Source organism: Cupriavidus sp. USMAA2-4, assembly GCF_001854305.1.
Lineage (GTDB): Bacteria > Pseudomonadota > Gammaproteobacteria > Burkholderiales > Burkholderiaceae > Cupriavidus > Cupriavidus malaysiensis.
The window spans coordinates 3,283,448-3,505,154 of record NZ_CP017749.1 but is presented as its reverse complement, the minus strand read 5'-3'; the positions used below and the strand labels follow the sequence as shown (position 1 = coordinate 3,505,154).

Sequence of the window (221,707 nt, the reverse complement as noted above, 5' to 3'; positions counted from 1 at the left end):
GTCAGGCGGGCCAGAGCCTTCATCTTCACCACCAGGGCGCTGTCGGCTGCGGTGCGGTTCAGTGCGCGCAGGCCCAGTGCCATCGCCGCCGGGCCGAGGTGGTAGCGCTTGCCGGCGGCTTCGCGCTCCACCTGGCCGGCGCTTTCGAGGAAACGCACCATGCGGTGCGCCGTGGTGCGGTCGATGCCGGCCAGTGCCGCCAGGTCGGGGAGCGCCAGGCCCGTGCCGTTGTGCGCGGCAAGCAACTCCAGCAAGGTGAAGACGCGCGCCAGGCTTTGCACGCCCGGGCGGGCAGGGAGGGCGGGGAGGGGGCTGGCGCTCATCGGGGTGCGTAATGGTGACGTAATGGTGACGCAATGGCGACGCAATGGCGACGCAATGGCGACGTGATGGTGACGTGATGCCGTGGCGAGGCGGGCGGCCGGAGCATCCGGTGCTCCGGCGGATCCGGCACGTTCGTGCGTTTGTGCACATTATGCACAAAGACCGGTTTTCCAGTTGTGAGCGGGACGGCCATGGTTTGCAATCGCTCCATCACGGAACCACCCCCTGTGCCATGACTCCCATCGAATCCCGCCTCGACCCGGCATCCGCCGCCTTCGCCACGCAGCGCAGCGGCATGGCCGCGCTGATCGAGCAGATGCAGGTGCTCGAGCGCCGCGCCAGCGATGCCTCGGAGCGCGCCCGCCCGGCCTTCGCCAAGCGCGGGGCGCTGCTGCCGCGCGAACGCCTGGCGCGCCTGCTCGATCCCGGCTCGCCTTACCTCGCGCTGGCCAAGCTGGCCGGCTACGGCATGGATGATCCCGACCACGCGACCTCCATCCCCGGCGGCTCGCTGCTGGCCGGCATCGGCTTTGTCAGCGGCGTGCGCTGCATGGTGGTGGTGACCGACTCCGGTATCGACGCGGGCGCCATGACCGAGGGCGGCAACCTGAAGATGATGCGCTGCCAGGAGATCGCGCTGGAAAACCGGCTGCCCTTCGTCCACCTGGTGGAGTCGGCCGGCGCCAACCTGCGCAAGTACCGTGTCGACAAGTTCATCCGCGGCGGCGCCATCTTCTACAACCTGGCGCGGCTGTCGGCCGCCGGCCTGCCGGTGATCACCGTGGTGCACGGCTCGTCCACCGCGGGCGGGGCGTACATGCCGGGCCTGTCCGACTACGTGGTGATGGTGCGCCAGCGCGCGCGCGCCTTCCTGGCCGGGCCGCCGCTGCTGAAGGCCGCCACCGGCGAGATCGCCACCGACGAGGAGCTGGGCGGGGCCGACATGCATGGCGGCATCAGCGGCCTCGCCGAGTACCTGGCCGAGGACGACGAACATGCGATCGCCATGGCGCGCGACGTGATGGCCAGCCTGGACTGGGCCGATGCGGGCGTGCCGGCCGCGCAGCCGGCACGGCCGCCGCGCCTCGATGCCGACGAACTGCTCGGCGTGATGACGCTGGACATCAAGCGGCCGGTCGACATGGTGGAAGTGATCGGGCGCCTGGTCGACGATTCCGCCTGGCTGCCCTTCAAGCCGGACTACGGTCCGGCCACTGTATGCGGCCATGCGCGTATCGAGGGCCATGCGGTGGGCTTCATCACCAACAACGGGCCGATCGACCCGGCCGGCGCCACCAAGGCCGCCCAGTTCATCCAGGCCTGCAACCAGTCCGGCACCCCCATCGTCTTCCTGCAGAACACCACCGGCTTCATCGTCGGCCGGGCCTCGGAGGAGGCCGGCATGATCAAGCACGGCTCGAAGATGATCCAGGCCCTGTCCAACTCCAAGGTGCCGCAGATCACGCTGTACTGCGGCGCGTCCTATGGCGCCGGCAATTTCGGCATGTGCGGACGCGGCTTCCGCCCGCGCTTCTGCTTCTCGTGGCCGAATGCACGCACCGCGGTGATGGGCGGGGAACAGGCGGCGATGACGCTGGAGATCGTCGCGCGCCAGCAGGCCGAGCGCAAGGGCGCGGCGGTCGACGAAGCGCGCCTGGCGCAGCAGACCGCGGAGATCGTCGCCAACTTCGAGCGCCAGGCCAGTGCCTTCGTCACCAGCGGGCTGCTGCTGGACGACGGCGTGATCGATCCGCGCGACACGCGTGCCGTGCTGGCCTTCGTGCTGGCCACGGCGCGCGAGGCGCAGGCGCGCGCGCTGCGGCCGGTGCAGTTCGGCGTGGCGCGCTTCTGAGGCGAGTTTCCGGGGCGCGTGATCGAAGCGAGCGCGGCGCGGGTTCGCTCCCCTCTCCCGCATGCGGGAGAGGGGCCGGGGGAGAGGGCAGGCGCCTGCATGGAGCGAGCGGGGTCATTCCAGCGCATGCCAGCCCTCTCCCCCGGCCTTGCCGCCACGACGCCCGGGAGCCGCCCCGTACGACACAACCGATCCCACCAGATCCGACCAGACCACAGCAGTTCAGGAGACAAGTGATGCTCTACACCGAAGACCACCGCAACATCATGGACAGCATCCGCCGCTTCGTCTCGGCGGAGATCGATCCGCACGTCGACGAATGGGAGGCCGCCGAGATCTTCCCCGCCCACGCCCTGTTCAAGCAGATGGGCGAGCTCGGCTTCCTCGGCATCACCAAGCCGGTCGAGTACGGCGGCCTGGGACTGGACTTCTCCTACGCGGTCGCCGCCGCCGAGGCGCTCGGCCATATCCGCGCGCAGGGCATCGGCATGGGCATCGGCGTGCAGACCGACATGGCCACGCCGGCGCTGGCAGCCTTCGGCTCGGACGCGCTCAAGCGCGAGTTCCTGGCGCCGGCCATCGCCGGCGAAATGGTGGTGTCGATCGGGGTGTCGGAGGCGGGCGCCGGCTCCGACGTGGCCTCGCTGAAGACGCGCGCGCGCCGCGATGGCGACGACTACGTGATCAGCGGCTCCAAGATGTGGATCACCAACGGCACCCAGGCCGACTGGATCTGCCTGCTGTGCAACACCTCCGACGGTCCGGTGCACAAGAACAAGTCGCTGATCATCGTGCCGCTGCGGGAGGGCGGCAAGCGCGCGCGCGGCGTCGAGGTGCAGAAGATCAAGAAGTTCGGCATGTGGAGCTCGGACACCGCGCAGATCTTCTTCGACGAGGTGCGGGTGCCTGCGCGCAACCGCATCGGCGAGGAGGGCATGGGTTTCATCTACCAGATGAAGCAGTTCCAGGAGGAGCGCCTGAACGGCGCCGCGCGGCGGCTCGCCGCCGGCTGGCTGATCGAGGAGACCGCCGCCTACCTGCGCCAGCGCAACGCCTTCGGCAAGCCGCTGCTGGACAACCAGTTCATCCAGTTCAAGCTGGCCGAGCTGAAGACCGAGCTGGAGGCCCTGCGCGCGCTGGTCTACATGGCCACGCAGACCTATATCGACGGCGGCGACGTGGTCGAGCTGGCCTCGATGGCCAAGCTCAAGGCCGGCCGCGTATCGCGCGAGATCGCCGACTGGTGCATGCAGTTCCAGGGCGGCATGGGCTACACCTGGGACAACCCGGTCTCGCGCGCCTACCGCGACTTCCGCCTGGGCTCGATCGGCGGCGGCGCCGACGAGGTCATGCTGACCGTGATCGCCAAGCAGATGGGGTTGATGGCGCGCGGCTGAGCGTGCCGCACGGCCGCCAGGGCCGGGCCATCGCCTTACCTTGGCAAGGCAGCACCCGCTGCCGATCGCCAATCACCAAACGCCAATCACCTTTCGTCAATCGCCATGCCCTACGACGCCGCACAAGCACCGGTCATCGTCCGCCGCTACCAGGACGTGCTCTTCGTCACGCTGAACCGCCCCGCCACGCGCAACGCGCTGGCGCCGGAGGTGGTGGACGAGCTGGCCGCGGCGGTCGACGCGGCGCGCCGCGATACCTCGCTGCGGGCGCTGGTGCTGCGCGGCGCCCAGGGCTTCTTCTGCGCCGGCGGCAACGTGGGCAACTTCCAGGCGCGCCTGGCGGCCGCGCCGGGGCTCGATGACCCCGTGGCCGCGCGCAACCGCCTGTTCGGCCATTTCATGCAGGCCTTGGCCGAACTGCCGCTGCCGGTGATCGCGGTGGTGGAGGGCGCGGCCATGGGCGGTGGCATGGGCCTGGCCTGCGCCGCCGACGTGGTACTGGCCACGCAGGACGCGCGCTTCGCGCTGAGCGAGACCTCGCTCGGCACCATCGCCGCCCAGATCGCCCCCTTCGTGGTGGCGCGGCTGGGTGCGCGCGTCACGCGCCGCCTGGGCCTGACGGGCGAGCGCGTCAGCGGCGAGGCGGCGCGCGCGCTCGGCGTGGTCGACGAACTGGCCGTGGACAGCGCCGCGCTCGACGCGCTGCTGGCACGCTGGCTGACGCAGCTGTGCCGCTGCGCGCCCCATGCCAACCGCGCCTTCAAGCAACTGGTGCCGCGCTGCGGCGCGGAGCCGCTGCCCGGCCTGCTGGACGACGCGGCGCGCGTGTTTGCCGAGTGCATGCGCGACGAGGGCGCCGAAGGCGTGCAGGCCTTCCGCGACAAGCGCGATGCCGCCTGGGTCGCGCACTTCGATGCCGATGCCGTGCGCGCCGCGCAAGCGCCGGCCGTGCTGCCGCACTGATGCACCGATGCACTGATGCACCGATGTACTGACGTTCTGATGCGAGAACGGGCCCCGGCCGGCCCGACCGCTTTCTTACCGGATCCAAGCCATGCCTGCTAGCACCCGTCCTTTCCATACCTTGCTGGTCGCCAACCGCGGCGAGATCGCGCTGCGCATCATGCGCACGGCACGCCGTCTCGGCCTGGGGGTGGTGGCCGTCTATTCCGAGGCCGACCGCCACGGCGCGCACGTGGCCTGCGCCGACCGCGCGGTGCGCATCGGCGGCGCCGCGCCGCGCGATTCCTACCTGAACATCGACGCCATCATCGCCGCGGCGCGCACCAGCGGTGCCGACGCCATCCACCCCGGCTACGGCTTCCTGGCCGAGAACGCCGACTTTGCCGAGGCGGTCGCCGCCGCCGGCCTGGTCTTCGTCGGTCCCCCGGCGGCGGCGATCCGCGCCATGGGCAACAAGGCCCAGGCCAAGCGCCTGATGCAGGCCGCCGACATGCCCTGCGTGCCCGGCTACCAGGGCGAAGCGCAGGACGACGCCACCCTGCTGGCGGAGGGCGCCCGCATCGGTTTCCCGCTGATGGTCAAGGCGGCCGCCGGCGGTGGCGGCCGCGGCATGCGGCTGGTGCAGGAGCGCGCCGGCCTGGCCGCCGCGCTGGCCAGCGCGCGCTCGGAGGCGGGCGCCGCCTTCGGCTCGGAGGAACTGATCCTGGAGCGCGCGGTGATCGCGCCGCGCCACGTGGAGATCCAGGTCTTCGCCGACAGCCAGGGCCACGTCATCCACCTGGGCGAGCGCGACTGCTCGGTGCAGCGCCGCCACCAGAAGGTGGTGGAAGAAGCGCCGTCGCCCGCGGTCGGGCCGGCCCTGCGCGCGCGCATGGGCGAAGCGGCGGTGCGCGCGGCGCACGCAATCGGTTACGTCGGCGCCGGCACCATGGAGTTCCTGCTCGATGCGCAGGGCGAGTTCTACTTCATGGAGATGAACACGCGCCTGCAGGTCGAGCACGCGGTGACCGAAGCCATCACCGGCTTCGACCTGGTCGAGTGGCAGTTGCGCGTGGCGGCCGGCGAGCCGCTGCCGGTGTCGCAGGACGAGGTGGCGCTGCGCGGCCATGCCATCGAGGTCCGCCTGACCGCCGAGGACGTGCCGGCCGGCTTCCTGCCGCAGGGCGGGCCGGTGCTGCGCTGGCGCCCGCCTGCCGAGGGGCGCGAGGTGCGTGTCGACCACGCGCTCGAGGAGGGCGGCACCATCCCGACCCACTATGACTCGATGGTTGCCAAGCTGGTGGCCCATGGCAGCACGCGCGAGGAGGCGCGGCGCAAGCTGCTGCGCGCGGTCGAGGACTGCGTGCTGCTCGGCGTGCCCACCAACCAGGGCTTCCTGGCTGACTGCCTGGCGCATCCGGCCTTCGCCGCGAACGATGTCCATACCGGCTTCGTCGCCACGCACCTGCAGGCCGCGCTGCAGCCCGCCGAGCCGGCACCGGCGGTGGTGGCCTGCGCCGCGCTGGCCAGCGCCGGCCTGCTCGACGGGCGGGCCACGGCAGTGCTGGCGGCGGCGCCGGTGGCCATGACGCTGCGCCTGGGCGAGCGCGCCTGGCGCGTGACGCTGTATCCGGAGGGCGCGGGCTGGCAGGCGCAGGTGCAGCCTGCCGGCGACCACGAGACACGCGATGGTGCCGCCGCGCAGCGGCTGCCGCTGCGCGTGCTGCGTGCCGACCCGGCGCGCGGCGATGCGCTGGTCGAATGCGCCGGCGCGGCCTGGCCGCTGGTGAGCGCGCGCGACGGCCAGGTGCTGCACCTGGGCGCGGGCGGGCGCGCCTGGCGCTTCGAGCGCGAGGATGCGCGGCGCCGGCGCGGCGCCGGCGCGGCCGCGGGGGACGGGGCGCTGCTGGCGCCGTTGACGGCGCGCATCGTCGCCGTCCATGTGGAAGAGGGCGCCAGCGTGGCCGCGGGGCAGGCGCTGGTGGTGCTGGAGGCGATGAAGATGGAACATACCCTGGTGGCGCCGTTCGCCGGCGTGGTGGCGGAACTGCCGGCGCGGGCCGGCGGGCAGGCGCGCGCCGGGGCGCTGCTGGCGCGCGTGCAGGCAGCGCCGGCAGCGTCGGCCGGGCAGCCGGGCAGCGCAACGGTGGAGGGCCAGGCATGAGCACCGGTGTGAATCGCAGCGGCGCGGTCCGCATCGGCGGCGCCTCCGGCTTCTGGGGCGATTCCGCCACGGCGACGCCGCAGTTGCTGGCCGTGCCCGGCCTCGACTACCTCGTCTACGACTACCTGGCCGAGACCACCATGTCGATCCTGGCGCGCGCGCGCGCCAGGAACCCGGCGCTCGGCTATGCCACCGACTTCGTGCAGGCGGCGATGGCGCCGCACCTGCGCGAGATCCTGGCACGCGGCGTGCGCGTGGTGGCCAACGCCGGCGGTCTCAATCCGCACGCCTGCCGCGATGCGCTGATGGCGGTGGCGCGCGAACAGGGGCTGTCGCCGCGCATCGCGGTGGTGAGCGGCGACGATGTGCTGCCGCACTACGCGCCTTGGCGCGCGCAGGGCCTGCATTCCTTCGACGGCGGCACCCTGCCCGAGGCGCCCTGGTCGGCTAATGTCTACACCGGCGCGCAGGGCATCGCGCGTGCGCTCGAGATGGGCGCGCAGATCGTCATCGCCGGCCGCTGCGTCGACAGCGCCGTGGTGGTGGGTGCGCTGGTGCACGAATTCGGCTGGCGCTGGGACGACTGGGACCGCCTGGCCGCCGGCACGCTGGCCGGCCACCTGATCGAGTGCGGCGCGCAGGCTACCGGCGGCCTCTTCACCGACTGGGAGCGCGTGGCGGACTGGGACCGCATCGGCTACCCGGTGATCGACTGCGCGGCCGATGGCAGCGTGCTGCTGAGCAAGCCGGAGGGCACCGGCGGGCTGGTCGAGGCGGCCGCGGCGGCCGAGCAGGTGCTGTACGAAGTGGGCGATCCGGCGGACTACCGCATGCCGGACGTGACCTGCGATTTCCGCCTGGTCAAGGCCGAGCAGGACGGCCCCGGCCGGGTCCGCCTGAGCGGCGCGCGCGGCCGTGCGCCCGGCAGTGACTACAAGGGCAACGCGACCTGGCAGGATGGCTTCCAGCTCAACCTGATGATGGCCATCCGCGGCATCGACGCCCCGGCCAAGGCGCGCCGCACCGCCGACGCGCTGCTGGCGCGCACGCGGCGCCTGCTGGCCGAGCAGGGCCTGCCCGACTACTCGGAGACGGTGGTGGAACTGCTGGGTTGCGAGTCGCAGTACGGCCCGCATGCGCGCGTGCTGCCGACACGCGAGGTGGTGCTGCGCATCGCCGCGCGCCACCCGCTGGCACGCGGCCTGGCCTTCCTGCAACGCGAGGCGGCTTCCGCCGGCACCTCGATGGCGGCGGGGACACGCTCGTCGTTCTCGGGGCGCAGCGAGATCCAGCCGGTGGTCAAGGTGTCGTCCTTCCTGGTACCCAAGGCCACGGTGCCGATGGCGGTGGAGATGGAAGGCGCGCGCGTGGTGCTGGCCTGCGCGGCCCACTGCGGCGAAGCCGTCGCGGCGGTGCCGCTCGCGCCGGCGGAGGCACCGCCGCTGCCGCAGGAGCCGCGTGTGGCGCGCCCGCTGGTGGCGCTGGCCTATGCCCGCAGCGGCGACAAGGGCGACGACGAGAACATCGGCGTGATCGCGCGCGAGCCGCGTTACCTGCCGCTGTTGCGCGAGCAGCTGACGGCGGCGGCGGTGCAGGCCTATTTCGCCCACCTGCTCAGGGACGCGGGGGAGGGCGCGGTGCAACGCTTCGAGGTGCCCGGCCTGCATGCGCTCAACTTCCTGCTGCACGGCGCGCTCGGCGGCGGCGGCGTGGCCAGCCTGCGCTCCGACCCGCTCGGCAAGAGCTTCGCCCAGATGCTGCTCGATTTTCCCTTGTCCGTCCCGCAGAGCTGGGCATAGACCCGGCTGCGGACGGCAGGCCACCGCGCGCCGGTCGAGAGACGGGCGCGCCATCACACCCGGAGGAGACATCATGGCTTACCCCCAAGGCAGGCAAGGCCTGCAACGACTGCGCCTGCGCGCGCTGCTGGGCGCCGCCGCGCTGGCACTGGCGCTGCCGCTGCTGCCGGCCGCCGCCGCGGCGCAGGCGGCTTACCCGAGCAAGCCCATCCGCGTGGTCGTGCCCTACACGCCGGGCGGCGTGTCGGACACCGTCACGCGGCTGGTGATGCAGAAGCTGGCCGAACGGCTGGGCCAGCCGGTGGTGGTGGAGAACCGTCCCGGCGCCAACGGCATGATCGGCTCGGACAATGTCGCCAAGTCCTCGCCGGACGGCTATTCGTTGCTGGTGGTGGTGGCCGCGCACGCCATCAATCCGAGCCTCTACTCGCACATGAGCTACGACCCCGTCAAGGACCTGACCGGGGTCAGCGAGATCGGGCGCATCCCGATGCTGATGGTGTCCAGCGGCCAGTTGCCGCCGAACAGCGTGAAGGAGCTGGTGGCCTGGGGCAAGGCCAACCCGCAGCGCCTCACCTTTGCCTCGAGCGGCAACGGCTCGGGCGCGCACCTGACGGGAGAGCTGTTCGCCCGCGCGGCCGGCGTCAAGATGACCCACGTGCCCTACAAAGGCATCTCGCCGGCGCTCCCCGATCTGTTCTCCGGCCAGATCGCCGTGATCTTCGACTCGGTGCAGACCATGATGCCGCAGGTGCGCGCCGGCAAGGTCAAGGCCCTGGCCATCACCGGACCGGCGCGCTGGCCCACCGCGCCGGACGTGCCGACCATCGCCGAGGCCGGCTATCCCGCCGCGTCCGCCTCGAGCTGGATCGGCCTGCTGGCGCCGGCGAAGACCCCCAGGCCGGTGCTGGACAAGCTCTCGGCGGAAATGGCGGCCGTGCTGAAGCAAGCCGATGTCCATGCCCGCCTGGTCGACTACGGCATCGAGCCGGTCGGCGGCACGCCCGAACAGTTCCAGTCCTTCATCCGCGAGGAAGCGGCGCGCTGGGCCACGGTGGTGAAGCAAGCGGACATCCATCTCGATTGAGGTGGCGCGGGACGCGGTGGCGTCCTGGCGTGTCCGATCAGGCCGACGGCGCTATCGGGTGCGCTCGGGCTTCGCACCCCGTCGGTTTGCTCCCCTCTCCCGCGTGCGGGAGAGGGGCCGGGGGAGAGGGCCGGCGCCAGCCACGGCGATGCCTTCCCCGGCGTCATCGCTACAACACCCCCCGCTCGCGCAGCCCCGCCAGCTCGGCGTCGCCGAGTCCCAGTTCCGCGCGCAGCGCCGCCTCGGTATGCTCGCCCAGCATCGGCGGCGCGCGCATTTCCACCGGGGTGGCGGAGAAGCGCAGCGGGCTGCGCAGGGAGGGGGCATCCACGCCGCGGCCATGCGGCAGCTTCAGCAGCAGATCGCGATGGCGCACCTGCGGGTCGGCGAAGACAGCGTCGAGCGAATTGATCGGGCCGCACGGCACGAAGGCACGTTCCAGCGTGGACAGCAGTTCCGCCGCATGCCAGCCGGCCACGCAGGCGCCGATGCGATCGCGCAGCGCGGCACGGTTGGCCACGCGGCCGGTGTTTTCGCGGAAGCGCTCGTCGTCGAGCAGCTCGGCGCAGCCCAGCACCTTGCACAGCGCCGCGAACTGGCCGTTGTTGCCGGCCGCCACGATCAGGTGGCCGTCGAGGCAGGCAAATACTTCGGACGGTGCCGCCACCGGGTTGGTGTTGCCCGCGCGTCCCGGGACCTTGCCGGTCATCAGGTAGCCGAGGCCGAGATGGCCGTTGGCCGCTACCGAGGCATCGAGCATGGCGGCATCGATGTACTGGCCCTCGCCGGTGGCGAGGCGGTGGTAGAGCGCGCCCATCAGGGCCACGCTGGCGTTGAGGCCGGTCAGGATGTCGGTGATGGGGATCGATGTGCGCATCGGCTCGGCGCCGGCGCTGCCGTCGGGCTGGCCGCAGGTGCTCATCAGGCCCGCCATGCCTTGCAGGATGAAGTCGTAGGCCGGGCGCGCGGCGTAGGGGCCGTCGGGACCGAAGCCGGTCACCGAGCAATAGATGATGTCGGGCCGCAGCGCGCGGATCGAGTCGTAGTCGAGGCCGTATTTGCGCAGGCTGCCCGCCTTGTAGTTCTCGACCACCACGTCGCAGCGCGCGGCCAGCCGGCGCACCAGCTCGGCGCCCTCGGGCCGCGAGATGTCGACCGTGATCGACTGCTTGCCGCGATTGCAGCACAGGTAGAAGGCCGAGTCATTGCTGGTCCTGCCTTGCGCGTCGGTGAGAAAGGGCCCCATCTTGCGCGTGTCATCGCCGTCGCCCGGCTTCTCGATCTTGTAGACGGTGGCACCCATGTCGGCCAGGTTCTGCGTGGCCCAGGGGCCAGCGACCACGCGGGTCAGGTCGAGCACCTTGATGCCCTGGAGGATTGCGCTCATCGATGTCTTTCGTGGAAGTCGGTGTACGGCATCATTGAGCGCGGCACGCGTTCACGCAATTTCTCAGTGCCGAAGCGTGCGTAAGCCGCAGGCGAAGCATGCCGTGGCGAGGCGGCGTGCGCTTCGCAGGGGGATTGACGACGGGTCGCCGGCACGCGCATCATGGCGCTCATGCATTCCGACGCGCTGCGCGCCATTTCCCCGATCACGACCACTACCACCACGACCGCGCCAGGCGGGTCGTGAGGACGGTATCGAGTCGGAACGCATACTGTTTCAAGGCCCCGCCAGCGATGGACGGGGCCTTTTCGTTTCTCCGTCCATGCCGGGACAACGCGGGGCATGCCCCCCACCCAGACGACATGAGCAGGAGAAACACATGCCAGAACCTTCCGCCCGCCGCGCGCTGCTGATCCTCGACATGCAGTGCGGCCTCTTCGATGGCCCCGAGCCGCCTTACGAAGGCGAGCGCGTGCTCGCCCGCATCAACCGGCTTGCCGCGCGTGCGCGTGCCGCCGGCGCGCCGGTCCTCGCCGCGCGCCATACCGGACCCGCAGGCTCGCCGATCGCGCCGGGCAGCCCGGCCTGGCAGCTGCTGCCGCGCCTCGACGTGGATGCGGCACACGACATCGTGTTCGACAAGACCCGGCCGAGCGGCTTCGTCGGCACCGGGCTGGAGGCGCGCCTCGCGCAGGCCGGCATCGGCGAGCTGGTGATCGTCGGCATGAAGACGCAGTACTGTGTCGACGCCAACTGCCGCGCCGCGGCCGATCTCGGCCTGCGGCCGGTGCTGGTGGCCGACGCGCATACCTGCATGGACACGCCGGACCTGCCCGCGGCGGCCATCATCGCGCACCACAACCGCACGCTCGGCAGCGCCTTCGCGCAGCTCGTCACTGCCGAGGCGTGCCGCTTCTAGTCTCTCATCGATCCATTCGAGGCTCAGGACACCGCCGAGGCCGGCAGGTCCGCGCTGCAGCTCGGGTGTTCGGCGTCGTGGTCGTGCGGATGCAGCGCGCCGGGCACCTTGCAGCTGTCGAGTCCGCCGGCGCTCAGCCAGGCGGCGGTGGCCTCGGCCGCGCGATCGATCAGTTCGCCGCAGCGGCTGTAGTCGTAGGGCGAGACATCGAGCGGGCACAGCGGCGGCACCACGCTGATGCGGGCCACGTCCGACCAGCGTTCGAGGTCGTGCACGAGCTGGCGCGCTACCAGCAGCGACAGGGCGTTGAAGGCGTGTTCGATGGCGCCGCGCGGTTCGCGCCGCTGCGCGCAGGCGAAGCCGGCCGGCAGCACCAGCACGCGGGTGGCGCCCAGCCGGACCGCGGTGGAAACCGGGGTGTTGTTGGCCACGCCGCCGTCGATCAGCGCGCGCCCGTCCACCCGCACGGGTGGGAACACGCCGGGGATGGCGGCGCTGGCCAGCACCGCATCGACCAGGCTGCCGGACGACAGCACGACTTCCTCGCCGCTGTGCATGTCGGTGGCCACCACATGCAGCGGCACCGCCGCGTTCTCGATGCGGGCGTTGCCGAAATGGAGTGCCAGCAGGCGCTGCAGCGCGGTGGACTCCACCAGGTGCCCGCGCCGTCCGCCGAACATGCCCAGCAGGTTGCGCCAGGACCATGGCATCACATCGTCGCGCCGCACGCCGCGCCAGAGCGCTTCCAGGCGCGACGTTCCCTCGGCGTGGGGATGGCAGGCGAAATAGGCGCAGTTGATGGCGCCGGCCGAGGCCCCGACGACGAAGTCGGGGATCAGGCCGGAGGCCACCAGCTCGCGCAGCATGCCGGCCTCGACGGCGCCGAGGCTGCCGCCGCCGGCGAAAACGAAGGCTGTCTTGTCCATGGCGTATTGCGATGCAGCAGATCGCAGTGGGAGAGGTCTGCGACTAGGGTATATCGTGCGCGCGCCGACGGCCAGTGTCCGGCACCCGGAGGCGCCGGCACCGCGATGGCACATAATGTGCATAGCCATGTGGAAAAATGGTACGCCCGCCAGCAGAGCGGCGCGAAGAGAGGAGACGATGAGCAGTTCTACCGACAATTTCTCGGCCACCATGCGCGATGGCCTGTCCAACCTCGCCCGCCGGCTGCGTTTCGCCATGAAGGAGGGGTCGATCTGGCTGGGCGAGCAGCGCATGATCCTGCTGCATACGGCGGCGCTGGGCGCCCTGCGCAAGGAATTGGTGGATACCCTCGGCATGGAGCGTGCGCGCGGCCTGTTCATGCGCATGGGCTTCCATTCCGGGCTGCGCGATGCCGAACTGGCCAAGACCATGCGCTCGGGCCACAGCGACTTCGGCATGCTCGAGATGGGGCCCTGCCTGCACACCATCGAGGGCGTGGTCAGGGTGACGCCGCTGACCGTGGACATCAATATCGCCGCCGGGGTCTACCACGGCGAATTCCTCTGGGAAGACTCCTTCGAGGGCGATGTGCACCGGCAGATGTTCGGCGTGGCGCAGGCGCCGGTGTGCTGGATGCAGATCGGCTACGCCACCGGCTATACCTCGGCGCTGATGGGCAAGACCATCCTCTACCGCGAACTGGAATGCGTGGGCTGCGGCCAGCCCCACTGCCGCATCCTGGGCAAGCCGCTGGAGCAGTGGGAGGACGGCGAGGCCGAGCTGGCGCTGTACCAGCCCGACCCGGTCATCGACACCATCCTGGCCTTGCAGAGCGAAGTGGAGCAATTGCGTGCCCTGCAGCGCGCCAATGACCAGCCCGCCGACCTGGTGGGCGGCTCGCCGGGCTTCCGCGCCGCCTGGAACCTGCTGCAGCGCGCCGCCGGCAGCAGCGTGACGGTGCTGCTGCTGGGGGAGACCGGGGTCGGCAAGGAGCGCTTCGCGCAAGCCCTGCACGGCGTCAGCGCGCGAGCCGACAAGCCCTTCGTGGCGGTGAACTGCGCCGCCATCCCCGACGAACTGATCGAGTCCGAGCTGTTCGGCGTGGAGAAGGGCGCCTTCACCGGCGCCCACCAGTCGCGTGCCGGCCGCTTCGAGCGTGCTCACGGCGGCACCCTGTTCCTGGACGAACTGGGCGAGCTGTCCGCCTCGGCGCAGTCCAAGCTGCTGCGCGTGCTGCAGGAGGGTGAGGTAGAGCGCGTCGGCGGCAACGAGGCGCGCAAGGTCGACGTGCGCCTGGTCGCCGCCACCAATGTGGACCTGGCCGAGGCGGTCAGGCAGGGCACCTTCCGCAAGGACCTGTACTACCGGCTCAACGTCTACCCGGTCACGATTCCGCCGCTGCGCGAGCGGCTGGACGACATCCGGCTGCTGGCGGAGCGCTTCATCGCGCGCTACGGCGCGCGCCATGGCAAGAAGATCCTCGGCATCACCGATCGCGCGCTGGCCGAGCTGCGCCGCTACGACTGGCCGGGCAATGTGCGCGAACTGGAGAACGTGATCGAGCGCGGCGTGATCCTGGCGGCCAACGGCGGCCAGATCAGCGCCGAGCAATTGTTCCTGCCCGGCACCGAAGCGCCGGCCGGGGTCGACACCACGCCCAGGCTGGGCGAGCAGGGCGCGCTGCCCGGCCTGCGCGAAGCCGCGGTGCATGGCCTGCTGGACTATATGGCCGAGAACGGCCTGGCGCTGGGCGAGGTGGAAAGCGTGCTGATGGAGGCTGCCATGCAGCGCGCCGACGGCAACCTGAGCCAGGCGGCGCGGCTGCTCGGGCTGACGCGGCCCCAGCTGGCGTACCGATGGAAGACGCGCGGCACGCGCGGGTGAGGGGAGCAGGCCGGCGCGGCGCGAACCCCGACGCGCATGCCGTAGCCGGCGAGATGCACCAACACCAATCGCCAAGCACACGGTCTTGGCTCCCTCTCCCCGCACGAAGAGGGTTGAGGAGAGGGGTGGTCTAGCGAGGCGTCGCATCGAGCGAAGCCCTCGGTGCGATCCTGCACGCGGGCACGGAAACGAAGCCGACGGTGCGATCCCGCCCGTCACGGCATAGCCAGTGCCTGCCCTCTCCCCGGCCCCGCTCCCGCAAGCGGGAGCGGGGAGACAGCCGCCACGGCGCAGCCCGTATCGCTCCGTCCGGAGCCAGCCGCCCCCCACGCATTCCTCCGATTTGATCATTTGATGCATCCCGCACGTCAGCGCTGCGCCGGGTCCGGCGCGGCGCGGCCTGGCGATGCTGCGCCGCGTTCCGCCGTGCGGCCCGGCAGCTGAGCGCCCGGGCCCTTTTGGCAGGGCTTCGTTGTTGCGATGCGCAAGTACGGCGGCGGCAGCGGCCGCTGCCCGCAAACGGCCGCCTGGCGCGGCTTTTGATCATTTGATCAAGTGCGCGGCGGAGCTTGATGAATTGATCGAGCGGTGGCGCAGCGATCTCTCCGGGTTTGTACGGAGATGGGCCGGGCGTGGCATCGCCATCTGTGCCGCAAACGCTGATCTGGCGTGCCTTTGCGCGGGCTGGCACGGTCTTCGCAATAGTCCGGGCAAGCACAACGCGATGCGGCACGGCAGCACGCGGATGCCACGCACCTGGAGACGCCATGATCAATCAATCGGTCCCGCTGTTCGAAGCCACGCCGCGCTACGTGCGCGTGGAAGGCCGCACGCCGGAGGGCTTCGTGCTGTTCGCCTTCAGCGTCGCCGATCCCGACCTGAACGTCGAACTCATCCTGCCGGAGCCGATGTTCGAAGCCTTCTGCAGCGCCAACCATGTGCGCTTCCTGCCGGCAGAGGCGGCCTCCGTCGATAGCGGCGAGGACGCCTAGCAGGCACCCACCGGGCACACACGACGGGCCGCCAGAGCCCCCACCGCCGGCGCACCCGCGCCGGCACCACGATACAAACCAGGAGACAACGCGATGCAAGTCGATATCAAGACGCAGCAGATCCAGCCGCTGCGCCAGACCTACGGCCACGTGGCGCGGCGCTTCGGCGACAAGCCGGCCTCGCGCTACCAGGAGGCGACCTACGACGTCCAGTCCGAGGTCAACTTCCACTACCGCCCGACCTGGGCGCCGCAGTTCGAGCTGTACGACAAGCGCCGCACCGCCATCGAGATGGCGGACTGGTATGCGCTGAAGGACCCGCGCCAGTACTACTACGGCGCCTACGTCGGTATGCGCGGGCGCCAGCAGGAAGCGGCCGAGAAGAACTTCGCCTTCGTCGAGAAGCGCGGGCTGCTGCAGGCGCTGCCGCTGGAATGGCGCGAGCGCCTGACCGATGGCCTGCTGCCGCTGCGCCACGTGGAATGGGCGGCGAACATGAACAACTTCTACTGCGCCGACTATGGCTGGGGCACGGCCATCACGCAGGCCTGCACCTACTGCGCGATGGACCGGCTGGGCATCGCCCAGTACCTGTCGCGCATCGGCCTGCTGCTGGACGGCAACACGGGTGCTGCGCTGGAGCGGGCGCGCGCGGCCTGGCTGGAGAGCGAGGCATGGCAGCCGCTGCGCCGCTTCGTCGAACACAGCTTCGTCATCGAGGACTGGTTCCAGACCTTCGTCACGCAGAACCTGGCGCTCGACGGGCTGCTCTATCCGCTCGTCTACCAGCATGCCGACGCGGCCATCGTGCGCGCCTGCGGCACCGGGCTGGCCGTGGTGACCGAGTTCATGAACGACTGGCGCGACGAGCACGTGCGCTGGGTCGACGCGGTGGTGCAGACGGCGGCCGCCGAGTCCGAGGCCAACCGCGCGCTGCTGTCGCGCTGGGCCGCCGAGGCACGCGCGCAGGCGGCCGAGGCGCTGCGGCCGGTGGCGGCCATCCTGCTGGGGGGCGAAGGAGAGCAGGCGATCGCCCTGTGCCTCGAACAATTCGACGCCCGGCTGGCCAAGCTCGGCGTGGCCGCCTGAGGAGAATGCCATGAGCGCCAACGTCTACATCGCCCTGCAGAACAACGACGACACCCGTCCCATCATCGAGGCCATCGCCGAGGCCAACCCGCTCGCCGTGGTGTCGCAGTTCCCCGCCATGGTCAAGATCGACGCCCCGGGGCGCCTGACCATCGTGCGCGAGCTGGTGGCCGACAAGCTCGGCCGCGACTGGGACCTGCAGGAGATCCACCTGAACCTGATCTCGCTGTCCGGCAACATCGACGAGACCGACGAAGCCTTCACGCTGCACTGGAGCGCCTGAGCACGGCTCGGCGCCCCGCACACAAGCAACGGCAACCACACGCCATAGCAGAGCATACGGAGACATCATGGACGCACGCAAGAAGCTCAACCTGCGCGAGAAGTACGCGACGATGACGCGCGACCTCGGCTGGGAGACCACCTACGAGCCGATGGACAAGGTCTTTCCCTTCGACAAGTACGAAGGCATCAAGATCCACGACTGGGACAAGTGGGAGGATCCCTTCCGCATGACCATGGACGCGTACTGGAAGTACCAGTCGGAGAAGGAGCGCAAGCTGTACGCGATCATCGACTCCTTCGTGCAGAACAACGGCCACCTCAACGTCTCGGACGCGCGCTACCTGAATGCGCTGCGGCTGTTCCTGACCGGCGTGACGCCGCTGGAGTATGCCGCGCACCGCGGCTATGCCCACCTGGGGCGCCATTTCCGCGGCGCCGGCGCGCGCGTCGCGGCGCAGATGCAATCGATCGACGAGCTGCGCCACGCGCAGACCCAGCTGCACACGCTGTCGGTCTACAACAAGTACTTCCACGGCTTCGGCGAGTGGCGCCACATGCATGACCGCGTCTGGTACCTGTCGGTGCCCAAGTCCTACTTCGAGGACGCAATGAGCGCGGGGCCGTTCGAGTTCATCACCGCGATCTCGTTCTCGTTCGAGTACGTGCTGACCAACCTGCTGTTCATGCCCTTCATGTCGGGCGCCGCCTACAACGGCGACATGGCCACAGTGACCTTCGGCTTCTCCGCGCAGTCGGACGAGTCGCGCCACATGACGCTGGGCCTGGAGGTGGTCAAGTTCCTGTGCGAGCAGGACCCGGACAACATCCCGATCCTGCAGAAGTGGCTCGACAAATGGTTCTGGCGCGGCTTCCGCCTGCTGACGCTGGTCGGCATGATGATGGACTACATGCTGCCGCGCCGCGTGATGTCCTGGGCCGAGGCCTGGGAGATGTACTTCGAGCAGGCCGGCGGGGCGCTCTTCAAGGACCTGGAGCGCTACGGCCTGCGCCTGCCCAAGTACCACGACGTCGCCACCAAGACCAAGGACCGCATCACCCACGAGGCCTGGGGCACCTTCTACAACTATGCGGCCGCCGCCGGCTTCCACACCTGGATCCCGAAGCCCGACGAGATGGCATGGCTGGACGAGAAGTATCCGCAGACCTTCGCGCGCTACTACAAGCCGCGCCTGGACTACTGGCAGGAGCGCCAGCAGGCCGGCGAGCGCTTCTACAACGGCACGCTGCCGATGCTGTGCCAGACCTGCCAGATCCCGATGGTGTTCTCCGAGCCGGACGACCCCACGCAGACCTGCTATCGCGAGAGCAGCTACCACGGCATGAAGTTCCACTTCTGCTCGGACGGCTGCAAGGACATCTTCGACGGCGAGCCCGAGAAGTATACCCAGGCCTGGCTGCCGGTGCACCAGATCTACCAGGGCAACTGCGGCGGTGCCTCGCTGGAGGACGTGCTCAAGTGGTACCGGCTCAACCTGGGCGCCGACAACCTCGACTTCGAAGGCTCGCAGGACCAGAAGAACTGGAATGCCTGGAAGGGCGTGCCGCACCCGGCTGCCTGAGCGCCGCGCCACCCCGGACCCCACGCATAAGGAGACACATCATGTCCGTCGCATCCATCGGTGAATACCGCTTCGAACCCGCCGACCGCGAGGCGGTGTTCCACGGCAACCGCCTGCTCTACGTCGGCTGGGACCAGCACCTGCTGTTCTGCGCGCCGCACTGCTTCCCCTTCCCGCCCGCGATGCGCCTGCGCGAGGTGGTCGAGCAGGTGCTGCCCGGCGTCTATGGCTACCACCCCGACTTCGGCCGCATCGACTGGAGCCGGGTCGAGTGGCTGCGCGGTGGCCGGCCCTGGCAGCCCGACCTCGACGCCACGCTGGAGGAGAACGGCCTCGGCCACAAGGAAGTGATCCGCTTCCGCACGCCCGGCCTGGACGGTATCGGCGGCAGCGCGAGCTGAGCGCCGCCGCGCAAGGAGACGCAAGATGTATTCGCTGACCATCGAGCCGATCGGGCAGACCATCCCGATCGCACCCGGGCAGACCGTGCTGGATGCCTGCCTGCGCAGCGGCGTATGGCTGCCGCACGCCTGTTGCCACGGCTTGTGCGCCACCTGCAAGGTGCAGGTGGTGGAGGGCGAGGTCGACCAGGGCGAGGCTTCGAGCTTCGCGCTGATGGACTTCGAGCGCGACAACGGCCAGTGCCTGGCCTGCTGCGCCACCGCGCAGTCGGACCTGACCATCGAGGCCGACATCGAGGAGGACGCCGATGCGCTGGGCCTACCGTTGGCCGACTACGAGGCCGAAGTGGTGGACGTGCGCGCGCTTACACCGACCATCCGTGGCATCTGGCTGCGGGTCAAGGGCGGTGCGAAGGTGGCATTCCAGGCGGGCCAGTACCTGAACCTGCAGGTGCCGGGCTGCGACCAGCCGCGCGCCTTCTCGCTGGCCAATGCGCCGGATGAGGAACTGGTGGAACTGCATGTGCGCAAGGTGGAGGGCGGCCAGGCCACCGGCTACCTGCACGAGCGGCTGGCGGTCGGCGACGCCTTGCGCTTTTCCGCGCCCTACGGCCGCTTCTTCGTGCGCCGCTCGGCACAGGCGCCGATGCTGTTCCTGGCGGGCGGCTCCGGGCTGTCGAGCCCGCGCGCGATGATCCGCGAACTGCTGGCCGCTGGCGAGACCTTGCCGATCACGCTGGTGCAGGGCGCGCGCAACCGGGCCGAGCTGTACTGCGAGGACGAGTTCCGTGCGCTGGCCGAACGCCATCCGAACTTCCGCTACGTGCCGGCGCTGTCCGACGAGCCGGCCGACAGTGCCTGGCAGGGTGCGCGCGGCTTCGCGCACGAGGCGCTGGCCGCGCTCTATGCCGATGGCGACGGGCGCGCGGACTTCCGCGGCCACAAGGCCTACCTGTGCGGGCCGCCGCCGATGATCGAAGCCTGCATCCGCACCCTGATGCAGGGCCGGCTGTTCGAGGCGGACATCCATACCGAGAAGTTCCTGTCCGCGAGCGATGCGCAGAACAGCGCGCGCAGCCCGCTGTTCAAGATCTGACGGGCAAGGCGCACAAAGCGCACCAAGCACACAAAGCGCACCAAGCGTGCAAAGGAGACAGACATGCATACGGTGGAGATTGCGGACAGCGGGCAGCGCTACCCCTGCGACCCGGGGCAGAACCTGCTGCGTGCCATGGAAGTGCTGGGGCAGCGCGGCATCCCCGCGGGCTGCCGCGGCGGCGGCTGCGGCGTCTGCAAGGTCCGCATCGAGTCGGGGCGCTACCGCACCGGCAAGATGAGCCGCGCCTGCCTGTCGGAGGCGGAGCAGGGGCAGGGGCTGGTGCTGGCCTGCAAGGCATTTCCCGACAGCGATATCCGCTTGCGGCCGGCGGCGCTGCTGGCGCGTTGCCTGGACAAGGCGCGCTAGCGGGGCCGACTGTCGAGCAAGCGAAAGCGCCGCGAGGGCGGTGACGACAAACACGGATCGCAGATCCGGACATCAAGGAGACGAACATGGCATTGACTGGCGTATTGCGCCCGGGGCACGTGGCATTGCGCGTGCTGGAACTGGAACCGGCGCTGAAACACTATATCGACGTGCTCGGGCTGCAGGAGACCGGCCGCGACGCGCAGGGCCGCGTCTACCTGAAGGCCTGGGACGAGCACGACCATCACAGCGTGGTGCTGCGCGAGGCCGACAGCCCGGGCATGGACTACATGGGCTTCCGCGTCGACAGCGACGCCACGCTGGAGCGGCTGGCGGGCGAAGTGGCCGCCAGCGGGCTGGCGCAGGACTGCGCCTGGATTCCCGCCGGCGAGCACCTGCGCACCGGCCGGCGCTTCCGCTTCACCATCCCGACCGGCCATGCCATCGAGCTGTTCGCGGACAAGGACAAGCTCGGCTGCCAGACCGGCGACCTGAATCCGGACCCCTGGCCGGACGACCTGCGCGGCATGGCGCCGAGCCGCTTCGACCACTGCCTGTTGTACGGCGACGACCTCGACGGCACGGTCAAGCTGTTCCGCGACGTGCTGGGTTTCTCGCTGGCCGAGGAGGTGGTGGCGGGGCCGGAGCGGATGGTGATCGGCGCCTTCCTGACCTGCTCGAACAAGGCGCACGACATCGCCTTTATCCGCCACCCGGAGAAGAACCGCTTCCATCACGCTTCGTTCCAGCTCGACAACTGGAGCGAGGTGCTGAAGGCGGCCGACATCATCTCCAAGCGCGATGTATCGCTCGACATCGGTCCGACCCGGCACGGCATCACGCGCGGCGCCACCATCTACTTCTTCGACCCCTCGGGCAACCGCAACGAGGTCTTCGCCGGCGGCTATATCCATTACCCGGACAAGCCGACCATCACCTGGACCGATAACGAGCTGGGGCGGGCGATCTTCTATCACGACCGCAAGCTCAATGATGCCTTCTTGAATGTGTTGACCTGAGGGGGAGTTTTCGAATGAGGCGGTGCTCGGCATCGTGCGAGCCATCGCATGACGCTGGCGCCAGCCCTCACCCCCAACCCCTCTCCCGCGAGCGGGAGAGGGGAGCCAGGTTCATCGCGGGCGGGGAAGGTCGCTCTGGCGAGGGTTTGTTCCCCTCTCCCATGCAATGGGAGAGGGGCCGGGGGTGAGGGCGGGCGATTGCCGTGGCGAAGGCCTGCGTGTTTTCCCAGCCCCCCGGAAAAGCGAAGCGCACCGGGAACCGAGCGAACGAAAGAAGCAAGCCTCCCCCGCCATCCCCAAGCCATAACGAGACAAGCACCATGAAAGACTTCCAGAACTTCATCAACGGCCAGTGGGTCGCCACCGGCCGCCAATTCGATGACCGCAACCCGGTCGACAACAGCCTGATCGGGCGCGTGCACGAAGCCGGCCGCGCGGAGGTGGAGGCGGCGGTGGCCGCCGCGCGTGCCGCGCTCGCGGGCCCCTGGGGCCGCATGACGGTGGCCCAGCGCGTGGAACTGCTGCACGCGGTGGCCGACGGCATCAACCGCCGCTTCGATGACTTCCTGCAGGCGGAGATCGCCGATACCGGCAAGCCGCTGTCGCTGGCCAGCCATGTCGACATCCCGCGCGGCGCGGCCAACTTCAAGGTCTTCGCCGACCTGATCAAGAACGTGCCGACCGAGAGCTTTGCCATGGCCACGCCGGACGGCGGCGAAGCGGTCAACTACGCGGTGCGCACACCGCGCGGGGTGATCGGCGTGGTGTGCCCGTGGAACCTGCCGCTGCTGCTGATGACGTGGAAGGTCGGCCCGGCGCTGGCCTGCGGCAACACGGTGGTGGTCAAGCCCTCGGAGGAGACGCCCGCGACCGCCACGCTGCTGGGCGAGGTGATGAACGAGGTGGGCGTGCCACCCGGCGTCTACAACGTGGTGCACGGCTTCGGCCCGGACTCGGCGGGCGCTTTCCTCACCGAGCACCCGGATGTGGACGGCATCACCTTCACCGGCGAGACGCGCACCGGCGAGGCCATCATGCGCGCGGCGGCGCGCGGTGTGCGCCCGGTGTCGTTCGAGCTGGGCGGCAAGAACGCCGGCATCGTCTTCGCCGACGCGGACTTCGACAAGGCGGTGGCCGGCATCACGCGCTCGGCCTTCGAGAACAGCGGCCAGGTGTGCCTGGGCACCGAGCGGGTCTATGTGCAGCGGCCCATCTTCGAGCGCTTCGTCGCCGCGCTCAAGGCCAAGGCCGAAGGGCTCAAGCTGGGTCCGCCCAACGAGGCCGGCGTGACCATGGGCCCGCTGGTGTCGCTGGAGCACCGCGAGAAGGTCCTGTCCTACTACCGCAAGGCGGCCGAGGCGGGCGCCACCGTGGTGACCGGCGGCGGCGTGCCGCAGATGCCGGGCGCGCTGGCCGAGGGCGCCTGGGTGCAGCCGACCATCTGGACCGGCCTGCCCGAGAGCGCGGCAGTGATCCGCGAGGAGATCTTCGGGCCCTGCTGCCATATCGCGTCGTTCGACACCGAGGAGGAGGTGATCGCGCTGGCCAACGATACGCCCTACGGGCTGGCCGCCACGGTGTGGACTTCGGACCTGGGCACCGCGCACCGCATGGGCAAGGCGCTGGAGGTGGGCATCTGCTGGATCAACGCCTGGTTCCTGCGCGACCTGCGCACCGCCTTCGGCGGCGCCAAGCAATCCGGCATCGGCCGCGAGGGCGGGGTGCATTCGCTGGAGTTCTACACCGAGCTGCGCAATATCTGCGTGAAACTGTGAGGCAAGACATGGAAGAAGCCCTGCAACAAGGCCTGCCGGCGCAGCAACTGCGCGAGATCGGCGCCAGCCTGCACCAGGCCCTGGTGCGCCGCCAGGCGGTGGCGCCGCTGACCGAGCGCTGGCCGGCGCTGTCGATCGACGACGCCTACCGCATCCAGCTGGCCATGGTGCAGCACCGGCTGGATGCCGGCGAGCGCGTGATCGGCAAGAAGATCGGTGTCACCAGCAAGGTGGTGATGGACATGCTGGACGTGCGCCAGCCGGACTTCGGCCACCTGCTGTCGGGCATGGTCTATCCGGACGGCGCGGCCATCGAGGCTGCCACGCTGATCGCGCCCAAGGCCGAGGGCGAGATCGCCTTCGTGCTCAAGGAGGACCTGGCCGGTCCCGGCGTCACCAATGCCGACGTGCTGCGCGCCACCGCCTTCGTGCTGCCGTGCTTCGAGATCGTCGATTCCCGCATCCGCGACTGGAAGATCCGCATCCAGGACACGGTGGCCGACAACGCGTCCTCGGGGGTGTTCGTGCTGGGCGACGCGGCGGTGGACCCGCGCGGGCTGGACCTGGGCACGGTCGGCATGACGCTGGAGAAGAACGGCGAGATCGTCGCCACCGGAGCGGGCGCGGCCGCGCTCGGCCATCCGGCCAATGCGGTGGCGTGGCTGGCCAATACGCTGGGCCGGCTGGGCATCGCGCTGAAGGCGGGCGAGGTGATCCTGTCGGGCTCGCTGGCGGCGATGGTGCCGGTGCAGGCGGGCGACCAGCTGCGCATCAGCCTGGGTGGCGTCGGCTCGGCCGGCGTGCGCTTCGTCTGAGGGGGCCGTCCCCGCGCAAGCCACAGGCCACCGCCCATGAGCCATGAGCCATGGAGCCATGAGCCACAAGCTACAAGGAAAGACCATGAACCTGACACAAGAGACCATCCGGCAGCTCGCCGAGCACCTGGAGAACGCCGAGCTGCAGCGCGAGGCGGTACGCAAGATCACCGACGCCCATCCGGACATGGACTGGGACGACGCCTACGCGATCCAGGACGCCATCCGCGCGCGCAAGGAAGCGCGTGGCACGCGCATCGCCGGACTGAAGATGGGGCTGACCTCCTTTGCCAAGATGCGCCAGATGGGGGTGAGCGAGCCGGTCTACGGCTTCCTGACCGACTACGGCGCCTGCATGGACGGCGCGGCGATCGACACTTCCGGCCTGATCCATCCCAAGGTCGAAGCCGAGATCGCCTTCGTGCTCAAGCGGCCGCTGAAGGGCCCGGGCTGCCATATCGGCGACGTGCTGGCGGCGACGGATTTCGTGCTGCCGGCGGTGGAGGTGATCGATTCGCGCTATGAGAACTTCCGCTTCGACCTGAAGAGCGTGATCGCCGACAACACTTCGTCGGCGCGCTTCGTCACCGGCGGTACCAGCCTGGGGGTGGAAGGGCTGGACCTGAAGAACCTCGGCGTGGTGCTGGAGAAGAACGGCGAAGTGGTGGCGACCGCCGCCGGCGCCGCCGTGCTGGGCCATCCGGCCAACAGCGTGGCGATGCTGGCGAACATGCTGGGCGCGCGCGGGCGCGAGCTGCCGGCGGGCACCTTCATCATGACCGGCGGCGTGACGGAGGCGGTGGCGGTGGCCGCCGGCGACAACGTGACGGTGCGCTACCAGCGGCTGGGGTCGGTGTCGATGCGCTTTGTGTGAGGCTTGGGGGTGGGGTGGTGCCACGCGGCGGCAAGGCGTACGCAGACCTATTTGCCTTCGTCGTACCCCCGCGCCAGCCGTCCCGCCCTCACCCCTGGCGCCACGCGCCGGCAAGCCCCATCATGCAGACCAAGGCCAGCCAGACCACCCATCCAACCCATTCCAACCTGAAGGAGCCCACACCATGCCCATCATGCAAGTCTTCCTGATCGAAGGCCGCACCGAAGAACAGAAGGCCCGCCTGATCGCCGCGCTGACCGATGCGGCGGTCGAGTCGATCGGCGCGCCGCGCGAAACGGTGCGGGTGATGCTGCAGGAAATGCCCAAGGAGCACTTCGGCATCGGCGGCAAGACAGCCAAGGAGCTGGGACGCTGAAGCGAAGCCGGGAGGGCGGCACGCCGGCGGTCCGGCGGCGGCGACGCGCCGCCACGCGGACTGCCGCCGCGCCGGTCAGCCGCCGCTGACGCGTGCCAGGAAGGCCCGCGTGGACGCCTCGCGCGGGGCGTCGATGACCTGCGCGGGCGGGCCGGCCTCGACCACCACGCCGTCGCGCATGAAGACCACCTGGTCGGCCACTTCGCGCGCGAAGGCGATCTCGTGGGTCACCAGCATCATGGTCATGCCCTCGTCGGCCAGCGCGCGCATCACGCCCAGCACTTCGCCGACCAGTTCGGGGTCGAGCGCCGAGGTGGCTTCGTCGAACAGCATCACTTCGGGCTGCATGGCCAGCGCGCGTGCGATGGCGACCCGCTGCTTCTGCCCGCCGGAGAGCTTGTCGGGATAGGTGCCGGCGCGTTCGGCGAGGCCGACGCGCGCCAGCAGTTCCAGCGCCCGCGCGCGGGCTTCGGCCTTCGGGCGTCCCAGCACGGTCACCATGCCCTCCATGACGTTCTCCGCGGCGGTCATGTGGGGAAACAGGTTGAAGTGCTGGAACACCATGCCGGTGCGCGCGCGGAAGGCGGCCAGGGCGCGGTCGCCGAGCCTGGGACCGCCCGGCTGGTCGAAGTCGAAGCGGTGCGCGCCGACCTGGATGGTGCCGCCGCAGGGCGTGGTCAGCAGGTTGACGCAGCGCAGCAGGGTGGACTTGCCGGAGCCCGAGGGGCCGATCAGCGCGACCACCTCGCCCTTGCCGACCTCCAGGCTGATGTCGCGCAGCACGGTGACGTCGCCGAAGCGTTTCTTCAGGCCGCGGATCGAGATCATGGGTTCGGTTGGCATCGGCTCAGGCTCCCGTGGTTTTCGCTTCCAGCCGCTTGGCCAGCATGGTGGCGGGCAGCAGGATGGCGAAGTAGATCACGGCCACCAGGGTGTAGATCTCGAGCGGGCGATAGGTGTCGTGCGCGATCACCTGGCCCTGGTAGAGCAGGTCGGGCACCGCCAGCACCGACAGCAGCGAGGTGTTCTTGAGCTGCATGATGGACTGGCTGACCAGCGGCGGGGTCATGCGGCGGAAGGCCTGCGGCAGCACGATGCGGCGCATCACCTGCCCGCGCGTCATGCCGAGCGCCTGGCCGGCCTCGACCTGGCCCGGATCGATGGAGATGATGCCGCCGCGCACGATCTCCGAGTAGAAGGCGCCGCCGTACAGGGTCAGCGCCAGCACCGCGGCGGTGCCGGGCGTCAGCTCGATGCCGAGCAGCACCGGCAGCGCATAGTAGAACCAGATCAGCTGCACCAGCACCGGCGTGCAGCGGAACACTTCCACGAAGGCGCGCAGCGAGCCCGCCAGCAGCCGGCTCGACGAGACCCGCCCAAGGCCCACCAGGACCCCCACCAGCAGGCCGGAGACGATGACCACCGCGGTGTAGGCCAGCGTGGTCAGCACGCCGGCCGTGATGATGCCCCGGTACGCCCACAGCGAACCGAAATCCCACTGATACATGCTCGGCCCTCAGAAGCGGACTTGCGGCGGGAAGGCGGTGGGCGGCACGTTGGCCAGCTTCTGCATATTGCCGACGATGGTCTCGCGGATGCGGCCGGCCTTGCGTGCTTCGTCCAGCCAGGCATTGAGCGCGTTGACGAAGGCGGGGTCGGACTGCTTGCGCAGGCCGATGTTGGTGACCGCGGTCTGCGGCGGCGTGGGGTAGAGGATGTGGCCGATATTGGGCAGCTTGGCCAGCAGCGCGGTGGACAGCAGCACCACCAGGATCTGGCAGTCGACGCGGCCGGACTGCAGCGCCATGGTGGCGGCTGCCGAGGTCTCGAAGCGCTGCACGTTGGCGCGCGGCAGCAGCTGGGTGGCGAGCTGGTCGTGGTTGGAGCCGACGTCCACCGCGATGCGCATCTCGGGCACGTTGAGCTGCTCCCAGCGCTCGATGTTCAGCGACTTGCGCGCCACCACCGTGTGCAGGTTCTGGAACAGCGGATTGCTGAAGTCGACCGCCTCGCGCCGCTGCGGCGTGGGCGCCATGGCGAACTGGGCGTCGATCTTGTTGGTCTGCACGTCCAGCACGGCGTTGCCCCAGGTGGTCTCCACCCATTCGACCTGCGCGCCCAGGTGCCTGGCCAGGTCGCGCCCGAAATCGATGCAGAAGCCGCGCCATTCGCCGGTGGCGAGGTCCTTGCTGAAATAGGGTGAAGCGCCGTTGATGGCGCCCAGGCGCACGCGGCCGGTGCGCTTGATGCGGGCCATGGTCGATTCGGGCTCGTCGGCGAAGGCCGGGGGGAGGGCGAGCGCCGAGCCGCTTGCGAGGGTGGCTTCGATGAACTGCCTGCGCGTGATCGCCATGTCGGGTTTCCTCTCTCTCTCTGTCGTGTGGATGCTGCCGTGGTTGTGGTGCCGATGGCCGGGTACGGCTGCCCGGGCGCCATCCTGGGGCCCGAGTGTAGCAGCAAGGTGGCGGCCGGCGGAATGGCTGCCAGCCCTGGGCGCGGCATGCCGAAGGACGGAAGCGAGTTCTGTGCCATGTGCCCGCCAGCCGCGCGCATCGGCCTGGTGCTTCCGCGCGGCGGCGAAGCTCAGTAGACTCACGCACAGGCCCGCGCCGCGTCCGCGCTGCGTCCCGGCCGCTTCGTCCCATTCTTCTTACCACCCTTGCTGCGTCCCGCGCGGACGCGGGTTCGACGATATGAAAGTCGTAGTGATCGGCGGTGGCGTGATCGGCACGGCCACGGCGTACTGGCTCAACCGGCAGGGCGCCGAGGTGACCCTGGTCGAGCGCGAGCCCGACGTGGCGCGCCAGACCAGCGCCGGCAACGCGGGCGTGATCGCGCCCGGCTATGTCACGCCGTGGGCCGCGCCGGGCATGCCGGCCAAGATCCTGAAATACCTGCTGAAGCCGGCCGCGCCGGTCATCTTCCGGCCGCAGCTGAGCCTGCGCCAGTGGCGCTGGATCGGGCGCTGGCTGGGCAACTGCGAACTGGCGCGCTATCGCGTCAACAAGCTGCGCATGCAGCGCGTGGCCTACTACAGCCGCGCCTGCCTGCACGAATTCCTGCGCGACCACCCCCTCGACTACGGCCGCAGCCAAGGCTACCTGCAGCTGTTCCGCTCGCGCTACGACGAGGAGCTGGCCAGGCCGGCGCTGGCCTTGCTGGCCGAGGCCGGCATCCCGCACCGCCTGCTCGATGCCGCCCAGTGCGTCGAGATCGAGCCGGCGCTGGCGCGCGCGCCGGTGGCCCCGCTGTCCGGGCTCTACCTGCCCGAGGACGAGGCCGGCGACTGCGCGGTCTTCACGCGCGAACTGCGCGCCTTGTGCGAGCAGGGCGGCGTGCGCTTCCGCTTCGGCGCCCGCGTGGCGCGCCTCGAGGCGGCCGGCGGGCGGGTCAGTGCGGTGCAGCTGGAGCAGCTGGAGCCGTTGGAGGCGGGGCCGCAGCGCCTGCCCTGCGATGCGCTGGTGATGGCCGCCGGGGTCGACAGCCACACCCTGCTGGACCCGCTGGGCATCGCCCTGCCGCTCTATCCGGTCAAGGGCTATTCGGCCACGCTGCAGATCACCGATGCCGAGGCCGCGCCACGCGCCGCCGTCATGGACGAGTCGCTCAAGACGGCCATCACGCGCATGGGCAACCAGGTGCGCGTGGCCGGCACCGCCGAGCTGGGCGACGACCGCCTGGCCCTGCGCGAGGCCAGCCTGAAGACGCTGCGCCAGGTCATGGCGGACTGGTTCCCGGGCGCCGGCGACATGGCCGGCGCGCGTTACTGGGTGGGCCGGCGGCCGATGACGCCGGACGGCCCGCCCATCCTCGGCCCGACCTCGCACGCCAATCTCTTCCTGAACGTGGGGCACGGCTCCACCGGCTGGGCCATGTCGATGGGATCCGGCCGCGTGGTGGCGGACCTGGTGCTCGGGCGCAAGCCGGAGATCGACCTGGACGGCCTCACGCTGGCGAGGTACTGAACCATGGCAGACCACATCGCTGACGGCCGGGCTCCGGGTCCGGGCCAGCCGGCGCTGGGCGTGGTGATGCTCGACACGGTGTTCCCGCGCCCGCCGGGCGATATCGGCAACCCAGCCACCTTTGCCTTCGCCACGCGCTACCAGCGGGTGCCGGCGGCTTCGCCGCGGCGCGTGGTGTTCGGGCAGGCCGAGGGCCTGGGCGGTGCCTTCGTCGAGGCGGCGCTGGCACTGCAGGCACAGGGCTGCCAGGCCATCGTCACCAGCTGCGGCTTCCTTGCGCTGCACCATCGCGAGATGGCGGCGGCGCTGCGGGTGCCGTTCGCCAGCTCGGCGCTGTGCTGGCTTCCCACGCTGTACCAGGTGTGCGGCGGCCCCGAGGCGGTCGGCGTGCTGACGGCTTCGGCCGGCGCGCTCAGCGATGCGCACCTGGAAGCGGTCGGCGGATCGGCGCGCTCGCCGCGCGCGGGCATGGACGAGGCCGGCGAGTTCGCCCGCGTGATCCTCGGCAACCAGCCCGAGGGCGATATGGCGCGTGTCGGGCAGGAGGTGGTGGAGACGGCGGTGCGCTTTGCCGCCGCGCATCCGCGCTTGCGGGCGCTGGTGCTGGAATGCACCAATATGCCGCCCTATGCGGCCGAGATCGCGCGGCGCTGCCGGCTGCCGGTGTTCGACCTGGTGTCACTGGCACGCCAGCTGATGGCCGGCGCGGCAGCACGCTAGACAGAATGTATTGAGTCCACGCGTTCGTGATTCAGGGCACCAGCGCGGCGCCGGGCCACGGCGGCGCCGCGCGGCGGACCGCGGTCGCCAATGATCGCCTACGGCAGCTGCGCGGGCGGCACCGCCTCGAAGGTGGGCGGGGCGAACAGGTTGCCCTGGAACTGCTCGACGCCGGCGTTGCGCAGCCAGTGGTATTCGTCCACCGTCTCGACCGCTTCGGCGATGACACCGACGCCGAGCGTCCGGCAGGTCTGCACCAGCTTCGGCACCAGCTCGCGCAGGCGCGCGTCGACGTGCGTGCCCAGCGCAGTCCGCCGGCCCAGCTTGACGTAGTCGGGGCGGATGGCGGCGACCAGGTTGGCACCGGCCAGCCCGCCGCCGATTTCGCTGAGCGCCAGCCCCATGCCCAGCTCGCGCAAGGGCTGCATGCGCCGGGCATAGGCTTCGGGGCGTTCCACGATCTCGTCGACCTTGCTTTCCAGCACCAGGCGGCCGCCATCGAAGCCCAGCGCCTGTGCCGTCGACAGGGTGCGCGCGAGCGCGGCCTGCGCGTCGGCGTCCTCGCTGACGAAGCTGTTGATATGCAGGCGCTGGCCGATGCGCAGCCGGGCCGCGGTACGCATGGCGGCGGTACGGCACTCGTCGTCGAAGCGATGGATCTCGTTGGGCGGCACCGCGCGCAGGACGGGCGCCGCGTTGCCGTCCCGGCGTCCGCGCACGAAGGCCTCGTAGGCCACGACGCAGCGGTGCCGGACGTCGACGATGGGCTGGAAGGCGAAGGAGTAGCCGGGCAAGGCCTGGCCGTCGGTGTCGCCCGGCAGCGATGCCGGCGTCGCCGGCGGGGCCTGGCTGTCGCCGTCGCCGCCATTGGCCTCGCGCAGCATGGAGGCGGCCAGGCGCCGGCCGAACGCGGTCACGTAGCCGGCCGGGGTCAGGTCCAGGTCGGTCTCGCCGTTCGGGTTGGCCACGCCGCGGCGGCGCAGCAAGCCGGCGCGCAGCAGGCGCTCGACCTGCGTGCCCGGGATCAGGCGGTGGCCGTTCGGGGCGCACTCGTCCTGCAGCAGCGCGCCCTGGACCGGCGCGCCCCATGGCGTGAGGGACAGATACAGGCGTGCGCCGTGGGCGACGCGTTTGAGGAGTTCGATGCGCTGCATGGTGCCTCGCCGTCAGGAATGACGTCCGGGCGGACGTGTACAGCGGAGGCGCGGGGAGACGGCGCGCGCGCGCGACCGCCGTGGTGACGGCTGGCTGCGCGACTGGGTCGTCCGGCTTGAAGGCATGGCAATGTCTCGGTCTTTCTTGTCCGATCTCGCAGGGGTCAGGGGGAGGCCCTGCCGGCCGCCGGCCTGGCGGGGCCGGTGGCGAGGGGCGGTTCCGGGGTGCGTGCGGCGGCGTGCCCGGGAGAGGCGGCCTGCCGGCTTGCTGAGCGTCGAGATCGCATGCTTTAACGGACGCCGCGCCTCGTACTTGACCCCACACTCGAAGGGAAGGACACGGCAGGCCCGCCCCAGGCCTGGCAAGGGGCGAGCCCGGCACCTGGCAGGCGGCAGGTGGGATGGGGCGCGTGCATTCCGCTGCGCCGCTGCCTAGTATCTAGAGTCGGCCCCGCCGGCGGGCGCGCGATGCGCGCCGCGCGGCCGGGGCATGCGGCCGGGGACGGCAAGGGGGCGGCATGGAAGCAGGGCGGCCAGGCGGGACGGGCGGGGAGCCCCCGCGGCAGGAAGGGGGCGCGGGCGGAGTATCCGGCGAGGTACCGGGCGAAGCGGCGGAGGCCCCGTTTTCGCCGCTGGAGTCGCGCCGGCACCAGATGTTCCCGCAACTTTCGGCGGCGGACATCGAGCGCATGCGCCGTTTCGGCGAGGTGCGGCGCTGGCGCGCGGGCGAAAACCTGTTCTCCATCGGCGACCGCGGCCGCGGCATGTTCGTGGTCCTGAGCGGCCGCGTCGCGGTGGTCCAGCGCGACGGGCTCGGCCGCTCCAGCACGGTGGTCGAGGAAGGGCCCGGACAGTTCCTTGCCGAGGTCGGACAGTTGAGCGGCAAGCCGGCGCTGGTCGATGGAGTCGCGGTCGCCGACACCGAGGCGCTGGCGATTCCGCCCGAACGCCTGCGCGCGCTGCTGGTGGCCGAGGCCGAACTGGGCGAGCGCATCATGCGCGCGCTGATCCTGCGTCGCGTGGGCCTGATCGAGCGCGGCAGCGGGCCGGTGCTGGTCGGGCGCGGCGCGTCGCCGCGGCTGCTGGCGCTGCAGGCCTTCCTGCGCCGCAACGGCCATCCCCATACCGTGCTCGACGTCGAAGCCGACCCGCAGGCACGTGCGCTGCTGGGCGGCTGCGCGCTGGAGCCGGCCGACCTGCCGCTGGTACTGTGCCCGGGCGGCCATGTACTGCGCGCGCCGGATGAAGGGCAACTGGCTTCCTGCCTGGGTTTGCTGCCCGACTTCGATCCCGAACACATCTACGATGTGGTGGTGGCCGGTGCCGGGCCCGCCGGCCTGGCGACCGCGGTCTATGCCGCTTCCGAAGGCCTGTCGGTGGCCGTGATGGACGAGCGCGCCCCGGGCGGCCAGGCCGGCGCCAGCGCGCGCATCGAGAACTACCTGGGCTTTCCCACCGGCATCTCCGGGCAGGCACTGGCCGGCCGCGCCTTGGCGCAGGCGCTCAAGTTCGGTGCCCACCTGGCCATCCCGCTGGCCGTGCGCGCGCTGCGCTGCGACCGCTTCCCCTTGCGCCTGGTGCTTGCCGACGGCCGCGAGGTGGCGACGCGCACCGTGGTCATCGCCAGCGGCGCGCAATACCGGCGCCCGGCCATCGACGGGCTGGAGCGCTTCGAGGGCAGCGGCGTCTACTACTGGGCTTCGCCGGTCGAGGCCAGGCTGTGCCAGGACGAGGAAGTCATCCTGGTCGGCGGCGGCAATTCGGCCGGACAGGCCGTGGTCTACCTGGCCACGCACGCCGCGCGCGTCCACCTGATGGTGCGCGGGCCCGGTCTGGAGGCCACCATGTCGCGCTACCTGATCGACCGCATCGCCGGCCTGCCCAATGTGCGCCTGTGGACCGGCACCGAGGTGACCGGGCTGGACGGCAGCGCCTGGCTCGACCACATCCGCTGGCGCTGCCGCGCCGACGGCGAGCACGACGGCGCGCTGCGCCATCTCTTCCTCTTCGTCGGCGCCGCGCCGAACACGGCCTGGCTGCGCGACTGCCCGGTGGGCGTGGATGCGCACGGCTTCGTGCGCACCGGTGCCGACGCCGGGCAGGAGGCTCCGCTGCAGACCAGCGTGCCGGGCGTGTTCGCCATCGGCGATGTGCGTGCCGGTTCCACCAAGCGGGTCGCCGCGGCGGTCGGCGAGGGCGCGGCGGTGGTGGCGCAGATCCACGCCTATCTGGCCGGGCTGGCGGGACGTCCGGCGCGGGTCTGCTAGCGGGTCAGCTAGCGAGTCTGCTGGCGCGCCTTCCAGTGCCACGGGCGGGCGTGACGCGCGCTCGGCCGGCGTGCGGGTCATCCTCGGCGGTGCTGGCGGGGCGCAAGCCCAGGATGCGCGGGATGCCTGCCAGGCGGTGATTTCACCAAGCAATGTGTCGAATGAGCCTCGATCGAGGCGGGGATAGTCCCGTCCTATCGCCCATTGATAGTCTTATGCAATCACTCCGCTAGATACAATGAATTTCACAAATATAGGCGGGATCGACACAATGAGGCCTTCGCTGCATCACGCAGCCACAACCCAACCGACCAGGAGTGATATCCATGCTGCAATCCCGCGAAGGCCAGCGCGTTCCCGCCGTCTCGTTCCGCGTGCGTGAAAACAATGAGTGGAAGACCGTGACCACGGCCCAGCTGTTCGACGGCAAGACCGTGGTGGTGTTCTCGCTGCCCGGCGCCTTCACGCCGACCTGTTCGTCGACCCACCTGCCGCGCTACAACGAGCTGGCGCCGGTGTTCGCCAGGCATGGCGTGGACGACATCCTGTGCGTCTCGGTCAACGACACCTTCGTTATGAACGAGTGGGCCAAGGACCAGGAGTCGGAAAACATCACCATGATCCCCGACGGCAACGGCGAGTTCACCGAAGGCATGGGCATGCTGGTGGACAAGGCCGACCTCGGCTTCGGCAAGCGCAGCTGGCGCTATGCGATGCTGGTCAAGGACGGTGTGGTGCAGAAGATGTTCATCGAACCGGAAGAGCCGGGCGACCCGTTCAAGGTGTCGGACGCCGACACCATGCTCAACCACATCGCGCCCAACGCCAAGCGCCCCGACCAGGTGGTGGTGTTCTCCAAGGTGGGCTGCTCGTTCTGCGCCAAGGCCAAGCAATTGCTCGACGACAACGGCTTCGACTACATCGATGTGCCGCTCGAGAACAAGATCCGCGGCAAGGTGCTGGGCGCCGTGTCGGGCACGATGACCGCGCCGCAGGTCTTCATCAACGGCAAGCTGGTCGGCGGCGCCGAGGCGCTCGAGCAGTACCTGGCACGCTGAGCGCCGCTGCCCGCCGCGTGCCCGCGGGCACGCGGCGGCGCGGCCAGGCTGCCGGACCCAGTCGCCGGACCCGATGGCAGCGTGCTGCCATCCCGCCCGCCGATTCGCTGATTCGCCGATTGGCGCGCGCGCCAGGCGCCGCCGTCCGATCGCCCCCGTCACGCACCATCCCCAGAACCCACCGGAGCCGCCGGGCCTTCCCGGCATCCGTACCTTTCGAGGAGCAGAATCCATGCAAACCATCGTCACCGACGTCGCCGTGATCGGTGCCGGCACCGCCGGCCTCGCCGCTTACCGGGCCGCCAAGGCCGCCGGCAAGCGCGCCGTGATCATCGAGGGCGGTCCCTACGGTACCACCTGCGCCCGCGTCGGCTGCATGCCCTCCAAGCTGCTGATCGCGGCCGCGGAGGCCGCGCACGAGATCCGCCACGCCGCGCCCTTCGGCGTGCATGTGGACGGCGCGGTGCGCATCGACGGGCGCGAGGTGATGGCGCGCGTCAAGCGCGAGCGCGACCGTTTCGTCGGCTTCGTCGTGCGCGGCGTGGAAGGGTTCGACGAGGCGGACCGCCTGCGCGGCTATGCGCGCTTCATCGACAACACCGTGCTGCAGGTCGGTGACAGCGTCACCGTGCGGGCCAGCCGCGTAGTGATCGCCACCGGCTCCAGCCCGGTGGTGCCCGAGCCTTTCCGCGTGTTCGGCGACCGCCTGGTGGTCAATGACGATGTGTTTTCCTGGGATGACCTGCCGCGCAGCGTGGCGGTCTTCGGCCCCGGTGTGATCGGCCTGGAGCTGGGCCAGGCACTGTCGCGCCTGGGGGTGCGGGTGCGCGTGTTCGGCGTGCGCGGCGGCGTCGGCCCGCTGACCGACCCGGCGGTCAAGGCGGCGGCCCTGCAGGCCTTCCGCGAGGACTTCTACCTCGATCCGGACGCCCGCGTCAGCGAGATGCGGCGCGAGGGCGACGAGGCGGTGATCCGCTATACGGATACGGCAGGGCGCGAGGTCACGGAGCGCTTCGACTACGTGCTGGCCGCCACCGGCCGCGCTCCCAACGTGCGCGGGCTGGGCCTGGAGAACACCGGGCTGGCGCTCGATGCGCGCGGCGTGCCGGTGTTCGATGCGGCCACCCTGCAATGCGGCAGCGCGCCGGTCTTCCTGGCCGGCGACGTCAACGACGTGCTGCCGCTGCTGCACGAGGCCGCCGACGAAGGCAAGGCGGCCGGCGAGAACGCCGCTGCCTGGCCCGCGCTCAAGCCGCTGGCACGCCGCGCGCCGCTGGCGGTGGTGTTTTCCGATCCGCAGATCGCCATGGTGGGCCGGCGCTTCGCCGACCTGGCCGAGGGCAGCTTCGTCACCGGCGAGGTCAGCTTCGAGGACCAGGGCCGCAGCCGCGTCATGCTGAAGAACCGTGGCCTGATGCACGTCTACGCCGACCGCGCCGATGGACGTTTCCTCGGCGCCGAGTGGAGCGGCCCGCGCGCGGAGAACATCGCGCACCTGCTGGCCTGGTCGTACCAGCAGGGCCTGACCATCGAGCAGATGCTGGCCATGCCCTTCTACCACCCGGTGGTGGAAGAGGGCCTGCGCACCGCGCTGCGCGACGCCGCGGCAAAGCTGCAGGCGGCGTGAGGGCCTGAGGGCGTGAGGGCCTGGCGACGAACGCCGCCGCGCTCAGCGCGCGGGCCCGGCGTGGCGGTCGCCACCGCCGCCGCCGTCGACGCGGCGCGCCAGGAAGCCGGCGATGCATGCGCTGATGCGCGCCGGGTCTTCCAGGCTGGGCAGGTGGCCCATGCCCGCCAGGGTCTGGTGTTCCGCGCCCGGCACCGTCGCCGCCAGGTGGTGGCAGCGCTGCTGGATGTGGGGAAAGTCGAGGTCGCCGCACAGCACCAGGGTCGGCACGGCGATCTCGCCGAGGCGGTGGAACATCGGCTGGATATCCTGGTCCGCGCCGAACGGCCGCGCGCGCAGTGCGATGCCGTTCATGGCGAGAAACAGATCGCGCGCGGGCCCGGCCACGCGGCCTTCCGCGGCCAGCGGCCCGTCCAGCCACAGGCGCGCCTGCGAGGCATTCCGGCGATCGATGTCGCCGGACGCTTCGGCGTCGCGGGCCTGGGCCAGCAGTTCCGCCGCCACGGGGGCATGGACCGGCTCGGGAGCGCCGGCGATGCTCGGGGCGATCAGCACCAGGGCCCGCACCCGCGCCGGGTGCCGCAGCGCGGCATCGAGCGCGATGCGGCCGCCCAGGGAGCAGCCGACCAGGACCGCCGGGGCGCCATCCGCGGTGGCATCCAGCACCGCCAGCAGGTCGTCCAGGGCCGAGAAATCCTCCGGCTCGGCGCGGCTGCCGCCGAAGCCGCGGCGGTCATAGGCGATTGCCTTATGAGTGGCGCCGATGGCGTCCTGCTCGGTACGCCACATGCGCCGGTCGCATACATTGGCATGGAGAAAGACGACGGGGGCGCCGCTGCCGGCGATTTCAGTCGCGAGCTCGGCGCGCCCGGAGGCGATGTGGCGGATCGAAGTCATGTCTTGGCCGGTGTCGGCGCAGCGTAAGGCACACGCGGGCATTCTGCCCGAGATCCGCCTTTGCCGGCGCGGGGGCGTGGCGCCGGCCGCGCGGCCGGCATGCCCGGCGCGCTGGGGCGACGCTGCGGTAAGCCCTTGAATGGCAATGGATTCCACTGGCGCGAAGACTGCTAAGATGCCGTCCAAGGAGCCACGACCATGCAACGAAAGACCTTCAAGGACATGCAATGCCCGATCGCCCGCAGCCTGGAGCGCGTGGGCGAATGGTGGAGCATCCTGATCCTGCGCGAGGCCTTGTACGGCTCGACCCGCTTCGACGATTTCCAGCGCAACCTCGACATCGCGCCCAATATGCTGACGCGCCGCCTGGCCGGGCTGGTCGAGGCGGGCCTGCTGGAGCGGCGCCAGTATTCCGCACGGCCGCCGCGCTTCGAATATGTGCTGACCGAGCGCGGCCACGACTTCCAGCCGGTGCTGCTCGCCTTGCTGGCCTGGGGCAACCGGCACTTCGCGCCCGAGGGCGCCAGCGTGCAATTGGTCGACAAGGCCAGCGGCCGCCCGGTCGAGCCGCGCCTGGTCGATGCCGCCAGCGGCGAGCCGATCGGCTTCGCCCGCCATGCGCTGGTGCCAGGGCCGGCGGCCAGCGAGGGCATGCGGCGGCGGCTGGCGGCGGCGGCCTCCCACCTGGCTGCGCAGGCTTCGGAGGGCGCGGCGCCGGCAGCGCAAGGGGAGGCCGCGCCGGTCATGGAGGCGTCGGGGAGCTAGTCCACTGCGCCCGCAGCGTCGCCAGGACATCGCCAGGACATCGCCAGGATCAGAGCCCTGACAGGCGCGGTTCCCGCTTCTCCAGGAAAGCCCGCGTGCCCTCGCGCGCATCGGCCGAGGCCGCGGCGATCATGAACTGCATCCCCTCGATCGCCAGCCCTTCATCGATCGTCACGTTGATGCCGCGCGTCACGGCGCGCAGCGCAGCCGTCACCGCGCGCGGCGCATGGCGGGCGATGCGGTCGGCCAGCGCCAGGCAGGCCGGCAGCAGTTCGGCGGCCGGCACCACCTGGTTGATCAGGCCGATACGGCGGGCGGTGTCGGCATCGATGGCGTCGCCGGTGAGGATCATCTCGATGGCGCGCTTGCGGCCGACGTGGCGCGGCAGCCGTTGCGTGCCGCCGAATGTCGGAGGGAAGCCGAGACGGATCTCGGGTTTGGAGAAGGTGGCGTGGGTGGCGGCCACGGCCAGGCTGCACGCCTCGACCACCTCGCAGCCGCCGCCGAAGGCGAGGCCGTTGACGGCGGCGATGACGGGCTTCGGATAGGTCTCCAGGCGCCGCGTCAAGGCCTGCCCGCGCAGCAGGAACTCGCGATGGGCCTGCTCCGGCGAGATGGCGATGTCCGGCGCGAAGCCGGCGATGTCGGCGCCGGCGCTGAAGGCGCGCTCGCCCTGGCCGGTCAGGATCACGGTGCGCACGGCCGGATCGGTTTCGAGCGCATCGAGATGTCCCATCAGCTCGTCGATCAGGCCATAGCTGAGCGCGTTGAGCTTGGCGGGCCGGTTCAGTGTCAGCAGCACGTGCTGGCCGTGCTGCCGGGTGTCGACGTAGGAAGTCATGCTGGTGTCTCCTGGAAGGAAAGGTCCGCAGGCTGGCCCTGGGGCCGGTACGGGCGAAAGTCAAACTTTGTCAGCGGCCCGGCAGGCGTGCGTCGGGCGTCACGTGTGCGGCCTGCATCACGCGCCGGTGTCGGGTAGAATCCCGCTTTCCGGGCGCGTCCGCCATCGCGATATCTCCGCTGTCATCTGCAGGCCGTGGTGCCATTGTTGGCGCGATCGGCCCGTTCTGCCCGGAACTGTCGTCATCTCCGCTATTCCAGCCGCTCATGTCCAAGCCGAGTCCTGTCGCGGCGGCCGCGCTGCGCGCCATGTCGCTCGAAGCCATCCGCGGCTTCGAATGCGCCGCCCGCCTGCTGTCCTTCACCGCGGCGGCCGACGAGCTGTGCCTGACCCAGTCCGCCATCAGCAAGCAGGTCAAGAGCCTGGAAGACGTGCTGGGCACGGCGCTGTTCGTGCGCGGCGGCAAGGGCTTGAGCCTGACGCCGCAGGGGCGGGAGTTCTACGCGGCGGCGCGGGCCGCCGTGGAGGGCCTCGCCGAGGCCTGTGTGCGCCTGCTGGCCGCCGAGCGCAGCACGGTCACGGTCACCACCACGCCGTCGTTCGCCGCGCTGTGGCTGGTGCCCAAGCTGGCGCGCTTCCAGGTGCTGGCGCCGGATATCGACGTGCGCGTCGATGCCTCGGAGGCCAATGCCAACCTGGAGCGCGAGGGCTTCGACCTGGGCATCCGGCTGTGCGCCGTGGACGGCTCCGAAGCGCCGCTGCTGCGTGAGCGTGTGATGCTGATGGCGGCGCCCGAGGTGGCGGCGCGCATCCGCACGGCGGCCGACCTGCTGCGCACGCCGCTGCTGGTCTACCACGATCCGGCCGGACGTTTTCCGTGGATGTCGTGGACGGACTGGTACCCGCGCCTGGGCCTGGCGCATTCGCCCGGCCAGCCCTGCCTGTACTTCTCGGAGTACGAGCACGTGCTGCGGGCCGCCGCCCAGGGGGCCGGGGTGGCCATCGGCCGCACGCCGCTGGCGCTGCCGCTGCTGGCCCAGGGACGCCTGCGCGTGGTGCTGCCGGAGCACGCGGCCGACGGCATCGGCTATCGCTTCGTGGTGGCCCCGCAGGCGCAGGCGCGTCCCGCCGTGGCGCGCTTCCGCCAGTGGGTCGAAGCCGAACTGGCGGCGCAGGTGATCGGCGAGCCCGGCTGAGACGTGCCGCCCGCCTCGGCGACAGAGGGGGATGCCGCCGGGTTCGGGTGGCGCCGGCGACGCTCCGGATGTGCTCCGCGCCAGGCTTTGAAACAGCTTGAAACCTGCCGAAACGGAATCCAACTATCGGGAACTCCCCGGTATGGCGTAGAACAAAAACTCAGAAGAAAGCAGCGGCGCACGGCCGCTACCAACCACAGGAATTGAACGCAGTGATGAGCTTGTCCCAGCGCCGTACCGAGATCGACCTGATCCGCGGCATCGCGCTGATCTTCATCGTGGTGGACCACGTCAACGGCAGCGTGCTGGGTGACTACACCATCCGCAACTTCGTCTTGTTCGACGCCGCCGAGATCTTCGTCTTCCTGGCGGGCTACTCGGCCGCCTCGGCCTACCTGGCGATGGAAGCCCGCCACGGCGCGGGCATCGCCGGCAGCCGCCTGCGCCGGCGCAGCTGGGTGATCTACCAGGCTTTCCTGCTGACGGCCGTGCTGATGCTGGTGTTCGGCCTGCTGCTGGCGGCCTGCCGCATCCCGGCGCCGGCGATCCGCTCGACCGAGGCGCTGGTGTTCCAGGCCCACCCCGTCACCACGCTGCTGGAGCTGGTCAGCTTGTCGCGCCAGCCCTTCGTCTCGGACGTGCTGCCGATGTACGCGGTCTTCATCGGGCTGGCGCCGCTGGCGGTGCGGGCCGCGCGCGCGCGGCCGCTGGCCTTCGTCGGCTGCAGCGTGGCCCTGTGGCTGATGGCGCCGGTGCTGACGCCGCTGCTGCCCAGCAGCGAGGGCACTGGCTGGTCCTTCAATCCCTTTGCCTGGCAGTTGATGTTCGGCCTGGGCCTGCTGTCGCGGCTGCGTCCCGACGTGATGCTGCCGCAGCGGGTGCTGGGCCGTTCGCTGCTGACGGCAGTCGCCATCGGCATCACCTTGTGCAGCGTGCTGCTGGCCTACCTGTGGATGCGGCCGCACGTCTACGAGCCCTGGCTGCCGGCCTGGGTGCCGGTGCTGGCGTTCCCGCTGCCCAAGCAGAGCCTGGCCGCGCTGCGGCTGGTCAGTTTCCTCGGGATCGCCTGGCTGGTCTACCTGGCGGCCCGCGCCGGCTGGGTGGCGCGGCTGGCGCAGTGGATGGGGCCGGTGGTGCAGATCGGCCGGCACAGCCTGTTCTGCTTCGTCTTCGGCGCTTCGCTGTCGGTAGTGATCGAAGGCTTCACCTACGGCGTGGCCGGTGGCAGGCCGCCGCGCCCGGTCGCGCTCACCGGCGACCTGATCGCCGTGGCGCTGCTGCTGGGGATCGGTGGCTGGTGGGGGCGCCGCAAGGAAGCGCGCCGCCTCGCCGCGCGCAGCCAGGCGGCCTGAGCGCGAACCGGGCGAACCGAGCGCCCTGAGCGGCCTGAGCGGCCTGAGCGGCCTGAGCGGCCGCTGTCCATGGTCTAGACTCCTTGGTGACTGCGGCCCTGCCGGGCCGCGCATTGCCACCGCGGCCGGCGCGCCTGGCCGCGTCCGCAGGGAGCCGATCATGATGCTCGAGTGGGATGCCTACCGCAAGCAGTTGCTGGCCGTCATCGCCGACATGGCCAAGCTCAGCCCGCAGACCGTGCAGGGCTACGGCCATCTCAGCGAGGCCGGCGCCAAGACCGGCCACCTGGATGCCAAGACGCGCGAACTGATCGCGCTCGCCGTGGCGGTCACGCGGCAGTGCGACGGCTGCATCGCCGTGCATGCGGAGGCCGCCGCCAAGCGCGGCGCCACGCGCGAAGAGGTGATGGAAGCGCTCGGCGTGGCGATCGCCGTGAACACCGGCGCCGCGCTGGTCTACTCGGCGCGCGTGATGGACGCCTTCGCCTCCCGTACTGCCTGAATTCCCTGCGGCGCCGGCGCGCCGTGCGCCGCCAGGGCTGCCTGCACGCGCTCGCGCAGCAGCGGCAGCAGGTCGCGCGCGAACCAGGGATGGTGCTGGAACCAGCCCTGGTTGCGCGGCGAGGGATGGGGCAGCGGCATGCAGCCGGGTCCGTAGTCCGCGCAGGCGGCCACGGTCTCGGTCAGGCTGGCGCGCGCGGCGCGGCCGAGGAAGCGGCGTTGCGCGTATTGCCCGAGCAGCAGCGTGAGCCGGATCCCGGGCAGCCTGGCCAGCAGCGTATCCAGCCACAGCGGCGCGCACTCGCTGCGCGGCGGCAGGTCGCCGCTCTTGCCGCGGCCCGGGTAGCAGAAGCCCATCGGCACCAGCGCGATGCGCGAGGCGTCGTAGAAGACGCTGTCGTCCACCCCCATCCATTGCCGCAGGCGCGCGCCGCTGGCGTCGTCCCAGGGGATGCCGCTGGCATGCACGCGCGCGCCCGGCGCCTGCCCGACCACCAGGATGCTTGCGCCGGCGCCCGCCTGCAGCACGGGGCGCGGGCCCAGCGGCAGGGCGTCGGCGCAGACGCGGCAGGCGCGGATCTCGGCAAGCAGGCTGTCGAGGTCGCCGCACGCGGGCGCGGCGGGCAGGTCGGGTCGGCGGGGCATGGGCGCGTGCCGCGCGCAGCGGCTCGGGGGATGCAGGGGGCTCAGCGGGCTCAGGGGACGATGGACAGGAACAGGTAGGCGGCGAAGATGGCCAGGTGCACCACGCCTTGCAGGATGGTGGTCCGGCCCAGCCCCAGTGTCAACGTCGACACGACCACGGTCAGCGCCAGCAGCACCATCTCCTTCGGACCGAGGCCCAGCGTCAGCGGCTGGCCCACCACGATGAAGACAGCGGCGACGGTGGGAATGGTCAGCCCGATGCTGGCCAGCGCCGAGCCCAGCGCCAGGTTCATGCTGGTCTGCAGGCGGTCCGCCTGCGCCGCGCGCAGCGCTGCCAGGCCTTCCGGCAGCAGCACCATGGCCGCGATGATGATACCGACCACCGCGGCGGGAGCGCCGGCCCGCGCCACCGCCGATTCGACCACCGGCGACAGCACCTTGGCCAGGCCGACCACGGCCACCAGGCACACCATCAGCAGCGCCAGGCTGGACAGCGCGACGCGCACCGGCGGTGGCGGCGCATGCACGGTTTCGTCGGAGACCCCGGCAATCAGGAAGTAGTCGCGGTGGCGCAGCGTCTGCACGAAGACGAAGACGCAGTACAGCACCAGCGCGATGATGCCCGAGAAGGCGAGCTGGGGCGGCGACAGTACCGGGCCCGGCACAGTGCTGGTGTAGTTGGGCAGCACCATGGTCAGGGTCATCAAGGCGGCCAGCACGGCCAGCGCCGCGGTCGCGCCCGGCGCCTTGAAGGCCTGCTCGCGGTGGCGCAGGCCGCCCACGAACAGGCACAGGCCGACGATGCCGTTGCACAGGATCATCACGGCGGCGAACACCGTATCGCGCGCCAGGGCCGCCTTCTCGGGGCCGGACGACAGCATCACCGAGACGATCAGCGAGACCTCGATGACGGTCACGGCGATCGCCAATACCAGCGTGCCGAAGGGTTCGCCGACGCGGTGGGCCACCACCTCGGCGTGGTGCACCGCGGAGAAGACCGCGCCGGCCAGCGCCAGCGCCGCGATCCAGAGCAGCCAGGCCTGGCCGGGCAGGGCGGTGTGGGCGCCGAGCACGGCCCAGGCGCCCAGCGGCGCCCAGATCGTCCATGCCGGCAGTTTGTTCGAAGCCAATGCCATCCCGTTGATTTCCTTTCCTGTGTCGAGTGATCTTTGTGTTGTTCTCGGATGTCTGTCCAGCGCCATGTGATGGATTCGATAGATCCGCGTGGCGTCTGTCTTGGACCAGGGGTAAGGCAGGGAAGATGTCCTATGGTTCCGCGAAATTTGAAGATTTTCGACTCATATAGTGGAAGTTTTCTTCGAATGATCGGAGGGTGGCGCCGTTTCACGGTAGGTTTTCATCGATCCGCGAAGTGGCGCAAACTTTGCCTGAGCGCATCCACGTGCCGCCGCCGCGCGGGTCTGGCGGGGCGGTTTGCTGGCTTCCCAATCCGCATTCGTCCGCCCTACAATCCGCGTCGCGCGCGAGCCGTAAGAGCCGCAACGGCGGGCAGGACGGCGCGCCCCTGGTCCGGCACAGGTCCCCCGGGGATCACAGAACAAGGAATCCGATGAAACAGTCTCTTGCCGCCGCGCTGGCGCTGACCGCCGCGCTGTCGGCTTCGTTCGCCGCCGCGCCGGCGCTGGCCGCCTATCCCGACCATCCCGTCACGCTCGTGGTGCCCTATGCCGCTGGCGGCAGCAATGACCTGGTGGCGCGCGTGCTCGGCCAGCGCCTGTCGCGCGAGCTGGGTGTCTCGGTGGTGGTGGACAATGCGCCCGGCGCCAGCGGCACCATCGGTGCGATCAAGACCGTCAATGCCGCACCGGATGGCTATACGCTGCTGCTGGGGTCGAACAGCGAGATCTCGATCGCGCGCTTGACCAACCCGCGTATCCGCTACGACGGCCAGCGCGACCTGGTGCCGCTGCGCATGGTCGGGTCCCAGCCGATGGTGCTGGTGTCGGGCGCGCAGTCGGGCATCCGCGGCATCGACGGCTTCCTGGCGCTGGCCAAGAGCCACAAGCCGGTCAACTACGGCACCTCGGGCATCGGTACGCCGCTGCACCTGTCGGGCGAACTGATCCGCAGCGCCAGCAAGGTCAATATGGCCCACGTGCCCTACAAGGGGGGAGCGCCGGCCATTGCCGACCTGATGGCCAACCAGATCGAGCTGGGCGTGCTGGTGCTGTCCACCGCGCTGCCGCAGATCAAGTCGGGCAAGCTGCAGGCCATCGGCGTGACCTCGGCGGCGCGCTCGCACGCGGCGCCCAACATCCCGGCGCTGGCCGAGAACAAGGCCCTGGCGGGCATCGACATGCGGCTCTGGTTCGGCGTGTTCGCGCCGGCTGCGACGCCCAAGGCGGTCACCGACCGGCTGTCGGAAGCGCTCGCGCACGCCATCAACGATCCCGAGGTCAAGGGCAGGCTGTCCGAGGCGGGCGTCGACATCGACGCCAAGGATGGGGCGGCCTTCCGCGCCTTCATCGCCAAGGAGACCGAGGCCTACCGCAAGATCGTCAGCGAGGCGAATATCCAGGAGTGAGGCGGGCTGCCGGACGTCGGCGGCCCCTTTGACCGGCCGGTCGGCGCCGGCCATCGTCAGTCGGTGGTGCTGGGGCTCCAGTAGGCCTGCGTGACGAAGGGTTTGAGCACCAGTCCCTCGACCACGCGGTCGAGTTCGTCCGAGTCCACCGAGGTGCTCAGCAGGGTGGCGACGATTTCCACGTCGTCCTCGCCGAAGGTCTCCACGTCGAGGTCGCCGACCGGGTAGTTGGCGTGCTCGAGGCTGTCTTCCAGCGCGGCCAGCGCCTGCTTGCCGTGCTCGCGCGGGGCGATCACGCGCATCTGGTAGGTGACTTCGGTCGAGGCGTCGTCGATCGGCGCGCGGTTGATGGTGTTGACCACCGGGCGCAGCAGCGTGTTGGCGGCCAGCACGAACAGCGAGGCGAGCAGGGCCTCGGCGGCGAAGCCGGCGCCGGCGCAAGCGCCCACCGCGGCGGAGCCCCACAGCGTGGCGGCCGTATTCAGGCCGCGCACATTGATGCCTTCCTTCATGATGGCGCCGGCGCCGAGGAAGCCGACGCCGGATACCACGTAGGCGATCACCCGCACGGCACCGTCGCCGCCGCCCAGGCGGCAGGCCAGGTCGACGAAGACGGCGGCGCCGACCGCCACCAACGCATTGGTGCGCAGCCCTGCGGTACGTTGCCGGAACTGGCGTTCCAGCCCGATCGCGGAGCCGAGCACGAATGCGAGGGCGAGGCAGGTCAGGGTGTCCAGCAGCGGCAGCCACTGGAAGTTGTTGATCATGCGCACAGAAACGTTCTCCTTTGCCGCCACCGGTCGGCGGGCGCGGTCGCGGGCATCCGCCCGCAAGGCTAGCCGGCGCCCGTGGCAGGCGCGTGACGCATCCGCCGGCGCGCGCGGGCGCGCCAGCGGTGCGGTCGATGAGTCGGGAAGTCGGAGGGGGCGGCCCCGGCACGGGCGCCGGGGCCGCCGCGGCCTTCAGCCGCGCCAGCCGCCCAGCAGGCGGCGCAGCCAGGCGGCTGCGCGCCGCGCGCCGGCCTGGCGCATGGCGCGCAGGCGGTCGGCGTCGTGGGTGGCCATTTCGGGGTGACGGAAGTCGGGCAGCAGGACAGCGTATTTCATGTGGATTCTCCTGTCGGGGCCCGGACCCGGCGTCGCTCGGCGGATCGGTCAGGCGAGCGGCGCGCTCGGTCGGGCAGGTTCGTGGCAGGCGCGCCGGCCATATGGGGCGCGCGGCGGTTCGGATGACGGACTACAAGGGTCGTCGGGCATCGTTGGCCTCCTGGTTGCGGTGGAACAAATGGGGCGCCCGCCCGTGCGCACCATGGTGCGCACGGGCGACCGGGACGGCGGGCCGTTTCGCGGGCGGCGCGCCATGGCCCGGGACGCGCCGTCACGCGCTGGCGTGGCGGACGGCCCAAGGCCGATCCCTTCGCGGGCGGCACAGCGCCTGCGAATGATTCGGGTAAAGCGTATGGAGTGCGGGTCAGCCGCTAGGGCACTAGGGCTGGATGCGCACCGTCTTGCAGGTCCTGCCAGACGGTGGCCGGGGAATGCGGCGGAAAGTCTGGCGGGGGTTAATGCTTGACCAACGGATCAGGACAACTGGAAGTGTCCAATTGGGAACCCCAAACTTTTAACGAAGCGAGGACTATAGCCCGTTGGCCTGTCAAGGTCAAGCCGCACGGCCGTGCGCGAGAGCGCCGGGGCCGTTCCTATAATGGGTTGGGGTCCGTCCGCGCGGGCGAGGCCCGCGCCGCCATGCCCCGCGTGCGCCGCGCGGCGGGAGGGCATTCCACACGGCAGTCGAGAGGAGGCAGACATCATGCAGAGTAGCGAATCAGTGCTGACGCAGGCGCGTGCCGCCCTGGCGCATGTGCCTTTCCATGGCCATCCGCAGCATCCGGTCATCCATATGCGCCTGGACCACGGCGCCTTGCTGCTGGAGGGCGAGGTGGCCGACATCGTCGACAAGACGCGCACGGCGGCGCAGATGCGCCGCGTCGATGGCGTCTCCAGCGTGATCGACCACCTGCGGGTGGCGGACGGCAGCAATCCCGTGGGCGATGGCGAATTGCGCGCCGCGGTATGCGACCGCCTGCTCGACGACATCGACTTCCGCAACTGCCGCATCAGTGCGCGGGCCAAGGGGCGCAGCAACGAGCTGCGCGCGGCCGGCGAGGACAGTGCCGGCGAGATCGAGGTGGGTGTCGCCGACGGCGTGGTCACGCTGAGCGGGCATGTGATCAGCCTGTCGCACCTGCGTCTGGCCGGCGTGCTGGCGTGGTGGGTGCCAGGTTGCCGCTGCGTCGTCAACGAACTGAAGGTCGAGCCGGCGGAGGCGGACAGCGATGCCGAGATCACGGAGGCGCTACGGCTGGTGCTGGAGACTGACGATTTCGTCGATGCCGAGCAGATCGGCGTGCATACCGAGGGCCGGGTGGTGACGCTGGATGGCTGTGCGGTCACCGACGCGGTGCGGCGCCGTGCCGAGCAGGACGCCTGGTATGTGCAAGGGGTGGAGAACGTGGTGAACCGGATCGAGCTGGCCGGCTGAGGCCGGCCGGTTGGCTGGGCAGTGCTCGCTTGGCGCGCACGGAGGCGATAGCATGGGCGTTCGTCTGCGCGCCGGCAGGAGGAGACGGGCGCGCGGCGGATCCAGCCAACCACAAAGGAGATCCCATGCCCTTCGCCTTCCGCCGCGCCCTGGTCGCGGCCTGCGCCGCGCTGTGCTGCGGCACCGCGTTTGCCGATGCCGCCAAGGTGCCCGCCGCCGATGCCGGACTGCTTGCCGCCGCCCGCGCAGCCCAGCCGGCGCTGGAGCAATCGCTGCGCGACATGGTCGCGATCGAATCCGGCAGCGCCAACGCGGCCGGGCTGGCGCAGATGGCGGACTACACCGAGCGGCGCCTCGCCGCGCTGGGCGCCAGGACCGAGCGTTTCGCCGCCACGCGCGGGCCGGGCACGCTGGTGCAGGGGACGTTCGTCGGCACCGGCAAGCGCCGCATCCTGTTGATCGCCCACATGGATACTGTCTACCCGGCCAACACGCTGGCGACCCAGCCGATCCGGCGCGAGGGCAATCGCCTGTACGGGCCCGGCATCGCCGATGACAAGGGCGGCATCGCAGTGATCCTGCACAGCCTGGAGATCTTGAAGGCGCGCGGCTGGCGCGACTATGCGCAGCTCAGTGTGCTGTTCAATCCCGACGAAGAGGTCGGATCAGGCGGCTCCGGCGAACGGATCGCGGCGCTGGCCGACCAGCACGACGTGGTGCTGTCGTTCGAGCCCTCGCCCGACCGCGCCACGGCCGGCACCGAGGGCGTGCTGCTGGCCGCCAGCGGCACCGCCACGGCGACCCTGACCATCAAGGGTCGTGCATCGCATGCCGGCGCCGCGCCCGAGCAGGGGCGCAATGCGCTGCTCGAGCTGGCCTACCAGCTGCAGCAGACGCGCGACGTGGCCAAGGACGTGCCGGGCACCCAGCTCAACTGGACCAGCGCCAGCGCCGATGGCCCGCGCAACCAGATCCCCGAGACCGCCTCGGCCGGGGCCGACGTGCGCATCAGCGTGCCGGGCGGCGCGCAGAAGCTGGAGGCCGCCCTGCAGCAGAAGGTCGGGGCCGGGCACCTGGTGCCGGACACCCAGGCCACGGTGACGATGAGCGAAGGCCGCCCGGCCTATGTCGCCGACGCACGCGGCCAGGCGCTGGCGCGACGCGCCCAGCAGATCTACGCCGAACTCGACGGCCGCAAGCTGCTGCTGATCCCCGGTACCGGTGGCGGCACCGACGCCGGCTTCGCCGCGCGTTCGGGCAAGGCCGCGGTGCTGGAAAGCCTGGGCCTCGCGGGTCACGGTTACCATGCGCGCGATGAGTATGTCGATCTCGAAGCCGTGGTGCCGCGGCTCTACCTGGTCACGCGGCTGCTGGAGGAGATCGGGCGGGAGTGAGGCGGCAAACGGCACGGCACGAACCCCGTCGCGTTGGACGAAGCCAACAGAGCCGCCAACACCGCTCGCCAAGCACAAGGTCTTGGCTCCCTCTCCCCGCATGGCCGCATGGGGAGAGGGCCGGGGTGAGGGGTGGTCTAGCAAGGCATCACACCCAAGCGAAGCCTAGGGTGTGATCCAGCACGTGAGCAAAGAAGCGAAGCCGATGGTGTGATCCCGGCCGCCACGGTCAGCCGGCGCCATGCACGCCCCGGTCGCCCTTCACGGCGCCGAGGGCGTGCCGAAGGCCCGCTGGCAGGCGTCCAGCCAGGCCCGGGCTGCGCGTGACAGGTAGCCTTCGCGCCAGACCAGTCCCAGTTCCCAGGTCAGTTCGGGCGCGGCCAGCGGGCGCACCGCCACGCGCGCCGGGTCGAGGCTGCGCGCGATCGGCTCGGGCAGCAGGGCGATGCCGACGTCGGCCGCCACCAGTTCGCCGATGAAGTCCCAGTGGCGGCTCTGGCCGGCGATCTGCGGCAGGAAGCCGGCGGCCTCGCAGGCGTCGAGGATGACGCGGTAGAGCACGAAGTCATCCTCGTACATGACGAACGACTCGCCGGCCAGCGCCGCCAGCGGTAGCGCGCGCATGCTCGCCGGCGCGCGCGCGGCGGGGTAGATCACCGTCAGCGCGTGGCGGGTCACGGGCAGCGTGCCCAGGCCCGGCACCGTGGCGGGCAGCACCGTGACGCCGAGGTCCAGTTCGCCCGAGGCCACGCCTTCTTCCAGTGCCCGGCCGCCCTGTTCGCGCAGGCGCAGTGCCACGCCGGGGTATTGCCGGCGGTAGGCGCCGATCACCGGCGCGAAATAGCGTCCCGCCATCGGCGGGATGCCCACCGCCAGCTCGCCGCGGGCCATGCCGTCGACCTCGGCCACTTCCTGGCGCAGGCGTGCCACTTCGGCCAGCACCGCCTGGCCGCGCGCCAGCACCACCTTGCCGGCATCGGTGAGTTGCACGGTGCGGCCTTCCCGCAGCAGCAGCGGTCCGCCCAGTTCGTCCTCCAGCGCCTTGACCATCTTGCTGATGGTCGGCTGGGTCACGTGCAAGGCGCCGGCGGCGCGGGTGAAGCCGCCCTGGCGGACGACTTCGACGAAATAACGCAGGCTGCGGATATCCATCGGACGATCCCGTTTTCTATTCCAGATGAGAATCAAATGAATAATTTATATTCATTTTATATATCGGAGCGGGCTTCGTACACTAGAGCATCGCCAGCGTGCGGCCAGTGCACCACCTCCGGATGTGCTGTAACCGCCCCGACCCCAGTACCGATCCCGCCATCTGCGGGCCGCTTCCCGACCATGCCAGCCCTCTCGCCTTCCCCCCACCACCCGGCCGGCCCCGCCGCCGCGCCGTCCCGCCATGCCGTCGCCTCATCCCTGCGCAAGGGAGGGCTGGCCATGGTCCAGGTGCTGGCGCTGTCCGCCCTGTGGGTGCTGGCCGACTGGCTGCGCGGGCGCCTCGGCCTGCCGCTGCCGGCCAGCCTGCTGGGCCTGCTGGTGCTGGCCGCGCTGCTGTTCGGCGGCGTGGTGCGCACCGGCTGGATCCGCGGCGGCGCCGACTGGCTGCTCGGCGAGATGCTGTTGTTCTTCATTCCCGCCGTGCTGGCGGTGGTGCAGTACCCGGACCTGGTGCGGCACGATGGCTGGCGCATCTGCGCGGTGATCGGCTGCAGCACGGTGGCGGTGATGGTGGTGACAGCGCTGGTGGTCGACCGTGTCTACCGTCTCGAACTGATGCTGGCGCGCCGCCAGCGGGAGCGCCACCATGTCTGACGGCCTGCTGGCCGGCCTGTGCTTCGCCGCCACGCTCGGCCTCTACTACCTCAACAAGTATCTCTATGCGCGCCGCGCCAGCCTGCTGCTGATGCCGCTGCTGGCGACGCCGGCGGTGCTGATCGCCCTGGTGCTGGCCGCGCACATTCCCTACCGCGACTACATCGCCGACACGCGCTGGCTGCTGTGGCTGCTGGGCCCGGCCACGGTGGCCTTCGCGCTGCCCATCTACGACTACCGCGCGATGGTGCGCAAGCACTGGCTGTCGATCTCGCTCGGCGTGCTGGCGGCGGTGCTGACCTCGGTCGCCACCTCGGTGTGGCTGGCGCGCTGGCTGGGCCTGCCGCTGGCGCTGCAGAAGGGTCTGGCGGTGCGATCCGTGACCACGCCATTCGCGGTGGAGGCGGTGCGCTCGCTGGGCGGCCCGGCCGATCTCGCGGCGGTGTTCGTGGTCATCACCGGCCTGACCGGCATGGCCATCGGCGAGCTGGTGCTGTCGTGGCTGCCGATGGTGCGCAGCCGCCTGGCCCACGGCGCCATCTTCGGGGCGGCGGCGCACGGCGCCGGCACCGCCAAGGCGCGCCAGCTGGGCGAGGTGCAGGGCGTGGTGGCCTCGCTGGTGATGATGATCGCCGGCCTGGTCAGCGTGCTGGGCGCGCCGCTGATCCGGCTCTGTTTCTTCTAGCGTCGGCGTCTGCCCGGGCGGCCGGCGCGGTACGATGGCGGCCGGGCCCGGCACGGATCCTGCTGGGCCCGCAGGCGGGCGGACGGAGCGATCCGTGCCGTGCCGCCTCGACGACTGCATTCCCGCCTGCCCGGAGCCCGCATGGACTACACCGCCATCCTCGAACGCATCCGCGACGACGTGCAGCCGCTGCTCGGCAAGGGCCGCGTGGCGGACTACATCCCGCAGCTGGGCAAGGTCCGGCCCGATCACTTCGGCATGGCCCTGGTGACGCTGGACGGGCGCTGCCATGCGGTGGGCGATGCCACCGTGCCGTTCTCCATCCAGAGCATCTCCAAGCTGTTCGCCTGCACGCTGGCTTTCCAGCTGCTGGGCGAGGACCTGTGGCAGCGCGTCGGGCGCGAGCCTTCCGGCAATGCCTTCAATTCGCTGGTACAGCTCGAATACGAGCAGGGCCTGCCGCGCAATCCCTTCATCAATGCCGGCGCGCTGGTGGTGACCGATGTGCTGTGCAGCCGCTTCGTGCAGGCCGAGTCGGCCCTGGTGCAGTTCCTGCGCCGGCTGTGCGGCAAGGACGGCATCGACTACGACGGAGAGGTGGCGCGCTCGGAGCTGGCCCATGCCGACCGCAACCTGGCCATGGCGCATTTCATGAAGAGCTTCGGCCGTATCGAGATGCCGGTGCAGGCGGTGATCGACGCCTATTGCCGTCAGTGCGCGATCACCATGAGCTGCGAGGAACTGGCGCGCGCCGCCCTGTTCCTCGCCAACGGCGGCGTGGTGCCGTGGAGCGGCGAGCGCGTGCTGGCACCGAGCCCGACCAAGCGGCTGTCGGCGCTGATGCTGACCTGCGGCACCTATGACGAGGCCGGCGACTTCGTTTACCGCGTGGGCCTGCCGGCCAAGAGCGGCGTGGGCGGCGGCATCGTCGCGGTGCTGCCGCGCCGCTGGGCCGTGTGCGTGTGGTCGCCGGGCCTGGACCACAGCGGCAATTCGCTGGCCGGCGTGCAGGCGCTGGAGTGGCTGACCACGCTGACCGGGCAGTCGATCTTCTGAGCGGCGGCACCAGGGGTGACGGCTTTGCACTACCGCTGGCGCGCGCCGGCCGTCTCTTTCTGTCAATCGCCTTGATCTTTTCTGCCATTGGCAGCGCCGCGCCGCTGCGCCATCATTGACGATCGCCCGCAGGCTCCCGACGCACGTCCGCCGGCCGGAGTGCCGGCCGGCAGGCGCCCGCGAGCGCGGGCAGGGCGGTGAAATCACGCGGCCGCGGCGGCCGCAAAGGAATCCTCACGATGAGCATCAAAGGCAAGGCCTATATCGTCGGCGCCTACGAGCACCCGACGCGCAAGGCCCCTGACAAGAGCGTGGCGCAACTGCACGCGGAATGCGCCAAGGGCGCGCTGCTGGACGCCGGCCTGACGCTGGCCGACGTCGACGGCTATTTCTGCGCGGGCGACGCCCCCGGCCTGGGCATGATCAATATGGTCGACTACCTCGGCCTGAAGGTGCGCCACGTCGATTCGACGGAAACCGGCGGCTCCTCCTACATCGCCCACGTCTCCCACGCCGCGCAGGCGATCGCCGCCGGCAAGTGCAACGTCGCCCTGATCACGCTGGCGGGCCGCCCGCGCTCGGAAGGCTCCAGCGGCACCAAGGCGCGCAACTGGGGCGCCAACCTGCCGGACCAGCCCTTCGAGGCCCCGTTCAGCCCGGTCACGGTCAACCTGTACGCGATGGTGGCCATGCGCCACATGCACCAGTACGGCACCACGCCCGAGCAGCTCGCCTGGGTCAAGGTGGCGGCCTCGCACCACGCCCAGCACAACCCCAATGCCATGCTGCGCGACGTGGTCACGGTGGAGGACGTGCTGGCCTCGCCGATGATCTCCGACCCGCTGCACAAGCTCGACTGCTGCGTGGTGTCCGACGGCGGCGGCGCGCTGATCGTGGCGCGCCCCGAGATCGCCGCCACCCTCAAGCGGCCCAAGGTGAAGGTCCTGGGCGCCGGCGAGTACGTCAAGGGCCAGCTCGGCGGCGAGGTCGACCTGACCTGGTCGGGGGCGAAGTTCTCCGGCGCGGCAGCCTTCGCCGAAGCCGGCGTGACGCCGGCCGATATCCGCTACGCGTCGATCTACGACAGCTTCACCATCACCGTGCTGATGCAGCTCGAGGACCTGGGCTTCTGCAAGAAGGGCGAGGGCGGCCGCTTCGTCATGGACGGCAACCTGATCGCCGGCGTCGGCAAGCTGCCCATCAATACCGATGGCGGCGGCCTGTGCAACAACCACCCGGCTAACCGCGGCGGCATCACCAAGGTGATCGAGGCGGTGCGCCAACTGCGTGGCGAGGCGCATCCGGCCGTGCAGGTCAAGGACTGCGGCCTGGCGCTGGCGCAAGGCACCGGCGGCTACCTGGGCTCGCGCCACGGCAGCGCCACCCTGATCCTCGAACGAGAGTAAAGACATGACGACTCCCTACGTTCCCGCCCCACTCGCCGCCCCCGACGAACAGCCCGACAACGCGCCGTTCTGGCAGGCCGCCCGCGAGGGCCGGCTGCTGGTGAAGGCCTGCAAGGACTGCGGCAAGGTGCATTGGTACCCGCGCGCGCTGTGCCCCTTCTGCCTCGGCGAGACCGAGTGGAAGCCGGCCAGCGGCAGCGGCACCATCTACTCGTACAGCGTGACCCGCCGCGCCGGTCCCACCCCGTACTGCATCGCCTACGTGACGCTGGACGAAGGCGTGACGATGATGACCAATATCGTCGACTGCGACCTCGACACGGTGCGCATCGGCCAGCGCGTCCAGGTGAAGTTCTCGCCCACCGCCGAGGGTGGCGCGCCGGTGCCGACCTTCGCGCCGGCCTGAGCCGGCCTCGCCGCCCGGGGCCCAGGGCGATCCAGCCCGGGCGGCGGAGCAGGGGAGACAGGCAGTCATGCTGCTGACACATGACTGTCACGCATGCGATCTAGCATCGCGTTTCCCCTGTGCCGCCGCCCTCCATGCCGTTCCAGAGATCCCGCCAGCGCGGCCAGCGCCTGCCGCTTGCCGCTATGCTGTTGTGCTGCGCCATGCTTGCCGCGGCCTGCTCGGAGGAGCCCGCCGGCGCCTCGGTCCCGATCGCCCGCTATGGTCTCGCCACCGTGCCCGGCAGCGTGCTGGCCGGCACGCCCGCGCGCCAGCCGCTCGAGCGGCTGACGCGCGAGCCGTGCGATATCGAGGCCGCCTCCGCGCTGTCGCGCGCGCTGGCCGAGGCCGGCTACCGGCGCGAGGCCGCGGGCCTGCGCCTTGCCTTTGCCGGCAACTGCCCGCGCGGCCGCGACCTGCTGCCGGGGGCGATCCCGCTGCTGCAGGCGATCGGCGATAACGCCGGCGCGCTGCAGGTGGCCGAGCGCCTGGTGGCGTCCGACCCGGACCATCCGCAGTGGCGCTTCCTGCGCGCCGAGGCCTTGCGCGAAAGCGGCAAGCCGGCCGAGGCGCTGGACGACTACCTGGCGGTCCTGTCCCTGGTGCCTGACCTGTCGCGCGTGTCGAGCGCGGTCTTTCTCGGTGCCGCCGAGGCGCGCGCCGGCACCGGCAAGCCCTGCGAAGCCGGTGCACTGGTGCGGATGTGGATCGGTGGCGATCCGGGCCGGCGCGACACGCCGCGTGCGCGCGCGCTGGTGGAGCGCTACCAGCGGCAAGGCGCCTGCCAGCCGGCCAAGGCCTCGGCAGCGCAGACCTTCGCGCGCCCACGCAACGGGTTGATCGTGGCCAGGGCCACGGTGAACGGGCGCGAAGGCCGTTTCATCGTCGACACCGGCGCCAGCTTCGTCGCGCTCAGCGAGGACTTCGCCCGCCGCGCGGGAATTCCGCTGGCGCAGGCGCGCAGGATCCGCGTGCAGACCGCCAACGGCCCCGCCGGCGCGCTGCTCAGCGAGGCGGCCACGGTCACGCTGGGCACGGCCCAGGCCGCCGCGGTGCCGACCGCGGTGATGAGCGGAGGCGGGGCCGCGCTGGGGCCGGACATCGACGGCCTGCTGGGCCAGTCCTTCCTGTCCCAGTTCGAGGTGAGTTTCCGTCCGGACCGCTGGACCATCGGGCCGCTGCAGGCAGCCGGGCGCTGAGCACCCGCGTGCCCGCGCGGGCGCGGTTCCGCCCTACTCGCGCTGCAACTCCAGCAGCAGGGCCTTGGCTGGCACCTGGTCGCCCGGCGCCACGTGCACGGCGGCGATCTCGCAGTCGAACTCGGCGGTCAGGTGGGTCTCCATCTTCATCGCCTCCAGCGACACCAGCACGCTGCCCGCGCTGACATGCTGCCCCGGCTTGACCGCCACCGTCACCACCGCCCCCGGCATCGGCGCGGCCACGTGCAGCGGATTGCCGGCTTCCGCCATGGGGCGGCTGCGCGAGCCCGCGGCCGGGCCGCCGGCGGCGGGCGCCGCGTGTTTCTCCACGTGCGCCATGCGCGGCTGGCCGTTGAGCTCGAACTGCACCTTGAACATCCCTTCCTCCTGCGCGGCATGCACGCCTTGCAGGGCGATCAGCAGCGTCTTGCCCGGGGCGATGTCGACCGCGATCTCCTGCTGCGGCTGCAGGCCGTAGAAGAAGGCCGGCGTGGGCAGGGTGGAGGTGTCGCCGTAGCTGCGCCGGTGCGTGAAGTAGTCGACCGTCACCTTGGGGTACATCAGGTAGGAGGCGAGCTGCTGGTCGTCGAGCGCGCGGCCGCAGGCGGCTTCGCCCTGCGCCCGGGCCGCGTCGAGATCGACCGGCGGCAGGCGGTCGCCGGGGCGGTAGGGGGCGGGCGGCTCCGCCTTGAGCACCCGGCGCGACAGCGCCGCCGGGAAGCCGTCGGGCGGGAAGCCGAGCTCGCCCTTGAACAGCGAGACCACCGACTCGGGGAAGGCGATCTCCTTGGCCGGATCGCACACGTCGGCGGCGCTCAGGTCGTTGGTCACCATCATCAGCGCCATGTCGCCCACCACCTTGGAGGTCGGCGTGACCTTGACGATGTCGCCGAACAGCTGGTTGACCTCGGCATAGGCGCGCGACACCTCGGTCCAGCGGTGCTCCACGCCGAGCGCGCGCGCCTGTTCGCGCAGGTTGGTGTACTGGCCGCCGGGCATCTCGTGGCGGTAGACGTCGGCGGTGCCGGCGCGGATGTCGGACTCGAACGGCGCGTAGTAGCGCCGCACGCCTTCCCAGTACATGGAGGCCTCGTGCAGACGCTCCAGGTCAAGGCCCGGATCGCGTTCGCTGCCCGCCAGCGCGGCGGCGATGCTCGACAGGTTGGGCTGCGAGGTGAGCCCGCTCATGGCGTCGAGGGCGCCGTCCACCGCGTCGCAGCCGGCCTCGATCGCCGCCAGCGCGGAGGCTGCCGAGATGCCGCTGGTGTCGTGCGTGTGGAAGTGCACCGGCAGGCCGGTTTCCTCCTTGATGGCCTTGACCAGCGCGGCCGCGGCGCGCGGGCGGCAGATCCCGGCCATGTCCTTGATGCCGAGGATGTGCACGCCGGCACGCTGCAGCTCGCGCGCGATGCCGACGTAGTACTTGAGGTCGTACTTGGCGCGCGCGCCGTCGAAGACGTCGCCGGTATAGCAGATCGCACCCTCGCACAGCGCGCCGCTGTCGCGCACCGCGTCGATGGCCACGCGCATGTTCTCGACCCAGTTGAGCGAGTCGAACACGCGGAACAGGTCGATGCCGGCGGTGGCCGCCTGGCGCACGAAGAAGCGCACCACGTTGTCGGCATAGTTGGTGTAGCCGACCGCGTTGGAGCCGCGCAGCAGCATCTGGAACAGGATGTTCGGCACCGCCTCGCGCAGCTTGGCCAGGCGCTGCCACGGATCCTCCTTGAGGAAGCGCAGGGCCACGTCGAAGGTGGCGCCGCCCCAGCATTCGAGCGAGAACAGCTGCGGCAGGGCGCGTGCGTAGAAGGGCGCGATCGGCAGCATGTCGGCGGTGCGCATGCGGGTGGCGAACAGCGACTGGTGGGCGTCGCGCAGCGTGGTGTCGGTCAGCAGCACGCGCTGCTGGGCCAGCATCCATCGGGCGAAGCCCTCGGGACCCAGCTCGCGCAGGCGGTCGCGCGTGCCCGGCGGCACGGCGGTATCGGTCCAGGCGGGCTGCGCGGGCAGCACCGGCCTGGCCAGCGGCAGCGGCGGCAGGGCGCGTCCCTTCATCTCGGGGTTGCCGTTGACGGCGACTTCGCCGAGATAGCGCAGCAGGCGCGTGGCGCGGTCGCGCCGCTTGGCGAAGGAGAACAGCTCCGGCGTGTTGTCGATGAAGCGGGTGGTGACCTCGCCCGGCGAGAAGGCCGGGTGGTTGATGACGTTCTCGAGGAACTGCAGGTTCGAGGCCACGCCGCGGATGCGGAACTCGCGCAGCGCGCGGTCCATGCGCCGGATCGATTCGTGGGCGCTGGGGGCCCAGGTGGTCACCTTGACCAGCAGCGAATCGTAGTAGGGGGTGATGACGGCGCCGCCGTAGGCGGTGCCGGCGTCCAGGCGCACGCCGAAGCCGGAGGCGCTGCGGTAGGCGGTGAGCTGGCCGTAGTCGGGCAGGAAGCCGTTCTCCGGATCCTCGGTGGTGATGCGGCACTGCAGGGCATGGCCGTTCAGCGCGATGCGCTCCTGCGGCGGCACGCCGGCGGCACGCGCCACCAGCGTGCCGGCGGCATCGTGCTCGTCCTCGGTCAGGCCGATGCGGCCGCCCTCGGTGATGCGGATCTGCGCCTTGACGATGTCGATCCCGGTGACCATCTCGGTCACCGTATGCTCGACCTGGATGCGCGGGTTGACCTCGATGAAGTAGAAGCGCCCGCTGTCGGCGTCCATCAGGAACTCGACGGTGCCCGCATGGGTGTAGCCGACCGCGCGCATCAGCTTGAGCGCCGAGGCGCACAGCGACTGGCGCGCGGCGTCGTCCAGGTAGGGGGCCGGGGCGCGCTCGACCACCTTCTGGTTGCGGCGCTGCACCGTGCAATCGCGCTCGTAGAGGTGGACCACGTTGCCGTGCTGGTCGCCGAGGATCTGCACCTCGACGTGGCGCGCGTTGCGTACCAGTTTCTCGACGTAGACCTCGTCGTTGCCGAAGGCGGCCAGCGCCTCGCGGCGCGCGATCGGCAGCATGGCTTCGAGGTCCTGCTCATTCTCCAGCACGCGCATGCCGCGCCCGCCGCCGCCCCAGCTGGCCTTGAGCATCAGCGGGTAGCCGACCTCGGCCGCGAGCCGGCGGCACGCGTCGAGCGCGCGCGGCAGCGGCGGCGTGGCCGGCATCACCGGCACGCCCGCCGCCACCGCCGCGTTGCGCGCGGCGACCTTGTTGCCCAGCGTGCGCATCACGTCCGGCGGCGGCCCGATCCAGCGGATGCCGGCGTCGATCACCGCCTGCGCGAACTCCGGGTTCTCCGACAGGAAGCCGTAGCCGGGGTGGACCGCGTCGACGCCGGTCTGGCGTGCCACGCGCAGGATGTCGGCGATGTCGAGGTAGGCTTCCAGCGGCTTGCGGCCCGCGCCGACGAGGTAGCTCTCGTCGGCCTTGAAGCGGTGCAGCGCGAGGCGGTCTTCCTTGGCGTAGATCGCCACCGTGTGGATGTTCATCTCGGCCGCCGCCCGCATCACGCGGATGGCGATCTCGGAGCGGTTGGCGATCAGCAGCGATTGGATGGCGGGAGTTTTCATGGCCTGTGGCTAGCGATGGAGAAACGGTGGCGGAGGCGCCGGGCGGGCGCCGGTCGTGCAGGGGTGGCGCGCCCGACGCCTGGGGGCTCGGGGCCCACTGTAGCGGCGGCTGCCGCATCGGGAAATGGCCGATCCGGCAAGCACGCTTGGCAGGAATGCTCAGGCGGGGCGCGCCGGGCCGCTGCCGGCGCTCTTCCCGCCCGCCTCAGAATGCCTGCGGCGCCGCCTCGTGGTCGCGCACCACGCCGTTCATCACGTCCAGCAGCACGGCCGGCCCGAGCGGGACGGCTGCCTCGATGCGGCGCAGATAGCCCAGCAGCTGGTGCCTGGCCGCCTCGGCGAACTCGGGCGAGATGCCTTCGTCCTCATGCAGCAGCACGTAGGAGCGCGCGAAACCGTAGAGCAGGTAGTAGGCGCTGGCGTGGGCGGGATCGCGTGCGATCAGCGCGCGGGTGCCGTCCTTGACGGCCAGGAAGGCGTCCGTGCCGGGGGCGGCGGCTTCGAACGCGTCTGCGATCTGCTTGAGGTGCATGGTGGCCTCGTCCTGTGCAGTGGGCAGGGGGTGGCGTGGCGTCGGGTCTGCGCGAAGGGTGCGGATGCCGTGAAGGGCGCAAATAGGCGGAGAAGGTTCCGAGCCGGCCGCGTCACGGCATCTTTCCACTACCGGGGCGCCGGCGCAAGGGCCGCCCGCGCCCCGCGCCATGCCGCTCCTGTGCCATGCGGTACACTGCCCGCCGCGGCGCCCCCCGGGACGCGCCGCGATCCTGCCATGACGCCAACAACACAGGAGGAGCGTCCCCCATGCAAGCCCCCGCCAAGGCCGCGGCATCGCCGTCCGCCGAACTGTCCCCGCCCCAGCACACCGCCTATGCCTGGAAGGCCCTGGCCGGCTCCACGGTGGGTTATGCGATGGATGGCTTCGACCTGCTGATCCTCGGCTTCATGCTGCCTGCCATCAGTGCCTCGCTGGGCCTGTCGACCGGGCAGTCCGGCGCGCTGGTGACCTGGACCCTGGTCGGCGCGGTGGCCGGCGGCATCCTGTTCGGCGCGCTCAGCGACCGCTACGGCCGCATCCGCGTGCTGACCTGGACCATCGTGCTGTTCGCCGTGTTCACCGGCCTGTGCGCCTTTGCCCAGGGCTTCCACGACCTGCTGGTCTACCGCACCATCGCAGGCATCGGCCTGGGCGGAGAGTTCGGCATCGGCATGGCGCTGGCCGCCGAGGCGTGGCCCGCGGCCAAGCGGGCGCGCGCCTCGTCGTATGTCGCGCTGGGCTGGCAGGCCGGGGTGCTGATGGCCTCGCTGCTGACGCCGCTGCTGCTGCCGCTGATCGGCTGGCGCGGCATGTTCCTGGTGGGCGTGCTGCCGGCGCTGGTGGCCTGGGTGCTGCGCAACCGGCTGCACGAGCCGGAGCTGTTCGTGCGCCAGGCGCAACGGCCGCGCGCCAACGCGTTCCGGCTGCTGCTCGCCGATGCCCGTACCGCGCGTATCAGCCTGGGCGTGGTGATCCTGTGCTCGGTACAGAACTTCGGCTACTACGGCATCATGATCTGGCTGCCGACCTACCTGTCCAAGACCCTGGGCTTCTCCCTGACCAAGTCCGCGCTGTGGACCTCGGTGACGGTGCTGGGGATGATGGCCGGCATCTGCCTGTTCGGCCACCTGGCGGACCGCATCGGCCGCAAGCCGACCTTCCTGCTGTTCCAGGCCGGCGCGGTCGGCATGGTGCTGTATTACGCGCGCCTGAGCGATCCGCTGGCAATGCTGTGGGCCGGTGCGCTGATGGGCCTGTTCGTCAACGGCATGATCGGCGGCTATGGCGCGCTGATCTCCGAGGCCTACCCGACCGCGGCCCGCGCCACCGCGCAGAACGTGCTGTTCAATATCGGCCGCGCGGTCGGCGGGCTCGGTCCCATCGTGGTGGGCGCGCTGGCGGCCACCTACTCCTTCCCGGTGGCGATCGCGCTGCTGGCCGGCCTGTACGTGCTCGACATGGTGGCCACGCTGTTGCTGATCCCCGAGTTGAAGGGCGTGGCGCTGGAGTAAGGGTCTCCTAAGACGCGGCGCCGGGCGCCGGTTCCGCCAGCGGGCAGGTGACGATGCGCAGCGTGGGGTCCTGCGGACAGGCTTCGTCGGCGAAGCCGAGGCGATGGGCGAGCGCGCGCATCGACGTGTTGGAGGCCAGCACATAGCCCATCATCTGCCGATAGCCGCGGGCGCGCGCCACCTCCAGCAGCACCTGCATCAGCTGGCGCCCCAGGCCGCTGCCATGCCAGTTGTCGGCCACGGTGACGGCGAACTCGCAGGCGTGTCCGGCCTGCCGCACGAAGCGGGCGCCGCCGAACAGCGCCTCGTGCCCGTCCTCGCTGCCCGCCGCCACCAGCACGAATTCCCGCGCCGGCAGGGGATGGGTGGTCGATTCGAGCAGGTCTTCCGGCAGTTCCCGCATGGCCGCCATGAAGCGCGAGTGGCGCGACTCCGCCGACAGATGGTGGAAGGCATCGAGCACGGCCGCCTTGTCGGCGCCGCAGATCTCGCGCAGCACGACTTCGCGGCCGTCGCGCAGCATGACGCGCATGGGCAGCGCCGGCATCGGGGCGGTAGCGGTTGATGTGGCGGATGAGGCGGCGGATGAGGCGATAGGCGAGTCGGTGGTCGGCACGGTCATCGTGACATCTCTCCTGGCGGAAACCGGTCGCCGCAACATGGGCGGCGCGGCAGGCGGGCCTCCGGCGCACAGGGCGGCGCGCAGCGCACAGGCGATGGCTCCCGCCGGCGGCGAGGCCGGTACCGCGCATTCTAGTCCACACACGCACTGCCATCGGCCGCGGCCTGCCTTGCGCGATACCAGATCAGCCAGTCCTGCGCATTGCAGTCGCGCCGCCGGGCCGCCGTCGCGAACGTTCCCCGCCATCCTTGCCTTTCATCAAGTTCACGCCGGCACCCGCTGCCTAGAATGATCTTCCCGACACCGTCTCCACGGAGAGCACCATGGCAAACATGCGAGCCACCGTCTTTCTCGGTCCCGGCAAGATCGCCCTGCAGGAAAAGCCGATCCCGGAAGTGGGCCCGGGCGACGCCCTGCTGCGCGTCACCACCACCACCATCTGCGGCACCGACGTGCATATCCTCAAGGGCGAATACCCGGTGGCGCACGGCCTTACCATCGGCCACGAGCCGGTCGGCGTGATCGAGAAACTGGGGCGCGAGGTCAAGGGCTACCAGGAAGGCCAGCGCGTGCTGGCCGGCGCGATCTGCCCGAGCTTCCATTCCTATGCCTGCCAGGATGGCGTGCCCTCGCAGGATGGGCAATGCCATGGTCACGGCTACAAGCCGATGGGTGGCTGGCGCTTCGGCAACACCATCGATGGCGCACAGGCGGAATACGTGCTGGTGCCCGACGCGCAGGCCAACCTGGCGCCGATTCCCGACGGGCTCAGCGATGAGCAGGTGCTGATGTGCCCCGACATCATGTCCACCGGCTTCGCCGGCGCCGAGCGCGCCGACATCAAGATCGGCGACATCGTGGCCGTGTTCGCGCAGGGGCCGATCGGGCTGTGCGCAACCGCTGGCGCGCGCCTGCGCGGGGCCGGCCTGATCATCGTGGTGGACGGCCTCGACGAGCGCCTGGCGATCGCGCGCAAGATGGGCGCCGACGTCACCCTCAATTTCCGCCAGGTCGACGTGGTCAGCGAGATCCTGCGCCTGACCGGGGGCCGCGGCGTCGATGCCTCGATCGAGGCGCTGGGCACGCAGGGCACCTTCGAAGCCGCGCTGCGCGTGCTCAAGCCCGGCGGCACGCTGTCCAGCCTCGGCGTGTATTCGAGCGACCTGCGCATCCCGCTCGATGCCTTCCACGCCGGACTGGGCGACAACCGCATCGTCACGTCACTGTGCCCGGGCGGCAAGGAGCGCATGCGCCGGCTGATCCAGGTGCTCGAGAGCGGACGGCTCGACCTGGGGCCGCTGGTCACCCACCGCTACCCGCTCGCGGACATCGTGGAAGCCTACGAACTCTTCGGCAGCCAGCGCGACGGCGTGCTGAAGGTGGCCATCACGCCCTGAGCCTCATCCCTGAGCCCGGCCGCGTCCTCAGCCTTGCGCGAAGGTCTCGCGCAGCTGGAACTTGAGGATCTTGCCGGTCGGGTTGCGCGGCAGCGCCGGCACCAGTTCGAGCCGGCGCGGGATCTTGTAGCGCGCCAGGCGTGTGCCGGCGAAGTCCTGCAGCGCTTCCAGCGTCAAGGCGTGGCCGGGCTTGAGCGCCACCACCGCCATCACGGTCTCGCCCCAGCGCGCGTCCGGCGCGCCGATCACGGCCGCTTCCGCCACGGCGGGGTGGCCGTACAGCACGCTTTCCACCTCGGCCGGATACACGTTCTCGCCGCCGCTGATGATCATGTCCTTGACGCGGTCGCACACATAGTAGAAGCCATCTTCGTCGGCATAGCCGACGTCGCCGGTGCGGAACCAGCCGTCGGCGTCGATCGCCGCGCGCGTGGCCTCCGGCTGGTTCCAGTAGCCGCGCGTCACGTTGGGGCCGCGCACGCAGATCTCGCCGCGCGCGTGCGGCGCGCTCACCGTGTTGCCCTGGGGGTCGACCAGCCGGATCTGGATCAGCAGCGCGGTGTGGCCGACCGAGCCGATCCGGGCCAGCGCATGCTCCGCGGTCAGCACGGTGACCAGCGCGGCGGTCTCGGTCAGGCCGTAGCCCTGCTGCACGGCGATGCCGCGCGCGGCATAGGTGCGCAGCAGGGGCTCGGGACAGGGCGCGCCGCCGCACACGATCTGCCGCACGTGGTCCAGCGGCGCATCGGCGAAGCCGGGGTGCTGGCTGATGAAGAGCAGCATGGCCGGCACCGCGAAGAGGGTGCGCACGTGGTAGGCGGCGATGTCCGCCAGCACGCGTGCCGGATCGAAGTGGCGGTGCAGCACGACGTGGCCGCCCTTGAGCAGGGTGGTCATCAGCAGCACGTTGAGGCCGCCGATATGGAACAGCGGCGCGAACACCAGCAGCACGTCGTCGGCCAGCACGTCCACCGTGTACAACTCGCCGACGTGGTTCCACCAGAAGTTGCCATGGGTCAGCATCGCGCCCTTGGGCCGGCCGGTGGTGCCGGAGGTGTACATGATGACGGCCACGTCGTCGCTGGCCACCGGCACCGGCGCCTGTGCCCAGGGCGCGGCGGCGTCCATCGCGGCCGCCAGCGGCGGCCAGCGCGCCGGGTCGGCGGCTTCGCCCTCCACGCACAGGTAGCGGGCGCAGCACAGCGTGTCGCGCACCGGGTCGATCGTCGCGAGGTGCTCGCCGTCGACCAGCAGGGTGTGGATGCCGGCGTCGTTGGCGATATAGGCCAGCTCGGCGCCGGTCAGGCGGAAGTTGAGCGGCACGAAGACGGCGCCCAGCCTGGCGCTGGCGAACAGCGCCAGCAGGAAGGCAGGGTGGTTGAAGCCGAGGTAGCCGACCCGCATGCCGGGGCGCACGCCGCCAGCGTCGAGCACACTGGCGAGCCGTTCGATCTCGGCCAGCAGGCGGCCGTAGCTCCAGGTCTCACCCTCGAAGCTCAGCGCGGGGCGCTCGGGGCTGCGGCAGGCGCGGCCGGTGAACCAGTGGGCCATGCCGATGGCGGGCAGGGGCGAGGGCTGGCCGCCGAAGCGGTCGGCCGGCAGGTCCAGCGGGGTGGCGCTCATCTGTACGTGTCTCCTGGCGTGGCGGGCGGGTTGGCGGCGCCGGCCGCCGGCAGTCGGGGGCCGGAAGCCGGGCTGGCTGCAAAGGCTAAGCAAGGCGGGCCAGGATGTCTTGCGCGAACTGGCTGGAGGCGTGGAAGCCGGGGGCAGGGAGCCGGCGCTGGCGCGATGCGGGGCCATTGCGGATAATCGACGGCAACTGCGTCCAACGCCGCCGAAGATGCCACCCGCAACGGAATCCCGCCCGTCCCGCCCTGCCGCCTGGCTGCCGCCACCCGGCTCGCCGCAGGCACGGGCGCTGGCTGGTGTCGCCGCGCGCAGCGCAGGGGGACCGCTCGCCCCGGACCTGCGCATCACCCTGAACTTCCATCCGGACCGGCTGCACGACGGTGAGCCCATCCTGCGCCGGCTGGCGGTGGACGGTGTCTACCGCTCGCAGTTCGAGACCGGCACCAGCAACGGCGGCCTGAGCGCCCATCCGGGCGGGGAGCGCTGGCGCTGGGAGAGCCGTATCTTCGAGGGCGCCTACGACGGCGAGCCGGCGGCGCAACGGCCCAAGTACGGCGCGCTCGACGACCGGCGCGGCGGCGCCGGCGGCTCGCCGCGCTTCGGCTCGGCCCACCTGCGCCTGCGCGCCGAGGTGCTGGCGCGCTGCACGTTCTGCTTCCCCGACAGCTTCTTCGAGCCGGCGCATTTCGGCGTGCCCGGCCGCATGGCGCTGCTGCCGCTGGTCGCCGCCGCGCGCATGCGGCCGGATGCGGACCTGCTGGACGGCTACATCGAGGCCCATGTCCACGGGCCGCTGCGCCTGGCCGACGATGTCGAGGCGCTGGTGCTCGATCCGAGCTTCCGCGGCAACGAGGTCGAGGCGCTGGCGGCGGGGCTGCCGTGCGCCATCGAATGGCACGCAGGCTTTCGCGTGCATGCCGACGTGCTGATCGCCCACCAGGACTACCGCGGCGCGGACGTCGCGCGGCTGGGCCGGGCCCTGGCGCGCGGCGGCGTGCTGACCCCGGCCATGCTGGGCGAAGCCGCGCGCAGCGGTGCCCATGACCCGCAGGCGCTGAAGCGCGTGTGGCATTGCCTGGCACGCTTCGGGCACCCCTGAGAGGCTATTGACGGGCCACAACCCAACGGACCGGCGCGAGCTCGGCCGCAGGCCTCACCTCATCGTCGACGCACAAGGCATCCCGGTCGCGGCCGTGCAGCTGGGCGACTGAGTCCCCCCGCCATTCGCCGCTGAAAATCCACGTGACGCCAGTCGTCAAGCTTCCAAGTGCTTCCTGGCCTCGCGCACCGTCAACGCGGAAAGGTGGTCGCGATGCGCGGCGAGGAATGCCGACACGGCAGCCGGATTCCAATGCGCGTAGTCGCGCAGGGCCCAGCCGATTGCCTTGCGGACGAAGACGTCGGACTCTGGCGCCAACGTCCGAGCGTAGCGGAAGAGGCGCGCCTCGTCCGTCTCCAGCCGCCAGCCCAGCTGGTGGAGCATCGCGATACGCCGCACCCACGGCGAGCGGTGCTCGATCCAGGCGTCGGCGCGCGCCTGCGCGTCGGCGCCGGTCTTGCGCTCACGCGCGATCACGGTGCCGATCGTCACGGCCAGGCTGTCGACGGTGTCCCACCATGGCTCGGCTTGGGCGAGCGCGAGGATCGGTGCGATGTGCGCGGGATCGAACCGCTTTGCGTACTTGCGCAACAGATCCGCGGCTGCATAACGGTACTCGCGCTCGGGTTCGCGCCAAAGCCGTTGCGCGACGGCCACCCATTCGCGGTCGCGCCATGGCACGGTCGGCAGCGCGCGCAGTGCCCGCCGGCGGGCCGGCGTGGGAATGCCGAGAAACGGAAACTGATCGCGCATGTAGGCGCGCATTCGGGCGGCCGCGGCCGGATCGGCCAGCGGCTGCAGCGCGTGGCGGACGTGCCCGACGTAGGCCTCGGGAGTGATGCCGGTAGGGGAAGATGGCTGCCGTGCCCTCATGGTTGTCGGCTCCGATGCTTGTGCACAGCGCGAATGATATGAAGATTCCATGACCGGAAGCCAGTTGGTACTGCTTCGGGAAGCACCTCGCACCAAGCCGGGCGCTAGTCACGATTGTCTCCCAGGACGCAAGCGTCTTATGATTTGAATTTCGCCCGTCAATGTTCCGTATGCGAGTATTGGAGCGAAATCCAATGATCCAGCGGACCAGGCCCGAGCCGACCGATCCCGATGCCATTGATGAAAGCACTCGCACTCTATGCGGCCTGTGGGCTGCTTGCTTGCCGCGTCGCCGCGGCATCCCCCGACGAAGAGCTGCTGGGCCGGAAGCAAGGCTATCCGCTGGCGCCGACACTGGCACGCATCCACGATCCCGCTTACATCGTCGGCTCCTTCAGCGGCATGGATCGGCTCGCACCGTCTTGCGAGCTGGCGCCTGCCGATCAGCCGGTGCCACTCATGAGTGCAGACAAGGAAGCGGACGTCCGCTATCGCTTTCGCGGCCACGATTACACGCTGGCGGACTATATGCAGCACCAGCGGGCAACCGCCGTCCTGATCGTGCAGGACGGTGTGATCCTGGCCGAGCACTACGGGTACGACCGCACGCAGCACATGCGGATGTTGTCCAACTCGATGGCCAAGACGCTGGTGGCACTTGCCATAGGCAAGGCGCTGGAGGAGGGCAGCCTGCGCTCGCTGCAGGATCAGGTCGACCAGTACGTGCCTGAGTTGGCGGGCACCCTGTACGGCGGAACCCGCATCATCGACCTGCTGCGCATGGCCTCGGGCGCCAAGTACGTCGAGGACTACACTGCCGGCGACGATCGAGCGCGATTCCTCGCCACGGCTGCCAGGCAGGGCGTGCTCGCGGCCGCCGCGCAGGTGAACGAACGTGCCGATCCGCCGGGTGCGCGATTCAACTATGCGGGGGCGCAAACGGAAGTGCTGGGGCTGGTGCTCCGGGCGGCCACGCATCGCAGCCTGTGCGACTTCGTCGACGAGACGTTATGGAAGCCGATGGGGGCGCAATCCAAGGCAAGCTATCTCGTGCGCGAGTCCGACGGCTCGGCGTTTGCCCAAGGCGGTTTCAACGCGACCGCGCGTGACTATGCCCGCCTGGGCGCGATGCTCGCCAACGACGGCATGGTGCAGGGCCGGCAAGTGGTGACGCGCGACTTCCTGCTGGACATGACGGACGCCTCGCGCCAGCCAGCGCCATTTCGCCCGGGGCAGATGGTCTATCACGGCAGCCGCTACTACGGTTACGGCTTCCAGACCTGGATTCTCCCCGGAGACGCGCGGCGCTTCGTTTTGCTGGGTGTCTATGGGCAGGCGATCTACGTCGACCCGAAATCACGGCTGACTATGGTCCATCTCGCGGTGGGGCAGGATGCATCGGGTGATGCGAGCGGTGCCCACCTGGGTGCCGAACGTGACGCCTTGTGGCGCGGGGTCGTCGACCGGTTTGCTCGTTAAGGCCGCGTTGATCGCTCACCGCATCTGGGAATCGAGCGGCCTTTGCAACGATGCGATGAGCCCGCCTGGCATGGCAGGCACCGACCGATTTCAGGGGTTCAGTGGACTAGCAGCCGGGCTGCCCCGGCAGCAGCCCGAGCCGGCCCGCCTCGGCGACGATGGCGCGGGCCCGCTCGACGAAGGGGCGGTCGACCATCTTGCCGTCGACCAGGTAGGCGCCGACACCCTCCGCCTCGGCGCCGGACGCGGCCGCCACCACGCGCGCGGCGTGCGCCGCTGAGCGGACGCTTGGGGCGGGCGAGCGGGCGATGGGGGAAGCGCCGGCGATGCGGGCAGCGCACTTCGCGCGCGAGCGGCCACCGTCCTGTGTCATGATGGAGCCCGGACGGCGGCGGCCCGGAGAGGCTCAGGCAAGGCCGCCACCGGGGCGCGGGCTCCCGTGCCGGCATGTCGCGTGACAAGGGGAGAACTGCATGGTGATGATCCTGCTGATAGCGCTGCCCGTGCTGTGCGCCGCGCTGCTGCCGCTGGCGTACCGCGCCGCGGGGGACCGCGCGAGCTGGCTCGCGCTGGCCGCGCCCCTGGCCGGACTGGCGCTGCTGGCCGGCGTCGGCGCCGGCGTGCTGGGCGGCCACGTGCTGGTCTGGCGCCGGCCCTGGCTGGAGTCCGCCGGACTCAACCTGAGCCTGCGCCTGGACGGGCTCGGTTTCGCCTTCGCCCTGCTGGTGCTCGGCATCGGCCTGCTGGTCTGCCTGTACGCGCGCTACTACCTGCCGCGCAGCCGCTCCACCATCCGCTTCTTCACCCTGCTGCTGCTCTTCATGGGCGCGATGCTGGGCGTGGTGCTGTCGGAGAACCTGCTGCAGCTGCTGGTGTTCTGGGAGATGACCAGCCTGGTCTCCTTCCTGCTGATCGGCTTCTGGTCCTACCGCGCCGACGCGCGCAAGGGCGCGCGCATGGCCCTGACGGTCACCGGCGGTGGCGGCCTCGCGCTGCTGGCCGGCGTGCTGCTGCTCGGCCATATCGCCGGCAGCTTCGAGCTGAGCGCGGTCCTGGCGCAGGCGGGTGCGGTGCAGAAGCATCCGCTCTATCCGGCGGTGCTGGTGCTGGTGCTGCTGGCGGCCTTCACCAAGTCGGCGCAGTTTCCCTTCCACTTCTGGCTGCCGCATGCGATGGCGGCGCCGACACCGGTCTCCTCCTACCTGCACTCGGCCACCATGGTCAAGGCCGGCGTCTTCCTGCTGGCCCGGCTCTATCCGGTGCTGGACGGCACCGGCCTGTGGTTCTACCTGGTCAGCATGACCGGCCTGGCCACGCTGGTGGTCGGCGCCGCCATGGCGCTGCTGCAGGAAGACCTGAAGGGCCTGCTGGCCTACTCGACCATCAGCCACCTGGGCCTGATCACGCTGCTGTTCGGCCTCGACACCCAGCTCAGCACGGTCGCCGCGCTGTTCCACATCTTCAACCATGCGGTCTTCAAGGCGTCGCTCTTCATGGCGGCGGGCATCATCGACCACGAGACCGGCACGCGCGACCTGAACCGGCTGCGCGGCCTGCGCCACTACATGCCGCATACCGCGCTGCTGGCCAGCGTGGCATCGCTGTCGATGGCCGGCGTGCCGCTGCTGAACGGCTTCCTCAGCAAGGAGATGTTCTTCGGCGAGACCCTTGCGCAGGAACTGCTGGGCAGCTTCAACTGGGTCATCCCGGCGCTGGCGACGCTGGCCGGCGCGCTCACGGTCTGCTATTCGCTGCGCTTCATCTACGGTGTGTTCTTCGACGGCCGGCCGCGGCCGGAGGACCTGCCGCACTACCCGCCGCACGAACCCAGCCCCTACATGAAGATCCCGGTGGAGGTGCTGGTGGTGATCTGCCTGGTGGTGGGGCTGGAGCCCTCGCTGAGCGTCGGCGCGCTGCTGGCGGCGGCGTCGGTGGCCACGCTGGGCGGGCCGCCGCCGGCCTACAGCCTGAGCCTGTGGCACGGCTTCAACCTGCCGCTGCTGATGAGCGCGGTGTCGATGGCGGCCGGCTCCGTGCTGTTCTTCCGCCGGCGCGGGGTGTTCCACCGCTACTTCGTCAGCCTGCAGCCGTGGAACGCGCGCGACCGCTTCGAGGCCGCGGTGGCCTGGGCCGAGGGCACCGCGCGCGCTATCACGCGCGCGCTGGAGAACGGCTCGGTGCAGCGCTACCTGGCCTGCCTGGCGGCGGCCATGGTGTTGCTGCCGGCCTGGGCGTGGTGGCAGGGCGCGGCCGGCTCCGCGCCGCTGGCGGGGCCGCTGGCCGCCGGTCCGCTCGACGGCGCCACCGCGGCCGGCATGGCGCTGCTGGCGCTGGGCGCGCTCGGCGTGGTGGCCAGCCACCGGCACCGCCTGACCGCGCTGATCCTGCTGAGTGCCTGCGGCTTGCTGGTGGCGCTGGCCTTCACGCGCTTCTCGGCGCCGGACCTGGCCCTGACCCAGCTCAGCGTGGAGGTGGTGACGGTGCTGCTGCTGGTGCTGGCGCTGTATTTCATGCCGCGCAGCACGCTCGCGGTCGATGCCGCGCCGGCGCCCGGGCCGGGGCGGCGCCTGCGCGACATCGCCATCGCGCTGGCGGCCGGCGGGGCGCTCGGCGGCGCGGCCTATGCGGTGCTGACGCGGCCCTACCAGAGCATCGGCGACTTCTTCCTCGCCAACGCCGTGGAGGGCGGTGGCGGTCACAACGTGGTCAATGTGATCCTGGTGGATTTCCGTGGCTTCGATACGTTGGGCGAGGTCTGCGTGCTGGTGGTCACCGCGCTGGCCGTGCAGGCCCTGCTCAAGGGTATGCGGCTGCCGGCGCCCGGCCTGGGGCCCAACGGCTTCCCGTGGTCGCGCCAGGGGCATCCGCTGCTGCTCTCGATCCTGGCGCGGCTGATGCTGCCGCTCACCCTGATGGTGGCCGTCTTCATCCTGTTGCGCGGCCACAACCTGCCCGGCGGCGGCTTTATCGCCGCGCTGGTGACGGCGGTGGCGCTGCTGCTGCAGTACGTCGCCAACGGCGTGCTGTGGACGGAGGCGCGCATCACGCTGGACTACCGTGCGCTGGCCGGCGCCGGCGTGGCGCTGGCGGGCCTGGCGGGAGCGGGCAGCTGGGCCTTTGGCGCCCCTTTCCTGACCGCTGCCTTCGGCCACTTCCACCTGCCGCTGCTCGGCGAGATCGAGCTGGCCACGGCGATGATCTTCGACCTGGGGGTCTACCTCGCGGTGATCGGCGTGACCCTGCTGATCCTGTCGCACCTGGGCGTCAAGCATCGCGAAATGCAGCCGGAACGGCAGGAACAGCAGGAACAGCAGGAACAGCCCGGACTTCAAGTGCAAGAGGAGAACGCCTGATGGAAGCCGCCTATGCCATGACGCTGGCCGTGCTGATGTCCTGCGGGGTCTACCTGCTGCTGCGCGCGCGGATCTTTTCCGTGGTGATGGGACTGACCCTGGTGTCGTACGCCGTCAACCTGTTCCTGCTGGCGATGGGGCGGCTGTCGACCGGCAAGCCGCCGGTGATCGCGCCCGGCGCGGCCTATGCCGATCCCGTGCCGCAGGCGCTGGTGCTGACCGCCATCGTGATCAGCTTCGCCATGACGGCCTTCGTCATGGTGCTGGCGCTGCGCTCGCTGGGGCTGTCGGACAGCGACCATGTCGACGGCTGCATGGCGGAGCGCATGGAGCAGGGGCGCGCGGAACCGGCGCACGAGCATGCCGGCAAGGCGGCGGAGCCTGCGGATACGATCGCGATGCCGGCCGCGCGCCCGGGGGAGGGCGCATGAACCACGGCCTGCTGCTTCCCATCCTGCTGCCGATGTTCGCCGGCAGCCTGCTGGCCATGGTACCGGTGCACTGGTTGGGGTACCGGCGCGGCATCGGCGTCGCCGCCACGCTGTTGCAGCTGCCGTTGGCGGCCTGGCTGCTGGCCCAGGCGAGCGGCGGCGCGATCCAGGTCTACGCGCTCGGCAACTGGCCGGCGCCCTATGGCATCGCCCTGCAGCTCGACCGGCTGGCCGCGCTGATGCTGGTGCTGAGCGCGCTGCTGGCCACCGCCGCCGTACTCTACGCCGCGCGTGGCGACGACCGGCTCGGGCGCAACTTCCACGCCATGTTCCAGTTCCAGCTGATGGGGCTGAACGGCGCCTTCCTGGCCGGCGACCTCTTCAACCTCTTCGTGTTCTTCGAGATCCTGCTGATCGCCTCCTACGCGCTGATGGTGCACGGTGGCGGGCGCGAGCGTGTCGGCGCCGGGCTGCACTATGTGCTGATCAACCTGGCGGGTTCGTCCTTCTTCCTGGTCGCGATCGGCATCCTGTACGGCGTCACCGGCACGCTCAACCTGGCCGACCTCGGCGTGCGGCTGGCGCGCCTGGATTCCGGCACGCTGCCGCTGGCGCGCGCGGCCGGCGTATTGCTGATGCTGGTGTTCGGGCTGAAGGCGGCGGTCTTCCCGCTCTACTTCTGGCTGCCGCGCGCCTATGCCAGCACCAGCGGCGCGGTGGCGGCGCTGTTCGCCATCATGTCCAAGGTCGGCATCTACGCCATCCTGCGCTTCACCGCGCTGGTGTTCGGCGCCGAGGCCGGGCTGCTGGCCGGCTTCCTGCGCCACGGACTGTGGTGGCTGGCGCTGGCGACCATGGTGCTGGGCGCGCTGGGAGCGCTGGCCTCGACCCGGCTGAGCCAGCTCGCCGCCTACATGGTGATGACCTCGGTGGGGTTGCTGGCGGCCGGCGTCTGCCTGGCCGGCGCGGCGGCCTGGAGCGCTACCCTCTACTACCTGCTGAGCACCACGCTGTGCACGGCGGCGTTGTTCCTGCTGGCCGACTGCCTGGAGCCGGGCCAAGGCAGCGCGGCCGCGCCTGCCGCCGCGCCGGCTCATGGCGGCCACGGCGGCCATGGCGAGCATGAGCCGCCGCCGGCCCGCCACGGCAGCCTGCCGGCGGTGCTGTTCCTGCTGGCCGCGGTGGCGGCGGTCGGCCTGCCGCCGCTGTCGGGCTTCTTCGGCAAGTTCCTGCTGATGCGCGCGGTGCCGCTGGCGCAGGCGGCGGTGCTGTGGCCGGTGCTGCTGCTGTCCAGCCTGCTGCTGATCGTGGCGGTCAGCCGCACCGGCACGCGCCTGCTGTGGCGCCTGCCGCGCGAGGGCGGCGGCCACGCCGAGCCGGATGGCGCGCGCCTGGCCTGCTGCGCCATCCTGGTGGGCGCCGGCGTGGCCCTGGTGCTGTTCGCGCGGCCGCTGACCGCCTACCTCGATGCCACCGCGGCGCAGCTGCTCGATCGCAACGGCTATGTGCAGGCCGTGCTGGGCAGGGAGGGCTGAACCATGCTGAAGCGCCTGTTTCCCCATCCCTGGCTGAGCGCCATCCTGCTGCTGCTGTGGCTGCTGCTGTCCAATGGCTTCTCCGCCGCCGACTGGGTGGCCGGGGCCGTGCTGGCCTGGGCCATCGCGCTGGTGATGGACAAGGGGCTGTGGCTGCGCCCGGTGCAGGTGCGCCACCCCTGGCTGCTGCTGCGGCTGGCGCTGGTGGTGCTGTACGACATCGTGATGGCCAACCTGGAGGTCGCGCTGCTGGTGCTGGGCCCGCCGGCGCGGCTGCGCCCGGCCTTCATCGAGGTGCCGCTCGATGTCGACCACGAGATCGCCCTGACGGCGCTGATCAGCGTGGTATCGCTGACGCCCGGCACCCTGTGCGTCGAGCTGAGCGAGGACCGCCGCCGCCTGCTGGTGCACGTGCTCGACCTGCAGGACGAGGCCGCATTGACGGCCCTGATCAAGACGCGCTATGAGGCGCCACTGAAGGAGATCTTCGTATGCTCGCCATCGTGATCCCGGTCTGCATGGCCATCGTCGGCCTGGCGGTGCTGCTCGCCTGCGCCCGCCTCGTCAAGGGGCCGGGACTGCCCGACCGCATCGTCGCCCTCGACACCCTCAATATCAACGCCATCGCGCTGATCGTGCTGTACGGCATCTGGCTGCGTTCGGCGCTGTTCTTCGAGATCGCGCTGCTGATCGCCGTGATGGGCTTCCTGGGCACCGTCGCGCTGACCAAGTACCTGCAGCGCGGCAAGATCATCGAGATGCAATAGGAGAGGAGAAGCCATGTCGTTCGCCGCGGAACTTGCCGCCTGCGCGCTGCTGCTGATCGGCAGCGTCTTCATCCTGGTCGGCTCGCTGGGCCTGTACCGGCTGCCGGACTTCTTCATGCGCCTGCACGGACCCACCAAGTCCACCACGCTCGGCGTGGGCGGCGTGGTGGCCGGCTCGGTGGTGGCCTTCAGCAGCCAGGGCGCCGGCTTGAGCCTGCACGAGCTGCTGATCACCGCCTTCCTGTTCCTGACCGCGCCGATCAGTGCCCACATGCTGGCCAAGGCCGCGCTGCAGCAGCGCCTGAAGGTGGAGGCGCGCACACGCGGCAAGGCCTGGGAGCCGGAATAGCGGGCCGGGGCGGGAGGGGGATTTTCGCTCCCGCGCGGAAACTGAATCGGCGCCGCGGGGCTGTTTCCGTCGCCGCCGCGCGGGGAAGATGGGCACCTGTCTCCGACCCGATCGACCCGATCCCGGGAAGCCCGCCATGAAAGCCGTCGCCTTCTACCAGAACCTGCCCATCGAGGCCCCCGATTCACTGCGGGATGTCGAGCTCCCCGCGCCCGAGCCCGGCCCGCGCGACCTGCTGGTCGAGGTGCGCGCCGTCTCCGTCAACCCGGTCGACACCAAGGTGCGCGCCAATATGCCGCCCGCCGCGGGGCAGCCGCGCGTGCTGGGCTGGGATGCGGCCGGCGTGGTGCGGGCGGTGGGGGCCGAGGTCACGCTGTTCCGTCCGGGCGACCGGGTCTGGTACGCCGGCGCGCTGCAGCGCCAGGGCACCAACAGCGAACTGCATGTGGTCGACGAGCGCATTGTCGGGCACATGCCATCCTCGCTGGACTTCGCCCACGCCGCCGCGCTGCCGCTGACCGCCATCACCGCCTGGGAACTGCTGTTCGACCGCCTGCAGGTGGCGCAGCAGCGCGATCCTTGCGGGCGCAGCCTGCTGGTGGTGGGCGCCGCCGGCGGGGTCGGCTCGATCCTGGTGCAACTGGCGCGCCGGCTCACCGGACTGCGTGTGATCGGCACCGCTTCGCGGCCGCAGACCGCCGACTGGGTGCGCGAGCTGGGGGCACACGAGGTGATCGACCACAGCAAGCCGCTGGCTGAGGAGCTGCGCCGCGTCGGCGTGGGCGAGGTCGACTACGTGGCCAGCCTGAACCAGAGCGACCGCCACTTCGACCAGATCGTCGAGGCGATCCGCCCGCAGGGCCGCTTTGCGCTGATCGACGATCCGGAGCTGGTCGATTTCCGCAAGCTCAAGCGCAAGAGCGTGTCGCTGCACTGGGAGTTCATGTTCACGCGCTCGATGTTCGCCACCGACGACCAGGTGCGGCAGCACGAGCTGCTGGAGCAGGTTGCCGCGATGGTCGATGCCGGTACGCTGCGCACCACGCTGGGCGAGCATTTCGGCACCATCGACGCCGCCAGCCTGAAGCGCGCCCATGCCTTGCTGGAGAGCCAGCGCGCGCGCGGCAAGATCGTGCTGGAAGGGTTCTGAGCGGGGGCGCCAGCGTGTGCGGCGAGTGAGGCGAGTGAGGCGTGTGAGCAGGGTGGCGCTAGGCCCGCCGCGGCACCCGCTTGCGCGGCGCGCCAGGCGCCGCAGAGCCAACCTCGTCCACCTGGCCCACAGTGTTCACCGTGGGCCCTCCGCCAGGTAGGCCCGGATGCGTGCCTGCAGGAAGTCGCGCAGGCTGGCCAGCGTGGGCGACAGCGCCAGGCGGTGGGTGCAGATCAGGTGCAGCGGCGCGGCTTCCGGCTGCCAGTCCTCGAGCGCGGCCTGCAGGCGGCCGGCGCGCAGGTCGGCCAGCACGTCCAGCCGCGACTTGTAGGCGATGCCGTGCCCGCCTACCGCCCAGCGCCGCACCAGTTCGCCGTCGTCGCTGGCGCGGTTGCCGGCCACCTTGACCACGCGGGTGTGCGCGCCCGAGTGGAAGGTCCAGTGGTCGTGGGTGGCGTCGCTCAGGGCGAAGCGCAGGCAGTTGTGCTCGCGCAGCGCGTCCGGGGTGGCGGGTTTGCCGTGGCGCGCGAAGTAGGCCGGCGCGGCCACCAGCACGCGCCGGTTGTCCGGCGCCAGCGGCAGCGCCACCAGCGAGGAGTCGTCGGGCACGCCGTAGCGCACCACGGCGTCCACGCGCTGGCGGAACATGTCGACCAGGCGGTCGCCGATGCGCACGTGCAGCGAGACCGCGGGGTGGGCCTGCTGGAAGGCATCCAGCCAGGGCGCCAGCACGTGGCGGCCGAGGTCCGAGGGGATCGACAGCGAGACCTCGCCGCCGATGGCCTGGCGTCCTTGGGCGAGCGCGTCGCGGCCGGCATCGAGGTCGGCCAGCGCGCGGCGCGCGTGTGCCAGGTAGCGTTCGCCTTCCTGCGTCAGGCCCAGGCTGCGCGTGGAGCGCGCCAGCAGCCGCACGCCCAGTTCGCCCTCCAGCCGCTTGACCGCCGCGCTGGCGGCGGCCGGCGCGATATTGGCCACGCGCGCGGCGGCCGACAGGCTGCCGTTGTCGGCGGCCAGCACGAAGATGGCGAGATCGTCGAGGCGGAGCATGGCGGGTGGCGCAAAGGACTGCCTGGCGCGGCCGGGCGGGGCGCCATCTTACTATGCCTGCCCTGGCGGCCGGCCCGCCGCACCGCCTCAGGCTGGCAGCGCCGGCCGCTCGACGCCGTCCGGCAGCCCGATGCAGGCGACGCGGAAGACGTTGCCTTCGGGGTCTTCCAGTACTGCCTGCCATTGCCCGTAGTAGGTGGGATAGGGCCCCTTGCGCAGGCGTCCGCCCAGCGCCGTTGCGCGCCGCGCCGCGGCATCGACCGCGTGCGGGGTGTCCAGCATCAGCGTCGGGTAGGCCACCACCGGCGGCGCGCCCGCGCCGGCCTGCGGGCGGCGGTCTTCGAGCGCCAGCAAGGCATAGGCCGGGGCGGCGTTGAAGCCGAACTGGAAGCCTGGCGCCTCCAGCGCGCGGTAGATCGGCGAACGGCTCGCCACGGCTTCGGGCAGCGCCAGCAGCGCGCCGTAGAAGCCGCACTGGGCCTCGATGTCGCGGCACAGCAGATGGAACCAGAGCTTCATGCGGGCTCTCCCGCTGCGGCGACGCCGGCGTGTCCGGCCTGGCCGGCGGCAGCCGGGCCGCGCTGCAGGCCGTAGGTCTTGTCGTACATCTCGCGCAGGTGCTCGCCGGCGGTGCAGGGCGCGAAGCGCGGGGCCTCGCCGGCCGGCACCACGCCCGGCACCGGCTCGATGCGGGCCAGGTAGTCGGGTTCGTAGAAGAAGGGGATCGAATAGCGCGGCGCGCCGCCCGAATGCACGTTGCGCACGCGGTGCGGGTTGGAGTGGTAGAGGCCGTTGGTCCAGCGCGGGATCATGTCGCCCAGGTTGACCACGAAGCAGCCGTCGATCGGCGTGGCCGCCACCCAGCTGCCGTCCGGCATGCACACTTCCAGGCCGCCGTGCGCGTCCTGGGCCAGTACCGTGACGCAGCCCCAGTCGGTGTGGGCGCCGGCGCCGAAGGTGCGCGTGTCGGCATCGGCCGGATGGGCCGGATAGCGGACCATGCGCAGCGTCACCATGGGACTGTCGCTGGTGTGGTCGAAGTAGTGCTCGGGCAGGTCGAGCGACAGCGCGATCAGCTGCATCAGGCGGCGCGACAGCGCCAGCATGGCCTGGATGTAGGCCTCGCACTGCGCCGGTGCCCCGGGCAGTTCGGCCGGCCACTGGTTGTGGCCGTAGGACTGGTAGCCGGCCAGCACATAGGGATGCTGGTCCGGATAGGCCATGCCGCAGAAGAAGCTCTCTTTCAGGTCGGGGCGGGCGTGCTCGTCCAGGGTCTGCTCGCCGAGGTTCTCGAAGCCGCGCAGGGTGGGCGAGTTGCGCATCGCCAGCGCCGCGCGGGTGGCGGCGGGCAGGTCGAGCAGTTGCTCGGCGAGGGCGAACTGCCGCGCCACCTGGGCGGCATCGACGCCGTGCTGGCGCACGTAGAAGAAGCCGCTGGACATGGCGGCCGCGCGCAGCTGGCGCGCCACCTCGGCGCTGCGCGGCGCGCCCGGCGCGAGGGCATCGGTGAGGTCGAGGATGGGAAGGGCCATGGCGTGTCCCTCCCTCAGGCCTTGAGGCGGCGCTCGGCCGCGGCGGGCAGGAACTGCTCGCTCCAGATGTCGGCCGGGGCCGGCGCCGTCTTCAGGCCGAAGGCGCCGGCAGTCTCGTCGAGGGTGGCCTGCAGGCGCGCGGTGGTGGCCGCGCCCCAGCCGTCGCGCCGCGTGTCGGGGGTCTTCATGGTGCCGTCGACGATCAGGCGCAGGCGCTCCAGTTCGAGCGTCTCGTCGGCCAGCGGCTCGCGCGCCTTGACGGCGGCGGCGCCGGCCTTGGGATCGGCGATGGCATCGAGCCAGCCGCGCGTGGACGCCTTGACGAAGGCGCGCAGGACCTCCGGCTCGGCCATGGCGCGGCGGTTGGCCACCAGGCCGTTGCCGTAGGACTTCATGCCGTAGTCGGAGAAGCGGAACACGGTCAGGTGTTCGGGGCCCATGCCGCGCGCCTTGAGATTGAGCAGGCCGGTGAAGAAGAAGTAGGCGGCGGCGTCGAAGTCGCCCTTGGCGAAGCGCGTGTCGCCGAGGTCCGGCGCGACGTTTTCCCACTGCACCCCGGCCGCGTCGAAGCCCTGCGCCTTGGCGAACACCGGGAACAGCTTGCGCGAGGCATTGAAGGGCTGGCCCAGGATGCGCTTGCCGGCCAGGTCGGCCGGGCGGGCGATGGGGCCGCCCTTGCGCACCAGGATGGCGTTGGGGTTCAGGTCGTACTGGATCGCCACCGCCTTGAGGGCGGCGGACGGGTTGTTGACGTTGAACTCGATCATGCTGGCCAGGTCGGCCGAGGCGCAGTCGTAGGCGCCCCCGGCCACCAGGCTGATGGCCGAGGACGAGCCGTTGCCGGTATCGATGGTGAGGTCCAGGCCGGCTGCCTTGTAGTAGCCGCGCTGCTGCGCGAGCAGGAAGCCGGCGCCGGAGGCTTCCACCTTCCAGCCCAGGTTGAACTTGAACTTCTGCTGCGAGCCGGTGGCACGCACGAACGGCGTGGCGGCTAGCAGGGCGGTCGCGCCGGCGGCGCGTAACAGGGAGCGTCGTTGCATGGTGGTCCTTGCCCTCGTGGCGAATGACGGTCGGTCACCGGTGCGGCCGCCGGAAGCGGCATGGCATGCGCGGGGTCGCGCGGCGGCGGGTGGCGGCGTCGCACCTCGTTGGAGCAATTTCCGGGCGGCGGGGCCGCTGAACGCTTCTACTCCTGCAGCGTTTTTGCAGGAACCGTGCCATGGGGTGAAGCGGCGAGCCGGCGGTGCGCTGATGGTGCGCTGATGGTGCGCTGACGGTGCGCTGACGGTGCGTGGATGCTGCGCCGCCGGCCGGATTGGTGCGGGCCGCCTGCTGCATGCACCGGCTGGCGGCGCCGCCGAGGTGGCGTGGCGCCGCGGCGGTGCGCGCCATGGGCGCGAACGGCGCGCCGGGCGCTGGCCCGGAACCTGCTTGATCCCGGGCAAGAGTAGAAGCGTTCACCAGCCGTGTGCATGCCGGGCATGCGACGGCAGGCCGGGAATTGCTCTTGCGGTCCGCGCGCCGCGAACACTGTGTTCGCCGCCGCCGGGGCCCGGGGGCGATGCGGCCGCGCTGGCGGGACGCTGCTCCCGGTACCCGGTCGGCCGGCGCTGCGCGGTCCGGCCATCCTCATCCCGTACCAGGAGAATCCATATGAACGAGACCACCGCCATCCCCGCCGTTTCCCTTGCCACCGCCGATGCCGACGCCATGACCGCGGCAGCGGCGGGCTCGGCCCTCGCCGAGCTGCGCAAGGAGTCGCGCATGGGTGCCATGGGCTCCGAGACCCATGCGCGCGAGATCCGCCGCATCGACCTGTCCGACTTCGCGCGCCGCAAGGCCGAGATCGCCGACCAGCTCTGGCAGGCTGCCACCGAGGTCGGCTTCTTCCAGGTCGCCAACCACGGCATCGATCTCGCACGGGTGCACGAGGCCTTCGCCATGACCGAGCGCTTCTTCGCCCTGCCCGAGGCGGTCAAGGCGCGCCACCCGCTCAAGAAGGCGCTCAATGCCGGCTGGGAGAGCAAGGCCCAGGTGCGGCCGTCGACCGGCACGCCGGACCAGAAGGAGTCCTACCAGATCACGCGCCCGCACATGGACGGCCTGTGGCCGGGCGAGGAAGCCCTGGCCGGCTTCCAGTCCACCCTGCTCGCCTTCGAGGCGCAGTGCTGGGAGGTAGGCATGAAAGTGCTGTCGTGCTTCGCCGACAAGCTGGGCTTCGACAGCGACTTCTTCACGCGCGCGCACGCGCCCGCCTCGCCCGAGTACCAGAGCACGCTGCGCCTGCTGCACTACTATGCGATCCCGCCCGAGTACCAGGACAAGCTCGGCCTGTGGCGCGCCGGCGCCCACACCGACTTCGACTGCCTGACGTTGCTGTTCCAGCGCACCGGGCAGGGCGGTCTGCAGGTCTGCCCGGGCAAGGAGATGGAGGCGCAGCAATGGACCTCGATCGAACCCGACGAGACCGTCATCACCTGCAATATCGGCGACATGCTGATGCGCTGGAGCGACGACCGGCTGCCTTCCAACTTCCACCGCGTCAGGAATCCGGCGCCGCACGAGTCCATGGGTGCGCGCTACAGCATCGCCTTCTTCTGCCAGGCCAACCGCGATGCCATCATCGCGGGACCGGCCGGCAAGTACCCGCCGATCAGCGCGGGCGACTACCTCAAGCAGCGCGTCAGCGCGAACTTCAAGGCGTACTGAAGGCGCCGGAAATCATGGCGCCGCGCCTGGCATCGCTCGCAGCATCGCTCATGGCACCTCACCGGCGGCGCTGACGCGGTAGACGCAGCGCCGCGCGCCGGCCAGCAGATGCTCCTCGCGCTCGACGCGCGCCTGCGCGCCGAGCACCTCGCGGAACACCTGCAGCTCGGCGCGGCAGAAGCCCTGGCAGGTCTGCGCGGCGGCGCAGATCGGGCAGTGGTCTTCGATCAGCAGCCAATCCTCGCCGTCGCGCTCGACCCGTGCCATATAGCCTTCCGCCTCGCGCAGCGCGGCGAGCCGGCGCACGCGCTCGGGCAGCGTGGCCTCGCCGGCGCAGGCGCGCGTGTAGTCCTCGCGTGCCTGCTGCTCGCGCTGCCCGATCAGCTTGTCCAGCCCGGCTTCGCCGAACAGTTGGCGGATCGAGCCGATCAGCTGCACCGTGAGCTGTGCGTGGGTGTCGGGAAAGCGCGCCTGCCCGGCCGCGCTCAATGCCCATTCCTGGCGCGGGCGCCCGGCGCCGGCCGCGGCCTGGCGCCGCCCTTCGACGAGGCCGGCCGCGAGCAGCTTCTGCACCTGCTGGCGCGCGGCCTCGGCGGTGATCTGCAGGCGCTCGGCAATCTGCGCGGTCGAGGCCGGTCCGCGCGTTTTCAGCAAGAAGAGGATGCGATCCGACGGCTGCGGATTCCCTGAATTATCCAAGGGATTTGTTGTGTAATTCACTGGGGAGGCCTAATATCCAACGGAATTCTTGGATATTAGGCCGGGGCCGCCTCGCTGTCGAGGGCCCTGGCGCATGGCAAAAAGGAGCCACCTCATGCAGCCAGACACCTTCTCGCATCTCACCTCCTTCGACGAGGCCGGATCGTCCGGATCGTCCGGATCGGCCGGATCGTCCGGATCGGCCGATACCCGGCCGGCACGCGCGCTGGCCTTCCTCAATCCGCCAGGCCTCTACGATCCGCGTCCCAACGGCTATTCCCACCTGGCCCTGGTGCCGGCGGGGCGGGCCCTGATCTGCGTGGCGGGGCAGGGCGGCGAGCGCGAGGACGGCACGCTGCCGGCGAGCTTCGCCGGCCAGGTACGGCAGGCCTTCGACAACCTCGCCACGGCGCTGCGCGCGGCCGGCGCGGTGCCCGCCGACGTGGCCAAGCTGACGGTGCTGATCGTCGACCACGACGAGACGCGCTTGCGCGTGCTGGCCGAGGAAGTGGCGCGCCTGTGGGGCGAGGCGCCGCCGCCGGCCTGCACGCTGATCCCGGTACCGCGCCTGGCGCTGGATGGGATGCTGTTCGAGGTCGAGGCGCTCGCGGTGGGCGCGGCGGCCGGGCGCTAGCGCTCGCGGTGGGGGGATGGGGGCGATGCCTCGCTCAGGCAGCCTGCCGCGCCGGCTCGCCGAAGTGCGGATGGCGCGCGAACAGCTCGGCGGCCCAGTTGACGAAGATGCGCACCTTGGCCGACAGGTGGCGGTTCTGCGGGTACATCGCCGAGATCGGCAGCGACTCCCCCTGCCAGTCCGTCATCAGTTCCACCAGCCGGCCGCTGCGCACATAGGGCTCGGCCAGCGCGCAGGAGAGGTAGGCGAGGCCCAGCCCCTGCAGCGCGCTGCCGAGATAGACGTCGGAGTCGTTGGTGGCCAGCACGGAGTCCAGCAGCAGTTCGTGGCGCTGCTCGCCACGCGTCAGGTCCCAGGTGACCTCGCGCCCGGTGCGGTGGGACACGTAGTTGATGCAGCGGTGCGCCTGCAGCTCGGCCATGGTGCGCGGCGTGCCGTGCTGGCGCAGGTAGATCGGCGAGGCATAGATCGCCAGCTTGAGCTGGCCGATGCGGCGCGCCACCATCGACTCGTCGACCAGGGCGCCCACGCGCAGCACCACGTCCACGCCCTCCTGCAGCAGGTCGATGGGTTTGCCGTTGGTGGTCAGCTCCAGCTTGAGGTCCGGATAGGCGGTGAAGAAGGCCGGCAGCTCGGGCAGCAGCACCATCTGGGCCAGGCTGCTGATGGTGTCCACGCGCAGCGTGCCACGCGGATTGTTGTTGTGGTGGGACAGCGATTGCTCGGCCTCGTCGACGTCGGCCAGGATGCGCACGCAGCGTTCGTAATAGGCCGCGCCCTCGGTGGTGACGCTGATGCGGCGCGTGGTGCGGTGCAGCAGCTTGACGCCGAGATGGGTCTCCAGGTTCTGGATCATGCGCGTCAAGGTGGCCTTGGGCAGGTCGAGCGACTCCGCCGCGCGGGCGAAGCTGCCGACATCGACCACACGGGTGAAGGCCTGCATTGAGATGAAGCGATCCATGGTGATTCCCTGGCAGATGAAGCGCGGCGCGAGACCTGTGGGCCCCGCTGGCGCGGCGGTTGGCTCCGGCACGCGCATGTGGCGCGCGCGCCGGAGAGCGCGAGTGGACCACAAATCGGATGACCTTGCACGCGGTGGGGTTGTCAGCTGGCGATTATTCCATCGCAGCAACAGTGCGTTGGTGTGCCTTTGCTTTATCCCACCCTCGTCAATCACCATAATCCGTTGCAACGCAACAAGACAAGGCCGCGCTTTGGCGTCGGCCGCCGGAGCCGCCGATGTCCAGCCCGCTCGATGCCCAGCCCCCCGTCGCCCCGCCCGCCGGACACCCGGAGCGCGTGCAGGTGCTCGACTATGTGCTGACCAGCGGCGCGCGCCGCATCGGCGCCCGGCTGTGCTACCCGGCCGGCTATCCGGCCGCCGGCGCGGCGCCGCTGCCGTGGCTGATCTACCTGCACGCCGGCGGCTTCGTCGATTGCAGCCAGCAGTCCAGCGAGTGCCTGGCGATGGACCTGGCGGCGCGGGTGCCGGCGGTGGTGGTGGTGCCGGCCTATTCGCTGGCGCCGGACCATCCGTTCCCGGCGGCGCCGGAGGATGCGTTCAGCACGGTCGCCTGGGTGCTGGCGCATGCGCGCCGGCTCAAGGTCGACAAGCAGCGCTTCGCCCTGGTGGGCGAGGAGGCCGGCGGCAACCTGGCGATCGCGCTGGCGCAGATGATGCGCGACCGCGGCCTGCCCCAGGCGCGCGGGCAGTGGTTGATCCGGCCGCTGACCGATCCCTGCCTTCAGCACGCGTCGTGCGCGGGTGGCGCGGACGGCCCGAGCGTGCCGCTGGAGATGCTGCGGCGTATCGCCGGGCACTACCGCGACTACCTGCCGACAGCGGCGGCCAGCGTGCACCCTTACGCGGCGCCGGCGCATGCGTCGCGCCTGGCGGGGCTGCCGGCCACGCTGATCCAGGTGGCGGAGCAGGACGCCTTGCGCGCCGAGGGCGAGGCCTTCGGCGAGCGCCTGCGCTGTGCCGGCGTGCCGGCACAGACCATGATCATGCCCGGCGCCTGTGGCGACGGGGTGGAAGAGACCCATGAAGACTGTGAAATGTGGGTAGATGAAGGCGCGCGTTTCCTGCGGCAATGCCTGGCAGGAAGCGACGATGCCTCGAAACAGACCGAACGCCGCCCGCCCGGCCGGCGCGCAGCGGGGCCCGCCGGCTGAGCGGCCCCTGGCGCAGGCGCTGAGCGGCCCGAGTCGCAGGCGTAGAGACAGCCCGATCCCTGGTTAGCCGGACCGCCTTGCGCGGCCCGGAGGGCGGCGTTCGGCCTTTTGCTTTTCCGGTTGAAGAAAGCCAGAAACGGAGTGAAGAAATGCAGAACACAACTCGACGTACCCTGATCGCGGTGGCCGTGGTCGCGCTGGTCGGCGCCGGCCTGGCGGCATCGCTGCTGCGTCCGCACGGCGGCGAGGCGCGCGCCGTCACCGCGCCTGCCGCGCCGGCGGTGGACGTGGCCGCCGCCATCGGCAAGACCATCACCGAGTGGGACGAGTTCTCCGGCCGCCTCGAAGCGGTGGACCGCGTGGAGATCCGCCCACGCGTGTCCGGCACCATCGACGCGGTGCACTTCCGCGAGGGGGCGCTGGTGAAGAAGGGCGACCTGCTCTTCACCATCGATCCGCGCCCCTATGCGGCGGAGGTGGCACGCGCCGAGGCGGCGCTGGCCGCGGCCCAGGTGCGTGCCACGCACGCGCAGACCGAGCAGGCGCGCGCCCAGCGCCTGCTGCAGGACAACGCGGTGTCGCGCCGCGAGTTCGACGAGCGCGACAACGGCGCGCGCGAGGCAGCCGCCAATGTGCGCGCGGCCCAGGCCGAGCTGGAAGCGGCGCGGCTGAACCTGGCCTACACGCGCATCACCGCGCCGGTGGCCGGACGGGTCTCGCGCGCCGAGATCACCGTCGGCAACCTGGTGGCGGCGGGCGCCGCGTCGCCGGCGCTGACCACCGTGGTGTCGGTGTCGCCGGTCTATGCCAGCTTCGAGCTCGACGAGCAGAGCTACCTGCGCTACACCGCGCCGGGCGCCGGCGGCAGCCAGCCCAACCTGCCCATCTACCTGGGCCTGGCTGACGAGAACGGCCATCCGCACCAGGGCCGCATCCAGTCGGTCGACAACCGCCTCGATACGCGCAGCGGCACCATCCGCGTGCGGGCGGTGTTCGACAACGACGACGGCCGCCTGCTGCCGGGCCTCTATGCCCGCATCAAGTTCGGCGGCGCCGCGCCCCATGCCGCGGTGCTGGTCAATGACCGCGCCGTCGGTACCGACCAGGGCAAGAAGTTCGTGCTGGTGGTGGGCCGCGACAACAAGCTGATCTACCGCGAAGTGGAACTCGGACCGGCCTACGACGGCCTGCGCGTGATCCGCAAGGGCCTGGCGGCGGGCGAGACCATCGCCGTCAACGGGCTGCAGCGGGTGCGCCCGGGCGACCTGGTGGCGCCCAAGCCGGTCGACATGGCCTTCAAGCGCGAGGTGGAGCCGCGTGCGGAGTCGGCCGACCGCAAGCAGGCCAAGGCCGGGGCCGACGATGGCAAGCCGATGAGCTGATGTGGATGCCGGTGGGCATGGTGCCGGCGCGTAACGGCTGAGGGTTGGCTCCCCTCTCCCATTCATGGGAGAGGGGCAGGGGGGGAGGGCGGGCGCTCGCGCCATGCGCAGGCAATCGTTCTGGCGCGGATGCCTGCCCTCTCCCCCAACCCCTCTCCCGCAGGCGGGAAAGGGGAGCAGGCCGGAAGCCCGGCAAACGCCTGCGCCACCGCCACCGCCAAAACCCGTACGCCGTTCCCTCGATATGGCGCCCGTCCGCGGGCCGCCAGGGGCGGCTGTTCGCCGCTCTCACGAGTTGTAGCTGAGATTTAGCCGAGACCAAGATGAATCTCTCGAAATTCTTTATCGACCGCCCGATCTTCGCGGGCGTGTTATCGGTGCTGATCTTCCTGGTCGGCGCCATCTCGATGTTCAAGCTGCCGATCTCGGAATACCCCGAGGTCGTGCCGCCTTCCGTGGTGGTGCGCGCCCAGTATCCGGGCGCCAACCCCAAGGTGATCGCCGAGACGGTGGCCTCGCCGCTGGAAGAGCAGATCAATGGCGTGGAAGACATGCTCTACATGTCTTCACAGGCCAACAGCGACGGCGTGCTGACGCTGACCGTCACCTTCAAGCTCGGCACCGACCCCGACAAGGCCCAGCAGCTGGTGCAGAACCGGGTGGCGCAGGCCGAGCCGCGCCTGCCCGAGGACGTGCGGCGCCTGGGCGTGACCACCGTCAAGAGCTCGCCGGACCTGACCATGGTGGTGCACCTGGTCTCGCCCAACGACCGCTATGACATGACCTACCTGCGCAACTACGCGGTGATCAACGTCAAGGACCGGCTGGCGCGCATCCAGGGCGTGGGCCAGGTCCAGCTGTTCGGCTCGGGCGACTACGCCATGCGCGTGTGGCTGAACCCGGAGAAGATGGCAGAGCGCCAGCTCGCCGCCTCCGACGTGGTCAAGGCCATCCGCGAGCAGAACGTGCAGGTGGCGGCCGGCGTGATCGGCTCGTCGCCGGCCTTGCCCGGCGCCGACCTGCAGCTCTCGGTCAACGCGCAGGGGCGCCTGTCCACCGTCGAGGAGTTCGGCGACATCGTGGTGCGCACTTCGGCCGATGGCGGCGTGACCTACCTGAAGGACATCGCCCGTATCGAGCTGGGCGCATCCGAGTATGCGCTGCGCTCGCTGCTGGACAACAAGCCCGCGGTGGCCATCCCCATCTTCCAGGCGCCGGGCTCCAACGCCATCCAGATCTCGGATGACGTGCGCAAGACCATGGAAGAGCTGAAGCAGAACTTCCCCGACGGGGTCGACTACAGCATCGTCTACGATCCGACGCAGTTCGTGCGCCACTCGATCGAGGCGGTCACGCATACGCTGTTCGAGGCCATCCTGCTGGTGGTGCTGGTGGTGATCCTGTTCCTGCAGACCTGGCGCGCGTCGATCATCCCGCTGCTGGCGGTGCCGGTCTCCATCGTCGGTACCTTCGGGCTGATGCATGCCTTCGGCTTCTCGATCAACGCGCTGTCGCTGTTCGGCCTGGTGCTGGCGATCGGCATCGTGGTGGACGACGCCATCGTGGTGGTGGAGAACGTCGAGCGCAACATCGAGGAGGGGCTGTCGCCCAAGGAGGCTACCTACAAGGCCATGCGCGAGGTGAGCGGTCCCATCATCGCCATCGCGCTGACGCTGATCGCGGTGTTCGTGCCGCTGGCCTTCATGACGGGCCTGACCGGCCAGTTCTACAAGCAGTTCGCGCTGACCATCTCGATCTCGACGATCATCTCCGCGTTCAACTCGCTGACCTTGTCGCCGGCGCTGTCCGCGCTGCTGCTGCGCGGCCATGACGCGCCCAAGGACTGGCTGACGCGCGGCATGGAGCGCGTGCTGGGCGGCTTCTTCGCGCGCTTCAACCGCTTCTTCGGTGCCAGCGCGCAGCGCTACGGCAGCGGCGTCAAGGGCGTGATCTCGCGCAAGGGCGCGGTGTTCGGCGTCTACGCGGTGATGCTGGCGCTGACCTGGGGCGTGTTCCAGATGGTGCCCAAGGGCTTCGTGCCGGCGCAGGACAAGCAGTACCTGGTGGGCTTCGCCAAGCTGCCCGACGGCGCCACGCTGGACCGCACCGAGGACGTGATCCGCCGCATGTCGGAGATCGCGCTCAAGCACCCGGGCGTGGAATCGGCGGTGGCCTTCCCGGGCCTGTCGATCAACGGCTTCACCAACAGCCCGAGCGCCGGCATCGTGTTCGCCACGCTCAAGCCTTTCGAGCAGCGCAAGGGCAAGGACCTGTCGGGCGATGCCATCGCGCAGCAGCTCAACGCCAAGTACGCGGCCATCCAGGACGCTTTCATCGCAGTGTTCCCGCCGCCGCCCGTGCAGGGCCTGGGCACCATCGGCGGCTTCAAGCTGATGATCGAGGACCGTGCCGCGCTCGGCTACGACGCGCTGTTCGACGCCACCAATGCCTTCATCGGCAAGGCGCGCGCCACGCCCGAGCTGACCGGTGTGTTCAGCAACTACCAGGTCAACGTGCCGCAGCTCGATGTCAAGCTCGACCGCGTCAAGGCCAAGCAGCTCGGCGTGCCCGTCACCGACGTGTTCGACACGCTGCAGACCTACCTGGGCTCGGCCTATGTGAACGACTTCAACAAGTTCGGCCGCACCTACCAGGTCAAGGTGCAGGCGGATGCGCCGTACCGCGCCCACGCCGAGGACATCCTGCAGCTGAAGACGCGCAACGCCGCCGGCGAGATGGTGCCGCTGTCGTCGCTGGTGCAGGTCAGGCAGGGCTTCGGCCCGGACAGCGTGGTGCGCTACAACGGCTTCACTGCCGCCGACGTCAACGCCGGCCCGGCCCCGGGCTTTTCCTCGGGCCAGGCGCAGGCCGCGGCCGAGCGCATCGCCGCCGAGACGCTGCCCAAGGGCATGAAGTTCGAATGGACCGAGCTGACCTACCAGGACATCCTGGCCGGCAACGCGGGCGTGTGGATCTTCCCGCTGTGCGTGCTGCTGGTGTTCCTGGTGCTGGCCGCCCAGTACGAGAGCCTGACACTGCCGCTGGCGGTGATCCTGATCGTGCCGATGAGCCTGCTCGCGGCCATGACCGGCGTATGGCTGACGCGCGGCGACAACAACATCTTCACGCAGATCGGCTTCATCGTGCTGGTGGGCTTGTCGGCCAAGAACGCCATCCTGATCGTGGAGTTCGCGCGCGAACTGGAACACCAGGGCCGCAGCATCGTGGCCGCCGCCATCGAGGCCAGCCGGCTGCGCCTGCGCCCGATCCTGATGACCTCCTTCGCCTTCATCATGGGCGTGGTGCCGCTGGTGATCTCCACCGGCGCCGGCGCCGAGATGCGGCATGCGATGGGCGTGGCGGTGTTCGCCGGCATGCTGGGCGTGACCTTCTTCGGCCTGTTCCTGACGCCGGTGTTCTACGTGGCGCTGCGGCTGTGGGCCACGCGCGGCGAGCGGCACCGGGCGGCGCAGCAGGCGCCCGCCGCGCTGGCCCCGGCGGCATCGGCCGAGTGAGGGAGATGACATGACAACACGGATAACTGCCATGCAGAACTGGATGCCCCGCCTGGCCACGCTGGCCGCCGCGCTGGTGCTGGCCGGCTGCTCGCTGGCCCCGGCCTACCGGGTGCCCGAGAGCGCTGCCGCACCGGCCTTCAAGGAGGCCGAGGGCGCACGCGCCGAGGGCGCGCAATGGAAGACCGCCACGCCGGCCGAAGGCGCCGAGCGCGGCCAATGGTGGCAGGTCTTCTCCGATGCGGAACTGGACCGGCTGATCACCGCCGCCACCAGCGCCAACCAGGACCTGGCCGCCGCGGCGGCGCGCCTGAAGCAGGCGCGCGCGCTGACCGGCGTGGCCGAGGCCGACCTCTACCCGCAGCTCAGCGTGGGCCTGGACCCGACCCGGGCGCAGACCTCGGCCGCCGCCAACGGCCTGCCCGACGGCACCAAGGTGCCGGCGCAGACCCTGCTGCGCGCGCGCGCCTTCGCCAGCTACGAGCTCGACCTGTTCGGCCGCGTGGCCAGCAATACCCAGGCCGCGCGCGCCGAGGGCGAAGCCGCCGAAGACCTGTTCCGCTCGGTGCAGCTCGCGTTGCAGGCCGACGTGGCACAGGCCTACTTCGCGCTGCGCACGCTCGACAGCGAGCGCGAATTGCTGCAGGCCACGGTGACCTTGCGCGAAGACGCGCTCAAGCTGCTCAAGCGCCGCTTCGACGCGGGCGAAACCACCGACCTGGACCCGGCGCGCGCCGAGGCCGAACTGGGCACGGCACGGGCCGACCTGGCTGCCATCGAACGGCGCCGCGCCACCCAGGAGCACGCGCTGGCGGTGCTGACCGGGCTGCCGCCGTCGGCTTTCGCGATGCCGTCGCGGCCCTTCGACGCCCAGCCGGTGGCGATCCCGGCCGGCCTGCCGTCGGACCTGCTGGAGCGCCGCCCGGACATCGCCCAGGCGGAACGCCTGATGGCCGCCGCCAATGCGCGCATCGGCGTGGCCAAGGCCGCGTTTTTCCCGCGCATCACGCTGACGGGCCTGTTCGGCTTCGAGTCGGGCGATCTGTCCAACCTGTTCCGCTGGTCGTCCGCCGTATGGGGGATCGGTCCGCTGGTCGGCTCCACCATCGCCGCGCCCATCTTCGACGGCGGCCGCAACCGCGCCAACCTGGCGGCCGCGCGCGCCCAGCACGAAGAGAGCGTGGCGCGCTACCGGCAGACCGTGCTGGTGGCCTTCCGCGAAGTCGAGGACAGCCTGGCCGACACCCGCTGGCTGAGCCAGCAGGCGCAGGCACTGGACAGCGCGCTGGCCGGCGCGCGCCGCGCGCAGCGCATCTCGCGCAGTCGCTACGACGCGGGCGCGGTCGACTACCTGACCGTGATCGACGCCGACCGCACCGTGCTGCAGGCCCAGCGCGAAGCCAACCAGGTAGCCGGCCTGCGCGCCGCCGCCACGGTATCGCTGGTGCGCGCGCTCGGCGGCGGCTGGGGTGCGCCGAACGGGCAGGCCGAGACGCCAACACCATCGGCCAGGCATGATGTCGTGGCTCCCTCTGCGCGCACGGGGAGCGGGTTGGGGGGAGGGGTGGATCAGCAAGGCGCCGTGTAAAAGCGAAGCCGCCGGTGTGATCCAGCCAGCGAGCCCCCCGCCGCAAGCCCTCGGTGCGAAACCCGCGCATCCAGCCCACCGGCACCAACACCACCGCCTACACTGAACACATCGCGCCCCACCGCGGGGCGCCAGCCCCGGAGGCGCCGACCATGCCCCTGCGCAAGGCCTGGGTGCTCGGCGTGGCCGTGCTGTGCGCGGCCGCTGCCGCCTGCCTGCTGCCGCTGCCCTGGGACCTGACCACCCAGGTCCACAACGAGGTCGTGATCGCGCGTTCGGCGCAGCACGTGTTCGACTATGTCACCACGCCCGCCCACTGGCCCGACTGGCATCCATCGTCGCTGGCCGTGTCCGGGGCCACCGGCCATCCGCTGCAGCCGGGCGAGCAGGTGAGCGAAACCTTCCGGGTGGCAGGGCGCAGCGGCGTCGTGGTGTGGACCGTGACGGCGCGTCAGCGCCCGGCCTTCTGGGCCGTCGCCGGCACCATCGAAGGCCGTCCGGCCGGCACCGTGGCCTACACGCTGCGGGAAGAGGGCGACCAGACGCGCTTCTCGCGCGACTTCCGCTACCGTTCGCCCACGCTCGGTTTCGCCATTCTCAATCAGCTGGTGCTGCGCCGCCGCGTCGAGGCCGAGTCGGCCGAGGCGGTGGTGCGGCTGAAGGCGCGGCTGGAGGGGATGGGAGGCTAGCGCGCCTTGGCCCGCGTCTTCTTGCGCACCACCGCGCCCGCGGGCGCCTCCGCCGCTGGCGCGGCGTCGACCCGCTGCATCTGTTCGAGCAGCGTCAGGGCGTCGACATAGGAGAGGAACTGGTGCAGGTATTCCGGCGACAATTCCTGCATCAGCGTCAGCGAGCGGTGGATCAGGTAGTGGGAATTGAGCGGGCCGGCATGCTCGGGCACCTGCTGCAGCGATTGCTGCACGCGCTGGTTGGCGCTGACGCGGGTCCAGGTGTCGCGGAAGTAGTCGATCAGTTCCGGCTCGGCCGGGACTGGCGGCCGGGCCGGCGTGGCGATCCGTGCGCTTGCGGTCGCGGGGGGCTCTGCCGTGCTTCTGGCCCGGGCGCGGCCGGCGAGCTGGTCGGCCAGTGCCGCCAGCGCGCCGCGTGCGGGCAGGCGCGGTGCGGCCGGCGGTGCCGCCGCAGCGGTGCCGGGCGTGGAGGATGGGATGGAATCGGTCGATGCCGCCGCCTTGGTACCCGCCGCTTCGAGCGCGAGGCGATAGGCAGAGAGCCGGGCCGCCAGCTTGTCGTCGAGCACGCGCCGCGCTGTGCCCTGGTGGGGCGCGGCACGGCGCGCCAGGGCCTGCATCAGGCGGAAGCGCACCGGGTCGAGGCGGTCAGCGCCGCATGCCTGCCAGGCTTCGAGTTGTTGCATGGCATCCGGCGGCGCATCGTTGCCCGCCGGGGTCGGTGCCTGGGCCGGTGCCTGGGCCGGCGCATCGTGCGGGGCGGTGGCTGACGGGCCGGCCGGCGCTGCGTGCGCCGCACCCTGTGCGGGCTCCGCCATGCCACGGTCCATGATGCCGTCAGCCACGAGGTTTCGCCGCGCCGGTGGAGCCGCGCGGGATCGGTGCGATCTCGACGCGGCGGTTCTTCGCGCGGCCTTCGGCGTCGGCGTTCGAGGTGACCGGCTGCTCGGCGCCGAAGGCGGCCGAGAAGACCGAGGCGGGCGGGACGCCGGCCTCGATCAGCGCGCGCGTCACCGTCAGCGCGCGCTGGGCCGACAGCTCCCAGTTGTCGGCGAAGCGGCGGTTGCTTTCCTTGACCTGCTGGTCGTCGGTGAAGCCGCTCACCATCAGGATCTCGTCACGCGCGCTGAGGTAGGCCGACAGCGGCCCCGCCAGGCTCTTCAGCAGGTCGCGGCCTTCCGGCTGGAGCTGGTCGGAGTTGAGGGCGAACAGCACGCTGCCGCTGATGCCGATGCGGCCGTTGACCAGGGTCACGCGGCCGGCTGCCAGCGGCACCGCCAGCGCCTTCTCGAGCGATTCGCGGCGCTGCATTTCCTCCTGGCGGTGCCGGACCTCGTCTTCCAGCCGTGCCGTCAGTTCGAGCTGCATGCCGATGGCGCCCAGCAGGACCAGCACGAAGGCGCCCAGCAGCACGGACATCAGGTCGCCGAAGACGGCCCAGATCGGGGCGGCCGGTTCCACGCCGGCGTCGATGTCCTCCCTCATGCCGCCTCGGCGCCGTTGGCCGCCTGCGTGGCGGCGAGCTGCTGCAGGTCGTCGAGGATCTGCTTCTGCGACATCACGCTCAGGTCGACCACTTCGCGCGCCTGCGCCACGTAGTAGGCGAGCTGCTCGTCACTGCGTGCCATCGACTTGTCCAGGGCGGCCTCGATGCGCTGGAGCTGGGCGCCCAGCTTGTCGCTGGATTCGCTGAACAGCTGCACGGCCATGCCGAAAGCTTCGCCCAGGCTGGCGACTTCCACCGCGCTGCCGGTGACCTGGGCCGCCATGGCTTCCAGCCGGCCGCCTTCGGACTCGACCTGGCCGGCGAAGCGCGCGCCGGCCTGTTCCAGCAGCGAGGACGCCCCGGCGACCAGGCTTTCCACCGCCGCGCGTTGTTCCGTGGAGGCCTGGCCGACCGCCTGCAGCAGGGTTTCCAGCGTAGACAGCATGCCGGCGCGCTCTTCGAGCATGGCCTGGTCGCGTGCCATGCTGTCGGACAGTTTCTGGCGCAGCTCGCCGAGGGTCTCGGCGGCGGCACGCGGGGCTTCGGCCGCGGCCTGCATCAGGCGCGCGACCTCGGCGACCGAGCTGTCATGGTGGGCCTGGGCCTGGGCGGCGATGCCGCGTGCCGTGTCGGCCAACGTGTCGCAGATGGCCTGCTGGCGCGCGGCGGCCTGGGTGCCGGTCTGCTCCCATTCCTGGCGCAGGGCCTGGGCGATGGCATCCAGCGAGCCGGTCCAGTTGGCCAGCCGCTGCTCGTCGCGGGCGGCCAGTTCGGCCTGCATGGCCAGCGCGGCCTTGGGGGCTTCGGCGGCGGCCAGGACCAGGCGGTCGATCTCGGCGACGGTCTTGCTGTTGTAGGCCTCCGCTTGCGAGGAGATGTCGCGGGCGCTCTGGGCGAGCGCATCGCAGATGGCCTGCTGGCGCGCGGCGGCCTGGGTGCCGGTCTGCTCCCATTCCTGGCGCAGAGCCTGGGCCATGGTCGCCAGGGACTCGGTCCAGGTCGCGAGGCGCTGCTCGTCGCGCGCGGCCAGTTCGGCCTGCATGGCCAGCGCGGCCTTGGGGGCCTCGGCGGCGGCCAGGACCAGGCGGTCGATCTCGGCCACGGTCTTGCTGTTGTAGGCCTCGGCCTGCGAGGAGATGTCGCGGGCGCTCTGGGCCAGGGCGTCGCAGATGGCCTGTTGGCGCGCGGCCGCCTGGGTGCCGGTCTGTTCCCATTCCTGGCGCAGGGCTTGGGCCATGGTGGCGAGGGAGTCCGTCCAGGTGGCGAGGCGCTGCTCGTCGCGCGCGGCCAGTTCGGCCTGCATGGCCAGCGCGGCCTTGGGGGCTTCGGCGGCGGCCAGGACCAGGCGGTCGATCTCGGCCACGGTCTTGCTGTTGTAGGCCTCCGCTTGCGAGGAGATGTCGCGGGCGCTCTGGGCGAGCGCATCGCAGATGGCCTGCTGGCGCGCGGCGGCCTGGGTGCCGGTCTGCTCCCATTCCTGGCGCAGAGCCTGGGCCATGGTCGCCAGGGACTCGGTCCAGGTCGCGAGGCGCTGCTCGTCGCGCGCGGCCAGTTCGGCCTGCATGGCCAGCGCGGCCTTGGGGGCTTCGGCGGCGGCCAGGACCAGGCGGTCGATCTCGGCCACGGTCTTGCTGTTGTAGGCCTCCGCTTGCGAGGAGATGTCGCGGGCGCTCTGGGCGAGCGCATCGCAGATGGCCTGCTGGCGCGCGGCGGCCTGGGTGCCGGTCTGTTCCCATTCCTGGCGCAGGGCCTGGGCCATGGTCGCCAGGGACTCGGTCCAGTTGGTCAGCCGCTGCTCGTCGCGCGCGGCCAGTTCGGCCTGCATGGCGAGCGCGGCCTTGGGAGCCTCGGCGGCGGCCAGGACCAGGCGATCGATCTCGGCGACGGTCTTGCTGTTGTAGGCCTCGGCTTGCGAGGAGATGTCGCGGGCGCTCTGGGCCAGGGCGTCGCAGATGGCCTGTTGGCGCGCGGCGGCCTGGGTGCCGGTCTGTTCCCATTCCTGGCGCAGGGCCTGGGCCATGGTGGCGAGGGAGTCCGTCCAGGTGGCGAGGCGCTGCTCGTCGCGCGCGGCCAGTTCGGCCTGCATGGCGAGCGCGGCCTTGGGCGCTTCGGCGGCGGCCAGGACCAGGCGGTCGATCTCGGCCACGGTCTTGCTGTTGTAGTCCTCGGCCTGCGAGGAAATGTCGCGGGCGCTCTGGGCCAGGGCGTCGCAGATGGCTTGCTGGCGGGCGGCGGCCTGGGTGCCGGTCTGCTCCCATTGCTGGCGCAGACCGTCGGCGACCGTGCCGAGGGCGCTGGTCCAGGCATCGAGCCGTTGCGCGTCCTGGCTGCCGAGCTGCGCCTGCAGTTCGGCGTGCGAGCGGTCGACCGTGCGCAGCAGCGCTTCGGCCTGCCCGGCAAAGGCCGCGGCCGTCCCGGCCAGGGCCTCGCGGTGGTCGGCGGCCAGCGCCTCGCTGTGGCCGCGCTGGCTGGTCAGGGCCTGTTCCCAGGCCTGCGCGGCCTTGTCCGCGGCCAGGTCCAGGCGCGCCGAGACCTGCTCGACCAGTCCGGCCGAGCGTTGCGCGAAGGTGGCGGCGAAGCCGTCGAGCGAGCTGCGCAGCGCTTCGGCCTGGGCCGTGCCGGCGCGCTGGTGTTCGGTGAGCGCCTGCTGCCAGAGGCCGGCCACCGCGCCGGTGGTGGTGGCGAAGCGCTCCGACAGGCCGTCCAGCTGCTGCTGCACGGCGTGCGTCACGGTGTCGCGCCAGGTCTCGGCTTCGCGCGCCAGGCCTGCCATGGTGGTTTCGACGGCCGGCTGGATCGCCGCGCCGGCGGCCTGGGCGCTGTGGGCGACGCTGTCCTTGAGCGATTGCTCGACCGAGGCGGCCAGTTGCTTGTAGGTGGACTCCGTGCGGTCGTGGAAGGCCGCCTGGCTGGCGGCCAGGCGCTCGCCCAGTTCCTGGTTCTGCTGCGCGACGGCGCGCATCATCGCTTGCAGTCCTTCCACCAGGCCCGGCATCGCCTCGGCCTGGCGCTCCAGCAACTGCAGCGATGCCTCGCGCTGGTGCTGTTGGGAGTAAGCGCGCAGGGTGGTGGTGGCGCGGGCGTCGAGCGCCTGCGCGGCTTCGATGCGTTCGCGGCGGAACAGCGCGGACAGCAGTCCCAGCATGGCGGAGGTGGCCACGCCGGCGACCGAGGTGCCGAAGGCGAAGCCCAGGCCCTTGACCGGCGCGGCCAGCGAGGCGCGGATGGCCTGCAGGTCGGTCGCGCTGTCGAGCGCCATGCCGGTGCCGCGCAGCGTGGCGACCATGCCGAGGAAGGTGCCCAGCATGCCCAGCAGCACCAGCAGGCCGACCAGGTAAGGGGTCAGCGCGGGGCCGGGCAGGGCGGCACGCTCACCCTCGACGCGCAGGCGCACGGCATGGCGCAGGCTCGGATGCAGGCGCTGCAGCCAGTCGCCGAGGCTGGCCGGGGCCGTGTCCAGCCCGGCCACGGCCTGCGCCAGCGAATCGGTGGCCTGGCGGTAGCGCCGCAGCTCGACGGCACCGGTCACGTAGCAGGCGGCGATCAGCAGGGTGACGGCCAGGGCCGGCAGGTTGCTGGCCGCGTAGCCGGCGCCGACCCAGCCCAACACGGCCAGGCCTGCCAAGAAGACGATCGAGGGAATGAGGGTTCGGGTCATGATGTCCTGGTTAGCTGGCGCGCAGCGCGGCCAGCAGTCCGTCGATGGGCTGGAAGCGGATTTCCAGTTCGGCGAGCAGCACGCTCTGCATATCGCGGCGGAACGCGCTCTGCCACGCGCCCGCCGCCACGGGAGCGGGCCGGCCTTCGGCGAGCGCGGCGGCCAGCCGGACTTCCTCGCCCTGGCGCAGCCGCGTGAAGTGTGTCTCGAGCATCCCCGGCACGGCGGCGAGCAGGCTGCGCTCGTGTGCGCTCATCACGCGCTCCATGACGGCGTCGACCATGGCCAGCTTGGCCATGCCCGGCGCGCCGGCCGCGAGGGCGGTGCGCAGGCGGCCGCGCAGGCCGGCGATGCCGGTCTCCATGGTCTGCTGCAACGTGAGATAGCGCTGGCGGTAGACCGCATAGGCCACCGTGCCGCCGGGTTCCGGCAGCGCCGTGCGGGCGGGCGCGCGGCGCCGGGCGGCGAGCGCGCCGTCCTCCCGCACGGCTTCAGCCAGCGCCGTGCGCACGCGCGCACATTCCGCCGCCTCGGCATCGCACTGCGCAGACGGCGCGCGCGCGCCGGCCGCCGTTTCGGCCGCAGGGGCTTTCAGGGCCGTGGACAAGGCAATGGCTTCGGTCCAGCCCAGCCACTGGCTGAGCTGGTCCGAGAGCGACCGCTTCGATTCGGGAGCTGCGGCGTCGGTCAGGCGGGCCAGCACGCGTATGAGCGTGGGGCCGCTGAGACCGGTGCGCCGGGGCATTTGCGACATACCGCCGGAATGAAAAATCGCACAGTTTACACGCACGGCGCCGGGCGGCCAAAGCGCGGGCGCGCAGCCGCGCGGGAAAGTGCGCGCGGCGGTGGTTGTGCCGGCGCCAAGTGGCGGGCAGGCGCCATGGCGCGCCGCGGGCGGCGGCCGGCTCCGGCACCGCCCGCGGCGCGTGCCGGGCTTGCAGGACGCTGCGCGCCGCCCTAGGGTGAATCAGTGCCGCCGCATGCCGGCGGCGCACCGCCCGGGAGCCGCCATGCCGCGCCGATCGCGCCTCGCTGTCCTGATACTGGGCCCGCTGCTGGTGGCTTCGCTTCCTGCCCAGACGAGGCTTGCCATGCCGCTTACCCTCACATCTCCCGCGTTTCATGCCGGTGCCGTCCTGCCGCAGCGCTTCAGCTGCGACGGGGCCGGCGTATCGCCACCGCTGGACTGGTCCGGTGTGCCCGCCGGCACGCGCAGCCTGGCACTGATCATCGAGGACCCGGACGCGCCCGACCCGGCCGCGCCGCGCATGACCTGGGTGCATTGGATCCTGTACGACCTGCCGCCCGACACCGCAGGGCTGCCCGAAGCAGTGTCCGCCGCCGGGCTGCCGCCCGGCACGCGCCAGGGCAGCAACGGCTGGCAGCGCACCGGCTACGGCGCGGCCTGCCCGCCGGTGGGCAGGCACCGCTACTTCCATCGCCTGTACGCCTTGGACGTGGTGCTGCCGGACCTCGGCACGCCCGACCGCAGCGCGCTGGAACGCGCCATGCAGGGCCATGTGCTGGCCGAGGCGGAGCTGGTCGGCACCTACAAGGCGCAGAAGCATTGATTGAATGGAGCGCGGAGGCGGGGCGAGCCTCCCCTGGCTGTCAGGTGCCCGCCAATTCGGGATGCAGCCGCATCGCGGGCCACCTGGCTCATGCCACGGGCGCGGGCCACGTCGCCAAGCGCACGCGCGATGAAAGCGGCATCGTTGCCCGCCTCTTTTCCACGAGCGCCACGCCGAAGCGGTCTGCCAGGCCGTCATCACGCCGGCGGAGGTGAACCATGGCCAAGTCCACCGCCAAGCCGATGAACTGCCCCCGTGAGTTCGCGCGCAGCGCCAGCGTGCACCAACTGGCCGGCGTAGCGCTCGACGTGCGCGCGAACGGCACGCCGCTTCCCTGCGCCAATGATCTGATCGATCTGCTGAACACGACGCAGGCGATCGCCTACGGCATCGAGGCCGTCACGCGCGCCCTGATCAACGACGAGGCCGCGAATGATGCGGGCGAACCGGCGATGCTGGATAAGACGACCACCGACGCGCTGCAAGGTCTCGTGGCCGCCGCCGCGCGCACGCTGGCGGAGCAGGCAGCCCGCATCTCCGATGCGATCCAGGAGGCCGCGGCGCGCCAACAATGTATCGAAGCAGGGCAGTAAGCCCAGCCGCAGTCGTCTCAGTTCCACTCGTGGTTGCCCGTCTCCGTTCCTTCTCGCTAGGTGTTTGCCGTCGTCCTATTCTCCCTCCAGACGAATCGGAGTTCAGTGGACTAGAGGCAGCGGGAGTATGCTCAACAGTCGCGTGGGCGAAATTCGGCGCCGCGCGGAAGACCCTCAACTCGCGTAGCCCGCAACTCCATCCCACATGAGTTTTGCCGCTGTGAGGACGAGCAAGCCATAGCATGCCCGATAAAGCTGCTGCTGATCGAGTCTGTCATGCAGGCGCCACCCGAGCCAGACGCCTGTCGGCACAGCGAGCAGGCTAATGCCCATCAGCATCCACACCGGGCCGGTGGGGCGCGCCAGCGCGAGCCAGGGTACCGCCTTGAGAAGGTTGCCGACGGTAAAGAACATGCTTGTTGTTCCCGCATAGACATACTTACTCAGGCCGAGCGGCAGCAGATACATCGCTAGCGGGGGACCACCCGAGTGCGCGACCATCGTGGTGATGCCCGAGGTAAAACCTGCGGCGACAGCTTTGGGCGACGATCTCGGGCGCACCGTCACCTCGCCGCCGCGCAGCAGCCACAACCCCACGAAGGCCAGTGTCACCGCCGCCATCACGATCGAGATCGCGCGGTGATCGAGGAAGCGGAACAGCAGGTAGCCAACGCCGATGCCCGCCACCAGCCCAGGTACCAGCAGGCGCAAATCCGGCTTCGACCAAGTAGACGGCTTCCAGTAGCGCAATCCGGCGATGTCCATAGCGATAAACAATGGGGCGAGCAAGCCGCCCGCCGTGACGGGATCCATCACCAGCGAGAGGATCGGGATGCCCACGATGGCGAAGCCGCCACCGAACGCCCCCTTCATGAAGCAGATGAGAAACACCCCTAGAGTGGTGACAAGGATGGTGATGGCGTTCAGTTCCATGATGTGTTTTCCCACACGTGCGGACGTTGTTGGGCGGAGCGTAGCGCTGATAATCAATACATCCAAAAAATTGTCATGCAAACATTGTCCGATGCCTAAGCTTCGCTACAAGGAGATAGTCGACCGGCTGGCAGCCGATATCCGCGAGGGACGCCTGCGGCCCGGCACTCAGTTGCCCACCCATCGCAAGCTGGCCGCGCGCGAAGGACTTGCACTGGTCACAGCTACACGCGTCTACGCCGAGCTGGAGTCGATGGGGTTGGTGAGCGGCGAGGTAGGCCGCGGGACGTTTGTGAAGGAAGCGCTCCCGCGCGGCCACGGCGTGGATCTACCCGCTTGGAGTGCTCCGACCATCGACCTTAGTTTCAATAGTCCATCGGTACCGGGTCAGACGGAACTGCTGAGGGCGGCATTGCGCCAGCTCGCGAGTGTGGGCGATGTTGAAGCGCTCCTGCGCTATCAACCGCACGGCGGCCGTGCCCATGAGCGGAGAATCATGGCGGAGCACCTAAGCAGTCGCGGCATCTCGGCTTCGATGGAAAACACTGTACTCGTCAGTGGCGCGCAGCACGGTCTGAACGTGACGAGTATGGCGTTGCTCGAGCCCGGCGATGTCGTCGCGGCAGACGCGCTGACCTATCCAGGTTTCAAGCTCGCGGCCGAGACCTGCCGAATCGAATTAGTGGCCGTTCCCGCGGCTGGCCGGGGTACCGATCTCGATGCCCTGGCGCAGTTGTGCAAACGTCGTAGAGTACGAGCGTTCTACACCATGCCCACGCTGCATAACCCGCTTGGATGGGTCATTGCCGCGCAGAGAAGACGTGAGTTGGTTGCGATCGCCAGAAAACATGGGCTGATGCTCATCGAGGATGGCGCATACGCATTCCTCGAGGATCGTTCCCCGCCGCCTCTTGCCGCGCTTGCACCTGAGCTCACTGTTTATGTGTCAGGCCTCTCCAAGAGCGTTGCCGCGGGCCTGCGGGTAGGAATGATTCACGCGCCGCTGCAGTGGATTCCCTCTCTGGAACGCACGATCCGCGCAACGACCTGGCAAACTCCCGCCATGATGACGGCAATTGCTTGCGGCTGGATCGAGGACGGCACCATAGCCCGGCTGGAAGCAGAGAAGCGCGTTGATGCTTGTCGACGGCAAGCCCTGGTCACGGAGATCCTTGGACATTTAAAACCTCTGCGTCATCCAGCCTCATACTTCGCGTGGCTACCCATGCCCGAAGAGGTGCGTGCCGACGCGCTTTGCAAAGCATTGATACGCGAGCAGGTCTTGGTTTCCCCTGCACATCCCTACTCGACTTCAAAGCATGTACCACACGCCATACGCCTCGCGCTGGCTTCGGTGTCGCGGGAAGCGCTGCGGCAGTCGCTGCAGACGGTCGCAAAGACCGTTGCGGCGTTGTCTTACTGAAAATTCGATATCTGCTCTATGACCAGCCGGCAGCCGCTGGCGGTCGGGGAGCCGCCGCTTGCTGCGGCTTGCCCAACGGCCGGGACGGGTCGACCAGAGACGGTCGCCGTTTCACGGCTGGTATCCGACCGCGACCAACCAACTGCGGCGTTCGCCGGCGAGCGTGGGCTGACAGTCAAGCGTCAGTTCGCGACAAACGGCAGACGTCGGCCGCTGTCTATCGCCCGCGTCAGTTCCCTGGTTTTAGATGCTCAGTACTGTTCCGCACGAATGAGCGAGGAGTCTAGCCTTGTGTTGCCTGGCCCACTAAAACAACGTCGGGGAACCCTTATGCTTGACGAGCCCATTGAGGGCCTCAAGCAAGCAAGGAAGATGATCATGCGCATGCTTCTCAACATACGAATTCCTCACGAGCCATTTAATGCTTTTGTGCGCGAAGGCACCATCGGAGAAGTGATGGCGAGAATACTAGAAGAAACAAAGCCGGAAGCCGCCTATTTCACCGAGCAAAACGGAGCACGCGGAGCCATCCTGGTCGTCAACCTCGATGAGCCGTCGCTGATTCCTGCACTCGTAGAGCCGTGGTTTCTAATGTTCAACGCTGACTGCGAGTTTCGCGTTGTGATGGCTCCGGAAGACCTGAAGAAAGCCGGGTTGGAAAATCTCGGATCGAAGTGGAAATAGCTGTTCAGCGCATTGAGGAAGGCGGCTGTGGCGATACCAGGCGTATTCGGGGTGGCTTGCGTGTTCATTGTGATTCTCCTTCCTTTTGCCTGAGTGGCTTGCGACATGAGGTCGTGCAACCGGTGGAAAGGAGAATACGGATCTATGCGGATCCGACCATATTCGTGAACTTATTCGTGAACTTATTCGTGAACTTATTCGCGAACTTATTCGCGAACTTATTCGCGAAATGGAATTGTTTGAGATTCATCATTGCATAAATGCAATGATGAACGCCGGCTGATCCACTGCGCCGCTGCATCATTTGGGCCATCGCCATGTTGGCTCGGAAAGGTGTTCGGCAAAGTAATCCGACAGCACCGCGACTTTCGCGGGCCGCGCGCGCGCCGAGGGCGTGACGAAGTAAAGACCGCCTTTCGTCAGCGACCAGTCGGTGAGAATCGCCTCAAGACGGCCGTCGGCCAGATATTCGCCCGCGATGAACTCGGGCAGTTCCGCGATCGCAACGCCCTCGAGCAGCGTGGGCAACAGTGCATCGGAATTTGTCACGCGCAGCGGGCCGGTCGGCATCACCGGTTCCTCGTCGCCCGCGTCGTTCGTGAAGCGCCACACATCGCTACGCGCGCGATATGCGTACGAGAGACATGGCCGGTCTATCAGTTCGCGCGGATGCGTGGGCCGTCCTTCACGCCGTAGATATTCCGGCGACGCCACCACGAATTGCGTCACCGCGCACAGCCGCCGCGCCACCAGCGACGAATCCGGCAACGCAGCAATGCGCAGCGCGGCGTCAAAGCCATCGGCAACCAGGTCGACCGACGCATCGGATAGATGGAGGTCGATCGACACCTCCGGATACCTGCGAAAGAAGCCCGGCAGCAGCGGCGCGACCCAGCGCAGCCCGAACGACATCGGCACGGCGACGCGCACCAGGCCGCGCGGCTGCACCGACATCTCGCGCGCGGCGCTTTCCGCCTCCTCTGCCTGGCGATAGATCTCGCCGGCCTTCTCGCAGATCGTCCGGCCAAACTCGGTGAGCGACAGTTGGCGCGACGTGCGGTTGAAAAGCCGCGCGCCCAGCCGGTCTTCCAGACGGGCCACAGCGCGCGAGACCGTCGCCACCGACACGCCCATCGCGCGCGCCGCAGCCGCGAACGATCCCTCTTCGGCGACCTTCGCGAACATCGCGAGTCCTTCGAAATCAGGCAGCTTCGCCATTTGTCCTCATCTTTTCATTTTTGCAACGTTGGATTGCAATCAATTCTATTTCGAAAAGATCGGGCCGTCGATATTCTCCTCACATCGCAGCACGCAACACCCCAACACCCCAACACCAACGCAAACACTGGCCTGAACGAAAGGAGCAATACCATGGCACGCAAACTCGACAACAAGATCGCACTCGTCACCGGCGCAAGCAGCGGCATCGGCCTCGCCACCGCCCAGCGCTTTGCAGCCGAAGGGGCACACGTCTATCTCACGGGCCGCCGTCAGGCCGAACTCGATGCCGCAGTGAAAAGCATCCACGAAGCCGGCGGCAAAGCCACCGGCGTGCGTGTCGATTCCACGAAGCTGGGCGAACTCGACGCGCTGTATGCGCAAATCAAGGAAGAACAGGGCCGTCTGGATGTACTGTTCGCGAACGCCGGCGGCGGCTCGATGCTGTCGTTCGGCAGCATCACCGAAGAACATTTCGATGACACCTTCAATCGCAACGTGAAGGGCGTGCTGTTCACGGTGCAAAAAGCGCTACCGTTGCTCGCCAAGGGGGCATCGGTGATTCTCACGGGATCGACGGCCGGCAGCGCGGGCACGGCGGCATTCAGCGTGTACTCGGCTTCGAAGGCTGCGGTACGCGCTTTCGCGCGTAATTGGATCCTGGATCTCAAGGACCGCCAGATCCGCGTGAACACGATCAGCCCGGGTGCGACCCGCACGCCCGGCCTGCTCGATCTTGCCGGTGACGATGCTGCCCAGCGCCAGGGGCTTGCCGATTATCTGGCGGCCCAGATCCCGATGGGGCGCCTCGGCGATCCCGGCGAGATCGCAAGCGCGGCGTTGTTCCTGGCCTCGGACGATGCGAGCTTCGTCAACGGCATCGAATTGTTTGTCGACGGCGGCCAGCAGCAGATCTGAGCGTGGCCAGGGTGCGTGGGGTGCGGTGGACGCGGTCTTTGACCATCGTAATCCGCACCCAGCGTACTCGAACCGAACTCCGTCATGACTGAACATCGGCCTTTTCTTGCTCTTGCCACCGTCCGGCGCGGCTGTGTCGACACGCGCCAGCATTTCAGCGTGGGCGGATCCGGGCGCGCCGACCAGGGACAACTCGGTCCGCTCCACGGGTGGAACGACGTTGAATTCGCGCCGCACTCGGACCTCGGCCTGCAGGCTCACCGCGACGTCGAGATCGTCACGTGGGTGCGTTCGGGCGCAATCACGCACGAAGACGACGCGGGCAATCGCACGCGTCTGGTCGCTAATTCCATCCATGTGATGAGTGTCGGAGCGGCGCTCCATCGCGCCGAGCGCAACGAGGAGAATCTACCCGCACGGCAGTTCCAGATCTGGCTGCGCCCGCGCACACCGGCCAGTACGCCGCGCTGCTCGACGCGAGCCTGTTCGCTCGGATGCCGCGAGGGCCGATTCGTTACGCTGGCGAGCGGGGACCCGGAGGACGTCCGCGCCGGCGCCTTGCCCATTCACGCCGACGCGCGCGTGCGTATCGCGACGCTGCGTGAAGGCACGGCGATGCAGCACGTTTTGCCGATGCCTGGTTCTGCTTATTTGGTCGCAGATCATGGGCGACTGGACGTAGGGCCGATCAGGCTGACGCGACGCGATGGCATTGCCATTCGGGGTGAAACGTGGCTCATGTTGAGAGCGCAAGACGACACAGATGTCGTGATTGTGGAACTCTTACGCTAGAGAAAACGCGTCAGTGAGAGTTTAGGTGGCAGTTTAGGTGGCTGTTTTGAGATGAACTGTAGACGTTGGTACGGGCTTTGCCGATGGCAGAGATGGGGCGGAAGGCACCAGTCGGCTCCCCTCAAGGTGACCTTCCACAGCACCATCCCTTGCCGGTTAGCCGGCTGGTACTGTATATTTATACAGTTATCGTCGCACCCTGCAAAAGCTGGCTCCTGAAGCCAAGCCCGCGCGGCGCGTGCGCTTTCTCTCCCTCACCTCGAAAGGCCATCATGTTCGTGGATCGCACCGAAATCATCAACGCTGCCAAGGCACTGCGCGCCAGCCAGGAAGAATCCAGGTACAGCAAGCTCGTCGCGCTCGCGAACAAGCAGCTCAAGGCAATGCAGACGGCAATCCAGAAGGGCAAGGAAGAATTCGAGACCAGGCTGGTACTCGATATCGACGAAGACAACCCCCAGGCAGCGCTGGAGCCGCGCGCGCAGCGGCTGGCCTCTGACCTACGGGCCCAGGGCTACACGGCAACGGTGACCACGTTTGCCGAGGCCAGCACCGACCGCAAGAACTGGACGCCGAATATCACGGTTGTCATCGGTCTGGGCGACATGGTTTCGGAAGTCGACCACGCGATCGCGCAAAGCACCGTGACCGACGCGACGGAAGTCGCGCTGGCTGGCGAAGCTGCCAGTGAAATGGCCTGACAGCAGGCGGGCAACCCGAGATCAGGCACGGCATCACGGAGCTTCGCGCACGCTCGCGTGCGTGATGGCAGTACCTGCAAGGGAATCCGCACGCAATCTACCGGTGGCGCCTGATGCAGGGAACCATGGCGTATCAGGACGCAATGCCTGCGTTCTGATCGAAGGGGGCTGTCACCACGCATGGCGGATCTCACTGGGAAGATCACGCTCGCGCCGTGAGTCCGTGCGCGGCTATGCTCTTTGCCTTACCGTCGGGCCATTGCAGCATCCTGTGTGCGGGGTGCGTGGCAGTGGCACCTAGAGGGTTTGCCATCGATTCGACCTGATTTATAAAACGGCTGCATAAGAATGAAAATATTAGTCATCGCTTCGCTAGGAATTTCATCGCTGATTCAGGCATCGCTATCCTTCGCGGAAAATGTCAATGGGAAAAGTCTCTATATGCAGAGATGTGCTGTGTGTCACGGCGCGGATCTCAAAGGGACAGGGCCATTGGCAAATAAGAGCAATCCCCCTACGCCTGATCTGACAACATCCGCTTTCAGGAAACGGCTGGTCGATTATCCTGGCGTGATCGTATCATCGGTAATCCTCCGTCCAAATGGAGACTTGATCCCCAGGACTTTGAAGGAGAATGGTGTAAAGCTGCCGCCCCACGCTTGGAGCGTCAAGGACCTGCGCGATTTAAATCAATACATGAGTGGTGTGATCTCAAAAAACCGATGATTCCGGGATGAGAGGCAGGGCGCGATTTCACGAGCCATTTCAGGGTTGGCGGCAGCGCCGACTGCGAGGAGCGCATCAAGGAGCCTGATTCCATGCCCGCCCAGCGGCCGCCACCAGCCCCGTCCGCCCCGTCCTGGCTCAATAGGCGGACGGCCTGTTCTCCGTCCGCCATGTTTCACCCTGCGGCGTGCCGGGTACCGGCGGGCGAATGCCCTGGATGGTCCACAGGCTGAAGGGTGTCTCGTCGACGTGCATTTCCCAGCGCAAGCCTCTTTCCGCGATGTACGGTGCCAGTTGCTTTGCAACGGCCGCGAGGAATCTCTGTTTCGTCTCGTCGTCGTTGATCTGGCGTGCGATGTGATCGACGGCAATGCGCACAAAGTCATTGGCTGGCTTGCCCCCGATATAGAACGCGGACTTCGGCACGGCCTCGAACACCACGCCGACATAGAAGGAGGGCAGGTCGCGATAGACCAGGCGCGGATGATCTGGTGAGATGGCGGTTGGAAAAAGGCATACGGGACGCCGCGCCGTGACGGTGTACCTTATGCCGATATCGGCATCCGGTGCAGAATGCCGAAACCGGGGTGATGCCGCATGACCGTCCTGACGCGCTGTCGGTCCGTCACCGACCCGGACACGATTCGGCAGTTGATGAGTTGGCGCGGGTAGGAGAGTGGGAAAGTGGGAGAGTGCGGGCGTCAGGCCCCGATACCTTGTGCATAGGCGGGGGGCGGCGCAGCCGGCACTGCCCGCTCAAAGCTCTGCATCAGTATTTCACCCAGCTTGTACATCTTGGAGAGCTCCTGGCGCGACACTGCCGGACAGGGCGTCTGTCCCCAATCACCATAAAAAAGCCCGATTGCTCGATTGCGAAGCTGCAGGGGCAGCAGAATGAATGATCGTGTTTTCGCGAATTCCCGGACATACCACTCGGGCAGTCGACTGATAATAGGACTGCTGGCAGCGTCTTCTACAAAAATGGCGGCGATTTGTGTCAACGCCAAATGAAAAACATCCGGGAAAAAGCCTTGTTCGAACGAGAGTCTGGAGAGCTTGGCCGGGATATCTGCGCCAAAACCAAGCTTTGCTTCGTAGCGCTTGGTCGCGTAATTCAGGAACATGCCGAAGCACCGCTCGAAGCCCATGGCGTGCATCCATGACTCAAGAACGAGAGGGGTCAAGGCACCTGCGGGTGTTGTCAATGCCACTGTGGCCACTTCATCGAGACTGCGTTCCAGCCGTGCCTCGGAATCCGCGGGTTTTCCTTGGGATGGGACCGGGCCACCTGCAGTCGGAGTCGATATGCCTTCCTGTTCCAGTTGAGTCAGATACGAAGCACTGTCGAGCGCGGAATCCGTCATGAGCGAATCCTCGACCCCCAGCCAAGCTGCATGTTCTGTGAGCATTTCGCCAATCGAATCCGCTTCTCGCCGCTCCAGCAATTGTTCGGCAACGTCGCTGGAGAGGGTGGCCACAGCATTAAGCCAGGCGACATGCGTGCCTAAAGGCGTAGACACATCAAGCGGCTTGGGCTGGATACTTTGAGCGATCGCCGGGGGTAAGCTCCAGCGTCGCGTCACTTCTTCGCCGAGTTCTTCAAGGCTGACTCCTAGAACCTGCTCACATGCGGCGGAGATGGCCATGCCCTCTGTCGCCGACAACTTTTGAATCTCGACCCACTCCTCGGGGAAGTAGAAGACCACAAGAAGTCGCGCAAGATTCCGCAGCAAAGTGCACACAACGGCTTCTTCCGCCTCCTTCGGGCCCTTGCTGATCGTGATTTTGCGTGCAAATTCGCTGGCCACCAGGACGCGGTGCAGTTCGCTTCCAGCCGCTTCGCGTGTTTCCGCAAGTCCGCTGAAGTTCTCCAAGAGCTGCAACCCCAGCGCCAGGTGTCCAATGGCGTCTACGCCCAGCACGGACAATGCGCGCGTCACAGTCGTCACATTGCCGCCAAAAGCTGCATACATGGCTGAGTTGGCGAGTCGAATCACCTGCTGGGTCAGGGTGAAGTCCGATAGCACCACGGATACCAATTGAGAGGTATTGGCCTCTTCATTGTGCATCGCAGAAACAATACTGCTGATGTTGCGCTGGAGAGTGGGAAAGTCACCTCGCTCATTGATGCGCGACCACAATGTCTTGAAAATTGGGTTCTTACTTGTCATCCGTTTCCCCCGATATAAGAAATGCTGGAATCAGGAGCCCAGCTTAAGTTTTCCACTATGAATGCGCTCTTCTAGTACCTGAGGAGGGAGCGCTCTTGACACCAGCCAGCCCTGGATGTAGGTGCAACCTCGCTCCACCAGGAAGCTCAGTTGCGCTTCGGTTTCTACGCCCTCGGCGACGATCGTCAGGCCGAGTTCCTTTGCCAGCAGCAGGATAAGTGACACGATGGCTTGATCATTCGACGACTCGCAAACCTCGCTGACGAAGCTTCGGTCGACCTTCAGGCTGGTCAAAGGGAACCGCTTCAGATTGCGCAGGTTCGAGTATCCCGTACCAAAATCGTCAATCGCAAACTTGACACCGAAGGCTTTCAGCTCCTCAAACACGGCTTCGGTTTTCTTGGGGTCACGAATCAGTGCCCCCTCAGTAATTTCCAGCACCAGTCGATGGGGTTCGATACCCGAGTCCTGGACTGCCTTGTACACAGTTGCCGGGAAGCCAGGGTGCAAGAATTGAACCGGTGAAACGTTCACTGTCAAGTAGTCCAGGCGCAGACCGACACTATCCCATTGCGATAATTGCATCGCCGCCGTACGCAGAGCCCATCCGCCTAACAGATGAATCAGGCCGTTTTCTTCGGCGAGCCGAATGAACTCGGCCGGAGGAACATCCTGCTCATCGTGCGTCCAGCGCATCAAAGACTCGACAGCGATCACTTCCCGAGTCATGGCCCTGCAGATGGGCTGATAGTGCAAGTCGAACTCACCGTTCCGAATGGCCTGGAACATGCTCAGCTCCATCGCCAAGGCGTGTTCCTTCTGAATACCGATCTCAGAGTTGTAAACACAGTAGGCGTTCTTGCCTTGCTCCTTCGCCCGGTACATGGCAGCGTCAGCATTCTTCATCAGGTCGGCTTCGCTGCTTCCGTGCTGGGGATACAAGGCCAGCCCGATGCTGGTGGACATCTGCAGTTGATGGCCTGCCAGAGGGATGGGTTGCTGGATAGTGGTCAATATCCGCGTTGCCACGCTTCGTGCTTCTTTCTCGGTCGAAAGATTGGGCAGCACGATGACGAACTCATCACCACCGACTCTCGAGACGATATCGTGTTCACGTACGGCAGCTTTCAACCGCTTGCTGATCTGTCGCAGCAGTTCATCCCCGATATCGTGACCGAGCGAATCATTGATCTTCTTGAACCCATCCAGGTCCAGGATGGCCACAGCAATGTGGGTGTGCTGGGATTGGGTGCGCTCAATCGCCAACTGCAATTCCTCGCGCACCATGAGGCGGTTACCCAGACCAGTCAAGGGGTCACGCAAAATCTCCCGAGACAGTTCGTCAGTGTTCTGCTTCCAGGCCGTGACATCCTGACCATAGACGACCAGCGAAGCAGCACCTTCGGTATTGAGTACGACGAGGCGCAGTTCCAGCCAGGCTGACCCGGTCAGGCCCTTGGAGAACTGCAACGGCTGGGTCGAAGCTGAACCGTGTTCCCAAGCCAGATGAAAGGCCCGGAGAAAATGATCCTGGTCTTGCCCCGTGACAAGGTCGGCCAGGCGGCATTGCAACAGGCTGTCGCGGGAATATTCCAGGACATCGGCGGACTTCAGCGACGCCGCAACGATGTGACCTTGCTCGTTCACCTGAACGGCCAGCCCGGCAGAGGCTTCTAGCAGCGCACTGACGGCAAAGGTGGACAATGCGCCTTCGAACCTGCGGGGTTCCTCGCCAACGAGCCGACTCTCTTCCGCACCAAAGATGGACGGCAACTCTGTAGCTAAATCGTAGCTGTCCTGCGATAAAGCTCCGGGTAACATGTCGGAAAGCGTAGGAAAAGGCCGAAAGGAGACTGCTCTTTGTGCCGAAGACACTAAGAGGAGAGCGACTCATAGGTATACGGATAGTTGCCCGATAGCTTTAGGCGGATGTATGGTGACTGGGTGTTGTGTGCTGCCTGGGTCGCTTTTTCCCCGTATCTGGCAATTCTGTTCCATGCGCAGGGCCATTGCGGCGGGGATGGACCGAGGAATCGGGCGCCGGGGCCGCAGACAGTCGCCTCGTCGGCGTTACAGATGTCTAGTCAGCCATTGCCACAATTGAGGCGCTGACAACTCGCAGACTTTTTCTCAGCGTCGCTTGACGTTGCGGTGATGCCATGGCCTGTCGGATTGTTGCGCGCCGGCGGGCGGGTGCGCACGCAAGGCTCTGCCGCGCCCCGCCCCGCCGGATGCTGCACAATAGCGCCATCGCAACCGTTGACCGCAGTCGACCGTCAACCGTCAACAGAGAAGAGAAGGGAATCCGATGGCAAAGCCGAGCCGGCATCTGGGCCTGAAGGGCGTGGCCCTGTTCGAGGCCGCCAAGGGCGCGCTGGTGATCCTGGCGGGCCTGGGCCTGATCGCGCTGCTCCACCATGGCGCGCAGTCGGCGGCCGAAGAGATCGTGCGCAAGCTGCACCTCAACCCCGGCATGCACTATCCGCGTGTCTTCCTGGAGTTGTTCGACCATCCCAGCGACGCGCGCCTGTGGGCCATCGGCGGTTCCGCGCTGGCCTATGCCGCGATGCGTTTCACCGAGGCCTACGGCCTGTGGCGCGAGCGCGCCTGGGCGAGCTGGCTGGGCGTGTGGTCGGGCGGCATCTATATCCCGCTGGAGCTGTACCAGGCGGTGGTGCATCCGACCTTGCTGCACATCGGCCTGGCGCTGGCCAACGCCGCCGTGGTGCTGTACCTGGCCCAGGGCCTGCGGCGCCAGAACTGAATGCGGGCCGGGCGCGGCGGCTGCCATGTGCGGCCTGCCGCACCGCCTCGGCACCCCCATCACCGCCCATCACCGCCAATCCACACCAATCACCGCCAATCACCGCCGATCACCGCCCGCAGGCGTAGATCAGGAAGTCGCGCAGCGCCTCGGCCGGCCTGGCCAGCGTGGCGTCCTGCCGCCACAGCAGGCCGACTTCCATGTCGGGGATCACGTCGGCGATGGGGCGCGCTTCGATCTCCTTGCCCTCCAGCGACCAGGGCCGGAACACCATGTCGGACAGCACCGTGATGCCGAAGCCATGCGCGACCAGGCCGCGCATGGCTTCCATCGACGCCGTGCGGAAGGCGACCGAGGGCGTCTGCCGCTTGCTGCGCCAGTAGCGCAGCGTCGATTCCTCGCCTTCGTCCACCGTCAGCAGGATATAGGGCCAGGCCGCGATCTGCTTCAGCGTGGGCGCGCCGCCCTGCAGCAGCGGATGGCCGGGCGGCGCCCATAGCTGGCGGCGCGAGCGGAGCAGGGTGCGGTGGGCGAAGCGCTCGGGCCGCGTCACGTTCGACAGCAGCACCACGCCCAGCTCGATGTCGCCGGACAGCACCGCGGCCTCGATCTGCGGGCGGTCCATGTCGCACAGGTCGAACACCACGTCGGGATAGTGCGCGCGAAAGCGCGCCAGCAGGCTGGGCAGGAAGTAACCCAGCACGGTGTAGGAGGCGGCGAAGCGCACCGTGCCGGCCAGCTCGCGCACCTGGTAGCGCGGTTCGCGCAGGGCGTCCTCGACCGAGTCGAGGATATGGGTGACGCGCTGGTACAGGTGGTTGCCCTCCGCGGTCAGCGCCACGCCGTGCGGCAGGCGGTCGAACAGGCGCACGCCGAGCTGCTGCTCCAGCGCCAGCACCGCATTGGTGATGGCCGACTGCGAGACGTGCTCGCGCGTGGCCGCCATGGAGAACTGCCCGGTTTCCGCCGCCGCCTGGAAGTAGCGGAACTGGCGCAGCGTGACCTCCTTGGAGAGCGGGGTCTCGCGCGTCTTGGCGTCCTTGGCGGGGGGAGGGGATTGCCGGCTTGCCATGCGTTTTTCGGATACCAGGGCTGAGATTTCGTGATTTTACGATAGCGAGGGGCAATCCTACACTCGCCGGACAACCCGTGCAGCCGGAGACAATGCACATGAACCGTCCCCTCTCGCCCGACGAGCAGCAAGCGCTCGCCGACACCCTGGCGGCCGCCAGCCTCGACGACAAGTACACCCTGCAGAAGGGCCGCGTCTACCTGAGCGGAACCCAGGCCCTGGTGCGGCTGCCGCTGCTGCAGAAGGCGCGCGACGCCGCCGTCGGCCTCAATACCGCCGGCTATATCTCCGGCTACCGCGGCTCGCCGCTGGGCGGCCTGGACCAGGCGCTGTGGAAGGCCAAGCCGCACCTGGCCGCCAGCGACGTGGTGTTCCAGCCGGGCATCAACGAGGACCTGGCCGCCACCGCCGTGTGGGGCACCCAGCAGGTCAACCTGTTCCCCGGCGCCACGCGCGATGGCGTGTTCTCGATGTGGTACGGCAAGGGCCCGGGCGTGGACCGTTCGATGGACGTCTTCAAGCACGGCAACTCGGCCGGCTCGTCGCCGCACGGCGGCGTGCTGGTGCTGGCCGGCGACGACCATGCCGCCAAGTCGTCCTCGGTAGCGCACCAGTCCGAGCACGTGCTGCTGGCGGCGGGCATCCCCGTGCTGTATCCGGCCAATGTGCAGGAATACCTCGACTACGGGCTGCACGGCTGGGCCATGAGCCGCTACTCGGGGCTGTGGGTGGCGATGAAGTGCGTGACCGACGTGGTGGAGTCGACCGCCTCGGTGGAGATCGATCCCGAGCGCGTGCAGGTGGTGCTGCCGGAGGACTTCGCCGTCCCCGCGGGCGGGCTCAATATCCGCTGGCCGGATCCGCCGCTGGCGCAGGAAGCGCGCCTGCTGGACCACAAGTGGTATGCGGCGCTGGCCTATATCCGCGCCAACAAGCTCAACCGTGTGGTGCTGGATTCGCCGCAGGCGCGCTTCGGCATCATGACCGCCGGCAAGGCCTATCTGGACGTGCGCCAGGCGCTGGTGGACCTGGGCCTGGACGACGACACTTGCCGCCGCATCGGCATCCGCGTGTTCAAGGTCGGTTGCGTGTGGCCGCTCGATGCGCAGGACGCGCGCGAGTTCGCCACCGGGCTGGAAGAGATCCTGGTGGTGGAGGAGAAGCGGCAGATCCTGGAGTACGCGCTCAAGGAAGAGCTGTACAACTGGCGCGAGGACGTGCGCCCCAAGGTCTACGGCAAGTTCGACGAGCGCGGCAACCAGGGCGGGGAGTGGTCGCTGCCGCGCGGCAACTGGCTGCTGCCGGCGCACTACGAACTGTCGCCGGCGCTGATCGCCAAGGCCATCGCGCGCCGCCTGGAGAAGGCCGAGCTGCCGGCCGACGTGCGCGAGCGCATCGCCGCGCGCGTGGCCCTGATCGAGGCCAAGGAGCGCGAGGCGGCGCGGCCGCGCCTGACGGTGGAGCGCAAGCCCTGGTTCTGCTCGGGCTGTCCGCACAACACCTCGACGCGCGTGCCCGAGGGCTCGCGCGCGCTGGCCGGCATCGGCTGCCACTACATGGCGATGTGGATGGACCGCAATACCGATACCTTCAGCCAGATGGGCGGCGAGGGCGTGGCCTGGACCGGCCAGATGCACTTCACCAGCGAGAAGCATGTCTTCGTCAACCTGGGCGACGGCACCTACTTCCACTCGGGCCTGCTGGCGATCCGCGCAGCCATCGCCGCCAAGGCGCGCATCACCTACAAGATCCTGTTCAACGACGCCGTGGCGATGACCGGCGGCCAGCCGGTCGACGGCGTGCTGACGGTGCCGCAGATCGCCCACCAGGTGGCGGCCGAGGGCGCGCGCGAGATCGTGGTGGTGACCGACGAGCCGCTCAAGTACGGCGACGGCGGCATGCTGCCGGCCGGCGTCACGGTGCACCACCGCGACCAGCTCGACGCCATCCAGCTGCGCCTGCGCGACACCGAGGGCGTCACGGTGCTGATCTACGACCAGACCTGCGCCACCGAGAAGCGCCGCCGCCGCAAGCGCGGCACCATGGCCGACCCGGCCCGGCGCGCCTTCATCAACGACGCGGTGTGCGAAGGCTGCGGCGATTGCTCGGTCAAGTCCAACTGCCTGTCGGTGGAGCCGCTGGAGACGGACCTGGGCACCAAGCGCCGCATCAACCAGTCCTCGTGCAACAAGGACTTCTCCTGCGTCAACGGTTTCTGCCCCAGCTTCGTCACCGCCGAGGGCGCGCAGGTGCGCAAGCCGCGCGCGGCCGCCGGCAAGGACGGCGCGGGCGTGGACGCGGCCGAGCTGCCCGAGCCCGTGCTGCCGGCGCTGGAGCGGCCCTACGGCGTGCTCGTCACCGGGGTCGGCGGCACCGGCGTGGTCACCATCGGCGGCCTGCTGGGCATGGCGGCGCACCTGGAACGCAAGGGCGTGACCGTGCTCGACATGGCCGGCCTGGCGCAGAAGGGCGGCGCCGTGCTCAGCCACGTGCAGATCGCGCCGGCGCCGGCCGGGCTGCACGCGACCCGCATTGCCACCGGCGAAGCGCGCCTGCTGATCGGCTGCGACGCCATCGTGTCGGCATCGCCGGAAGTGCTGTCGAAGATGCGGCAGGGCGTCACCGCCGCCGCCGTCAACAGCGCCAACACGCCGACCGCCGAGTTCATCGGCAACCGCAACTGGACCTTCCCCGGCGCCTCCGCCGAGCAGGAGGTGCGCGCCGCCGTGGGCGAGGCCTGCGCCTTCCTCGACGCCAATGCCTGGGCGGTCACCCTGCTGGGCGACGCGATCTACTCCAATCCGCTGCTGCTGGGCTTCGCCTGGCAGAAGGGCTGGATCCCGCTGGCGCAGGCCAGCCTGGTGCGCGCCATCGAGCTGAACGCGGTGGCGGTGGAGAAGAACCTGGCCGCCTTCACCTGGGGCCGGGCGCTGGCCCACCTGGGCGAGGCGGCGGTGCGCGCGCGCCTGCCGGCGGCGGCGCCGGCCAAGGTGCTGCCGCTGCCGGAAACGCTGGACGGCCTGCTGCGCCGGCGCGAGGCGTTGCTGACGGCCTACCAGGATGCGGCCTATGCGTCCCGCTACCGCGCCGTGGTCGAGCGCGTGCGCGCCGCCGAGGCCGCGCTGCCGGGCGGCGGCAGGCTGGCGCTGACCCGCGCGGTGGCGCGCAACCTGGCCAAGCTGATGGCCTACAAGGACGAGTACGAAGTCGCCCGCCTGTATACCGACCCGGACTTCCTCGACAAGCTGCGCGCGCAGTTCGAGGGCGAACCGGGCAAGGATTACCAGCTCGCCTTCCACCTGGCGCCGCCGCTGCTGGCGCGCAAGGATGCGCAGGGGCGCTTGCTCAAGCGGCGCTTCGGTCCCGGCGTGCTGACGGCGTTCCGCCTGCTGGCGCGCCTGAAAGGGCTGCGCGGCACCTGGTTCGATCCCTTCGGCAGGACCGAGGAGCGGCGCGCGGAGCGGCGGCTGGTCGAGGACTATATCGCCCTGTGCGATGGCTTTGCCGCCACCCTGTCGGCGGCGAACCTCGATATTGCCGTGCAACTGGCGGAACTGCCGGACCAGATCCGCGGCTACGGCCACGTGAAGGCGCTCAGCATGGAGCAGGCCGCACAGCGCCGCGCGGCGCTGCAGGCCGACTACCAGGCCCGGCCGGCGGCGGGGCGTGGCGAGGCGGTCGCTTGAGCCGGCGGCCCGGGGCTTGCCCGAGATTTTTTCGCGGCAGCCTGTAAGGGGGCGCTGGCCGGCGCGACGAATGGGCTCATTCCCCCGTTGCCGGAGACTGCCATGCAAGCCCTGTTCGCCAAGACCCTGTTCGCCACCGCCCTCGTGACCGGCGCCGTCCTGCCGCTGGGCGGGGCGGCGCATGCCGCCATGCGTGATGCTGCCACCGGCGCCGGCATGCCGGCCGCGATGGCCCCGGAAGCCTCGATGACAAGGCGCGATGTCTTTACCGATGGCGCTCGCCGTGGCCGCTTCGATGTCTATGCCGAGGGCGCGCGGCAGGTGGCCGGCCTTGACCGCAGCGGCGTGTCGTCCGATCCCGCCCGCCACCCCGATGTGTACAGCGACGGCGCCCGCGGCCGGCGCTATGACGTCTACACGGATGGTGCGCGGCAGCTGGCCGGCATGGATACGCGCGGCGTGTCCGCCCCGCCGTCCCATGCCGCCGGCTCGGTCGCCGGCGCGCTGGCTTGACGGGGCAGGGCGGTGCTGCAGGGGCGGTCAGCGTAGCGCCGCGCGCCGGAGCGGTCCGGCCAGCGCCAGCACGGCGCCGCCGGCCAGTCCGGCGAAATGGGCCGCGGCCAGCGGCGGCGCGCCCAGCCACGCGGCATCGGCCGCGCCGCCGTCGGCCAGCCATTGCCAGGCGGCCCGGGCCACCAGCGCTGCCAGCAGCAGGGCGGCGACCGCCTCGCCGCGGCAGCGCGGCAGCAGGGCCAGCGTGGCCAGGCCGTAGTTGATGCCGGAGAAGCCCGCGTAGCGTTGCAGGTCCGGCAGGGCGGCGAACAGCGCGATGCCGATGGCGCCGCCCAGCAGCAGGCAGCAGCGCCCGGCGCGCAGCGGCGCCGGCAGGATGGCGGCCAGCGCGAGCAGGCCGCCGGCATTGAGCAGGCAGTGGGCCCAGCCGAGATGGACGAAGTGGCCGGAGAGCAGCCGCCACAGTTCGCCGCCGGCGATGGCGGCGCGTTCGTAGCGCAGCGCGGCGGCGACCGCCGGACCGCCGGCCTGCAGTGCCAGCAGCAGCACGGCGATCGCCAGGAAGCCGGGATGCACCGGACTGCGCGCCAGCCAGCCGGTCCGGCGCGGGCATCCCGTTGCAGGGACACCCGCGCGGCCGGCGCGGTCGTGCGTGGCGCTCAGGCGCGCCACGAGCGGCGGCGTGCCAGCGCGGCCACGCCGGCGGCCAGGGTCAGCCACATCAGCGGGTCGAGCGAGCCGGCGCCCGAGTCGCCGCTATTGCCAGCACTGCCAGCACTGCCGGCACTACCGCTGGTGCTGCCATTGCCCTCGGTGCCGGCGCTGCCGGCTGCCGTGGTCTTCAGCGACAGGTCGACGATCACCGGGTCGTGGTCCGAGGAGCGATAGGCGTCCGGCGCATAGTAGGTCTGCTGCTGCTCGGTGCTCTTGTAGGCGAAGGAGTATTCCAGCGCGATCGGCTCGTCGGCGTTGATGTGCCATTCGTGCACGGCGCGCACGCGCTCGGCCAGGCCGGCGGTGGCCAGCGCATGGTCGATGTAGCCCGATTCGCCGCCGTACACATAGCTGTAGGCATCCTTGCCGACGAACCTGGCGACCAGGTCGGCGTAGCCCTTGTCGGCGAACAGCAGCACCGGGTCCTCCTTGGCGTAGCTGTTGAGGTCGCCGATCAGCAGCTTGCCCGCGTCGGCCACGCCGGTCGGCGAGGTGGCCAGCCAGTCGGCGATCAGGCCGGCGGCGCGCAGGCGCGTCGGGTTCCAGCAGCTCTGGCCGTCGCCCTGGTCGGCGTCCTTGCCGGTGGCGCCGGTACAGCCCTTCGACTTCAGGTGGTTGACCACCACCGTGACGTTGTGGCTGCCACCGATGCGGCGGAAGGTGCGCGCCAGCGGCTGGCGGTTCTTATCGTCGATGGCGAGGGTGGCGGGCACACCGACCGGTTCCACGTTGCGGCTGTTGTAGATCAGCGCCACCGTGATGGCGTCGCCGCCCAGCTTGGCCACGCCCGGATCGACGAAGCGCCAGTCGGCGCCGAGCTGGCTGGTCAGGCGCTTGATCGCGCTCAGCTCGCCATAGCCGTCGTTCTCGATCTCCATCAGGCCGACCACGTCCGCATCGATGGCGCGGATGGCGGCCACGATCTTGGCCTCCTGGCGCTCGAATTCGGCCTGCGTCTTGGCGCCGCGGTTGTTCGGATCGTCGAAGCCCGCGCCCTTGCCGTCGCCGTTGAAGTAGTTCAGCACGTTGAAGGAGGCCACGCGCACGTCGGCCTGCGCGTGGCGCGCCGGCGCGCCGGTACGCGGGTTGCCGGCCGCGTTGAAGGCGGGCGCGGTGGCGCCGGGAACGGGCTGCAGGCGCCAGGCGCTGTAGCGCATCTCCAGCACGCCCTGCACGCCGCTGACCGTGTAGCCGGCGCGCACCGGGTTGGCGGCCGACAGGCCGGGCGCCGGGTAGGGCACGCTGCCCGGGTTCTGCTGGTTGGAGCCGTCGTCCAGCACCAGCCGGTTGAGCGCGTTGGCGGCGGCCTGCGCGGCGGCGCCGCCCTGGGCCGGGGCCACGTTGGTGGGCAGCGGCAGGCGGCCGTTGCTGAGCAGCACACTGCCGTAGCGGCCGAGTTCATAGGTCTCGCTGACGGTCAGCGTCTGCGGCAGGCGCACCAGCATGCCTTCGTAGGCGGACAGCGCCTGGGTGCCGGCCAGCGGCAGGGTGACGTCGACCGGCGTGACGCTGTGGCCGCTGGAGCAGCTGGCGAAGCCGCCGGTGGCGAGCGTGAGCTGGGTCTGGCCGTACTTCTCCTCGACCTTGCCGACCAGGTGGACCAGGTCACCGGCGCGCGCGGTCACGCCGGGCGCATAGATGAACAGGCCCTCGGACACGCCGGGCAGCTTGCGGCGCTGGGCGTCGGCCTGCTGCACGAAGAAGCCGTTGAAACCGTTGGCGCCGCTGTAGTCGGCCGTCACCACGGCCTCCACCTCGACGCTCTTGCCCGCCATCGGCGAGGGGGCCACGCTGCCCTGGATATCGGCGATGGCGGTTGCCGTCGCGCCGCACACCGCCTGCACCGGCGGGGTGGTACCGCCCTGGCCGTTGTACTGGCCGAGATCGGAGAAGTCGTCCACCGCGTAGGAATCCCACTGCAACGCCGGGTCGAACGCCGCGGTGGTGGCGGTATCGCCCTGCTTGACGGTGGACTTGCGGCGCAGCGTATGGTCTTTGGTGCCGGCCTCGGCCGTGCCCCAGAAGCCGGCCGGGGGTTGGTAGCCGACCTGGCCGAGGTGGTCGACCACGGTGCCCGAGCGGGTCAGGGTGATGGCGTCGTCGCCGTTGAAGGTGAAACCGACGGTCTGGTTGGCGCGCGCGCCGAGCACGGCGGCCAGCGTGCTGTGGGCCATCACGTGGACCGCGCCGGGCGCGAGCTTGCCGGTCAGCGCAAAGGAGCTGGTGGGCGTGCTGGCGCCGTTGTTGTACTGCTCGATCTTGTAGAGGGACAGGTCGGCCTCGGTGGCATCGGGGTTGTAGATCTCGATGGCCTTGTTGTTGGAGGTGCCCTCCACGTACTCGCTGATGAAAAGCTCGGCGTGGGCTGGCAAGGCCAGCAGGAGCAGGGTGGGTAAGGTGTAGTGGAGGCGCATGGGGTGGCTCTTTCCTGGAGAGATTCGTGCTTTGGTGCACGATTGGCATGAACAGCAAAGCGCAGGATGCTAGGCAATGCCGATGACGGGACGATGACTGGTTGGCATACATTGGCCTGGCCTGCGCCCTCATCCGCTTCATCCGCTGCGTCCGCCTCGTTCGCTTCCCTCCGGGAGCCGCCGCCTGCCCGGCGCCCGCCGCCTTTCTAGCCGAGGCACATGACAAGCGACAGGCGACAAGCAACAGGTGCGCGGCCGCGGCGCCATGTCCGGCGGGCGGCCGTGCGGTTCCCGTGGCGCCGCTCCCGATGCACAATGCGGGTGGCGGTGCCGTCCCGGCGCGCGCGCTGGCCGTGCGCGCGGGACGCTCCCCGGACTCCCATCTCTCCTGGAAGACACCCACATGATTTCCGAAATCGCACAGTTTTCGATCAAGCCCGGCATGGAAGCGCAGTTCGAGCAGGGCGTGGCGCAGGCCAAGCCGATTTTCCTGCGCGCGCGCGGCTGCCACGGCCTGAATCTGCTCAAGTCGATCGAAGAACCGTCCCTCTACACGCTGGTCGTGTCCTGGGACACCGTGGAAGACCACATGGTCCATTTCCGCGAGTCGGCCGACTTCCTCGAGTGGCGCCGCCTGGTCGGCGACTGCTTCGCCGCGGCGCCCAAGGTCGGGCACGCGAGCACGGTGCTCTGATCAGCGTGCTCGGAGCACGGCGCGTGAGACACGGCCCAGCGTGCCGCCGGCTGGCGCCGGCGGCGCTCCTGGCCTATCGTTAGCGTGCCGGCGCAGAGCCCAAGGACTGCCATGTCATCCCCGATCGAACGCCCCAAGCACTTCACGATGCTGCGCGAGCTGCAGCTCGCCGACCTGTTCACGCTGGGCAACGCCGCCTGCGGCATGGGCTCGGTCTTCTTCGCCATGTTCTACGTGGCGGGGCGCGACCCGGCCGATTTCTTCGTCGCCGCCGCGCTGGCGCCGGCGGCCTTCCTCTTCGATGTGCTCGACGGCCGCATCGCGCGCTGGCGCCACCAGCATTCGGCGCTCGGCCGCGAGCTGGATTCGCTGGCCGACATCATCTCTTTCGGCGTCGGCCCCGCCGTGCTGGCCTTTGCCGCCGGGCTGCGCGGCGGCTGGGACCTGGCGGTGCTGATCTACTTCGTCTGCTGCGGCGTGAGCCGGCTGGCGCGCTTCAACGTGACCGCCGAGCAGCTCTCTGCCGGCAGCGACAAGGTGGCCTACTTCGAAGGCACGCCGATTCCGACCAGCGTGCTGCTGACCGCCGTGCTGGCCTGGTGCGCCGCGCAGGAGCGTATCGGCGACGCGCTGCCCGGCGGGGTATGGAGCCTCGGTCCGGCCGACCTGCATCCGCTGGTGCTGCTGTTCGCGCTGTCCGGCACCCTCATGGTCAGCAAGGCGCTGCACATCCCGAAGATCTGAGATCCGGGTGCCGGCGCCCGGCCGGCTTCAGTCCTGCGCCGGCGCCGACCGCACCCAGCCGTGCTCGCGCATCTTGGCGAGCATGGCGGCCTGCAGCGCCTCGGCCACCACGGGTTTGTGCAGCAGCGTTTCCCCTTCCGTATGCACGTCGCGCAGGCGGTCGGCGGCGGTGTCGCCGGTGACGATGATGGCCGGCACCTGCCGGCCCAGGCGCGCGCGGATCGCTTCGGTGGCCTGCAGGCCGGTGCGGTCGCCGCGCAGGCGGTAGTCCGCCAGCAGCAGGTCGGGCGTGAAGCTGTCCGACACGGCCAGCGCTTCGGCTTCGGAGTCCACCGCGCGGCACAGGCAGCCCCAGCCGGCCAGCAGCTCGCAGATGGCGATGCGGATGGCCTCGTCGTCGTCGATCACCAGCACCGACAGGCCGTCCAGGCTGCTGGGCGCCGGCATGGCGGGGGCTTCCTCCGGCTCGCTGGCCGACAGCGGCAGCAGCAGGCCGAACACCGAGCCGCGCCCGGGGCGCGAGGCCAGCGTGACGCGCGTGTCCATGGTGCGCGCCAGCCCCTCGACGATGGCCAGGCCGAGCCCCAGCCCCTTGCGCTGGTCGCGTTCGGGATTGCCGAGCTGGTGGAACTCGCGGAACACCGCGCGCTGCTGCTCGGGCGGAATGCCGATGCCGGTATCCCATACTTCCAGCCGGGCCTGCTGCGGTGGCTGGCGTGGCCGCCGCTGTGGCCGGCACGCCACCAGCACACCGCCCTGCGGCGTGTAGCGGATCGCATTGGCGATCAGGTTGCGCAGCACCAGCTCGACCAGGGTGGGGTCGCCGAACAGCACCGCGGTGGTGTCGCGCGTGCGGTAGACCAGGCCGCGCGCATTGGCCTGCGGCGCGAACTCGTTCTCCAGCTTGTGCAGCAGCGGCTGCAGGCGGAAGGCGCGTGGCCGCGCCACCACCACGCCGGCGTCGAGCTTGGAGAAGTCGAGCAGGGTATTGAGCATCTCGCGCGCGGCGCCCGAGCAGGAGCGGATGTGCTCGGTCAACTGGCGCTGGTGCGCGTCGAGCGGGGTGCGGTCCAGCGACACGACGAACAGGCCGAGCGCGTGCAGCGGCTGGCGCAGGTCGTGGCTGGCCGAGGCCAGGAACACGGACTTGGCGCGGTTGGCTTCCTCGGCGGCGCGCTGGGCGCGCTCCGAGCGCGCGGTCTGCTCGCGCAACTGGTGGATCAGGTCGACATTCTCGAAGCGCAGCGCGATCGAGTGCCGGGCCACCCGCGCATAGTTGCGCGCGAACACGATCAGCACGCCGAGATAGAGCGGCGTGCCGAGGAACATCGGCAGGTAGTCGAGGTCGCCGGTGGCGAGGAAGACGAGCCAGACCGGCACGATGGCCGGCAGGAAGAAGCCCACCGCGACTGGCAGGCAGGCAGAGAACACCGCCAGCGCGGCCGCGCTCATGCCCGCCAGCAGCGACAGCACGCAGATCACGGTGGAAGGCGAGCGCACGTCCAGGTAGAGCCAGGCGACCAGGCCCCACAGGGCGCCGATCAGGGTCAGCACGATGGTGACGGCGCGCGCGTAGCGCGGCGCCTGGGCCTCGCTGAGGCGCTCGGGGATGCGGAAGCGCCCGTAGTGCGCGGCGGCGCAGGCCAGCACCATGGCCGCGGCCCAGGGCAGCGGGCCGAGGGTGCGATGGGTCAGGCTGAGGCCGACGGCCAGGATCACGGCGGCGAGCGAACTGCCGAGCATGGCCACGCCGAAGCTCTCGTCGAGCAGCCCCATCTGCGCGGCCAGCAGGCGCGGCTCGTCGAAGCGGGGCAGCAGCGGCAGGCGTGGAAAGGAGCGGGGCATCGCGCGGGCTCGGGCTGTCGTCTGGCTGGCCGGCGGGCGGGCTCAGCGGGCGTGGATCAGCCCGCGCCGCTGCGCCTCGAGGATGGCCTCGACGCGGCTGACCACGCCCAGGTGGTCGAGGATGGCGGCCACGTGCACGCGCACGGTGTTCTCGGAGAGGCCGAGATGATGGGCGATGACCTTGTTGGAGCGGCCCAGGCTGAGCTGCTCCAGCACCTCGAGCTGGCGCGGCGTCAGCGGACTGGGCTGGTAGCGCGCCGCCGGCGCGGCGGCGCCGCTGCGCTCGGTGGCGAAGTAGCTGCCGCCGTCCAGGCAGCGGGCGAGCGCCTCCTCGATCTGGCGGGTGTCGGCCGACTTGGGCAGGAAGCCCGCCAGTTCGCGCCGCACTTCGGCCGGCACGCCCTCCAGCCCGGAAGTGCCGGAGACGATCAGGATGCGCGCCTGCGGGAAATGGCGGCGCAGTACCTTGACCCCTTCGATACCATTCAGGCCGGGCATCTGGATGTCGAGCAGCAGGACGTCGATGGCCTGCCCGCCGAAGGCCTGCACCGCGTCCATGACCGAACCGCTCTCGACGATGGTGGCGACGCGCGGCGAGTCCGCCAGCACCAGGCGCAGGCCGGTGCGGAACAGGGTGTGGTCGTCGATCAGGAGCAGGCTGGCGCGGGACATGTGGACTAGAAGCGCGGAGACGGTGCCGGGACACGGGGGTGCCCGGCGGGTGCATGGCGCACCACCGGTGCGCGGCGATGTGATTGAAGCGCATTCCGGCGGCTTTGTCCATGTGCCCGATGCGCGGCACGAAGGCGGGTGTGGGACTTCCGCAGCTTAGTCCGTATGGACTATTCCGCTTTGGCCACCGGGCTGCGATGATGCGACAGCCGCTGCCCCCGCGGGGCCGGCGGCACCACTTCGTCTACCCACTACCACCCGGCAGTGGGTTTTTTTTCGTCCGCCGGCAGGCGCCCCGCGCCGGGGCTATGATGCACAAGGCACGGCGATGTGGCGGCAGGGCCGCCGCATCGTGCCGGGCCAGTGACCAGTGAGCAGTGACCGGAACGGAGAGGGGGAGCATGCGGTTCGTCTACCAGGGTTTGCCGTCGCGCGTGGTGTTCGAGAGCGGGGCGCTGGCGCGGCTGCCGGAAGAGGTGGCGGCGCTTGGCGCGCGCCGCGCGCTGGTGCTGACCACGCCCGGCCAGCGGGCGTTGGGGGAACAGGTGGCACAGGCCCTGGGAGAGCGCGCCGCCGGCGTGCACCCCGGCGCGGTGATGCACGTGCCGCTGGAATCGGCCGAGGCGGCCCGCGCCGAAGCGGCCCGCCTGGGCGCCGACTGCTGCGTGGCGGTGGGCGGCGGCTCCACCATCGGCCTGGGCAAGGCCATCGCGCTGACCTCGGCCCTGCCCATCGTGGCGGTGCCGACCACTTACGCCGGTTCCGAGATGACGCCGATCTACGGCATCACCGACGGCGGCCTCAAGAAGACCGGGCGCGACCTGCGCGTGCTGCCGCGCACGGTGGTCTACGATCCGCTGCTGACGCTGGGCCTGCCGCCGGCGCTGTCGGCCAGTTCGGGCGTGAACGCCATGGCCCATGCGGTGGAGGCCCTCTATGCCCGCGATGCCAATCCCATCATCAGCCTCATGGCCGAGGAAGCGATCCGCGCACTCGCCCGGGCGCTGTCCGCCGTGGTGGCGGACCCGGCCGACCGCGAGGCGCGCGCCGGCGCCCTGTACGGGGCCTGGCTGGCCGGCGCCTGCCTGGGCGCGGTCGGCATGGCGCTGCACCACAAGCTGTGCCACACGCTGGGCGGTACCTTCAACCTGCCGCATGCACAGACGCACACCATCGTGCTGCCGCATGCGGCCCACTACAACCACGCCGCCGCGCCCGAGGCGCTCGGCCGCGTGGCGCGCGCGCTCGGCGGCAGCGCCGCCGAGGAGGCCGGGCCGCTGCTGTTCGCCCTCAACCAGCGCCTGGGCGTGCCGCTGGCGCTGGCCGGGATCGGCATGCCGGAGGACGGCCTGGAACGCGCCGCGCAGCTGGCGGTGGCGAACCCCTACGACAATCCGCGCCCCGTCACCTATGACGAGGTGCTCGCCATGCTCAGGCGCGCCTGGCACGGCGAGGCGCCGGCCTGAGCGCGGCGGCGGAAGCCAGCCGGAAGAGAGTCGAAAGAGAGTCGAAAGAGAGTCGAAAGAGAGCCGAACGAGAGCCGGACAACACAGACAGGCGCGCCAGGCGCCGACCCAGGAGACACGCCATGAACGAAGCCCATGCCGCCGAAGCGCGCCTGACCCGGCAGGTCATCGACACCTTCGCCAGGACCCCGGACCCGCGCCTGCGGCACCTGATGCAGGCGCTGGTGCGCCACCTGCACGCCTTCGTCAGCGAGGTGGAGCCGACCGAGGCCGAGTGGATGGCCGCGATCCGCTTCCTGACCGAGACCGGGCAGACCTGCGACGGCGTGGTGCGCCAGGAGTTCATCCTGCTGTCGGACACGCTCGGCGTGTCGATGCTGGTGGATGCGATCAACCACCGCAAGCCGGCCGGCGCCACCGAGAGCACGGTGTTCGGCCCGTTCTACATGGCCGGCATGCCCGAGCGCGCCACCGGCGAGAACATGGCTCTCACGGCCGGCAGCCCGGCGCTGGTGCACGGGCACGTGCGCGATACCGAGGGCCGCCCGCTGGCCGGCGCGACGCTCGACGTCTGGCAGACCGCGGTCAACGGCATGTACTCGGGGCAGGACACCGCGCAGCCGCACGGCAACCTGCGCGGCCGCTATCGCACCGACGCGGACGGCTACTACGCGATCCGCACCATCCTGCCGGTGTCCTACCCGATCCCGGACGATGGTCCCGTGGGACGCATGATGGCGGCCACCGGTCGGCATGTGTACCGGCCCGCCCACCTGCATTTCATGATCGAGGCGGAGGGCAAGCGGACCCTGGTCACGCATGTGTTCAACGCCGGCGATCCCTACCTGGACTCGGACGCGGTGTTCGGCGTCAAGCCGGCGCTGGTGATCGCGTACGCCGAGCGCGGCGCCGGCGACGCGCTGGCCGGTCGCTTCGGCTTCGAGACGCCGTTCCACGAAGGCCGCTACGACTTCGTGCTGTCCGCGCAGTAGTCCGGCGCAGTAGAGCGGCGCAGCGGGCCGCCTCACTGCGCGGGCACTGAGTCCGCGCGGCCTCAGTCGATCAGCCTGCCATCCGCATCGTAGAAGGGATAGGCCGGCCCGTGGTCGCCGCTGGCGGCGGCATGGGTGACCAGGCCGTGCCGGGCATGCCACCAGTGCAGCAGGTAGCCCGGCGGCTCCATGCGGAAGCGCGAGGGCGCCTGCGGATCGAGGTCGAGCGCCACCTGGTGGGCCGGTCCGGGCGCGGTCATGGCCAGGGTGCCGCCGAAGCGGCGCACGATGTGGCGGTGCAGGTGGCCGCACAGCACGCGCTCCACCTGGGGGTGGCGGCGCACCACTGCCTCCAGGTCGGCGGCGCCCTCCAGCCCCTGCGTGTCCATGTGGCCGATGCCGGTGTGGAAAGGCGGGTGGTGCAGCATCAGCAAGGTCGGCGTGGCCGGCGCCGCGGCAAGCGTGGCATCCAGCCACCGCAGGCCGGCCGCTTCGGCGCGGCCGCCGCTGCGGCCCGGCACGGTGCAGTCGAAGCCCACCAGGCGCAGCGGACCGGCGTCCACGGCGTAGTGCACCGGCTCGTCGCCGGCGCCGCCGGAGAACAGGTAGGCGTGGTCGGGGAACACCCGGCGCAGCATGGCGCGGCTGTCGTGGTTGCCGGGCAGCAGGTAGACCGGCATCGGCAGGGCGGCCAGCAGGCCGCGCAGGAAGCGGTATTCCTCTTCGCTGCCGAAGTCGACCAGGTCGCCGGTGGCGACCACGGCGTCCGGGCGCTGCGGCGCCACCAGCAGGGTGTCGAGGCAGCGCTGCAGCGCGCCGGCGGTATCGACCACGCCATAGGAAAGGCGTCCGCCGGCCTTGATGTGCAGGTCGGTGATCTGGGCGATCAGGTAGGTGTCGGTTGTCATGGCAGAAGGAGGATGATCGGTGGCGGGGGCCGGTGGCGCGGCCCCGGTGGCTGGTTCATGCGGCGGCGGCCGGCGCTGCCGGCAGGGTGATCAGGTGGGCCGCCTCGACCCGCAGGCCGATGCGTGAGCCCGCCGGCCAGTCGCCGCGCCGGGCGGTGTCGACCACCAGCGGCGCGGGGGCGCCGACATCGACCAGCAGCCGCGTGCAGGAGCCGAGGAAGAGGGCCGCCAGCACGCTGCCGTGCAGCGCGGCCGCCTCGCCGTCGGCGGCCGGGGCCACGTCCTCGGGCCGGAACATCAGTTCCGCCTGGGCATGGCCGTCCTCCGCGGCGCGTGGCAGCCAGCCGCCCGGCACCTGCCAGGCGCCGCCGGCCGCGCTGGCGGGCAGGCGGTTCATGGTGCCGATGAAGTCCGCCACGAAGGCGCTGGCGGGGGCACGGTAGATCTCCTGCGGGGTGCCGGTCTGGGCGATGCGGCCCTTGTCCATCACGATGATGCGGTCGCCCAGCGCCATCGCTTCGGCCTGGTCGTGGGTCACATAGACGGCGGTGATGCCGAGGCTGCGCAGCAGGTGGTTGATATCGGCGCGCAGGGTGTCGCGCAGCTTGGCGTCGAGCGCGGTCAAGGGTTCGTCCAGCAGCAGCACGCGCGGCTGCACGGCGATGGCGCGCGCCAGCGCGACGCGCTGGCGCTGGCCGCCGGAGAGCTGGTCGACGCGGCGGTCGGCCAGCGCCTCCAGGTGCATCATGCCCAGCATCTCGTCGACGCGGCGGCGCCGCGCGGCGCTGTCGAGGCGGCGCACGCGCAGGCCATAGCCGATGTTCTCCGCCACCGTCATGTTGGGGAACAAGGCATAGCTCTGGAACACCATGCCGACGCCGCGCTTCTCGATCGGCAGCGTGGTCACGTCCTGCTCGCCGAACCACACCTCGCCGCCGGCGTCGGGGAATTCCAGGCCGGCGATCAGGCGCAGCGTGGTGGTCTTGCCGCAGCCCGAGGGCCCGAGCAGCACCACGGTCTCGGCGGCGCCGATGTCGAGATCGAGCGGCTGCAGCGCTACGGTGCCGTCGGCGAAGGTCTTGGCGCAGCCGCGCAGGCGGATGGGAATGGTGTCATGCATGGCGGGTCTCGGCGTTGAGCTGGGCGGCGGGGGCAGCGATGGAGGTGGCCTCGCCGGCGGCATCGGGCATCGGCGCGCGGTGCTTGCGCGCGCGTGCGCCGGCGGCCGACAGGGCCTGCATCAGCACCAGCAGGGGAATGATCATCAGGAAGAAGACGATGGTGTAGGCGGAGCCGATCTCCAGCCGCATCGAGGCGTAGCTGTCGGCCAGGCCGACCGGCAGCGTCTGCGTGGTCGGGGTGTGCAGCATCCAGGTCAGGTTGAACTCGCCGACCGACAGCGTGACCACCATCAGCGCGCCCGCCAGGATGCCCTGGCGGCAGTTGGGCAGCACCACGCCGAAGAAGCGCTGCAGGCGCGAGGCCCCCAGGCTGGCGGCGGCGTCTTCGAGCGTGCGCACGTCGATGGCCGATAGCACGGCCAGCACCGCGCGCACCATGAACGGCAGCGTGAAGAGCACGTGGCCGATCAGGATGAAGACCCAGCTGGTGCGCAGCGCCGCCCAGCCGCCGTAGAGCAGGATCAGGCCGAGCGCCGTGGCCAGTCCGGGCACGGCCACCGGCAGCATCAGCAGCTCCTCGACCAGGCGCGTCAGGCGCCCGCGCCGCAGCGCCATGTAGTAGGCGGCGGGCACGCCCAGCACCAGGGTGCAGGCCAGGCAGGCCAGCGCGATGCCCAGCGAGAGGAAGATGGTGCCGCGGTAGAGCGCCCATACCTCGCCCAGCCAGCGCGTGGTCAGGCCGCTGGCCAGGCCGATGAAGATATTGTTGGTGAGGCCGGCCAGCACCGACAGCACCACCGGCGCGGTCATGAACAGGCAGACGGCGGCGGTCAGCGCGAACTGCAGCCAGTAGCCGGCGCGGCGGCTGTGGTGGGCCTGGCGGGCGTTGGGAAGGGAGGACATAGGCGGTCTCCTAGGCGGTGGCGGCCACGGCGTCGCCCGAGAACCAGCGCGCCAGCGCCAGCAGGGCCCAGGTGACCGCGCCCAACAGCACCGACAGCGCGGCGGCCATGCCGAAATTGGCGTAGTTGGTGAACTCGTTGTAGATGGTGAGCGGCAGCACGTCGAGCTGGGTGGCCAGCGTGAAGGCCGTGCCGAAGGCGCCCATGCTGGTGGCGAAGCAGATCGCGCCGCTCGACACCAGCGCCGGCATCAGCGCGGGCAGCATGACGTCGCGCACCACGCCCCAGGGGCCGGCGCCGAGCGAGCGCGCCGCCTCTTCCAGCGAGGGGTCGAGCTTCTCCACCGCCGCCATCACGGTGAGGATCACGCGCGGGATGGAGAAGTACAGATAGCCGACGAACAGGCCGGCCAGGCCGTAGGCGAAGGTCCAGCGCTCGCCGGCCAGCCGGTCGCCGAGCGCCGCCAGCAGGCCGTTGCGGCCGCCCAGCATGATCACCATGAAGCCGATCACCACGCCCGGGAAGGCCAGCGGAAAGGTCAGCATGGCGACCAGCACCGGCTTGCCCGGCACCGGGTGGCGCTGCAGGAAGGTGCCGGCCACGCCGGCGATCAGCAGCGTGGCCAGCGTCACCGTGCCGGACAGCAGCACGGTCACCAGCAGGCTGTGCAGGTAGCGCGGGCTGCTGAGCATGGTCCAGTAGACGCCGGCGCCCTGTTCTCCGCCGACGCTGACGGCGAGCAGCCTGGCCATCGGCAGGCAGAAGAAGGCCGCGAAGACGACCAGCGCGGGCAGGGCGAAGAGGAAGAGGAGGGGAGGGCGGCGTGGCATGGCTTGGGTGGGAGTCGTGGTTTCGATGGCCGCTGAGTGGGCATGGGCGCGGGCACGAACTCCGCGCTGGGTTGTCTCCCCTCTCCCGCTTGCGGGAGAGGGGCGGGGGTGAGGGCGGGCATTCGCCAGAACGATGACACTCGCTTTGCGCGGGCGCCGGCCCTCACCCCCGGCCCCTCTCCCACGCTGTGGGAGAGGGGAGCAAACCATCGCGGGGATGGTGCGATCACGCCTGCCCCGCCCTCAGCGCACCTCTTTCAAATACTGGTCGCTGAAGGCTTTCTGCACCTCGGCCATCTTGCCGTAGTCCACCGTCCTGGCGCGCGCATAGTCGGCGGCCGGCAGGAAGCGCGCCTGCACGTCCTTGGGCATGGTGCCGCGCACCGGCCGCAGGTAGGCATTGGCCCACAGCGCCTGGCCGGCGTCGGACAGCACGAAGTCGAGCACCTTGCGGCCCTCGGCTTCATGCGGAGCCTTGTTGACCAGGCTCATCACATAAGGCACCACCACCGAGCCTTCCTTCGGAATGACGAAGGCGACGTTGGCGTGGTCCTTGTAGCGCGCCCGGTAGGCGTTGAAGTCGTAGTCCAGCAGGATGGGGATCTCGCCCGACAGCACGCGCGCGTAGGCGGTCTGCTTGGGCACGATGGGCTGGTTCTTCTGCAGGTCCTTGAAGTACTTGAAGGCCGGGCCGAAGTTGTCCAGGGTGCCGCCCAGCGCCTGGTTGACGGCCACCGCGCCGACGTAGCCGACGAAGGCGCTGGCGGGGTCGAGATAGCCGACCAGGCCCTTGTACTCGGGCTTGAGCAGGTCGGCCCACGACTGCGGCACCGGCTTGCCGCGCAGCGCGTCGACATTGACCATGAAGCCCATGGTGCCCGAGTGGATGGCGAACCAGTTGCCCTGCGGGTCCTTGAGGCCGTCGGGAATGTCGGCCCAGTGGGCCGGCTTGTAGGCGGCGGTGACGCCGTCCTTGCGGGCCTGGATGCCGAAGGTCACGCCGTAGTAGACCACGTCGGCGACCGGGCTGGCCTTCTCGGCCACCAGTTGCGCCAGCGACTGGCCGGAGTTCTTGTTGTCGAACGGCACGGTGACGCCGGTCTTGTCCTTGATGGCGCGGATCTGCGCGGCCCAGTCGGCCCATTCGGGCGGGCAGTTGTAGCAGATCGCGGTCTGGGCGGCGGCGGCATGGCTGAGCGCGGCGGTGCCGAGGGCCAGTGCGATCGCGCGCAGGCCGCGGCGCCAGGAACGAATCGGATGCATCAGGAACTCCTTGGTTGGACTGCGGGGGGGACAGCGTCGGAAAGGGCTGCGGGCGCAGCGTCGGATGAAGCGTCGGGGACTATGGCATCGGCACCGGCTGCGGCAGCGTCACCCGGCGGCGCGCCGATGGTGCCGCCCGGGCGCAGCGCATGCGCCAGCAGCGTCACGCGTGCGCCGGCGGGTGCGGCGCCAGGTTCGAGCCGGGCCAGCAGGCGCGCGATGGCCTGCGCGCCGATCTCGCCGCTGGGCTGCGCCACGGTGGCCAGCGCGGGCTCGACCGCCGTGCCCAGCGCGATGCCGTCGTAGCCGAGCACCGAGACATCGGCCGGCACGCGCAGGCCCAGGCGGCGCAGGTCGGAGATCACGCCGATGGCCAGCAGGTCATTGGTACAGAACAGCGCGGTGGGCGCTCCGGGGCCCGCCATCAGCGCCGCCAGCTGGTCTGCGTTGCTGGCCGTGTGCGAGGGCAGGCACAGCGCGGGGGCGGGCGCGAGGCCCTGCGCACGCATGGCGTCCTGGTAGCCGGCGAAGCGCTGGCGCGCACGGTCGGAGGCGATGAAGGCGCCCGACACCACGGCGATGCGCCGGTGCCCGGCGGCCAGCAGGGCCTGCACACCGGCGCAGGCGCTGGCGCGGTTGTCCACCGAGACCGAGTGGCGCCGCCCGCGCGGCCCGGCCTGGTTGTAGGCCAGCACGTAGGGGATGTCTTCCGTGTCGAGCTGGTCGAGCACGGCGCTGCGGGCGGCGTCCGCCACGGTCAGCACCATGCCGTCGACGCGGTGGCGCAGCAGGTACTCGACGCGCTCGCGTTCGCGCTCCGGCCGGTAGCCGCTGGTCACCAGCATCAGCGAATACCCGGCCGCCAGCGCGGCCTCTTCGATGCCATGCCAGCACTCGGCGAAAACCGCGTTCTCCAGCGTCGGCAGCATCACGCCGATCATGCGGGTGCGCTGCGCGCGCAGCTTGCTGCCCAGCAGGTTGGGGCGGAAGCGCAGCGTGCGGGCGGCGTCGAGCACGCGCTGCGCGGTGGCGTCGCGTACCAGCGCCGGGCTGCTGAACACGCGCGAGGCCGTGGCCAGCGACACGCGTGCGGCCTCGGCGACATCGGCCAGGGTCGCGGCGCCGGGAAGCGGGGCATCGTCTTGCGTCATCGGCGGGCTGCTTGCCGGCAGCGTGCCGGCAGGTTTGAAAACGTTTTCATTTCAGTCGAAAAAAAGCGGGCGTCAAGGCCCGTCACGGTATGCGCGCATGTTGCGCTGCGGCATCCCGGCGCGTCGATGCACCGGCAACCGTGTCTGGGCGGCATTGTGCGGAGCGTCGATGACAGCGCCATGACAGCGCGGTAAGGTGACGTAGGGTGACGGCGGCGGCCATCGGCGCAAGGCTGGAGCGTGCCGGCGCCGGCGCGAGACACGGTGCTTGAAAGCAGCGGTCTTTTTAATTAACATGTTAATCAATGAGTGAGCACGAGACCGGCGCGTCGGTCACGCGGGCATGGCGCCCGCCGCCGGCACCGGTCCATCGGGAGCGAGAGGAGACCATGAGCGCAAGCATGACGCGGCTGGCACGGATCGCCGTGCGCGGCGGCCAGCCGGCCACCGCCGAGGTGGAGGCAACGAGCGGGCTGCCGCTGGACGGCGGCCGCACGCTGGACCCGGCGGCCTTCCGCTGGCTGCCGGCGGTGACCGGCACCGTCTACGGGGCGCTGCTGAACTACCGCGGCGCGCTGGCGGCCCTGGGTGACAGCGTCCACGCCGCGCCCTACCAGGCGCCGCCGGCGGCGCCGATCCTGTACCTCAAGCCGGCCAACACCCTGGCCGGCCACCTCGCCGAGGTCGAACTGGCGCCCGGCACGGAGACGCTCGAGATCGGCGCCGCGCTGGGCATTGTGATCGGCCGGCGCGCCACCCGCATCGACGCGGCGCGCGCTGCCGACTACATCGCTGGCTACACCGTGGTGTCCGACCTCAGCGTGCCCCACGCCAGCTACTACCGTCCGGCGGTGCGCCACAAGTGCCGCGACGGCTACTGCCCGATCGGCCCCTGGATCACGCCCCGCGCGGCGGTGGCCGACGCCGGCGCGCTGGCGCTTTCGGTGCGCATCAACGGCGAGGTGCGGCAGCGCAACCACACATCCAACCTGATCCGTCCGGTCGAGCAGTTGCTGGCGGAAGTCAGCGCCTTCATGTCGCTGGAAGCCGGCGACGTGCTGCTGGCCGGCGTGCCGGAGGGCGCGCCGCTGGCGCGCGCCGGCGACGTGGTGGAGATCGAGATCGAGCATGTCGGCCGCCTGCAGCACCGCGTGGTGGCGGCCGCCCGTAGCGGGGAGGCAGCATGAAGACCGCGCGCGTTGCGTATGACGGCCTGGTCCACGGTGCCCGGCCTGCCGGCGCGGGCCGGCTGAAGCTGGACGACGGCCGCGAAGTGGCCGAGGACGCGGTGGTGTGGCTGCCGCCGGTGGCGCCGCGCACCAGTTTCGCGCTGGGGCTGAACTATGCCGACCACGCGAAGGAACTGGCCTTCAAGGCACCGGAGGAACCGCTGGTCTTCCTCAAGGGGCCGGGCACCTTCATCGGCCACCGCGGCCGCACCATCCGCCCGGACGGCGTCAAGTACATGCATTACGAGTGCGAGCTGGCGGTGGTGATCGGCCGCACCGCGCGCCACGTCAAGGAAGCCGATGCCTATGACTATGTGCGCGGCTACACCGTGGCCAACGACTACGCCATCCGCGACTACCTCGAGAACTACTACCGTCCCAACCTGCGGGTGAAGAACCGCGATACCTGCACGCCGCTGGGCCCCTGGCTGGTGGACCGCGACGATATCGACGACCCGATGAACCTGACCCTGCGCACCACCGTCAACGGCAAGCTGACGCAGGAGGGCTCGACGCGCGACATGATCTTCGGCATCCCGTGGCTGATCGCCTACCTGAGCAGCTTCATGACGCTGGAAGCCGGCGACATGATCCTCACCGGCACGCCGGAAGGGCTGGCCGACACGCAGCCCGGCGACGAGGTCGTCACGGAGATCGAGGGCATCGGACGGCTGGTGAACACCATCGCCGCCGCGGGCGGATACGGCAGCACCGACTGAAGCGCCGGGCGCAGCGGACACACGTACTTGCCGGGCGCCGGCAGCAAGGAGACTGAGATGATCAAGCACTGGATCGATGGCAAGCAGGTCGACAGCAAGGACCGCTTCACCACCTGGAACCCCGCCACCGGCGAGGCCATCGCCGAGGTCGCCGCGGGCGGCGAGGCGGAGATCGACGCCGCCGTCGCCGCGGCCAAGGCGGCCTTTCCCAAGTGGGCCAACACACCGGCCAAGGAACGCGCGCGCGTCATGCGCCGGCTCGGCGAGCTGATCGCGCAGAACGTGCCGCAGCTGGCGGCGCTGGAAACGCAGGACACCGGCCTGCCCATCGCGCAGACCAGCAAGCAGCTGATCCCGCGCGCTTCCGAGAACTTCAACTTTTTCGCCGAGGTGTGCGTGCAGATGAACGGGCGCACCTATCCGGTCGACGACCAGATGCTCAACTACACGCTCTACCAGCCGGTCGGCGTGTGCGCGCTGATCTCGCCGTGGAACGTGCCCTTCATGACGGCCACCTGGAAGGTCGCGCCCTGCCTGGCGCTGGGCAATACCGCCGTGCTGAAGATGTCCGAGCTGTCGCCGCTCACCGCCGACCAGCTCGGCATGCTGGCGCTGGAAGCCGGCGTGCCGCCCGGCGTGCTCAACGTGGTGCAGGGCCTGGGCGCCACGGCCGGCGACGCGCTGGTGCGCCATCCGGACGTGCGCGCGGTTTCCTTCACCGGCGGCACCGTCACCGGCAAGCGCATCATCGAGCGCGCCGGCCTGAAGAAGTTCTCGATGGAACTGGGCGGCAAGTCGCCGGTGCTGGTGTTCGACGACGCCGACCTCGAGCGCGCGCTCGACGCGGCCCTGTTCACCATCTTCTCGATCAACGGCGAGCGCTGTACCGCCGGCTCGCGCATCTTCGTGCAGGAGACCGTCTACGACGAATTCGTGCGCCAGTTTGCCGAGCGCGCCGCACGCCTGCGCGTGGGCGACCCGACCGACCCGCAGACCCATGTCGGCGCGATGATCACGCGCCAGCATTGGGAAAAGGTGACCGGCTACATCCGTCTGGGCGAACAGGAAGGCGCACGCATCCTGGCCGGCGGCCCCGAACTGCCCGAAGGCCTGCCCGCGCACCTGAAACACGGCAACTTCGTGCGCCCGACGGTGCTGGCCGACGTCGACAACCGCATGCGCGTGGCGCAGGAAGAGATCTTCGGGCCCGTGGCCTGCCTGATCCCGTTCAAGGACGAGGAAGACGGCCTGGCGCAGGCCAACGACACCAGCTACGGCCTGGCCTCCTATATCTGGACCCGGGACGTGGGCAAGGTGCACCGCCTGGCACGCGGCATCGAGGCCGGCATGGTCTTCGTCAACAGCCAGAACGTGCGCGACCTGCGCCAGCCCTTCGGCGGCACCAAGGAATCCGGCACCGGGCGCGAGGGCGGCGAGTACAGCTTCGAAGTGTTTGCCGAGGTGAAGAACGTGTGTATTTCGATGGGCAGCCACCATATCCCCAAGTGGGGGGTATGAGGGCCGGGGGGAATGGGCAGTGGGCAGGCGCTGGCATGAGGTGAACGCCGTCGTACTGCCGAATGCCGGCCCTCACCCCCGACCGCTCTCCCGCGGGCGCGAGAGGGGAGCAGGCAGCAGGAAGGATAAGGGCCATCGCTCTGGCCGGAACCCGGCAAGCAAGGCAGACAAGGCGCAGGCCGGCAGGCACGGCGCCACAGGAAGGAGACAAGACCATGGGCAAGCTTTCGCTGGCCGCCAAGATCACGCATGTACCGTCGATGTACCTGTCGGAGCTGCCCGGCAAGCACCACGGCTGCCGCGCGGCGGCCATCGCCGGGCACCGGGAGATCGGCCGCCGCTGCCGCGAGCTGGGCGTCGACACCATCGTGGTGTCTGACGTGCACTGGCTGGTCAACGCCGGCTACCACGTCAACTGCAACGCGCGCTTCGAGGGCATCTACACCAGCAACGAGCTGCCCCACTTCATCAAGGACATGGCCTATGCCTATGCGGGCAACCCGGAGCTGGGCCGCCTGATCGCCCAGACCGCGTGCGAGCACGGCGTGATGACGCGTGCGCACGAGATCGGCAGCCTGGAGCTTGAGTACGGCACCCTGGTGCCGATGCGCTACATGAACGGCGACCAGCATTTCAAGGTGGTCTCCATCGCCGGCTGGTGCGCCTGGCACCAGCTCGACGAGAGCCGCCGCTTCGGCGTCGCGCTGCGCGAGGCCATCGAGAAGAGCGATGCCAACGTGGCCTTTCTCGCCAGCGGCTCGCTGTCGCACCGCTTCAACGACAACAACAGCCCGGAAGAGAGCATCCACCAGATCAGCCGCGAGTTCTACAAGCAGGTCGACCTGCGCGTGGTCGAGCTGTGGAAGCAGGGCGACTGGGCCACCTTCTGCCGCATGCTGCCCGAGTACAACGAGCTGTGCGTGGGCGAGGGCGGCATGCACGACACGGCGATGCTGCTGGGGCTGCTGGGCTGGGACGCCTATGACAAGCCGGTGGAGATCGTCACCGACTACTTCACCAGTTCGGGTACCGGCCAGATCAACGCGATCTTTCCGCTGCCCTGATCCTTTGCCGAGATTCCGCGAGCACTGCCATGCCTCATGTCATCGTCGAGTACACCGACAACATCCGTGCCGAAGCCGATGTGCCGGCACTGCTGAAGACCATCAACGACACCCTGATCGCACAGGGCGGGGTGTTTCCCATCGGCGGCATCCGCTCGCGCGCCATCGCGCTGGCGGACTACCGCATGGCCGACGGGGAAGAAGACTACGCCTTCGTCCACGTGACGCTGAAGATCGGCGCCGGGCGCGAGGCAGCGGTCAAGAAGAAGGCCTGCGACGAGCTGTTCGAGGCGATCAAGCAGCATTTCGCCGAACTCTACGCCAGGCGCTACCTGGCCTTGTCGATGGAACTGGCCGAGTTCAACGAGGGCGGCAGCTACAAGCACAACAACGTGCACGCCCGTTTCAAGAAGGCCGGCTGAGGCACGCCGAGCCGGCCCATCCGTTCATTGTCGCGGCGCTCGCGCCGCCGGAGTCCCCATGCTGAGTCCCGAACTGATCCGCCAGGTGGCGGAACGCCTGAACCAGGCGGAGAAGACCCGTGTCCAGATCCGCCAGATCTCGCTGGACCATCCCGACATCACCATCGAGGATGCCTATGCGATCCAGCGCGAATGGGTCGCGCTGAAACTGGCAGAAGGCCGCACCGTCAAGGGCCACAAGATCGGGCTGACCTCGCGCGCGATGCAGATGTCGTCGCAGATCGACGAGCCCGACTACGGCACCCTGCTGGACGACATGTTCTTCCACGAAGGCGGCGAGATCCCCACCGGCCGCTTCATCATGCCGCGCGTGGAGGTGGAGCTGGCCTTCATCCTCGGCAAGCCGCTGGCGGGTCCGAACTGCACGTTGTTCGACGTCTATGACGCGGTCGAGTACGTGATCCCGGCGCTGGAGATCATCGATGCGCGCAGCCAGTCCATCGATCCCGAGAGCAAGCGCCCGCGCAAGGTGTTCGACACCATCTCCGACAACGCGGCCAACGCCGGCGTGGTGATGGGCGGGCGCCCGGTGCGGCCCTTCGACGTGGACCTGCGCTGGGTCTCGGCCATCATGTCGCGCAACGGCGTGATCGAGGAGACCGGCGTGGCCGCCGGCGTGCTGAACCACCCGGCCAACGGCGTGGCCTGGCTGGCCAACAAGCTGCATCCCTTCGGCGTGCGCCTGGAGGCCGGCGAGGTGATCCTGGGCGGTTCCTTCACCCGCCCGGTGGTGGCCCAGGCGGGCGACACCTTCCACGTCGACTACGGCCCGCTGGGCACGGTCGGCTGCCATTTCGCCTGAGCGCGCCACCCGCGCTCCCCGCACCGGGGCCGCGTGCGGCCCGAGGAGTTTCCCCATGGATTTCCCTGTCAATACCTTCAAGCGCGCACTGCAGGCGGGCGAGCAGCAGATCGGCCTGTGGCTGGGCCTGGCCAGCCCCTACACCGCCGAGCTGCTGGCCGGCGCCGGCTTCGACTGGCTGCTGATCGACGGCGAGCACGCGCCCAATACCGTGCCGTCCATCCTGGCCCAGCTGCAGGCCGTGGCGCCCTATCCGGTGCGGCCGGTGGTGCGCGCGGCCTGGAACGATGCGGTGCTGATCAAGCAACTGCTCGACATCGGCGTGCAGACGCTGCTGGTGCCGATGGTGCAGACCGGCGAGGAAGCGGCCGCCGCCGTGGCCGCCACGCGCTACCCGCCGCAGGGCGTGCGCGGCGTCGGCGCGGCGCTGGCGCGCGCCTCGCGCTGGAACCGCGTGCCCGGCTACCTGGCGCGCGCCAACGAAGAGATGTGCGTGCTGGTGCAGGTGGAGACGCGCGCCGGGCTGGACAACCTGGATGGCATCCTCGCCACCGAGGGTGTCGATGGCGTCTTCATCGGCCCCTCCGACCTCAGCGCCGACTTCGGCCACCTGGGCAACCCCGGCCACCCCGAGGTGCAGCAGGCCATCGCCGATGCCATCGCGCGCATCCGCGCCGCCGGCAAGGCGGCCGGCATCCTCAGCGGCGACGCGGCGCAGTCGCGCCGCTACATGGACCTCGGCACGCGCTTCACCGCCGTCGGCGTGGACACCACCGTGCTGGCCCGCGGCGCCGAGGCGCTGGCCGCGCAGTTCAAGGCGGCGCCGCCCGCCGCCGCCGGAGCGGCACAGGACAAGACCTACTGACGCCCGCCCTGCCGCGCCGGGGGCCAAGACACAGAACAACGCCCTATCCCAAGGAGACACGACCATGCCGGCAGCACAGCGCCAGCGCCATTTCCCTTCCCGCCGCCGCGCCAGGCTCGGCACGCTCGCCCTGGTGGCCGCCCTCGGCCTCTGCCTCGGCGGCATCACGGCCGCGCGGGCCGAGCCGCCCGCGCGCTGGGTGGTGCCCTACAGCGCGGGGGGCGGCAGCGACCTCGCCACCCGCATCGTCGCGCAGAAGATCTCGCCGGTGCTGCAGCAGAACATCGTGGTGGACAACAAGCCGGGCGGCGCCACCATCCTGGCCGCGCAGGACGTGGCGCGCGCCAAGGCGGACGGCGCCACGCTGCTGACGGCGGGGCAGGGCACGCTGGTGCTCAACCCCGCGCTCTATCCCAAGCTGCCCTATGACGCCAAGGCCGACTTCACCCTGGTGACGCCGCTGGTGCGGCTGCCGGTGGTGCTGGTCACCAGCCCGCGCGTGCCGGCCCATACCCTGGCCGAATTCATCCAGTGGCTGAAAGCGGACGGCGGCAAGGCCACCTACGCCTCGGTCGGCACCGGCAGCCCGCACCACCTGAGCGCCCAGCTGATGCTCGACCGTCTCAAGGCACAGGCCGTGCACGTGCCCTACAAGGGCACGCCGCCGGCACTGCAGGACCTCGCCGGCAGCCAGGTCGACTTCATGATGGCCGACCTGTCCGCCGCCGCGCCGCTGATCCGCGCCGGCCGCATCCGCGCCATCGCGCTGCCCGCCGAGCAGCGCGCCGCGGTGCTGCCCAACGTGCCGACCTTCGCCGAGGCCGGCCTGGCGGACTTCACCGCCTTTGCCTGGCAAGGCGTGGTGGTGCCGGCCGGCACGCCGTCCGCCACGGTCGACAAGCTGAACGCCGCCATCGTCACCGCGCTCAAGGACCCGGCGGTCATCAAGCAGATGCAGGACCTCGGCCTGGAGCCGATGGGCGACAGCCGGGCCGGCTTCGCCGCCTTCGTCGGGCGCGAACAGGCCAAGTGGGGCGCGCTGATCCGGGCGCACCATATCACGCTGGAGTAGGGGGCAGGCGGGCCGGGCTGGCGCCTCCGTGGCGGGCATGCGTGATGGGGCTCACGTTGACGGACCTTGCCTGCGCCCGCGTGCACCGCTGGCGACGACCGGAGGAGGGCGCCGGATTTTCCGGCCGCCGCTGAGCCGTTCCGCCGCTGCGCCGCCTCAGGCGGCGGCCGGATGCCAGCCCGGCAGCGTGCGCGCGGCCGCCGGCGCGCCGGGCGCCGCCAGCAGGCAGGCGGGGTGCATGCCGTGCAGGTTGGCGCAGGCGTTGGCCAGCGTGGCGGCGTCGCGCAGGCCGGCTGCCTGGGCCAGGCGGCCGAGGCCGGCCGGCGTGGCGGTGTCGGGCGGCAGCCCCGGCACCGCCAGCGCATAGAGCGCGTGCGCCACGCGCTGCTCGCGCAGCAGGGCGTGCAGTGCCTCGCCCTCGGCGAACAGCCGCGCGCGCACCAGGCGCGGCGCCACGTGCCAGCGTTCGGCGGCCAGCGTGGCGTTCCAGGCCAGGCGGGGCTGCAGGAAGATCGCATGGGCCAGCGCGCGTGACCAGTATTTTTCCTGCCCGCCCGCCAGCAGCATGCGCGGGCAGGCCTGGTCGGGCACCGCGGTCAGCGTCAGCTCCACCGGCCGGCCGGGGCCGGCCTGCAGGTCGCAGTCGAAGTGGGCGAAGGCGGGGACCACGAAGGGATCGCCGGGCCGGACCTCGCGCCGCGCATTGGCATCGCGCAGCCGTGCCACGCCGCGCACGGCTTCCACGCGCACGGCGAAGGGGAAGCGCAGCCGGCTCAGGCGAAGTTCGGAGGGGATCTGGAAGGCCATGACGGGTCGGGAAGCCGGCGCGCTTCAGGCGCGCCGTGCCGGCATTGTATGCCGGCCGCGCGGTAGAGAGCTCATAGCACTCATAGCGCTCATAGCGCCGACAGCCCGAAGCGGCGCAACTGCTCGAGGTCGGTCACGCGGATGCTCTGGTAGGACAGGTCGACCATGCCGTCGGCGGCCAGGCGGCGCAGGGCCTGGTTGACGCGCTGGCGGGACAGGCCCGTGAGCAGGCCGATTTCCTCCTGCGACAGTTCCAGCACGGCGCTGGTGCGGGGATACAGCGCCGGATGGAAGAGCTGGGCGATGGCCTGGGCGACGCGCGCGTCGGCGCCCAGCAGGCGGTCGTTCTGCACCATGGCGATGAACTGCCCCATGCGTTCGTTGAGCTGGCGCACCACGAAGGAGGCGAAGGGCAGGCTTTCGCCGAGCAGCGTATGGAATACATCGTCCGGCACCAGCAGCACGCGTGAATCGCGGATGGCGATCACGTCGTAGCGGCGCGGTTCGCGCTTGAGCACGCTGCCTTCGCCGCACCAGCCGCCGGCCGGTACGCCGGAGAAGGTGCAGCCGCGGCCATCGGCGGTATAGACCGCCAGCTTGATCAGGCCGGTGTCGGCGCCGATCCAGTAGCGCGAGGTCTCGCCGCGGCGGGCGATGTAGGCGCCTGCCGCGTAGTCCTGCACCAGGGTCTGCCGTGCCGCCAGGGCCTGGTGGTGCGGCGCCAGCGCGTCGAACCACGCATGGCCGGCGAGCACGGCGGCGGCCTGCGGGGCAGGGCCGGGGTCGGCGGACGGGGGCTCGGTGGTCATGGCGGCAGGCGGCGGCAGGCGGAAAGCGGCTGGCAAGGCGGTGGCGGCGACAGGACGGCGGAAGCGCTGGAAGCGGCGGAATGCGGCGCGCGCGGCGCACTGTCATCCAGGCGACAGTGCGGCGGCGTGTGCGATGATAGCCTTGCAGCGCAAAAAGTAACAGCGCCGGGCGCGGTCCGCGCCGGCGCACGTGGAGACTCCAAGCATGCCGACCGACTTCGAGACGGGCCTGGGCAAGAACCCGGCCAATTTCGTTCCCCTCACTCCCATCGACTTCATCGCCCGCGCTGCCGAAGTGTATGGCGACCGGCTCGCCATCGTGCACGGCCCGGTGCGGCAGAACTGGCGCGACACCTACGCGCGCACCCGCCGCCTGGCCAGCGCGCTGGCCGCGGCCGGGGTGGGCAAGGGGGACACCGTGGCGGCGCTGCTGCCCAACACCCCGGCCATGATCGAGGCCCATTTCGGCGTGCCGATGGCGGGCGCGGTGCTCAATGCGCTCAATATCCGCCTGGACGCCGCCAACCTGCTGTTCATGCTGCGCCACGGCGAGGCGCGCGTGCTGCTGGCCGACACCGAGTTCGCCGACGTGGCGCGCCAGATGGCGCTGGAAGTGCCCGGCCTGAAGGTGATCGCCGTGCATGACGCGCTCGGCCCCGTGCCGGCCCAGCCCTTCGGCGAGACCGACTACGAGAGCTTCCTTGCTGGCGGCGACCCGGAATACGCCTGGCGCCTGCCGGACGACGAGTGGGATGCCATTGCCCTGAATTACACCTCGGGCACCACCGGCGACCCGAAGGGCGTGGTCTACCACCACCGCGGCGCGGCCATCAACGCGGTCTCCAACATCCTCGAATGGGACATGCCCAAGCATGCCGTCTACCTGTGGACGCTGCCGCTGTTCCATTGCAACGGCTGGTGCTTCCCGTGGACGGTGGCGGCCCGCGCCGGGGTCAACGTCTGCCTGCGCAAGTTCGAGCCCAAGCTGGTCTTCGACCTGATGCGCGATGAAGGCGTGACTCACTACTGCGCCGCGCCCATCGTCCATACCGCCCTGGTCAACGCGCCGGCGGCCTGGCGCGAAGGGCTGCGCGGGCCGGTGCGCGGCATGGTGGCGGGCGCGCCGCCGCCGGCCGCGGTGCTGGCGCAGATGGAGGCCATGGGCTTCGACCTGACCCACGTCTACGGCCTGACCGAGGTCTACGGCCCGGCCGCGGTGTGCGCCGAGCAGGACAGCTGGACGGCGCTGTCGCAGGAAGAACGTGCGGTGATGAAGGCCCGCCAGGGCGTGCGCTACCACCTGCAGTCGCAGGTGGCGGTGCTGGATCCCGACACCATGGAGCCGGTGCCGGCCGACGGCGAGACCATCGGCGAGATCATGTTCCGCGGCAATATCTGCATGAAGGGCTATCTCAAAAATGAGAAGGCCTCGCGCGAAGCCTTCGCCGGCGGCTGGTTCCACACCGGCGACCTGGGCGTGTGCATGCCTGACGGCTACGTCAAGATCAAGGACCGCAGCAAGGACATCATCATCTCCGGCGGCGAGAACATCTCCTCGGTCGAGGTCGAAGACGCGCTGTACCGCCATCCCGCGGTGCTGGCGGCGGCGGTGGTCGCCCAGCCCGACGCCAAGTGGGGCGAGACGCCATGCGCCTTCGTCGAGCTGAAGGAAGGCGCGAGCGTCACCGCCGAGGAACTGATGGCGCACTGCCGCTCGCTGCTGGCGGGCTTCAAGGTACCCAAGGCGGTCTATTTCGGGCCGCTGCCCAAGACCTCGACCGGGAAGATCCAGAAGTTCGAGCTGCGCCGCAAGGTCAAGTCGGACTCGGCCATCGACGTCTGATGCCCGCGGCCTGAGGCCCCAACCCTGGCCGCGGCGTTCCGCGGCCGTGCGTCCCGTGCGCGGGCGGCGCTGTGCGACAATGCCTCGCACCGGCCGCCCGCGCCGCTTCCCACCTGCCAGGACGCACCATGACCACCGACACGGCTGCACCGACCCGCGCGCCCGACAGCGCCGCGCTGCGCGACTTCGTCGAGCGCAAGTGGAACGACGAGATCGTCCCCGCGCTGACCGACTACATCGGCATTCCCGCCAAGAGTCCTGCCTTCGACGCCGACTGGGCACGCCACGGCCACCTGGAGCGCGTCGTCGCCGATGCCGCCGCCTGGGTCGAGCGCCAGCCGGTGCGCGGCCTCAAGCTGGAAGTGATCCGCCTGCCCGGGCGCACGCCGCTGCTCTATTTCGAGACGCCCGCCACGCGTTCGGGCAGCAGCGAGACCATCGTGCTGTACGGCCACCTCGACAAGCAGCCCGAGTTCGACGGCTGGCGCCGCGACCTCGGCCCCTGGACGCCCAAGATGGAGGACGGGCGCCTCTACGGCCGCGGCGGCGCCGACGACGGTTATGCCGTCTACGCCAGCATCGCGGCGCTGGCCGCGCTCGATGCGCAGGGCGTGGAGCGCCCGCGCTGCGTGGGCCTGATCGAGACCTGCGAGGAATCCGGCAGCTATGACCTGCTGCCGTATGTGGACGCGCTGCGCCAGCGCCTGGGGCGGGTCGGCCTGGTGGTCTGCCTGGATTCCGGCGCCGGCAACTACGACCAGTTGTGGCTGACCACCTCGCTGCGCGGCCTGGTGGTGGGCGACCTCGAAGTGGAGGTGCTGGAGGAGGGCATCCACTCGGGCTCCTATGGCGGCATCGCGCCGTCCAGCTTCCGCGTGATGCGCCAGTTGTTCGAGCGCCTGGAGGATGCCGCCACCGGCAATATCCTGCCCGACGCCTTCCATTGCCCGGTTCCGGCCGACCGCCTGCGCGAGACCGAGGCGGCCGCGCGCATCCTCGGCGAGGCGGTGTGGAAGGGCATGCCCTGGTCGTGCGGCCAGGACGGCCGGCCGGTGCTGCCGGTGGTGGCCGATCCGCAGGAAGTGCTGCTCAACGCCAACTGGCGGCCCTCGCTGTCGGTCACCGGCGCCGCCGGCCTGCCGTCGCTGGCGGATGCCGGCAATGTGCTGCGCCCGCGCACGGCCTTCAAGCTGTCGCTGCGCCTGCCGCCGCTGGTCGACGCCGCGCGGGCGGCGGCCGATCTCAAGGCCCTGCTCGAACTGGACCCGCCCTACAACGCCAAGGTCACCTTCAAGCCCGCCGCCGGCGCGGCCAACGGCTGGAACGCGCCCGGCCTGGCGCCCTGGCTGGAACAGGCCATGAACACAGCCTCGCGCACCCACTTCGGCCATGACCTGGCCTATATCGGCCAGGGCGGCACCATCCCCTTGATGAACACATTGCAGGCCGGCTTCCCGTCGGCGCAGTTCATGGTGTGCGGCGTGCTGGGGCCGAAGTCCAATGCCCACGGTCCCAACGAGTTCTTGCACGTGCCCTACGCGCGCAAGCTGACGGCGGCCGTCGCCGAGGTGATCGCGGCGGCGCCCTGAGACACCCTCCCGTCGCCCGCTTCCTGCCACAAGCCTTCGGGCGACGGATAGACAGCGTTTGCGCGGGCGCTCAGCGCGCGCTGGCGCCGGTGGCCGCCACCGCCGCCACGCGCCGCTGGGGCAGGGCGCCGCTGAAGGCGAAGTCCACCTCCGGGGCGCGGCCGCTGATGATGTCGGCGATGGCGCGCCCGGAGCCGCAGCCATGCGTCCAGCCCAGCGTGCCGTGGCCGGTGTTCAGGTAGAGCCCCGCCACGCTGCTGGCGCCGATGTACGGCACGTTGCCCGGCGTGGCCGGGCGCAGTCCGGTCCAGTAGCGCGCCAGTTCCGGGCGGCTCATGCCCGGGAAGATCTCCAGCGTGCGGCGCACGATGGCTTCGCAGCGCAGCGGATTGAGTTCCATCGCATAGCCGTTAAGCTCCGCCGTGCCGGCGATGCGCAGGCGGTCGCCGAAGCGGGAGAAGACCAGCTTGTACTCGTCGTCGGTCAGGCTGACGCTGGGCGCCCGTTCCGCATCGAGCACCGGCAGCGTCGCCGAGTAGCCCTTGGCGGGATAGATATCGAGCTTGATCCCCAGCGGCCGCGCCAGCAGCGGGCTGAAGCTGCCCAGCGCCAGCACGTAGGCATCGGCGCTTTCGAGCTGGTAGGCGCCGCTGTCGTCGGCATATTCCACCGCCCGCATGCCGCCGCCGTCGGCATGCAGCCGCTGCACGCGCACGCCGTAGCGGAAGCGCACGCCGGCCGCCTCGCAACGCGCCGCCAGCGCGGTGGTGAAGCGGTGCACGTCGCCCGACTCGTCCGCGCTGGTGTAGGTGGCGCCGGCCAGGCGCGGCGCGATGGCGGCCAGCGCCGGTTCGATGCGCACCACTTCGTCGGCACCGATGACCTGGCGTTCGCAGCCGAGCTCGCGCATGATGCGGGCCGGCTCGATGGCGGCATCGAACTCCTTGGCGCTGGTGTAGAAGTGGAGGATGCCGCGGCTGAGGTGGTCGTACTCGATGCCTGTTTCGGCGCGCAGCGCCTGCAGGCTGGCGCGGCTGTAGGTGCCCAGGTTGAGCAACTGGATCATGTTGTGGGTGGAGCGGCGCGCCGAGCATTCGCGCAGGAACTTCAGGCCCCAGGACCACTGTGCGGGATCGGCGCGCAGGCGGAACAGCAGCGGCGCATCCTCCTTGCCCAGCCAGCGCAGCAGTTTCCACGGCGCGGCGGGATTGGCCCAGGGTTCGGCATGGCTGACGGAGATCTGGCCGCCGTTGCCGAAGCTGGTTTCGCGCGCCGCGCCGGCATTGCGTTCGAGCACCACCACTTCGTGGCCAGCCTTGGCGAGATACCAGGCCGAGGCCACGCCGATCACGCCCGCGCCCATCACGATGACTTTCATTTCTCTGGCTCCAGGAAAGCAAAAAGGGGCAGGCGTGCGGTGTCGCACGCCTGCCCCCACTGTCCTTTTGCCTGAGAGATTCGCCTGGTCCACCCGGACTTCGGCTTGCCCCTTCGGCGGCCGCCGGCGCTGGTGTCTGCCAGCCTGCCGCGACGCTCTCCAGTTGGTTCGGTATCCAGTCTGTTGCACCTGAGCGTTTCGGGGGTACGCCTTCGGTAGGAGCGGCACCGGCAGCCTGCCGGGATGCTCCGTTCTCCTGGAACGCGCACCATAGCATGGGCCTGAGCCGGGCGGCAAGCCCCCGCGCCGGGTGGCGCGGGCAGCACGCCGGGCGAGGCGGGGCGGGCGCGGCGGCGGCCGGTGTGCGGACGCTGTGCCGACCCGCTTGTCTCATCCTGAGACACCGCGTGGATCGAAGCGAGACGGTGGCCGCACGCGCCGCGCCGGCGGCCTCGGGGAAAACGAGCAGGCGCGCGCCGGCGCGCTTGAAATCGCCCGGGGCCTCACCTAAAGTCATCCACCACCCGGGCGCCGCCCCGCGCGATGCGCGCCGCCGGGCACAACATAACAAGCCGCACGGAGACAGCCCCCCAATGAGGCAAGCCGCAGACAGCCTTCCCCTCGACGTGCGCACCGCGCGGCGCCAGTTCTTCGACGGCCGGCTGGTGCCGCCCGGCACCATCCCCGAGCGCATCGCCAGTTCCTGGCAGCGTGCCGCCACCTACGGGCTGCGCCCGGGCGACCGCGCGCTCGGCACCAACTTCGTCACGCACAGCCAGTTGCGCCGGCTCGAAGCGGAGCACCAGGCCCTGATCGCCTGCGCCGAAGAGGATATGGCGATCCTGGCGGGCGCGTTTCCGTCGCGCCACTGGCTGGTGTTCTGCACCAACGCCGAAGGCGTGATCGTCAGTTCCACCGTACAGGGGGGCGCCGGGCCGTCGCAGGCGCGCGCGCTGGTGGGTGGCAAGCGCGTCAGCGAGGCGGCGCTGGGCACCAATGCGCCGGCCTGCGTGCTGAGCGAAGGCGGCCTGCCGATCGAGATCCGCCGCGGCGAGCACTATCTCGAAGAACTGATCGACGTGGTCTGCGCGGCGGCGCCCATCCATGATCCGCACGACAGGCTGGTCGGCGTGCTGGATATCACGGGCTTCGGCATCGACCTGCCGGCCTACGCGCTCAGCCGCGTGCAGGCCGCCGCCATGTCGATCGAGAACCGCATGTACGCCGGCATGGCCGGCTGCCGCATCCTGCGCCTGCACCACGATCCGCGCATGCTGGGCACGCCCGCCGAAGGCATCGTCGCCATTTCGCGCGACGACGTGATCGTCGCGGCCAACCGCGCGGCGCGCCAGATGCTGGGGCGGCCGGGCGGGACCTGGGCGCCGCGCGCGCTCGACGAGGTCTTTGCCGGCGGGCTGCGCGCTGCGGCCGCCGGCGCGACGGGCGCGGCGACGCTGAACGGACGTGGGGGCGAGCGCTATTTCGTCGCGCTGGAGCCTGCGCCGGCTCCAACACGGGCGCAGGCCGCGACGCCGGGCGCGGGCGCGCCACGGCCATCCATGCCGGCGGCCGCCGGCGCGGCGCAGGGTTGCGTGCTGGCCGACGCCAGGCTGGCGCGGCTGTTCGGCAAGGCGGCCACGGTCCTGCGCGAGCAGGTGCCGGTGATCCTGCTGGGCGAAACCGGCACCGGCAAGAGCATGCTGGCACGCGCGCTGCACGAGGCCAGCCGGCCGGGCCGCGCCTTCGTCTCGCTCAATTGCTCGGCGATCCCGGAAGGGCTGGCCGAAGCCGAGCTGTTCGGCTATGAGGAGGGCGCCTTCACCGGCGGCCGCAAGGGCGGCAGCATCGGCAAGATCGAGCAGGCCAGCCACGGCACCCTGTTCCTGGACGAGATCGGCGACATGCCGCTGGCGCTGCAGGCGCGCCTGCTGAGCGTGCTGCAGGATCGCAGCGTGACGCGCGTGGGCGGCCATCGCGCGATCCCGGTGGACATCTCGGTGATCTGTGCCACCCATCGCGACCTGCCGGCGCTGGTGCGCGCCGGCGCCTTCCGCGAGGACCTGCTGTACCGCCTCAACGGCCTCTCGGTGCAGGTGCCGGCCTTGCGCGAGCGCACCGACCTGGCCGAACTGATCCAGGCGCAGGTCGACGCGCTCGCCGGCGGGCGGCGCAAGCGTCTCGATGCGGACGCGATGGCATTGCTGATGGCGCATGCCTGGCCGGGCAACGTGCGCGAACTGCACCAGGCCCTGCGCGCGGCGCTGGCGCTGTCCGGCGGCGGCGAGACGGTGGGGCGCGAGCACTTCGACGAGACCTGGCTGGCGCAGGCGGCCGCGCTGGCCGCGGCGCCGCCCGTCGCACACCTGCAGGCCGGCATGCCCGCCGCGCCAGGCGCTGCCACCGCTGCTGCCGCTGCGGTCCCGACGCGCTCCACCATGCTGGCCGACCTGGAAAGCGAGACGATCGAGCGCACCCTGTCGGAGCTGGGCGGCAACCGCGCGCAGGCGGCGCGCGTGCTCGGCATCTCGCGCGCCACGCTGTACCGCAAGCTGGCGCGGCTGCAGCGCGGCTGAGCGAACGCGCCAGGTGAGCGCGCGCCGGCGTGCCCCGGCGTGCCTTGCGCCGGCCGCGCACGCAGCGTGCATCTCGCGCATCCAGCATCCAGCATCCAGCGCATCCAGCGCGGCTGTCCTGTCCTCTTCGCCGCTCCTCAGCGGCTTTCCGTTCCCCCCGTCTCCTGCCGATGCCAGTGCCACGTGCCCACCGCAGGCAAGGCACGCGGCTGCCTGTCTCACCGGCGCGAGACAGTGCCCGCTCCTGAGACACCACGGCTGTCGCCGGTGTCTCAAGTCGCGCCGCCGCGCAGGGCATCTCCACGGCGCGGCGTGCGCGCAGCCCCTTCCAGCCGCCTGGCGCCGCGTGTGCCAGGGCAGGCGGCGCGGCAGGCACGCGCTTTGCATTGTGCTCGGGGCGTGGGTGGCCGCGTGCCGTCCCGTCGTTCAGGGCCGCACAGGTCCTCACCGAACAACAGCTCGATAGCTCGATAGCTCAATAGCTCAATCACTCGGCAGCACAAGAAAGAACCAACGAGGAGACCAGGACATGAAAGACATCGCAGGATTGCTGATCGGCGGCAAGCTGGTGCGCGGCAGCGCGGAACTCGAGGTGGTCAATCCCGCCACCGGCGAGGTGTTCACCACCGTGTCGCGCGCCACGGAGCACGAGGCCAATGCGGCCGTGGCGGCGGCCAAGGCGGCCCAGCCGGCCTGGGCCGCGCTCGGCCTGGAGGCGCGCCGCGCGCTGCTGCTGCGCTTCGCCGACGGCCTCGAGGCCAATGCGGAGGACCTTGCCGCGACGCTGGTGCTGGAGCAGGGCAAGCCGCTCGCCGAGGCGCGCCAGGAACTGGCGTTCGCGCAGGCCTTCGTGCGCCACATCGCCGGCCTGAGCCTGCCGGTATCCGTGGTGCAGGACGATGCCACCCATCGCATCGAGGTCCATCACCGGCCGCTGGGCGTGGTGGCGGCGATCGCCGCGTGGAACTTCCCGGTGCTGATCGCCGCCTACAAGATCGCGCCGGCGCTGCTGATGGGCAACACGGTGGTGCTCAAGCCCGCGCCGACCACGCCGGTGGCGTCGCTGCAGCTCGGCACCATGGCCGCCGACATCTTCCCGGCGGGCGTGCTCAACGTGATCACCGACCGCAATGACCTGGGCAGCCTGCTGACCTCCCACCCCGATGTGGCCAAGGTCTCGTTCACGGGCTCCACCGCGACCGGGAAGAAGGTCATGGAGAGCGCCGGGCCGCGCCTGAAGCGCATCACGCTGGAGCTGGGCGGCAACGACGGTGCCATCGTGCTGGACGACGCCGACGTCGCCGAGGTCGCCCCGCGCATCTTCGGCAGCGCCTTCTACAACTGCGGGCAGGTCTGCCTGGCGCTCAAGCGCCTGTACGTGCACGCCTCGCAGTACGACCGCATGTGCGAGGCGCTGGCCGAGCTGGCCAGCCAGGCGGTGGTGGGCAACGGCGCCGATGCCGGTGTCACCATCGGCCCGCTGCAGAACGCCATGCAGTTCGACAAGGCGGGCCGCTTTCTCGCCGCCGCGCGGCGCGATGGCCGCATCCTCGCCGGCGGGGCGCCGCTCAAGGGCGGCGGCTATTTCGTCGCGCCTACCATCGTGCGCGACCTGCCTGACCACAATGCGCTGGTCGCCGAGGAGCAGTTCGCCCCCATCCTGCCGGTGCTGAAGTACGAGCAGATCGACGAGGCGGTGGCCCGCGTCAATGCCTCGCCCTACGGCCTGGGCGGCTCGGTGTGGTCGGCCAGCGAGGACCGCGCGAGCGAGGTGGCGCGCCGCCTCGACGTCGGCACCGCGTGGGTCAACCACCACCTGCATTTCGGCCCGCACATCCCGCTGGTGGGCGCCAAGGAATCCGGTATCGGCGTCGAGTTCGGAACCGAAGGGCTGGCCGAGTTCGCCCAGCTCAGCGTGCTCAACATCGCCCACCGCCAGGTCGGCTGAGCCTGCCGCACGTACGCACGTATGCACGCGCGCGGCGCCGCGCGCGTGCCCGCAGCCGCAGCCGCCGCAGCGCGGCGACCAAGACAACGAAAAAGAAAAGAGAAACGGAGGAAACATGAAGCCTGGACAGACGACCCCCGGTCGCCTGCGGCGACGGCTGCGCGCCGTCGCCACCTCGGCCGCCGTGGCGCTGGCCTGCGCGGCCATGCCGGCGCACGCCATCGACGTGGATGCCGGCGACTACACCGCGCTGCCGGTCGGCACCAACCTCGGCCTGCTGTACTACCAGCACGCCGAGCGCGACAAGGTCTATGCCGGCGGCACGCAGGTCGCGGGCGGCAGGTTGAACTCGGACATCGGCATCCTGCGCTATGTGCATTTCATGGACATCGGCGGCTTCACCGTCGATCCGCAGATCCTGCTGCCCTTCGGCAGCCTGCGCGGCAGCAAGGACCTGAGCGCGCTCGGCAGCGGCGCCGGTGTCGCCGATCCCATCCTGGCCGCCACCGTCTGGCTGCTGAACCAGCCCGAGCAGAAGCGCTATTTCGGCATCACCCCCTTCCTCTATGTGCCGGTCGGCAGCTACGACAAGAGCCGGGCGCTGAACCTGGGCGAGAACCGCTGGAAATTCGCCCTGCAGGCCGGCTATATCACGCCGCTGGTGGGCCGCTTCACGCTCGACTTGGTCGCCGACGTGACCTTCTACGGCGCCAACGGCCAGTTCGGCGCGAACTCGGCCCGGCTGACCCAGGATCCGCTGTTCCAGGGCCAGGCGTGGCTGCGCTACGCCGTCACCGACAGCCTGGACCTGCGCGGCGGCCTGTCCTATGCGGCCGGCGGCGAGAGCAAGGTGGATGGGGTGTCGCGCAACGACCGCACCAATACCTCGAAATTCTCGATCGGCGCGGCGTGGTTCCCCAGCCCGACGCTGCAGCTGCTGGCGACCTACGGCCAGGACATCGCGGTGCGCAACGGGCCAATGGAAGGCAGCCGCGTCAACCTGCGGCTGCTCAAGGTGTTCTGAGCCGCGGCCAGCGACAGGAAGCACGGCGACAGGAAGCAACCCGACAAGGACAATATATGGAGACGACCATGAAGGATTCGACAGGCAAGGCCGATGGCGCACGGATGGCGCGCCGCGGGATGACGGCGGCACTGGCGGCGGCACTGGCGGCAGGCGCTTTGCTGCCGGCGCCGGCGGGCGCGGCGGGCGGCGCGCAGGACAGCGCCGGCCCGGGCGTGGCGCGCCTGCGCGCCATCACGGCACGCGTGGACGGCGCGAGCATCCAGGCCAACGCGGCGCGCACGGCGGACTGGCCGTCCTATGGGCTGGATTACGGCGAGACCCGCTTCAGCAAGCTGGACCAGATCAACACGGGCAATGCCAAGGAGCTGGGCCTGGCCTGGAGCTACGACCTGGAGTCGACGCGCGGGGTCGAGGCCACGCCGATCGTGGTCGACGGCGTCATGTACGTGTCGGCGCCCTGGAGCGTCGTGCATGCGGTGGACGCGCGCAGCGGCCGGCGCTTGTGGACCTATGATCCGCAGGTGCCGCGCCGGCTCGGCTACAAGGGCTGCTGCGACGTGGTCAACCGCGGCGTGGCGCTGTACCAGGGCAAGGTCTACGTCGGCACCTTCGACGGCCGCCTGGTCGCCATCGATGCCGCCACCGGCAAGAAAGTGTGGGAGCGCGACACCATCGCCGACCACCGCCATTCCTACACCATCACCGGCGCGCCGCGCGTGGTCAAGGGCAAGGTCATCATCGGCAACGGTGGCGCGGAGTACGGCGCGCGCGGCTATGTCACCGCCTACGACGCCGCCACCGGCGCGCAGAAGTGGCGCTGGTTCACGGTGCCCGGCGACCCGGCCAGGCCCTACGAGAACGAGGCGATGGCGAAGGCCGCCAAGACCTGGGACCCGAGCGGCAAGTACTGGGTCAACGGCGGCGGCGGCACGGTCTGGAACAGCATGGCCTTCGATCCCGGCCTGAACCTGCTCTATATCGGCACCGGCAACGGCGGCCCGTGGAGCCGCAAGCAGCGCAGCCCCAAGGGTGGCGACAACCTCTACCTGGCGTCGATCGTCGCGCTCGATCCCGACACCGGCAAGTACGTGTGGCACTACCAGGAGACGCCGGGGGACAACGCCGACTACACCTCGACCCAGGACATCATCCTGGCCGACCTGAAGATCGACGGGCAGCCGCGCAAGGTCATCCTGCACGCGCCCAAGAACGGTTTCTTCTTCGTCATCGACCGCACCAACGGCAAGTTCATCTCGGCCAGGAACTTCGTCGACGTCAACTGGGCCAGCGGCTACGACCAGGACGGGCGGCCCATCGAGACGCCGCTGTTCGACACCTCGGGCAAGCCGGTGGACGCGGTGCCCGGGCCGTTCGGCGCGCACAACTGGCACGCCATGTCGTTCAACCCGCAGCTGGGCCTGGCCTATATTCCGGCCCAGCACGTGCCGCTCACGCTGGCCGACGACAAGCGCTGGGAGCACAACCAGAAGGACTCGGCCGAGGCGCACAGCGGCGTGGGCTGGAATCTCGGCATGCTGGTCAACGAGGCGCCGCCGGCCAGCAAGCCATTCGGCCGCCTGATCGCCTGGGACCCGGTGCGGCAGAAGGCCGCCTGGCAGCAGGACTATGCCAGCCCGTGGAACGGCGGCACGCTGACCACGGCCGGCAAGCTGGTGTTCCAGGGCACCGCCGATGGCCGCTTCATCGCCTACGACGCGGCCACGGGCGAGAAGCTGTGGCAGGCGCCCACCGGCACCGGCGTGGTGGCGCCGCCCGTCACCTATCTCGTCGACGGCAAGCAGTACGTGTCGGTGGCGGTGGGCTGGGGCGGCGTGTTCGGGCTGAGCGCGCGTGCCACCGACCGCCAGGCGCCGGGCACGGTGTACACCTTCGCCCTCGGCGGCAAGGCCAAGGCACCGGAGTGGAGCGCGTATCCGATGGCGGAGCTGCTGAGCGGCGTCAAGTACGACCCCGCTCACGTCGAGGCCGGCAAGAAGCTCTACGTCAACAACTGCGTGTTCTGCCACGGGGTGCCGGGCGTCGACAAGGGCGGCAACATCCCCAACCTGGCCTATGTCGGCGCGGGCCCGATCGAGCATCTCGACAAGATGCTGTTCAACGGCCCCTTCGTCTCGCGCGGCATGCCGGACTTCACCGGCAAGCTGAGCGCCGACGATGTCGTGAAGATCCAGGCCTTCATCCAGGGCACCGCCGACGCGGTGCGGCCGAAGCCCTGAGCGGTTCCCGAGGTGCCCCGAGGCGCGGCGGCGGTTACTGGAGCGTGATGTCCCAGTGCCGCGAGGCGGTGGCCAGCGCGTCGAGGAAGTCGCGGCGCGCCGGCGGGGCAGGGTCCCGCCCCGCCGCGGCGATGATGTCGAGCGGCTCGATCTCCGCCAGCCCGTCGAAGGCGCCGAGCAGGCGCACCGGGCCGACCGCGGCCTGCGCCGGCACCGCACCCACCGCGGTGCCGGCATGCACGCCGGCCAGCACGCCCGTCACCGAATTGCTTTCATGCACGCAGAGATGGCGCACGCCGGTCCGCTGCAGCGCGTCCAGCATATGGGTGCGGGCCGTGCTGCCCGGCTCGTAGAGCGCCACCGGCAGCGGCGAGCGCAGCCAGATCTCGGCGGCCGAGCTGTGCGAGACCCAGCGCATCGGCTGGCGGCACAGCAGTTCGCCGTCCAGATAGCGGCCGCGTACGCCGATGGCGGCGTCGAGGCGGCCGTCCTTGAGGCGCTGGGCAAGCTGAAGGGTGGAGGCGGACACCAGTTCGATGCAGAGTTCCGGCCGGCTCTCGGCGAAGGTCCGCAGCACCTCGGCCAGCAGCGGCAGGTAGATCTCGGGCGCCCCCACGCGCAGGCGGGCCCGGGCGCTGTCGCGCAGCGCGCCCCAGGCCTCGTCCTCCAGCGAGATCATTTCCTTGGCATAGGCATAGAGCGCCTCGCCGGCCCCGGTCAGCATCGATTGCCGCGCACCGCGCTCGAACAGCCTGGCATCGGCGATCTCTTCGAGCTGCCGCATCTGCATGCTGACGGCCGCCTGCGTCTTGTGCATCGCGCGCGCGGCCAGCGTGAAGCTGTGGTGTTCCGCGGCGGCGACGAACATGCGCAGCTGCTCGATGGTGGGTCTGCGAGCCATAAGTAGAGCTACTGCCTCCGTATCAATTTATATTGCTTTACACGGGGCGCGACTATACACATACTGGCCCGGATCCGGCTTGAGTTAAATCAATACAATTATTCGGCCGGCTTGTATCGGAGGGCGGCGACCCGGGCGCAGAACCAGGTGCCGCATAAATGACGTTTGCGCGCGCTGAAATGTCGCGCGAGGCACTTGTCATGGGGTTTCGGGCGCGCGTGGGGTCGGATTATTGAATAAAATATCGAGCCCATTTTTTTCTGGTGCGGGCTCACCCGGGGGGCGGGCGCGGCGCTGCGTATTTTCCCCGGGTTTTCAAGACGGGGTCAGGTGGCGATGCAGCTCAGGTGTGCCGGTGAAACGGGGCGGTGCGGTCCGGCCTGCGCGACTGATAATCTTTCGCTCTACGCCTTCGCCATGGAGCAGGCGGGCGATTCGATTGTCATTACCGAGCCGAACGGGCGTGTTATCTATGTGAACCACGCCTTCGAGAAGCTGACAGGTTATTCCCGCGCTGAGGCCGTAGGGCGAAGCCTGGCGATATTGAAATCGGGCGAGATGGGCGACGATTTCTACCGGGAATTATGGTCCGTGATTGCCTCCGGTAAATCGTTCGAAGCAATTTTCCTCAACCGCAAGAAGAACGGTTCTCTCTTTTCGGAAGAGAAAGTGATCACGCCGCTGCGTGATGCTGCGGGCCGGATAACCCATTATGTGTCGGCCGGGCGCGACGTCACCTTCCGGCTGGAGGCCGAGCGCCGCCTGCGCGAACTGGCCTGTTACGACGACCTGACCAAGCTGCACAACCGCGCCAGCTTCTTCGACAGTCTCGACGCCCTGCTGTCGGCCAGCAGCGAGCGCTGCCAGGGCGTGACCCTGGTGCTGATCGACCTCGACCGCTTCAAGGGCATCAACGATGCGCTGGGCCACGACATCGGCGACCAGGTGCTGGTCAAGGTGGCCGCGCGCCTGGCCGGCGCGGTGCGGGGCAGCGACATCGTAGCGCGGCTCGGCGGGGACGAATTCACCATCGCGCTGGCCGGGCCGCTTACCGAAGGCGACCGCGAGGCTCTGCTGCAGCGCATCTCCGACCAGGTCGAGGCGCCCATCGTGCTGCCCGGCATGACGCTCTATGTCGGCGCCAGCATGGGCGTCAGCCGTTTTCCCGACGATGGCGGCGACAGCAAGGCCCTGTTCAAGCAGGCCGACATCTCGCTCTACGAAGCCAAGCGGGAAGGGCGCGGCCGCACCAAGCACTACTCGCCCACGCTCAAGCGCAATGCCGAGCGTTACCACCAGATCTACCAGGCGATCCGGCGCGCCTTCAGCGCCGGCGAACTGTGGGTGGCCTACCAGCCGATGTTCGACCTGCGCAACGGGCAGGCGGTCGGAGCGGAAGCGCTGGTGCGCTGGAATTCCCGCACGCTCGGTCCGGTGCCGCCGACCGAGTTCCTGCCGGTGGTGCACGATCTCGGGCTCGGCGGCAAGCTGACCGATTTCGTGCTCGAACGCGCTTGCCAGGACCTTGCACGCACCCGTGCCGAGCTGGCCCGGCCGTTCAGCGTGTCGGTCAATATGCCGGCCGACGAACTGCATGCGCATGGTCTCAGCGGCAAGCTGGAAGCCCTGCTGGCACGCGCCGGCCTGCCCGCGGGCGCGCTCAAGATCGAGATCACCGAAGGCGCGCTGGTGGCGCAGGATGACGGCTCCACCGCGGCGCTCGAAAGCCTGACGCGCGCCGGCGTGGACATCTATATCGACGATTTCGGCACCGGCTACTCGAACCTGGGCTACCTCGGGCATATCCCGCTCGCCTCGCTGAAGATCGCGCGCCAGTTGATCGCCGGCATCCGCCAGGGCGCGTCCGCGGGCAAGATCGTACGCGCCATCCTGCACCTGGCCTCGGCGCTGGGCGTGGGCGTGATCGCCGAGGGCGTGGAGACGCGCGAGGAACTGCGTTTTCTCGAGGCCGAGGGCTGCCAGTACGCGCAGGGCTTCGCGCTGGCGCGGCCGATGCCGATCGGCGAGCTGCTGCATTTCCTGAAGACGAGCGGCGCGGGCGAAGGCGGGGCCGGCTAGGGCCCGCCGCCAGTCCGCACCGCGCGCGCGCCGGAGGCGGCTGGTCCCGGATCACGCTTGCCGACGGCGGCAAGAAGCGCGCGGATATCTACCCACAGGCAAGACCATGCGCGAGAACCTACCGATCAACGACAACGAGTACGTGCTGCCGGACGGTGAAGTGATCGTCACCCGCACCGATACCGAGAGCCGCATCACCTATGCCAACGAGGCCTTCCTGCGCAGCAGCGGCTTCCCCCGCGAGGCGGTGCTGGGCGCGCCGCAGAACATCGTGCGCCATCCCGACATGCCGGCCAAGGTATTCGCCGACATGTGGCGCACGCTGCAGGCCGACCGCCCGTGGACCGGCGTGGTCAAGAACCGCCGTGCCGACGGCGGCTTCTACTGGGTGCTGGCCAACGTCACGCCGATGTTCGCCGCCGGACGCAAGGTCGGCTACATGTCGGTGCGGACCCGCCCGACGCCGGCGCAGGTGCGGGCGGCGGATGCGCTCTACCGCAAGATCCGCGCCGGCCGGGACCGCACCTTCGAGCTGCGCGGCGGCGAGGTCAGGCGCACGGGTCTGGCCGGGCTGGCCGGCCGCGTGCTGGGCAGCCCGGTCCATGTGCGCCTGTGGGGCGTGATGCTGGCGCTGGTGCTGGCCATGCTGGCGCAGGCGCTGTGGGCCGCCTTCCCCGGGGCGGGCGGCGCGGCGCACGGCGCCGTGGGCTGGGCGCTGTTCGCCGCGGGCGCCGCGCTGGGCGTGGGGGCCGCCGCCTACCTGTCGCACCAGGTACTGCTGCCGCTCAAGCAGCTCAACGCGACCGCCTTCGCGGTCTCCAGCGGCAGCGTGCAGCAGCGCTTTCCCGAGCGCGGCGATGCCGAGACGCGCCTGCTCGGGCGCGTGTTGAACCAGATGAACGCGCGCCTGGTCGGCGTGCTGCTGGACGCGCGCGGCGCCGCCGACGTCATCCGTGCCGCGGCACGCAGCCAGGCGGACAGCAACGCGGACTTGTCGCAGCGCAACGAGGAGCAGGCGGCGACGGTCGAGCAGACCACCGCCAGCCTGTCGCAGATCACGGCCAGCGCGCGCCGCAATGCCAGCGGCGCCGACGGCATGCGCGACGCCGCCCGGCAGGCCGCGGCCGCCGCCGCGGCGGCGAACGGCGAGGTGCGCAAGGTGGTCGGGCTGGCCGAGGCGCTGGGCCGGCAGTCGCTCAAGGTCGGCGAGATTGCCTCGATGATCGACGGCATCGCCTTCCAGACCAATATCCTGGCGCTCAACGCGGCGGTCGAGGCCGCGCGCGCCGGGCAGGGCGGGCGCAGCTTCGCGGTGGTGGCCGGCGAGGTGCGCAGCCTGTCGCAGCGGACCGCCGCCGCGGCGCGCGAGATCAAGCAGCTGCTGGACGATTCGAGCCGCTCGATCGGGCTTGCCGGCGCCGCGGCGGACGCGGCGGGGGCGTCGATGGGCGGGGTGGAGGACACCGTCGGCAAGCTGATGGAGAGCGTGATGGCCATCGCCGGCGCCAGCCGCGAACAGAGCCAGGAGATCGGCCACATCGACCGCGCGGTGGGGCAGGTGGCACAGTTGACGCAGCGCAACGCGGCGCTGGTCGAGCAGGCCGCCGAAGGCGCGGCGCGGCTGGAGCGGCAGGCCCAGCAGCTCGAGGACTGCGTCAACGTGTTCATGGTGGCGCACTGAGGCGCGGCGCGGAGGGGGCGGCAGCGGCCGCCGCGCCGGGCGCTCTCCCGCTTTCTCCTTGTTTCCGCCCCATCGTCCCGGCGCTTGGGGGGGCGGTGGCTTCCTTTCGACCCGGAATCGACGTAGGCTAGTCGCCTGCCACGGTGTGGCGCGCGGCGCGCGCGGCTCCCGTGGCGCTTGCCGCGGAATTCCTCACATGCCCTGGTCGATCCGAAGCCGCATCATCGTGTTTTCCGGCGCCACGAGCGCGCTGCTGCTGACCGCGACGGCGGTCTGGCAGCCGCCGGCCGTGGCCGGCGTGCTGGGCGGCACGGCGCTGTCGATGCTGCTGGCCTGGCTGGCGTGCGGCTGGATCACGGCATCGCTGGACCGGCTCCGGCGCGGCATCCGCCATATCATGGCCACGCGCGATTCCACCGACCCGGTGCCGCGTCCGGGCGCGCAGGACGTCCCGCCCCGCGGCGAGGTCGTGCACGCGCTGACGGTGGAGTTCGACGCGCTGCTCGACGAGCTGGAGACGCGCCGCAGCGTGACCACGGCCATCATCGACGCCTCGCCGCTGGGCTACTTCCGTACCGATGCCCAGGGGCGCACCGTCAGCGTCAACGAAGCCTATCGCCGCATCACGGGCCTGGAGGCCGGCAGTACGCTGCACTGGGACGACCTGCTGGTGCCCCAGGAGCGGGCCGGCGTGCGCGACGCCTGGCAGCACGCGGTCAGCCGGCGCGTCCCCTACCGGGCGCTCCAGCATATCGAGCACGGCCGCGGGCGCGAGGTGCGCGCGATCGCGGTCAGCAGCTGGCCGGTGATGCTGGGCAGGACCTTCCGCGGCTTCGTCGGCGCCATCGAGGACGTGACGGCGCGCGAGAGCGCGGAGAGCGAACGGCGCCACCTGCTGGAGATCTTCGACGCCTCGTCCGACTTCTTCGCCCAGCTCGATGCGCGCGGCAACCTGATCTACCTGAATCCGGCCGGCCGGCGGCGCGCGGGCCTCGGCGCGGCCGCGCCGCTGGCAGGGCACAGCTATGCCGATTTCCATCCGCCCGAGACCATGCGGCGGCTGGCCGAAGAGATCCTGCCGCATGCCGGCCGGCATGGCATGTGGCTGGGCGAGACCACCATGCTGGGCGGCGGCGCGCCCTTTGCCGCCAGCGAGATGATCATCGCCCACCATGACGACAGCGGCCGCATCGAGCGCTTCTCGGCGGTGATCCGCGACATCAGCGCGGACAAGGCCAATGCCGACGCGGTCGCGCGCAGCGAGGCCACGCTGCGCGCGCTGGCCGATGCCATCCCGGGGCTGGTCGCCTATATCGACCGCGACGAGGTCTACCGCTTCGTCAACCTGTCGTATGAGCGCGGCTTCGGCGTCGGCCGCGGCGAGGTCATCGGCAAGACGCTGCACGCCTTCCTCGGCGACGCCGAGTACCGTGATATCGCCATGCACGTGCGGCTGGCGCTGCAGGGCGAGCGCGTGGTGTTCGAGCGTGCGCGCATGCGCAACGGTGTCAAGCATTACGTCGAGAGCACCTATCTGCCGCAGCGCGACGGCAGTGGCAGTGTCGTCGGCTTCCATGCGGTGCTGTCCGATATCACCGAACGCAAGCGCGAGGAAGAGCGGCTGCTGCGCGCCAGCCTGACCGACCACCTGACCGGCCTGCTGAACCGCGCGGGCTTCGAAAGCGCCGCCGAAGCGGCGATCCGCGCGGCGCGCGCCACGGGCAATACGCTGGCCTTGCTGTTCGTCGACCTCGACCACTTCAAGGCGGTCAACGACACCCATGGCCACGCCGCCGGCGACCTCGTGCTGAAGGTGTTCGGCGAACGGCTGTGCGCTGCGCTGCGCGCCGGCGACGAGGCCGCGCGCTTCGGCGGCGACGAGTTCGCGGCCATCCTCGAAGGCATGCGGGCGGAACAGGATGCGCTGCTGTTCGCCGCCAAGGTAGTGGAGGCGGCGCGGCAGCCGTTCCCGCTGCCGGAGGGCGAGGCCAGGCTGGGTGCCAGCGTGGGCGTGGCGGTGCTGCGGGGCGACGACGACCTGGCCAGCCTGCTGCGCCGCGCCGACGACAATCTCTACCGCGCCAAGGCCGCCGGCAGGGGGCGTGCGTCGGCCGGCGATACGCTGCAGGCCGCCGCGCGCTGAGGCGCTGAGGCGCTGTGACACGGCGCTGTGACACGGCGCTGGCGTGAACGCGCGTGAATCCGCGTCGACGGCTTGATGGCGGCTCGATGGCGGCTCGATGGCGGCTCGATGGCGGCTGAGTGACGGAGCGGTGACGACTCTGTGATGCCGGCGTGACGCGGCGGACGGGGCGGGGTGGCGCAGGTGCCTCGTTTTCCCGGCGCCCATGCGTCGAACGCCTTCGCCGCGCGGCTTCATCGTTCTGTCATCCGCACCGGCCAGAATCTGCGCACCGTTCAAGCAAGGAGAAGCGGCATGACGCATGCAATCGAAGTGCGCGGCCTGTCTAAATCATTTCGCGCAGACCGCAAGGCGCTCGACAACGTCACGCTGACCGTGGCGCCGGGTGAGATGGTCGCGCTGCTCGGCGCCTCGGGCTCGGGCAAATCCACACTGCTGCGCCACGTGGCCGGCTTTGCCCAGGGCGATGCCGGTGACGGCGAGGTGCTCGTCAACGGCCGCTGCGTGCAGCGCGGCGGGCGCCTGGCTAGCGATGTGCGGCAGGTGCGCAGCGAGATCGGCTTCGTCTTCCAGCAGTTCAACCTGGTCGGGCGCCTGCCGGTGATCACCAACGTCCTGACCGGCATGCTGCCGCGCATTCCGCTGTGGCGCAGCCTGATCCGTTTCTTCCGCAACGAGGAGATCGACGCCGGCCTGGAAGCGCTTGCCCAGGTTGGTATAGACGACTATGCATTTCAGCGTGCCTCGACCTTGTCGGGCGGCCAGCAGCAGCGCGCCGCGATCGCCCGCACGCTGGTGCAGAACGCGCGCGTGATCCTCGCCGACGAGCCGATCGCGTCGCTGGATCCGGAATCCGCGCGGCGCGTGATGGAGCTGCTGGCGCAGATCAACCGCAGCCGCCGCACGGCCGTGGTGGTGTCGCTGCACCAGGTCGACGTGGCCATGCGCTACTGCCCGCGCGTGGTCGCGCTGCGCCACGGCAAGGTGGTCTACGACGGCCCGTCGGCAGCCCTCAGCGCGGCCATGCTGCGCGATCTGTACGGCACCGAGGCCGCCGAGCTGCTCGAGCCCTCGGCGCCGGCCGGCGCCGGCGCGATGCCAGCCGTGCCCGGCCTGGTCGCCGCCTGAACCTGGCGGGACGCCCGCGGGCGTCCCGCGCGGCCGGCGGCCGTGTGCCGCCGGCCACCCGATTGTCCTTCGGCCTTTGCCATCCCCCCACTGGAGTCCACCATGTTCCGCAGAACCTTTCTCGCGGTGCTCGCCCTGAGCGCCATCGCCGTGCCGGCCGCCGCCCAGGAGGGCAAGACGATCAACATCGGGCTGATCTCGACCGAGACCTCGTCCAACCTGAAGGCGGCGTGGCAGCCCGTCATCGACGACCTGAGCAAGGCGCTCGGCATGCAGGTCAAGCCCTTCTTCGCCTCCGACTACGCCGGCATCATCGAGGGCATGCGCTTCAACAAGGTGCAGGTGGCCTGGTTCGGCAACAAGTCGGCGATCGAGGCGGTCGACCGCGCCAGCGGCGAAGTGTTCGCTTCGGTGATCGACAAGGACGGCAACCCGGGCTACTGGTCGCTGCTGATCGTCAACAAGGACAGCGACCTGAAGACCCTGGACGACGTGCTCAAGCGCGGCAAGGAGCTCAGCTACGGTGCGGGCGATCCGAACTCGACCTCGGGCACCGCCGTGCCGGGCTACTACCTGTGGGGCGCCAACAAGATCGAGCCGAAGACCTTCTTCAAGGCCATGCGCATCAGCAACCATGAGTCGAACCTGCTGTCGGTGCTGAACAAGCAGGTGGACGTGGCGGTGAACAACACCGAGAACATGGAGCGCTACCGCATCAACACCGGCAAGAACGCCTACGACCAGGTGCGCGTGCTGTGGAAGTCGCCGCTGATCCCGGCCGATCCGCTGGTCTACCGCAAGGACCTGCCGGCCGACCTGAAGACCAGGATCAAGACCTTCTTCGTCAACTACGGCAAGGGCGCCGACGCCGAGCGCGAGAAGCAGGTGCTGGCCAAGCTGACCTACCAGGGCTTCCGTCCGTCGAGCGACGCCCAGCTGGTGCCGATCCGCCAGATCGAACTGGCCAAGGAAAAGCAGAAGATCGAAACCGACACCACCCTGGCCGCCGCCGACAAGGAAAAGCGCCTGGCCGACGTCGCCCGCCGCCTGGCTGAACTCGACAAGGCAGCCGCCGCTTCCACCGCCACGCAGTAAGGCGTCAACGCCGCTTCCCGCGCGGGCCGGCAAGGGCCGGCCCGCGCGGCCACGTTTTCCGAGTCCACCGATGTCCTTCTCCCCCCGGCCCGCCATGTCTTCCTCCGCCACCAACAAGCTGCCGGCCCGGCCGCCGCGCACCTCGCTGCCGCTGCTGCTGGTCTGGGCGATCGTGCTCGCCATGCTGGCGCTGTCCTGGCAGGGTGCCGACATGCGTCCGCTCGACCTGCTGCGCGATTCCGGCAACATGGTCAAGTTCGCCGCCGACTTCTTCCCGCCCGATTTCCGCGACTGGCGCAACTACCTCGACGAAATGGTGGTGACCGTGCAGATCGCGATCTGGGGCACCTTCCTCGCCGTCGTGATGGCGGTGCCGCTGGGCCTGCTGTGCTCGTCGAACATCGTGCCGCCCGCCGTCTACCAGCCGGTGCGCCGCCTGATGGACGCCTGCCGCGCCATCAACGAGATGGTGTTCGCCATGCTGTTCATCGTCGCCGTCGGGCTGGGCCCGTTCGCCGGCGTGCTGGCGATCTGGGTGCACACCATGGGGGTGCTGGCCAAGCTCTTCTCCGAAGCGGTCGAAGCGATCGACCCGCGCCCGGTCGAAGGCGTGCGCGCCACCGGCGCCTGCGCGCTGGAGGAGATCGTGTTCGGTGTGATCCCGCAGGTGCTGCCGCTGTGGATCTCGTTCTGCCTTTACCGCTTCGAGTCGAACGTGCGCTCGGCCTCGGTGGTCGGCATCGTCGGCGCCGGCGGCATCGGCACCGTGCTGTGGGAGATCATCCGCAGCTTCCAGTACGCGCAGACCTGCGCGGTGATGATCATCGTGATCGCCTTCGTCACGGCGATCGACGTGCTGTCCGCGCAGATCCGCAAGGTGCTGGTCTGAGGCGCGGCCAGTACCGCGTTTGTTGTCACCCCTCTCCCGCTTGCGGGAGAGGGGCCGGGGGAGAGGGCAGGCGCTGACTGAGCACGTTGGCCTGGACACACCCTCGGCTTCGTCTTTGCGCTCACGTGCTGGATCACACCGACGGCTTCGTCATGCGTGGCGCCTTGCCAAACCACCCCTCTCCCCAACCCTCTCCCCATGCGGGGAAAGGGAGCCAAGACACCAGGCTTGGCGCGCACCGTTGGCGCATCCCTTCGATTTTCCCCATGACCATCCCATCCGATATGCTGACCCTCGACCGCATCCAAGCCCTCTTCGCCGGACACGGCAACGACTACTACGGCGGCGAGGCCATCAGCCAGACCGAACACGCGCTGCAGTGCGCCTGGCAGGCCGAGCAGGCGGGCGAGCCCGAGCCGCTGGTGGTGGCGGCGCTGCTGCACGACATCGGGCACCTGATGCTGGCCGAAAGCAGTACCACGGACATGCGCCACCAGGAAGCCGGCGCGGACGCGCTGGCGACGTTGTTCGGCGCGGAAGTGACCGAGCCGGTGCGCCTGCACGTGGCCGCCAAGCGCTATCTGTGCGCCCGCGACGCGGATTACCATGCCGGTCTGTCGCCGGCCTCGCAGCACAGCCTGGCGCTGCAGGGCGGTCCGTTCGACGCGCAGCAGGCCGAAGCCTTCGCCGCCGGCCCGCATGCGCTGGCTGCCGTGCGGCTGCGCCGCTACGACGATCTGGCGAAGGTGGTGGGGCTGGCCACGCCCGCGCTGCCGCACTATCTCGCCATGGCGGCGCGCTGCGTGCGTGCGGCGGGCTGAGGCCCACGGGAGGGAGTCAGGCGCCGCCGGGAGGGAGTCAGGCGTCGCCCTCAGGCGGTGCCCTCAGGCGGCGATCGGCGCGCGCACCAGGCGCAGCAGGGCATCGGCGGCCTGTTCGAGCGGGCCGCTGTTGTCGAGTCGGGTCAGGCGGCAGCCGGGCGGCAGGTCGAAGGGCTGCGTGGCGCGCGCCAGGCGCGCCGCCACTGCTTCGCCGGACTCGCGCCCGCGCGCGGCCAGGCGCGTGGCCAGCACCTCGTGCCGGACCTGGACCTGCACAGCGTGCAGGCCAGGGTAGCGCGCGTGGGCGGCGCCGAGATGCTCGCGCGAGCCGTTGACCACCACGGTGAGTCCGCGCGCCATCCAGGCGTCGATCTCGATGCCGACCCCGTAGTGCAGGCCGTGGCTGCGCCATTGCAGGGCGAAGCAGCCCAGTTCCGAGCGGCGCGAGAACTCGGCCGGCGTCAGGGCCACCGAGGCTTCGCTGGCGTCGCTCGGACGGGTGATGTAGCGGTGCGCCACCAGCACGGGATCGCCGTCGGCAAGGCCTTCGCGCAGCGCGCGCAGCAGCGAGTCCTTGCCGCTGCCGGAGGGGCCCATGACGTAGACCAGTGCGCCGCTCATGGCGCCCTTCATGCCGCCCATCATGCCGCCGTCCCCAGCCAGGCCGCGCCCGCACCGTCCTCGACCGCGCCCGAGAAGCCATAGTGGCGTGCCACGACGAAATCGGCGCCCGGCTCGGGCTGCACGTAGAGGCTGATGCCCGCGACCGGCATCGCCGTGGCGGCGTGCCCGCCCGCCAGCCGTTGCAGGCGCGCGGTGGCATCCTGCTGCGCGGCCGGGTCGAGCTGGCCGGTCAGCGTGATGTGGAAGGTAAAGGTGTCGAACACGTAGGGGTAGCCCCAGCGCGCCAGCATCTCGCGTTCGGCGGCGCCGAGCTGCTCGGGGCGGCGGCGCGCGGTGTCCTCGGGCGTGGGCGGCGCGCGGAAGGCGTCGAAGCCGCGCACGGCATCGTCGGCCAGCGCATGCATGTGGCGCCGGCCCTCGTCGCCCGCGGGGCTGTCGTCCAGGCACCAGGCCAGGAAGCCGCGCAGGTTGCGCAGCGCCAGCCGGGCGGCAAAGGGCTGGCGGCCGCGGGCGAAGGCGCGGGCCGCCGCGTCGAGCATGGGCGGGGTGCGGTCCTGCGCGAGGCGGAAGGGCGCCTTCAGCGTGGCGTGCAGGCCGTAGTGGGCCGGGGCGCGGGTCCAGGCTGCCGGCGGGGCTTCGCCGTCCGGCGCGGCGGGCAGCGCGGCGCCGGTGTCGGCGCAGCGCCCCAGCCAGCGGCTGCCGATGCCGCGGAAGGGTTCGGCCGGCGCCAGGTAGACGGCGTAGCGGTGAGCTTGCTGGATGGCGGCCTTCATGTGGCTCTCACGCGGGATTCATGCGGCGGCGCGCGCCGGCTGCGGCGCGGCCAGGCCGAAGCCCTGGGTGGCGTGGCGCAGCACGCCGCCGACGATGGTGGCGCACACGCGCGGGAAGCCTGGCACGCTGTCGTCGACCAGGATGGCGTCGGCGCGCAGTCCCGGCGCGAGCGTGCCGCGGTCGCGCAGGCCGGCCGCGCGCGCGGGATTGCGTGAGACCAGGTCCCAGGCCGCCGGCAGGCTCGCCACGCCGAGGCGGGCGAGATGGAAGGCCGCCTGCAGCGGGGCCGGGTAGTAGTAGTCGGAAGCCAGCACGGTGCAGAGTCCGGCGCTGACCATCTCGGTGGCATCGGGCGCGCCGGTGTGGCTGCCGCCACGCATCACGTTGGGGGCGCCGAACACGGTGTCGTTGCCGAGCTGGCGCGCCATCTGGGCGGTTTCCACGGTCAGCGGGAACTCGGCGATGGCGCAGCCCTGGCGGTGGTAGTGCTGGCGCGTGGCGCGGTCCGGATCGTCGTGCGAGGCCACCGGCAGGCCGGCCGCGCGCGCGCCGGCGATCAGGCGCGCCATCGCCGCCGGCACCTCGGCCGCGTGCTGGCTGGCCTGGCGCAGGCGGCTGCGGAAGGTGTCGCTGTCGCATTCGGCGCGGTCGGCATACTGCACCACCTTGAGCTCGTCGCCCAGGCGCCTGGCCATGCCCGGCAGGTGGTCGTTGATGGCGAGCAGCTTGACCTTGCCGCTGGCCATCCAGTCCAACGCGGTGTCGATGCCGGTCAGGTGGTAGCTCTCGAAGCGCAGGTGCACGAAATGGCTGGCGCCGAAGAAGGGACGCTGGCGCTCCAGCGCGTCGAACATGCGCAGCGCGTAGGCTTCGCCGCGCAGGCCGCCTTCCCACGACAGGGTGACGCCGTGCAGTTCGGTGGTGATGCCGTGTGCCAGCAACTGGCGGTCGACGTCGAACAGCGCGGCCTGGTAAGGGAAGCTGACACCGGGGCGCGGCATCACCGCGCGCTCGAAGGCGTCGCCATGGATGTCCACGATGCCGGGCAGCACCAGCAGGTCGCCGGCGTCGAGGCAGGCGCCGGCGCTGCGGCCGGTGGCGATGCGCCCGCCATCGAAGGGCAGGGTGGCGGCGCCGATACCGTCGGCGCCCAGCACGCGGCGGCCGGTCAGGCCCGCGAGCGGTGTCGGTTGGGAAGTGTAGGTGTCCATGCCGGCGAAGTTATCGCTGAGAGATGACAGACAGATGTCTAGACCAGTGAGGGCGGCCCGCGGTGCCGTTGCCGGCACCGCGCCGGGCGGCTCAGTCGGGATCGGCGACCGTGAGCTGCACCCAGTCGCCGGCGAAACGCACCAGGCTGTAGTGCAGCGGCTGGCCGTCGAGGTCCACGTTGAGGGATTCCACCTGCAGCACCGGCCGGGTCTTGGGCTGGTTCAGCAGGCGTGCCACCGACGCGCTCGGCAGGGTGGCGGTGATGCGCGTCCACTTGCGCGTGTAGTCGGCGATGCCATAGTGGCCGAGCGCGCGCGAGATGGACTTGGTGGTACGCATCTGCTCGTCGAGGCCGTCGAAGCGTCCGGCATCGAAGTAGTGCTCGGCCACGTCGATGGTGCGTTCCTCCGCCTTGCCCACCGTCTGCACGCGCAGGATGGACGCGCTGCGGGCCAGCCCCAGGTGCCTGGCGATGTCCGGCGCGCGCAGCGTCTGCGCCTCCATGACCTCGTTGTGGCCGCGCATGCCCTGGCTGGCCAGGTTCTGCGAAAAGCGCGTGCGGCGGCCGATGGCGTAGTCGATCGCGTGTTCCTGCACGAAGGTGCCGCGCCCCTGCTCGATGCGCACCAGTCCGTTCTGCTCCAGTTCGCCCATGGCGCGCCGGATGGTGTGGCGGTTGACGGCGAAGCGCGCCGCCAGCTCCGGTTCGGGCGGGAGCTGCTCGCCCGGCCCGTACAGCTTGGTGCGGATATCGTGCGCCAGCGCCTCGCCGATCTGGCGCCACACCGCTACGCCGGAACCCCGTTCGACTTCTTGTTCGGCCATTGCCTTGCCTTCTGTCATCAAGCATTCATCGTCATTGTGCGATTTTGCCTCATTGCGGTGCCGCGTGGCGGCGCCGTGCGAGGAGTCCGACTCCGCCGCGGGTGCGTCATCAAAGCTTCATGCGCCTATGGTGTAGTGCTGCCGTTGGTGGTAATTTTACATCTAAACGTATAGACGTATAGGGGTGGTGATGAGCGAAAGCGGGATTCCCCGCCAGCACGGCGGAGCGGCGTCTGCGGCGTCTGCGGCACCTGGCCAGGCAGGGCGCGCGGCTTGGATGCGCGTGCTGGCGCTGGCCGGCGACGAGGCGCTGGATACGGCTTTCGGCCGCCTGCGCGAGGCCGGCGGCCTGCCGTCCTGGCGCTTCCTGCGCCGGCCGGAGTGCGGCATGGCGATGGTGCGCGCGCGTGCCGGGGGCACCGGAGCGCAGTTCAACCTGGGCGAGACCACGGTCAGCCGCTGCGCCGTCACGCTGGATGGCGAGGGCAGCGAGGGCGCCGCAGTCGGCGTGGCCTATGTGCAGGGGCGCAGCCTGCGCCATGCCGAACAAGCAGCCGTGCTGGATGCCCTGCTGCAGCTGCCGTCGTGGCAGGCGCGCATCGAGGCCGAGGTGCTGGCGCCGCTGGCGCAGGCGCACGCGGCCCGGCGCGCGGCCGAGGCCGCCGTGGCGGCGCAGACGCGCGTGGATTTCTTCACCATGGTCAGGGGCGAGGACTGAGATGGACAAGACGATGGAGTTGCGGGCGCCCGGTGGCGCCGGTCCCGGCCTGGTGGCCGGCTTCGACGACCCGGTCGGCGACGCGCAGCAGGTGTTCCGTGCCGCCCTGGATGCCATGGCCCACCCCGGGCGGGTGCAGGCACCCGCGCTCGCCTGCGGCGCGCCGCAGGGTCTCGGCGCCGCCATGGCGGCGCTGCTGCTGACGCTGGCCGACGGCGACACGCCGGTGTGGCTGCCGGCGCAGGTGCCGGCAGCCGCGCGCGATTTCCTGCGTTTCCACTGCGGGTGCCCGCTGGTGGACACGCCCGCGGCGGCGGCGTTCGTGGCGGTGCCGGCGGGCTTCGACGCCCCGGCCCTGTCGGCCTGCGCGCAGGGCGATCCGGCCTATCCGGACCGCTCCGCCACGTTGCTGCTGGAAGTCGCCTCGCTGCAGCAGGGCGAGGCGCTGAGCCTGAGCGGTCCCGGCATCGCCCAGCGCCAGGCGCTGCAGGTGGAGGGACTGCCGCCGGGGCTGCGCGCGCAATGGCGCGCCAACCATGCGCGCTTCCCGCTCGGCGTGGACCTGATGCTGACCAGCGGGGCGCGCTTCTGCGCGCTGCCGCGCACCACCCGCATGGAGGACTGAGATGTATGTGGCCGTCAAGGGAGGCGAGCGCGCCATCCTGAATTCCTATCGCTTGCTGGACGAGTACCGGCGCGGCGATCCCGCCGTGCCGGAACTGAGCCTGGCGCAGATCCGCGAGCAGATGCCACTGGCGGTGTCGCGCGTGATGGCCGAGGGCTCGCTGCACGATCCTCACCTGGCCGCGCTGGCCATCAAGCAGGCGGCCGGCGACCTGATCGAGGCCATCTTCCTGCTGCGCGCCTACCGCACCACGTTGCCGCGTTTCGGCTACACGGTGCCGCTCGATACCGGCACCATGCAGTTGCGCCGCCGCATCTCGTCCACCTACAAGGACGTGCCGGGCGGCCAGGTGCTGGGCCCGACCTATGACTACACGCAGCGCCTGCTTGACTTCAGCCTGGAAGCCGAGCGCGTCGCCGATCCGCTGCCGCCCGCCGAGGTGCCGCTGGCGGCCGCCATGCCGCGCGTGACCGAGCTGCTGGAGCGCGAAGCGCTGATCGAGCCGGACCTGCCGGCCGCCGGCGATCCCGCGCCGCGCGACCTGACGCGCGAGCCGCTGACGTTGCCGGCCGAGCGCGCCACGCGCCTGCAGAACCTGGCGCGCGCCGACGAGGGCTTCCTGCTGTCGATGGGTTACTCGACCCAGCGCGGCTACGGCAATTCGCACCCGTTCGCGGCCGAGATCCGCTACGGCAGCGCCGAAGTGGAGCTGTTCGTGGAAGAGCTGGGCTTTGCCGTCACCGTCGGCGAGATCGAGCTGACCGAGTGCCAGATGGTCAGCCAGTTCAGCGGCAATGCCGAGGCCGGCCCGCGTTTCACGCGCGGCTACGGCCTGGTGTTCGGCTATGGGGAGCGCAAGGCGATGTCGATGGCCCTGGCCGACCGCGCGATGCGCGCCGAAGAGCTGGGCGAAGCCGCCGACGCGCCCGCCAACGATGTCGAGTTCATGCTGTACCACAGCGACAATGTCGAAGCCTCGGGCTTCACGCAGCATTTGAAGCTGCCGCACTACGTGGACTTCCAGGCCAACCTGGAGCTGCTGCGCCGCCTGCGCGCCGAGCGCGAGGCCGCCGCGCCGGCGCCGGCCGCCGCCGCGCCGCAGCCTGCCGCAACGCAAGAGGAGACGCTGGCATGAACGCTGCCATCCCGACCCAGGCCGCCGCCGCGCCGGCGCCGACCGACAACAGCGCCGCGCGCGACGCCCACTACAACTTCGGCTATCTCGACGAATCGACCAAGCGCATGCTGCGCCGGGCGCTGCTCAAGGCCGTGGCCATTCCCGGCTACCAGGTGCCGTTCGGCGGGCGCGAGATGCCGCTGCCCTACGGCTGGGGCACCGGCGGCATCCAGGTCACGGCCGCCATCATCGGCAGCCAGGACGTGCTCAAGGTGATCGACCAGGGCTCGGACGACACCACCAACGCCATCAACATCCGCCGCTTCTTCGCGCGCGTGACCGGGGTGCGCACCACCGAGCGCACCGCCCAGGCCAGCATCGTGCAGACGCGCCACCGCATCCCCGAGACGCCGCTGGCCGAAGGCCAGATCATGGTGTTCCAGGTGCCGATCCCGGAGCCGCTGCGCTGGCTGGAGCCGAGCGAGCGCGAGACGCGCACCATGCACGCGCTGTCCGAGTACGGCGCCATGCACGTCAAGCTCTACGAGGACATCGCGCATCACGGCCATATCGCCACCACCTACGACTATCCGGTGACGGTCAACGGGCGCTACATGATGCGGCCCTCGCCGATCCCGAAGTTCGACAATCCCAAGCTCGACCGCAGCCCCGCGCTGATGCTGTTCGGCGCCGGGCGCGAGAAACGCGTCTACGCCGTGCCGCCCTATACCAGCGTCAAGAGCCTGGATTTCGACGACCATCCCTTCACCGTCGAGAAGTGGTCGACCTGCTGCGCGCAGTGCGGCGCCTCCGACAGCTACCTGGACGAGATCATCATGGATGACAGCGGCACCCGCCTGTTCGTCTGCTCCGATACGGAATACTGCGCCGGACGCCAGCAGGCGCAGGCCGGCATGCAGGGCATGCATGGCGGGGAGGGCGCGGCATGAGCGCGGACCGTCCTCTGCTGTCGGTGCGGGACGTGACCCGCACCTGGGATGGCGTGCATGGCTGCCACCACGTGAGCTTCGACCTCTATCCCGGCGAAGTGCTGTGCGTGGTCGGCGAGTCCGGCTCGGGCAAGAGCACGCTGCTGCAGGCGGTGTCGATGCAGGCGCCGCCGCAGTCGGGCAGCCTGCACTACGATGTGCGCGAACAGGGCATGACCGACCTGGCCACGCTGTCGAGCGCGCGGCTGCGCCTGCTGGCGCGCACCGACTGGGGCTTCGTGCGCCAGCACGCGCGCGACGGCCTGCGCATGCAGGTCAGCGCCGGCGCCAACATCGCCGAGCGGCTGATGGCGGTGGGCGAGCGCCACTACGGCGACCTGCGCGCCGCGGCGGGTGCCTGGCTGGAGAAGATGGAGATCGACCTCGGCCGCCTCGACGACGCGCCGGCTTCCTTCTCCGGCGGCATGCAGCAGCGGCTGCAGATCGCCCGCAACCTGGTCACGCATCCGCGCCTGGTCTTCATGGACGAGCCGACCGCCTCGCTCGACGTGTCGGTGCAGGCACGCCTGCTGGACCTGCTGCGCCGCCTGGTCGGCGACCTCGGCCTGGCCGCCATCATCGTCACCCACGACCTCGCCGTGGCGCGCCTGCTGGCGCACCGCACGCTGGTGATGCAGGGTGGCCGCGTGGTCGAGAGCGGCCTGACCGACCAGGTCCTCGACGATCCGCAGCATCCCTACACCCAATTGCTGGTCTCCTCCATCCTGCAGGTCTGAACATGAACGACGAAGTACGGAGTCCCCTGGCCGGGGCCGGGCGCATGACCGAACGCATGATCGAGGTGCGCGGGCTCGGCAAGCTGTTCACGCTGCACAACCAGGGCGGCGTGCGGCTGCCGGTGCTGCACGCGGTCGATTTTGACGCCGCGCGTGGCGAGTGCGTGGTGCTTGCCGGTCCCTCGGGCACCGGCAAGAGCACGCTGCTGCGCTGCCTCTATGGCAACTACCTGGCCACCGAGGGCAGCATCCGCCTGCGCGACCCGGCCGGCGCCGGCGAGGCCTGGGTGGAGCTGAGCAGCGCGCCCGAGCAGCGCATCCTGCAGTTGCGCCGCGACGTAGTGGGCTATGTCAGCCAGTTCCTGCGCGCCATTCCGCGCGTCTCGGCGCTGGATGTGGTGGCCGAGCCGGCGCTCGCGCGCGGCGTGCCGCAGGAGGCCGCGCGCGAGCGCGCGGCGGCACTGCTGGCGCGGCTGAACCTGCCGGGCCGCCTGTGGAGCCTGCCGCCGGCCACTTTCTCCGGCGGCGAGCAGCAGCGCGTCAATATCGCGCGCGGCTTCATCGGCGGCCACCCGATCCTGCTGCTGGACGAGCCCACCGCCTCGCTCGACGCCGACAACCGCGCGGTGGTGGTGGAACTGATGCGCGAGACGCTGGCCGAGGGGCGCTGCCTGGTCGGCATCTTCCACGACGAGGCGGTGCGCGACGCCGTCGCCACACGGTTGCTGCCGCTGCGCCCGGCGACGGGCGAAACGATGGTGCCCGCCGCCGCCGCCGCCGCCGCCCGGCCCGCCTGAGCGGCCGCCCGGCCCTTTGCCCATGGAACCGAACATGCCACCGATCTACCTGACGCATGCCCATCTGATGCTGCCGGACCAGGAACTGGCCGACAGCGCCCTGTTGATCGAAGACGGCCGTATCGCCGCCATCGAGCCCGCACCATCCGCCGTGCCGCGCGGCGCGCAGGTGGTCGACCTGCACGGCCAGTACCTGCTGCCCGGCCTGGTCGACCTGCACTGCGACGCCATCGAGAAGGAGGCCGAGCCGCGCGCCAACGTGCTGTTCCCGCTCGATTTCGCCGTGGCGCAGGTGGATCGGCGCAATGCCGCCGCGGGCATCACCACACCCTTCCATGCGTTGTCCTTCTCCAGCCACGAGGCCGGCGTGCGCAACAACCAGACGGCCTCCGACATCGTGCGCAGGGTGGCCGCCTTCCGCGCGCACAGCCTGGTCGACAACCGCGTGCACTGCCGCTACGAGGTGACCGACGCGGCCGCGGTGCCGGCGCTGGAGCAGTTGATGGACGAGGGCGTGGTCGACCTGATCTCGGTGATGGACCACTCGCCCGGCCAGGGCCAGTTCAAGACGGTGGAAGCCTACCTGGCCTACCTGATGGGCAACCACGGCATGAGCCGCGAAGCGGCCGGCGAGGTCGCCGAGCGCAAGCTGAAGGAGCGCGAGGGTGTGGCCGGGCGCGTCGAGCGCCTGCTGGCGCGCGCGGGCCGGCTGGGCATCCCGGCCGCCAGCCACGACGACGATTCGCCGCAGCGCATCGAGGCCATGCTGGCGCTGGGCGTGCGCATGAGCGAGTTCCCCATCAACCTGGAGACGGCGCGTACCGCGTGCGAGCGGGCGCTGCCGACCATCCTGGGGGCGCCCAATGTACTGCGCGGCAAGAGCCAGAGCGGCTCGATGCGCGCCATCGACGCCATCCGCGCCGGCGTGGCCAGCATCCTGTGTTCGGACTACCAGCCGTCGACGCTGGTGCCTTCGGCCTTTGCCGCCGCGCAACAGGCCGGGCAGCCACTGTGGCGCGCGCTCGCCATGGTGACCGCCAATCCGGCGTGCGCCTGCGGCCTTGGAGACCGCGGTGGCCTGATTCCAGGCCTGCGCGCCGACCTGGTCGCGGTGGCGACGGTGGCGGGCCAGCCGCTGGTGACGCATACGTGGTCGGCCGGCCGGCTGGTGTTCGCGGCCGGCTATGCGGCGGCGGCGCCGGTGCGGCCGCAGGTGGCGCTGGAGGCTGCGTGAGGGCGGCCGGCGCCGGGCCGGATGCCCGGGTGGCCGCGGTGGCGCGCAGCGCCGTGCACGGCTTCAGCAAGGAGGTGGTGCAGGAAATCCGCCTGCTGGCCGGTCTCGGCGTGGAGGGGGACGCGCACGCCGGCGTCACCGTGCAGCATCGTTCGCGCGTGGCGGTCGATCCCAGCCAGCCCAACCTGCGCCAGGTCCACCTGATCGCGGACGAACTGCTGGCGCAGTGGTCGGCCCAGGGCTTCGGCCTCGGGCACGGGGCGCTGGGGGAGAACGTCGCCACGGCGGGGCTCGACCTGCTGGCGCTGCCGGTCGGCACGCGCCTGCGGCTTGGCGCCGAGGCCGTGCTGGAGCTGACCGGCCTGCGCAATCCCTGTGCGCAGATCGAAGCGTTCCGGCCCGGCCTGCTCAAGGAGGTACTCGGCCGCGACGCGGACGGCAGGCTGGTGCGCCGGGCAGGGGTGATGGCGGTGGTGCTGGCGGGCGGCGCGGTGCGCGCGGGCGATGCCATCGAAGTCATGCTGCCGGAGCTGCCGCACCGGCCGCTGGAGCGGGTTTGAGACGGCGCCGAGACAGGCGGGAAGGGTGACGGGAAAGCTGGCTGGAGGTGGGCTCGGTGCCGTGGGCTCAGTGCGGCAGGCTGCCGGGGCGGGGGCCGTTGAGCTCCCACTCCTGGGCGATGTCCGGAAAGACGTCGCATTCGCCGCGCACGATGACCTCGATGGTGGCGCACACGCCGGCGGTGCCGCGCGGGCCGACGCAGACCAGGCTGCGCGGGCGCGGGCTGTGCTGGGGAATGGCGTAGACGTGCATGCCCTCCCGGTACAGGGGGTGCCTGCTCAGGCGCTCGTTGAGCATCTCGACGAAGCGCTGGGGACTGACAACGGGCTTGGCCATGGCGCGCTCCCACGTTTGCCAGCCGTCCGGGGCGACGCGGCCTGCGCCGGCACGGGGCCGGCGGTGGGTCGGAACGGCGGAATTCCCACACGGGACCATGCGGGAAGGTGGGGCAGCGCACAGACATGCGTCCGCCCCTGAGGCTTACAGCCTAGCGCATCCATGGCGCGGTGCAAGAACAATACGCACGGGCTGCCGAACCGGCCACTTGGGGCGGTTGCCGGGCGCAGCGTGCGCCAAGCGGCGACTGAGCGGCGACTGAGCGGCGGCTAAGCGGGTCGCTGCGCAGCCCCCCGGGCGCGCGTTTCAGTGGGCACGTGATTCGCCGGCCAGGCGGATGCCGTCCAGCAGCCGGTTGCCGGCCGCCCAGCAGGCCGCCTCGGCTTCCGCATGCGAGGGATAGGCGGCGGGCGATTCGATGGTGGAGTCGCAGTCGGCGGCGCAGCCTCGCTCTTCCACGACGATGCGCCAGCAGTAGGAGCCGGGGTGGTCTTCGACGACGTGGAGCACCAGCGTGCGGTGCCGGTCGGTCAGGGTCAGGGGGTGGTGGGTCATGGCAGCCTCCCGCGCGGGAACGCCTGGTGGAACAGACGGTGTGAGTGTCTTCCATCCTTCAATGTAGACGGCGGCGGCGCGGGGCGAAAGGCGACGGCGGGCCGCGGCCTGCGTCCGGTGCCTCCGGGGGGCTCAGGGCGCGCGGGGCTCCAGCGGACTTCCGCCGGCGCGCCATTTCCAGTATCTTGCCGGCTTGCGCCCTCCCGCACCCTGTCCATCACACGCCGCATGCCTGCCTCATCCACCGTCCCGCCCCGACTCGCTGCCCGCGTCGACGCCCTGGTCCGCCACTACAAGGGCACCATCCTGCCGCTGTGGCGCGGCGCCGGCTGGAACCCCACCCTGCGCCTGCCTTACGAGGCGCTCGACGGCGGCAGCGGCGCGCCGCTGCCGCCGGTGCGCTACCGTGCCATGGCCTGCGCGCGCCAACTCTATGTGTTCGCCCACGCGGGCCTGCCCGGAAGCGCCGACGCGGAACACGCGGCGGCCTTGTTCGCCTCGCTGGAGGCCTGCTTCGGCGACGGCGAGGGCAGCTGGATCTACAGCGTCGACGCGGCCGCCGAGCCGCTGGACCGGGCGCGCGACCTCTATACCTACGCCTTTGCCGTGTTCGCCTGCGCCGAGTACCACAAGCGCAGCGGCAGCGAGGCGGCACTGCGGCTGATGGCGCGCACCACGGCGCTGATCGAGGCACGCTTCGCCGACGGCGCCGGCTTGTACCGTTCCGCGCTCGATGCCGGCTATGGGGACAGCGGCGCGCCGGTGCTGCAGAACCCCATCATGCACCTGACCGAGGCCTACCTGGCCGCCTATGGCATTGCCGGCGACGCCTGGTACGGCCAGCGCCTGCGCGAGATCGGCGAGGCCGTGCTGGCGCGCTTCGTCGATCCGGGCAACGGCTGCGTGGCCGAGCTGCCGCAGGGCGAGCCCGGCAACCGCATCGAGCCGGGGCACCAGTTCGAGTGGTTTGCGCTGGTGGCGATGGCGCCGGCCGTGTTCGGCGGATCGGCGCTGGAGGCCTCGCTGCGACGCGCCTTCGCCTTCGCGCAACGCTTCGGCGTGGATGCCGCCACCCAGGGCGTCGGCGCGGCGCTGGCGGCGGATGGCAGCGTGACGGACGCCACCCAGCGCATCTGGGCGCAGACGGAGTTCGCCCGCGCGCTGGCGCTGGAGGGCAGCACGGCCTCGCTGGCCACGCTGGCGGAGTGGGCCGGGTGCTTCGAGGCGCGGTTCCTGCACGCCGGCGGCTGGCATGAAGTGCTCGGGCCGGCCGGCGAGGTGCTGCGCACCGACATGCCGTCGACCACGCCCTATCACCTGTTCGGCGCCTACCGAGCCTTGCCCTCGGCAGGACTGTGAGGCGGCCTGCCTCAGGCCGTCGTGCTCAGCAGCCGGTCGAACTCGTGCTTGACGATGCGGTACGACTCGCCTGAATAGCCCTCCAGGCCGGCGCGGTCGATCACCGTGATATGGCCGCGGCTGTGCTCGATCAGGTGCAGCTGCACCAGCCGCCCGACCGCCTCGGTGACGCCTTCGCGGCGCACGCCCAGCATGTCGGCGATGGTCTGCTGGGTCACGTCGAGCTCGTTGCCGGCGGCGCGGTCCAGTGCCAGCAGCAGCCAGCGGCACAGCTGCTCGGTGAGGGAGTGGTGGCGCACGCTGACCACGGTCTGCGCCACCTGCGTCAGCAGGGCCTGCATGTAAAGCAGGGTCATGCGCTGCAGGGTGGGCAGCATGGGCCACTGGGCACGCAGGTCGCCGGCGGCGATGCGCAGCGCCACGCCGCTCTTGCGTACCTCGGTACGGTTGGGCATGGTCTCGCCGCCGGTCAGCGCGGGCAGGCCGGCCAGGCCTTCGTGCCCGATCGAGGCCAGCTCCACGGTGCTGCCGGATTCCTGCAGCGAGAGCATGGAGATCATGGCGCTGATCGGGAAATAGACGTGGCGGATGCGTTGCCCCGAATCGCTGAGCAGCTGGCCGGCGCGCAGGTTGACCGGCTCCAGGTAGGGCCGCAGGGCGGTACGTTCGCGCTCCGGCAGGCGCTTCAGCAGTTGATTGCCGGACAGGTCGACGATGGTTTCCAACATGCGCTTCTCCCCGTTTCCCCTGAAGACCAAGGCGGACGCCATCGGCAGCGGACGCCACCAAGCGGACGCCACCGACAGCGGCTGCCCGTCTGTGCGGGTCGCCACGTAGCGGGCGGCCTTGTATAGGTCCATTAAGCGATATGTGTGGGCACGGGGACAGTGGCCGGAGGTTGGAGGCGGCGCGGTAAATCGGGTGACATGCTTTTGGATGACCTCAACCGTTTGGACGGGGGAGGGACCGGCAGGCCGGCGCGGCCGGTGCCGTTGCCGGCACGGGCGGAGGGCGGCCGGCCTCAGTCGTCCAGCCGCGAACCGCGCAGGTCGCTCTTCTGCAGCAGGCGCAGCAGCGTCTCGGCGGGGCGGCTGAGGCGCCGCGCCGCCAGCGAGATGAACTCGACCTGGGGCAGCGCCGGCAGGCTGTCGGCATTGACCGGCGGCACCAGGCCGCGCCCGGCCAGGTCGCGCGCGCGCACCGTCAGGCCCAGGCCGCCGCGTGCGGCGGCCACGCAGCCGGAATGGCTGCTGCTGCTGCACACGATGCGCCACTGTACGCCCGCCTTGGCGAGGGTGTCGAGCACGACGGCGCGGGTGACGCTCGGTTCATTCACCAGGATCAGCGGCAGCGGGCGGCTCAGGTCGGCCACCGTGCCCGGCACCGCCAGCCATTCCAGCGCGCCGTGGAACAGCGGCACGCCGCGGCGCTCGCCGTCGCGGCGCTTGCCGATCATCAGGTCGAGCGTGCCGGCATCCATCAGTTCGTACAGCTTGCCCGTCATGCCGATGGTGATCTCCAGCTCCACGTCCGGGTGCGAGTTGCGGAAGGCCGCCAGCACCTTGGGCAGGGGGCCCTGGGCGAGATCGTCGGAGGTGCCCAGGCGCACGCGCCCCTGCAGGCGCGGCGCGCTGAACTGCGATTCGGCGCGCGCCAGCGCCTGCAGGATCAGCCGTGCGTGGACCAGCAGGGCCTCGCCGTCGGGCGTCATGGCCAGCGAATGGGTGTCGCGCACGAACAGCCGGCGACCGACGTTTTCCTCCAGGCGGCGGATGTGTTCGCTGACGGAGGACTGCGACAGGCCGAGCTGGCGGCCGGCGTCGGTAAAGCTGCGGGCCGCGGCCACGGTGGCGAAGGTTTGGATCCAGACCGGATTGAGCATGCGCCATTGTCATCGGTAAATCCGATGGCAGTCAATGACGCCAGCGGGGTTCACGATCGGTGCGCGGCTGATTAACATGCCAGCAGTCCCGGCGTGCCACGGCGTGCGGCATGCGGCACTACCGAGAAGGACAATGACCCAGGATTCCCCCCGCATGCCGATGTTGTGGATCGTCGCCGCCGGCTTCTTCATGCAGACGCTCGACACCACCATCGTCAACACCGCGCTGCCCTCGATGGCGCGCAGCCTCGACGAGACCCCGCTGGCGCTGCAACCGGTGGTGGTTGCCTACACACTGACCATGGCCATGCTGACGCCTGCCTCGGGCTGGCTGGCCGACCGCTTCGGCACCCGCCGCGTCTACTTCGCCGCGATTCTCATCTTCGTGCTGGGCTCGCTCTTCTGCGCCGGCGCCCACACGCTGCCGCAACTGGTGGCGGCCCGCGTCGTGCAGGGCCTGGGCGGCTCGATGCTGCTGCCGATCGGGCGCCTGGCCATCCTGCGCAATGTCTCCAGCGAGCAGTACATCGCCGCGCTGGCCTTCGTCTCGGTGGCGGGCCAGGTGGGCCCGATCTTCGGGCCGATGCTGGGCGGGTGGCTGGTGCAGAGCGTGTCGTGGCACTGGATCTTCCTCATCAACGTGCCGATCGGCGTGCTGGGGCTGGCGGCCGTGCTGCGCTACCTGCCGGCCGACCGCGGCCTGCAGGCGCCGCCCTTCGACTGGCTGGGCTGCGGGCTGCTGTCGCTGTGCATGGTGGCCTTCTCGCTCGCGCTGGACGCACCGGGCGGCGGTGGCGGCGCGGCCCACGCGTTGTGGAGCGGCGCGCTGTTCGCCACCAGCCTGCTGTCGGCGTTGCTCTATATCCCCCATGCGCGCCGCAGCCGCGCGCCGCTGTTCCGCCTGGCGCTGTTCCGCGAGCCGAACTTCAGCGTTGGCCTGGCCGGCAACCTGGTGTGCCGCATCGGCTCGGGCGCGGTGCCGTTCCTGCTGCCGCTGCTGCTGCAGCTTCAGCTCGGTTACTCGCCGCTGCACTCCGGCATGATGCTGCTGCCGGCGGCGCTGGCCGGCGCCCTCGCCAAGCGCTGGATCGTGCCGCTGGTCAACCGCTACGGCTATGGCACCTTCCTGCTGGTGAACACCGTGCTGGTGGGCGCGTCGATCGCCTCCTTCGCGGCGATCGCGCCGGGCTGGCCGATGGCGCTCGCGGCGGCGCAGCTGGCGCTGTTCGGCGCCACCAACTCGATGCAGTTCGCGGCCATGAACAGCGTTACGCTGAAGGGCCTGAGCCGGGAAGACGCCGGCAGCGGCAATTCCCTCTTCTCGATGGTGCAGATGCTGGCGATCGGACTGGGTGTGACCATCGGCGGCGGGCTGGTGAGCTTGTTCACCACTCACGCCGGCATGGGCGGCGGTGCCTACCGGCTGGCCTTCCTCACCGTGGGGCTGATCACACTGGCCTCGGCCGCGGTGTTCCGGCGCCTCGACATGGCCGAGCTGGAGAAGGGCCGCGGGGGCCGCGGGGGCCGCGGCGCCGTGCGCACCACAGGCCGCTGAGCCTGCACTGCGGCGCGCGCAGGCGCCGCTGCGCCGCTGCGCCGCTTGCCGTGCGCCGCCGTTGCCTTACCGTTGCCTTACTCTTCCACGCCGCGCTCGCGCAGCAGGCGCGCGCACTCGTCGAGCAGGTCGTGGGCAAAGGCCGACTGGTAGTTGGGGTCGAGCGCTTCCATCATCTCGTGCGAGGCATAGAGCCCAGCCTCGCGCGACAGCGTGCCGGCGAGCTGGCGCGCGAACTCGTCGCTCAGCTCGGACAGCAGGCGGCGCTCAGCCAGCGCGAGCTGCAGCTTGGAGCGCGACAGCCATTGCGCGGCCAGCGTCGCGCCCTGGGCCTCGGTCAGCCAGGTGCGGTGCTCGTAGTAGGCGGACAGCCGCTCGGCGGTCAGCGCGAACAGCAGGGCCTTGCGGGTATTGAAATCGAGTCGGACGATCGGGGCGGGCTTCATGCCGTGCACGGGGTGGCGGAATTCAGGAAGGACGCGAGACTACCATATGGCCGGCTCGATCGGGCTCGATCGGGCTCGCTCAGGTCCCGCTCAGGGCTCGCCGGCCGGCGCCGCGGCCAGCCGTGCACGCAGCCAGGCGCCGATGTCCCGCAGCTCTTCCAGGCACACCGAATGCGGCATCGGGTAGGTATGCCAGGCCACCTGGCAGCCGCGCTCGCGCAGCGCGTCGCGTGCCTGCTCGCCCAGCGCCGGCGCCACGATGTCGTCCTCGCTGCCATGCGCGGCGAAGATCGGCGTGGCCAGGTTGTCCGCCCGCATGCCGGCGTCCACCAGGGCCGGTGCCGGCAGGTAGGTGGACAGCGCGATGATGCCGGCGAGCGGCTCCGGATGCGTCAGGCCGGCCGTATAGGCGATCGCGCCGCCTTGCGAGAAGCCTGCCAGCACGATGCGCGCACAGGGCACGCCGCGCGCGTTCTCCCTGGCGATCAGCGCACGCACCGCCTCGCAGGAGGCGGCAATGCCGTCTTCATCGGCATGGCGGCGCGCGTTGTCCAGGGTGTAGATGTCATACCAGGCAGGCATCACGTAACCGCCGTTGCACGTGACCGGCATGGCGGGCGCATGCGGAAAGACGAAGCGCACGCCTGGCGCCGCGGGCAGGCCGAGCTCCGGCACCACCGGCACGAAGTCGCTGCCGTCGGCGCCGAGGCCGTGCAGCCAGATGACGGTGAACGCCGGCGCGGGCGCGGTCTCGAGTTCGATGGCGGGCAGCAGTTCGTTCATGGCCTGTTCCTGGGGAGTGCCCGCGCCAGGCCACAACGCGCGGCCGGCCGGCCGCGCGAGTATCGCACAGCCGGCGATGGCCGGTATGGCGGGCGCCGGCCCGCTACGCCGCCGGGGCGCGTCCGCCCCGTCAGGCGGCCGAGGGCACGATGGGCACCGTGGTCAGGCCGGGGGCCAGGCGCGCGCCCGGCGCGGTTTCGGCGGCGGGGCGAGCGGCGGCGCGGCGCTTGTCGACCACGCCCTCGACACCGGTGGCCGCCACGTCCTCGAGGAAGGCGATGACATCGCGGTAATAGTCGACCTGCATCTGTGCTTCCAGCAGTCGTCGTTCAGCCTGGAACAGCGTCAGCCTCATGTTCTCCAGTTCCCGCGCGGCGATCTTTTCCGGGGTGGGCTGACTGAACAGGTTCGCGAACAAACGCATGGCAGTACCTCCAGGGCTGTCAACAGCGGCGATTCGATGTTCTGGCCATGGGAGCACTATAGACAAGAATGCCGGGCGCCACTGTGACACGCGGCAGCGTCGCAACTCATCCACATGGCCGGTTGCCGGATGCGCGCGGCAGGAGTAGATTGACCGGTCACCGCTGGTGTGGGCGCACCGCAGCGCGCCGGCGCCGCCCGGGCGCGGGGCCGGGCTCGGCTCCGGGAACGTGCGCCTGCCTTCCCCTCTTTTTTCTTCTTGCTTTTCCTCTTGCCTCGGCCGCGACGGCCGCGACGGCCGTCTTTGCGCCGTTCAGCGGCTTTCCCGCGCGCTATCCCGCTATCCGTGCCGCGCTGGCGTGCCGGCCGGCGGACGAGCGTCGTGCGCCGGAGGCGCGACGGCCAGGGCGCCGCTGCGCAGCGAGGCCGCGATCGGCGACCAGAAGATGGCGGCCTCGTCGGCCTCGATGGCGGCGTTGTGTACCAGTCCGTCCAGGGCCAGCAGCCGGTGCGGGCCGGTGGCGGCGCGCGCCAGCCGTTCCGCCTGCGCGAAGGGAATCACTTCGTCGCTGCGGCTGTGGACCAGCAACAGCGGCAGGCCCAGCTCGTGCACGCGCGCTTCGTTGTCCCAGGGATTCGGCAGCAGCGGTGCCAGCCAGGGTGGCACGATGCCGGTCGCCACGGCCGCGGCGCGCGCCGAACTGAAGCCGGCGGCGATCACCACGCCGGCCGGCGCCGGCCGCAGCGTGTCGATCAGGCCGAGCAGCACTCCCGTGCCGAGCGAGTAGCCCAGCACGTAGCGGCGCGGCGCCTCGGCGGTTGCCGCCAGGAAGCGCTGGTAGGCCTGGCGCCCGTCCTCTTCCAGATGGCGTACGGTGGGGTGACCGCTGCTGGCGCCATAGCCGCTGTAGTCGAACACGAAGCTGCTGATGCCCGCGCGGTAGAGCAGGGCCTGGGCGCGGGCCCAGTCGGACAGGCTCTCGTCGTCACCGTGGTACACCAGCAGCGCCGGCGCATCGCGCTCGGCGGCGCGCACGAAAGATGCATGCAAGGTGCGGTCGCCGCTGTCGAAGGTGGACTGTTGCGACGGTACGCCGAAGTCTTCCGGGGTCAGCGGGCCGAGGCGGGACGGCTGGAAGGCGCCGTGCTCGACCGCGAGATAGAGGGCCTCGCGGCCCAGCGCCACCAGCAGCGCGGCGCAGGCGGCGCCGGCGAGCCAGCGTGCCAGCGGGAAGGGTTTGCGTGAGCTCGGGCGGGTCATCGGCCGCTCCGGTCGGGACGGGCAGGGGATCGGGTCAGGACTTGCATGGCAGGAGTGTAGCCGCATCGGCGGGGCGCGGCATCCCCGGGGCGGGCTCCGCGGGGCTCAGCGTGCAACAGCTTCGCGCAGGGTACGGTCCAGCCAGTCGGGATCGTCGTGCGGCAGGTCGTGGCCGGCCCAGGGATGGCAGCGCAGCTCCGCCCGCCAGGCGCCGGCCAGTCGCTCGGAGCAGCGCGGGCTGACCAATCCATCGCCGGCCGATGACAGCAGCAGCACCGGGCAGGCGGGCGCGCCCGGGCGGGCGCGGAATCGGGCCGCGGCGAACAGCTGGCGCAGTGCCGCGGCGCGGCTGACCGGCGCGCTGGCACCGATCTCGCTCCAGGCGCTCAGGTCGGCGTCGAGCGTATCCGTGCGCCGGCAGGTCAGCGCGTGGATCAGGCGTTCGCGTTCGGCGTGGCGCGGCCAGCGCGCGGCGAGCGCCAGCAGCGCGGGCCAGGCGCGCGGGCGCAGCCGCTGGTCGACGCGGCAATAGGGCCGCATGCTGGTGTTGATCAGGACCAGCGCGGCCACCTCGCCGGGATGCTGCTGCGCCCAGTCGAGCGCCACCATGCCGCCCAGCGACATGGCGAGCAGGCGGTAGGGCGGCCGCAGCCCCGCTGCGCACGCCTGCGCGCGCACGAAGTCGCGCATGGCGCCGACCGTGAGCGGTGCCGGCACCCGCGCATGGCGGCCGCAGCCGGGCAGGTCGACCAGCACGGCCGGCCCAAGGCCCTGCGCGGCCATGCGTGCCGGCAGTTCGGCCCAGTGCCGCCCTTCGCGCGAGAGGCCGCGCAGCAGCAGCCAGGGAGCGCCGCTCACCGGCGCTCCCCGCCGAGCCAGTGGGCGGCCGCGGCCTGGCGCAGGCGCTCGCGTTGCTCGTCGTGCGGCAGCCAGCGCTGCGGCGCCACCGCCAGGCGGCCGAGGAAATCGAACAGGCTGACGTGGCGCCGCAGCACGCGCGCGGTGCGGTGGGCCATGATGGGGTTGAAGATACCCTGGCGCGAGAAGAGCTGGCGCGGGTTCTTCTTGATCCAGAGCCAGGAGCCGAGTTCGAGCGTCATCGGCAGGAACAGGTTGGGCGCCCGCGCACGGTCGTAGGCGTAGTCCCACAGGTCGCCGTGCAGCAGGTACTGCTGGCTCTGCGGCTCGAAGGCGTAGCCGTGGTGCGGGTGGGCCTGCTCGAACAAGGTCTTGAGCAGGAACATCTCGGCCAGGTGAGGCATGGGCCGGGTGGTGCGCGCATAGGGAAACCAGATGCTGTCGCGCCAGCCGTAGCCGGAGTGGCAGTCCACGGCGAAGCTGAGCGGGCGCGGCAGCAGTTCCTCCTCGACCACGCGCAGCATGGCGGCGCTTTCGCTCTCCATCGGCGCGCCGGCGCGGCCGCGGTACCACGGCAGCCAGGCGCCGTAGCGCTGGCCGCCGGCAAGGAAGGGCACCGCGCCCTCGGCGTCCTGCGGCGCATTGCGCATCAGGTCCACGCCGGCGGGGTTGGCGCGTGTGCCGGCCCACATGCCACCCGGATTGACGATCGGCATGAAGACCAGCCGCACGGATTCGAGCTGGCGCCGCAGCAGCTCATCCCATTCGAGCCGGCCCAGCAGCGCGCGCATATAGTCGAGCACCAGCAGCGTGCCGATCCGCTCCAGGCCGTGGATGCCGCCGAAGATGCCGATCGCCGGCGCCTGCGGCGCCTCGCTGCCGAGGCAGGCCACGTAGACGGCAAAGCGGTGGCCCTGCGTGCTGACCTCGCAGGCCACGCGCGCCCGCAGCACGCCGACGCCTGCCGCCAGGATGTCCTGGAGCTGTTCATACTCGGCAAAGCTGGCGCTGCGCGGGTCGGGCGATGCCATGCGCGTTCGGTCTCCGGGGTCGCTTCTTCCGCCTCGTTCCACCGTATCCCGAGGCGGCGGCGGCAGTGATGATGGCGACGCTTTGTGAATCCGGCATGACATGGCCGCGACGGCGGGGGAAGTCCGGCCTGCCGGTGCCCGCGTGCCGCCGCCTCGGGCCGCCTCAGGCCGCCGATAGCGCGGCGCCGGCCGGGGCATCGGTGGATAGCGCCAGCACCGGCCAGCCGCGCGCGCGCGCCAGCGCCAGCAGCGAGGCGTCGGGGTTGACCGCGACCGGGTCGCTCACCTGCTCCAGCAGCGGGATGTCGTTGCGCGAATCACTGTAGAAGAATATGCGATCGAAGGCCTCGCGGCGCAGGTTCTGCGCCTGCAGCCACTGTGCCACGCGCACGACCTTGCCGGCGCCGAAGCTGGGCTCGCCTTCCAGTTCGCCGGTGAACTCACCGCTCCCATCGACCACGGCCTCCACCGCGATCAGATGCCGCACGCCCAACCGCACCGCGATCGGTTCGGCGACGAAACGGCAGGTAGCCGTGACGATGCAGCACAGCGCTCCGTCGTGCCGGTGATGCGCCAGCAGCGCCGCGGCATCCGGCAGCAAAGCCGGTTCGATGACCTCGCGCATGAAGTCGGCGCGCCATTGCTCCAGCCGGAGGCGGGGGTGGCGCGCCAGCAGGCCGAGGGCAAAGCGCGCGTGGGCACGCGCGTCGAGCGTGCCGGCCTGGTAGGCCTCCAGCCAGCGCGCGTTGTAGTCATCCGCCTCGGCCGCGTCGAGGGCGCCGACGCGCACCAGGTAGCGTGTCCACTCGTACTCGCTGTCCAGCGGCAGCAAGGTGTGGTCGAGGTCGAACAGGGCGAGGCTGGTCATGCTTGGGGGCTCCTGGGGGGAAAGCCGCAAGCATGTGGCAGCGGGGTGACTGGTGCGTGATGTTTTTCGTAAGTTTTTTGATGCTGGTATTGGATGGGACTTGGTGCTTGTCTTCGGGCGATGCTGGTCTGCGAGACAACGGCCTGTTTCGACTCCAGTGACTTGAGGCTTTGGCGCTTTGACTTGGGCGATGTCGCGCTGCGAGGCAACGACCTGTTTCGACTCCCCCTGCGGGGGAGCCGACCTACTTTCTTGGTCTTGCCCAAGAAAGTAGGCAAAGAAGGCGCGCCGGGTGCGGCTCAACCCCCCCTCGCGTGCTGAGGCAAAGAGCGGCCGGGCCCCAACTCGGATCGCCTTAAGGCGATCCTCAGACAGGGGGCCCTCTAATCCGCTCTTTGCCCCAGCCCGCGAGGCGCCGCACACGGCAGGGAACAGACGCCACGCCTCGCTGCGCTTCGGGCGGGCTGTGTTCGGCCAGCAGCTGGCCGAACACAAAGGCTCAGCAAACCTGGCCGTTATGCAAAAGCGAGCCCGCTCGCAGACCAACGGTTTGGCCTTTCCCTCCCGTGGGCGGCGCCTCGCGAATGGGCGCCGGCCGGTGAAAGCGTTCGTCCTTGCCATTGGTTTGAGGATGGGCCGGACGGCTATGGGTCAGGCGCACGCCCAGCCGGATGAGCCAGCCCCCCAGGCCGGTGAGCTGCCCCGGTTGTGAAGGACTGCCCCACGGCGCCCCATTGTCGGCGTTGATGCGCCAAGGCAGTCCGAAGTGGCGAAAGGCCTGGGCCAGGTGCTCCTGGACCACAGCGGTGTGGGTCTGCGTACAGGCGGCCAGCGTGACGGCGAAGCGGGAATGATCGTCCAGTACTGTCAATGGTGAGCACATCTGGCCATCGTGCGTGCGAAAGCCGCCCTTGAAATCCATTTGCCACAGCTGATTGGGCGCCGCATGTTCAAAGCGTTGCCAGGGCTGGGCCTTGACCGAGGCTTCGGGTGAGATCAGGCCATGCCGATGCAGGATGGACGTCACGGTGCTCGGAGCCGGCACCGGTGTGTGGCCCAGATCCTGAAGCCGCCGGCTGATCTTGCGTCCGCCCCAAGCCGGGTGCTGCAGGCGCAGGGCGACGACCAGTCGCTCCAGTTCCTCCGCCGTTCGGGTCGGACCGGTCGCGGGCCGGCGCGACCGCTCGACCAAGCCAGCCATCTCCTGTTCGGTGTACCGAGCAATCCACTTATAGCCGGTCTGCGGGGAGATGCCGTAGCGTTGGCAAAGCTGGCGGCGATTGCAGCCCTCTTGCTGGGCGAGCAGGACGAATTCGTGGCGCAGGCTCATGGTGTCGCGTGGGCCCCAGGGCATGACGGACTCCGGCAGAAACTCTGCCGTGAAGTGTCAACCATGTCCTCGTACACCTGTCCACCATGTCCCCGGTCTATACATCTCGCCAAAGAAAGTAAGCAAAGAAAGGCGACCCGGGTGCGGCGCCCCCCCCTCGCGAATTAGCCCCGTCCGCCGCGCCCGTCCGAACTCGCGGCCTGCGGCCGCTCAGACAGCGGACGGGCTTCATCGGCGGCCGGGGCCCATTCGCGAGGCGCCGCACACGGGAGGGAAAGGCCAAACCGTTGGTATGCGGCTCGGCTCGTTCTTGCGCAATGGCTTGGTTCGCTGACTCTTTGTGTTCGGCCAGCGAGCTGGCCGAACACCCCCCACCCGAAGCGAAGCGAGGCGTGGCGTCTGTTCCCTGCCGTGTGCGGCGCCTCGCGGGCTGGGGCAAGGAGCGGAAAAGAGGGCCCCCTGTCTGAGGATCGCCTTAAGGCGATCCGAGTTGGGGCCCGGCCGCTCTTTGCCCCAGCACGCGAGGGGGTTTTAAGCCGCACCCGGCGCGCCTTCTTTGCCTACTTTCTTGGCAAGACAAGAAAGTAGGTCGGCTCCCCGCAGGGGAGTCGAAACAGGCTTTTGCCTCGCACACCGACATCGCCCCAACCAAAGCACCAAGTCACGAGAGCCGAAACAGGCCGTTGCCCCGCATACCAACACCGCCCGAAGACAAGCACAGAGTCACGAGAGCCGAAACAGGCCGTTGCCCCGCACACCAACACCGCCCGACATGCACCACGCCCACCCAGCAAGAACCCCTCATCACCAGGTGGTTGCAAAACAAAACCATGCCTTGTAAATTCCATCTGGTTTTATTTTGCAACCAAAAAAGATGGAGGAACGAACGATGACCGATCACGCGACAACATTGGCTGGCACCTTCCCCTATACCCCCCATTTCACCGACAGCCCCGGCTTCCGCATGCACTACGTCGATGAAGGCCCCGCCGACGGCGAAGTCCTGCTCTGCCTGCACGGCGAGCCAACCTGGGGCTACCTGTTCCGCGATCTCATCAAGACGCTGCGCGGGACCTGGCGCGTAGTCGTTCCCGACCATATGGGATTCGGCAAGAGCGAAACGCCCCAAGGCCGCAGTTACTGGCTGCAGGACCACATCGACAATCTCGAACGATTGGTCCTGTCGCTCGACCTCACCGGCATCACGCTCGTGATGCACGACTTCGGCGGTCCTGTCGGAATGGGGCTGGCAGCCCGCCATCCGGACCGGATCCGCCGCGTCATCAGCGCCAACGGTCCGACTCCCTTCGGGCAGGCGACCCTGCCGCAGCGAGTCATGGCGAATGCCGCCGAGTCACCGTGGTTCCGGTGGATCGCCAAGGCCGAAGCGGACGGCAGCCTGGAAACCGTGCTGGGCCAGCTCGGCTTCAATATCCTGAGCACGCTGAAACTGAACGGCTTCGAACACAACGCCATCATCAGCGATGCCTGGCTGGCGGCCTATGCCGCGCCATTCGCCACGCCGGCCGACTGCCTGGGCGCCATCGGCTGGGCCAAGGGATTCGCCACCGGTGCTCACCGCTTCGAAACGCCCGATGCGGCGGCGGAGCGGGCGATCCGCGGCAAACCGGCGCTCGCGATCTGGGGGGAGGCGGACCGCACGCTCGGCGCTGAGCATTTCCTGCCCCTGTTCACCGAGATCTTTCCCGCGGCGCCGGTCAAGCGCCTGGCGGGAGTCGGCCACTATTGCCTGGAAGATGCCCCGGCTGCCGTGGCCGGCCTGGTCTCGGCGTTCATGCGCCAGACCTGAGCGGGTCGCGCGCACCGCCATGGGAAGCTCAGCCAGGAAGGGGAGCAGCGCCAAGGGCAAAGAATGGGAGAGCAAGCCAATGCCGGCGCAAATGGCATGTTTCCCGGCAGCATGCGCTGCCACGGCGGCGCCCACGCGGATCAGTTGGTCGCGCAGGGGCGGAAGATCGCGTTGATCGCCGCGCCGCTCGCGGCAGTCCGCATGTAGCCGAAGCTGCCTTGCTCCTGCATCTCACGCGCGGCCTGCATGAAGGCGCCCAAGGCGCTGCGCGCCATCGCGCCTCCCACGCTGACGCGCCGGGCCCCGAGGGCAAACAGTTCCGGTGCGTTCAGCGTCGAGCCGCCGAAGCCGGCCAGGACGTTGACCGGCCTGTCCACCGCGCGTATCACCGTGGCGATATCCTCGCTGCGGCTCAGGCCCGGTGCATAGAGCACGTCGGCGCCGGCTTCCTGGAATGCCTGCAGCCGGGCGATCGTGTCTGCCAGGTCCTGCTTGCCGAGGAAGAAGTTCTCGGCCCGTGCCGTGAGGGTAAAGGGGATGGGCAGGGCGCGCGCGGCCTCCACCGCCGCGCGGATCCGTTCCGCGGCGAAGCCGATGTCGTAGAAGGGCGCGTCGGCGCGGCCGGTGACATCCTCGATGGAGGCGCCGACGACACCGGCCTGCGCGGCCTGCCGGATGGTGCGGGCCACATCTTCCGGCGCGTCGGCGTAGCCGTTCTCAAGGTCGGCGCTGACAGGCAGCCCGGTCGCCGCGGCAATCTCCTCCAGGTGGGCCAGCACCCGTTCGCGCGGCACCGCGCCGTCCGGCAGGCCGAGCGAGAAGGCAAGTCCCGCGCTGGTGGTGGCCAGCGCTTCGAAGCCGGCATGGGCGAGCAGGCGGGCCGTGCCGGCATCCCAGGGATTGGGAATGATGAAACCCTCGCCCTGGAAATGGCGATCGCGGAAGGCCTGGGCCTTCTTCCGATGCTCGGCAGAGAATGCTTGCATGATGAGGTCGCGGGCGCATGGCCCGACTGTGTGATGGGACGTAGATTTCACTGTGCATCGCCCCCGGAATCAAGGGAAATGTGCGCATGCCGGGGATGCCGGCCGGGCATGCCGGCGGGGGCTCCGGCATGCGCGGACCGCAGCGGGCCGCACCCGCTGCACCGGGGCGTGCTCCGGCCGACCGCCCGGGGCAAGCATCCAGGGCAAGCACCCGGGCCGGTATCGAACGATGCGGCCCGTTATGCCTCAGGTCCGCGCCGGTGCCGGCGCCGGCCTGCGGGTCCCGACCCGTTCCCCGCCGCGCTCCTGCGGTAACACCAGGCAATCGAGGAAGGCCCCCAGCAGCCGTGTCCCCTTGCGGTTCTCCAGGCAATACAGGTACTCATGCAACACCGGTGGCTGGCACGAGAACGGCACCACCCGCAGCGCCGGGTCGTCCGGCACTTCGCCCAGGGGCACCACGCTCGCGCCCAGGCCCTGGCGGATCGCTTCGTAGATCGCCTCGCGGCTGCCGATCACGGTGTGCTGCGGCAGCTCGAAGCCGGCGTCGGCCAGCGCGGTCTCGGTCGCCTTGCGGGTCATCGAGCCGTGTTCGCGCATCAACAGGTGGCAGGTGGTGAGCTGGGCCAGGCTGACGCTGGTCTGGCGCGCCAGCGCATGGGTGGGCGGCGCCACCAGCACGAGCGGGTCGGAGGCCAGCATCACGCGCGCCAGGCGGGGGTCGTCGACGGTGTGGGAGGAGATGGCGACGTCGATGCGGTACTCGAACAGCGCGTCCAGCATCTGCTGCGAGTTGCCGATGTCGATGCTGACGTCGATGGCGGGGTAGCGCTGGCGGAAGGCGGCCACGCTGCGCAGGATGTAGTACGGGCCGGTGGCACCGATGCGCAGGTTGCCGAAGCGCAGGTCGCCGGCGTTGCGCAGCAGGAAGTCGGCGCTGCCTTCCTGCTGCACCAGTTGCTCGACGATGGGCATCAGGGCCACGCCGACGTCGCTGAGGTCGACACGGCTGGCGCGGCGGTAGAACAGTTCCACGCCGTAGAGGTCTTCGAGCTGGCGGATGCGGCCGGTGACGGTGGGCTGGCTGACGCGTAGCTGCTTGGCGGCGGTCGTGATGCTGCCCTGGCGGGCCACCTCGAAGAAGGTCATCAACAGGTCGCCGAGCATGATAGGGGTGGGAGAGTATGCGGGGCGCCAGTCTACGGGCGGTTTGTGACAGTCGCGTGGATGGCGTGCAGACAGGCGGCCTCCCTGGCCGGGAGGCCGCCTTGGCGAAGGCTGGTTCACTGAACCGGGGCGCAGGTGGGTGGCGGGCCGGCGGGCCGGCCCGCGCGGCGCATCAGCCCTGGCCCATGGCGGGATCGGAGACGCTGTCGGCGCCGGTCTCCAGGCGTCCGGCGAAGCGGCGCAGGAAGCCGCCCTGGGCGGTGGTCACGGTGAAATCGTACCAGTTGCCCTGGCGGCCCACCGGCCAGTGCTGCTCGATCTGCTTGCCGGCCGGGATCTCGTAGGTCCAGGGGCCGTCGCCGCGATAGGCGTTGGCGGTCACGGTGAAGGTGCAGGCAGCCGTGCCGGTGTTGATCAGGTCGAGGTAGACGTGGGCATTGGCCACGTCGTAGCAGACGCGGATCTCCGGCGCGCTGGCGCCGGGCACGCCGAGCGCGCTGACATCGCCCTGGAAGGCGCGGTGGAAGCCGTTCGGGCCAAGCACCCACAGGTCGTACTTGCCGCCGTCGCTGGCGAAGGTGTCCCAGCTGCCGCTGAGTTCCTTGCCCGGCTCGATCGCGTAGCGGCGCGGCACGCGGTCCAGGTGCAGGCGGTCATAGACGTGGAACACCGCGGCGGCCTTGCCGGTGTTGCGCAGGGCCAGCCAGACGCGGCGGCCGGCGTAGTCTTCGCGGGCGCTGACGTGCAGCTCGTAGGGCAGGGCCCGCGAAGGGCGCGAGCCGGTGGCCTGGGCCGGCAGTTTCTGCGCCGCCACGGTGGGCAGCGGTACCTGGGCCAGCAGGCCTTGCGCGGTACGGATGGCGTCGGCGCTGGTCTTGTCGCGGTTGGGCAGCGTGGGCAGCACCTCGCGGTTGGGGGTGACGAAGTTGAAGGCGGAGGTCAGGTCGCCGCAGACGGCGCGGCGGAAGGCGCTGATATTGGTCTCCGCCACGCCGAAGCGGGCTTCCAGGAAGCGCAGCACCGAGGTGTGGTCGAACACCTGCGAGTTGACCCAGCCGCCGCGGCTCCAGGGCGAGACCACGTACATCGGCACGCGCGGGCCCGGACCGTAGGGGTGCTGGTCGGTGTGATATTCGCCGTCGGCCGACATGGTCGCGCCGCCCGCCAGCACGCCCCCGTCGTAGGCCGGCGCGCACGGCGGCGGCACATGGTCGAAGAAGCCGTCGTTCTCGTCGAAGTTGATCAGCAGGACGGTGCGGCTCCAGATATCGGGATTGGCGGTGAGGGCATTGAGCACTTCCTGGGTGTACCACGCACCCTGCACCGGGCTGGACGGCCCGGGGTGCTCGGAGTAGGTGGCGGGTGCCACGATCCACGAGACCTGGGGCAGCTTGCCGGCGGCGATGTCGTCCTTGAAGGCCTGCAGGAAGCCCGCGTCCGGCATGGTGTTGCCGATGCCTTTGATGAGCGGGCTGATGGTCTCGTCATTGACGGTGTAGGCCGGATAGGGGCTGCCGTTGGCCGCGTTGCCGCGCGCGGCGTTGGCCTTGCGGTACTGGTCGAAGCCGGCGAGCGGGTTGTCGGTGTAGTTGTCCGGCATGTTCTGGTAGACCTTCCAGTTCACGCCGGCGGCCTGCAGGCGCTCCGGGTAGGTGGTCCAGCGGTAGTTGATGCCGGTGGCATCGAGCGAGTCGCCGCTGTTGTCGATCACCGGCCCGCCGAAGGCGCCGGTGGGATCGTTGGTGCCGGTCCAGTGGAACAGGCGGTTGGTATTGGTGCCGCCGTGGAACGAGCAGTGGTAGGCATCGCAGAGGGTGAAGGCATTGGCCAGGGCGAACTGGAAATCGAGTTCGGCCGAGGTGTAGTAGCCCATCGACTGCGTCTGCTTGTAGGTCGGCCACTTGTTCATGCGGCCGAGGTCCCAGGCGTTCTGCGCGTCGGGGTAGCTGTGCGGCGTGCCGCTGACGCGCTGGGCGTTGCCGGCCTGGCTGTCGAGGTGGTACGGCAGCACCGTGCGCGAGCCCGAGGTGTAGGTCTGCTGCCAGACGTTGAGGCCGCCGGCGAGCGGGATCGGGAAGCGGTCGCCGAAGCCGCGCACGCCCATCAGCGTGCCGAAATAGTGGTCGAAGGAGCGGTTCTCCTGCATCAGGATCACCACGTACTCGACGTCGCGGATGGTGCCCGTGGCGTTGTTGGCCGGGATGGCCAGGGCGCGGCGGATGGAAGGCGGGAAGGCGGCCAGGGCCGCGGCGGCGGCGGTGCCGCTGCCGGCCATGCGAAGGAAGTTGCGTCGGCTGGACGAAGTCATGTCAGTGCGTGCAGCGTGGAATGGTGGGCGGTTTCCGGCAGGCGCGGCGCTCAAGGCGCGCAGCGCTTCTGCGGCGTCTTGTCGGGCGTCTGGTTGGGCGCATCGGCGTCGGCCGCGGGCGTCGCCGGCGAGCCGGTGCCGCCGGTGGTGCCGGCATTGCCGCCGTCGCCGCCGCAGGCGGCCAGCGCGGCGCACAGCAGCGCGGCGCCGAGCCAGCGCATGCGCGCAAGAGTGGGGAGGAGTGGCGTCATGTCAGTGAGGTCCGATGATGAGGTTGGGCTGTCACGGCTGCAGCGAAGAGATCGGCTGGCGCGAGCCCGGGATCGACTTGAGCTCGTCCAGCGTCAGGGTGCGTGTCCATATCGCCAGGTCGTTGAACTCCATCACGCCCTTGAGCGAGCCCGGATTGTTGGCGACGTAGTTATGCGTGGCGTCGTCGTTGACACCCCAGGTCTTGGTGCCGAGGCCGCCGAGCTTGCTGACGTCAGTGTTGGCGATGGCCTTGTTCTCGGTCTTCTGCAGGCCCAGCACGGGGTCGATGATGTAGGCGCTGAAGGTCTTGGCGGTGGCGTTGATCGACAGGGCGACATAGGCCCACTGGTTGGCGCTGACCTTCATGCCGGTGATGTCGTCGCGCTTGCCGCCGCTGCCGATGTTGAAGCGGAGCTCGCAGCTGCCCCACAGGGCGATGGCAATGCCGGGGTTGCTGCCGGTGTAGTAGTCCTTGTTCGACAGGATGGGCTCGCCGGTGCCGTTGCCCTGGGTGCAGTCCGTCTTGAACCAGAAGCCCATGGTGAACTGCGGGCTCAGCGCCAGGTCGGTGCCGCTGAAGGCCAGTTTGTAGGCATCGATGCGCGAGTCCACCTTGAGCGCGCCGCTGCCGAAGTTGTCGGTGCTGGCCGAGCCGCCGTCGGTGCCGGCGATCCACGGGCCGAGCGTGGAGGCGCCCTTGACGTCGACCGGAGGCAGCTTGTCGAAGCTGTAGTAGAGCGCCAGGTTATTGGTCAGCGTGGTCGCCAGCGGGGTCGGCCGGATGTAGTTCATCTGGGCCAGGTAGGACGTCGGCACGCCGTTGCGCACCAGCGTGTAGTTGAAGCGGTACAGGCCGCTGGCCAGGTCGAAGCCGCTGTCGTTGTACTGGGTGGTGCCGGCCGGCAGCGTCGCCACCGTCTTGCCGTCGCGCAGCAGGGTCATGCTGCCGCTGGCGGCGGACGGGTTCTGCCAGTTCAGCAGCAGCGCGTCGCCGTAGCGGCCGACGGTGGTGGCGATGCCGCGCACGCCGGTGGCGCTGGCGATCAGCGAGGCGCCGTCGGTGGCATTGCTGGCCGCGTCGGCGCGCACGCCGACATGGTCCAGCAGGGTCGGGGCGATGTCGGCGCCGCTGGGCAGCGCCGCCAGCTGGGCATTGTTGGTCGGGGCCGGACCGCCGGGGCTGGTCAGGTCTGCGTTGAGCGCCTTGTTGAGCGCGATGAAGGCGGTGCGGTTCTCCAGCATCGGCACCGAGGTGGTGGCGCCGGTGGCGTCCAGGCCGTGGCTGGCCGTGACCAGTACCAGCCAGTCCTCGCCGGGGTTGGCCTTGCGGCGCTCGGCGACGGCAGCCAGCAGCTTGCCGAGCGCGGCGTCGACACTGACCAGGGCGCTCGTGTAGGCGCTGCTTTCGAGGCCTGCCGCGGCCGCGGCGGCGGCAGGCGCGGTGTAGTGCGCGAACACCGTGTCGTAGCCCGCGCGCACCAGGCGCAGGCTGTTCTGGGTGACGCAGTCGTCGGCGCCGGCGCAGTCAACCAGGGTGTTCAGCGCGCCGCTGGCCTGGTCGGACTTGAGCAGGCCGGGCATCACCATCGAGCTGGTGGCGGCGCCAGCCTGGCGCGCGCTGCCGGCGGCGCTGCGCAGCCGGGCGAACAGCGTCGGCGCCTGCAGCTGGCTGGCGCTGTCGTCGGCGATGCCATGGCGGTTGCGCCAGGTGCCGCTCAGCACCGTGGCCCAGCTCGGCGCGTCCAGCGGTGCCTGCTCGGTCACCGTGCCGAGGGTGCCGCCGGTGGCGCTGGGCATCAGCGTGAGCTGGCCGAGATTCGGCAGCGCGTGCGCCAGCAGCGCCGACTGCAGCGCGGAATAGGTGGCGCCGTCCACGCCGACCAGCAGCACCTTCTTGCTGGCCGTCGCCGGTGTCTGGGTGCTGGGCGAGGGCGGGTTCTGCCCGCCCGATGCCGCAGCGCCGTCATCGCTGCCGCCGCAGGCGGCCAGCGTGCCGGCCAATGCCAGTCCGCACGCCAGGCGTGCGTGTCGAGTCCATGCCATCTGAGATTCCCCTTCTTCTGTTGTGCCGCGGCGCCTGTGTGCCACGGCGCTGGATGCGTGTCGGATTGCGCTCCCCGCAATGCGTACGCAGCGTAAGGAGGGGGCTTGTCATCGCAGTGACAGATGGGGAAAGAATCCTGATGCGGTCATTCGGATTCTTGGCCGCGCACCGGCTGAGCGGGCCGCGCACGGGGTTTGCCGCCGCGTGCGCGGGCAGGGCCGGGCCGCTCACCGGAGGGGGCGGGCCGGCGCCATGCGGGACGCTAGGAGGGGACCGGAGACTGGCGTATGCAGGCGGGCCGGCCCCCTCAGGGAGGGCGGCCGGCCCGGCGCGGAAAAGAGGGAACGGTGCGGCGCGAGTGCGCGGCGCTCAGTTGCCGCCTTCGCTGTAGGGGTCGCGCGGGGCGGAAGACGAACGGCTGCCGTCAGTGAACGGATCGCGCAGGTCGCTGACGGTGCGCATGCCGTCGGTGTAGGGGTCGTGCGTGCCGGTGGCGCTCCGCGCTGCGGCGGCGTAATGGGCGTCGATCGACGGACGGGCCGCCCCGATCGCGCCCGGGGCTGCCTGCGCGGCGCAGACGCCGGTGCCCAGTGCGGCCGCGAGGGCCGCCATCCAGGCCATTCGATGATGAGGTGTCATGGGTTTCTCCTGCGGGTGACGGGGCATGCCCCAGGGGGAGCGGCGCGGGCGGCGGCGCATGGACAAGGGAGCGCCGCGCGCACCGTGCCTGGCGGGAGTCGGGTGCTTCCGCCGGGGCGCTTCCGCCGGGGGGGGCTGGCACGGGCCTTCCGGCCGCGCAGGGTGAGCATAGGAATCGGCGCCGGGCCTGCCAATGATGCAAATGCATCAATCCCCGCAGCCAGCGTGTGTCCAGTGCGCATCCAGTGCGCATCCAGTGCGCGTTCGTGTGGCGCATTCAGAAGGCGGCGGCCTTGAGGTGCAGTACGAGTTCCGCGTTGGAGCGGATGCCCAGACGCTCGTGCGCGCCGGCGATGTGGTTGCGCACCGTGGCCGGCGCGATCGACAGCTTGCGCGCGATCGTCTTGTAGCTGTCGCCGGCCGCCAGGCATTGCGCGATGGCGAGTTCGCGCGCGGTCAGGCGGTCGACCGGGAGCCGTGTCCTGGCCCGCAGGAAGAGCGGCTCGCCGCCGAGCACGCGGCGCACGGCGATGGCTTCGCCGAGGAAGGCCGGCCGGCCCTGCGCGACCAGCGCGGCGCGCAGGGCTTCGGGCAGGTGCAGTGCCTCGGCCTGCGGCCATTCCGCGCGCAGCAGGTCGAGGAAGGCCGCTTCGGCGTGCAGGATGTAGCCGCTGAGGGCGACGATGGCGCCGGGATAGCGCTGCTCGCCGAAGGAGGGCGGCAGCGCTGCCAGCGCCAGCGACCGGTTGATGGCGAGGGCTTCCATCAAGTGGGGAACCAGGTGGTGGCACAGGCGTGTGTCGGCCGCGCTGAAGTGCTGGTTGGGGGCATGGCGGTACAGCGACAGGCTCTGTACCGTGCCGTCCTGGCCGGGCAGCACCGTGATGAGGCCGTTCGCATGGCGGAAGCGTCGTTTGTAGTCGAGCAGCGCCTTCTGCGAGGCGGCGCCGAACTCGCTCTCGGCATGAAAGCGTGCCGGCATGCCCGGGCTTGCCAGCGCACGCAAGGCCGCGGTGTCCTGCAGCGAGATGCTTTCGTACAGCAGCGGGGCTTCGGGGTCGTCGTGGAACAGATGCGCGCAAAGGAAATGGATGCCATCCGGTGCGATCCGGCCGATGCCCCACTTGCCGGCGTCGAAATGCAGCGCGCCCTGCAGTGTCCGCAGCACCGTGTCCTGGAACGAAGCCGCGTCGCATTCGTGCGCGCACCGGTAGAACTCGAGGATGAGGCGCGGAATATCCATGACGGCCTCCCGTTCATGCCCCCCGGCGTGCCCGGCAACTCTTTGCCCATGGTAGGCAAGATCCGCGCGCGCGGCCAAGCGGAATCGCAAGCGCGCCGCATTCGCGCGGCGCGCGCGGCGCCCGCGCTCAGGGATGGGTTCTGGAAATGCCACCCGAGGCGCGCGGCGGTGCGGCCGATGGTGGCGATGCCATCGTGGCGCGCATGGCATATCGATAGCCGAACTCCTTCATTCCCGTCGCCGCGGCGTGTCGCTAGGATGGGCAGCACATGCCCGCCGGCAGGTGCCGCGGGCCGCGGCCGGAGCCTGCCCGCGCGGGCGGCGTGGCCGCGACACCTTCGCACAGGACAGAGGAGCCTTCATGCAACGCCGTCACGTTTTCCACGCCGCCACGCTCGCGCTGGCACTATCGCTGTCGGTCGGGGCCTTGCCGCTGGCCCGCGCCGCCGACCAGGTGGTGCGCCTGGGCACCATGAGCGGTCCCGACGCCCAGATCTGGGAAGTGGTGCGCGAGGTGGCCAAGCGCAAGGGTGTCGACGTGAAGATCGTCGAGTTCAATGACTACGCGCAGCCCAATGCGGCGCTGGATGCCGGCGATCTCGACGCCAACGGTTTCCAGCACCGTCCCTTCCTCGACAGCCAGGTGCAGGCGCGCCACTACAAGATCGTCAGCGTCGGCCTGACCTATGTGGCGCCGATGGGCTTCTATTCGCGCAAGGTGAAATCGCTGGGCGAGCTGCCGCGCGGTGCGCGCGTCGGCATCCAGAACGACCCCTCCAACGGCAACCGCGCACTGCTGCTGTTGCAGAAGGAAGGGCTGATCAAGCTGCGCGCCGGCGCGGGCACGGGCGGCCGCAACGCGACGCCGCTGGACGTGGTCGACAATCCGAAGCGGCTCAAGCTGGTGGAACTGGACTCGGCCATCCTGCCGCGCGCGCTCGCCGACCTCGACGCGGCGTCCATCAACACGGACTATGCCGTCAAGGCCGGCCTGTCGCCCACGCGCGATGCCATCGCCACCGAGGACCTGCGCGGTCCTTATGCCAACCTGATCGCAGTGCGCGAGCAGGACCAGGACAAGCCCTGGGTCAAGCCGCTGGTGGAGGCCTACCAGTCGCAGGAGGTGCGCGACTTCCTGGCCCGGCAGTTCCACGGCGCGATCCTGCCGGCCTTCTGAGGGGGGGGCAGGGCCTGCCCCTGTTGCATCCTGCGGCGCGACGCGGGCCGCCGCCGGGCGGCGCCGACGATCCTCCGCGGCGCTCACTCCGTCAGCGCTTCCTCGACGAAGTGCAGCCGGTCGTTGCCCCAGAACAGCTCCTCGCCCACGATGAAGCTCGGCACGCCGAACACGCCGCGCGCCACCGCGGCTTCGGTGGCCTGCTTGAGGGCGTCCTTGACGGCAGGATCGTCGATCATGGCCAGCGCCGCGCGCGGGTCGAGGCCGGCCTGCGCGAGCACTGCGCCGATCTCGGCCGGATCGTTCAGGTTGCGCCCGTCCACCCACATGGCCTGGAAGATGGCCTGCACATAGCGCTGGAAGAGCGCCTCGTCCTGGCGCTGATAGCCCATCGCGGCCCGCATCAGCATCAAGGTGTTGATGGGGAAGTGCGGATTGTGGCGGAACGGCGCGCCATACTTCCTGGCCCAGCGCGCCAGGTCGGTCTTCGACCAGCGGCCCTTGGCGGGGATCTCCGCCGGACTGTGGTTGCCGGTGGCCTTGAACACCCCGCCGAGCAGGATGGGCCGCCAGGCGATGTCGGCGCCGGCGCGCTGCGCCACGCGCGGCGCCTCCAGGTAGGCGAGGTAGGAATAGGGGCTGCCGAAGTCGAAGAAGAACTCCAAGGTGCGGCGCGCGGACTGTTGCATGGTCTTGTCTCCTGTGTCGATGCCATGTCCATGTCGTGGGCGGGTCCGGAAGGGACCTGGCCGGAACGGTCGCGGTATATTTGTATGACGACCGTTTAGTCACGAACGTTAGGGCCGGGCATGCTTCATGTCAAGAGGACAAGGCGCGTCGGCAGGGGGGGCGGCAGGATGCCGCAAGGCGGGCGGGGAAGGGGAGAATGCCGCCGCGCCGGGACAAAGCCGTCCTTGACAAGTCACGCCACGCTTTATATCGTAAGATATGTTTTACGATATATCGGAGTGAATCCATGCATTCCCATTCCTTTGGCAGAGGTCTCGGCCGGCACTTGCTCGGTCATCTCTCCGAGCAGTTCGGCGAGCGTTTTGCGCGCCACGCCATCGGCCGCCACTCGCGCGGCGGCGGCCGCGGCTTCTGGAGCGGCTTCGGCGATGCCGATGGCGGCGACGGTACCGATGGCTTCGATGAGGGCGGCTGGCGGCGCGGGCGCAAGTTCAGCGCCGACGACCTGCAATTGCTGCTGCTGTCGCTGCTGGAAGAGCAGCCCAGCCACGGCTATGAACTGATCAAGGCGCTCGAGACACGCACCAGCGGCTTCTACAAGCCCAGCCCGGGCGTGATCTATCCCGCGCTGACCTATCTGGAAGAGGTCGGCTACGCCACCGTGGATAGCGAGGGCAACAAGAAGCGCTACCACCTCGCCCAGCCGGGGCGCGACCATCTCGAAGCCAACCGCGAGCGCCTGGCGCTGATGCTCGGCAAACTGCGGCACGTGGCGCGCAAGATGGAGTGGATGCGCCGCGCCATGGCCGGCGAAGCGCAGGTCGAGCCGGAGGCCGGCGGCTGGCTGCCAGAGTACGTGGCCGCGCGCCAGGGCCTGAAGCGCGCGCTGGTGCTGCGCGGCGAGGCCTCACCCGACGAACAGCGGCGCATCGCCGCCATCCTGCAGCGCGCCACCGCAGAGATCGAGGCGCCGGGCAAGGCCTGAGGCCGATGCCGGCGCACCCCGCTTTCCCACGCCTTGCCCGGCAAGGCGGATCGACAAGGAACTTCATGACGACACGCGACCTGACCGTGCAGCGCGTGCGCCATCCGCTCAAGATGCGGCTGGTGCAGGTGCTGCGTACCCGCCTGGTTTCCCCTCAACTGCTGCGCGTCACCTTCGGCGGCGACGACCTGGCCGACTTCCATTCGGGCTCCTTCGACGACCACGTCAAGGTGTTCTTTCCCGCCCCGGGGCAGGACCAGCCGGCGCTGCCCGAAGTCGGGCCGAACGGCCCGGTGTTCCCGGAAGGGGCGGCGCGGCCCGCCGCGCGCGACTACACCCCGCGCCGCTTCGACAACGCCGCGTGCGAGCTCGACATCGAGTTCGTGCTGCACGGCGACGGCCCCGCTTCGACCTGGGCGGCGCAGGCGCGTGCGGGCCAGTTCCTGGGCATCGGCGGGCCGCGCGGCTCCTTCGTGATCCCGCGCGAGTTCGACTGGCACCTGCTGGTGGGCGACGAGACCGCGTTGCCGGCGATCGGCCGCCGGCTGGAAGAACTGCCCGCGGGCAGCCAGGCGCTGGTGGTGGTGGAAGTGGCCAGCCCGATCGCGCAGATCCCGCTGCAGAGCGCCGCGCAGCTTACCGTGCGCTGGCTGCATCGCAACGGCGAGGCCGCCGAAGGCAGCCTGCTGGCGCCGGCGCTGCACGACCTGCAACTGCCGCCGGGCGAAGGCTATGCCTGGGCCGCCGGCGAAGCGCAGGCGATGCGTGCGGTGCGCCAGCACCTGGTGGGCGAACGCGGCATCGACAAGAGCCGCATCCGCGCCTCGGCCTACTGGAAGCGCGGTGCCTCGGCGGTGCACGAGACGCTGGAGGATTGAGCTTCGCGGCGGCGGGGCTGGCTGGGAGGGTTGGGATGGTTGGGTTTACACCATCGGCTTCGTCTTTTGGCTCGCGGGCTGGACCACACCGACGGCTTCGTCATGCGTGGCGCCTTGCTGAACCACCCCTCTCCCCAACCCTCTCCCCGTGCGGGGAGAGGGAGCCAAGACAGTGTGCTTGGCGATTGGTGTTGGTGCATCTCGTCGGCTCCGCCCAGTGCGATGGGCTTCGCGCCGCGCTGGTTTGCTCCCCTCTCCCGCCTGCGGGAGAGGGGCCGGGGGAGAGGGCAGGCGCTGGCAGCCCCGCCGCGCCATCCATCGCCCAGGCACGCCTCCCCTGGCAGATCGCCCGCGCTACAAGCCGCGCGGCAGCTGCGTGGCAAACGCCTTGCGCATCGCGCGCACGATCAGGTCTTGCCGTGCGCGCGGCATGCGGGCCATGGTCGAGGCCACGCTGATGGCCGCTACCGGTTCGTCTTCCGCGTCGCGCACCACCATGCCCACTGCCAGCACATCGCGCGTGGCATGGTTGCCGATCACCGACCAGCCGCGCTCGCGCGTGGCGCGCACCAGGATGCGCATGCGTTCCGGCGTCATGCCGCCGTAGCGTTCGAGCGTGGCCGCGTTGGCCGCGATGACGCTTTCCACTTCGCGGTCCGGCAGCGCCGACAGCAGCGCCAGCCCGGCCGCGCCGACGCCAAGCGGCTGGCGCGTGCCGACCTGGATCACCAGCACCTGCACCGGATAGCTGCCCACGTGCCGCGCGATGCAGTGCGACAGCGCGCCTTCGCGTACCACCGCGAAGGCGGCGTCGCCGCAGGCTTCGCTGACCTGGGCCAGTACCGGCTGCAGGCGCGAAACCACGGCGGGCGTGCCGCGCGCCTGCGCCACCGCCGCCAGGCGGGGTCCGCCTACATAGCGGAAGCGCCCCTTCTGCGTCACGTAGCCGCATTCGACCAAGGTGGCGAGCAGGCGGTAGACGGTGGCCCGCTCCAGGCCGGCGGCACGGCACAGGTCGACCACGCGCAGGCCTTCGCGGCCGCCCGCGAGGATGGCATCGAGCAGTTGCAGGCCGCGCCGCAGCGTGCGGCTGCCGCTGTCCTCACCGGCTTCGGCGGCTTCGGCGTTGTCCGCGGCGGGTGTGGCGATGGCGTGGGCGCTGGCCGGACCGGCGGCGAAAACGTCCGGCTGGCGGACATTCCGATTGGCGGGGCGGGAAGGCATGGGGAAGAATCTGCTGGTCGTAGGAGCCGTCCGCCAGTATGCCGCAGCGCGGCGCGAACGGCTCCCGGCAGAACAGAAAGAGGAGACAAGATGACCATGCAGACCCAGGGTCGCCGGCATTGGCTGGCGCTCATGGCGGCGCTCGCCCTCGGTGCGGCGCTGTCCCCCGCGGCGGCGCGTGCCGACGCCGCCAACTGGCCCACGCGGCCGATCCGCCTCGTCGTCGGCTATGCCGCCGGCGGCGCTACCGATGTGCTGGCGCGCATCATCGCGCTCAAGATGGGCGAACAGCTCGGCCAGGCGGTGATCGTCGACAACCGCGCCGGCGCCAACAGCAACGTCGGTGCCGAGATGGTGGCCAAGGCGGCGCCTGACGGCTACACGCTGTACGACTACACCATCGCCAACACCATCAATGCCACGCTCTACAGCAAGCTCGGCTACGACCCGCAGAAGGACTTCGAGATGATCGGCCTGATCGCCAAGATCCCGAACATCCTGGTGGTCAATCCCAAGCTGCCGGTGCACTCCGTGGCCGACTACGTGCGCTTCGCCAAGGCCTCGCCCGACGGCGTCACCTTCGCCTCGTCCGGCAGCGGTTCGTCGATCCACCTGTCGGGCGAGATGTTCAAGATGCAGGCCCACCTCAATATGCTGCACGTGCCCTACCGCGGCAGCGCGCCGGCGGTGTCGGACCTGCTGGGCGGCCAGGTGCAGTCGATGTTCGACAACACGCCGTCCTCGCTGCCGCATGTCAAGGCCGGCCGCCTGCGCGCCATCGCCATCACCAGCGCGCAGCGCTCGCCGCTGCTGCCGGAGGTCCCAACCGTGGCCGAGTCGGGCTACCCGGGTTTCGACGTGCAGTCCTGGTTCAGCCTGGCCGCGCCCGCCGGCACGCCGCGTGCGGTGATCGACAAGCTCAATGCCGTGCTGAACAAGACCCTGGGTGCGCCGGACGTGCGCCAGCGGCTGCAGGACCTGGCCGCCACGCCGGAGCCGGGCACGCCGGAACAGGCGCGCGCCTTCGCCGCCGCCGAGATCAAGCGCTGGCGCGAGGTGGTCAAGCAGTCCGGCGCCAAGGCGGACTAGTCCACTGAATCATTGAAATGGGAGGGGAAAGACATGGCATGCGGGAATCAGCGCTAGGCGCAAAGCGCAGCCATAGCACGGCTATGGCGAGCATTTGCAACGACGCGATGAGCCCGCATGCCATGGCAGGCACCGACCGATTTCAGCGATTCAGTGGACTAGGACCGGCCCGCATTCGCCAGCCAATCCACAGGAGAGACAGCCCAATCATGTACCCCATCGACTTCTTCTGGCGCGCAGCCCAGCGCTGGCCCGAGCGCCCGGCCATCGACGCGCCCGAGGGCACCATCGCCTATCGCGAGCTGGCCGCGCGCGTGGCGGCGCTGGCCGCCGCGCTGCAGTCCCTGGACAGCGCACCGCAGAGCCGGGTGGGCATCTGCGCCGGCAACAGCGCCGAGCATATCGTTGCCTTGCTGGCCGTGCTGGCCTGCGGCAAGGTGTGGGTGCCGCTCAACCCCAAGAGCACGCATCCTGAGATCCGCCGCATCCTCGAGGTGACCGAACCCTCGATTCTGGTGCTCGACCCGGCCTGTGCCCCCTTGCTGGAGGGGGCGCCCGGCGCGCGCGTCCATTGCGGCACCGCGCCCGCGGACGGCCTGAGTGTCGCCGGGCTGTGCGCGGCGCACGCGGGGGCGCCGCGCCCGCTGTTCGACCTGCCGCCCGAGGCCACGCAGGCCATCAAGTTCACCGGCGGCACCACCGGGTTGCCGAAGGGCGTGATGCAGCCCTACCGGGCCTGGATGGCCAATATCGCCAACCAGATCCAGGCCTGGGGTTTCGACGCCGACGATCGTTATGTGGTGGCCGCGCCGGTCACCCACGGCACCTCCACCTACCTGCTGCCCATCCTGGCCCAGGGCGGCTGCCACGTGGTACTGGCCGGCGCCGGCGCCGAGGCCGTGCGCGAGGCCTTCCGCACGCGCGGCGGCACGGTCTGCTTCATGCCGCCCACGCTGATCTACATGCTGATGGCGCTGCCGGGCGCCTCGCGCGCCGATTTCCCCGCGCTGCGGCGCCTGATCTACGGCGGCGCGCCGATGCCGCCGGAGAAGATCCGCCAGGCGCGCGACTTCTTCGGCCCGGTGCTGGGCACTACCTACGGCCAGACCGAGGCGCCGCAGATCCTGACCGTGATGCGTCCCGAGGACTTCGAGCAAGAGCAGAACTGGGCGGCGGTGGGCCGCGCCACCTGGTTCAGCGACGTCGCCATCATGGCGCCGGACGGACGCCTGCTGCCGCCCGGCGAGGTGGGCGAGGTGGTGGCGCGCGGCGACCTGCTGATGGGCGGCTACTGGAAGCTGCCCGAGAAGACCGCGCAGACCCTGGTCGACGGCTGGCTGCACACCGGCGACCGCGGCCTGATCGACGAACGCGGCTACCTCTACCTGAAGGACCGTCTCAAGGACATGGTGATCACCGGCGGCTTCAACGTCTATCCGGTCGACGTGGAGAACGCGCTGGGCCAGCACCCGGCCGTGCACGAATGCGCGGTGTTCGGCGTGCCCGACGATAAATGGGGCGAGGCGGTGCAGGCGGCCGTGCAGCTCCGTCCCGGCATGCAGGCGCAGGAAGCCGAGCTGATCGCCTTCGTGCGCGAGCGCCTGGGCCCGGTGCAGACACCCAAGCGTGTCCATTTCCATGCCAGCCTGCCGCTGTCGCCGGTGGGCAAGGTGCTGAAGACCGCCGTGCGCGAACAGGCCATCGCCGCCGATGCGGCGGGCCGCGGTCACCAGAACCCCATCCGGAATCAGAACCAGAACCAGACCCAGAACCAGACCCAGAACTGAGGAGACCGCCATGACAACCAAGCCGGACCAGGGCCCCGTCACCCGCCTGTGCACGCACACGCTGACCAGCCTGCACTATCGCGATGCCAACCTGGTTGAAGACCTGATGGGCAAGAAGACCTTCACCGAGGTGATGCTGATGCAGATCCTGGGCCGCACGCCGCGCCCGGTCGACCTGCGCATCACCGACGTGGTGCTGATCGTGCTGATGGAACACGGCCTGACCCCCAGCGCCATCGCCACGCGGCTGATCTATATGAGCGCGCCCGAGAACCTGCAGGGCGCGGTATCGGCGGGGCTGCTCGCGGTGGGCAGCTCCTTCGTCGGCACCATGGAGAACTGCTCGCGCCTGCTCGACCGGATCGGCGCTGCCGCCGATCCGGATGCCGAGGCCCTGGCCATCGCCCGGCACTACAAGGAGATCAAGGGCGCCGTGCCCGGCTTCGGCCACCACCTGCACAAGCCGGTGGACCCGCGCGCCTACAAGCTGCTGGAGATGGGCCGCGCGGAGCCGGACCTGGCGGGCGACAAGATCCGCGCCCTCGAACGGCTGTCGCAGGCCGTGGACGCGGTGGCCGGCCGCCCGATCACCATCAACGCCACCGGCGCCGTGGCGGCGCTGCTGGGCGAGATCGGCGTGCCGACCGGCGTGATGCGCGGCTTCGCCGTGATCTCGCGCGCGGCCGGGCTGGTCGCGCATATCGTCGAGGAGCAGCAGAGCCCGTCCGGCCGCTTCATCTGGGATACGGTGGAGGAAGCCATTCCCTACGTGGGGGAAGGAGGCAACGGAGGCGGCAAGGCCGGCGGAGCCGGGCAATGAACGCGCCGGCGCTGCCGCTCGACCTGTCCGGCCGCACCGTGCTGGTGGCCGGCGGCGGCTCGGCGGGGCCAGGCTGGAGCATCGGCCGCGCTTCCTGCGTGACCTACGCCCGGCTCGGCGCGCAAGTCTGCGTGGTGGACCGCGATGCCGCCTCGGCCGACGAGACCACGGCGCTGATCCGCGCCGAGGGCGGCAGCGCGCTGACGCTGCAGGGCGACCTGGCGGAGGAGGGCGACATCGTGCGCGTCTTTGCTGCCGCGCGCGAGCACTTCGGCCGCATCGACGTGCTGCACCACAATGCCGGCATCGGCAAGACCGGGGGGCCGATGGAGACCAGCGCGGCCGACCTCGAGCGGGTCCACGCCGTCAATGTGCGCAGCCTGCTGCTGTGCACGCAGCAGGTGCTGCCCGGCATGGTGGAGCAGGGGCGAGGCGCCATCGTCGCCATCGCCTCGGTGGCGGGCATGCGCTACGTGGGCTATCCGCACCTGGCCTACAGCGTGACCAAGGCCGCGGTGATGCAGTTCACGCGCATGGTGGCGCAGCAGTACGCGCCGCACGGCGTGCGCGCCAACACCGTGGTGCCGGGCCTGATCGACACGCCGCGCATCGCCGGCACGGTGGCGCACATGTTCTCGCAGGACAGCCTGGACGAGGCCCGCCAGGCGCGCGCGCGCCAGGTGCCGATGGGGCGCATGGGCAGTGCCTGGGAGGTGGCCCACGCCTGTGCCTTCCTGGCCTCGGACGCGGCGGCCTACATCACCGGCACCGAGCTGGTGGTGGATGGCGGCCTGACCGGCAAGTACGCCTGAGGCGGCAGCCTTGGCGCGGCCGTCTTGTGCGCGCCCGGCGCGCGCACTAGACTGGTCGGGCCGGGACGCGCGCGGGCGCTCAGTCCGCCGCTCCGGCCTGCCATCTTGCCGCCCGGGGGAGCCGACATGGACGACCGCTATCTTCCGCATCTGCGCGACACGCTCGCCGCCATCCGCGCCGAAGGCTTCTACAAGGCCGAACGCGTCATCGGCAGCCCGCAGGCCGCCGCCATCCGGCTGGCGGCCGGCGGCGAGGTGCTGAACTTCTGCGCCAACAACTACCTGGGCCTGGCCGACGACCCGCGCCTGATCGAGGCGGCCCGTCGCGGCCTCTCGGAAGACGGCTTCGGCATGGCGTCGGTGCGCTTCATCTGCGGCACGCAGTCGGTCCACAAGACGCTGGAAGCCTCGCTGGCCGCCTTCCTGCGCTACGAGGACACCATCCTCTACTCCAGCTGCTTCGATGCCAATGGCGGCCTGTTCGAGACGCTGTTCGACGATCGCGACGCCATCATCAGCGACGAGCTCAACCACGCCAGCATCATCGACGGCATCCGCCTGAGCAAGGCGCGCCGCTACCGTTACAGCAACAACGACATGGCCGACCTGGAGGCCCGCCTGCAGGAGGCCGAGGCCGGCGCCGCGCGCTTCAAGGTGATCGCCACCGACGGGGTGTTCTCCATGGACGGCATCGTCGCCAACCTGAAGGGCATCTGCGACCTCGCCGACCGCTACCGCGCGCTGGTGATGGTGGACGATTCGCACGCGGTGGGCTTCGTCGGCGAGCACGGGCGCGGCACGCCCGAGCTGTGCGGCGTCGAGGGGCGCATCGACATCCTCACCGGCACCCTCGGCAAGGCGCTGGGCGGCGCTTCCGGCGGCTATGTGGCGGCCCGGCGCGAGGTGGTCGAACTGCTGCGCCAGCGCTCCCGGCCCTACTTGTTCTCCAACGCGCTGGCGCCCAGCATCGCCACCGCCACGCTGAAGGTGCTGGAGCTGCTCGGCAGCGAGGAGGGCGCCGCGCTGCGCGCGCGTGTGCGCGCCAACGGCGAGCTTTTCCGCCGCGAGATGAGCGCGCTGGGTTTCACGCTGGTGCCGGGCCGGCATCCCATCATCCCGGTCATGCTGGGCGACGCCGACCGGGCCACCGCCATGGCCGACGCCCTGCTGGCGGAGCACGTCTACGTGATCGGCTTCTCCTATCCGGTGGTGCCGCGCGGGCGTGCCCGCATCCGCACGCAGATGAGCGCGGCCCACACCCCGGCGCAGGTCGAGCAGGCGGTGGCAGCCTTTGCCAAGGTCGGGCGCAAGCTGGGCGCGATTCCCTGAGGGGTTCCCCGCCGTGCCCGGCCTGGTCTTGCACCTCATGTTGCGCCTTATGTTGCGCCTCATGTTGCGCATCGTGCTCCGCTTTCCGCCCGCCATCGCCTAAGCTGGAAGCAGGAGGTCCAGCATGAAAGCCCTTGCCAAGCTAGAACGCGCGCCAGGCCTGGCGCTGACCGACCTGCCCGAGCCCGAGGTCGGCCACAACGACGTGATGATCCGCATCCGCCAGACGGCCATCTGCGGTACCGATGTCCATATCTGGAAGTGGGACGAGTGGGCGCAGCACACCATCCCCGTGCCGATGCAGGTCGGGCACGAGTACGTGGGCGAGGTGGTGGCGATCGGCCAGGAGGTGCGCGGGCTGGCCATCGGCGACCGCGTCTCCGGCGAGGGCCATATCACCTGCGGCTTCTGCCGTAACTGCCGCGCCGGGCGGCGCCACCTGTGCCGCAACACGGTCGGCGTCGGGGTGAACCGCGCCGGTGCCTTCGCCGAATACCTGGTGATCCCCGCCTTCAACGCCTTCCGCATCCCGGACGATATCCCCGACGAGATCGCCGCCATCTTCGATCCCTTCGGCAATGCCACCCATACCGCGCTGTCCTTCAACCTGGTCGGCGAGGACGTGCTGATCACCGGCGCCGGGCCGATCGGCATCATGGCCGCGGCGATCGCGCGCCACGTGGGCGCCCGCAACGTGGTCATCACCGACGTCAACGACTACCGCCTCGCGCTGGCGGCGCGCATGGGCGCCACGCGCACGGTCAACGTCGCGCGCGAGGACCTGGGCGAGGTGGCGGCCGGCCTGCACATGGTCGAAGGCTTCGACGTGGGCCTGGAGATGTCGGGCGTGCCGTCGGCGTTCGCGGCCATGCTTGAGGCCATGAACCACGGCGGCAAGATCGCCCTGCTGGGCATACCGCCGTCGAGCGTGCCGATCGACTGGAACCAGGTCATCTTCAAGGGCCTGGAGATCAAGGGCATCTACGGCCGTGAGATGTTCGAGACCTGGTACAAGATGGTGGCGATGCTGCAGAGCGGGCTGGACCTGGCGCCCATGATCACGCACCGCTTCCCGGTGGCGGAGTACGAGGCGGGGTTTGCCGCCATGATGTCGGGCAACAGCGGCAAGGTGCTGCTCGACTGGGAGGCCTGACGGCGGGGCGGTGCAGGCGTCCGGCGGCAGGCCTGGCGAGGGATCTAGCGGTAGACCAGCACGGGGATGCTGCCATGCGTCAGCACCTTGCGCGTCTCGCTGCCCAGCAGCATGCCGACCATGCCGCGCCGGCCGTGCGAGGCCATCGCGATCAGGTCGCAGCCCTTGTCGCGTGCGGTGTCGAGGATGGCCTCGTAGGGATGGTCGTGGATCAGCGCCACCGTATCGCAGGGCACGCCGGCTTCGACCGCCTCGCTGGCGAAGCCACCCAGGTAGTCCTCCGCGGCGCGGCTGGCCTCGCGCGCGTACCGTGTGCGGGTGTCGCCCAGCAGTTCCACCTGGTAGGTGTGGAGCTGGAAATCCGGGATCACATGCAGCAGCGTGAGGCGGGCGCCGATGGCGGCGGCGAATTCCAGCGCCTTGCGGAAGGCGGCCTCGGAGCCCGGGGTACCGTCGACCGGCATCAGCAGGTGTTGGAACATGGCGGGCTCCTTGCGCGGGAAGCGTTGCCGGACAGCGTGCCGGGAGGCCGGTGGGCGGTCCGGGATCGTGCCTTGAGTATAGGCTCGCGCACCCGTGCCGCAATGCGGCCCCGGCCACGTAGCCCGGCCGCACGGTACGGCCCTCCGCTGCGGCGGGCCAGGCCTGGCCCGCCGGATGCCGCCGCCGTCAACTCCCCTGAAACCCTGATGCCGCCGCCGCGCGGATTCCGCTACGATGCGCCCTCGGTGCCGCTTCGCATGGCGGCAACCGCGAGTTTCCCGGGCCAGGCGCCAACACAATTGGCACCCGGTCCGCCCATGATGGCCGCCGCCGCTTGCCGGCAGCCGTCGAACCTGCACCGCTTCGCGACCCGACGCGGTGTGCCGGGAAGGCAGAGCTACCCCTTTGCGCTTCCATTCCTGCTGGAGAAGACGTCTTGACTGCACGCATCCCCGCCGACGCCGCCCGCGGCCTGTTCGGCACGGGCGAAGGCCCGTCCCATGAGCACATCACGCTTGCCACCGACCCCGCGTCGGGCCTGCGAGCCATCATTGCCATCCACGATACGTCCCGCGGCCCGGCCTTCGGCGGCTGCCGCTACTGGACCTATGCGGCCGAGCAGGACGCGCTGACCGACGCCTTGCGTCTGTCGCAGGGCATGTCCTACAAGAACGCGCTGGCCGGGCTGCCGTTCGGCGGCGGCAAGGCCGTGATCCTGCGCGCGCCCGGCCAGACCGACCGCGCGGCGCTGTTCCAAGCCTTCGGCCGCCTGGTGGAGTCGCTGGACGGACGCTATATCACCGCCGAGGATGTCGGCACCACGGTGGAAGACATGCGCGCCGCCCAGGCGGAAACGCGCTATATCAGCGGCCTGCCGCGCGCCGGCGGCTTCGGCGGCAATCCCTCGCCCAAGACCGCCTATGGCGTGTTCGTCGGCATCGAAGCCGCGGTGCAGGTCGCGCTGGGCCGCACCGGCCTGGACGGCGTCTCCGTGGCCGTGCAGGGCCTGGGCTCGGTCGGCTGGGAGCTGTGCCGCCTGTTGCACGAAGCCGGCGCCCGCCTGGTCGTGGCCGACGTCGACGCCGCCAAGGTGGCGCAGGCCGCCGAACGTTTCGGCGCCCGCACCGTGGCGCCGGACAACATCGTCCAGGTGCAGGCCGACGTGTTCGCGCCGTGCGCACTGGGCGCCGTCATCACGCCGGCGGTGGCCGCCGGCTGCGCCTTCCAGGTGGTGGCGGGCGGGGCCAACAACCAGCTCGCCTCGCTGGCCGAAGGCGATGTACTGCAGCGCCGTGGCATCTTCTACGCACCCGACTTCCTCATCAATGCCGGTGGCATCATCAGCTGCGCCCGCGAATTCCTGGGCGGCGCCGACGAGGCCACGGTGATGGCCGAAGTGGCCGGCATCCGCGAGCGCGTGCTGGAGCTGGCCGAGCGCGTGCGCGCCAGCGCCCAGGCGCCGGCCCGCGTGGCCGTGCTGTGGGCCCAGGAGCGTCTGCGCGAAGGCGCGGCCTGAGGCCAGGGCACGGCGCCGCGCTCCGCCGTCGCGCTGGCACATCGGTAGCGGCGGCGTTGGATGCACATCGAGAGGGAATGCCGGGAGAAGCCGGCAGATCGGCCGATATTCCCGTTGGTGGCGGGCTGACCTAGGGTTTATACTGATCGCCACGCTTCCGCCACGCGGCGGAAGCGAGTGAGAGCGGCCCGCCTGGACGGGCCGCTGACGATTTCAACCCCTGTCCCGCTGTCTCCCGCGCCCCCGTCGCCCGGCCCTCGGCCGTGTGCCCGGCTGTCCCGGCTGCCAACATGCGGGTCGGGCGGCCGTGAACCTGCACGGCATTGCACCCGGTACTACCCCATGAAGCGGATGGCTGCATTCTTCGTCGTGAGCTGGACAGCCGCGGCGATCCTCCTGTTCTCCCACGACTCCGTGTCGATGCTGGCCCTGAGCGGCGTGGTCGCCTTCGGCGGGCTGGACCTGCTGCGTCCGTAGGCGGACCCCGGCGCGGCGTCGGCGCCATCCGGTGTAGAGTACGACAGCCCGCGCGCCAAGCCGGCCGCGGGGCTCCCTTCCTCCACCCACCGCCCACAGGACCCTGCCATGAGCCTGGTGATCGACCGCTTCGACCATATCGTCCTCAATGTGAAAGACGTGGAGGCCAGCGCCGCCTGGTACGAACACGTGCTCGGCATGCAGCGCGAGGACTTTGCCTCCCGTACCGGCACGCGCGTCAGCGTCAGGTTCGGCCAGCAGAAGATCAACCTGCGGCCGGTCGGCGAAGACACGGTGGCATGGTTCACCGGCGTCCGTCCCACCGCCGGCAGCGACGATCTGTGCTTCATCACCCGCATGCCGCCGAAGGAAGTGGTGGCGCATTTCCTCGCTCGCGAGGTGCCGATCGAGGCCGGGCCGGCCGAGCGCACCGGCGCGCTCGGGCCGATGACTTCAGTCTATTGCCGCGATCCGGATGGCAACCTGATCGAGGTGGCGAGCTACCCGGCGGCTTGAGCGGCGGGACGCTGCCGCCATGCCGCGGTGCCTCAGGGCAACCGCTGCACCGAAATCACGCCACGGTCGTACAGCACTGCGCCGTCGACCTTGCCGCCTGCGTCGCGGGTGAACTGGAGCTGCGCGCGGCCGTCTTCGAAGACGAAACGGTCGGGTCGGCCCGGCAGCGGAAAGACCGGCTGCCGCCAGAAATTGCCCAGCCGGACGCCGAGCTGGCCGCCGCTCTGCCGGACATCCAGCTTCAGTTCCGTGCGCAGCAGGCGCTTGCCTGCGTAGCGGCCGTCGTAGTCGGCGGCGCGTGCCGGCTCGATCACCACCGCCGCAGGCGCCGCCGCTTCGGTGCGGCTTGCCGAATAGCTCCCACCGCCTTGATACAGGTCTACGCCGGCTACGCGGCCGTCCTGCCGCCGGAAGACGAATTCGGCGCCGACGGGCGCATCGATGAAGGTATCGGTCCCGGCCGGCTCGAGCGGCCGGAAGCCGCCGCCGGAGAACCGGCGGTACAGCCGGCCGTCCTGCGCGGCGAAGATCTCCAAGGTGTCCCGGTCGACGCGGTAGCTGCCGCTGACGGCCGCCAGCTCGGCGTCCGACGGTGTACCGCGGGCCGTGGCGGCGGGCGGGTAGCGGCGCGCCAGCACGCCGGTCAGCAGCCGGGATGGCTCGGCATGCGTATTGGCGGCCAGCAGCGCTGCCGCCTCGCCGGTGTCCGGCGCGAACACGAGCAGGGCGCGGTAGCCGGCGGTCAGGCCGTCGTGGAAGTAGGTCCGGTGCGCACCGGTGCCTCGCATCATGACTGCGTAGCCGATCTCTCCGGCGCGGTAGCGGCCGAGCGGCGTCAGCATGCGCGTGGCGGCCGGGCCCAGCGGGCCGGCGCTGCCTGCCGACAGGGCGCGCGCGAAGGCCAGCAGGTCGGTGGTGCTGGAACGCAGCGCGCCCGCGCCGGCCAGGGCATCGAAGTCCCAGGGCGGCGCGGGTTCCAGGTGGAAGCGGCCGGGCACCAGCCGTTCCTGCCGGGCGCCGAGTACCTGCATGGTGTCGTGCATGCCCAGCGGGCCGGTGATGCGCTCGCGCACCAGGGTGGCCCAGGGTTTGCCGTAGTGGTCGGCCAGCAACTGGCCGAGCAGGCCCATGCCGAAGTTGCTGTAGGCGCCGGCGCAGGGTGGCGCGTGTGCCAGCCGCAGGCCGGCCACGGCGGCGTAGAGGCGCTGGCGGTCGATGGCGGCGAAGGGGTTGGGCTCGGTATAGCCCGGAAAGCCGGGCGCCTCGCGCGGCAGGCAGGCGCCATGGGTGACGAGCTGCCGCAGCGTGACGGCGGCGGTCTCCGGCGCCAGCCGGTAGGCGCCGCCGAGCAAGGTGCCGAGCGAATCGTCCAGCCCAAGCTCGCCGTGCTCCACGGCCTGGGCCAGCAGCAGTCCGGTGAAGAGCTTGCTGATCGAGCCGATCTCGAACAGCGGCTCGGCGCCGGCGGCTGCGCTTTGCACCATGGCAGGACCATCCTCCGACGCGCGGCGCAGCAGCGCCGACTGTTCGTGGTCCTGGCGCCATATGCCGACCGCGACGGTGCCGGGCTCATCGGCCAGGACGGCGCGCGCGATCTGCTCCGGTGGGGTGGTGAAATCGGGAAAGGTTGCCGCGGATGCAGCGTGCGCCGGCAGCGCGGGGGCGGCCAAGGCGCAGATCGTGCCCAGCGCCACGACGACGCGGCAAACCAGGCGAAAACGCAATCCCCTCATGGCATGCTCCCTGGGTTCCAATGACGGGATCCCCGACGATGGTGGCACCGGTACGGATGCCGTGGACGGCATTGTCGGCAAGGGTGTGAGGTCCGGTCAATATGGACGGAACCCGGGCCGGCGGCAGCGCGGGATCGCCGGTGCTGGCCGGGCTCGGTCCGGGACCCGGCGCGCGGCGATCGGCGGGGCTGGGGATGCGCGGAGGCGATCGGGAATGCTGCCGCGATGTGCGGCCTGATGTCGGCGGGCGCCCCGGCCGGTGCCAGGGGCCGCCCGCCCGCGTCAGGCCGCCTGGCGCGCGTCGGCCGCCACGCCCGCCAGCATCAGGTCGAGGTTCTGCACCGCCGCGCCCGAAGCGCCCTTGCCCAGGTTGTCGAACACCGCCGCCAGCAATACCTGCCCATGCTCGCGGTTGGCGAACACGGCCAGGCGCAGGTCGTTGGTGCCGTTCAGCGCCTGCGGGTCGAGGCGGGTGGCGGCGGCCGCCTCGGCCGGCGCCATCACCTCGACATGGCGCGCGCCGGCGTAGTGGTCGGCCAGGCAGGCATGCAGCTTGTCGCCGTCCGTGCCGGAGGCCAGCAGGTCCAGTTCCAGCGCCACCGTCAGCACGATGCCCTGGCGGAAGGCGCCGTAGGCCGGGACGAACGCGGGGCGCCGCGCCAGGCCCGCGTACTGCTGGATCTCGGGCGCGTGCTTGTGCGCCAGGCCAAGGCCGTAGACCTGGAACGGCAGGGCCTGGTCGGCGTCCGGTCCCTCGTAGGTATCGACCGCGGCGCGGCCGCCGCCGGAGTAGCCCGACACGGCATGGATGGCGAGCGGGTAAGCGGGCGGCAGCAGGCCGCCCTCCACCAGGGGGCGCAGCAGGCCGATCGCCCCGGTGGGGTAGCAGCCCGGATTGCTGACGCGCAACGCGCCGGCGATACGCTGCGCCTGGCCCGCCGCCATTTCCGGGAAGCCGTAGGTCCAGCCGGCTTGCGTGCGGTGCGCCGAGCTGGCGTCGATCACGCGCACCGCCGGGTTGGCGATGGATGCCACCGCCTCGCGCGCGGCCGCGTCCGGCAGGCACAGGATGGCGATGTCGCAAGCGTTGATGGCCTCGGCGCGGGCGCGTGCATCCTTGCGCTGGCCGGCGGGCAGCGTCAGCAGGCGCAGGTCGTCGCGGTCGCGCAGGCGTTCGTGGATCTGCAGGCCGGTGGTGCCCTGGTCGCCGTCGATGAAAACGAGGGGGTAGCGCATGATGTGGGTCCTCGAAAGTGGCTTGGGAATCGGTGGGAAAGCGTCAGCCCGGGGCCGGCGTGGCCGGTACGGGAAGCGCCATCTTGCGCCACCGGATAGAATCGGAAAAGTTGAATTTCATGACGCTGAAGTTCATCTTTCCTGAATGAAGTCCGCTGCCACGGACCCACCCTCAACCGGAGTGCCGCCGATGCGCGAAATCAGCCTGGACCGCCTGCGTACCCTCGTCGCCATCGCCGACCTGGGCTCCTTCGCCGAGGCCGCGCGCGCGCTGCACCTGGCGCCGCCCACCGTCAGCCTGCATATCGCCGAGCTGGAGGCCCGCGTCGGCGCGCCGCTGCTGACGCGCAAGCGTGGCGAGGTGCGGCCCTCCGCCATCGGCGAGACGCTGGTGGAGCGCGCCCGCCGCCTGCTGGCCGATGCCGACCAGGCGCTGGACGACGTGCAGCGCCAGGTGCAGGGCCTGGCCGGGCGGGTGCGCCTCGGCGCCTCGACCGGCGCCATCGCCCACCTGCTGCCGCAGGCGCTGGCCATGCTGGCGGAGCGGCATCCCGACATCGACGTGCAGGTGGCCGTGCTGACCTCCCAGGAGACGCTGGCGCGGCTGGCCGCCGGCACGCTGGAGGTCGGCCTGGTGGCGCTGCCGCAGGCGCGCGTGGCGGGACTGGCCATCCGCCCCTGGCGGCGCGACCCGGTGCTGGCCTTCCTGCCGGCGAGCTGGCCTTGTCCGGCGCGCATCACGCCGGCCTGGCTGGTGTCGCGCCCGCTGATCCTGAACGACGGCACCACGCGCCTGTCGCGCCTGACCGCCGAGTGGTTCGCCAGCGGCGGCCACCGGCCGGTGCCGCGCATCCAGCTCAACTACAACGACGCCATCAAGAGCCTGGTGGCGGCCGGCTATGGCGCGGCGCTGCTGCCGCACGAGGCCACCACGCCGGTGCCGGACGCGCGTGTGGTGATGCGGCCGCTGCGCCCGGCACTGTGGCGGCAGCTGGGCCTGGCGCATCGCGCGGGGCAGGTCGAGCGTGCCACCGAGCATGTGCTCGACGTCCTGTGGGCGCTGCGCGCGGCATAGCGGGGACGAAGCGCCCGCGAGGGGCGGGGCCGATGCGCGCTGAGCGCCAGCGTGGCCGCGGCGGCGCGTGAGGCGTGGCGTAGAATGGTCCGCCTTCCGCGTCCTGCCTTGTTGCCGTGCCTGCCATGCGTTCCGTGCGCCCCATCCCGCCGCTGCTGTCCCTGCGCGTCTTCGAGGCGGTGGCGCGCCACCTGAGCTTCAGCAGCGCGGCGCAGGAACTGAACGTGACCCAGAGCGCGGTCAGCCACCATATCAAGAAACTGGAGGAAGACCTGGGCCTGCCGCTGTTCGCGCGGCGCCCGCGCGCGGTCGCGCTGACCGAGGCAGGGCAGGCCTACCAGGTCCACGTGGCGGCGGCCTTCGAGCGCCTGCGGCTGGGTACCGAAGCGATCCGCGCCGCGTCCGCGCCGAGCGTGCTGACGGTCGGGCTGCTGGCCTCCTTCGGCACGCGCTGGCTGGCCTCGCGCCTGCGCGGCTTCCACGCGGCGCACCCGGGTATCGAACTGCGCCTGCGGCCCGACATCGCGCTGGCCGACCTCGCGCGCGGCGAGGTGGACGTGGCGATCCGCTACGGCCGCGGCAAGTGGCCCGGCCTGCGCGCGCGCAAGCTGATGCCGGAACGGCTGGCGGTGGTGTGCGCGCCGGCGCTGCTCGCCGGCCCGGGGCGGCCGCCGCGGCCGCCGCGGCGGCTGCGCCCGCAGGACCTGCTGCGCTTCCCCATCCTCAGCTCGCACGCCAGCGAGCCCTTCGAGTGGGCCGCCTGGGCGGCCCGCTTCGGCCTGGACCTGGGCCAGGCGCAGACCGTGCACCTGCATGACTACAACATCGTGGTCGAGGCCGCGTTGGCCGGCCAGGGCATCGCCATGGGCCGTCACCGCCTGATCGGGCCGCATCTCGCCAGCGGCGCGCTGGTGCACGCTTTGCCCGGCATGGTGCTGGACGACCCGGACATCGGCTGGTGGCTGGTGACGGCGAACGGGCCGCGCGGCGCGGCGCTGGAGACCTTCTGCGACTGGCTGATGGCCGTGGCCGCGCAAGCCGTGGAGGAGGTCGGCAACGCAGGCGCGGCGCCGCTCGGCAAGGACGACGGCGGCATGGATCAATCTGGCTCATCCGTGCGCGCAAAGGATTGATTGGTCAGGCGCCGCGGCCGGCGCTAGCATGGGACTTCCCGATCGCAACCTGCAAGCCGCAACCCGCGATCCCCGACCCGAGCGATCCCCATGACCCAGTCCCTCAGCGCACGCGCGGCCGAACTCGGCCTGCACCTGGAGGCCGCCGCCGCGCCGGCCGCCAACTATGTTCCCTTCGTGCAGGAGGGCAACCTGCTGTATATCTCCGGCCAGATCGCGCGCCGCCAGGGCGAGACGGCCTGCGTCGGCCACCTCGGCGCCGAGGTCACGGAAGCCGAGGGCATCGAGGCGGCGCGATTGTGCGCGCTGGCTGTGCTGGCGCAGATCGCGGCCGCCACCGGCGACCGCCTCGACCGCGTGGCGCGCATCGTGCGCCTCGGCGTCTTCGTCGCCAGCGCGCCGGGCTTCCGCCGGCAGAGCGCGGTGGCCGACGGCGCCTCCAACCTGATGGTGCAGGTCTTCGGCGAGGCCGGCCGGCACGCGCGCAGCGCCGTCGGCGTGGCGGAGCTGCCCACCGGCAGCGCCGTCGAGATCGAGGCCGTGGTCGCCCTGCGGCCGCTGGACGCGCCGTCCGGCCAGCCTGGCCAGCCCGCAGCCTGATCCGCCATGACCGCACTGCTCACCGACGCCGCGGTCGACGCCTTGCGCGCCGCCACGCCCGGCACGCGCACGACCATCCACTTCAACCACGCGGGCGCTTCCTTGCCCTCCGCCGCCACCCTCGGCGCGATCCACGCCCACCTGGAGCGCGAGGCCACGCGCGGGCCGATGGAGGCCGGCGTGGCCGCCGCGGAGCAGAGCGAGCAGGCGCGCGTGCTCGCCGCCACGCTGCTCAACGCCGGGCCCGACGAGATCGCCCTGACCGGCGGCACCTCGCAAGGCTGGGGCAGCGCCTTCGCCGCGCTGGGCCGCTGGCGTGCGGGCGAGCGCATGCTGGTCAGCCGCCACGAATGGGGCGGCAATCTTGCGGTCATGCAGTTGGCGGCACGCGAGGCCGGGGCTTCGGTCGAAACCATCCCCTGCGCGCCGGACGGCACGGTCGATCCCGCCGCGCTCGAGGCCATGCTGGACGAACGCGTGCGCCTGATCGCGCTGACCTGGCTGCCGGCCAACGGCGGCCTGATCAATCCGGCCGAGGCCGTGGGCCAGGTGGCGCGCCGCCATGGCATCCCGTACTTCGTCGATGCCGCGCAGGCGGTCGGCCAGTTGCCGGTCGACGTGGCCCGCCTCGGCTGCGACGTGCTGAGCGCGGCTGGCCGCAAGGCGCTGCGCGCGCCGCGCGGTACCGGCCTGCTCTATGTACGGCGCGGGTTCCTGCCGCGCATGGCCACGCCGGCCTGGGTCGACCGCCATGCCGCGCCGCTCGACGCCCATGGCGAGCCGCGGCTGCGCCAGGACGCCGGCCGCTTCGAAGCGGCGGAGGCCTCGCTGGCGTTGCGCTGCGGTCTCGCCAACGCGCTGCGCGAAGCGCTGGCCATCGGCCTGCCGGCCATCCGCGCGCGGATCTTGGCCACGGCCGCCCACCTGCGCGCGGAGCTGGCCGCGGTTGCCGGCGTGACGGTGCTCGACGCGGGCACCGAACGCTCCGGCCTGGTGGCCTTCCAGGTGGCCGGGCACGAGCCGGCCGCGCTGCAGCGCGCGCTGGCGGCGCAGGGTATCTCGATCGGCACCAGCGGCATTCCCTATACGCCGCTCGACATGCGCGCGCGCGGCCTGGACCAGGTGGCGCGGGCATCGGTCAGCTACCTGACCACGGTGGAGGAGGTAGGGCGGCTCGTTGCGGCCTTGCGAGGGTTGCCGCGCTGAGGGCGATGGCCTCAGCCGTGCCACGCGGCGACGTTGTGGCAGGACCAGGGGCTACCGGGCAGGACGACGAGCGCCGGGCCGGCTTCGGCTCACTGCGCGACGGGCCGGAAGCGAAGGCAGGCGCTGGCGCGTGGTGGCTGCGGCGGCCGGGGACGCACGCGATGCGCCTGCCCGGGGCCACGCTTCTCAGGCGCCCCCCTGTTGGCGGCGCACTTGGCGCGATGCAGGTTCGGCAGCCTGCCCGAGAACGCGATTGGCCCGGCGGATGAAGGCCCAATGCCAGGCCCAGAAGGCGAGAGCGGCCAGGCCGGCGGCCGATCCCAGCGCGTTCGGCAGCAATGAGACGAGCTGCGCCGCACACCAGCCGATGCCGCTTGCCAGGCCGAAGGAGCGGAACCGCGCCAGGCCTGCGTGGGAACGCGCTTGCGCCTCCAGGGAGCGCGCGACGTTCGCCACGATGCAGAAGTCTTCGATGAAGTTGTAGGGCAGCAGGAACATCAGCCATACGCTGGCAGGGGAAGCGCGGCGGGCCTGTGGCGAGACCAGCGACAGCGACGTCTTCAGGTCACGGGCGTACAGGTAGACCAGGGCGAGGAAGACCAGGGCCACGGCCGCGCCGGTGCCCTGACCGAAGCGCTGCATTTCAGCGAGGATGCCGCCGCCGGCCTCGGGGTGGAAGAAGGGATAGGCCAGGCCGTAGCCGACCGGGACGCTGAGCAATGCCTTGAGGAAGATCCGTGGTGCTGGTTTCATGTGGGTGGCAGGATGGGGTATCCAATGGGCAGGGCGGGAACTGCGCGATTGCCTTGCCAATCCGCCATGATGCCAGTCAGCGCAGGCTCAGCCCAGCCGCATCGACAACTCCACATCCTCCGCGAATGGCACCGACAGATAGCCTGCCGCCGGCGCGCGCACGCGCGCCAGGTATTCCGGGCTGTCATCGGCGTTGTCGGCCACGATCAGCGCACCGGGCCGCAGCCGGCTCTCCACCAGGGCGAGGATGTCGGGGTAGAGCGCCTTGGCGCCGTCGAGCAGCAGCAGGTCGATGCGCGCGGGCAGGTCGGAGGCCAGTGTCTGCAGGGCGTCGCCCACACGGATTTCCACCAGGTCGTGGAGGCCGGCGGCGGCCAGGTTGGCGCGGGCGCGCGTTACCTTGGACGGCTCGAACTCGCTGGTGATCAGGTGGCCGCCGCCGTTGTCACGCAGCGCCGCCGCCAGGTGCAGGGTCGAGATGCCGAAAGAGGTGCCGAACTCCACGATGCTGCGCGCGCCGCAGCCGCGCGCCAGCAGGTAGAGCAGGCGGCCGGTTGCGCGCGAGACCGGCAGCGGCACGTCCTTCAGGCGGCCATAGAGCTCGAGATAATCGGTCTTGCTCTGCAGCAGCCGTGCGCGCTCGGCCGGCGCGAGGTCGGCGAAGCCGGCAAGCAGCGCCGGCGAGG

The 221,707-nt window shown here is 70.3% G+C and carries 198 protein-coding genes, 3 pseudogenes and 1 riboswitch (2 of these 202 cut by a window edge); of the genes and pseudogenes, 120 read left to right on the top strand and 81 right to left on the bottom strand.

Annotated elements, in window-relative coordinates; translation table 11 throughout:
* On the bottom strand, window positions 1-323 hold the 5' end (the start) of the coding sequence (locus tag BKK79_RS35275; protein ID WP_071019218.1) for an IclR family transcriptional regulator. It extends 427 nt beyond the left edge of the window; 323 of the gene's 750 nt are visible here — the first part of the coding sequence; it begins with the start codon at window positions 321-323; its stop codon lies off the left edge, out of view.
* Window positions 324-556: 233 nt separating this feature from the next.
* Between BKK79_RS35275 and BKK79_RS35270 the strand changes: the two genes are divergently transcribed.
* The 6 genes from BKK79_RS35270 to BKK79_RS35245 all read left to right on the top strand — a co-directional run bounded on the left by BKK79_RS35270 (window position 557) and on the right by BKK79_RS35245 (window position 9,565).
* Window positions 557-2,176, top strand: a complete 1,620-nt coding sequence (locus tag BKK79_RS35270; RefSeq protein ID WP_071019221.1) for an acyl-CoA carboxylase subunit beta — start codon at window positions 557-559, stop codon at window positions 2,174-2,176.
* 236 nt (window positions 2,177-2,412) lie between these two features.
* Window positions 2,413-3,573 (top strand): acyl-CoA dehydrogenase family protein, encoded by a 1,161-nt coding sequence (locus BKK79_RS35265; protein WP_071019223.1) that lies wholly within the window; start codon window positions 2,413-2,415, stop codon window positions 3,571-3,573.
* 105 nt (window positions 3,574-3,678) lie between these two features.
* Window positions 3,679-4,536, top strand: coding sequence for an enoyl-CoA hydratase/isomerase family protein (locus tag BKK79_RS35260; protein ID WP_071040161.1), 858 nt, complete (start codon window positions 3,679-3,681; stop codon window positions 4,534-4,536).
* A gap of 91 nt (window positions 4,537-4,627) precedes the next feature.
* Window positions 4,628-6,679, top strand: a complete 2,052-nt coding sequence (locus tag BKK79_RS35255) for an acetyl/propionyl/methylcrotonyl-CoA carboxylase subunit alpha (RefSeq protein WP_071040160.1) — start codon at window positions 4,628-4,630, stop codon at window positions 6,677-6,679.
* Complete coding sequence (locus BKK79_RS35250) at window positions 6,676-8,478, top strand: acyclic terpene utilization AtuA family protein (RefSeq protein ID WP_071040159.1); 1,803 nt, start codon at window positions 6,676-6,678, stop codon at window positions 8,476-8,478. The genes BKK79_RS35255 and BKK79_RS35250 overlap by 4 nt, the downstream gene beginning before the upstream one ends.
* Before the next feature lie 73 nt (window positions 8,479-8,551).
* Window positions 8,552-9,565, top strand: coding sequence for a tripartite tricarboxylate transporter substrate binding protein (locus tag BKK79_RS35245; RefSeq protein WP_071040158.1), 1,014 nt, complete (start codon window positions 8,552-8,554; stop codon window positions 9,563-9,565).
* Between the two features lie 169 nt (window positions 9,566-9,734).
* Here BKK79_RS35245 and BKK79_RS35240 read toward each other — a convergent pair whose 3' ends face one another.
* Window positions 9,735-10,952, bottom strand: a complete 1,218-nt coding sequence (locus BKK79_RS35240) for a CaiB/BaiF CoA transferase family protein (RefSeq protein ID WP_071040157.1) — start codon at window positions 10,950-10,952, stop codon at window positions 9,735-9,737.
* A gap of 379 nt (window positions 10,953-11,331) precedes the next feature.
* Between BKK79_RS35240 and BKK79_RS35235 the strand changes: the two genes are divergently transcribed.
* A complete protein-coding gene (locus tag BKK79_RS35235; protein WP_071019239.1) occupies window positions 11,332-11,871 on the top strand; it encodes an isochorismatase family protein in 540 nt (179 codons plus the stop codon).
* Window positions 11,872-11,894: 23 nt separating this feature from the next.
* On the opposite strand, the gene BKK79_RS35230 is transcribed toward BKK79_RS35235, so the two are convergent.
* Window positions 11,895-12,797, bottom strand: a complete 903-nt coding sequence (locus BKK79_RS35230) for a patatin-like phospholipase family protein (RefSeq protein WP_071019242.1) — start codon at window positions 12,795-12,797, stop codon at window positions 11,895-11,897.
* 178 nt (window positions 12,798-12,975) lie between these two features.
* Between BKK79_RS35230 and poxR the strand changes: the two genes are divergently transcribed.
* The 13 genes from poxR (at window position 12,976) to BKK79_RS35165 (ending at window position 25,353) form a co-directional block, all read left to right on the top strand.
* Window positions 12,976-14,682, top strand: coding sequence for a phenol degradation transcriptional regulator PoxR (poxR, locus tag BKK79_RS35225; RefSeq protein ID WP_071019244.1), 1,707 nt, complete (start codon window positions 12,976-12,978; stop codon window positions 14,680-14,682).
* A gap of 767 nt (window positions 14,683-15,449) precedes the next feature.
* Window positions 15,450-15,674 (top strand): phenol hydroxylase subunit, encoded by a 225-nt coding sequence (locus tag BKK79_RS35220; protein WP_071019247.1) that lies wholly within the window; start codon window positions 15,450-15,452, stop codon window positions 15,672-15,674.
* Window positions 15,675-15,767: 93 nt separating this feature from the next.
* Window positions 15,768-16,763: an aromatic/alkene monooxygenase hydroxylase subunit beta gene (locus tag BKK79_RS35215; RefSeq protein WP_071019249.1), complete on the top strand. Its 996-nt coding sequence runs from the start codon at window positions 15,768-15,770 to the stop codon at window positions 16,761-16,763.
* A gap of 10 nt (window positions 16,764-16,773) precedes the next feature.
* Window positions 16,774-17,046: an MmoB/DmpM family protein gene (locus tag BKK79_RS35210; RefSeq protein WP_071019255.1), complete on the top strand. Its 273-nt coding sequence runs from the start codon at window positions 16,774-16,776 to the stop codon at window positions 17,044-17,046.
* A 67-nt stretch (window positions 17,047-17,113) separates the two neighbouring features.
* Window positions 17,114-18,628 (top strand): aromatic/alkene/methane monooxygenase hydroxylase/oxygenase subunit alpha, encoded by a 1,515-nt coding sequence (locus BKK79_RS35205; protein ID WP_071040156.1) that lies wholly within the window; start codon window positions 17,114-17,116, stop codon window positions 18,626-18,628.
* Between the two features lie 41 nt (window positions 18,629-18,669).
* On the top strand, window positions 18,670-19,029 hold the full coding sequence (locus BKK79_RS35200) for a phenol hydroxylase subunit P4 (RefSeq protein WP_071019260.1): 360 nt from the start codon (window positions 18,670-18,672) through the stop codon (window positions 19,027-19,029).
* Window positions 19,030-19,054: 25 nt separating this feature from the next.
* Window positions 19,055-20,125, top strand: coding sequence for an NADH:ubiquinone reductase (Na(+)-transporting) subunit F (locus BKK79_RS35195; protein ID WP_071019263.1), 1,071 nt, complete (start codon window positions 19,055-19,057; stop codon window positions 20,123-20,125).
* 63 nt (window positions 20,126-20,188) lie between these two features.
* Complete coding sequence (locus BKK79_RS35190; RefSeq protein ID WP_071019266.1) at window positions 20,189-20,494, top strand: 2Fe-2S iron-sulfur cluster binding domain-containing protein; 306 nt, start codon at window positions 20,189-20,191, stop codon at window positions 20,492-20,494.
* Window positions 20,495-20,580: 86 nt separating this feature from the next.
* On the top strand, window positions 20,581-21,513 hold the full coding sequence (locus tag BKK79_RS35185) for a catechol 2,3-dioxygenase (RefSeq protein WP_071019269.1): 933 nt from the start codon (window positions 20,581-20,583) through the stop codon (window positions 21,511-21,513).
* Between the two features lie 320 nt (window positions 21,514-21,833).
* Window positions 21,834-23,288: a 2-hydroxymuconic semialdehyde dehydrogenase gene (locus BKK79_RS35180; RefSeq protein ID WP_071040155.1), complete on the top strand. Its 1,455-nt coding sequence runs from the start codon at window positions 21,834-21,836 to the stop codon at window positions 23,286-23,288.
* A gap of 8 nt (window positions 23,289-23,296) precedes the next feature.
* Window positions 23,297-24,103 (top strand): 2-oxopent-4-enoate hydratase, encoded by an 807-nt coding sequence (dmpE, locus tag BKK79_RS35175; RefSeq protein ID WP_071019274.1) that lies wholly within the window; start codon window positions 23,297-23,299, stop codon window positions 24,101-24,103.
* 85 nt (window positions 24,104-24,188) lie between these two features.
* Window positions 24,189-24,977, top strand: a complete 789-nt coding sequence (gene dmpH / locus BKK79_RS35170) for a 2-oxo-3-hexenedioate decarboxylase (RefSeq protein ID WP_071019277.1) — start codon at window positions 24,189-24,191, stop codon at window positions 24,975-24,977.
* 184 nt (window positions 24,978-25,161) lie between these two features.
* Window positions 25,162-25,353 carry a 2-hydroxymuconate tautomerase gene (locus BKK79_RS35165; RefSeq protein WP_071040154.1) on the top strand — a complete coding sequence of 64 codons (192 nt, stop codon included), beginning with the start codon at window positions 25,162-25,164 and terminating at the stop codon, window positions 25,351-25,353.
* A 75-nt stretch (window positions 25,354-25,428) separates the two neighbouring features.
* Here the strand turns inward: BKK79_RS35165 and BKK79_RS35160 are convergent, their stop codons facing one another.
* Genes BKK79_RS35160 through BKK79_RS35150 form a run of 3 tightly spaced genes read right to left on the bottom strand, consistent with a single transcriptional unit; the run spans window position 25,429 to window position 27,706 of the window.
* Window positions 25,429-26,196, bottom strand: a complete 768-nt coding sequence (locus BKK79_RS35160) for an amino acid ABC transporter ATP-binding protein (RefSeq protein WP_071019282.1) — start codon at window positions 26,194-26,196, stop codon at window positions 25,429-25,431.
* A 4-nt stretch (window positions 26,197-26,200) separates the two neighbouring features.
* Window positions 26,201-26,860, bottom strand: a complete 660-nt coding sequence (locus BKK79_RS35155; protein WP_071019285.1) for an amino acid ABC transporter permease — start codon at window positions 26,858-26,860, stop codon at window positions 26,201-26,203.
* A 9-nt stretch (window positions 26,861-26,869) separates the two neighbouring features.
* Window positions 26,870-27,706: a transporter substrate-binding domain-containing protein gene (locus BKK79_RS35150; RefSeq protein ID WP_071040153.1), complete on the bottom strand. Its 837-nt coding sequence runs from the start codon at window positions 27,704-27,706 to the stop codon at window positions 26,870-26,872.
* A 340-nt stretch (window positions 27,707-28,046) separates the two neighbouring features.
* Here BKK79_RS35150 and BKK79_RS35145 point away from each other — a divergent pair, with 340 nt between their 5' ends.
* Both BKK79_RS35145 and BKK79_RS35140 read left to right on the top strand, forming a co-directional pair.
* A complete protein-coding gene (locus BKK79_RS35145; protein ID WP_071040152.1) occupies window positions 28,047-29,318 on the top strand; it encodes a D-amino acid dehydrogenase in 1,272 nt (423 codons plus the stop codon).
* Between the two features lie 3 nt (window positions 29,319-29,321).
* Window positions 29,322-30,038: an aspartate/glutamate racemase family protein gene (locus tag BKK79_RS35140; protein ID WP_071019296.1), complete on the top strand. Its 717-nt coding sequence runs from the start codon at window positions 29,322-29,324 to the stop codon at window positions 30,036-30,038.
* 98 nt (window positions 30,039-30,136) lie between these two features.
* Here BKK79_RS35140 and BKK79_RS35135 read toward each other — a convergent pair whose 3' ends face one another.
* A complete protein-coding gene (locus tag BKK79_RS35135) occupies window positions 30,137-31,192 on the bottom strand; it encodes an EAL domain-containing protein (RefSeq protein ID WP_083384471.1) in 1,056 nt (351 codons plus the stop codon).
* 518 nt (window positions 31,193-31,710) lie between these two features.
* Between BKK79_RS35135 and BKK79_RS35130 the strand changes: the two genes are divergently transcribed.
* The 3 genes from BKK79_RS35130 to BKK79_RS35120 all read left to right on the top strand — a co-directional run bounded on the left by BKK79_RS35130 (window position 31,711) and on the right by BKK79_RS35120 (window position 36,144).
* Window positions 31,711-33,459: an FAD-dependent oxidoreductase gene (locus BKK79_RS35130; RefSeq protein ID WP_071040151.1), complete on the top strand. Its 1,749-nt coding sequence runs from the start codon at window positions 31,711-31,713 to the stop codon at window positions 33,457-33,459.
* A gap of 326 nt (window positions 33,460-33,785) precedes the next feature.
* Window positions 33,786-34,517, top strand: coding sequence for a glutathione peroxidase (locus BKK79_RS35125; RefSeq protein WP_071019301.1), 732 nt, complete (start codon window positions 33,786-33,788; stop codon window positions 34,515-34,517).
* Between the two features lie 232 nt (window positions 34,518-34,749).
* Window positions 34,750-36,144 (top strand): dihydrolipoyl dehydrogenase, encoded by a 1,395-nt coding sequence (locus BKK79_RS35120; RefSeq protein ID WP_071040150.1) that lies wholly within the window; start codon window positions 34,750-34,752, stop codon window positions 36,142-36,144.
* Window positions 36,145-36,186: 42 nt separating this feature from the next.
* Here BKK79_RS35120 and BKK79_RS35115 read toward each other — a convergent pair whose 3' ends face one another.
* Window positions 36,187-37,041 carry an alpha/beta fold hydrolase gene (locus BKK79_RS35115; RefSeq protein WP_071040149.1) on the bottom strand — a complete coding sequence of 285 codons (855 nt, stop codon included), beginning with the start codon at window positions 37,039-37,041 and terminating at the stop codon, window positions 36,187-36,189.
* A 198-nt stretch (window positions 37,042-37,239) separates the two neighbouring features.
* Here BKK79_RS35115 and BKK79_RS35110 point away from each other — a divergent pair, with 198 nt between their 5' ends.
* Window positions 37,240-37,806, top strand: a complete 567-nt coding sequence (locus BKK79_RS35110) for a winged helix-turn-helix transcriptional regulator (RefSeq protein ID WP_071019312.1) — start codon at window positions 37,240-37,242, stop codon at window positions 37,804-37,806.
* Between the two features lie 49 nt (window positions 37,807-37,855).
* Here BKK79_RS35110 and BKK79_RS35105 read toward each other — a convergent pair whose 3' ends face one another.
* A complete protein-coding gene (locus tag BKK79_RS35105; RefSeq protein WP_071019314.1) occupies window positions 37,856-38,647 on the bottom strand; it encodes a crotonase/enoyl-CoA hydratase family protein in 792 nt (263 codons plus the stop codon).
* A 266-nt stretch (window positions 38,648-38,913) separates the two neighbouring features.
* Here BKK79_RS35105 and BKK79_RS35100 point away from each other — a divergent pair, with 266 nt between their 5' ends.
* The 3 genes from BKK79_RS35100 to BKK79_RS35090 all read left to right on the top strand — a co-directional run bounded on the left by BKK79_RS35100 (window position 38,914) and on the right by BKK79_RS35090 (window position 41,697).
* Window positions 38,914-39,843: a LysR substrate-binding domain-containing protein gene (locus BKK79_RS35100; protein WP_071019318.1), complete on the top strand. Its 930-nt coding sequence runs from the start codon at window positions 38,914-38,916 to the stop codon at window positions 39,841-39,843.
* A 215-nt stretch (window positions 39,844-40,058) separates the two neighbouring features.
* On the top strand, window positions 40,059-41,195 hold the full coding sequence (locus BKK79_RS35095) for an OpgC domain-containing protein (RefSeq protein ID WP_231908102.1): 1,137 nt from the start codon (window positions 40,059-40,061) through the stop codon (window positions 41,193-41,195).
* A 163-nt stretch (window positions 41,196-41,358) separates the two neighbouring features.
* On the top strand, window positions 41,359-41,697 hold the full coding sequence (locus tag BKK79_RS35090) for a carboxymuconolactone decarboxylase family protein (protein WP_071040148.1): 339 nt from the start codon (window positions 41,359-41,361) through the stop codon (window positions 41,695-41,697).
* Here the strand turns inward: BKK79_RS35090 and BKK79_RS35085 are convergent.
* Together BKK79_RS35085 and BKK79_RS35080 are read right to left on the bottom strand one after the other, a co-directional pair.
* Complete coding sequence (locus tag BKK79_RS35085; RefSeq protein ID WP_071040147.1) at window positions 41,652-42,341, bottom strand: uracil-DNA glycosylase family protein; 690 nt, start codon at window positions 42,339-42,341, stop codon at window positions 41,652-41,654. The two genes, BKK79_RS35090 and BKK79_RS35085, sit on opposite strands and share 46 nt — an antisense overlap.
* 50 nt (window positions 42,342-42,391) lie before the next feature.
* A complete protein-coding gene (locus tag BKK79_RS35080; protein WP_071040146.1) occupies window positions 42,392-43,477 on the bottom strand; it encodes a calcium:proton antiporter in 1,086 nt (361 codons plus the stop codon).
* Window positions 43,478-43,911: 434 nt separating this feature from the next.
* Between BKK79_RS35080 and BKK79_RS35075 the strand changes: the two genes are divergently transcribed.
* Window positions 43,912-44,886, top strand: coding sequence for a Bug family tripartite tricarboxylate transporter substrate binding protein (locus tag BKK79_RS35075; RefSeq protein WP_071040145.1), 975 nt, complete (start codon window positions 43,912-43,914; stop codon window positions 44,884-44,886).
* Window positions 44,887-44,942: 56 nt separating this feature from the next.
* On the opposite strand, the gene BKK79_RS35070 is transcribed toward BKK79_RS35075, so the two are convergent.
* Together BKK79_RS35070 and BKK79_RS40815 are read right to left on the bottom strand one after the other, a co-directional pair.
* Window positions 44,943-45,659, bottom strand: coding sequence for an MgtC/SapB family protein (locus BKK79_RS35070; protein ID WP_442873264.1), 717 nt, complete (start codon window positions 45,657-45,659; stop codon window positions 44,943-44,945).
* A 189-nt stretch (window positions 45,660-45,848) separates the two neighbouring features.
* Window positions 45,849-45,992, bottom strand: coding sequence for a hypothetical protein (locus BKK79_RS40815; protein ID WP_156811461.1), 144 nt, complete (start codon window positions 45,990-45,992; stop codon window positions 45,849-45,851).
* A gap of 703 nt (window positions 45,993-46,695) precedes the next feature.
* Between BKK79_RS40815 and BKK79_RS35065 the strand changes: the two genes are divergently transcribed.
* Together BKK79_RS35065 and BKK79_RS35060 are read left to right on the top strand one after the other, a co-directional pair.
* Window positions 46,696-47,427, top strand: a complete 732-nt coding sequence (locus tag BKK79_RS35065) for a BON domain-containing protein (protein ID WP_071019338.1) — start codon at window positions 46,696-46,698, stop codon at window positions 47,425-47,427.
* 125 nt (window positions 47,428-47,552) lie between these two features.
* Entirely contained in the window at window positions 47,553-48,821 is a 1,269-nt protein-coding gene (locus BKK79_RS35060; RefSeq protein WP_071040143.1) for a glutamate carboxypeptidase, read from the top strand.
* A gap of 261 nt (window positions 48,822-49,082) precedes the next feature.
* On the opposite strand, the gene BKK79_RS35055 is transcribed toward BKK79_RS35060, so the two are convergent.
* Window positions 49,083-49,973: a LysR family transcriptional regulator gene (locus BKK79_RS35055; RefSeq protein WP_071019341.1), complete on the bottom strand. Its 891-nt coding sequence runs from the start codon at window positions 49,971-49,973 to the stop codon at window positions 49,083-49,085.
* 183 nt (window positions 49,974-50,156) lie between these two features.
* Between BKK79_RS35055 and BKK79_RS35050 the strand changes: the two genes are divergently transcribed.
* The 6 genes from BKK79_RS35050 (at window position 50,157) to BKK79_RS35025 (ending at window position 55,421) form a co-directional block, all read left to right on the top strand.
* Window positions 50,157-50,630: a CidA/LrgA family protein gene (locus BKK79_RS35050; protein WP_157128602.1), complete on the top strand. Its 474-nt coding sequence runs from the start codon at window positions 50,157-50,159 to the stop codon at window positions 50,628-50,630.
* Window positions 50,623-51,315 carry an LrgB family protein gene (locus tag BKK79_RS35045; protein WP_071019345.1) on the top strand — a complete coding sequence of 231 codons (693 nt, stop codon included), beginning with the start codon at window positions 50,623-50,625 and terminating at the stop codon, window positions 51,313-51,315. The genes BKK79_RS35050 and BKK79_RS35045 overlap by 8 nt, the downstream gene beginning before the upstream one ends.
* Window positions 51,316-51,456: 141 nt before the next feature.
* A complete protein-coding gene (locus BKK79_RS35040) occupies window positions 51,457-52,371 on the top strand; it encodes a glutaminase (protein WP_071019348.1) in 915 nt (304 codons plus the stop codon).
* 239 nt (window positions 52,372-52,610) lie between these two features.
* Window positions 52,611-53,777: a thiolase domain-containing protein gene (locus tag BKK79_RS35035; RefSeq protein WP_071019350.1), complete on the top strand. Its 1,167-nt coding sequence runs from the start codon at window positions 52,611-52,613 to the stop codon at window positions 53,775-53,777.
* A gap of 4 nt (window positions 53,778-53,781) precedes the next feature.
* Window positions 53,782-54,183: a Zn-ribbon domain-containing OB-fold protein gene (locus BKK79_RS35030; RefSeq protein WP_071019353.1), complete on the top strand. Its 402-nt coding sequence runs from the start codon at window positions 53,782-53,784 to the stop codon at window positions 54,181-54,183.
* A gap of 134 nt (window positions 54,184-54,317) precedes the next feature.
* A complete protein-coding gene (locus BKK79_RS35025; RefSeq protein ID WP_071040141.1) occupies window positions 54,318-55,421 on the top strand; it encodes a TIGR02281 family clan AA aspartic protease in 1,104 nt (367 codons plus the stop codon).
* 33 nt (window positions 55,422-55,454) lie between these two features.
* On the opposite strand, the gene BKK79_RS35020 is transcribed toward BKK79_RS35025, so the two are convergent.
* Entirely contained in the window at window positions 55,455-58,976 is a 3,522-nt protein-coding gene (locus BKK79_RS35020) for a pyruvate carboxylase (protein WP_071040140.1), read from the bottom strand.
* A 205-nt stretch (window positions 58,977-59,181) separates the two neighbouring features.
* Window positions 59,182-59,508: a hypothetical protein gene (locus BKK79_RS35015; RefSeq protein ID WP_071040139.1), complete on the bottom strand. Its 327-nt coding sequence runs from the start codon at window positions 59,506-59,508 to the stop codon at window positions 59,182-59,184.
* 269 nt (window positions 59,509-59,777) lie between these two features.
* On the opposite strand from BKK79_RS35015, the gene BKK79_RS35010 reads away from it, so the two are divergent.
* Window positions 59,778-61,022: an MFS transporter gene (locus BKK79_RS35010; RefSeq protein WP_071040138.1), complete on the top strand. Its 1,245-nt coding sequence runs from the start codon at window positions 59,778-59,780 to the stop codon at window positions 61,020-61,022.
* 7 nt (window positions 61,023-61,029) lie between these two features.
* Here the strand turns inward: BKK79_RS35010 and BKK79_RS35005 are convergent, their stop codons facing one another.
* Window positions 61,030-61,644: a GNAT family N-acetyltransferase gene (locus tag BKK79_RS35005; RefSeq protein WP_335582927.1), complete on the bottom strand. Its 615-nt coding sequence runs from the start codon at window positions 61,642-61,644 to the stop codon at window positions 61,030-61,032.
* A 323-nt stretch (window positions 61,645-61,967) separates the two neighbouring features.
* Between BKK79_RS35005 and BKK79_RS35000 the strand changes: the two genes are divergently transcribed.
* Complete coding sequence (locus BKK79_RS35000) at window positions 61,968-63,041, top strand: NAD(P)-dependent alcohol dehydrogenase (protein ID WP_071019364.1); 1,074 nt, start codon at window positions 61,968-61,970, stop codon at window positions 63,039-63,041.
* A 27-nt stretch (window positions 63,042-63,068) separates the two neighbouring features.
* On the opposite strand, the gene BKK79_RS34995 is transcribed toward BKK79_RS35000, so the two are convergent.
* Complete coding sequence (locus BKK79_RS34995; RefSeq protein ID WP_198173375.1) at window positions 63,069-64,664, bottom strand: acyl-CoA synthetase; 1,596 nt, start codon at window positions 64,662-64,664, stop codon at window positions 63,069-63,071.
* Window positions 64,665-64,881: 217 nt separating this feature from the next.
* Here BKK79_RS34995 and BKK79_RS34990 point away from each other — a divergent pair, with 217 nt between their 5' ends.
* Window positions 64,882-65,769, top strand: a complete 888-nt coding sequence (locus BKK79_RS34990; protein WP_084085564.1) for a DUF3626 domain-containing protein — start codon at window positions 64,882-64,884, stop codon at window positions 65,767-65,769.
* A gap of 13 nt (window positions 65,770-65,782) precedes the next feature.
* Window positions 65,783-65,866: pseudogene (locus tag BKK79_RS42415) on the top strand (IS5/IS1182 family transposase); the annotation flags it as partial.
* A 59-nt stretch (window positions 65,867-65,925) separates the two neighbouring features.
* On the opposite strand, the gene BKK79_RS34985 reads toward BKK79_RS42415, so the two are convergent.
* On the bottom strand, window positions 65,926-66,642 hold the full coding sequence (locus tag BKK79_RS34985) for a DNA alkylation repair protein (RefSeq protein WP_232346398.1): 717 nt from the start codon (window positions 66,640-66,642) through the stop codon (window positions 65,926-65,928).
* Window positions 66,643-66,882: 240 nt separating this feature from the next.
* Here BKK79_RS34985 and BKK79_RS34980 point away from each other — a divergent pair, with 240 nt between their 5' ends.
* The gene (locus BKK79_RS34980; RefSeq protein WP_071040136.1) at window positions 66,883-68,121 is read left to right on the top strand and encodes a serine hydrolase domain-containing protein; all 1,239 of its coding nucleotides are present in this window, start codon (window positions 66,883-66,885) and stop codon (window positions 68,119-68,121) included.
* A 106-nt stretch (window positions 68,122-68,227) separates the two neighbouring features.
* Here the strand turns inward: BKK79_RS34980 and BKK79_RS41330 are convergent, their stop codons facing one another.
* The gene (locus BKK79_RS41330; protein ID WP_071040135.1) at window positions 68,228-68,494 is read right to left on the bottom strand and encodes a hypothetical protein; all 267 of its coding nucleotides are present in this window, start codon (window positions 68,492-68,494) and stop codon (window positions 68,228-68,230) included.
* Window positions 68,495-68,594: 100 nt separating this feature from the next.
* Here BKK79_RS41330 and BKK79_RS34970 point away from each other — a divergent pair, with 100 nt between their 5' ends.
* From BKK79_RS34970 to BKK79_RS34940, 7 genes are all read left to right on the top strand, one after another.
* Entirely contained in the window at window positions 68,595-71,474 is a 2,880-nt protein-coding gene (locus tag BKK79_RS34970) for a monovalent cation/H+ antiporter subunit A (RefSeq protein ID WP_071040134.1), read from the top strand.
* Window positions 71,474-71,905, top strand: coding sequence for a Na+/H+ antiporter subunit C (locus BKK79_RS34965; protein WP_084085562.1), 432 nt, complete (start codon window positions 71,474-71,476; stop codon window positions 71,903-71,905). Before BKK79_RS34970 ends, BKK79_RS34965 begins: the two co-directional genes overlap by 1 nt.
* On the top strand, window positions 71,902-73,440 hold the full coding sequence (locus BKK79_RS34960; RefSeq protein WP_071040133.1) for a monovalent cation/H+ antiporter subunit D: 1,539 nt from the start codon (window positions 71,902-71,904) through the stop codon (window positions 73,438-73,440). The genes BKK79_RS34965 and BKK79_RS34960 overlap by 4 nt, the downstream gene beginning before the upstream one ends.
* A gap of 3 nt (window positions 73,441-73,443) precedes the next feature.
* Entirely contained in the window at window positions 73,444-73,947 is a 504-nt protein-coding gene (locus tag BKK79_RS34955) for a Na+/H+ antiporter subunit E (protein ID WP_071019378.1), read from the top strand.
* Window positions 73,932-74,207, top strand: a complete 276-nt coding sequence (locus BKK79_RS34950) for a K+/H+ antiporter subunit F (protein WP_071019379.1) — start codon at window positions 73,932-73,934, stop codon at window positions 74,205-74,207. Before BKK79_RS34955 ends, BKK79_RS34950 begins: the two co-directional genes overlap by 16 nt.
* A gap of 13 nt (window positions 74,208-74,220) precedes the next feature.
* Window positions 74,221-74,556, top strand: a complete 336-nt coding sequence (locus BKK79_RS34945; RefSeq protein ID WP_071019382.1) for a Na+/H+ antiporter subunit G — start codon at window positions 74,221-74,223, stop codon at window positions 74,554-74,556.
* 136 nt (window positions 74,557-74,692) lie between these two features.
* Window positions 74,693-75,706 (top strand): zinc-binding alcohol dehydrogenase family protein, encoded by a 1,014-nt coding sequence (locus tag BKK79_RS34940; protein ID WP_071019385.1) that lies wholly within the window; start codon window positions 74,693-74,695, stop codon window positions 75,704-75,706.
* A gap of 135 nt (window positions 75,707-75,841) precedes the next feature.
* Here the strand turns inward: BKK79_RS34940 and BKK79_RS34935 are convergent, their stop codons facing one another.
* The 4 genes from BKK79_RS34935 to BKK79_RS34920 form a co-directional block, all read right to left on the bottom strand.
* Complete coding sequence (locus tag BKK79_RS34935) at window positions 75,842-76,753, bottom strand: LysR family transcriptional regulator (protein WP_071040132.1); 912 nt, start codon at window positions 76,751-76,753, stop codon at window positions 75,842-75,844.
* Between the two features lie 87 nt (window positions 76,754-76,840).
* On the bottom strand, window positions 76,841-77,272 hold the full coding sequence (locus BKK79_RS34930) for a glyoxalase/bleomycin resistance/extradiol dioxygenase family protein (RefSeq protein WP_071019391.1): 432 nt from the start codon (window positions 77,270-77,272) through the stop codon (window positions 76,841-76,843).
* Entirely contained in the window at window positions 77,269-78,285 is a 1,017-nt protein-coding gene (locus tag BKK79_RS34925; RefSeq protein ID WP_084085560.1) for an isopenicillin N synthase family dioxygenase, read from the bottom strand. Before BKK79_RS34925 ends, BKK79_RS34930 begins: the two co-directional genes overlap by 4 nt.
* A 14-nt stretch (window positions 78,286-78,299) precedes the next feature.
* Window positions 78,300-79,325 carry an ABC transporter substrate-binding protein gene (locus tag BKK79_RS34920; protein WP_071040131.1) on the bottom strand — a complete coding sequence of 342 codons (1,026 nt, stop codon included), beginning with the start codon at window positions 79,323-79,325 and terminating at the stop codon, window positions 78,300-78,302.
* Between the two features lie 670 nt (window positions 79,326-79,995).
* Between BKK79_RS34920 and BKK79_RS34915 the strand changes: the two genes are divergently transcribed.
* Complete coding sequence (locus BKK79_RS34915; protein WP_071022431.1) at window positions 79,996-80,994, top strand: isopenicillin N synthase family dioxygenase; 999 nt, start codon at window positions 79,996-79,998, stop codon at window positions 80,992-80,994.
* A gap of 48 nt (window positions 80,995-81,042) precedes the next feature.
* Here the strand turns inward: BKK79_RS34915 and BKK79_RS34910 are convergent, their stop codons facing one another.
* Window positions 81,043-81,714, bottom strand: coding sequence for a helix-turn-helix transcriptional regulator (locus tag BKK79_RS34910; protein ID WP_071040130.1), 672 nt, complete (start codon window positions 81,712-81,714; stop codon window positions 81,043-81,045).
* A gap of 94 nt (window positions 81,715-81,808) precedes the next feature.
* Here BKK79_RS34910 and BKK79_RS34905 point away from each other — a divergent pair, with 94 nt between their 5' ends.
* Window positions 81,809-82,327 carry a RidA family protein gene (locus tag BKK79_RS34905; protein ID WP_084085558.1) on the top strand — a complete coding sequence of 173 codons (519 nt, stop codon included), beginning with the start codon at window positions 81,809-81,811 and terminating at the stop codon, window positions 82,325-82,327.
* A gap of 34 nt (window positions 82,328-82,361) precedes the next feature.
* Here BKK79_RS34905 and BKK79_RS34900 read toward each other — a convergent pair whose 3' ends face one another.
* Window positions 82,362-83,288: a LysR family transcriptional regulator gene (locus BKK79_RS34900; protein ID WP_071019399.1), complete on the bottom strand. Its 927-nt coding sequence runs from the start codon at window positions 83,286-83,288 to the stop codon at window positions 82,362-82,364.
* Window positions 83,289-83,566: 278 nt separating this feature from the next.
* Here BKK79_RS34900 and BKK79_RS34895 point away from each other — a divergent pair, with 278 nt between their 5' ends.
* From BKK79_RS34895 to BKK79_RS34875, 5 genes are all read left to right on the top strand, one after another.
* Entirely contained in the window at window positions 83,567-84,502 is a 936-nt protein-coding gene (locus BKK79_RS34895; protein WP_071040129.1) for an alpha/beta hydrolase, read from the top strand.
* A 149-nt stretch (window positions 84,503-84,651) separates the two neighbouring features.
* Window positions 84,652-85,884: an efflux RND transporter periplasmic adaptor subunit gene (locus BKK79_RS34890; protein WP_071040128.1), complete on the top strand. Its 1,233-nt coding sequence runs from the start codon at window positions 84,652-84,654 to the stop codon at window positions 85,882-85,884.
* A 323-nt stretch (window positions 85,885-86,207) separates the two neighbouring features.
* Window positions 86,208-89,399 (top strand): efflux RND transporter permease subunit, encoded by a 3,192-nt coding sequence (locus BKK79_RS34885; RefSeq protein WP_071040127.1) that lies wholly within the window; start codon window positions 86,208-86,210, stop codon window positions 89,397-89,399.
* Between the two features lie 31 nt (window positions 89,400-89,430).
* Window positions 89,431-90,987, top strand: a complete 1,557-nt coding sequence (locus BKK79_RS34880) for an efflux transporter outer membrane subunit (protein ID WP_232346396.1) — start codon at window positions 89,431-89,433, stop codon at window positions 90,985-90,987.
* A 152-nt stretch (window positions 90,988-91,139) separates the two neighbouring features.
* Window positions 91,140-91,676 (top strand): SRPBCC family protein, encoded by a 537-nt coding sequence (locus BKK79_RS34875; RefSeq protein WP_071040126.1) that lies wholly within the window; start codon window positions 91,140-91,142, stop codon window positions 91,674-91,676.
* Here the strand turns inward: BKK79_RS34875 and BKK79_RS34870 are convergent.
* From BKK79_RS34870 to BKK79_RS34855, 4 genes are all read right to left on the bottom strand, one after another.
* Complete coding sequence (locus BKK79_RS34870) at window positions 91,673-92,362, bottom strand: DUF2894 domain-containing protein (protein ID WP_071040569.1); 690 nt, start codon at window positions 92,360-92,362, stop codon at window positions 91,673-91,675. The genes BKK79_RS34875 and BKK79_RS34870 overlap by 4 nt on opposite strands.
* Before the next feature lie 151 nt (window positions 92,363-92,513).
* Window positions 92,514-93,161 carry an OmpA family protein gene (locus BKK79_RS34865; protein ID WP_071019411.1) on the bottom strand — a complete coding sequence of 216 codons (648 nt, stop codon included), beginning with the start codon at window positions 93,159-93,161 and terminating at the stop codon, window positions 92,514-92,516.
* On the bottom strand, window positions 93,158-96,820 hold the full coding sequence (locus BKK79_RS34860; RefSeq protein WP_071040125.1) for a DUF802 domain-containing protein: 3,663 nt from the start codon (window positions 96,818-96,820) through the stop codon (window positions 93,158-93,160). The genes BKK79_RS34865 and BKK79_RS34860 overlap by 4 nt, the downstream gene beginning before the upstream one ends.
* Before the next feature lie 10 nt (window positions 96,821-96,830).
* Complete coding sequence (locus tag BKK79_RS34855) at window positions 96,831-97,574, bottom strand: DUF3348 domain-containing protein (RefSeq protein ID WP_071040124.1); 744 nt, start codon at window positions 97,572-97,574, stop codon at window positions 96,831-96,833.
* 337 nt (window positions 97,575-97,911) lie between these two features.
* Here BKK79_RS34855 and BKK79_RS34850 point away from each other — a divergent pair, with 337 nt between their 5' ends.
* Window positions 97,912-98,391, top strand: coding sequence for a YbhB/YbcL family Raf kinase inhibitor-like protein (locus BKK79_RS34850; protein ID WP_071040568.1), 480 nt, complete (start codon window positions 97,912-97,914; stop codon window positions 98,389-98,391).
* A gap of 50 nt (window positions 98,392-98,441) precedes the next feature.
* Here BKK79_RS34850 and BKK79_RS42410 read toward each other — a convergent pair.
* A pseudogene (locus BKK79_RS42410) lies at window positions 98,442-98,549 on the bottom strand (addiction module antidote protein); the annotation flags it as partial.
* A gap of 60 nt (window positions 98,550-98,609) precedes the next feature.
* On the opposite strand from BKK79_RS42410, the gene BKK79_RS34845 reads away from it, so the two are divergent.
* Complete coding sequence (locus tag BKK79_RS34845; RefSeq protein WP_071040123.1) at window positions 98,610-98,984, top strand: hypothetical protein; 375 nt, start codon at window positions 98,610-98,612, stop codon at window positions 98,982-98,984.
* Window positions 98,985-99,158: 174 nt separating this feature from the next.
* On the opposite strand, the gene BKK79_RS34840 is transcribed toward BKK79_RS34845, so the two are convergent.
* A complete protein-coding gene (locus BKK79_RS34840) occupies window positions 99,159-99,917 on the bottom strand; it encodes a sulfite exporter TauE/SafE family protein (protein WP_071019422.1) in 759 nt (252 codons plus the stop codon).
* 91 nt (window positions 99,918-100,008) lie between these two features.
* On the opposite strand from BKK79_RS34840, the gene BKK79_RS34835 reads away from it, so the two are divergent.
* Together BKK79_RS34835 and BKK79_RS34830 are read left to right on the top strand one after the other, a co-directional pair.
* Window positions 100,009-101,340, top strand: a complete 1,332-nt coding sequence (locus tag BKK79_RS34835) for an aminotransferase-like domain-containing protein (RefSeq protein ID WP_071040122.1) — start codon at window positions 100,009-100,011, stop codon at window positions 101,338-101,340.
* A gap of 378 nt (window positions 101,341-101,718) precedes the next feature.
* The gene (locus BKK79_RS34830; protein WP_071022444.1) at window positions 101,719-102,024 is read left to right on the top strand and encodes a panthothenate synthetase; all 306 of its coding nucleotides are present in this window, start codon (window positions 101,719-101,721) and stop codon (window positions 102,022-102,024) included.
* Window positions 102,025-102,324: 300 nt separating this feature from the next.
* Here BKK79_RS34830 and BKK79_RS34825 read toward each other — a convergent pair whose 3' ends face one another.
* A complete protein-coding gene (locus BKK79_RS34825) occupies window positions 102,325-103,242 on the bottom strand; it encodes a LysR family transcriptional regulator (protein ID WP_071019426.1) in 918 nt (305 codons plus the stop codon).
* Between the two features lie 153 nt (window positions 103,243-103,395).
* Here BKK79_RS34825 and BKK79_RS34820 point away from each other — a divergent pair, with 153 nt between their 5' ends.
* From BKK79_RS34820 to BKK79_RS39645, 4 genes are all read left to right on the top strand, one after another.
* Window positions 103,396-104,160 (top strand): SDR family NAD(P)-dependent oxidoreductase, encoded by a 765-nt coding sequence (locus BKK79_RS34820; RefSeq protein ID WP_071019427.1) that lies wholly within the window; start codon window positions 103,396-103,398, stop codon window positions 104,158-104,160.
* 84 nt (window positions 104,161-104,244) lie between these two features.
* Window positions 104,245-104,952, top strand: a complete 708-nt coding sequence (locus tag BKK79_RS34815) for a pirin family protein (protein WP_071040121.1) — start codon at window positions 104,245-104,247, stop codon at window positions 104,950-104,952.
* A gap of 272 nt (window positions 104,953-105,224) precedes the next feature.
* Entirely contained in the window at window positions 105,225-105,653 is a 429-nt protein-coding gene (locus BKK79_RS34810; protein WP_071019432.1) for a hypothetical protein, read from the top strand.
* 348 nt (window positions 105,654-106,001) lie between these two features.
* Window positions 106,002-106,379 (top strand): cytochrome c, encoded by a 378-nt coding sequence (locus tag BKK79_RS39645; RefSeq protein ID WP_197523988.1) that lies wholly within the window; start codon window positions 106,002-106,004, stop codon window positions 106,377-106,379.
* Between the two features lie 138 nt (window positions 106,380-106,517).
* On the opposite strand, the gene BKK79_RS34805 is transcribed toward BKK79_RS39645, so the two are convergent.
* The 3 genes from BKK79_RS34805 to BKK79_RS34795 form a co-directional block, all read right to left on the bottom strand.
* Entirely contained in the window at window positions 106,518-106,841 is a 324-nt protein-coding gene (locus BKK79_RS34805) for a tautomerase family protein (protein ID WP_442873311.1), read from the bottom strand.
* A gap of 239 nt (window positions 106,842-107,080) precedes the next feature.
* Window positions 107,081-108,550, bottom strand: a complete 1,470-nt coding sequence (locus BKK79_RS34800) for an HDOD domain-containing protein (RefSeq protein WP_084085553.1) — start codon at window positions 108,548-108,550, stop codon at window positions 107,081-107,083.
* A gap of 30 nt (window positions 108,551-108,580) precedes the next feature.
* Complete coding sequence (locus tag BKK79_RS34795) at window positions 108,581-110,371, bottom strand: putative bifunctional diguanylate cyclase/phosphodiesterase (RefSeq protein WP_084085551.1); 1,791 nt, start codon at window positions 110,369-110,371, stop codon at window positions 108,581-108,583.
* 487 nt (window positions 110,372-110,858) lie between these two features.
* Between BKK79_RS34795 and BKK79_RS34790 the strand changes: the two genes are divergently transcribed.
* On the top strand, window positions 110,859-111,314 hold the full coding sequence (locus BKK79_RS34790; protein WP_071040118.1) for a DUF2127 domain-containing protein: 456 nt from the start codon (window positions 110,859-110,861) through the stop codon (window positions 111,312-111,314).
* Window positions 111,315-111,423: 109 nt separating this feature from the next.
* On the opposite strand, the gene BKK79_RS34785 is transcribed toward BKK79_RS34790, so the two are convergent.
* A complete protein-coding gene (locus tag BKK79_RS34785) occupies window positions 111,424-112,386 on the bottom strand; it encodes a LysR family transcriptional regulator (RefSeq protein WP_071040117.1) in 963 nt (320 codons plus the stop codon).
* Window positions 112,387-112,484: 98 nt separating this feature from the next.
* Here BKK79_RS34785 and BKK79_RS34780 point away from each other — a divergent pair, with 98 nt between their 5' ends.
* Both BKK79_RS34780 and BKK79_RS34775 read left to right on the top strand, forming a co-directional pair.
* On the top strand, window positions 112,485-116,072 hold the full coding sequence (locus BKK79_RS34780; protein ID WP_071040116.1) for an indolepyruvate ferredoxin oxidoreductase family protein: 3,588 nt from the start codon (window positions 112,485-112,487) through the stop codon (window positions 116,070-116,072).
* Between the two features lie 102 nt (window positions 116,073-116,174).
* Window positions 116,175-116,585: a hypothetical protein gene (locus tag BKK79_RS34775; RefSeq protein WP_071040115.1), complete on the top strand. Its 411-nt coding sequence runs from the start codon at window positions 116,175-116,177 to the stop codon at window positions 116,583-116,585.
* A gap of 27 nt (window positions 116,586-116,612) precedes the next feature.
* Here BKK79_RS34775 and rrtA read toward each other — a convergent pair whose 3' ends face one another.
* Window positions 116,613-117,257 (bottom strand): rhombosortase, encoded by a 645-nt coding sequence (gene rrtA / locus BKK79_RS34770; RefSeq protein ID WP_232346393.1) that lies wholly within the window; start codon window positions 117,255-117,257, stop codon window positions 116,613-116,615.
* On the bottom strand, window positions 117,245-119,713 hold the full coding sequence (locus tag BKK79_RS34765) for an ExeM/NucH family extracellular endonuclease (RefSeq protein WP_071040114.1): 2,469 nt from the start codon (window positions 119,711-119,713) through the stop codon (window positions 117,245-117,247). Before BKK79_RS34765 ends, rrtA begins: the two co-directional genes overlap by 13 nt.
* Before the next feature lie 403 nt (window positions 119,714-120,116).
* Between BKK79_RS34765 and BKK79_RS34760 the strand changes: the two genes are divergently transcribed.
* Both BKK79_RS34760 and BKK79_RS34755 read left to right on the top strand, forming a co-directional pair.
* The gene (locus BKK79_RS34760) at window positions 120,117-120,407 is read left to right on the top strand and encodes an antibiotic biosynthesis monooxygenase family protein (protein WP_071019452.1); all 291 of its coding nucleotides are present in this window, start codon (window positions 120,117-120,119) and stop codon (window positions 120,405-120,407) included.
* Window positions 120,408-120,518: 111 nt separating this feature from the next.
* Window positions 120,519-121,151 (top strand): CDP-alcohol phosphatidyltransferase family protein, encoded by a 633-nt coding sequence (locus BKK79_RS34755; protein ID WP_071040113.1) that lies wholly within the window; start codon window positions 120,519-120,521, stop codon window positions 121,149-121,151.
* A gap of 27 nt (window positions 121,152-121,178) precedes the next feature.
* Here the strand turns inward: BKK79_RS34755 and BKK79_RS34750 are convergent, their stop codons facing one another.
* Together BKK79_RS34750 and BKK79_RS34745 are read right to left on the bottom strand one after the other, a co-directional pair.
* Complete coding sequence (locus BKK79_RS34750) at window positions 121,179-122,996, bottom strand: ATP-binding response regulator (RefSeq protein WP_071040112.1); 1,818 nt, start codon at window positions 122,994-122,996, stop codon at window positions 121,179-121,181.
* Window positions 122,997-123,038: 42 nt separating this feature from the next.
* Window positions 123,039-123,668 (bottom strand): response regulator transcription factor, encoded by a 630-nt coding sequence (locus BKK79_RS34745; RefSeq protein WP_071019459.1) that lies wholly within the window; start codon window positions 123,666-123,668, stop codon window positions 123,039-123,041.
* A 401-nt stretch (window positions 123,669-124,069) separates the two neighbouring features.
* Here BKK79_RS34745 and BKK79_RS34740 point away from each other — a divergent pair, with 401 nt between their 5' ends.
* Both BKK79_RS34740 and BKK79_RS34735 read left to right on the top strand, forming a co-directional pair.
* A complete protein-coding gene (locus BKK79_RS34740) occupies window positions 124,070-125,134 on the top strand; it encodes a maleylacetate reductase (protein ID WP_071040111.1) in 1,065 nt (354 codons plus the stop codon).
* Between the two features lie 122 nt (window positions 125,135-125,256).
* Entirely contained in the window at window positions 125,257-126,126 is an 870-nt protein-coding gene (locus tag BKK79_RS34735) for an intradiol ring-cleavage dioxygenase (RefSeq protein WP_071040110.1), read from the top strand.
* A 62-nt stretch (window positions 126,127-126,188) separates the two neighbouring features.
* Here BKK79_RS34735 and BKK79_RS34730 read toward each other — a convergent pair whose 3' ends face one another.
* From BKK79_RS34730 to BKK79_RS34705, 6 genes are all read right to left on the bottom strand, one after another.
* Complete coding sequence (locus BKK79_RS34730) at window positions 126,189-127,034, bottom strand: phosphodiesterase (RefSeq protein ID WP_071040109.1); 846 nt, start codon at window positions 127,032-127,034, stop codon at window positions 126,189-126,191.
* Between the two features lie 55 nt (window positions 127,035-127,089).
* Complete coding sequence (locus BKK79_RS34725) at window positions 127,090-128,154, bottom strand: ABC transporter ATP-binding protein (protein WP_071040108.1); 1,065 nt, start codon at window positions 128,152-128,154, stop codon at window positions 127,090-127,092.
* Entirely contained in the window at window positions 128,147-129,058 is a 912-nt protein-coding gene (locus BKK79_RS34720) for an ABC transporter permease (RefSeq protein WP_071040107.1), read from the bottom strand. Before BKK79_RS34720 ends, BKK79_RS34725 begins: the two co-directional genes overlap by 8 nt.
* A gap of 10 nt (window positions 129,059-129,068) precedes the next feature.
* Window positions 129,069-129,887: an ABC transporter permease gene (locus BKK79_RS34715; RefSeq protein ID WP_071040106.1), complete on the bottom strand. Its 819-nt coding sequence runs from the start codon at window positions 129,885-129,887 to the stop codon at window positions 129,069-129,071.
* Window positions 129,888-130,130: 243 nt separating this feature from the next.
* On the bottom strand, window positions 130,131-131,150 hold the full coding sequence (locus BKK79_RS34710; RefSeq protein ID WP_071019477.1) for an ABC transporter substrate-binding protein: 1,020 nt from the start codon (window positions 131,148-131,150) through the stop codon (window positions 130,131-130,133).
* Window positions 131,150-132,301: a substrate-binding domain-containing protein gene (locus BKK79_RS34705; protein WP_083384481.1), complete on the bottom strand. Its 1,152-nt coding sequence runs from the start codon at window positions 132,299-132,301 to the stop codon at window positions 131,150-131,152. Before BKK79_RS34705 ends, BKK79_RS34710 begins: the two co-directional genes overlap by 1 nt.
* 389 nt (window positions 132,302-132,690) lie before the next feature.
* Here BKK79_RS34705 and BKK79_RS34700 point away from each other — a divergent pair, with 389 nt between their 5' ends.
* The 8 genes from BKK79_RS34700 (at window position 132,691) to BKK79_RS34665 (ending at window position 140,052) form a co-directional block, all read left to right on the top strand.
* On the top strand, window positions 132,691-133,488 hold the full coding sequence (locus tag BKK79_RS34700; protein ID WP_232346392.1) for a fumarylacetoacetate hydrolase family protein: 798 nt from the start codon (window positions 132,691-132,693) through the stop codon (window positions 133,486-133,488).
* On the top strand, window positions 133,485-134,249 hold the full coding sequence (locus tag BKK79_RS34695; protein WP_071019482.1) for a fumarylacetoacetate hydrolase family protein: 765 nt from the start codon (window positions 133,485-133,487) through the stop codon (window positions 134,247-134,249). The genes BKK79_RS34700 and BKK79_RS34695 overlap by 4 nt, the downstream gene beginning before the upstream one ends.
* A gap of 57 nt (window positions 134,250-134,306) precedes the next feature.
* Window positions 134,307-135,767, top strand: coding sequence for a 5-carboxymethyl-2-hydroxymuconate semialdehyde dehydrogenase (hpaE, locus tag BKK79_RS34690; protein WP_071040104.1), 1,461 nt, complete (start codon window positions 134,307-134,309; stop codon window positions 135,765-135,767).
* A gap of 215 nt (window positions 135,768-135,982) precedes the next feature.
* Window positions 135,983-136,831: a 3,4-dihydroxyphenylacetate 2,3-dioxygenase gene (gene hpaD, locus BKK79_RS34685; RefSeq protein ID WP_071019488.1), complete on the top strand. Its 849-nt coding sequence runs from the start codon at window positions 135,983-135,985 to the stop codon at window positions 136,829-136,831.
* A 29-nt stretch (window positions 136,832-136,860) separates the two neighbouring features.
* A complete protein-coding gene (locus tag BKK79_RS34680; protein ID WP_071040103.1) occupies window positions 136,861-137,253 on the top strand; it encodes a 5-carboxymethyl-2-hydroxymuconate Delta-isomerase in 393 nt (130 codons plus the stop codon).
* A gap of 58 nt (window positions 137,254-137,311) precedes the next feature.
* The gene (gene hpaH, locus BKK79_RS34675; protein ID WP_071040102.1) at window positions 137,312-138,115 is read left to right on the top strand and encodes a 2-oxo-hept-4-ene-1,7-dioate hydratase; all 804 of its coding nucleotides are present in this window, start codon (window positions 137,312-137,314) and stop codon (window positions 138,113-138,115) included.
* A gap of 55 nt (window positions 138,116-138,170) precedes the next feature.
* The gene (gene hpaI, locus BKK79_RS34670) at window positions 138,171-138,980 is read left to right on the top strand and encodes a 4-hydroxy-2-oxoheptanedioate aldolase (RefSeq protein ID WP_071019496.1); all 810 of its coding nucleotides are present in this window, start codon (window positions 138,171-138,173) and stop codon (window positions 138,978-138,980) included.
* A gap of 64 nt (window positions 138,981-139,044) precedes the next feature.
* Window positions 139,045-140,052, top strand: coding sequence for a Bug family tripartite tricarboxylate transporter substrate binding protein (locus tag BKK79_RS34665; protein WP_071040101.1), 1,008 nt, complete (start codon window positions 139,045-139,047; stop codon window positions 140,050-140,052).
* Window positions 140,053-140,208: 156 nt separating this feature from the next.
* Here BKK79_RS34665 and BKK79_RS34660 read toward each other — a convergent pair whose 3' ends face one another.
* Both BKK79_RS34660 and BKK79_RS34655 read right to left on the bottom strand, forming a co-directional pair.
* A complete protein-coding gene (locus BKK79_RS34660) occupies window positions 140,209-140,859 on the bottom strand; it encodes an AraC family transcriptional regulator (protein ID WP_071040100.1) in 651 nt (216 codons plus the stop codon).
* 89 nt (window positions 140,860-140,948) lie between these two features.
* Window positions 140,949-141,668 (bottom strand): Crp/Fnr family transcriptional regulator, encoded by a 720-nt coding sequence (locus BKK79_RS34655; RefSeq protein WP_071019502.1) that lies wholly within the window; start codon window positions 141,666-141,668, stop codon window positions 140,949-140,951.
* Window positions 141,669-141,873: 205 nt separating this feature from the next.
* On the opposite strand from BKK79_RS34655, the gene BKK79_RS34650 reads away from it, so the two are divergent.
* A complete protein-coding gene (locus BKK79_RS34650; protein WP_071019505.1) occupies window positions 141,874-143,511 on the top strand; it encodes an acyl-CoA synthetase in 1,638 nt (545 codons plus the stop codon).
* 128 nt (window positions 143,512-143,639) lie between these two features.
* The gene (locus BKK79_RS34645; RefSeq protein ID WP_071040099.1) at window positions 143,640-145,100 is read left to right on the top strand and encodes a M20/M25/M40 family metallo-hydrolase; all 1,461 of its coding nucleotides are present in this window, start codon (window positions 143,640-143,642) and stop codon (window positions 145,098-145,100) included.
* 70 nt (window positions 145,101-145,170) lie between these two features.
* Here the strand turns inward: BKK79_RS34645 and BKK79_RS34640 are convergent, their stop codons facing one another.
* Window positions 145,171-146,478, bottom strand: a complete 1,308-nt coding sequence (locus tag BKK79_RS34640; RefSeq protein ID WP_071019511.1) for a D-amino acid dehydrogenase — start codon at window positions 146,476-146,478, stop codon at window positions 145,171-145,173.
* A 49-nt stretch (window positions 146,479-146,527) separates the two neighbouring features.
* A riboswitch (glycine riboswitch) is annotated at window positions 146,528-146,651 on the bottom strand.
* Window positions 146,652-147,071: 420 nt separating this feature from the next.
* Here BKK79_RS34640 and BKK79_RS34635 point away from each other — a divergent pair.
* The 4 genes from BKK79_RS34635 to BKK79_RS34620 all read left to right on the top strand — a co-directional run bounded on the left by BKK79_RS34635 (window position 147,072) and on the right by BKK79_RS34620 (window position 154,263).
* Window positions 147,072-149,051, top strand: a complete 1,980-nt coding sequence (locus tag BKK79_RS34635) for a sigma-54-dependent Fis family transcriptional regulator (protein WP_071040098.1) — start codon at window positions 147,072-147,074, stop codon at window positions 149,049-149,051.
* Between the two features lie 529 nt (window positions 149,052-149,580).
* Window positions 149,581-150,999 carry an aldehyde dehydrogenase family protein gene (locus tag BKK79_RS34630; protein ID WP_071040097.1) on the top strand — a complete coding sequence of 473 codons (1,419 nt, stop codon included), beginning with the start codon at window positions 149,581-149,583 and terminating at the stop codon, window positions 150,997-150,999.
* Between the two features lie 115 nt (window positions 151,000-151,114).
* Window positions 151,115-152,023, top strand: a complete 909-nt coding sequence (locus BKK79_RS34625) for a transporter (protein ID WP_071040096.1) — start codon at window positions 151,115-151,117, stop codon at window positions 152,021-152,023.
* A 68-nt stretch (window positions 152,024-152,091) separates the two neighbouring features.
* Entirely contained in the window at window positions 152,092-154,263 is a 2,172-nt protein-coding gene (locus BKK79_RS34620) for a PQQ-dependent dehydrogenase, methanol/ethanol family (protein WP_071040095.1), read from the top strand.
* A 34-nt stretch (window positions 154,264-154,297) separates the two neighbouring features.
* On the opposite strand, the gene BKK79_RS34615 is transcribed toward BKK79_RS34620, so the two are convergent.
* On the bottom strand, window positions 154,298-155,164 hold the full coding sequence (locus tag BKK79_RS34615) for a LysR family transcriptional regulator (protein ID WP_071019523.1): 867 nt from the start codon (window positions 155,162-155,164) through the stop codon (window positions 154,298-154,300).
* A 336-nt stretch (window positions 155,165-155,500) separates the two neighbouring features.
* On the opposite strand from BKK79_RS34615, the gene BKK79_RS34610 reads away from it, so the two are divergent.
* From BKK79_RS34610 to BKK79_RS34580, 7 genes are all read left to right on the top strand, one after another.
* Window positions 155,501-157,243 (top strand): putative bifunctional diguanylate cyclase/phosphodiesterase, encoded by a 1,743-nt coding sequence (locus tag BKK79_RS34610; protein WP_084085549.1) that lies wholly within the window; start codon window positions 155,501-155,503, stop codon window positions 157,241-157,243.
* A 106-nt stretch (window positions 157,244-157,349) separates the two neighbouring features.
* Window positions 157,350-158,924, top strand: a complete 1,575-nt coding sequence (locus tag BKK79_RS34605; RefSeq protein ID WP_071019529.1) for a methyl-accepting chemotaxis protein — start codon at window positions 157,350-157,352, stop codon at window positions 158,922-158,924.
* A 196-nt stretch (window positions 158,925-159,120) separates the two neighbouring features.
* Window positions 159,121-161,067 carry a diguanylate cyclase gene (locus BKK79_RS34600; RefSeq protein WP_071040093.1) on the top strand — a complete coding sequence of 649 codons (1,947 nt, stop codon included), beginning with the start codon at window positions 159,121-159,123 and terminating at the stop codon, window positions 161,065-161,067.
* 294 nt (window positions 161,068-161,361) lie between these two features.
* On the top strand, window positions 161,362-162,195 hold the full coding sequence (phnC, locus tag BKK79_RS34595) for a phosphonate ABC transporter ATP-binding protein (protein WP_071040092.1): 834 nt from the start codon (window positions 161,362-161,364) through the stop codon (window positions 162,193-162,195).
* A gap of 102 nt (window positions 162,196-162,297) precedes the next feature.
* On the top strand, window positions 162,298-163,290 hold the full coding sequence (gene phnD, locus BKK79_RS34590) for a phosphonate ABC transporter substrate-binding protein (protein WP_071040091.1): 993 nt from the start codon (window positions 162,298-162,300) through the stop codon (window positions 163,288-163,290).
* Between the two features lie 94 nt (window positions 163,291-163,384).
* On the top strand, window positions 163,385-164,179 hold the full coding sequence (gene phnE / locus BKK79_RS34585; protein WP_071019537.1) for a phosphonate ABC transporter, permease protein PhnE: 795 nt from the start codon (window positions 163,385-163,387) through the stop codon (window positions 164,177-164,179).
* Window positions 164,180-164,463: 284 nt separating this feature from the next.
* Window positions 164,464-165,000 carry a phosphonate degradation HD-domain oxygenase gene (locus tag BKK79_RS34580; RefSeq protein WP_071040565.1) on the top strand — a complete coding sequence of 179 codons (537 nt, stop codon included), beginning with the start codon at window positions 164,464-164,466 and terminating at the stop codon, window positions 164,998-165,000.
* 63 nt (window positions 165,001-165,063) lie between these two features.
* Here BKK79_RS34580 and phnN read toward each other — a convergent pair whose 3' ends face one another.
* The 4 genes from phnN to phnF all read right to left on the bottom strand — a co-directional run bounded on the left by phnN (window position 165,064) and on the right by phnF (window position 168,435).
* The gene (gene phnN, locus BKK79_RS34575; RefSeq protein ID WP_232346391.1) at window positions 165,064-165,621 is read right to left on the bottom strand and encodes a phosphonate metabolism protein/1,5-bisphosphokinase (PRPP-forming) PhnN; all 558 of its coding nucleotides are present in this window, start codon (window positions 165,619-165,621) and stop codon (window positions 165,064-165,066) included.
* 20 nt (window positions 165,622-165,641) lie between these two features.
* Window positions 165,642-166,397 carry a DUF1045 domain-containing protein gene (locus BKK79_RS34570; RefSeq protein WP_071040089.1) on the bottom strand — a complete coding sequence of 252 codons (756 nt, stop codon included), beginning with the start codon at window positions 166,395-166,397 and terminating at the stop codon, window positions 165,642-165,644.
* Between the two features lie 18 nt (window positions 166,398-166,415).
* Window positions 166,416-167,609, bottom strand: a complete 1,194-nt coding sequence (locus BKK79_RS34565; RefSeq protein ID WP_071040088.1) for an alpha-D-ribose 1-methylphosphonate 5-triphosphate diphosphatase — start codon at window positions 167,607-167,609, stop codon at window positions 166,416-166,418.
* Between the two features lie 91 nt (window positions 167,610-167,700).
* Complete coding sequence (gene phnF, locus BKK79_RS34560) at window positions 167,701-168,435, bottom strand: phosphonate metabolism transcriptional regulator PhnF (RefSeq protein WP_071040087.1); 735 nt, start codon at window positions 168,433-168,435, stop codon at window positions 167,701-167,703.
* A gap of 190 nt (window positions 168,436-168,625) precedes the next feature.
* On the opposite strand from phnF, the gene phnG reads away from it, so the two are divergent.
* The 8 genes from phnG to BKK79_RS34520 are packed head-to-tail and all read left to right on the top strand — an operon-like array spanning window position 168,626 to window position 175,212.
* Window positions 168,626-169,153 (top strand): phosphonate C-P lyase system protein PhnG, encoded by a 528-nt coding sequence (phnG, locus tag BKK79_RS34555; RefSeq protein WP_084085547.1) that lies wholly within the window; start codon window positions 168,626-168,628, stop codon window positions 169,151-169,153.
* Between the two features lies 1 nt (window position 169,154).
* Window positions 169,155-169,778 (top strand): phosphonate C-P lyase system protein PhnH, encoded by a 624-nt coding sequence (gene phnH / locus BKK79_RS34550; RefSeq protein ID WP_156811466.1) that lies wholly within the window; start codon window positions 169,155-169,157, stop codon window positions 169,776-169,778.
* Between the two features lies 1 nt (window position 169,779).
* Window positions 169,780-170,913 (top strand): carbon-phosphorus lyase complex subunit PhnI, encoded by a 1,134-nt coding sequence (locus BKK79_RS34545; RefSeq protein WP_071040085.1) that lies wholly within the window; start codon window positions 169,780-169,782, stop codon window positions 170,911-170,913.
* A complete protein-coding gene (locus tag BKK79_RS34540; protein ID WP_071040084.1) occupies window positions 170,910-171,845 on the top strand; it encodes an alpha-D-ribose 1-methylphosphonate 5-phosphate C-P-lyase PhnJ in 936 nt (311 codons plus the stop codon). The genes BKK79_RS34545 and BKK79_RS34540 overlap by 4 nt, the downstream gene beginning before the upstream one ends.
* Window positions 171,842-172,621, top strand: a complete 780-nt coding sequence (gene phnK / locus BKK79_RS34535) for a phosphonate C-P lyase system protein PhnK (protein ID WP_071019557.1) — start codon at window positions 171,842-171,844, stop codon at window positions 172,619-172,621. Before BKK79_RS34540 ends, phnK begins: the two co-directional genes overlap by 4 nt.
* A 2-nt stretch (window positions 172,622-172,623) precedes the next feature.
* Window positions 172,624-173,418 (top strand): phosphonate C-P lyase system protein PhnL, encoded by a 795-nt coding sequence (gene phnL, locus BKK79_RS34530; RefSeq protein ID WP_232346390.1) that lies wholly within the window; start codon window positions 172,624-172,626, stop codon window positions 173,416-173,418.
* Between the two features lie 34 nt (window positions 173,419-173,452).
* Window positions 173,453-174,652 carry an alpha-D-ribose 1-methylphosphonate 5-triphosphate diphosphatase gene (locus tag BKK79_RS34525; RefSeq protein WP_071040083.1) on the top strand — a complete coding sequence of 400 codons (1,200 nt, stop codon included), beginning with the start codon at window positions 173,453-173,455 and terminating at the stop codon, window positions 174,650-174,652.
* Window positions 174,649-175,212 (top strand): MOSC domain-containing protein, encoded by a 564-nt coding sequence (locus BKK79_RS34520; protein WP_071040082.1) that lies wholly within the window; start codon window positions 174,649-174,651, stop codon window positions 175,210-175,212. The genes BKK79_RS34525 and BKK79_RS34520 overlap by 4 nt, the downstream gene beginning before the upstream one ends.
* Window positions 175,213-175,279: 67 nt before the next feature.
* Here the strand turns inward: BKK79_RS34520 and BKK79_RS34515 are convergent, their stop codons facing one another.
* Both BKK79_RS34515 and BKK79_RS34510 read right to left on the bottom strand, forming a co-directional pair.
* A complete protein-coding gene (locus BKK79_RS34515) occupies window positions 175,280-175,549 on the bottom strand; it encodes a hypothetical protein (protein ID WP_071019567.1) in 270 nt (89 codons plus the stop codon).
* Between the two features lie 306 nt (window positions 175,550-175,855).
* The gene (locus tag BKK79_RS34510; protein ID WP_071019570.1) at window positions 175,856-176,104 is read right to left on the bottom strand and encodes a hypothetical protein; all 249 of its coding nucleotides are present in this window, start codon (window positions 176,102-176,104) and stop codon (window positions 175,856-175,858) included.
* Window positions 176,105-176,332: 228 nt separating this feature from the next.
* On the opposite strand from BKK79_RS34510, the gene BKK79_RS34505 reads away from it, so the two are divergent.
* A complete protein-coding gene (locus tag BKK79_RS34505; RefSeq protein ID WP_071040081.1) occupies window positions 176,333-177,463 on the top strand; it encodes an AGE family epimerase/isomerase in 1,131 nt (376 codons plus the stop codon).
* Between the two features lie 11 nt (window positions 177,464-177,474).
* Here BKK79_RS34505 and BKK79_RS34500 read toward each other — a convergent pair whose 3' ends face one another.
* Both BKK79_RS34500 and BKK79_RS34495 read right to left on the bottom strand, forming a co-directional pair.
* The gene (locus tag BKK79_RS34500) at window positions 177,475-178,191 is read right to left on the bottom strand and encodes a Crp/Fnr family transcriptional regulator (protein WP_071019574.1); all 717 of its coding nucleotides are present in this window, start codon (window positions 178,189-178,191) and stop codon (window positions 177,475-177,477) included.
* A 293-nt stretch (window positions 178,192-178,484) separates the two neighbouring features.
* Window positions 178,485-179,345, bottom strand: a complete 861-nt coding sequence (locus BKK79_RS34495) for a LysR family transcriptional regulator (protein ID WP_071040080.1) — start codon at window positions 179,343-179,345, stop codon at window positions 178,485-178,487.
* A 76-nt stretch (window positions 179,346-179,421) separates the two neighbouring features.
* On the opposite strand from BKK79_RS34495, the gene mdtD reads away from it, so the two are divergent.
* Window positions 179,422-180,900 (top strand): multidrug transporter subunit MdtD, encoded by a 1,479-nt coding sequence (gene mdtD, locus BKK79_RS34490; RefSeq protein WP_442873263.1) that lies wholly within the window; start codon window positions 179,422-179,424, stop codon window positions 180,898-180,900.
* Between the two features lie 77 nt (window positions 180,901-180,977).
* Here mdtD and BKK79_RS34485 read toward each other — a convergent pair whose 3' ends face one another.
* From BKK79_RS34485 to BKK79_RS34450, 8 genes and pseudogenes are all read right to left on the bottom strand, one after another.
* Window positions 180,978-181,346, bottom strand: a complete 369-nt coding sequence (locus BKK79_RS34485) for a hypothetical protein (protein WP_071019581.1) — start codon at window positions 181,344-181,346, stop codon at window positions 180,978-180,980.
* 90 nt (window positions 181,347-181,436) lie between these two features.
* A complete protein-coding gene (locus tag BKK79_RS34480; protein ID WP_071019583.1) occupies window positions 181,437-182,129 on the bottom strand; it encodes an alpha/beta hydrolase in 693 nt (230 codons plus the stop codon).
* 130 nt (window positions 182,130-182,259) lie between these two features.
* Complete coding sequence (locus BKK79_RS34475) at window positions 182,260-182,553, bottom strand: hypothetical protein (protein ID WP_071019586.1); 294 nt, start codon at window positions 182,551-182,553, stop codon at window positions 182,260-182,262.
* Between the two features lie 339 nt (window positions 182,554-182,892).
* Window positions 182,893-183,813, bottom strand: coding sequence for an alpha/beta hydrolase (locus BKK79_RS34470; protein ID WP_071019589.1), 921 nt, complete (start codon window positions 183,811-183,813; stop codon window positions 182,893-182,895).
* Between the two features lie 105 nt (window positions 183,814-183,918).
* Entirely contained in the window at window positions 183,919-184,671 is a 753-nt protein-coding gene (locus tag BKK79_RS34465; RefSeq protein ID WP_071019592.1) for an alpha/beta fold hydrolase, read from the bottom strand.
* Complete coding sequence (locus tag BKK79_RS34460; RefSeq protein ID WP_071019594.1) at window positions 184,668-185,702, bottom strand: M14 family zinc carboxypeptidase; 1,035 nt, start codon at window positions 185,700-185,702, stop codon at window positions 184,668-184,670. Before BKK79_RS34460 ends, BKK79_RS34465 begins: the two co-directional genes overlap by 4 nt.
* A gap of 163 nt (window positions 185,703-185,865) precedes the next feature.
* Entirely contained in the window at window positions 185,866-186,570 is a 705-nt protein-coding gene (locus BKK79_RS34455; protein ID WP_071019597.1) for an HAD family hydrolase, read from the bottom strand.
* Between the two features lie 595 nt (window positions 186,571-187,165).
* Window positions 187,166-187,924, bottom strand: a pseudogene (locus BKK79_RS34450) (IS481 family transposase); the annotation flags it as partial.
* Window positions 187,925-188,789: 865 nt separating this feature from the next.
* Between BKK79_RS34450 and BKK79_RS34445 the strand changes: the two are divergent.
* The gene (locus BKK79_RS34445) at window positions 188,790-189,710 is read left to right on the top strand and encodes an alpha/beta fold hydrolase (RefSeq protein WP_071019599.1); all 921 of its coding nucleotides are present in this window, start codon (window positions 188,790-188,792) and stop codon (window positions 189,708-189,710) included.
* A gap of 140 nt (window positions 189,711-189,850) precedes the next feature.
* Here the strand turns inward: BKK79_RS34445 and BKK79_RS34440 are convergent, their stop codons facing one another.
* The 7 genes from BKK79_RS34440 to BKK79_RS34410 all read right to left on the bottom strand — a co-directional run bounded on the left by BKK79_RS34440 (window position 189,851) and on the right by BKK79_RS34410 (window position 198,349).
* Entirely contained in the window at window positions 189,851-190,696 is an 846-nt protein-coding gene (locus BKK79_RS34440; RefSeq protein ID WP_071040078.1) for an isocitrate lyase/PEP mutase family protein, read from the bottom strand.
* A gap of 246 nt (window positions 190,697-190,942) precedes the next feature.
* The gene (locus tag BKK79_RS34435) at window positions 190,943-191,863 is read right to left on the bottom strand and encodes a LysR substrate-binding domain-containing protein (RefSeq protein ID WP_071019604.1); all 921 of its coding nucleotides are present in this window, start codon (window positions 191,861-191,863) and stop codon (window positions 190,943-190,945) included.
* A 172-nt stretch (window positions 191,864-192,035) separates the two neighbouring features.
* Entirely contained in the window at window positions 192,036-194,171 is a 2,136-nt protein-coding gene (locus BKK79_RS34430; protein ID WP_071019607.1) for a phosphocholine-specific phospholipase C, read from the bottom strand.
* 50 nt (window positions 194,172-194,221) lie between these two features.
* Window positions 194,222-194,422, bottom strand: coding sequence for a hypothetical protein (locus BKK79_RS34425; RefSeq protein WP_071019609.1), 201 nt, complete (start codon window positions 194,420-194,422; stop codon window positions 194,222-194,224).
* Between the two features lie 31 nt (window positions 194,423-194,453).
* Window positions 194,454-196,466 carry an alkaline phosphatase family protein gene (locus BKK79_RS34420; RefSeq protein WP_071019612.1) on the bottom strand — a complete coding sequence of 671 codons (2,013 nt, stop codon included), beginning with the start codon at window positions 196,464-196,466 and terminating at the stop codon, window positions 194,454-194,456.
* Window positions 196,467-196,836: 370 nt separating this feature from the next.
* Complete coding sequence (locus BKK79_RS34415; protein WP_083384486.1) at window positions 196,837-197,106, bottom strand: hypothetical protein; 270 nt, start codon at window positions 197,104-197,106, stop codon at window positions 196,837-196,839.
* 277 nt (window positions 197,107-197,383) lie between these two features.
* A complete protein-coding gene (locus BKK79_RS34410; protein WP_071019615.1) occupies window positions 197,384-198,349 on the bottom strand; it encodes a helix-turn-helix transcriptional regulator in 966 nt (321 codons plus the stop codon).
* Between the two features lie 361 nt (window positions 198,350-198,710).
* Here BKK79_RS34410 and BKK79_RS34405 point away from each other — a divergent pair, with 361 nt between their 5' ends.
* Window positions 198,711-199,526, top strand: coding sequence for a MetQ/NlpA family ABC transporter substrate-binding protein (locus BKK79_RS34405; RefSeq protein WP_071040077.1), 816 nt, complete (start codon window positions 198,711-198,713; stop codon window positions 199,524-199,526).
* An 83-nt stretch (window positions 199,527-199,609) separates the two neighbouring features.
* Here BKK79_RS34405 and BKK79_RS34400 read toward each other — a convergent pair whose 3' ends face one another.
* On the bottom strand, window positions 199,610-200,215 hold the full coding sequence (locus BKK79_RS34400) for a 2-hydroxychromene-2-carboxylate isomerase (protein ID WP_071019619.1): 606 nt from the start codon (window positions 200,213-200,215) through the stop codon (window positions 199,610-199,612).
* 287 nt (window positions 200,216-200,502) lie between these two features.
* Here BKK79_RS34400 and BKK79_RS34395 point away from each other — a divergent pair, with 287 nt between their 5' ends.
* The gene (locus BKK79_RS34395; protein WP_084085545.1) at window positions 200,503-201,201 is read left to right on the top strand and encodes a PadR family transcriptional regulator; all 699 of its coding nucleotides are present in this window, start codon (window positions 200,503-200,505) and stop codon (window positions 201,199-201,201) included.
* A gap of 65 nt (window positions 201,202-201,266) precedes the next feature.
* The gene (locus tag BKK79_RS34390; RefSeq protein WP_071040075.1) at window positions 201,267-202,079 is read left to right on the top strand and encodes a siderophore-interacting protein; all 813 of its coding nucleotides are present in this window, start codon (window positions 201,267-201,269) and stop codon (window positions 202,077-202,079) included.
* A 354-nt stretch (window positions 202,080-202,433) separates the two neighbouring features.
* Here BKK79_RS34390 and BKK79_RS34385 read toward each other — a convergent pair whose 3' ends face one another.
* Window positions 202,434-203,303 (bottom strand): IclR family transcriptional regulator, encoded by an 870-nt coding sequence (locus BKK79_RS34385; RefSeq protein ID WP_084085543.1) that lies wholly within the window; start codon window positions 203,301-203,303, stop codon window positions 202,434-202,436.
* 90 nt (window positions 203,304-203,393) lie between these two features.
* Between BKK79_RS34385 and BKK79_RS34380 the strand changes: the two genes are divergently transcribed.
* The 6 genes from BKK79_RS34380 (at window position 203,394) to tdh (ending at window position 210,293) form a co-directional block, all read left to right on the top strand.
* Entirely contained in the window at window positions 203,394-204,392 is a 999-nt protein-coding gene (locus BKK79_RS34380) for a tripartite tricarboxylate transporter substrate binding protein (RefSeq protein ID WP_071040074.1), read from the top strand.
* A 209-nt stretch (window positions 204,393-204,601) separates the two neighbouring features.
* Window positions 204,602-206,179, top strand: a complete 1,578-nt coding sequence (locus BKK79_RS34375; protein WP_083384488.1) for a class I adenylate-forming enzyme family protein — start codon at window positions 204,602-204,604, stop codon at window positions 206,177-206,179.
* A 10-nt stretch (window positions 206,180-206,189) separates the two neighbouring features.
* Window positions 206,190-206,999, top strand: a complete 810-nt coding sequence (locus tag BKK79_RS34370) for a citryl-CoA lyase (protein ID WP_071040073.1) — start codon at window positions 206,190-206,192, stop codon at window positions 206,997-206,999.
* Window positions 206,996-207,811, top strand: a complete 816-nt coding sequence (locus BKK79_RS34365; RefSeq protein WP_071019632.1) for an SDR family NAD(P)-dependent oxidoreductase — start codon at window positions 206,996-206,998, stop codon at window positions 207,809-207,811. The genes BKK79_RS34370 and BKK79_RS34365 overlap by 4 nt, the downstream gene beginning before the upstream one ends.
* Before the next feature lie 126 nt (window positions 207,812-207,937).
* Window positions 207,938-209,140 carry a glycine C-acetyltransferase gene (locus tag BKK79_RS34360; RefSeq protein WP_071019635.1) on the top strand — a complete coding sequence of 401 codons (1,203 nt, stop codon included), beginning with the start codon at window positions 207,938-207,940 and terminating at the stop codon, window positions 209,138-209,140.
* Between the two features lie 124 nt (window positions 209,141-209,264).
* Window positions 209,265-210,293: an L-threonine 3-dehydrogenase gene (gene tdh / locus BKK79_RS34355; RefSeq protein WP_071019637.1), complete on the top strand. Its 1,029-nt coding sequence runs from the start codon at window positions 209,265-209,267 to the stop codon at window positions 210,291-210,293.
* Window positions 210,294-210,337: 44 nt separating this feature from the next.
* Here the strand turns inward: tdh and BKK79_RS34350 are convergent, their stop codons facing one another.
* Entirely contained in the window at window positions 210,338-210,775 is a 438-nt protein-coding gene (locus BKK79_RS34350; RefSeq protein WP_071019639.1) for a universal stress protein, read from the bottom strand.
* A gap of 437 nt (window positions 210,776-211,212) precedes the next feature.
* Between BKK79_RS34350 and BKK79_RS34345 the strand changes: the two genes are divergently transcribed.
* The 3 genes from BKK79_RS34345 to BKK79_RS34340 all read left to right on the top strand — a co-directional run bounded on the left by BKK79_RS34345 (window position 211,213) and on the right by BKK79_RS34340 (window position 213,285).
* Window positions 211,213-212,292 (top strand): Leu/Phe/Val dehydrogenase, encoded by a 1,080-nt coding sequence (locus tag BKK79_RS34345; protein ID WP_071019642.1) that lies wholly within the window; start codon window positions 211,213-211,215, stop codon window positions 212,290-212,292.
* 351 nt (window positions 212,293-212,643) lie between these two features.
* Entirely contained in the window at window positions 212,644-212,769 is a 126-nt protein-coding gene (locus BKK79_RS42010) for a hypothetical protein (protein ID WP_257787601.1), read from the top strand.
* Window positions 212,770-212,877: 108 nt separating this feature from the next.
* Complete coding sequence (locus BKK79_RS34340; RefSeq protein ID WP_071040072.1) at window positions 212,878-213,285, top strand: VOC family protein; 408 nt, start codon at window positions 212,878-212,880, stop codon at window positions 213,283-213,285.
* Window positions 213,286-213,317: 32 nt separating this feature from the next.
* Here BKK79_RS34340 and BKK79_RS34335 read toward each other — a convergent pair whose 3' ends face one another.
* Window positions 213,318-215,018, bottom strand: coding sequence for a serine hydrolase domain-containing protein (locus tag BKK79_RS34335; RefSeq protein ID WP_198173373.1), 1,701 nt, complete (start codon window positions 215,016-215,018; stop codon window positions 213,318-213,320).
* A 282-nt stretch (window positions 215,019-215,300) separates the two neighbouring features.
* A complete protein-coding gene (gene argC / locus BKK79_RS34330) occupies window positions 215,301-216,254 on the bottom strand; it encodes an N-acetyl-gamma-glutamyl-phosphate reductase (RefSeq protein ID WP_071019649.1) in 954 nt (317 codons plus the stop codon).
* 190 nt (window positions 216,255-216,444) lie between these two features.
* On the opposite strand from argC, the gene BKK79_RS34325 reads away from it, so the two are divergent.
* The 4 genes from BKK79_RS34325 (at window position 216,445) to BKK79_RS34310 (ending at window position 220,268) form a co-directional block, all read left to right on the top strand.
* Window positions 216,445-217,329: a LysR family transcriptional regulator gene (locus BKK79_RS34325; protein WP_071019652.1), complete on the top strand. Its 885-nt coding sequence runs from the start codon at window positions 216,445-216,447 to the stop codon at window positions 217,327-217,329.
* Between the two features lie 125 nt (window positions 217,330-217,454).
* The gene (locus tag BKK79_RS34320; RefSeq protein WP_084085539.1) at window positions 217,455-218,462 is read left to right on the top strand and encodes a LysR substrate-binding domain-containing protein; all 1,008 of its coding nucleotides are present in this window, start codon (window positions 217,455-217,457) and stop codon (window positions 218,460-218,462) included.
* 90 nt (window positions 218,463-218,552) lie between these two features.
* Window positions 218,553-219,062 carry a RidA family protein gene (locus BKK79_RS34315; RefSeq protein ID WP_071019654.1) on the top strand — a complete coding sequence of 170 codons (510 nt, stop codon included), beginning with the start codon at window positions 218,553-218,555 and terminating at the stop codon, window positions 219,060-219,062.
* Window positions 219,063-219,068: 6 nt separating this feature from the next.
* The gene (locus BKK79_RS34310) at window positions 219,069-220,268 is read left to right on the top strand and encodes an aminotransferase class V-fold PLP-dependent enzyme (RefSeq protein ID WP_071040070.1); all 1,200 of its coding nucleotides are present in this window, start codon (window positions 219,069-219,071) and stop codon (window positions 220,266-220,268) included.
* 186 nt (window positions 220,269-220,454) lie between these two features.
* Here the strand turns inward: BKK79_RS34310 and BKK79_RS34305 are convergent, their stop codons facing one another.
* The gene (locus BKK79_RS34305; protein ID WP_071019660.1) at window positions 220,455-221,021 is read right to left on the bottom strand and encodes a hypothetical protein; all 567 of its coding nucleotides are present in this window, start codon (window positions 221,019-221,021) and stop codon (window positions 220,455-220,457) included.
* An 87-nt stretch (window positions 221,022-221,108) separates the two neighbouring features.
* Window positions 221,109-221,707: the 3' portion of an O-methyltransferase gene (locus tag BKK79_RS34300; protein WP_071019663.1), read on the bottom strand. It continues 67 nt past the right edge of the window; the window shows 599 of its 666 coding nt (coding positions 68-666); the start codon falls outside the window, past its right edge; its stop codon occupies window positions 221,109-221,111.

Excerpts from the sequence above, each read along its gene's own strand:
- BKK79_RS35270 (WP_071019221.1), top strand. The coding sequence starts at position 557 with ATGACTCCCATCGAATCCCGCCTCGACCCGGCATCCGCCGCCTTCGCC.
- BKK79_RS35265 (WP_071019223.1), top strand. The coding sequence starts at position 2,413 with ATGCTCTACACCGAAGACCACCGCAACATCATGGACAGCATCCGCCGC.
- BKK79_RS35260 (WP_071040161.1), top strand. The coding sequence starts at position 3,679 with ATGCCCTACGACGCCGCACAAGCACCGGTCATCGTCCGCCGCTACCAG.
- BKK79_RS35255 (WP_071040160.1), top strand. The coding sequence starts at position 4,628 with ATGCCTGCTAGCACCCGTCCTTTCCATACCTTGCTGGTCGCCAACCGC.
- BKK79_RS35250 (WP_071040159.1), top strand. The coding sequence starts at position 6,676 with ATGAGCACCGGTGTGAATCGCAGCGGCGCGGTCCGCATCGGCGGCGCC.
- BKK79_RS35245 (WP_071040158.1), top strand. The coding sequence starts at position 8,552 with ATGGCTTACCCCCAAGGCAGGCAAGGCCTGCAACGACTGCGCCTGCGC.
- BKK79_RS35240 (WP_071040157.1), bottom strand. The coding sequence starts at position 10,952 with ATGAGCGCAATCCTCCAGGGCATCAAGGTGCTCGACCTGACCCGCGTG.
- BKK79_RS35235 (WP_071019239.1), top strand. The coding sequence starts at position 11,332 with ATGCCAGAACCTTCCGCCCGCCGCGCGCTGCTGATCCTCGACATGCAG.
- BKK79_RS35230 (WP_071019242.1), bottom strand. The coding sequence starts at position 12,797 with ATGGACAAGACAGCCTTCGTTTTCGCCGGCGGCGGCAGCCTCGGCGCC.
- poxR (WP_071019244.1), top strand. The coding sequence starts at position 12,976 with ATGAGCAGTTCTACCGACAATTTCTCGGCCACCATGCGCGATGGCCTG.
- BKK79_RS35220 (WP_071019247.1), top strand. The coding sequence starts at position 15,450 with ATGATCAATCAATCGGTCCCGCTGTTCGAAGCCACGCCGCGCTACGTG.
- BKK79_RS35215 (WP_071019249.1), top strand. The coding sequence starts at position 15,768 with ATGCAAGTCGATATCAAGACGCAGCAGATCCAGCCGCTGCGCCAGACC.
- BKK79_RS35210 (WP_071019255.1), top strand. The coding sequence starts at position 16,774 with ATGAGCGCCAACGTCTACATCGCCCTGCAGAACAACGACGACACCCGT.
- BKK79_RS35205 (WP_071040156.1), top strand. The coding sequence starts at position 17,114 with ATGGACGCACGCAAGAAGCTCAACCTGCGCGAGAAGTACGCGACGATG.
- BKK79_RS35200 (WP_071019260.1), top strand. The coding sequence starts at position 18,670 with ATGTCCGTCGCATCCATCGGTGAATACCGCTTCGAACCCGCCGACCGC.
- BKK79_RS35195 (WP_071019263.1), top strand. The coding sequence starts at position 19,055 with ATGTATTCGCTGACCATCGAGCCGATCGGGCAGACCATCCCGATCGCA.
- BKK79_RS35190 (WP_071019266.1), top strand. The coding sequence starts at position 20,189 with ATGCATACGGTGGAGATTGCGGACAGCGGGCAGCGCTACCCCTGCGAC.
- BKK79_RS35185 (WP_071019269.1), top strand. The coding sequence starts at position 20,581 with ATGGCATTGACTGGCGTATTGCGCCCGGGGCACGTGGCATTGCGCGTG.
- BKK79_RS35180 (WP_071040155.1), top strand. The coding sequence starts at position 21,834 with ATGAAAGACTTCCAGAACTTCATCAACGGCCAGTGGGTCGCCACCGGC.
- dmpE (WP_071019274.1), top strand. The coding sequence starts at position 23,297 with ATGGAAGAAGCCCTGCAACAAGGCCTGCCGGCGCAGCAACTGCGCGAG.
- dmpH (WP_071019277.1), top strand. The coding sequence starts at position 24,189 with ATGAACCTGACACAAGAGACCATCCGGCAGCTCGCCGAGCACCTGGAG.
- BKK79_RS35165 (WP_071040154.1), top strand. The coding sequence starts at position 25,162 with ATGCCCATCATGCAAGTCTTCCTGATCGAAGGCCGCACCGAAGAACAG.
- BKK79_RS35160 (WP_071019282.1), bottom strand. The coding sequence starts at position 26,196 with ATGCCAACCGAACCCATGATCTCGATCCGCGGCCTGAAGAAACGCTTC.
- BKK79_RS35155 (WP_071019285.1), bottom strand. The coding sequence starts at position 26,860 with ATGTATCAGTGGGATTTCGGTTCGCTGTGGGCGTACCGGGGCATCATC.
- BKK79_RS35150 (WP_071040153.1), bottom strand. The coding sequence starts at position 27,706 with ATGGCGATCACGCGCAGGCAGTTCATCGAAGCCACCCTCGCAAGCGGC.
- BKK79_RS35145 (WP_071040152.1), top strand. The coding sequence starts at position 28,047 with ATGAAAGTCGTAGTGATCGGCGGTGGCGTGATCGGCACGGCCACGGCG.
- BKK79_RS35140 (WP_071019296.1), top strand. The coding sequence starts at position 29,322 with ATGGCAGACCACATCGCTGACGGCCGGGCTCCGGGTCCGGGCCAGCCG.
- BKK79_RS35135 (WP_083384471.1), bottom strand. The coding sequence starts at position 31,192 with ATGCAGCGCATCGAACTCCTCAAACGCGTCGCCCACGGCGCACGCCTG.
- BKK79_RS35130 (WP_071040151.1), top strand. The coding sequence starts at position 31,711 with ATGGAAGCAGGGCGGCCAGGCGGGACGGGCGGGGAGCCCCCGCGGCAG.
- BKK79_RS35125 (WP_071019301.1), top strand. The coding sequence starts at position 33,786 with ATGCTGCAATCCCGCGAAGGCCAGCGCGTTCCCGCCGTCTCGTTCCGC.
- BKK79_RS35120 (WP_071040150.1), top strand. The coding sequence starts at position 34,750 with ATGCAAACCATCGTCACCGACGTCGCCGTGATCGGTGCCGGCACCGCC.
- BKK79_RS35115 (WP_071040149.1), bottom strand. The coding sequence starts at position 37,041 with ATGACTTCGATCCGCCACATCGCCTCCGGGCGCGCCGAGCTCGCGACT.
- BKK79_RS35110 (WP_071019312.1), top strand. The coding sequence starts at position 37,240 with ATGCAACGAAAGACCTTCAAGGACATGCAATGCCCGATCGCCCGCAGC.
- BKK79_RS35105 (WP_071019314.1), bottom strand. The coding sequence starts at position 38,647 with ATGACTTCCTACGTCGACACCCGGCAGCACGGCCAGCACGTGCTGCTG.
- BKK79_RS35100 (WP_071019318.1), top strand. The coding sequence starts at position 38,914 with ATGTCCAAGCCGAGTCCTGTCGCGGCGGCCGCGCTGCGCGCCATGTCG.
- BKK79_RS35095 (WP_231908102.1), top strand. The coding sequence starts at position 40,059 with ATGAGCTTGTCCCAGCGCCGTACCGAGATCGACCTGATCCGCGGCATC.
- BKK79_RS35090 (WP_071040148.1), top strand. The coding sequence starts at position 41,359 with ATGCTCGAGTGGGATGCCTACCGCAAGCAGTTGCTGGCCGTCATCGCC.
- BKK79_RS35085 (WP_071040147.1), bottom strand. The coding sequence starts at position 42,341 with ATGCCCCGCCGACCCGACCTGCCCGCCGCGCCCGCGTGCGGCGACCTC.
- BKK79_RS35080 (WP_071040146.1), bottom strand. The coding sequence starts at position 43,477 with ATGGCATTGGCTTCGAACAAACTGCCGGCATGGACGATCTGGGCGCCG.
- BKK79_RS35075 (WP_071040145.1), top strand. The coding sequence starts at position 43,912 with ATGAAACAGTCTCTTGCCGCCGCGCTGGCGCTGACCGCCGCGCTGTCG.
- BKK79_RS40815 (WP_156811461.1), bottom strand. The coding sequence starts at position 45,992 with ATGAAATACGCTGTCCTGCTGCCCGACTTCCGTCACCCCGAAATGGCC.
- BKK79_RS35065 (WP_071019338.1), top strand. The coding sequence starts at position 46,696 with ATGCAGAGTAGCGAATCAGTGCTGACGCAGGCGCGTGCCGCCCTGGCG.
- BKK79_RS35060 (WP_071040143.1), top strand. The coding sequence starts at position 47,553 with ATGCCCTTCGCCTTCCGCCGCGCCCTGGTCGCGGCCTGCGCCGCGCTG.
- BKK79_RS35055 (WP_071019341.1), bottom strand. The coding sequence starts at position 49,973 with ATGGATATCCGCAGCCTGCGTTATTTCGTCGAAGTCGTCCGCCAGGGC.
- BKK79_RS35050 (WP_157128602.1), top strand. The coding sequence starts at position 50,157 with ATGCCAGCCCTCTCGCCTTCCCCCCACCACCCGGCCGGCCCCGCCGCC.
- BKK79_RS35045 (WP_071019345.1), top strand. The coding sequence starts at position 50,623 with ATGTCTGACGGCCTGCTGGCCGGCCTGTGCTTCGCCGCCACGCTCGGC.
- BKK79_RS35040 (WP_071019348.1), top strand. The coding sequence starts at position 51,457 with ATGGACTACACCGCCATCCTCGAACGCATCCGCGACGACGTGCAGCCG.
- BKK79_RS35035 (WP_071019350.1), top strand. The coding sequence starts at position 52,611 with ATGAGCATCAAAGGCAAGGCCTATATCGTCGGCGCCTACGAGCACCCG.
- BKK79_RS35030 (WP_071019353.1), top strand. The coding sequence starts at position 53,782 with ATGACGACTCCCTACGTTCCCGCCCCACTCGCCGCCCCCGACGAACAG.
- BKK79_RS35025 (WP_071040141.1), top strand. The coding sequence starts at position 54,318 with ATGCCGTTCCAGAGATCCCGCCAGCGCGGCCAGCGCCTGCCGCTTGCC.
- BKK79_RS35020 (WP_071040140.1), bottom strand. The coding sequence starts at position 58,976 with ATGAAAACTCCCGCCATCCAATCGCTGCTGATCGCCAACCGCTCCGAG.
- BKK79_RS35015 (WP_071040139.1), bottom strand. The coding sequence starts at position 59,508 with ATGCACCTCAAGCAGATCGCAGACGCGTTCGAAGCCGCCGCCCCCGGC.
- BKK79_RS35010 (WP_071040138.1), top strand. The coding sequence starts at position 59,778 with ATGCAAGCCCCCGCCAAGGCCGCGGCATCGCCGTCCGCCGAACTGTCC.
- BKK79_RS35005 (WP_335582927.1), bottom strand. The coding sequence starts at position 61,644 with ATGACCGTGCCGACCACCGACTCGCCTATCGCCTCATCCGCCGCCTCA.
- BKK79_RS35000 (WP_071019364.1), top strand. The coding sequence starts at position 61,968 with ATGGCAAACATGCGAGCCACCGTCTTTCTCGGTCCCGGCAAGATCGCC.
- BKK79_RS34995 (WP_198173375.1), bottom strand. The coding sequence starts at position 64,664 with ATGAGCGCCACCCCGCTGGACCTGCCGGCCGACCGCTTCGGCGGCCAG.
- BKK79_RS34990 (WP_084085564.1), top strand. The coding sequence starts at position 64,882 with ATGCCACCCGCAACGGAATCCCGCCCGTCCCGCCCTGCCGCCTGGCTG.
- BKK79_RS34985 (WP_232346398.1), bottom strand. The coding sequence starts at position 66,642 with ATGAGGGCACGGCAGCCATCTTCCCCTACCGGCATCACTCCCGAGGCC.
- BKK79_RS34980 (WP_071040136.1), top strand. The coding sequence starts at position 66,883 with ATGAAAGCACTCGCACTCTATGCGGCCTGTGGGCTGCTTGCTTGCCGC.
- BKK79_RS41330 (WP_071040135.1), bottom strand. The coding sequence starts at position 68,494 with ATGACACAGGACGGTGGCCGCTCGCGCGCGAAGTGCGCTGCCCGCATC.
- BKK79_RS34970 (WP_071040134.1), top strand. The coding sequence starts at position 68,595 with ATGGTGATGATCCTGCTGATAGCGCTGCCCGTGCTGTGCGCCGCGCTG.
- BKK79_RS34965 (WP_084085562.1), top strand. The coding sequence starts at position 71,474 with ATGGAAGCCGCCTATGCCATGACGCTGGCCGTGCTGATGTCCTGCGGG.
- BKK79_RS34960 (WP_071040133.1), top strand. The coding sequence starts at position 71,902 with ATGAACCACGGCCTGCTGCTTCCCATCCTGCTGCCGATGTTCGCCGGC.
- BKK79_RS34955 (WP_071019378.1), top strand. The coding sequence starts at position 73,444 with ATGCTGAAGCGCCTGTTTCCCCATCCCTGGCTGAGCGCCATCCTGCTG.
- BKK79_RS34950 (WP_071019379.1), top strand. The coding sequence starts at position 73,932 with ATGCTCGCCATCGTGATCCCGGTCTGCATGGCCATCGTCGGCCTGGCG.
- BKK79_RS34945 (WP_071019382.1), top strand. The coding sequence starts at position 74,221 with ATGTCGTTCGCCGCGGAACTTGCCGCCTGCGCGCTGCTGCTGATCGGC.
- BKK79_RS34940 (WP_071019385.1), top strand. The coding sequence starts at position 74,693 with ATGAAAGCCGTCGCCTTCTACCAGAACCTGCCCATCGAGGCCCCCGAT.
- BKK79_RS34935 (WP_071040132.1), bottom strand. The coding sequence starts at position 76,753 with ATGCTCCGCCTCGACGATCTCGCCATCTTCGTGCTGGCCGCCGACAAC.
- BKK79_RS34930 (WP_071019391.1), bottom strand. The coding sequence starts at position 77,272 with ATGAAGCTCTGGTTCCATCTGCTGTGCCGCGACATCGAGGCCCAGTGC.
- BKK79_RS34925 (WP_084085560.1), bottom strand. The coding sequence starts at position 78,285 with ATGGCCCTTCCCATCCTCGACCTCACCGATGCCCTCGCGCCGGGCGCG.
- BKK79_RS34920 (WP_071040131.1), bottom strand. The coding sequence starts at position 79,325 with ATGCAACGACGCTCCCTGTTACGCGCCGCCGGCGCGACCGCCCTGCTA.
- BKK79_RS34915 (WP_071022431.1), top strand. The coding sequence starts at position 79,996 with ATGACCGCGGCAGCGGCGGGCTCGGCCCTCGCCGAGCTGCGCAAGGAG.
- BKK79_RS34905 (WP_084085558.1), top strand. The coding sequence starts at position 81,809 with ATGCAGCCAGACACCTTCTCGCATCTCACCTCCTTCGACGAGGCCGGA.
- BKK79_RS34900 (WP_071019399.1), bottom strand. The coding sequence starts at position 83,288 with ATGGATCGCTTCATCTCAATGCAGGCCTTCACCCGTGTGGTCGATGTC.
- BKK79_RS34895 (WP_071040129.1), top strand. The coding sequence starts at position 83,567 with ATGTCCAGCCCGCTCGATGCCCAGCCCCCCGTCGCCCCGCCCGCCGGA.
- BKK79_RS34890 (WP_071040128.1), top strand. The coding sequence starts at position 84,652 with ATGCAGAACACAACTCGACGTACCCTGATCGCGGTGGCCGTGGTCGCG.
- BKK79_RS34885 (WP_071040127.1), top strand. The coding sequence starts at position 86,208 with ATGAATCTCTCGAAATTCTTTATCGACCGCCCGATCTTCGCGGGCGTG.
- BKK79_RS34880 (WP_232346396.1), top strand. The coding sequence starts at position 89,431 with ATGCAGAACTGGATGCCCCGCCTGGCCACGCTGGCCGCCGCGCTGGTG.
- BKK79_RS34875 (WP_071040126.1), top strand. The coding sequence starts at position 91,140 with ATGCCCCTGCGCAAGGCCTGGGTGCTCGGCGTGGCCGTGCTGTGCGCG.
- BKK79_RS34870 (WP_071040569.1), bottom strand. The coding sequence starts at position 92,362 with ATGCAACAACTCGAAGCCTGGCAGGCATGCGGCGCTGACCGCCTCGAC.
- BKK79_RS34865 (WP_071019411.1), bottom strand. The coding sequence starts at position 93,161 with ATGAGGGAGGACATCGACGCCGGCGTGGAACCGGCCGCCCCGATCTGG.
- BKK79_RS34860 (WP_071040125.1), bottom strand. The coding sequence starts at position 96,820 with ATGACCCGAACCCTCATTCCCTCGATCGTCTTCTTGGCAGGCCTGGCC.
- BKK79_RS34855 (WP_071040124.1), bottom strand. The coding sequence starts at position 97,574 with ATGTCGCAAATGCCCCGGCGCACCGGTCTCAGCGGCCCCACGCTCATA.
- BKK79_RS34850 (WP_071040568.1), top strand. The coding sequence starts at position 97,912 with ATGCCGCTTACCCTCACATCTCCCGCGTTTCATGCCGGTGCCGTCCTG.
- BKK79_RS34845 (WP_071040123.1), top strand. The coding sequence starts at position 98,610 with ATGGCCAAGTCCACCGCCAAGCCGATGAACTGCCCCCGTGAGTTCGCG.
- BKK79_RS34840 (WP_071019422.1), bottom strand. The coding sequence starts at position 99,917 with ATGGAACTGAACGCCATCACCATCCTTGTCACCACTCTAGGGGTGTTT.
- BKK79_RS34835 (WP_071040122.1), top strand. The coding sequence starts at position 100,009 with ATGCCTAAGCTTCGCTACAAGGAGATAGTCGACCGGCTGGCAGCCGAT.
- BKK79_RS34830 (WP_071022444.1), top strand. The coding sequence starts at position 101,719 with ATGCGCATGCTTCTCAACATACGAATTCCTCACGAGCCATTTAATGCT.
- BKK79_RS34825 (WP_071019426.1), bottom strand. The coding sequence starts at position 103,242 with ATGGCGAAGCTGCCTGATTTCGAAGGACTCGCGATGTTCGCGAAGGTC.
- BKK79_RS34820 (WP_071019427.1), top strand. The coding sequence starts at position 103,396 with ATGGCACGCAAACTCGACAACAAGATCGCACTCGTCACCGGCGCAAGC.
- BKK79_RS34815 (WP_071040121.1), top strand. The coding sequence starts at position 104,245 with ATGACTGAACATCGGCCTTTTCTTGCTCTTGCCACCGTCCGGCGCGGC.
- BKK79_RS34810 (WP_071019432.1), top strand. The coding sequence starts at position 105,225 with ATGTTCGTGGATCGCACCGAAATCATCAACGCTGCCAAGGCACTGCGC.
- BKK79_RS39645 (WP_197523988.1), top strand. The coding sequence starts at position 106,002 with ATGAAAATATTAGTCATCGCTTCGCTAGGAATTTCATCGCTGATTCAG.
- BKK79_RS34800 (WP_084085553.1), bottom strand. The coding sequence starts at position 108,550 with ATGACAAGTAAGAACCCAATTTTCAAGACATTGTGGTCGCGCATCAAT.
- BKK79_RS34795 (WP_084085551.1), bottom strand. The coding sequence starts at position 110,371 with ATGTTACCCGGAGCTTTATCGCAGGACAGCTACGATTTAGCTACAGAG.
- BKK79_RS34790 (WP_071040118.1), top strand. The coding sequence starts at position 110,859 with ATGGCAAAGCCGAGCCGGCATCTGGGCCTGAAGGGCGTGGCCCTGTTC.
- BKK79_RS34785 (WP_071040117.1), bottom strand. The coding sequence starts at position 112,386 with ATGGCAAGCCGGCAATCCCCTCCCCCCGCCAAGGACGCCAAGACGCGC.
- BKK79_RS34780 (WP_071040116.1), top strand. The coding sequence starts at position 112,485 with ATGAACCGTCCCCTCTCGCCCGACGAGCAGCAAGCGCTCGCCGACACC.
- BKK79_RS34775 (WP_071040115.1), top strand. The coding sequence starts at position 116,175 with ATGCAAGCCCTGTTCGCCAAGACCCTGTTCGCCACCGCCCTCGTGACC.
- BKK79_RS34765 (WP_071040114.1), bottom strand. The coding sequence starts at position 119,713 with ATGCGCCTCCACTACACCTTACCCACCCTGCTCCTGCTGGCCTTGCCA.
- BKK79_RS34760 (WP_071019452.1), top strand. The coding sequence starts at position 120,117 with ATGATTTCCGAAATCGCACAGTTTTCGATCAAGCCCGGCATGGAAGCG.
- BKK79_RS34755 (WP_071040113.1), top strand. The coding sequence starts at position 120,519 with ATGTCATCCCCGATCGAACGCCCCAAGCACTTCACGATGCTGCGCGAG.
- BKK79_RS34750 (WP_071040112.1), bottom strand. The coding sequence starts at position 122,996 with ATGCCCCGCTCCTTTCCACGCCTGCCGCTGCTGCCCCGCTTCGACGAG.
- BKK79_RS34745 (WP_071019459.1), bottom strand. The coding sequence starts at position 123,668 with ATGTCCCGCGCCAGCCTGCTCCTGATCGACGACCACACCCTGTTCCGC.
- BKK79_RS34740 (WP_071040111.1), top strand. The coding sequence starts at position 124,070 with ATGCGGTTCGTCTACCAGGGTTTGCCGTCGCGCGTGGTGTTCGAGAGC.
- BKK79_RS34735 (WP_071040110.1), top strand. The coding sequence starts at position 125,257 with ATGAACGAAGCCCATGCCGCCGAAGCGCGCCTGACCCGGCAGGTCATC.
- BKK79_RS34730 (WP_071040109.1), bottom strand. The coding sequence starts at position 127,034 with ATGACAACCGACACCTACCTGATCGCCCAGATCACCGACCTGCACATC.
- BKK79_RS34725 (WP_071040108.1), bottom strand. The coding sequence starts at position 128,154 with ATGCATGACACCATTCCCATCCGCCTGCGCGGCTGCGCCAAGACCTTC.
- BKK79_RS34720 (WP_071040107.1), bottom strand. The coding sequence starts at position 129,058 with ATGTCCTCCCTTCCCAACGCCCGCCAGGCCCACCACAGCCGCCGCGCC.
- BKK79_RS34715 (WP_071040106.1), bottom strand. The coding sequence starts at position 129,887 with ATGCCACGCCGCCCTCCCCTCCTCTTCCTCTTCGCCCTGCCCGCGCTG.
- BKK79_RS34710 (WP_071019477.1), bottom strand. The coding sequence starts at position 131,150 with ATGCATCCGATTCGTTCCTGGCGCCGCGGCCTGCGCGCGATCGCACTG.
- BKK79_RS34705 (WP_083384481.1), bottom strand. The coding sequence starts at position 132,301 with ATGACGCAAGACGATGCCCCGCTTCCCGGCGCCGCGACCCTGGCCGAT.
- BKK79_RS34700 (WP_232346392.1), top strand. The coding sequence starts at position 132,691 with ATGAGCGCAAGCATGACGCGGCTGGCACGGATCGCCGTGCGCGGCGGC.
- BKK79_RS34695 (WP_071019482.1), top strand. The coding sequence starts at position 133,485 with ATGAAGACCGCGCGCGTTGCGTATGACGGCCTGGTCCACGGTGCCCGG.
- hpaE (WP_071040104.1), top strand. The coding sequence starts at position 134,307 with ATGATCAAGCACTGGATCGATGGCAAGCAGGTCGACAGCAAGGACCGC.
- hpaD (WP_071019488.1), top strand. The coding sequence starts at position 135,983 with ATGGGCAAGCTTTCGCTGGCCGCCAAGATCACGCATGTACCGTCGATG.
- BKK79_RS34680 (WP_071040103.1), top strand. The coding sequence starts at position 136,861 with ATGCCTCATGTCATCGTCGAGTACACCGACAACATCCGTGCCGAAGCC.
- hpaH (WP_071040102.1), top strand. The coding sequence starts at position 137,312 with ATGCTGAGTCCCGAACTGATCCGCCAGGTGGCGGAACGCCTGAACCAG.
- hpaI (WP_071019496.1), top strand. The coding sequence starts at position 138,171 with ATGGATTTCCCTGTCAATACCTTCAAGCGCGCACTGCAGGCGGGCGAG.
- BKK79_RS34665 (WP_071040101.1), top strand. The coding sequence starts at position 139,045 with ATGCCGGCAGCACAGCGCCAGCGCCATTTCCCTTCCCGCCGCCGCGCC.
- BKK79_RS34660 (WP_071040100.1), bottom strand. The coding sequence starts at position 140,859 with ATGGCCTTCCAGATCCCCTCCGAACTTCGCCTGAGCCGGCTGCGCTTC.
- BKK79_RS34655 (WP_071019502.1), bottom strand. The coding sequence starts at position 141,668 with ATGACCACCGAGCCCCCGTCCGCCGACCCCGGCCCTGCCCCGCAGGCC.
- BKK79_RS34650 (WP_071019505.1), top strand. The coding sequence starts at position 141,874 with ATGCCGACCGACTTCGAGACGGGCCTGGGCAAGAACCCGGCCAATTTC.
- BKK79_RS34645 (WP_071040099.1), top strand. The coding sequence starts at position 143,640 with ATGACCACCGACACGGCTGCACCGACCCGCGCGCCCGACAGCGCCGCG.
- BKK79_RS34640 (WP_071019511.1), bottom strand. The coding sequence starts at position 146,478 with ATGAAAGTCATCGTGATGGGCGCGGGCGTGATCGGCGTGGCCTCGGCC.
- BKK79_RS34635 (WP_071040098.1), top strand. The coding sequence starts at position 147,072 with ATGAGGCAAGCCGCAGACAGCCTTCCCCTCGACGTGCGCACCGCGCGG.
- BKK79_RS34630 (WP_071040097.1), top strand. The coding sequence starts at position 149,581 with ATGAAAGACATCGCAGGATTGCTGATCGGCGGCAAGCTGGTGCGCGGC.
- BKK79_RS34625 (WP_071040096.1), top strand. The coding sequence starts at position 151,115 with ATGAAGCCTGGACAGACGACCCCCGGTCGCCTGCGGCGACGGCTGCGC.
- BKK79_RS34620 (WP_071040095.1), top strand. The coding sequence starts at position 152,092 with ATGAAGGATTCGACAGGCAAGGCCGATGGCGCACGGATGGCGCGCCGC.
- BKK79_RS34615 (WP_071019523.1), bottom strand. The coding sequence starts at position 155,164 with ATGGCTCGCAGACCCACCATCGAGCAGCTGCGCATGTTCGTCGCCGCC.
- BKK79_RS34610 (WP_084085549.1), top strand. The coding sequence starts at position 155,501 with ATGCAGCTCAGGTGTGCCGGTGAAACGGGGCGGTGCGGTCCGGCCTGC.
- BKK79_RS34605 (WP_071019529.1), top strand. The coding sequence starts at position 157,350 with ATGCGCGAGAACCTACCGATCAACGACAACGAGTACGTGCTGCCGGAC.
- BKK79_RS34600 (WP_071040093.1), top strand. The coding sequence starts at position 159,121 with ATGCCCTGGTCGATCCGAAGCCGCATCATCGTGTTTTCCGGCGCCACG.
- phnC (WP_071040092.1), top strand. The coding sequence starts at position 161,362 with ATGACGCATGCAATCGAAGTGCGCGGCCTGTCTAAATCATTTCGCGCA.
- phnD (WP_071040091.1), top strand. The coding sequence starts at position 162,298 with ATGTTCCGCAGAACCTTTCTCGCGGTGCTCGCCCTGAGCGCCATCGCC.
- phnE (WP_071019537.1), top strand. The coding sequence starts at position 163,385 with ATGTCTTCCTCCGCCACCAACAAGCTGCCGGCCCGGCCGCCGCGCACC.
- BKK79_RS34580 (WP_071040565.1), top strand. The coding sequence starts at position 164,464 with ATGCTGACCCTCGACCGCATCCAAGCCCTCTTCGCCGGACACGGCAAC.
- phnN (WP_232346391.1), bottom strand. The coding sequence starts at position 165,621 with ATGAGCGGCGCACTGGTCTACGTCATGGGCCCCTCCGGCAGCGGCAAG.
- BKK79_RS34570 (WP_071040089.1), bottom strand. The coding sequence starts at position 166,397 with ATGAAGGCCGCCATCCAGCAAGCTCACCGCTACGCCGTCTACCTGGCG.
- BKK79_RS34565 (WP_071040088.1), bottom strand. The coding sequence starts at position 167,609 with ATGGACACCTACACTTCCCAACCGACACCGCTCGCGGGCCTGACCGGC.
- phnF (WP_071040087.1), bottom strand. The coding sequence starts at position 168,435 with ATGGCCGAACAAGAAGTCGAACGGGGTTCCGGCGTAGCGGTGTGGCGC.
- phnG (WP_084085547.1), top strand. The coding sequence starts at position 168,626 with ATGAGCGAAAGCGGGATTCCCCGCCAGCACGGCGGAGCGGCGTCTGCG.
- phnH (WP_156811466.1), top strand. The coding sequence starts at position 169,155 with ATGGACAAGACGATGGAGTTGCGGGCGCCCGGTGGCGCCGGTCCCGGC.
- BKK79_RS34545 (WP_071040085.1), top strand. The coding sequence starts at position 169,780 with ATGTATGTGGCCGTCAAGGGAGGCGAGCGCGCCATCCTGAATTCCTAT.
- BKK79_RS34540 (WP_071040084.1), top strand. The coding sequence starts at position 170,910 with ATGAACGCTGCCATCCCGACCCAGGCCGCCGCCGCGCCGGCGCCGACC.
- phnK (WP_071019557.1), top strand. The coding sequence starts at position 171,842 with ATGAGCGCGGACCGTCCTCTGCTGTCGGTGCGGGACGTGACCCGCACC.
- phnL (WP_232346390.1), top strand. The coding sequence starts at position 172,624 with ATGAACGACGAAGTACGGAGTCCCCTGGCCGGGGCCGGGCGCATGACC.
- BKK79_RS34525 (WP_071040083.1), top strand. The coding sequence starts at position 173,453 with ATGCCACCGATCTACCTGACGCATGCCCATCTGATGCTGCCGGACCAG.
- BKK79_RS34515 (WP_071019567.1), bottom strand. The coding sequence starts at position 175,549 with ATGGCCAAGCCCGTTGTCAGTCCCCAGCGCTTCGTCGAGATGCTCAAC.
- BKK79_RS34510 (WP_071019570.1), bottom strand. The coding sequence starts at position 176,104 with ATGACCCACCACCCCCTGACCCTGACCGACCGGCACCGCACGCTGGTG.
- BKK79_RS34505 (WP_071040081.1), top strand. The coding sequence starts at position 176,333 with ATGCCTGCCTCATCCACCGTCCCGCCCCGACTCGCTGCCCGCGTCGAC.
- BKK79_RS34500 (WP_071019574.1), bottom strand. The coding sequence starts at position 178,191 with ATGTTGGAAACCATCGTCGACCTGTCCGGCAATCAACTGCTGAAGCGC.
- BKK79_RS34495 (WP_071040080.1), bottom strand. The coding sequence starts at position 179,345 with ATGCTCAATCCGGTCTGGATCCAAACCTTCGCCACCGTGGCCGCGGCC.
- mdtD (WP_442873263.1), top strand. The coding sequence starts at position 179,422 with ATGCCAGCAGTCCCGGCGTGCCACGGCGTGCGGCATGCGGCACTACCG.
- BKK79_RS34485 (WP_071019581.1), bottom strand. The coding sequence starts at position 181,346 with ATGAAGCCCGCCCCGATCGTCCGACTCGATTTCAATACCCGCAAGGCC.
- BKK79_RS34480 (WP_071019583.1), bottom strand. The coding sequence starts at position 182,129 with ATGAACGAACTGCTGCCCGCCATCGAACTCGAGACCGCGCCCGCGCCG.
- BKK79_RS34475 (WP_071019586.1), bottom strand. The coding sequence starts at position 182,553 with ATGCGTTTGTTCGCGAACCTGTTCAGTCAGCCCACCCCGGAAAAGATC.
- BKK79_RS34470 (WP_071019589.1), bottom strand. The coding sequence starts at position 183,813 with ATGACCCGCCCGAGCTCACGCAAACCCTTCCCGCTGGCACGCTGGCTC.
- BKK79_RS34460 (WP_071019594.1), bottom strand. The coding sequence starts at position 185,702 with ATGGCATCGCCCGACCCGCGCAGCGCCAGCTTTGCCGAGTATGAACAG.
- BKK79_RS34455 (WP_071019597.1), bottom strand. The coding sequence starts at position 186,570 with ATGACCAGCCTCGCCCTGTTCGACCTCGACCACACCTTGCTGCCGCTG.
- BKK79_RS34445 (WP_071019599.1), top strand. The coding sequence starts at position 188,790 with ATGACCGATCACGCGACAACATTGGCTGGCACCTTCCCCTATACCCCC.
- BKK79_RS34440 (WP_071040078.1), bottom strand. The coding sequence starts at position 190,696 with ATGCAAGCATTCTCTGCCGAGCATCGGAAGAAGGCCCAGGCCTTCCGC.
- BKK79_RS34435 (WP_071019604.1), bottom strand. The coding sequence starts at position 191,863 with ATGCTCGGCGACCTGTTGATGACCTTCTTCGAGGTGGCCCGCCAGGGC.
- BKK79_RS34430 (WP_071019607.1), bottom strand. The coding sequence starts at position 194,171 with ATGACTTCGTCCAGCCGACGCAACTTCCTTCGCATGGCCGGCAGCGGC.
- BKK79_RS34425 (WP_071019609.1), bottom strand. The coding sequence starts at position 194,422 with ATGACGCCACTCCTCCCCACTCTTGCGCGCATGCGCTGGCTCGGCGCC.
- BKK79_RS34420 (WP_071019612.1), bottom strand. The coding sequence starts at position 196,466 with ATGGCATGGACTCGACACGCACGCCTGGCGTGCGGACTGGCATTGGCC.
- BKK79_RS34415 (WP_083384486.1), bottom strand. The coding sequence starts at position 197,106 with ATGACACCTCATCATCGAATGGCCTGGATGGCGGCCCTCGCGGCCGCA.
- BKK79_RS34410 (WP_071019615.1), bottom strand. The coding sequence starts at position 198,349 with ATGGATATTCCGCGCCTCATCCTCGAGTTCTACCGGTGCGCGCACGAA.
- BKK79_RS34405 (WP_071040077.1), top strand. The coding sequence starts at position 198,711 with ATGCAACGCCGTCACGTTTTCCACGCCGCCACGCTCGCGCTGGCACTA.
- BKK79_RS34400 (WP_071019619.1), bottom strand. The coding sequence starts at position 200,215 with ATGCAACAGTCCGCGCGCCGCACCTTGGAGTTCTTCTTCGACTTCGGC.
- BKK79_RS34395 (WP_084085545.1), top strand. The coding sequence starts at position 200,503 with ATGCATTCCCATTCCTTTGGCAGAGGTCTCGGCCGGCACTTGCTCGGT.
- BKK79_RS34390 (WP_071040075.1), top strand. The coding sequence starts at position 201,267 with ATGACGACACGCGACCTGACCGTGCAGCGCGTGCGCCATCCGCTCAAG.
- BKK79_RS34385 (WP_084085543.1), bottom strand. The coding sequence starts at position 203,303 with ATGCCTTCCCGCCCCGCCAATCGGAATGTCCGCCAGCCGGACGTTTTC.
- BKK79_RS34380 (WP_071040074.1), top strand. The coding sequence starts at position 203,394 with ATGACCATGCAGACCCAGGGTCGCCGGCATTGGCTGGCGCTCATGGCG.
- BKK79_RS34375 (WP_083384488.1), top strand. The coding sequence starts at position 204,602 with ATGTACCCCATCGACTTCTTCTGGCGCGCAGCCCAGCGCTGGCCCGAG.
- BKK79_RS34370 (WP_071040073.1), top strand. The coding sequence starts at position 206,190 with ATGACAACCAAGCCGGACCAGGGCCCCGTCACCCGCCTGTGCACGCAC.
- BKK79_RS34365 (WP_071019632.1), top strand. The coding sequence starts at position 206,996 with ATGAACGCGCCGGCGCTGCCGCTCGACCTGTCCGGCCGCACCGTGCTG.
- BKK79_RS34360 (WP_071019635.1), top strand. The coding sequence starts at position 207,938 with ATGGACGACCGCTATCTTCCGCATCTGCGCGACACGCTCGCCGCCATC.
- tdh (WP_071019637.1), top strand. The coding sequence starts at position 209,265 with ATGAAAGCCCTTGCCAAGCTAGAACGCGCGCCAGGCCTGGCGCTGACC.
- BKK79_RS34350 (WP_071019639.1), bottom strand. The coding sequence starts at position 210,775 with ATGTTCCAACACCTGCTGATGCCGGTCGACGGTACCCCGGGCTCCGAG.
- BKK79_RS42010 (WP_257787601.1), top strand. The coding sequence starts at position 212,644 with ATGGCTGCATTCTTCGTCGTGAGCTGGACAGCCGCGGCGATCCTCCTG.
- BKK79_RS34340 (WP_071040072.1), top strand. The coding sequence starts at position 212,878 with ATGAGCCTGGTGATCGACCGCTTCGACCATATCGTCCTCAATGTGAAA.
- BKK79_RS34335 (WP_198173373.1), bottom strand. The coding sequence starts at position 215,018 with ATGAGGGGATTGCGTTTTCGCCTGGTTTGCCGCGTCGTCGTGGCGCTG.
- argC (WP_071019649.1), bottom strand. The coding sequence starts at position 216,254 with ATGCGCTACCCCCTCGTTTTCATCGACGGCGACCAGGGCACCACCGGC.
- BKK79_RS34325 (WP_071019652.1), top strand. The coding sequence starts at position 216,445 with ATGCGCGAAATCAGCCTGGACCGCCTGCGTACCCTCGTCGCCATCGCC.
- BKK79_RS34320 (WP_084085539.1), top strand. The coding sequence starts at position 217,455 with ATGCGTTCCGTGCGCCCCATCCCGCCGCTGCTGTCCCTGCGCGTCTTC.
- BKK79_RS34315 (WP_071019654.1), top strand. The coding sequence starts at position 218,553 with ATGACCCAGTCCCTCAGCGCACGCGCGGCCGAACTCGGCCTGCACCTG.
- BKK79_RS34310 (WP_071040070.1), top strand. The coding sequence starts at position 219,069 with ATGACCGCACTGCTCACCGACGCCGCGGTCGACGCCTTGCGCGCCGCC.
- BKK79_RS34305 (WP_071019660.1), bottom strand. The coding sequence starts at position 221,021 with ATGAAACCAGCACCACGGATCTTCCTCAAGGCATTGCTCAGCGTCCCG.